The 230,686-nt window shown below is 32.9% G+C and carries 222 protein-coding genes, 6 tRNA genes and 1 riboswitch (1 of these 229 cut by a window edge); of the genes, 113 read left to right on the top strand and 115 right to left on the bottom strand.

All coding sequences use genetic code 11. From position 1 onward, the window contains the following. From IW20_RS11485 to IW20_RS11475, 3 genes are all read right to left on the bottom strand, one after another. Positions 1–339, bottom strand: partial view of a hypothetical protein gene (locus tag IW20_RS11485; protein WP_035622154.1) — the beginning only. It extends 654 nt beyond the left edge of the window; the window shows 339 of its 993 coding nt (coding positions 1–339); its start codon is at positions 337–339; its stop codon lies off the left edge, out of view. Positions 340–416: 77 nt separating this feature from the next. After that, positions 417–1,001, bottom strand: coding sequence for a hypothetical protein (locus tag IW20_RS11480; RefSeq protein WP_035622152.1), 585 nt, complete (start codon positions 999–1,001; stop codon positions 417–419). A gap of 71 nt (positions 1,002–1,072) precedes the next feature. Then, a complete protein-coding gene (locus IW20_RS11475) occupies positions 1,073–1,372 on the bottom strand; it encodes a hypothetical protein (RefSeq protein WP_035622150.1) in 300 nt (99 codons plus the stop codon). A 130-nt stretch (positions 1,373–1,502) separates the two neighbouring features. Between IW20_RS11475 and IW20_RS11470 the strand changes: the two genes are divergently transcribed. The 6 genes from IW20_RS11470 (at position 1,503) to IW20_RS11445 (ending at position 8,162) form a co-directional block, all read left to right on the top strand. Beyond that, entirely contained in the window at positions 1,503–2,087 is a 585-nt protein-coding gene (locus IW20_RS11470; RefSeq protein WP_035622148.1) for an RNA polymerase sigma factor, read from the top strand. A gap of 2 nt (positions 2,088–2,089) precedes the next feature. Beyond that, the gene (locus IW20_RS11465) at positions 2,090–2,821 is read left to right on the top strand and encodes a tetratricopeptide repeat protein (RefSeq protein ID WP_035622145.1); all 732 of its coding nucleotides are present in this window, start codon (positions 2,090–2,092) and stop codon (positions 2,819–2,821) included. A 363-nt stretch (positions 2,822–3,184) separates the two neighbouring features. Then, the gene (locus IW20_RS11460) at positions 3,185–4,825 is read left to right on the top strand and encodes a S41 family peptidase (protein WP_035622140.1); all 1,641 of its coding nucleotides are present in this window, start codon (positions 3,185–3,187) and stop codon (positions 4,823–4,825) included. A 334-nt stretch (positions 4,826–5,159) separates the two neighbouring features. Further along, complete coding sequence (locus IW20_RS11455; RefSeq protein WP_035622138.1) at positions 5,160–5,939, top strand: TatD family hydrolase; 780 nt, start codon at positions 5,160–5,162, stop codon at positions 5,937–5,939. A gap of 65 nt (positions 5,940–6,004) precedes the next feature. Next, a complete protein-coding gene (locus IW20_RS11450; protein WP_035622132.1) occupies positions 6,005–7,141 on the top strand; it encodes a 1-acyl-sn-glycerol-3-phosphate acyltransferase in 1,137 nt (378 codons plus the stop codon). Next, positions 7,131–8,162, top strand: a complete 1,032-nt coding sequence (locus IW20_RS11445) for an asparaginase (protein WP_035622129.1) — start codon at positions 7,131–7,133, stop codon at positions 8,160–8,162. The genes IW20_RS11450 and IW20_RS11445 overlap by 11 nt, the downstream gene beginning before the upstream one ends. A gap of 246 nt (positions 8,163–8,408) precedes the next feature. On the opposite strand, the gene IW20_RS11440 is transcribed toward IW20_RS11445, so the two are convergent. Beyond that, the gene (locus IW20_RS11440; RefSeq protein WP_035622128.1) at positions 8,409–9,641 is read right to left on the bottom strand and encodes an MFS transporter; all 1,233 of its coding nucleotides are present in this window, start codon (positions 9,639–9,641) and stop codon (positions 8,409–8,411) included. A gap of 90 nt (positions 9,642–9,731) precedes the next feature. Between IW20_RS11440 and IW20_RS11435 the strand changes: the two genes are divergently transcribed. After that, positions 9,732–10,607 (top strand): LysR substrate-binding domain-containing protein, encoded by an 876-nt coding sequence (locus tag IW20_RS11435; RefSeq protein ID WP_035622125.1) that lies wholly within the window; start codon positions 9,732–9,734, stop codon positions 10,605–10,607. A 60-nt stretch (positions 10,608–10,667) separates the two neighbouring features. Continuing rightward, a tRNA-Ser gene (locus tag IW20_RS11430) sits at positions 10,668–10,754 on the top strand. A 69-nt stretch (positions 10,755–10,823) separates the two neighbouring features. On the opposite strand, the gene IW20_RS11425 is transcribed toward IW20_RS11430, so the two are convergent. After that, complete coding sequence (locus tag IW20_RS11425; RefSeq protein WP_035622122.1) at positions 10,824–11,222, bottom strand: helix-turn-helix domain-containing protein; 399 nt, start codon at positions 11,220–11,222, stop codon at positions 10,824–10,826. Between the two features lie 206 nt (positions 11,223–11,428). Here IW20_RS11425 and IW20_RS11420 point away from each other — a divergent pair, with 206 nt between their 5' ends. Continuing rightward, the gene (locus IW20_RS11420; protein ID WP_035622119.1) at positions 11,429–11,605 is read left to right on the top strand and encodes a MarR family transcriptional regulator; all 177 of its coding nucleotides are present in this window, start codon (positions 11,429–11,431) and stop codon (positions 11,603–11,605) included. Positions 11,606–11,916: 311 nt separating this feature from the next. On the opposite strand, the gene IW20_RS11415 is transcribed toward IW20_RS11420, so the two are convergent. The 6 genes from IW20_RS11415 to IW20_RS11390 form a co-directional block, all read right to left on the bottom strand. Further along, the gene (locus IW20_RS11415) at positions 11,917–12,234 is read right to left on the bottom strand and encodes a hypothetical protein (RefSeq protein ID WP_035622118.1); all 318 of its coding nucleotides are present in this window, start codon (positions 12,232–12,234) and stop codon (positions 11,917–11,919) included. A 21-nt stretch (positions 12,235–12,255) separates the two neighbouring features. After that, positions 12,256–12,876 (bottom strand): hypothetical protein, encoded by a 621-nt coding sequence (locus IW20_RS11410; RefSeq protein WP_035622117.1) that lies wholly within the window; start codon positions 12,874–12,876, stop codon positions 12,256–12,258. A gap of 14 nt (positions 12,877–12,890) precedes the next feature. After that, entirely contained in the window at positions 12,891–13,670 is a 780-nt protein-coding gene (locus tag IW20_RS25340) for a hypothetical protein (RefSeq protein WP_051885707.1), read from the bottom strand. Positions 13,671–13,713: 43 nt separating this feature from the next. Beyond that, positions 13,714–14,220 carry a GNAT family N-acetyltransferase gene (locus IW20_RS11400; protein WP_035622114.1) on the bottom strand — a complete coding sequence of 169 codons (507 nt, stop codon included), beginning with the start codon at positions 14,218–14,220 and terminating at the stop codon, positions 13,714–13,716. Positions 14,221–14,294: 74 nt separating this feature from the next. Continuing rightward, positions 14,295–15,260, bottom strand: coding sequence for a nitrilase family protein (locus IW20_RS11395; RefSeq protein WP_035622111.1), 966 nt, complete (start codon positions 15,258–15,260; stop codon positions 14,295–14,297). A gap of 258 nt (positions 15,261–15,518) precedes the next feature. After that, positions 15,519–16,346 (bottom strand): helix-turn-helix domain-containing protein, encoded by an 828-nt coding sequence (locus IW20_RS11390; protein WP_035622108.1) that lies wholly within the window; start codon positions 16,344–16,346, stop codon positions 15,519–15,521. A 177-nt stretch (positions 16,347–16,523) separates the two neighbouring features. Between IW20_RS11390 and IW20_RS11385 the strand changes: the two genes are divergently transcribed. From IW20_RS11385 to IW20_RS11355, 7 genes are read left to right on the top strand one after another with little or no spacing between them, the layout of a single operon-like run. Then, complete coding sequence (locus IW20_RS11385) at positions 16,524–16,940, top strand: S-adenosylmethionine decarboxylase family protein (protein ID WP_240478481.1); 417 nt, start codon at positions 16,524–16,526, stop codon at positions 16,938–16,940. Between the two features lie 3 nt (positions 16,941–16,943). Next, positions 16,944–18,176 (top strand): DUF4178 domain-containing protein, encoded by a 1,233-nt coding sequence (locus tag IW20_RS11380; RefSeq protein WP_051885706.1) that lies wholly within the window; start codon positions 16,944–16,946, stop codon positions 18,174–18,176. Position 18,177: 1 nt separating this feature from the next. After that, on the top strand, positions 18,178–18,357 hold the full coding sequence (locus IW20_RS11375; RefSeq protein WP_035622103.1) for a hypothetical protein: 180 nt from the start codon (positions 18,178–18,180) through the stop codon (positions 18,355–18,357). 11 nt (positions 18,358–18,368) lie between these two features. Next, positions 18,369–18,584, top strand: coding sequence for a DUF350 domain-containing protein (locus IW20_RS11370; RefSeq protein ID WP_035622101.1), 216 nt, complete (start codon positions 18,369–18,371; stop codon positions 18,582–18,584). Further along, positions 18,577–20,097, top strand: a complete 1,521-nt coding sequence (locus tag IW20_RS11365) for a polyamine aminopropyltransferase (protein WP_035622098.1) — start codon at positions 18,577–18,579, stop codon at positions 20,095–20,097. The genes IW20_RS11370 and IW20_RS11365 overlap by 8 nt, the downstream gene beginning before the upstream one ends. After that, a complete protein-coding gene (locus IW20_RS11360; RefSeq protein WP_081912473.1) occupies positions 20,072–21,700 on the top strand; it encodes an NAD(P)/FAD-dependent oxidoreductase in 1,629 nt (542 codons plus the stop codon). The genes IW20_RS11365 and IW20_RS11360 overlap by 26 nt, the downstream gene beginning before the upstream one ends. Then, positions 21,678–22,700, top strand: a complete 1,023-nt coding sequence (locus IW20_RS11355) for a hypothetical protein (RefSeq protein WP_035622096.1) — start codon at positions 21,678–21,680, stop codon at positions 22,698–22,700. Before IW20_RS11360 ends, IW20_RS11355 begins: the two co-directional genes overlap by 23 nt. Before the next feature lie 114 nt (positions 22,701–22,814). Here IW20_RS11355 and IW20_RS11350 read toward each other — a convergent pair whose 3' ends face one another. The 17 genes from IW20_RS11350 to IW20_RS11270 form a co-directional block, all read right to left on the bottom strand. Continuing rightward, entirely contained in the window at positions 22,815–23,606 is a 792-nt protein-coding gene (locus IW20_RS11350; RefSeq protein ID WP_051885705.1) for an arylamine N-acetyltransferase family protein, read from the bottom strand. Positions 23,607–23,635: 29 nt separating this feature from the next. Next, on the bottom strand, positions 23,636–24,322 hold the full coding sequence (locus tag IW20_RS11345; protein ID WP_035622095.1) for a DUF6058 family natural product biosynthesis protein: 687 nt from the start codon (positions 24,320–24,322) through the stop codon (positions 23,636–23,638). 35 nt (positions 24,323–24,357) lie between these two features. Next, positions 24,358–24,888: a GNAT family N-acetyltransferase gene (locus tag IW20_RS11340; RefSeq protein WP_035622092.1), complete on the bottom strand. Its 531-nt coding sequence runs from the start codon at positions 24,886–24,888 to the stop codon at positions 24,358–24,360. Between the two features lie 17 nt (positions 24,889–24,905). Further along, complete coding sequence (locus tag IW20_RS11335) at positions 24,906–25,694, bottom strand: PhzF family phenazine biosynthesis protein (protein ID WP_035622090.1); 789 nt, start codon at positions 25,692–25,694, stop codon at positions 24,906–24,908. A gap of 166 nt (positions 25,695–25,860) precedes the next feature. Continuing rightward, positions 25,861–26,223, bottom strand: coding sequence for a glyoxalase superfamily protein (locus IW20_RS11330; RefSeq protein WP_035622088.1), 363 nt, complete (start codon positions 26,221–26,223; stop codon positions 25,861–25,863). A 126-nt stretch (positions 26,224–26,349) separates the two neighbouring features. Then, positions 26,350–26,859: a hypothetical protein gene (locus tag IW20_RS11325; protein ID WP_035622086.1), complete on the bottom strand. Its 510-nt coding sequence runs from the start codon at positions 26,857–26,859 to the stop codon at positions 26,350–26,352. A gap of 1 nt (position 26,860) precedes the next feature. Continuing rightward, the gene (locus IW20_RS11320; protein WP_035622083.1) at positions 26,861–27,274 is read right to left on the bottom strand and encodes a tautomerase family protein; all 414 of its coding nucleotides are present in this window, start codon (positions 27,272–27,274) and stop codon (positions 26,861–26,863) included. Between the two features lie 20 nt (positions 27,275–27,294). After that, entirely contained in the window at positions 27,295–27,675 is a 381-nt protein-coding gene (locus tag IW20_RS11315; RefSeq protein WP_035622228.1) for a DUF1801 domain-containing protein, read from the bottom strand. A 246-nt stretch (positions 27,676–27,921) separates the two neighbouring features. Beyond that, positions 27,922–28,449, bottom strand: a complete 528-nt coding sequence (locus IW20_RS11310; protein WP_035622082.1) for a GNAT family N-acetyltransferase — start codon at positions 28,447–28,449, stop codon at positions 27,922–27,924. Between the two features lie 36 nt (positions 28,450–28,485). Next, positions 28,486–28,848 (bottom strand): hypothetical protein, encoded by a 363-nt coding sequence (locus IW20_RS11305; RefSeq protein WP_035622080.1) that lies wholly within the window; start codon positions 28,846–28,848, stop codon positions 28,486–28,488. A gap of 39 nt (positions 28,849–28,887) precedes the next feature. After that, positions 28,888–29,388: a hypothetical protein gene (locus IW20_RS11300; RefSeq protein ID WP_035622078.1), complete on the bottom strand. Its 501-nt coding sequence runs from the start codon at positions 29,386–29,388 to the stop codon at positions 28,888–28,890. A gap of 43 nt (positions 29,389–29,431) precedes the next feature. After that, positions 29,432–30,103 (bottom strand): DUF2625 domain-containing protein, encoded by a 672-nt coding sequence (locus IW20_RS11295; protein WP_035622077.1) that lies wholly within the window; start codon positions 30,101–30,103, stop codon positions 29,432–29,434. A gap of 9 nt (positions 30,104–30,112) precedes the next feature. Further along, the gene (locus IW20_RS11290) at positions 30,113–30,577 is read right to left on the bottom strand and encodes a DUF4265 domain-containing protein (RefSeq protein WP_035622074.1); all 465 of its coding nucleotides are present in this window, start codon (positions 30,575–30,577) and stop codon (positions 30,113–30,115) included. A 23-nt stretch (positions 30,578–30,600) separates the two neighbouring features. Next, positions 30,601–31,110 carry an SMI1/KNR4 family protein gene (locus tag IW20_RS11285; protein ID WP_035622071.1) on the bottom strand — a complete coding sequence of 170 codons (510 nt, stop codon included), beginning with the start codon at positions 31,108–31,110 and terminating at the stop codon, positions 30,601–30,603. Positions 31,111–31,232: 122 nt separating this feature from the next. Further along, entirely contained in the window at positions 31,233–32,222 is a 990-nt protein-coding gene (locus tag IW20_RS11280; RefSeq protein ID WP_035622068.1) for an aspartate-semialdehyde dehydrogenase, read from the bottom strand. 164 nt (positions 32,223–32,386) lie between these two features. Further along, positions 32,387–32,800 carry a large conductance mechanosensitive channel protein MscL gene (mscL, locus tag IW20_RS11275; RefSeq protein ID WP_035622065.1) on the bottom strand — a complete coding sequence of 138 codons (414 nt, stop codon included), beginning with the start codon at positions 32,798–32,800 and terminating at the stop codon, positions 32,387–32,389. A gap of 76 nt (positions 32,801–32,876) precedes the next feature. After that, positions 32,877–35,348, bottom strand: a complete 2,472-nt coding sequence (locus IW20_RS11270) for a bifunctional UDP-N-acetylmuramoyl-tripeptide:D-alanyl-D-alanine ligase/alanine racemase (RefSeq protein ID WP_035622063.1) — start codon at positions 35,346–35,348, stop codon at positions 32,877–32,879. Between the two features lie 524 nt (positions 35,349–35,872). Here IW20_RS11270 and IW20_RS11265 point away from each other — a divergent pair. Continuing rightward, positions 35,873–36,481, top strand: coding sequence for a hypothetical protein (locus tag IW20_RS11265; RefSeq protein WP_035622060.1), 609 nt, complete (start codon positions 35,873–35,875; stop codon positions 36,479–36,481). Here the strand turns inward: IW20_RS11265 and IW20_RS11260 are convergent. Next, on the bottom strand, positions 36,476–37,228 hold the full coding sequence (locus tag IW20_RS11260; protein ID WP_240478480.1) for a porin family protein: 753 nt from the start codon (positions 37,226–37,228) through the stop codon (positions 36,476–36,478). The genes IW20_RS11265 and IW20_RS11260 overlap by 6 nt on opposite strands. 657 nt (positions 37,229–37,885) lie before the next feature. On the opposite strand from IW20_RS11260, the gene IW20_RS25770 reads away from it, so the two are divergent. From IW20_RS25770 to IW20_RS11235, 6 genes are all read left to right on the top strand, one after another. Further along, the gene (locus IW20_RS25770; RefSeq protein WP_081912472.1) at positions 37,886–38,230 is read left to right on the top strand and encodes a hypothetical protein; all 345 of its coding nucleotides are present in this window, start codon (positions 37,886–37,888) and stop codon (positions 38,228–38,230) included. A gap of 207 nt (positions 38,231–38,437) precedes the next feature. Beyond that, complete coding sequence (locus tag IW20_RS11255; RefSeq protein WP_035622057.1) at positions 38,438–40,645, top strand: TonB-dependent receptor; 2,208 nt, start codon at positions 38,438–38,440, stop codon at positions 40,643–40,645. A gap of 133 nt (positions 40,646–40,778) precedes the next feature. Further along, the gene (locus tag IW20_RS11250; protein WP_394363655.1) at positions 40,779–42,878 is read left to right on the top strand and encodes a prolyl oligopeptidase family serine peptidase; all 2,100 of its coding nucleotides are present in this window, start codon (positions 40,779–40,781) and stop codon (positions 42,876–42,878) included. Between the two features lie 471 nt (positions 42,879–43,349). After that, the gene (locus tag IW20_RS11245; protein ID WP_035622052.1) at positions 43,350–44,348 is read left to right on the top strand and encodes a Gfo/Idh/MocA family protein; all 999 of its coding nucleotides are present in this window, start codon (positions 43,350–43,352) and stop codon (positions 44,346–44,348) included. Between the two features lie 409 nt (positions 44,349–44,757). Further along, positions 44,758–47,229 carry an AsmA family protein gene (locus IW20_RS11240; RefSeq protein WP_035622050.1) on the top strand — a complete coding sequence of 824 codons (2,472 nt, stop codon included), beginning with the start codon at positions 44,758–44,760 and terminating at the stop codon, positions 47,227–47,229. Positions 47,230–47,338: 109 nt separating this feature from the next. After that, on the top strand, positions 47,339–47,653 hold the full coding sequence (locus tag IW20_RS11235; RefSeq protein WP_035622048.1) for an HPF/RaiA family ribosome-associated protein: 315 nt from the start codon (positions 47,339–47,341) through the stop codon (positions 47,651–47,653). 57 nt (positions 47,654–47,710) lie between these two features. Here IW20_RS11235 and IW20_RS11230 read toward each other — a convergent pair whose 3' ends face one another. After that, positions 47,711–48,367, bottom strand: coding sequence for an oxidoreductase (locus tag IW20_RS11230; RefSeq protein ID WP_035622046.1), 657 nt, complete (start codon positions 48,365–48,367; stop codon positions 47,711–47,713). A gap of 326 nt (positions 48,368–48,693) precedes the next feature. Here IW20_RS11230 and wrbA point away from each other — a divergent pair, with 326 nt between their 5' ends. Next, complete coding sequence (gene wrbA, locus IW20_RS11225) at positions 48,694–49,860, top strand: NAD(P)H:quinone oxidoreductase (protein WP_035622044.1); 1,167 nt, start codon at positions 48,694–48,696, stop codon at positions 49,858–49,860. An 88-nt stretch (positions 49,861–49,948) separates the two neighbouring features. On the opposite strand, the gene IW20_RS11220 is transcribed toward wrbA, so the two are convergent. Then, positions 49,949–50,608 (bottom strand): hypothetical protein, encoded by a 660-nt coding sequence (locus IW20_RS11220; protein ID WP_035622042.1) that lies wholly within the window; start codon positions 50,606–50,608, stop codon positions 49,949–49,951. 354 nt (positions 50,609–50,962) lie between these two features. Between IW20_RS11220 and IW20_RS11215 the strand changes: the two genes are divergently transcribed. From IW20_RS11215 to IW20_RS11195, 5 genes are all read left to right on the top strand, one after another. Beyond that, positions 50,963–51,454, top strand: coding sequence for a nuclear transport factor 2 family protein (locus tag IW20_RS11215; RefSeq protein ID WP_035622040.1), 492 nt, complete (start codon positions 50,963–50,965; stop codon positions 51,452–51,454). A 243-nt stretch (positions 51,455–51,697) separates the two neighbouring features. Further along, positions 51,698–53,065 carry an ammonium transporter gene (locus IW20_RS11210; protein WP_035622038.1) on the top strand — a complete coding sequence of 456 codons (1,368 nt, stop codon included), beginning with the start codon at positions 51,698–51,700 and terminating at the stop codon, positions 53,063–53,065. Positions 53,066–53,347: 282 nt separating this feature from the next. Continuing rightward, on the top strand, positions 53,348–54,025 hold the full coding sequence (gene trmB / locus IW20_RS11205) for a tRNA (guanosine(46)-N7)-methyltransferase TrmB (protein ID WP_035622036.1): 678 nt from the start codon (positions 53,348–53,350) through the stop codon (positions 54,023–54,025). 53 nt (positions 54,026–54,078) lie between these two features. Next, positions 54,079–54,714 carry a LysE family transporter gene (locus tag IW20_RS11200; RefSeq protein ID WP_035622035.1) on the top strand — a complete coding sequence of 212 codons (636 nt, stop codon included), beginning with the start codon at positions 54,079–54,081 and terminating at the stop codon, positions 54,712–54,714. 21 nt (positions 54,715–54,735) lie between these two features. Beyond that, positions 54,736–55,062, top strand: a complete 327-nt coding sequence (locus IW20_RS11195; protein WP_035622033.1) for an MGMT family protein — start codon at positions 54,736–54,738, stop codon at positions 55,060–55,062. Between the two features lie 61 nt (positions 55,063–55,123). Here IW20_RS11195 and IW20_RS11190 read toward each other — a convergent pair whose 3' ends face one another. Both IW20_RS11190 and IW20_RS11185 read right to left on the bottom strand, forming a co-directional pair. After that, positions 55,124–56,449, bottom strand: a complete 1,326-nt coding sequence (locus IW20_RS11190) for a sensor histidine kinase (protein WP_035622032.1) — start codon at positions 56,447–56,449, stop codon at positions 55,124–55,126. Next, positions 56,449–57,798: a sigma-54-dependent transcriptional regulator gene (locus tag IW20_RS11185; protein ID WP_035622030.1), complete on the bottom strand. Its 1,350-nt coding sequence runs from the start codon at positions 57,796–57,798 to the stop codon at positions 56,449–56,451. Before IW20_RS11185 ends, IW20_RS11190 begins: the two co-directional genes overlap by 1 nt. A gap of 159 nt (positions 57,799–57,957) precedes the next feature. Here IW20_RS11185 and IW20_RS11180 point away from each other — a divergent pair, with 159 nt between their 5' ends. From IW20_RS11180 to IW20_RS11170, 3 genes are all read left to right on the top strand, one after another. Beyond that, positions 57,958–59,202, top strand: coding sequence for an efflux RND transporter periplasmic adaptor subunit (locus tag IW20_RS11180; RefSeq protein ID WP_035622027.1), 1,245 nt, complete (start codon positions 57,958–57,960; stop codon positions 59,200–59,202). 101 nt (positions 59,203–59,303) lie between these two features. Beyond that, the gene (locus tag IW20_RS11175) at positions 59,304–60,005 is read left to right on the top strand and encodes an ABC transporter ATP-binding protein (RefSeq protein ID WP_035622025.1); all 702 of its coding nucleotides are present in this window, start codon (positions 59,304–59,306) and stop codon (positions 60,003–60,005) included. A gap of 121 nt (positions 60,006–60,126) precedes the next feature. After that, positions 60,127–62,556 (top strand): ABC transporter permease, encoded by a 2,430-nt coding sequence (locus IW20_RS11170; RefSeq protein WP_035622023.1) that lies wholly within the window; start codon positions 60,127–60,129, stop codon positions 62,554–62,556. 83 nt (positions 62,557–62,639) lie between these two features. On the opposite strand, the gene IW20_RS11165 is transcribed toward IW20_RS11170, so the two are convergent. After that, positions 62,640–64,247 carry a L,D-transpeptidase family protein gene (locus tag IW20_RS11165; RefSeq protein ID WP_035622021.1) on the bottom strand — a complete coding sequence of 536 codons (1,608 nt, stop codon included), beginning with the start codon at positions 64,245–64,247 and terminating at the stop codon, positions 62,640–62,642. Positions 64,248–64,672: 425 nt separating this feature from the next. Between IW20_RS11165 and IW20_RS11160 the strand changes: the two genes are divergently transcribed. From IW20_RS11160 to IW20_RS11145, 4 genes are all read left to right on the top strand, one after another. Further along, the gene (locus IW20_RS11160) at positions 64,673–65,803 is read left to right on the top strand and encodes an Mrp/NBP35 family ATP-binding protein (protein ID WP_035622019.1); all 1,131 of its coding nucleotides are present in this window, start codon (positions 64,673–64,675) and stop codon (positions 65,801–65,803) included. Between the two features lie 155 nt (positions 65,804–65,958). After that, positions 65,959–66,198, top strand: coding sequence for a NifU family protein (locus IW20_RS11155; protein ID WP_035622017.1), 240 nt, complete (start codon positions 65,959–65,961; stop codon positions 66,196–66,198). 312 nt (positions 66,199–66,510) lie between these two features. Further along, positions 66,511–66,984, top strand: coding sequence for a hypothetical protein (locus IW20_RS11150; protein WP_035622014.1), 474 nt, complete (start codon positions 66,511–66,513; stop codon positions 66,982–66,984). A 69-nt stretch (positions 66,985–67,053) separates the two neighbouring features. Beyond that, the gene (locus IW20_RS11145; protein WP_035622011.1) at positions 67,054–67,371 is read left to right on the top strand and encodes a 2Fe-2S iron-sulfur cluster-binding family protein; all 318 of its coding nucleotides are present in this window, start codon (positions 67,054–67,056) and stop codon (positions 67,369–67,371) included. A 43-nt stretch (positions 67,372–67,414) separates the two neighbouring features. On the opposite strand, the gene IW20_RS11140 is transcribed toward IW20_RS11145, so the two are convergent. The 3 genes from IW20_RS11140 to IW20_RS11130 all read right to left on the bottom strand — a co-directional run bounded on the left by IW20_RS11140 (position 67,415) and on the right by IW20_RS11130 (position 70,268). After that, entirely contained in the window at positions 67,415–68,155 is a 741-nt protein-coding gene (locus tag IW20_RS11140; protein ID WP_035622009.1) for an SGNH/GDSL hydrolase family protein, read from the bottom strand. 64 nt (positions 68,156–68,219) lie between these two features. Further along, complete coding sequence (locus IW20_RS11135) at positions 68,220–69,002, bottom strand: DUF3050 domain-containing protein (protein WP_035622006.1); 783 nt, start codon at positions 69,000–69,002, stop codon at positions 68,220–68,222. An 87-nt stretch (positions 69,003–69,089) separates the two neighbouring features. Further along, a complete protein-coding gene (locus IW20_RS11130) occupies positions 69,090–70,268 on the bottom strand; it encodes an acyl-CoA dehydrogenase family protein (RefSeq protein ID WP_035622003.1) in 1,179 nt (392 codons plus the stop codon). 195 nt (positions 70,269–70,463) lie between these two features. Here IW20_RS11130 and IW20_RS11125 point away from each other — a divergent pair, with 195 nt between their 5' ends. Next, complete coding sequence (locus IW20_RS11125; RefSeq protein WP_035622000.1) at positions 70,464–72,221, top strand: helix-turn-helix domain-containing protein; 1,758 nt, start codon at positions 70,464–70,466, stop codon at positions 72,219–72,221. A gap of 35 nt (positions 72,222–72,256) precedes the next feature. Here the strand turns inward: IW20_RS11125 and IW20_RS26300 are convergent, their stop codons facing one another. Further along, positions 72,257–72,427, bottom strand: a complete 171-nt coding sequence (locus tag IW20_RS26300; RefSeq protein ID WP_165571438.1) for a hypothetical protein — start codon at positions 72,425–72,427, stop codon at positions 72,257–72,259. A 252-nt stretch (positions 72,428–72,679) separates the two neighbouring features. Between IW20_RS26300 and IW20_RS11120 the strand changes: the two genes are divergently transcribed. The 19 genes from IW20_RS11120 (at position 72,680) to IW20_RS11080 (ending at position 82,870) form a co-directional block, all read left to right on the top strand. Beyond that, positions 72,680–74,245: a vitamin K epoxide reductase family protein gene (locus tag IW20_RS11120; RefSeq protein WP_035621997.1), complete on the top strand. Its 1,566-nt coding sequence runs from the start codon at positions 72,680–72,682 to the stop codon at positions 74,243–74,245. Positions 74,246–74,333: 88 nt separating this feature from the next. Then, positions 74,334–74,510: a hypothetical protein gene (locus IW20_RS26295; protein ID WP_165571437.1), complete on the top strand. Its 177-nt coding sequence runs from the start codon at positions 74,334–74,336 to the stop codon at positions 74,508–74,510. A 419-nt stretch (positions 74,511–74,929) separates the two neighbouring features. Then, positions 74,930–75,118: a hypothetical protein gene (locus IW20_RS11115; protein WP_035621994.1), complete on the top strand. Its 189-nt coding sequence runs from the start codon at positions 74,930–74,932 to the stop codon at positions 75,116–75,118. 122 nt (positions 75,119–75,240) lie between these two features. Then, positions 75,241–75,444 (top strand): hypothetical protein, encoded by a 204-nt coding sequence (locus IW20_RS11110; RefSeq protein WP_035621991.1) that lies wholly within the window; start codon positions 75,241–75,243, stop codon positions 75,442–75,444. Positions 75,445–75,523: 79 nt separating this feature from the next. Beyond that, positions 75,524–75,700, top strand: a complete 177-nt coding sequence (locus tag IW20_RS26290) for a hypothetical protein (protein ID WP_165571436.1) — start codon at positions 75,524–75,526, stop codon at positions 75,698–75,700. Positions 75,701–75,800: 100 nt separating this feature from the next. Beyond that, the gene (locus IW20_RS26285; RefSeq protein ID WP_165571435.1) at positions 75,801–75,971 is read left to right on the top strand and encodes a hypothetical protein; all 171 of its coding nucleotides are present in this window, start codon (positions 75,801–75,803) and stop codon (positions 75,969–75,971) included. A gap of 73 nt (positions 75,972–76,044) precedes the next feature. Next, a complete protein-coding gene (locus IW20_RS26280) occupies positions 76,045–76,191 on the top strand; it encodes a hypothetical protein (RefSeq protein ID WP_165571434.1) in 147 nt (48 codons plus the stop codon). 87 nt (positions 76,192–76,278) lie between these two features. Continuing rightward, positions 76,279–76,440: a hypothetical protein gene (locus IW20_RS26275; protein WP_165571433.1), complete on the top strand. Its 162-nt coding sequence runs from the start codon at positions 76,279–76,281 to the stop codon at positions 76,438–76,440. A 91-nt stretch (positions 76,441–76,531) separates the two neighbouring features. Next, positions 76,532–76,690 carry a hypothetical protein gene (locus tag IW20_RS26270; protein ID WP_165571432.1) on the top strand — a complete coding sequence of 53 codons (159 nt, stop codon included), beginning with the start codon at positions 76,532–76,534 and terminating at the stop codon, positions 76,688–76,690. Positions 76,691–76,724: 34 nt separating this feature from the next. Further along, positions 76,725–76,877, top strand: a complete 153-nt coding sequence (locus IW20_RS26265; protein ID WP_165571431.1) for a hypothetical protein — start codon at positions 76,725–76,727, stop codon at positions 76,875–76,877. Between the two features lie 24 nt (positions 76,878–76,901). Next, the gene (locus tag IW20_RS26260; RefSeq protein WP_165571430.1) at positions 76,902–77,060 is read left to right on the top strand and encodes a hypothetical protein; all 159 of its coding nucleotides are present in this window, start codon (positions 76,902–76,904) and stop codon (positions 77,058–77,060) included. Positions 77,061–77,144: 84 nt separating this feature from the next. Continuing rightward, on the top strand, positions 77,145–77,306 hold the full coding sequence (locus IW20_RS26255) for a hypothetical protein (RefSeq protein ID WP_165571429.1): 162 nt from the start codon (positions 77,145–77,147) through the stop codon (positions 77,304–77,306). Between the two features lie 33 nt (positions 77,307–77,339). Further along, positions 77,340–77,492 carry a hypothetical protein gene (locus tag IW20_RS26250; RefSeq protein WP_165571428.1) on the top strand — a complete coding sequence of 51 codons (153 nt, stop codon included), beginning with the start codon at positions 77,340–77,342 and terminating at the stop codon, positions 77,490–77,492. Positions 77,493–77,518: 26 nt separating this feature from the next. Further along, positions 77,519–77,749: a hypothetical protein gene (locus IW20_RS11100; protein ID WP_035621985.1), complete on the top strand. Its 231-nt coding sequence runs from the start codon at positions 77,519–77,521 to the stop codon at positions 77,747–77,749. 26 nt (positions 77,750–77,775) lie between these two features. Continuing rightward, positions 77,776–77,940: a hypothetical protein gene (locus IW20_RS26245; protein WP_165571427.1), complete on the top strand. Its 165-nt coding sequence runs from the start codon at positions 77,776–77,778 to the stop codon at positions 77,938–77,940. Between the two features lie 198 nt (positions 77,941–78,138). Further along, positions 78,139–80,331, top strand: coding sequence for a peptidase domain-containing ABC transporter (locus IW20_RS11095; protein ID WP_035621982.1), 2,193 nt, complete (start codon positions 78,139–78,141; stop codon positions 80,329–80,331). Positions 80,332–80,334: 3 nt separating this feature from the next. Continuing rightward, positions 80,335–81,630 carry an HlyD family secretion protein gene (locus IW20_RS11090; RefSeq protein ID WP_035621979.1) on the top strand — a complete coding sequence of 432 codons (1,296 nt, stop codon included), beginning with the start codon at positions 80,335–80,337 and terminating at the stop codon, positions 81,628–81,630. Positions 81,631–81,954: 324 nt separating this feature from the next. Next, positions 81,955–82,137: a hypothetical protein gene (locus IW20_RS11085; RefSeq protein WP_035621975.1), complete on the top strand. Its 183-nt coding sequence runs from the start codon at positions 81,955–81,957 to the stop codon at positions 82,135–82,137. A 541-nt stretch (positions 82,138–82,678) separates the two neighbouring features. Continuing rightward, a complete protein-coding gene (locus tag IW20_RS11080; protein ID WP_035621973.1) occupies positions 82,679–82,870 on the top strand; it encodes a hypothetical protein in 192 nt (63 codons plus the stop codon). Positions 82,871–82,927: 57 nt separating this feature from the next. On the opposite strand, the gene IW20_RS11075 is transcribed toward IW20_RS11080, so the two are convergent. The 3 genes from IW20_RS11075 to IW20_RS11065 form a co-directional block, all read right to left on the bottom strand. Continuing rightward, positions 82,928–83,635, bottom strand: a complete 708-nt coding sequence (locus tag IW20_RS11075; RefSeq protein ID WP_035621969.1) for a tRNA1(Val) (adenine(37)-N6)-methyltransferase — start codon at positions 83,633–83,635, stop codon at positions 82,928–82,930. A 137-nt stretch (positions 83,636–83,772) separates the two neighbouring features. Further along, positions 83,773–84,297, bottom strand: coding sequence for a ribosome maturation factor RimM (rimM, locus tag IW20_RS11070; RefSeq protein WP_035621968.1), 525 nt, complete (start codon positions 84,295–84,297; stop codon positions 83,773–83,775). Positions 84,298–84,312: 15 nt separating this feature from the next. After that, positions 84,313–84,864 carry a 30S ribosomal protein S16 gene (locus tag IW20_RS11065; RefSeq protein WP_035621964.1) on the bottom strand — a complete coding sequence of 184 codons (552 nt, stop codon included), beginning with the start codon at positions 84,862–84,864 and terminating at the stop codon, positions 84,313–84,315. A 197-nt stretch (positions 84,865–85,061) separates the two neighbouring features. On the opposite strand from IW20_RS11065, the gene IW20_RS11060 reads away from it, so the two are divergent. Continuing rightward, the gene (locus IW20_RS11060; RefSeq protein WP_035621962.1) at positions 85,062–85,550 is read left to right on the top strand and encodes a DUF6252 family protein; all 489 of its coding nucleotides are present in this window, start codon (positions 85,062–85,064) and stop codon (positions 85,548–85,550) included. Positions 85,551–85,690: 140 nt separating this feature from the next. Beyond that, positions 85,691–86,050, top strand: coding sequence for an RNA recognition motif domain-containing protein (locus IW20_RS11055; protein ID WP_035621959.1), 360 nt, complete (start codon positions 85,691–85,693; stop codon positions 86,048–86,050). 116 nt (positions 86,051–86,166) lie between these two features. Here IW20_RS11055 and leuB read toward each other — a convergent pair whose 3' ends face one another. The 5 genes from leuB to leuC all read right to left on the bottom strand — a co-directional run bounded on the left by leuB (position 86,167) and on the right by leuC (position 92,072). Next, the gene (leuB, locus tag IW20_RS11050) at positions 86,167–87,228 is read right to left on the bottom strand and encodes a 3-isopropylmalate dehydrogenase (RefSeq protein ID WP_035621957.1); all 1,062 of its coding nucleotides are present in this window, start codon (positions 87,226–87,228) and stop codon (positions 86,167–86,169) included. A 192-nt stretch (positions 87,229–87,420) separates the two neighbouring features. Continuing rightward, the gene (locus IW20_RS11045) at positions 87,421–88,941 is read right to left on the bottom strand and encodes an alpha-isopropylmalate synthase regulatory domain-containing protein (RefSeq protein ID WP_035621955.1); all 1,521 of its coding nucleotides are present in this window, start codon (positions 88,939–88,941) and stop codon (positions 87,421–87,423) included. A 42-nt stretch (positions 88,942–88,983) separates the two neighbouring features. After that, on the bottom strand, positions 88,984–89,778 hold the full coding sequence (locus IW20_RS11040; protein WP_240478479.1) for a methyltransferase domain-containing protein: 795 nt from the start codon (positions 89,776–89,778) through the stop codon (positions 88,984–88,986). 129 nt (positions 89,779–89,907) lie between these two features. Further along, a complete protein-coding gene (gene leuD, locus IW20_RS11035) occupies positions 89,908–90,504 on the bottom strand; it encodes a 3-isopropylmalate dehydratase small subunit (protein WP_035621949.1) in 597 nt (198 codons plus the stop codon). A gap of 173 nt (positions 90,505–90,677) precedes the next feature. Further along, entirely contained in the window at positions 90,678–92,072 is a 1,395-nt protein-coding gene (leuC, locus tag IW20_RS11030) for a 3-isopropylmalate dehydratase large subunit (RefSeq protein ID WP_035621947.1), read from the bottom strand. A 560-nt stretch (positions 92,073–92,632) separates the two neighbouring features. On the opposite strand from leuC, the gene IW20_RS11025 reads away from it, so the two are divergent. The 12 genes from IW20_RS11025 to IW20_RS10970 all read left to right on the top strand — a co-directional run bounded on the left by IW20_RS11025 (position 92,633) and on the right by IW20_RS10970 (position 109,601). Then, positions 92,633–93,052: a DUF417 family protein gene (locus tag IW20_RS11025; protein ID WP_035621945.1), complete on the top strand. Its 420-nt coding sequence runs from the start codon at positions 92,633–92,635 to the stop codon at positions 93,050–93,052. A 166-nt stretch (positions 93,053–93,218) separates the two neighbouring features. After that, positions 93,219–97,760, top strand: a complete 4,542-nt coding sequence (dnaE, locus tag IW20_RS11020; protein WP_035621943.1) for a DNA polymerase III subunit alpha — start codon at positions 93,219–93,221, stop codon at positions 97,758–97,760. 179 nt (positions 97,761–97,939) lie between these two features. Then, positions 97,940–98,863 carry an outer membrane beta-barrel protein gene (locus IW20_RS11015; protein ID WP_035621941.1) on the top strand — a complete coding sequence of 308 codons (924 nt, stop codon included), beginning with the start codon at positions 97,940–97,942 and terminating at the stop codon, positions 98,861–98,863. Between the two features lie 404 nt (positions 98,864–99,267). Then, positions 99,268–99,585, top strand: coding sequence for a thioredoxin (gene trxA / locus IW20_RS11010; RefSeq protein WP_035621938.1), 318 nt, complete (start codon positions 99,268–99,270; stop codon positions 99,583–99,585). Between the two features lie 88 nt (positions 99,586–99,673). Continuing rightward, on the top strand, positions 99,674–102,241 hold the full coding sequence (locus tag IW20_RS11005) for a M1 family metallopeptidase (protein WP_035621935.1): 2,568 nt from the start codon (positions 99,674–99,676) through the stop codon (positions 102,239–102,241). Between the two features lie 8 nt (positions 102,242–102,249). After that, the gene (locus IW20_RS11000; RefSeq protein ID WP_035621933.1) at positions 102,250–103,176 is read left to right on the top strand and encodes a DUF58 domain-containing protein; all 927 of its coding nucleotides are present in this window, start codon (positions 102,250–102,252) and stop codon (positions 103,174–103,176) included. A gap of 86 nt (positions 103,177–103,262) precedes the next feature. Then, positions 103,263–103,336 (top strand) — tRNA-Asp (locus IW20_RS10995). Between the two features lie 953 nt (positions 103,337–104,289). Then, positions 104,290–104,363, top strand: a tRNA-Asp gene (locus IW20_RS10990). A gap of 122 nt (positions 104,364–104,485) precedes the next feature. Then, a complete protein-coding gene (locus tag IW20_RS10985) occupies positions 104,486–105,313 on the top strand; it encodes a helix-turn-helix domain-containing protein (protein ID WP_035622226.1) in 828 nt (275 codons plus the stop codon). A gap of 315 nt (positions 105,314–105,628) precedes the next feature. Then, positions 105,629–106,930, top strand: coding sequence for a TolC family protein (locus IW20_RS10980; protein WP_240478478.1), 1,302 nt, complete (start codon positions 105,629–105,631; stop codon positions 106,928–106,930). A gap of 24 nt (positions 106,931–106,954) precedes the next feature. Continuing rightward, complete coding sequence (locus IW20_RS10975) at positions 106,955–108,007, top strand: HlyD family secretion protein (RefSeq protein ID WP_035621928.1); 1,053 nt, start codon at positions 106,955–106,957, stop codon at positions 108,005–108,007. A 4-nt stretch (positions 108,008–108,011) separates the two neighbouring features. Continuing rightward, a complete protein-coding gene (locus tag IW20_RS10970; RefSeq protein WP_035621927.1) occupies positions 108,012–109,601 on the top strand; it encodes an MFS transporter in 1,590 nt (529 codons plus the stop codon). Between the two features lie 2 nt (positions 109,602–109,603). On the opposite strand, the gene IW20_RS10965 is transcribed toward IW20_RS10970, so the two are convergent. Next, complete coding sequence (locus IW20_RS10965; protein ID WP_035621924.1) at positions 109,604–110,104, bottom strand: DUF456 domain-containing protein; 501 nt, start codon at positions 110,102–110,104, stop codon at positions 109,604–109,606. A 202-nt stretch (positions 110,105–110,306) separates the two neighbouring features. Here IW20_RS10965 and IW20_RS26100 point away from each other — a divergent pair, with 202 nt between their 5' ends. Genes IW20_RS26100 through IW20_RS10950 form a run of 3 tightly spaced genes read left to right on the top strand, consistent with a single transcriptional unit; the run spans position 110,307 to position 111,773 of the window. Continuing rightward, positions 110,307–110,537, top strand: a complete 231-nt coding sequence (locus tag IW20_RS26100) for a hypothetical protein (protein WP_123869438.1) — start codon at positions 110,307–110,309, stop codon at positions 110,535–110,537. A gap of 42 nt (positions 110,538–110,579) precedes the next feature. Then, positions 110,580–111,056 (top strand): hypothetical protein, encoded by a 477-nt coding sequence (locus tag IW20_RS10955; protein ID WP_035622224.1) that lies wholly within the window; start codon positions 110,580–110,582, stop codon positions 111,054–111,056. Positions 111,057–111,059: 3 nt separating this feature from the next. Then, a complete protein-coding gene (locus IW20_RS10950) occupies positions 111,060–111,773 on the top strand; it encodes a DUF4184 family protein (RefSeq protein WP_035621917.1) in 714 nt (237 codons plus the stop codon). Between the two features lie 383 nt (positions 111,774–112,156). Here IW20_RS10950 and IW20_RS10945 read toward each other — a convergent pair whose 3' ends face one another. Both IW20_RS10945 and IW20_RS10940 read right to left on the bottom strand, forming a co-directional pair. Next, positions 112,157–113,257 carry a glycosyltransferase family 2 protein gene (locus IW20_RS10945; RefSeq protein WP_035621914.1) on the bottom strand — a complete coding sequence of 367 codons (1,101 nt, stop codon included), beginning with the start codon at positions 113,255–113,257 and terminating at the stop codon, positions 112,157–112,159. Next, positions 113,254–114,201, bottom strand: a complete 948-nt coding sequence (locus tag IW20_RS10940; protein ID WP_035621911.1) for a lysylphosphatidylglycerol synthase domain-containing protein — start codon at positions 114,199–114,201, stop codon at positions 113,254–113,256. The genes IW20_RS10945 and IW20_RS10940 overlap by 4 nt, the downstream gene beginning before the upstream one ends. Positions 114,202–114,349: 148 nt before the next feature. Between IW20_RS10940 and ruvC the strand changes: the two genes are divergently transcribed. The 9 genes from ruvC to IW20_RS10895 all read left to right on the top strand — a co-directional run bounded on the left by ruvC (position 114,350) and on the right by IW20_RS10895 (position 120,525). Beyond that, positions 114,350–114,904, top strand: a complete 555-nt coding sequence (gene ruvC / locus IW20_RS10935; RefSeq protein WP_035621908.1) for a crossover junction endodeoxyribonuclease RuvC — start codon at positions 114,350–114,352, stop codon at positions 114,902–114,904. 72 nt (positions 114,905–114,976) lie between these two features. After that, positions 114,977–116,131: a radical SAM family heme chaperone HemW gene (gene hemW / locus IW20_RS10930; RefSeq protein WP_035621905.1), complete on the top strand. Its 1,155-nt coding sequence runs from the start codon at positions 114,977–114,979 to the stop codon at positions 116,129–116,131. 192 nt (positions 116,132–116,323) lie between these two features. Then, complete coding sequence (locus IW20_RS10925; protein WP_240478477.1) at positions 116,324–116,686, top strand: GxxExxY protein; 363 nt, start codon at positions 116,324–116,326, stop codon at positions 116,684–116,686. Positions 116,687–116,853: 167 nt separating this feature from the next. Further along, positions 116,854–117,819, top strand: coding sequence for a D-2-hydroxyacid dehydrogenase family protein (locus IW20_RS10920; protein WP_035621901.1), 966 nt, complete (start codon positions 116,854–116,856; stop codon positions 117,817–117,819). A gap of 44 nt (positions 117,820–117,863) precedes the next feature. Beyond that, positions 117,864–118,619 (top strand): cyclase family protein, encoded by a 756-nt coding sequence (locus tag IW20_RS10915; protein ID WP_035622222.1) that lies wholly within the window; start codon positions 117,864–117,866, stop codon positions 118,617–118,619. Then, entirely contained in the window at positions 118,616–119,017 is a 402-nt protein-coding gene (locus IW20_RS10910) for a GNAT family N-acetyltransferase (protein WP_035621899.1), read from the top strand. Before IW20_RS10915 ends, IW20_RS10910 begins: the two co-directional genes overlap by 4 nt. After that, a complete protein-coding gene (locus IW20_RS10905) occupies positions 119,014–119,364 on the top strand; it encodes a DUF4260 domain-containing protein (protein WP_035621896.1) in 351 nt (116 codons plus the stop codon). The genes IW20_RS10910 and IW20_RS10905 overlap by 4 nt, the downstream gene beginning before the upstream one ends. Before the next feature lie 8 nt (positions 119,365–119,372). After that, positions 119,373–119,744, top strand: coding sequence for an MmcQ/YjbR family DNA-binding protein (locus IW20_RS10900; RefSeq protein ID WP_035621893.1), 372 nt, complete (start codon positions 119,373–119,375; stop codon positions 119,742–119,744). A gap of 70 nt (positions 119,745–119,814) precedes the next feature. Next, entirely contained in the window at positions 119,815–120,525 is a 711-nt protein-coding gene (locus IW20_RS10895) for a PH domain-containing protein (protein WP_035621891.1), read from the top strand. Between the two features lie 135 nt (positions 120,526–120,660). On the opposite strand, the gene IW20_RS10890 is transcribed toward IW20_RS10895, so the two are convergent. After that, positions 120,661–121,761: a DUF4407 domain-containing protein gene (locus IW20_RS10890; RefSeq protein WP_035621889.1), complete on the bottom strand. Its 1,101-nt coding sequence runs from the start codon at positions 121,759–121,761 to the stop codon at positions 120,661–120,663. Positions 121,762–122,058: 297 nt separating this feature from the next. Here IW20_RS10890 and IW20_RS10885 point away from each other — a divergent pair, with 297 nt between their 5' ends. Further along, on the top strand, positions 122,059–124,866 hold the full coding sequence (locus IW20_RS10885) for a TonB-dependent receptor (protein ID WP_035622219.1): 2,808 nt from the start codon (positions 122,059–122,061) through the stop codon (positions 124,864–124,866). 68 nt (positions 124,867–124,934) lie between these two features. Continuing rightward, complete coding sequence (locus IW20_RS10880; protein ID WP_035621886.1) at positions 124,935–125,993, top strand: phytase; 1,059 nt, start codon at positions 124,935–124,937, stop codon at positions 125,991–125,993. Between the two features lie 259 nt (positions 125,994–126,252). Here IW20_RS10880 and pckA read toward each other — a convergent pair whose 3' ends face one another. Together pckA and IW20_RS10870 are read right to left on the bottom strand one after the other, a co-directional pair. Then, a complete protein-coding gene (gene pckA / locus IW20_RS10875) occupies positions 126,253–127,854 on the bottom strand; it encodes a phosphoenolpyruvate carboxykinase (ATP) (protein ID WP_035621883.1) in 1,602 nt (533 codons plus the stop codon). A gap of 82 nt (positions 127,855–127,936) precedes the next feature. Then, positions 127,937–128,323, bottom strand: a complete 387-nt coding sequence (locus tag IW20_RS10870) for a DUF423 domain-containing protein (RefSeq protein WP_035621881.1) — start codon at positions 128,321–128,323, stop codon at positions 127,937–127,939. Between the two features lie 208 nt (positions 128,324–128,531). Here IW20_RS10870 and IW20_RS10865 point away from each other — a divergent pair, with 208 nt between their 5' ends. Next, complete coding sequence (locus IW20_RS10865; RefSeq protein ID WP_035621878.1) at positions 128,532–129,902, top strand: saccharopine dehydrogenase family protein; 1,371 nt, start codon at positions 128,532–128,534, stop codon at positions 129,900–129,902. Positions 129,903–129,983: 81 nt separating this feature from the next. Here IW20_RS10865 and IW20_RS10860 read toward each other — a convergent pair whose 3' ends face one another. The 5 genes from IW20_RS10860 to IW20_RS10840 form a co-directional block, all read right to left on the bottom strand. Further along, positions 129,984–130,409, bottom strand: a complete 426-nt coding sequence (locus IW20_RS10860) for an energy transducer TonB (protein WP_051885703.1) — start codon at positions 130,407–130,409, stop codon at positions 129,984–129,986. Between the two features lie 29 nt (positions 130,410–130,438). Beyond that, positions 130,439–131,665, bottom strand: coding sequence for a M56 family metallopeptidase (locus IW20_RS10855; protein WP_035621875.1), 1,227 nt, complete (start codon positions 131,663–131,665; stop codon positions 130,439–130,441). Next, positions 131,662–132,033, bottom strand: coding sequence for a BlaI/MecI/CopY family transcriptional regulator (locus IW20_RS10850; RefSeq protein WP_035621872.1), 372 nt, complete (start codon positions 132,031–132,033; stop codon positions 131,662–131,664). Before IW20_RS10850 ends, IW20_RS10855 begins: the two co-directional genes overlap by 4 nt. Before the next feature lie 11 nt (positions 132,034–132,044). Further along, positions 132,045–132,479 (bottom strand): hypothetical protein, encoded by a 435-nt coding sequence (locus tag IW20_RS10845; protein WP_035621870.1) that lies wholly within the window; start codon positions 132,477–132,479, stop codon positions 132,045–132,047. Between the two features lie 710 nt (positions 132,480–133,189). Next, complete coding sequence (locus IW20_RS10840) at positions 133,190–134,581, bottom strand: dipeptidase (protein WP_035621867.1); 1,392 nt, start codon at positions 134,579–134,581, stop codon at positions 133,190–133,192. Positions 134,582–134,690: 109 nt separating this feature from the next. Between IW20_RS10840 and IW20_RS10835 the strand changes: the two genes are divergently transcribed. Continuing rightward, positions 134,691–134,772, top strand: a tRNA-Leu gene (locus IW20_RS10835). 416 nt (positions 134,773–135,188) lie between these two features. Here the strand turns inward: IW20_RS10835 and IW20_RS10830 are convergent. Then, positions 135,189–135,818 carry a hypothetical protein gene (locus tag IW20_RS10830; RefSeq protein ID WP_035621864.1) on the bottom strand — a complete coding sequence of 210 codons (630 nt, stop codon included), beginning with the start codon at positions 135,816–135,818 and terminating at the stop codon, positions 135,189–135,191. Between the two features lie 198 nt (positions 135,819–136,016). On the opposite strand from IW20_RS10830, the gene IW20_RS10825 reads away from it, so the two are divergent. Together IW20_RS10825 and IW20_RS10820 are read left to right on the top strand one after the other, a co-directional pair. Then, positions 136,017–136,098 (top strand) — tRNA-Leu (locus IW20_RS10825). 259 nt (positions 136,099–136,357) lie between these two features. Beyond that, a complete protein-coding gene (locus IW20_RS10820) occupies positions 136,358–136,984 on the top strand; it encodes a hypothetical protein (RefSeq protein WP_165571426.1) in 627 nt (208 codons plus the stop codon). A gap of 143 nt (positions 136,985–137,127) precedes the next feature. On the opposite strand, the gene IW20_RS10815 is transcribed toward IW20_RS10820, so the two are convergent. The 12 genes from IW20_RS10815 to IW20_RS10755 form a co-directional block, all read right to left on the bottom strand. Then, a complete protein-coding gene (locus tag IW20_RS10815) occupies positions 137,128–137,706 on the bottom strand; it encodes a DUF4468 domain-containing protein (RefSeq protein ID WP_035621859.1) in 579 nt (192 codons plus the stop codon). A gap of 550 nt (positions 137,707–138,256) precedes the next feature. Beyond that, complete coding sequence (locus IW20_RS10805; protein WP_035621854.1) at positions 138,257–138,490, bottom strand: hypothetical protein; 234 nt, start codon at positions 138,488–138,490, stop codon at positions 138,257–138,259. A 198-nt stretch (positions 138,491–138,688) separates the two neighbouring features. Beyond that, positions 138,689–139,687: a TerC/Alx family metal homeostasis membrane protein gene (locus IW20_RS10800; protein ID WP_035621852.1), complete on the bottom strand. Its 999-nt coding sequence runs from the start codon at positions 139,685–139,687 to the stop codon at positions 138,689–138,691. Between the two features lie 53 nt (positions 139,688–139,740). After that, entirely contained in the window at positions 139,741–140,400 is a 660-nt protein-coding gene (locus IW20_RS10795; RefSeq protein ID WP_035621850.1) for a TerD family protein, read from the bottom strand. 6 nt (positions 140,401–140,406) lie between these two features. Next, entirely contained in the window at positions 140,407–140,958 is a 552-nt protein-coding gene (locus IW20_RS10790) for a TerD family protein (RefSeq protein ID WP_035621849.1), read from the bottom strand. A 9-nt stretch (positions 140,959–140,967) separates the two neighbouring features. Beyond that, positions 140,968–141,933 carry a hypothetical protein gene (locus tag IW20_RS10785; protein WP_035621847.1) on the bottom strand — a complete coding sequence of 322 codons (966 nt, stop codon included), beginning with the start codon at positions 141,931–141,933 and terminating at the stop codon, positions 140,968–140,970. Between the two features lie 22 nt (positions 141,934–141,955). Beyond that, positions 141,956–143,044 carry a toxic anion resistance protein gene (locus tag IW20_RS10780; protein ID WP_035621845.1) on the bottom strand — a complete coding sequence of 363 codons (1,089 nt, stop codon included), beginning with the start codon at positions 143,042–143,044 and terminating at the stop codon, positions 141,956–141,958. A gap of 6 nt (positions 143,045–143,050) precedes the next feature. Continuing rightward, complete coding sequence (locus IW20_RS10775) at positions 143,051–143,659, bottom strand: TerD family protein (protein WP_035621843.1); 609 nt, start codon at positions 143,657–143,659, stop codon at positions 143,051–143,053. Positions 143,660–143,663: 4 nt separating this feature from the next. Then, entirely contained in the window at positions 143,664–144,218 is a 555-nt protein-coding gene (locus tag IW20_RS10770) for a TerD family protein (RefSeq protein ID WP_035621841.1), read from the bottom strand. Positions 144,219–144,221: 3 nt separating this feature from the next. Next, on the bottom strand, positions 144,222–145,028 hold the full coding sequence (locus IW20_RS10765; RefSeq protein WP_035621839.1) for a phosphoribosyltransferase family protein: 807 nt from the start codon (positions 145,026–145,028) through the stop codon (positions 144,222–144,224). Positions 145,029–145,030: 2 nt separating this feature from the next. Next, positions 145,031–145,696: an HAD family hydrolase gene (locus IW20_RS10760; RefSeq protein WP_035622212.1), complete on the bottom strand. Its 666-nt coding sequence runs from the start codon at positions 145,694–145,696 to the stop codon at positions 145,031–145,033. Positions 145,697–145,827: 131 nt separating this feature from the next. Beyond that, positions 145,828–146,403: a TerD family protein gene (locus IW20_RS10755; protein ID WP_035621837.1), complete on the bottom strand. Its 576-nt coding sequence runs from the start codon at positions 146,401–146,403 to the stop codon at positions 145,828–145,830. A gap of 774 nt (positions 146,404–147,177) precedes the next feature. Between IW20_RS10755 and IW20_RS10750 the strand changes: the two genes are divergently transcribed. Next, positions 147,178–147,777: a DUF937 domain-containing protein gene (locus tag IW20_RS10750; RefSeq protein ID WP_035621835.1), complete on the top strand. Its 600-nt coding sequence runs from the start codon at positions 147,178–147,180 to the stop codon at positions 147,775–147,777. Between the two features lie 89 nt (positions 147,778–147,866). Here the strand turns inward: IW20_RS10750 and IW20_RS10745 are convergent, their stop codons facing one another. From IW20_RS10745 to IW20_RS10715, 7 genes are all read right to left on the bottom strand, one after another. Next, complete coding sequence (locus tag IW20_RS10745; protein WP_035621833.1) at positions 147,867–148,775, bottom strand: pseudouridine synthase; 909 nt, start codon at positions 148,773–148,775, stop codon at positions 147,867–147,869. Between the two features lie 138 nt (positions 148,776–148,913). Further along, positions 148,914–149,870, bottom strand: a complete 957-nt coding sequence (locus tag IW20_RS10740) for a geranylgeranylglycerol-phosphate geranylgeranyltransferase (RefSeq protein WP_035621831.1) — start codon at positions 149,868–149,870, stop codon at positions 148,914–148,916. Between the two features lie 61 nt (positions 149,871–149,931). Next, positions 149,932–150,522 carry a DUF502 domain-containing protein gene (locus tag IW20_RS10735; RefSeq protein ID WP_035621829.1) on the bottom strand — a complete coding sequence of 197 codons (591 nt, stop codon included), beginning with the start codon at positions 150,520–150,522 and terminating at the stop codon, positions 149,932–149,934. A 140-nt stretch (positions 150,523–150,662) separates the two neighbouring features. Then, a complete protein-coding gene (locus IW20_RS10730; RefSeq protein ID WP_035621827.1) occupies positions 150,663–151,601 on the bottom strand; it encodes a mevalonate kinase family protein in 939 nt (312 codons plus the stop codon). 4 nt (positions 151,602–151,605) lie between these two features. After that, on the bottom strand, positions 151,606–151,911 hold the full coding sequence (locus tag IW20_RS10725) for a type II toxin-antitoxin system RelE/ParE family toxin (protein ID WP_035621825.1): 306 nt from the start codon (positions 151,909–151,911) through the stop codon (positions 151,606–151,608). Continuing rightward, positions 151,911–152,129, bottom strand: coding sequence for a hypothetical protein (locus IW20_RS10720; RefSeq protein WP_035621822.1), 219 nt, complete (start codon positions 152,127–152,129; stop codon positions 151,911–151,913). Before IW20_RS10720 ends, IW20_RS10725 begins: the two co-directional genes overlap by 1 nt. 29 nt (positions 152,130–152,158) lie before the next feature. After that, positions 152,159–153,262 carry a diphosphomevalonate/mevalonate 3,5-bisphosphate decarboxylase family protein gene (locus tag IW20_RS10715; protein WP_035621820.1) on the bottom strand — a complete coding sequence of 368 codons (1,104 nt, stop codon included), beginning with the start codon at positions 153,260–153,262 and terminating at the stop codon, positions 152,159–152,161. A gap of 108 nt (positions 153,263–153,370) precedes the next feature. Between IW20_RS10715 and IW20_RS10710 the strand changes: the two genes are divergently transcribed. Then, on the top strand, positions 153,371–153,847 hold the full coding sequence (locus IW20_RS10710; protein WP_035621818.1) for a TspO/MBR family protein: 477 nt from the start codon (positions 153,371–153,373) through the stop codon (positions 153,845–153,847). A gap of 77 nt (positions 153,848–153,924) precedes the next feature. Here IW20_RS10710 and IW20_RS10705 read toward each other — a convergent pair whose 3' ends face one another. The 5 genes from IW20_RS10705 to IW20_RS10685 form a co-directional block, all read right to left on the bottom strand. Beyond that, positions 153,925–154,653 carry a hypothetical protein gene (locus tag IW20_RS10705; protein WP_035621817.1) on the bottom strand — a complete coding sequence of 243 codons (729 nt, stop codon included), beginning with the start codon at positions 154,651–154,653 and terminating at the stop codon, positions 153,925–153,927. A gap of 150 nt (positions 154,654–154,803) precedes the next feature. Continuing rightward, entirely contained in the window at positions 154,804–155,478 is a 675-nt protein-coding gene (locus tag IW20_RS10700; RefSeq protein WP_035621813.1) for an MBL fold metallo-hydrolase, read from the bottom strand. 64 nt (positions 155,479–155,542) lie between these two features. Further along, a complete protein-coding gene (locus IW20_RS10695) occupies positions 155,543–156,118 on the bottom strand; it encodes a Crp/Fnr family transcriptional regulator (RefSeq protein ID WP_035621810.1) in 576 nt (191 codons plus the stop codon). Between the two features lie 12 nt (positions 156,119–156,130). Then, complete coding sequence (locus IW20_RS10690) at positions 156,131–157,339, bottom strand: BaiN/RdsA family NAD(P)/FAD-dependent oxidoreductase (RefSeq protein ID WP_035621807.1); 1,209 nt, start codon at positions 157,337–157,339, stop codon at positions 156,131–156,133. 71 nt (positions 157,340–157,410) lie between these two features. Next, on the bottom strand, positions 157,411–158,097 hold the full coding sequence (locus tag IW20_RS10685) for a glycerophosphodiester phosphodiesterase (protein WP_035621805.1): 687 nt from the start codon (positions 158,095–158,097) through the stop codon (positions 157,411–157,413). A 127-nt stretch (positions 158,098–158,224) separates the two neighbouring features. On the opposite strand from IW20_RS10685, the gene IW20_RS10680 reads away from it, so the two are divergent. Beyond that, entirely contained in the window at positions 158,225–158,485 is a 261-nt protein-coding gene (locus IW20_RS10680) for a type II toxin-antitoxin system Phd/YefM family antitoxin (protein WP_035621802.1), read from the top strand. Between the two features lie 176 nt (positions 158,486–158,661). Here IW20_RS10680 and IW20_RS10675 read toward each other — a convergent pair whose 3' ends face one another. From IW20_RS10675 to IW20_RS10650, 6 genes are all read right to left on the bottom strand, one after another. After that, entirely contained in the window at positions 158,662–160,527 is a 1,866-nt protein-coding gene (locus IW20_RS10675; protein ID WP_035621799.1) for a glycoside hydrolase family 13 protein, read from the bottom strand. 142 nt (positions 160,528–160,669) lie between these two features. Then, complete coding sequence (locus tag IW20_RS10670) at positions 160,670–162,784, bottom strand: glycoside hydrolase family 97 protein (RefSeq protein ID WP_035621796.1); 2,115 nt, start codon at positions 162,782–162,784, stop codon at positions 160,670–160,672. A gap of 46 nt (positions 162,785–162,830) precedes the next feature. After that, the gene (locus tag IW20_RS10665) at positions 162,831–165,131 is read right to left on the bottom strand and encodes a glycoside hydrolase family 65 protein (RefSeq protein ID WP_035621793.1); all 2,301 of its coding nucleotides are present in this window, start codon (positions 165,129–165,131) and stop codon (positions 162,831–162,833) included. A 109-nt stretch (positions 165,132–165,240) separates the two neighbouring features. Further along, on the bottom strand, positions 165,241–165,897 hold the full coding sequence (gene pgmB / locus IW20_RS10660) for a beta-phosphoglucomutase (RefSeq protein ID WP_035621791.1): 657 nt from the start codon (positions 165,895–165,897) through the stop codon (positions 165,241–165,243). Between the two features lie 105 nt (positions 165,898–166,002). Next, a complete protein-coding gene (locus IW20_RS10655) occupies positions 166,003–167,352 on the bottom strand; it encodes an MFS transporter (protein ID WP_035621787.1) in 1,350 nt (449 codons plus the stop codon). Positions 167,353–167,529: 177 nt separating this feature from the next. Continuing rightward, complete coding sequence (locus IW20_RS10650) at positions 167,530–168,561, bottom strand: LacI family DNA-binding transcriptional regulator (protein ID WP_035621785.1); 1,032 nt, start codon at positions 168,559–168,561, stop codon at positions 167,530–167,532. 236 nt (positions 168,562–168,797) lie between these two features. On the opposite strand from IW20_RS10650, the gene IW20_RS10645 reads away from it, so the two are divergent. The 4 genes from IW20_RS10645 to IW20_RS10630 all read left to right on the top strand — a co-directional run bounded on the left by IW20_RS10645 (position 168,798) and on the right by IW20_RS10630 (position 177,232). Further along, a complete protein-coding gene (locus tag IW20_RS10645) occupies positions 168,798–171,779 on the top strand; it encodes a SusC/RagA family TonB-linked outer membrane protein (RefSeq protein ID WP_035621782.1) in 2,982 nt (993 codons plus the stop codon). Between the two features lie 36 nt (positions 171,780–171,815). Next, positions 171,816–173,423, top strand: coding sequence for a RagB/SusD family nutrient uptake outer membrane protein (locus IW20_RS10640; RefSeq protein WP_035621780.1), 1,608 nt, complete (start codon positions 171,816–171,818; stop codon positions 173,421–173,423). A gap of 24 nt (positions 173,424–173,447) precedes the next feature. Then, positions 173,448–174,269, top strand: a complete 822-nt coding sequence (locus IW20_RS25335; RefSeq protein WP_051885697.1) for a SusE domain-containing protein — start codon at positions 173,448–173,450, stop codon at positions 174,267–174,269. 77 nt (positions 174,270–174,346) lie between these two features. Then, a complete protein-coding gene (locus IW20_RS10630) occupies positions 174,347–177,232 on the top strand; it encodes an alpha-amylase family glycosyl hydrolase (RefSeq protein WP_035621778.1) in 2,886 nt (961 codons plus the stop codon). Positions 177,233–177,319: 87 nt separating this feature from the next. On the opposite strand, the gene IW20_RS26935 is transcribed toward IW20_RS10630, so the two are convergent. Together IW20_RS26935 and IW20_RS10620 are read right to left on the bottom strand one after the other, a co-directional pair. After that, entirely contained in the window at positions 177,320–177,544 is a 225-nt protein-coding gene (locus IW20_RS26935) for a DUF6814 family protein (RefSeq protein WP_035621776.1), read from the bottom strand. 12 nt (positions 177,545–177,556) lie between these two features. Continuing rightward, positions 177,557–179,050, bottom strand: a complete 1,494-nt coding sequence (locus IW20_RS10620; RefSeq protein WP_035621773.1) for an MFS transporter — start codon at positions 179,048–179,050, stop codon at positions 177,557–177,559. 239 nt (positions 179,051–179,289) lie between these two features. Next, a riboswitch (cobalamin riboswitch) is annotated at positions 179,290–179,481 on the top strand. Between the two features lie 320 nt (positions 179,482–179,801). On the opposite strand from IW20_RS10620, the gene IW20_RS10615 reads away from it, so the two are divergent. Beyond that, positions 179,802–181,121, top strand: a complete 1,320-nt coding sequence (locus IW20_RS10615) for a DUF5074 domain-containing protein (protein WP_035621770.1) — start codon at positions 179,802–179,804, stop codon at positions 181,119–181,121. Between the two features lie 629 nt (positions 181,122–181,750). On the opposite strand, the gene IW20_RS10610 is transcribed toward IW20_RS10615, so the two are convergent. Then, a tRNA-Phe gene (locus IW20_RS10610) sits at positions 181,751–181,823 on the bottom strand. A gap of 100 nt (positions 181,824–181,923) precedes the next feature. Between IW20_RS10610 and IW20_RS10605 the strand changes: the two genes are divergently transcribed. From IW20_RS10605 to IW20_RS10580, 6 genes are all read left to right on the top strand, one after another. After that, positions 181,924–182,658, top strand: a complete 735-nt coding sequence (locus tag IW20_RS10605) for a type III pantothenate kinase (RefSeq protein ID WP_035621767.1) — start codon at positions 181,924–181,926, stop codon at positions 182,656–182,658. Continuing rightward, complete coding sequence (locus IW20_RS10600; protein WP_035621764.1) at positions 182,651–183,904, top strand: autotransporter outer membrane beta-barrel domain-containing protein; 1,254 nt, start codon at positions 182,651–182,653, stop codon at positions 183,902–183,904. The genes IW20_RS10605 and IW20_RS10600 overlap by 8 nt, the downstream gene beginning before the upstream one ends. A gap of 55 nt (positions 183,905–183,959) precedes the next feature. Continuing rightward, on the top strand, positions 183,960–184,514 hold the full coding sequence (gene lptC, locus IW20_RS10595) for an LPS export ABC transporter periplasmic protein LptC (RefSeq protein WP_035621761.1): 555 nt from the start codon (positions 183,960–183,962) through the stop codon (positions 184,512–184,514). Positions 184,515–184,526: 12 nt separating this feature from the next. Continuing rightward, on the top strand, positions 184,527–184,724 hold the full coding sequence (locus IW20_RS10590) for a hypothetical protein (protein WP_035621758.1): 198 nt from the start codon (positions 184,527–184,529) through the stop codon (positions 184,722–184,724). 6 nt (positions 184,725–184,730) lie between these two features. Continuing rightward, entirely contained in the window at positions 184,731–185,990 is a 1,260-nt protein-coding gene (locus IW20_RS10585) for a hemolysin family protein (protein ID WP_035621755.1), read from the top strand. A gap of 109 nt (positions 185,991–186,099) precedes the next feature. Next, positions 186,100–188,199 carry a peptidylprolyl isomerase gene (locus IW20_RS10580; RefSeq protein WP_035621753.1) on the top strand — a complete coding sequence of 700 codons (2,100 nt, stop codon included), beginning with the start codon at positions 186,100–186,102 and terminating at the stop codon, positions 188,197–188,199. A gap of 379 nt (positions 188,200–188,578) precedes the next feature. On the opposite strand, the gene IW20_RS10575 is transcribed toward IW20_RS10580, so the two are convergent. Beyond that, positions 188,579–189,496, bottom strand: coding sequence for a GYDIA family GHMP kinase (locus IW20_RS10575; RefSeq protein ID WP_035621750.1), 918 nt, complete (start codon positions 189,494–189,496; stop codon positions 188,579–188,581). A gap of 157 nt (positions 189,497–189,653) precedes the next feature. Next, positions 189,654–190,970 (bottom strand): hydroxymethylglutaryl-CoA reductase, degradative, encoded by a 1,317-nt coding sequence (locus tag IW20_RS10570; protein WP_035621748.1) that lies wholly within the window; start codon positions 190,968–190,970, stop codon positions 189,654–189,656. Between the two features lie 181 nt (positions 190,971–191,151). Between IW20_RS10570 and IW20_RS10565 the strand changes: the two genes are divergently transcribed. The 6 genes from IW20_RS10565 (at position 191,152) to IW20_RS10540 (ending at position 199,500) form a co-directional block, all read left to right on the top strand. Continuing rightward, positions 191,152–193,320 carry a S9 family peptidase gene (locus IW20_RS10565; protein ID WP_035621745.1) on the top strand — a complete coding sequence of 723 codons (2,169 nt, stop codon included), beginning with the start codon at positions 191,152–191,154 and terminating at the stop codon, positions 193,318–193,320. 36 nt (positions 193,321–193,356) lie between these two features. Continuing rightward, complete coding sequence (locus IW20_RS10560; protein WP_035622207.1) at positions 193,357–195,033, top strand: peptide MFS transporter; 1,677 nt, start codon at positions 193,357–193,359, stop codon at positions 195,031–195,033. A gap of 77 nt (positions 195,034–195,110) precedes the next feature. Further along, complete coding sequence (locus IW20_RS10555; RefSeq protein ID WP_035621742.1) at positions 195,111–196,769, top strand: peptide MFS transporter; 1,659 nt, start codon at positions 195,111–195,113, stop codon at positions 196,767–196,769. Between the two features lie 14 nt (positions 196,770–196,783). After that, a complete protein-coding gene (locus IW20_RS10550; protein WP_035621740.1) occupies positions 196,784–198,268 on the top strand; it encodes a peptide MFS transporter in 1,485 nt (494 codons plus the stop codon). A gap of 54 nt (positions 198,269–198,322) precedes the next feature. Next, positions 198,323–198,790: a thioredoxin family protein gene (locus IW20_RS10545; RefSeq protein WP_035621737.1), complete on the top strand. Its 468-nt coding sequence runs from the start codon at positions 198,323–198,325 to the stop codon at positions 198,788–198,790. A 257-nt stretch (positions 198,791–199,047) separates the two neighbouring features. Then, positions 199,048–199,500 carry a thioredoxin family protein gene (locus tag IW20_RS10540; protein WP_316930658.1) on the top strand — a complete coding sequence of 151 codons (453 nt, stop codon included), beginning with the start codon at positions 199,048–199,050 and terminating at the stop codon, positions 199,498–199,500. An 11-nt stretch (positions 199,501–199,511) separates the two neighbouring features. On the opposite strand, the gene IW20_RS10535 is transcribed toward IW20_RS10540, so the two are convergent. The 5 genes from IW20_RS10535 to surE all read right to left on the bottom strand — a co-directional run bounded on the left by IW20_RS10535 (position 199,512) and on the right by surE (position 204,774). Then, on the bottom strand, positions 199,512–201,548 hold the full coding sequence (locus IW20_RS10535) for a ComEC/Rec2 family competence protein (protein ID WP_035621731.1): 2,037 nt from the start codon (positions 201,546–201,548) through the stop codon (positions 199,512–199,514). 458 nt (positions 201,549–202,006) lie between these two features. Then, positions 202,007–202,489 (bottom strand): C40 family peptidase, encoded by a 483-nt coding sequence (locus IW20_RS10530; protein ID WP_035621728.1) that lies wholly within the window; start codon positions 202,487–202,489, stop codon positions 202,007–202,009. Positions 202,490–202,512: 23 nt separating this feature from the next. Next, entirely contained in the window at positions 202,513–203,628 is a 1,116-nt protein-coding gene (gene lpxB, locus IW20_RS10525; protein ID WP_035621727.1) for a lipid-A-disaccharide synthase, read from the bottom strand. Positions 203,629–203,708: 80 nt separating this feature from the next. Next, positions 203,709–204,002, bottom strand: coding sequence for a hypothetical protein (locus tag IW20_RS10520; RefSeq protein WP_035621726.1), 294 nt, complete (start codon positions 204,000–204,002; stop codon positions 203,709–203,711). Next, positions 203,995–204,774 carry a 5'/3'-nucleotidase SurE gene (gene surE, locus IW20_RS10515; RefSeq protein WP_035621725.1) on the bottom strand — a complete coding sequence of 260 codons (780 nt, stop codon included), beginning with the start codon at positions 204,772–204,774 and terminating at the stop codon, positions 203,995–203,997. Before surE ends, IW20_RS10520 begins: the two co-directional genes overlap by 8 nt. Positions 204,775–204,987: 213 nt before the next feature. Between surE and IW20_RS10510 the strand changes: the two genes are divergently transcribed. Both IW20_RS10510 and IW20_RS10505 read left to right on the top strand, forming a co-directional pair. Beyond that, positions 204,988–207,180 carry a carboxy terminal-processing peptidase gene (locus IW20_RS10510; protein WP_035621724.1) on the top strand — a complete coding sequence of 731 codons (2,193 nt, stop codon included), beginning with the start codon at positions 204,988–204,990 and terminating at the stop codon, positions 207,178–207,180. A 156-nt stretch (positions 207,181–207,336) separates the two neighbouring features. Beyond that, complete coding sequence (locus IW20_RS10505; RefSeq protein ID WP_035622203.1) at positions 207,337–208,164, top strand: DNA/RNA non-specific endonuclease; 828 nt, start codon at positions 207,337–207,339, stop codon at positions 208,162–208,164. A 16-nt stretch (positions 208,165–208,180) separates the two neighbouring features. Here IW20_RS10505 and rodA read toward each other — a convergent pair whose 3' ends face one another. From rodA to purH, 6 genes are all read right to left on the bottom strand, one after another. Beyond that, a complete protein-coding gene (rodA, locus tag IW20_RS10500) occupies positions 208,181–209,416 on the bottom strand; it encodes a rod shape-determining protein RodA (RefSeq protein WP_035621721.1) in 1,236 nt (411 codons plus the stop codon). A 15-nt stretch (positions 209,417–209,431) separates the two neighbouring features. Next, a complete protein-coding gene (gene mrdA / locus IW20_RS10495; RefSeq protein ID WP_035621718.1) occupies positions 209,432–211,387 on the bottom strand; it encodes a penicillin-binding protein 2 in 1,956 nt (651 codons plus the stop codon). Next, positions 211,384–211,890: a rod shape-determining protein MreD gene (locus IW20_RS25765; RefSeq protein WP_081912470.1), complete on the bottom strand. Its 507-nt coding sequence runs from the start codon at positions 211,888–211,890 to the stop codon at positions 211,384–211,386. The genes mrdA and IW20_RS25765 overlap by 4 nt, the downstream gene beginning before the upstream one ends. Beyond that, on the bottom strand, positions 211,883–212,707 hold the full coding sequence (gene mreC, locus IW20_RS10490; RefSeq protein WP_035621715.1) for a rod shape-determining protein MreC: 825 nt from the start codon (positions 212,705–212,707) through the stop codon (positions 211,883–211,885). The genes IW20_RS25765 and mreC overlap by 8 nt, the downstream gene beginning before the upstream one ends. 106 nt (positions 212,708–212,813) lie before the next feature. Next, positions 212,814–213,842: a rod shape-determining protein gene (locus IW20_RS10485; RefSeq protein WP_007804822.1), complete on the bottom strand. Its 1,029-nt coding sequence runs from the start codon at positions 213,840–213,842 to the stop codon at positions 212,814–212,816. A 54-nt stretch (positions 213,843–213,896) separates the two neighbouring features. Next, on the bottom strand, positions 213,897–215,423 hold the full coding sequence (gene purH / locus IW20_RS10480) for a bifunctional phosphoribosylaminoimidazolecarboxamide formyltransferase/IMP cyclohydrolase (protein WP_035621713.1): 1,527 nt from the start codon (positions 215,421–215,423) through the stop codon (positions 213,897–213,899). A 165-nt stretch (positions 215,424–215,588) separates the two neighbouring features. On the opposite strand from purH, the gene IW20_RS10475 reads away from it, so the two are divergent. Both IW20_RS10475 and IW20_RS10470 read left to right on the top strand, forming a co-directional pair. Continuing rightward, a complete protein-coding gene (locus tag IW20_RS10475) occupies positions 215,589–216,839 on the top strand; it encodes an ABC transporter permease (protein WP_035621712.1) in 1,251 nt (416 codons plus the stop codon). Between the two features lie 186 nt (positions 216,840–217,025). Then, positions 217,026–218,216, top strand: coding sequence for a leucine-rich repeat domain-containing protein (locus IW20_RS10470; protein WP_051885695.1), 1,191 nt, complete (start codon positions 217,026–217,028; stop codon positions 218,214–218,216). 430 nt (positions 218,217–218,646) lie between these two features. Here IW20_RS10470 and IW20_RS10465 read toward each other — a convergent pair whose 3' ends face one another. The 4 genes from IW20_RS10465 to tamL all read right to left on the bottom strand — a co-directional run bounded on the left by IW20_RS10465 (position 218,647) and on the right by tamL (position 224,016). Further along, entirely contained in the window at positions 218,647–219,282 is a 636-nt protein-coding gene (locus IW20_RS10465) for a hypothetical protein (RefSeq protein ID WP_035621711.1), read from the bottom strand. Between the two features lie 84 nt (positions 219,283–219,366). Further along, positions 219,367–220,221: an acetyl-CoA carboxylase, carboxyltransferase subunit beta gene (accD, locus tag IW20_RS10460; protein ID WP_035621709.1), complete on the bottom strand. Its 855-nt coding sequence runs from the start codon at positions 220,219–220,221 to the stop codon at positions 219,367–219,369. 109 nt (positions 220,222–220,330) lie between these two features. Further along, the gene (fbaA, locus tag IW20_RS10455) at positions 220,331–221,398 is read right to left on the bottom strand and encodes a class II fructose-bisphosphate aldolase (protein WP_035622197.1); all 1,068 of its coding nucleotides are present in this window, start codon (positions 221,396–221,398) and stop codon (positions 220,331–220,333) included. A gap of 59 nt (positions 221,399–221,457) precedes the next feature. Next, positions 221,458–224,016: a translocation and assembly module lipoprotein TamL gene (gene tamL / locus IW20_RS10450; RefSeq protein WP_081912469.1), complete on the bottom strand. Its 2,559-nt coding sequence runs from the start codon at positions 224,014–224,016 to the stop codon at positions 221,458–221,460. 37 nt (positions 224,017–224,053) lie between these two features. Between tamL and IW20_RS10445 the strand changes: the two genes are divergently transcribed. Then, positions 224,054–224,782 carry an RNA methyltransferase gene (locus IW20_RS10445; RefSeq protein WP_035621706.1) on the top strand — a complete coding sequence of 243 codons (729 nt, stop codon included), beginning with the start codon at positions 224,054–224,056 and terminating at the stop codon, positions 224,780–224,782. A gap of 11 nt (positions 224,783–224,793) precedes the next feature. Here the strand turns inward: IW20_RS10445 and porT are convergent, their stop codons facing one another. From porT to IW20_RS10405, 7 genes are all read right to left on the bottom strand, one after another. Then, entirely contained in the window at positions 224,794–225,513 is a 720-nt protein-coding gene (gene porT, locus IW20_RS10440) for a type IX secretion/gliding motility protein PorT/SprT (protein ID WP_035621703.1), read from the bottom strand. 1 nt (position 225,514) lies between these two features. Beyond that, complete coding sequence (gene ubiE / locus IW20_RS10435; RefSeq protein WP_035621700.1) at positions 225,515–226,246, bottom strand: bifunctional demethylmenaquinone methyltransferase/2-methoxy-6-polyprenyl-1,4-benzoquinol methylase UbiE; 732 nt, start codon at positions 226,244–226,246, stop codon at positions 225,515–225,517. 577 nt (positions 226,247–226,823) lie between these two features. Then, positions 226,824–227,306, bottom strand: coding sequence for a dihydrofolate reductase (locus IW20_RS10425; RefSeq protein ID WP_035621697.1), 483 nt, complete (start codon positions 227,304–227,306; stop codon positions 226,824–226,826). Positions 227,307–227,317: 11 nt separating this feature from the next. Further along, positions 227,318–227,656 (bottom strand): 2TM domain-containing protein, encoded by a 339-nt coding sequence (locus IW20_RS10420; protein WP_035621694.1) that lies wholly within the window; start codon positions 227,654–227,656, stop codon positions 227,318–227,320. Between the two features lie 168 nt (positions 227,657–227,824). Then, on the bottom strand, positions 227,825–228,676 hold the full coding sequence (locus IW20_RS10415) for a thymidylate synthase (RefSeq protein WP_035621691.1): 852 nt from the start codon (positions 228,674–228,676) through the stop codon (positions 227,825–227,827). Between the two features lie 72 nt (positions 228,677–228,748). After that, complete coding sequence (locus IW20_RS10410) at positions 228,749–229,378, bottom strand: bifunctional nuclease family protein (protein ID WP_035621688.1); 630 nt, start codon at positions 229,376–229,378, stop codon at positions 228,749–228,751. 167 nt (positions 229,379–229,545) lie between these two features. Continuing rightward, positions 229,546–230,514, bottom strand: a complete 969-nt coding sequence (locus tag IW20_RS10405; protein ID WP_035621684.1) for an electron transfer flavoprotein subunit alpha/FixB family protein — start codon at positions 230,512–230,514, stop codon at positions 229,546–229,548. Positions 230,515–230,686: the final 172 nt, after the last annotated feature.

Below are 230,686 nucleotides of genomic sequence, written 5' to 3'. Positions count from 1 at the left end.
AGGTTTGTTTGAGATAAGCATATTGCCTTTATCAAAAAGTTCTACGTATTCGATATCGACAACACCAGTTACAGGATTTCCGTTTTTGGTAAGGCAATCTCCGTTTATGGTTAGTTTAACTCCTTTGGCAGAAGTAAGGGTTACTGCGCCAGTTCCTGCTGTGATGGTAAAGTTTTGGGTATTTTTTTTAAGTCCTTTTTCGCTGATGCTTTTAAACGCTGCACCAGATGGTGGGATAACAATGTTGTCGCCATAATTGTTGTCATCGCTATTGTCGCAACTAACAAACGTGAATATTGCTAAGAATAAAAGTCCGATTGTTTTAAAATTTGTGTTCATGATTTCTAGTTTTAATGGTTGTTATAGTAATAGATGTTTTGGGTTAAAGATTTGTTACCCCTGTTTTTGGTTTATTTTTAAATTACTTTAAAACCAAGGGCAATATAGGGTTGTGCGTAATCTGGAACAGGACCTCCGGCACCATAAAAATTAGAACTTAAGAAAACAGCATTACCTTGAGTGATAGGATATGGCACGGTTGTAAAATTGTTTTTTCTTAAAATACGCCCTACAGTTTGGTTGAGTACGGTGTAACCTGGCAGAATGGTTCTTTTTACAGTAATAATATCACCTGAAGCTACTGGTACTGGAGTTATAGATTGATAATCTAGTGTGGTTTGAGAAAAAGTATGAATCCCTGAATAAGTGGCACTTGTTGTAGTGTTTGTAATCTCGATAGTATAACCGCCTGTATAAGTAGTTGGGTTTTGATATCCTACAGTACAAATTTCTCCATTAGCATTTATCTGGATGGTATATTCGTGTGTTTCCAAATCCATTGTTGTAATGTCGTCATAACCATTTGCGGTTGTAAAGGCAGTTGTAATAAGTGTAGAAACATAGGTTGAGTCGCAAACATTATTTGTTGGGTCATTGTCATTATCGCAACTCGAGATTGCAAAAACTGCGATAGATAATATCAAAGTTGGTAGTGTTTTCATGATTTCTAGTTTTAATAGTTATTATAGTAATAGATGTTTTTGTTGGAATAATTGTTACCCTAGTTTCGGGTTTATTTTAAAAGGCATTTTTCTTCAAATAGATTTCCATCTTCGTCTAAGGCAACAAGAATATTTTTTTTCTTAGAAAGGGTGATGATTAGATAAATCCAAACTATCGACCATAAGCCTAGAGTAATGCAGGTAAAGAATAAGTGCAGGGAATGGTTTATTTCTTTTTTCTCTTTGGATAAAACTACATAAGGAAGTTTCTCGTTATGCTCGACAATTACAAAACCATTTCGGATTTTGGTAGAAAGCATCTTATGAAATTGGTCTAAATTTTTCTCGTTTATAAATTGATAACTTTCCATTTCTCTTAATTTTTTAATTGTTTTAAAAGATTCTTGTTTTGGTATATCAACTTGATTATATAATTGTTACCCCTGAAATGGAGATTTATTTTCGGATTTTTTTTACATTAGCTAATTAAAAAGTCGTTTTATGGGCCAAACTAAAATTCATCCTGATCAAATGTATATTGAAGGGCTTGCCGCAAATGATTCGGCGGTGATTCAATCTATCTATAAAAAGTTTGTTCCTAAAGTGGTTTCGTATATAATGAACAATTCTGGCGATAAGGATCAGGCGCAAGATGTGGTTCAGGAAATAATGATTTTGCTTTTTAATCAGGCTAAAGCCAATGCACTACAATTGACTTGCCCATTTGATGCTTACTTTTTCTTGCTATGTAAAAGAAAGTGGCTTAATGAATTAAAAAAAACATCGAATAAAGGGGTAACAATTAACGAAGATGTAGCATCTATAAATGAATCTGCACATGAATTGGTTGATCAAACCGAAGAATTTGAAGAGAAACAACAATTGTTTGATGTCATGTTCCATAAATTAGGAGAGAAATGTCAGGAATTGTTAAAGCTGAGTTTTACGATAAAATCGATGGAAGAAGTAGCCGAGAAACTAAATGTAACTTATGGTTATGTTCGCAAAAAGAAATCGCTTTGTATTGGTCAGTTAACAGAGTGGATTCAGGAAAGTAAGAACTTTAAATCTCTAAAAAATAAGTAGTCATGAACGAAGAACGCTATATATTATTCGATCAATATCTTCAGGGAGAAATGACTGTTGAAGAAAAAAAAAGTTTTGAGAAACAATTAGCCGAAAATCCAGAATTTGTTACGGCATTTGAGACTTTTAAAAACGTAAATCTTCATTTGGAAACCAAATTTGGGTATAAAAAAGAAAGAGAAGAATTTAAAGAAAATCTAACTCAGATTTCGAATACTCATTTTAATAAAAAGAAGAAAAAAAATAAAGCGGTATCTTTAAAACCTTGGTATTATGCAGTTGCAGCTTCTGTTGCAGTTTTAATTGGTTTGTTCTTTTTTAACTATGATTCGAATCCTGTTTTTGAAGATTTTAATCATCCAGAGCAAGCTACTTTTACCGAAAGAGGAGATGCAAATATTGCATTAAAACAAGCTGAAGTAGCATTTAATGCCAGAAAATATAAAGATGCAATTCCGCTTTTTGAGGAAACTCTAAAAGAAATTAAAACACCCGAGATTCAGTATTTTTATGGTGTTGCTTTATTACAAGAAAATGAGTTCCAGAAAGCCGAAGCTGTCTTTAATGAATTAAAAACGGGAACATCTGTTTATAAAGACAAAGCATTATGGAATCTTGCTTTGAGCAAATTAAAACAGAAAGATTATCAATCGTGCAAAGATATTTTAGAAACGATTTCTCAAGATTATGAAGGTTATGATGATGTACAAGATCTCTTGAACGAATTAGATTAAAGGATTATTTCGCTAAACACACAAAGATTCGCAAAGAGTTAAGATGCTTTGCGAATTTTTTTTGTGGAGTTACTTACAGGACTTCGACTCCGCTCAGTTTGACAAGATTGCGAATAGAAAAAATCAGTTTTTATCCGCGTTTTCGCTTTTGCGAATCCGTTTAATCTGCGTACCATTTACCATAATATTATTGATATGCTCAGCCTAACAAGATTGCGTGTAAAACAATGATAAATAGAAATTAAAGCAACATTTTTTTGTTGCTTTTTTTATGATTGTAATCAAATTCGGATTTTAATTTCTAAATTCGATTCCGCAATTACACTAACCTCAAACTATTTATAATTTTAACCTTTTTACTGAATGCAAAAAATTACCCTATTTATTCTTCTTGTTTTTTCACATACCATTTTTAGCCAAACCAAAATTACCGAAACCGAAAAATTAGCTGCTACCTGTAAAGTATGGGGCTTTTTAAAATATTACCACCCAAAAGTTGCCAAAGGCGATTTTAACTGGGACAACCAACTTCTCGAAGTCTTACCGAAAATAGAACAAGCGAAAACTAAAAAAGAGTTTTCATTGGTTATGGAAAATTGGATAGATTCTCTAGGTGAAGTAAAAGATATTGCGCCAATAATTGCGCCAAAAGATGTAGCGTATTTTGATAAGAACTTTGACATAAGCTGGATTGACAGCAATAAATTATTTTCGAAAAAACTTTCTGCCAAATTGAGGTTTATTGAGGATAATAGATTCCAGACCGATGAGGAAATAGGACCAGGGTATAATCCTTTTAAAAACGGAAATTATTTTGATCTTAAGTACGATAATAAAAATTCAAGAATTTTATGGATGTGTATGTATTGGAATCTAGTAGAATACTTTTTTCCAGACAAATATCTTATGGATAAAAAATGGGATAAAACTCTAGATGAGATATTGCCTTTAGTTCTTGAAGCGAAAAACGAGAATGATTTTTACGCAACAATGACAAGAATGTCTACTAGACTCAATGATAGTCATGTTGAATTTGTGACGTATGAATCTAACAAAAGTATGAAATACTATTTCCCTGCTGATTGTAAAATAATTGATGAGAAAATGGTGGTTACAGAAATTTTGGGTGATAGTCTGGCAGAAGCAAGTAATATTAAAATAGGAGATGTAATTGTTAAAATAAATGATAAAACCATTGCAACGCTTATTTTAGAAAATAGGGATCTTGTTTGTGCTTCAAACGAAGCTTCTTATCTAAATAAAATTGTAGGCTCAATTTTGATGTCTGATTCAGATAATGTTAAAGTTGAATTTTTAAAGGATGGAAAGTCCGAAATAAAAGCAATGACTTGGTTTGATTATCATGATTCTCATAGAAATGAGTTTAAAAAGGGAGCAATGAAAAAGAAGGATAAGTTTAAACTCTTGGATAAAAATATTGGATATGTGAATATGGGAGTTATAAAAGTTAGACATATTCCGGATATGATTGAAGCACTAAAATCTACAAAAGCTATTGTTTTTGATATGAGAAATTATCCAAACGGAACTTATGAAGAAATCTCTAAATTTTTAAATGCTCACGAAGAAAAATTTGCAATTTACACCTATCCTGATTTTAGTTATCCGGGAAGATTTAAATGGACAGAAGGAACAAATTGTGGCTCTGAAAACAAAGATCATTATAAGGGTAAAGTTATTGTATTGCTTAACGAAGATTCTATGAGTCAGGCTGAATGGACTGCGATGTCTTTTCAAACTGCTGGAAATACTACAATTATAGGAAGCCAAACGGGTGGAGCTGATGGAAATGTAACAGAACTTGATTTTAAAGAATTTCATACAAGATATTCAGGAATTGGTGTTTATTATCCTGATAAACGCGAAACACAAAGAATAGGAATCGTTCCTGATATCGAAGTTAAACCTACAATTGAAGGGATTCAGCAAGGGAAAGATGAGGTTCTAGACCGTGCAATAAAATTTATTGAAACAGGAGTATAGTGACTCAGTTTGTCAATAAAGACAATATTGGGGAGAAGGGACTAGGTTCAGAGGAACAAAGGCGCAAAGGAACAAAGGCACAAAGTCGCAAAGGTTTTCTGTAGAGACGCACCGCAGTGCGTCTACGCAATACTTATTACTTGTTACTCGTTCTGAAAAGATTACGAATAGAAAATCAGTTTTTGTCCGCGTTTTCACTTTAGTGAATCCGTTTAATCTGCGTACTATTTATCATGAGGCTTGATGTTGTATTTTACAGCAAAATTTGGTTATTGTAATCAAATTGGGAAAGTTTTTATTATTGTCGTAATTTTGGGCTTTTAAAATTATAAAATTGAACCCAACAACAATTATTACCGATACACATACACATTTATATTCAGAGGAATTTGACCAAGATCGAGGTGAGATGATTCAGAGAGCGATTGATGCTGGTGTTTCTCGTTTTTTTATTCCTGCTATCGATGCAGCTTGCACCCAATCTATGTATGATTTGGAGCAAAAATATCCAGATAATGTATTCTTAATGATGGGTTTGCATCCCACTTACGTAAAAGATAATTATGTCGATGAGCTTAAACATGTAGAAACAGAATTAGCAAAACGAAAATTCTACGCAGTTGGCGAAATCGGAATTGATTTATACTGGGATAAAACCCATTTAAAAGAACAACAAATTGCTTTTAGAACTCAAATTCAATGGGCAAAACAATATAAATTACCAATCGTTATTCACTGTCGTGATGCTTTTGATGAGATTTTTGAAATCTTAGAAGAAGAAAAATCAGATGAATTATTTGGTATCTTTCATTGCTTTACTGGAACTCACGAGCAAGCATTACAGGCGATTTCTTATAATATGAAACTCGGAATCGGTGGTGTGGTGACTTTTAAAAACGGAAAAATCGACCAATTCCTGAATCAAATCGATTTAAAACATATTGTTCTCGAAACCGATTCGCCATATTTAGCACCAATTCCTTTTCGCGGAAAGCGAAACGAAAGTAGTTATTTGCTGAACGTTGTATCAAAATTAGCCGATATATATGACGTTTCTGAAGAAGAAATAGCAGTGGTAACTACCCAAAATTCAAAAGACGTTTTTGGGATTTAACTTAGAACGTATGATACTTTAATTTTTTTTTTGTTCATTTGTCCACTTAAAAATAGATATTTATAATGCAGAAATTTGATGCGATTCGACCGTTTTATGATTCAGAAGTAAATGAAGCCCTTCATGGTGTAGCAAATCATCCTATGATGAAAGCCATGATGAACTTTTCATTTCCAGAGTTAGACGACGAAGTTTGGAAGGAACAATTGAAGAGAACTCACTCTATTCGTGATTTTCAATGCAATTTTATTTATCAGACAATTCAAAAAGTTCTCGAAAGAAGTTCAGAAGGATTAACAACTTCGGGATTCGAGAAACTAGAAAAAAACACTTCTTACTTATTTGTTTCTAATCATAGAGACATTCTTTTAGATACAACATTATTAAATGTTTGCTTGTTTGAGCATGGTTTGGTAATGACTGCTTCGGCAATTGGAGATAATTTGGTTAAAAAAGCGTTCTTGAATGTTTTGGCTAAATTAAATCGTAATTTCTTGGTTTTACGTGGTCTTTCGCCTCGTGAAATGTTGCAAAGTTCTAAGTTATTATCGGAGTATATCGGACATTTATTGTTTCGTGAGAACCGTTCGGTTTGGATTGCACAACGTGAGGGAAGAACCAAAGACGGAAATGACGCTACAAATCCTGGTGTTCTTAAAATGTTAGGAATGGGATCTGATGAAGCGAACCTGATGGATTATTTCAAGAAAATGAAAATAGTTCCTGTTTCGATTTCATACGAATATGACCCAACCGATGCTTTGAAAATGCCACAATTAATGGCAGAAGCGAATAATGAGATTTACATTAAAGAAAAAAATGAAGATTTCATGACCATTTTAAGTGGTATCATGGGAACTAAAAAGAGAATACATATTTCGGTAGGAGATGTTCTAGATAAAGAAATTGACCTGATTGCTGCTGAAAATGACAATTCGAATAAACAAATTCAAGCATTGGCACAAGCTATAGATGATTCGATATTAAAGAATTATAAATTATGGCCAACTAATTTTATCGCTTACGATATTTTAAACAAAACCGATAAATTTGCTCATTTGTATAAAGAAAATGAAAAATTACTTTTTGAGCGTCGTTTAGAAATGCGTATCGGAAGTGATAATCCTGTTACAAGACAAGGTTTTTTATGTATGTATGCAAATCCTGTTGTCAACAAATTAAAATACCAAGATGTCATCTAAAGCCAAAATACTTTTAATTTATACCGGTGGAACTATCGGTATGAGCAAAGATTTTGAGACTGGAGCGCTCAAAGCCTTCAACTTTAGTAAATTATTACAAAAAATTCCTGAGTTGAAACAATTGGATTGCGAAATCGAAACGGTTTCGTTTGATACTCCAATTGATTCATCGAATATGAATCCTGAAGAATGGACAAAAATTGCCGTGATTATAGAAGATAATTATGAGTCTTTTGATGGTTTTGTAGTTCTTCATGGTTCAGATACCATGTCATATTCTGCATCGGCATTAAGTTTTATGCTGGAGAGTTTATCTAAACCTGTGATTTTTACGGGTTCGCAATTATCAATTGGGGATTTGCGAACTGATGCTAAAGAAAATCTTATCACAGCGATTCAGATAGCTTCACTTCAGCAAGACGGAAAACCTGTAATCAATGAAGTTTGTTTGTATTTTGAATACAAATTATACCGTGGTAACAGAACATCTAAAGTAAATGCGGAACATTTTAAAGCTTTTACAGCTCCAAATTACCCAGAATTGGTAGAATCTGGAGTGCATTTAAAATTAAATTCGCATTTGTTTTTGCCTATAAAAACGTCTTCGAAATTAATCGTTCACAAAAAATTAGACAATCACGTTGCCATAATAAAAATGTTTCCTGGAATGAGCGAACCAGTTTTGGCAGCAATATTGGCAATTCCGGACTTAAAAGGAATTGTTCTGGAAACTTACGGATCTGGAAATGCACCAACAGAAGATTGGTTTCTTAATGCTATTAAAAAAGCCATTCAGTCTGGTATGCACATTGTAAACGTAACACAATGTTCGGGTGGAAGTGTGAATATGGGACAATATGAGACAAGTACAGTTCTTAAAGAACTTGGTGTAATCTCTGGAAAAGACATCACAACTGAGGCAGCAATTACAAAACTAATGTACTTGTTAGGTCACGGAATCGAAGCAGAAAATTTCAAGACTGTTTTTGAAACTGCTTTACGCGGTGAGATTTCTCTTTAAATTTAGTTAAAGATATAAGTGATTTAAGTTCATTTTAGTGAAAATCTTCCCCAATATTGTCATTTCGAGGGACGAGAAATCTTCACGAGAAACTCGACAAAGATTGGCAGTACTTGCGAAGATTTCTCTTTAAATTCAATTAAACATATAAGTGATTTAAGTAAATATAAGCTAAACTTAAAGAAGCTCAAACTTTAATGAACTTACATCACTTATATGGTAAAAAAAAAATGAATTGTTGTAAAACTAGTTTTTATAACGAACCTCACAAGTTCCAAACTCTTCTTGAGAACTACGGTTTTTATAATACACATAAACAATTACTGAAAGTATACAGATTACTCCTTGAATGGCAACAGTATTTCGGGTTCCTATAAAATGTGATAGATATCCAATTATTAAACTTCCCACAGGAATCATTCCTTGGTATGCCATAAGGTAATAGCTAATGCTTCGGGAACGCATATGTGTGGCACTTTGGGTTTGTATGTATATGTTTATTGATGAGGTTTGTGCCATCATCCCAACGCCACTCAATGCCATGCAAATAAGTGCTATGGTTAAACTGCTTGAATAAGCCAAAATAATAATGCTAAATCCTAACAACAAGCTGGCAGCAATCATTATTTTATTCATGTTTTGCGATGTTTTTAAGTTAGCCAGATAAATAGCCGATAAGACAGAACCAATACCAGCCGCACTCTCGAACCAACTAAAAGTTTGCGCGTTTCCGCTAAAGATATCCTTTGCAAAAACTGGCATAAGTGTATTGAAAGAAATTACAAATAAACTACTGCACATTAACATCAGAAGCATTTTTGCCATTTCGGTTTCTTTTTTAACGTAATCCCAACCTTCTATAAAGTCTTCTAGCATTTTAAGCTTATCGGTTGCTTTAATGTGAGGCGTGATTTTCATCATTAATAAAGAAACCAAAACAGGAATGTAGCTTAGGAAGTTTCCAATAAAACAGATGTCTTCGCCATAATTGTGCAAAATAATTCCAGCCAAAGCAGGACCAGCAATTCGGGCAAAATTGTTTAGAGTAGCATTTAAGGCAACTGCATTTGGTAAATCCTCTTTGTTATCTACAATCTCGACCATCATGGTTTGTCTGCAAGTCATGTCGAATGCATTTATGACTCCTTGAAACAAACTTAGCCCTAAGATATAATTGATGTTGTATATTTTTAGATAAATCAGCAAGGCCAATGCACCCGCTTGAAGCATTGCCAAAGATTGTAGTACAATCATACTGCGATGTCTGTCGTAACGTCCAATAATACTTCCTGCTAATGGTGCTAAGAATAAAGACGGTATCATGCTTAAAAACGTCGTTAGTCCTAAAAGGAATACGGAACCCGTAATGCTATAAACCATCCAACTTACGGCAGTTTTTTGCAACCACGTGCCAATAACCGAAACTGATTGACCGTAAAAGAATAACTTGAAGTTCTTTGATTTTAATGCTTTAAACATGATTGTGAAACTTTTTTACAAAGTTCGGGATTATGTTTTCATTAGAAAAATTAATAATTTTACTGATAATAATTACTTTGTCTAATCGATATGGAAATCTTTCAACTAGAATATTTTATAAAAACTGCCGAAACACTTCATTTTACCAAAGCGGCCGAATTGTGTTTTGTGACCCAATCGGGATTGTCACAACAAATAAAAAAGTTGGAAGAGGAACTCGGTCTTCCTTTGTTTGTTAGGATTGGCAAGAAAGTGCAGCTTACGGAGGCGGGTTCGGTATTTCTGATTCATGCGAAACAAGTTATAGAAAACGTTCAGAGTGGTAAACAGGCTATTGATGATTTGAACGAAATGATTGGCGGAGAACTCAGAATTGGAGTTACTTATATTTTTGGACTTTTGGTTTTGCCAATTGTCGATTTGTTTGCCAAAACATACCCGCATTTAAAAATTGTTGTTGAATATGGCACAACTGAGCCTTTAGAAAAAAAGCTATTGAATAATGAATTAGATTTGGTTTTGGTCATTTCTTCTAATGAAATAGAACTTCCTTTTCAAAAATTTCCATTGTTTACATCAAAGTTGGTGTTGGCAGTTTCAAAAACGCATTCATTAGCCGTTTTAGATAAAATCCCCTTTAAAGAGATAGAAGAACTTCCGCTTATTTTGCCCGTAAAAGGATTTAATTCTAGAGAGTTTCTTGATGAATTGTTTTTGAAAAATAACATGAAACCTAAAGTTTCTATTGAATTAAATGCAGTTCAGGCATTATTGCGATTGGTGGGCGATGGCGATTATTGGGCAACAGTTGTAACCGAGAAAGCTCTGAGAGGATGGGATAATATAAAAGCGATTAACATTACTGGAGTCGAGACTAAACGAGATTCATTTATGTTAACGATAGAAGGGGCGTATCAAAAAAAGGCAGTAAAATTATTTATAGAAGAATTTAAGAAAAGTATGTAAGGATTAGTCGATTTTATTTTATTACCTCGTTTTTTTTCGTGTTATTTGCAAACCTAATTTAGAGAGGTGTCCGAGTGGTTGAAGGAGCTAGCCTGGAAAGCTAGTATATGGGTAACTGTATCGAGGGTTCGAATCCCTTCCTCTCTGCAAAAAAAAGCGCAAATTCAATTAATTGAAATTGCGCTTTTTTATTTTTTATATAAATTTAAAGGACATTTACTTCCCTTTTAATAGTTTTTCCAAATATTCATTTTTATCCTTTTCAGCCTGAACTAAACGTTCGTAAAGTTCGACAACTTTGTCAAGAGGATTAAATGAACAATTATTTGATTGAATGGCTCCATTACTATAGCTAAAGTCATTATCATAAATGTTATTAAAATAATTAATCACATTTTCTTCTGAAAAGTTTTTAATTGCTTCAACAGTTACTCCAAGAGCCTTTGCTACTTCTTTAAGTTTCTCTTCGTCTATGTTTTCACTGTTTTCTATAGCAGAAATTGCTTGCTGATTTGTTCCCATAGCCTGTGCAAGTGCTTCTTGTTTCATGTCTTTAAGTTCACGAATACGGCTTATTTTACGCCCTATATGATATGGTTTTGTTGTTGCGCTCATAAATCAAAGATATTTAAAATTTTTAGAGAAAATAGATTTTAGTAAAAAACAGGCTTGTTTTTGTAAGATACGGTTTTCAATATTTATACAAAAATACAGTTTTTCAGATGATTTATTAAAACACAATCTATCAATTTTCAAAAGCAATATTTATTTTTTGTAAGTAAATATTGACTATTTTTGCATTTTACCAAAATATAGAAATTATGGAAATCAAAAATCAAGTATTAGATGCTATAAAAAAAGCTGAACAGCCTGTAAATGCAGGTAAAGTAGTTGAGTTAACTAAATTAGATCGTAAAGAAGTAGATAAGGCTATGAAAAAATTGAAGGACGAAGGCTTAATAGTTTCTCCTAAACGTTGTTTTTGGGAAGCAAAATAAGTTTTAAATTTAAACTAAAACCCCTTGCGAAGTTTTATTGGAGCAACGCTAAATGTGTGGAGAGAAAAAAAATTACCACAGAGAACGCAAAGTTTTTAAATATACTAAGTTTAGTAAAAACACAAAGTTCACAAAGCTTTGTGTACTTAAATTATGTAAACACAACTTAAATGGTAGTGAACTTTGCGAAAATCTTTGCGTTCTCCGTGATAAAAAATAATTAATGAGCATATTTTTTTATGTTTCTTTACAACATTTAGCGTTGATTTATTTTATGCACAAGGGGTTCGTTATATAATTACAAATCTCTTTTATCTATTTAATAGCTTAGATGAGACTTTATAACTTGCGGCATATTGAAGATTTTCTCCACTTTCTTTAAATTTAATAAATGCTTTTCGGTACCATTTTAAATCAGAGTTGAAATCGTCTGGACCAAGTACATCATAAAACTCTCCGTTTTTCCAAGGTTCAATTCCTAAAATTTCAATTCCAAGTTTTTCTACTCTATCAAGAACGATTTCAAAATCATCTTCAGAAAAATAATATATTGATTCAGAATCAAATCCATCATTTAGGTTTTCAAGTCCAACAAAAACATATTCTATTAAATAATTCAATTTGTCCATCTTTAGTAGATTTTAACTTTGTTATCCTAAATCAATTCTTTCAACGTTAGGAGTAAATGCTAGTAAATCTGTAAACAGGAGTTTGTTATCTCTCGTTTCGTAGCTCCAATTTATAAATTGCAGATAATGCGAACGATCATTATTGCCTAAACTACTTCTGTTATCCAAAAGATTTTTACAGTTTTTATTATCTAGCCATTCGAATATTTCTGTAAACGTTTTACCTCTTTCTCTTATAAACAAAGCCAGTTCCGGAAGAATAGATTTTGTTTCTTCAGAAATATGTATGTTTAATCCATATCTCGATTCAAATTTTGAAAGACTATACTTGTCCAAATCTGTTATGAATTTTGGATTTAGCTTTAATTGTTCGTCAACATTAGCTTTTTCTTCTGCAGATATTGGTTTTAAGAATGTACTCGAGCAAAAATCTGTACCTACTTGCTTTTTGAATTTTGAATTAAAAAGACGCTTCAGTATTACAAAAGGTTCATCTAAAGTTCCAATCTTATCTTTTGTTATAGCACGAACGAAGAAATGATATTCTTCAAACTCAATAGGAACAAATTTCTCAATTCGATGAATTCCTTTTGAATAGGATTTAACCCATTGTCCAACCTGAAAATCTTTATGTGTATTCATACTCTGAATTGATATTATTTTGATTTGGAAGTAGATTCTATTATTTTAATTTTTTCTTCGAGAATTTTAATTTTTTCATTCTGTTTTTCAAGTTCAATAATTTTTTTGTTTTGTTCAATTACATAAAGCGTCAATTCCTCTATTTTTTGTAAAAATTTGGAATTTAAGCTTCCTAAATCAACTCCGTTTTCTTTCATTTTTTCGGCAGTTATAACTTCAGGCAAATGCTTCTGAACTGTTACAAATTTCTCTAATTCATCTAAAGGCATTAGCTTATAATCTTTTTCAAAAACAAAATCGGCTCCATCTAGATTTACTTTAATCTCATTAGCTCTAATTGATCCATTAACATCAAGTTTATAATTGGTATTTTGTTGAGTAGTTTTCCCAATCAATAAATTGCCATTTGCTATATAATGATTTGCAGTCCCATTAATTTTTAAACTTCCTGCTGATTCAACATCGTTTTTAGAATCCAGTAATGTAGTCCATTCAGACCAAGTGTTTTCACCGTAGAATGCTTGTCGGTATCTTATTTTTGAATTATCCCACCCTCCGAAATTTAATTGACTGGTTTGGTGTGCATACAAACCATAAATTTCCAATATAGTTCCAAATTGTGTTGGTCCTCCCGAATTATAACTATCCAATAATTTCAAAGACATAGGATATATTCCAGTTCTTGGAGGAGTTGAGAAATCAATTACTTGATGATTAAAAGTTAATTGATCTATTTGTGCATAACTGCATATCGGTAATACAGCAAAAAATAAAATAATTTGTAATTTCTTCATTTTGTTATGAGGTTATTGTTTATTAAAATACTTGAGAAAATCTTTATAATTTAATCTCAAACAAGCTAAAAGAACCTTCTTTGTAATGTTCCGGTAATTCGCTAGTCCATTCGATAACGCTAACACCTTTAAAATCAAAACCGCAACTCGTGTAGTATTTGTTTATTCTTTCGTTTCCGCTATGTGTGTCTAGTCTTATATAAGATTTACCATTTTCTTTGGCATATATTTTTACCCATTCTATGATTTTTGTAACATAAGAACGACCTCTAAATTTTGGGTTCGTAGCAATACGATGAAGATATACTGCAGGATCTTGAGCAGCTTCTTTCCAGATAATCAAATCATTAAAAGTAAGCACAAATGTACAGGCAACTTCCCCTTCATCTTTGATTATAAAATGGCGGTCTTCGGCAATTTCTTTCTCTATTAATGCTTTTTCAAAACCTCTCCAGCTTTTGTTATTAACTGTTTTTTGATAAGACGTAGCTTCATTATAGATATCGAAAACGGCATCAATATCTTCGTTTGTAGTTTTAAAAAATTCCATTGTAGTGTTTTATTCTGTAGATTAATCAATTCCTCAAAGATAAATCTTTCCGATGCTTTACGTCTGTAAAATTATTAGTTTTTACTTTTTTCGTTGGTGTTTAACCAGACTACATTCTGTTCCGATTTGTGTTCTTGCTCAATAATATCTCTATATAGTTCTGGTCTTCTAGCTTTTATGTAACGATTTCCACCAGCCTGAATGCATTTTTCGGGAGTAATTATTGCTGTTGCAAAAGAGTCATCAAAAGAACGACATTCGGCGATTACATCACCAAAAGGGTCAATAATCATCGAGCAACCATTTTTTAATTGGTCATCGTCCATACCAATTGGGTTTGAGAAAACAGCATAAATAGCATTGTCATATGCTCTTGCAGGCAACCATTTCATTAACCAATCACGACCTTTCATTCCGTCAAATTCTAATCGTAACGAAGTTGGGTCGGCTTCGCGATTTTCCCAAAGCTCAGGTGCAACAAAACCAGCGCCAGGTCGGGTAGAAGGAGTACACATTGTTACGTGTGGCATAAAAATAATATCGGCACCCAAAAGTGTTGTTGCACGTACGTTTTCGATAATGTTATTGTCGTAGCAAATTAAGATTCCGCATTTCCAACCCTTGATTTCAAAGATGCAATAGTTATCTCCAGGTGTTAGGTAGGGATTTATAAATGGATGTAGTTTTCGGTACTTGGCAACCAAACCATTTTTATCTACGCAAACATAGGCTTTGAATAAATTATCGTTCTCATCTTTTTCAAAAAGTCCTGCTAATATTACGATGTCATTCTTTTTGGCTATTTCGGTAAGTTTTAAGATGCTTTCTCCGCTCGGGATAACTTCTGCAAGACTCAGCATTTGTTCTTTCGATAAATGCCTTGCAAATGTATATCCGGTTATAGAGCATTCGTGAAACGCAATTACATTACAACCTTCGCTAGATGCTTTTTGCGAGAGTTTTTCGATTACAGATAAATTATAGTTTTTATCGCCGCTTTTATTCTCAAACTGTGCTGTGGCTATTTTTAGATTTTTCATATTATACGCTATTAATTTTAGGCAAAAATAGCGTTGCCGATAATTTACAAATTGTATAAAACCGACATTTTAATCTGTGAAATTCTATTTAACTCTTTGCGAAAGGAACGCGGATTATACGGATTTACAAAAGTAAAAGCGCGGATTAAAACGGATTTTTAAAATAGATAGATATGAAATCCGTTTTTAATCCGTGTTTTCGCCTTAGCGAATCCGTATAATCCGCGTTCCTTTTTGACAACTTAAGTTAGTAACGTATTAAATTGCTTTAGCAGGAACAGTTTCTATAAAGTTATTCGTTAGTTTTCCTGCATTATACAAATATTCTTTGGGAGTCATTCCGGTATGTTTTTTAAATTCCCGTATAAGATGAGATTGATCCGAGAACCCTGCATCATAAGAAATTGTGGTAAGATTTGTGTCTTCCGATTTATTCTTGAGTAGTTTTAAAAAGCCGTGAATCTTTACAATATTGCCAAACTTCTTTGGATTTAATCCAACGCATTCTGTAAATTTTCTTTCGATATGTCTTTCGGTATAACCTGTATAATCAACTAATTGTTTGAGCGAAAACTGGCCTTTGCTTTTAAAGATGAAATCTAATGAAGCCGCCGCAATCAATTGGTTTGATAGTGGTTTTTTCGCTTCAAGCGTTTTAAAAAAATGATTTAAAAGGTTTAATCTTTCCTGAATAGTAGTTTGTTCGGATAGTTTTTCCTGAAGCTCAATTCCTTCCAAACCAAAAATATCATCGATAGTGATTATAGTATCACGGAGTTCGCTACTTGTAATTCCTAGTAATTGATTGATTCCGTTAGGTTGAAAAACGACAATTACGATAGACATTTCGCTGCCCGAATAAATATCTTTAAAACCATTTAGTTGACCGTACAAAAACGAACTTGGCAAGTAATTCTGCGCTTCATAATTGCTATAACCTGAAATAAGCTTACTTTTTAAAGAGAACACAACGCCAGTATTACCATCAGAAAACAAACGAAGCTTCTGAGTATCATTACCTTTATTTTCTAAAAAAAGATAGTGTTTGATATAAGGTGATAATTCCTTTGGAGGTAAAACTTGCATAAAAACCTATTTTGTTTATTAAATTCAAAAAAGTTTAGATGCAAATTTAAAAAATCTTATTTCCTTAAACTCTTTTTTACTTTTAATTTAAGCATAAAGCTTTAGCTAATCTTGAAAACAGTTTGTGAAATCAGACTTGTTTAAGTAATTATATGAGGAATTCAAATCATATCCTTCTTGTTAAAATTATCCAAAAATTATTATACATTTGGAGCGTATATAAATATTTTAATGGATTTACCCGCTTATTCACCAGGTTTGCATAAACTGGTAACCTTACACGTAGATAAAGTTCAAAAATTAAAGGATAGTAATGGTTTTGTTGTTATCACCAATTCAATTCTAGAGACTTATCAATTAGAAAAAGTAGGAATTGTTGTCCATGATTTTGATAATGATAGCTTTACTATTTCATTTTGTTTAAAAGAATCTCATATCTGTATACATACTTGGCCCGAATACAATCAGTTAACTTTAGATGTTTATTTGTGTAATTATCAGCAAGATAATTCTAAAAAGGTAAGAGATGTTATGGCTGATTATATTAGTTATTTTGAAGGAACAATTATAAAAGATTTTGAAATTAATCGTTAGTATATGAAAGTTCCTTGTTTCAGTTGTGATACCGTTACCGATTTAGAAATAGGTTTTGAAGTCGTAAATTTTGTTTGCCCGAATTGTCATAGTTTATATTCATCTGAGGGCGATGGACAACTTCGTTTAAAATCAAAATTCAAACCTGAAGTAAATGATTTTGCTTTTAAAATAGGAGATAAAGGAGTTCTTAAAGGAATAGAATATACCGTTGTCGCTGCAATAGTTAAGAAAGTATCTGAGAGTTATAATTGGACAGAATACATTTTGGAAAGCCCAAAGGGGGATTTGGTTTATCTTTCTGAATCAGATGGAAATTGGATCTTTTTAACCGAAATAGAAGATCAATTTAATGCAAAACAACATCCTGAAATAGTAACTCATAACGGGATTGTATTTGATATTTATGAATATTGCGATGTAGATATAGAAAATGCTCAGGGATATTTTGATTTCTCTTTGCCTGTCTACAAAATTCATATGGTAGAATATATTAACCCGCCGTTAATGATTTCTGTTGAAAAAATTAATGGTGTTGAAACTGCCTTTCTAGGAGAGTATATTAGTAAAACTGAAATAAGAAAAGGATTTCCGGCGGTTAATTTACCATACCAGACGGGTGTAAATATTACGAGACCATACTATTTTGATTTACGAAATACAGCAATAATTTTTTGTTTCGTTGCCTTAATAATTGTATGTGTTAACTGGCTTATATACAAAGATCAATCAGAACAAAGTGTGTTTTATAAAGAAGCCACTTTTGATGAATTTAATAACAAAGAAATCTTTGGTTCTTCGTTTGTTTTAAAAGGTGGATCTGCTCCTATGACAATTCGTGTATCTTCTGATGTAGATAATTCTTGGGCAAACGTAGATATTGCTTTGGTCGATGAAAATACAAATGAAGAGTTACATGCTAATAAAGATGTAGAGTATTATCATGGTTATACAGATGGCGAAAATTGGATTGAAGGAGATCAATCGGTAGAGTTTAATATATGCGGAGTTAAAGCAGGAAAATACCATTTTGTAATTACTCCACAAAAAGCTCCTGAGGATATAAGTAATAATGTAATAAAAGTAAACGCAATTTGGAACAAACCATCCTTTTACAACGTATGGATAGTTATTGGGTTTATGATAGTTGTTTTTATTGTTATTAGATATTGTAAAATAAATTTTGAAAAGAAAAGATGGGAGTATAGCGATTATTCACCTTATCAAGACGAGTAATATGAAAGATTTTTTAGATTTTATAAAGAATAATTTAGCAGCATTAGCAATAGGACTATTTTGCTTTGCAACTTATTTGTATTTCGCCTATTCAGGAAACAGAATTTGCGATTGCGAAACAACAGAAAAATATAGTACATCAGGAAATCGTAGTTCCGTTAACCGCTTTTATCATAAATAAACCTATAAAGTATGGACTTAATACATTTACAACCTATCGTTAATTCGATCATTTTTTCTCTTATAGGAATCGTAATCTTATTGGTTGCCTATTTCATAATCGAAAAAATTACTCCTGAGAATACTTGGAAAGAGGTAGCTCAGAAAAATAATATAGCTGTTGCAATTGTGTTTGCATCATTCATCATTGGTATCTCAATGATTATAAGTGCCGCAATTCATGGGTAAAAAGTTTCTTAAATTTGAATTTTTATTGCTGTTTGCAGTATTTATTATTGCTACCTGCGGGCTTGTTTATGAGCTTGTTGCGGGTACTCTGGCTAGTTATTTATTAGGAGATTCGGTAAAACAATTTTCATTTATTATTGGAGTGTACCTGTTTTCAATGGGTATAGGCTCTTTCTTTTCAAAGTTTTTTCATAAAAACTTACTCAATACTTTTGTTGAAATCGAGATATTAGTTGGACTAATTGGCGGATTGAGTTCTGTTGTTTTGTTTTTATTGTTCGAAAGTGTCGAGTATTTTCAATTCGTTTTATATCTCCTTGTTTTTGTAACAGGTTTTTTAGTCGGATTAGAAATACCGTTACTAATGAATATTTTAAAAGATAAAGTAGAGTTTAAGGACTTAGTTTCTAATGTGTTTACTTTTGATTATATCGGAGCTTTATTGGCATCGATACTCTTTCCGTTAATTTTAGTTCCGAAGTTAGGAATTATGGGGACATCATTATTCTTCGGAATGATTAATGTGAGTATTGCAATTGTCTTGTGTTTTCTTCTAAAAAAAGAATTAAAGAACGGTTATTTCTTAAAAGCAAAAGCAGTTACTTCATTTCTAGTTTTATTAGGTGTTTTTGTTTTTTCAGATTCCATTTTGTCTTATTCAGAAGGAAAGCTTTATGGAGAGAATATCATTTACACTAATTCAACCCAATATCAGCGTATCGTTCTCACGCATAATAAGAGCGATTACCGGTTATATTTAAATAACAACCTACAATTTAGTTCTACCGATGAATATCGTTATCACGAAGCTTTAGTTCATCCCGTAATGTCTATTGCCAAAAGTGTAAAGCATGTTTTAGTTTTAGGTGGCGGTGATGGTTTGGCAGTACGCGAAATTTTAAAATACAAAGAAGTAGAAAAAGTTACTTTAGTTGATTTGGATCAGGGAATGACAAAGCTGTTTAAAGTCAATAAAATATTAACTGGTTTTAATCAAGGCTCGCTTAATAATCCTAAAGTAACAATCATTAATACAGACGCATACATTTGGGCAAAAAGTTGTCAGGAGAAATTTGATGTTGTGATTATCGATTTTCCAGATCCGTCTAATTATAGTTTAGGAAAGTTATATTCTCTTAATTTTTATCAAACGATAAAAAGTATTTCGCAACCCGATGCAGCTATTGTCATCCAGACTACATCCCCTTATTTTGCTCCAAAATCATTTTGGTGTATCAACAAAACTGTAATGCAGGTTTTTCCTCAGGTCGATGCGTATCATGCTTATGTGCCTTCGTTTGGAGAATGGGGTTATACAATCGCAATTAACGGTTTTGGAACTACTTTTAATCAAGTAAACAGAAAAGCTCCGGGATTAAAATTCTATAATTATCAATTCGATAGATTTAATTATTTTACCAAAGATATGATCTCAAATGAAATTGAAATCAATCGTTTAGACAACCAAATTTTAGTACGTTATTTTGATGAAGAATGGGGAAAACTACAGTAAATCAAGGCGGAATTTTGTAAAAGGAATCGGCGCTTCTTTGTTGTTAATCCCTTTTTTACAATTTTGTTCAGATAAAATAATCCAGTTATTAATTCGGTTGTCGGGAACGAATCATCTTTTAGGACATCGACTTTGGATTAAAGACTTTCCGAAACCAGCCAGTCAAATTCATATTCCATATCTTATTGTGGGAGGAGGGATTTCGGGTTTAAGTGCCGCCAGACAATTTGAGAAAAAAGGAATTTCAGATTTTCTTCTCGTTGAATTAGAAGGACATTTGGGAGGGAATTCTTCTAATGGGGAAAATCAATATTCTAAATTTCCGCTTGGAGCGCATTATTTGCCATTGCCTAATTTTAAGGATAAAGAATTATTACAATTTCTAGAAGAAGAAAAAATCATACTGGGATACGATCAGAAAGGACTTCCCGTTTTTGATGAATTACAGTTGTCTTTTGCGCCAGACGAGCGTTTGTTTTATAAAAATAATTGGCAAGATGGAGTTGTTCCTAAAGAAGGGAATTCTAAAGATCAAGATTTGGAATTTGAAAGATTTTTTAAATTAATGGATGCTTTTCGGATAGGAAAAGGAAAAGACGAAAAGTACTTATTTGACATTCCGGTTTATCTTTCTTCAAATGATATTGAAACCAGAAATTTGGATAAGATGACAATGAAAGAATGGTTTGAAAAGAATGATTTTAAAACCGAACCTTTATTTCATTATATCGATTATTGTTGCAAAGATGATTTTGGTCTTGGTATAGATTATGTTTCGGCTTGGGCTGGAATCCATTATTTTGCTGGAAGAAAACAAGATGCTAATTCTGATAAAAAAGAAAGTGTTTTAACCTGGCCAGAAGGAAACGCAAGATTAGCAACTCATCTAAAGAAATACACCAATAAAAAAACACTAAAAAATCATTTGGTTTATGAAGTAAAGACCGAAAATAATAAGGTTATTGCCAAAGTATTTGATGATGTTAAAAAGGTTTCGGTAGAGATTGTTGCAGACAAAGTAATTATGGCAACACCCCAGTTTGTAAACCAGTATCTTATTAAAGATCGAAAAGAATATACTAAAGAATTTCAGTACACACCTTGGCTTTTAGCAACTTTAACTTTGACTAATTTATCCGATAATTTTAGTTTTCCTCTTTCTTGGGACAATGTTATTTATGGTGCAAAAGGATTAGGATATATTTATGATCAGCATCAATCCTTAAACCAGATTCAGGACAAAAAAGTAATTACTTATTATTATAGTTTCTCCTCATCAGATTTAAGAAAAACGAGGAAAGAGCTCTATAAAAAAGATAAAGAATATTGGAAACAATTTGTCTTAGCCGATTTGAAAATTGCACATCCTGATATTGAAAATAGTACTGAAGAAATGGAAGTTTTTTTGTTAGGACACGGAATGGTTAGTCCGGCACCAGGATTTATTTTTGGAGAAGCTAAAAAACAAGCTTCAAAAAACATTCAAAATTCTATTTATTTTGCCCATACAGATTTGTCAGGAATATCAATTTTTGAAGAAGCTTTTCATCACGGAATTAATGTCGTAAACCAAATTTTAGATGAAACAACCCTGGATTCATAAAGCCAAAACTGATCTGATTTTTATCATTGGCCCGTCTTTTTTTGTATTGGCTATTATTTTCTTATTTCAAGATTATATTACTCAAATTGAAAATGAGTACTCGTTTTACACATGGCTTTTTTTAATCGTTTTTATTGATGTTGCCCATGTTTATGCAACTTTATTCAAAACCTATTTTGTAGCCGATGAATTCAGGAAGAACAAGAAAAGATTATTGGTTTTACCCGCAATTTGTTTTGCTATTGGTATCGTTCTTTTTTCTTTTGGAAGTTTGGTATTCTGGTCCTTTTTAGCTTATGTGGCAGTTTTTCATTTTATAAGGCAGCAATATGGTTTTATGCGATTGTATGCCAGAAACGAAGAGAAAACAAGACTTTCGGTTTGTATTGATAATTTTGCGATTTATGCTTCAACAGGTTATCCGATGTTGTATTGGTTCTTTTCTTCCGAAAGAAAATTCAATTGGTTTGTCGAAAATGAGTTTTTTCGTTTCCATAACACATTTTTATTAGAAGTATTATTCTGGGTTTATGTCATTATTATAACGATTTACATAATCTATACAGCTTATAAAAGTATAGCCAATAGGTTTTTTAATGTTCCTAAAAATGCAATCATTCTAGGAACGGCACTTTCATGGTATTTTGGGATTGTCTATTTTAATGATGATCTTATTTTTACTTTGTTAAATGTAGTTTCTCACGGAATTCCATATATGGCACTGGTTTATTTTAGAGAAATCGAAAACAAGACAAACACAAACTCGGGAGTTTTTAGTTATTTAAAAAGCTATAATGCAATCCTTATTTATGTGGGGATTTTATTAGTGATCGCATTTACAGAAGAGTTTTTATGGGAGATTTTGGTTTGGAATGACAATTTCTCGCTCAAAACTTTTGATTTTTCTAGTTGGCAATTTGTAATTGTCCCGTTGCTAACGGTGCCACAGTTTACACATTACTTACTCGATGGATTTATATGGAAGTCTAAGAAATCCTAATCTTGTTATATTGATTGTTGTGCAACTTGCTGCGTTTCGGCATCAAAATATAAATTTATTAATAGTTTTTATTTTAGTACAAGTTATTCATCAATCATCAGATAGTTTTAATTATTACGACTTTGTCAAATTAAACTCAGTCGCTAAAATGCTATCAAGTTTTTCTGGTTCGAAAATATAACTTTGAGCTTTTCCGTTTTCAATAGACTTGAATGTGTTTTTAAATAGTATTTTCTTGCCTAATGTATTTTGTAGAACAACAACAAGATTTTGGGTAAAAAAGGAATCCGGATGAGTTGAATTATAATGATTGGCAGGTTTAAAATCAATCCATTCCTGATGCGATAAATCAAAAGAATATAAGTCTTTCCATTCGTTATGTAATAAAGTTTGTAATAGATAATCTCCGTTTTCTGCTTTTGCTATAGCAAAAGTTTCAGAACCTTGTTGTACAGCCGTAGTATCATTTAGTTTTAAAGGCTCTCTTATTCCGTTGCCACCAAAGCCTAAATCGACCAAATATTCTTCATCTTCAACGGTCACAATAATCGCAATATGTGTTTTAGGATTTTCAGTTGGCGTTACCAACGGACGAGCGGCAACAAAACGATGCGAAATACCCATTTTTTGGAGCATTAGAGCAAATAAACCATTAAGTTCATAACAATACCCACCACGCTTGCGATTAATGAGTTTATCGACAATATCGTTTCCTTGCAAAGAAATGGTTTTTCCTGCCTGAACATCTAAGTCTTCAAATGGTATAGTAAACAATTGGCATTGCATTAATTTACTAATGCTTTTGATATTTGATTTAACATCGCCAACAAAATGTATTCTGTCCAAGTAATCTTGTAAAACAAAATTACTTGAATCTATCGGATTTGATTTTGCTTGTTTTGTCATCTCATTATAAGTTTTAATTAATCGTCGACTTAATTGTATTTTTGAATTAATTCATCCAGAGAGAATTCTTTTAGGAGTTTGTCGAGATATTTACCTCTACTACTTAATTCTCGCTGATAAGGAGCAAATGAACTTGTAACTTTGTTAAATTCAGCATTCAGTTCCTCTAGTTTTACTTTTTCTTCGGGAGTTAATATTGCAGACTTCTTTTCGATAAAATCAAGGATTCTTTTTACGGCAATTTCTTTTTCGATTATGGCATTTTCGTTATTGTTTATCGTACAAATTCCATAAACACCTTTGCAGTAATAATCCCATTCTTCTTCCAGAGCTTCTTCAGCTTTATTAGAATCTATTTTCTGATTTTCATCAAAAACATTCCCATAAGCAAATGTTTTATGGTTGTGGTTTTTTAAATATGATAATAGGTTTTCCTTAAACTTTGCTTTGAATTCGTCAGCATTTGCTTTTTCAGCATTTGCTTTTATAAGTTCCAAAATATTATTAGGAAAGTATTTTCTAACGATAGTAGTTTTATGACTATCATTTAAAGAAGAACTTATCGTTATTTCCGAATTTATGATATAAGAAGGTTCAGGCATGAGTTTAGCCTCAATAAGTTGATGTAGTTTATCTACAGAAATACGTATTGATCTTGATATTTCTTCGAGTTCAATATAATTTTCTGCAATGTATTTTAAATTTAAATCCGCCATTTTATTTGGGTTTATTGTTTTATTGCGATTAAAAATTATTCTAAGAAAGCGGCTGGATATTTTACCATTCCGCTTACGCCATCTAATCCATTTTCGGTTAACGAAATTACCATACAGTTTTCTGCAGGAACGTCAAATGGCATTTCGATATTGTATTTGTTTGTTAGTTCATATCCAAATCTTGGGTAATAGTTTTCATGGCCCAAAAGAATTATCGATTTGTAACCTAATTTTTTTGCGATGGCATGACTTTCTAGAATCAGTTTTGCACCAATTCCTTTTCCTTGAAATTCTGGTTTTACCGAAACTGGAGCCAAAGCAAGAGAATCAAACGTTTGATCTTTGTTCTCGATTTGTAATTTGGTTAGTAAAATATGTCCAACTATTTCATTGTCGACTTCGGCAACAAGCGATAATTCTGGGATAAAAGCATCCGATTTTCTTAGTTTTTCAACTAGAAATTGTTCTTTATGGTCGCTGTATTCTACATCTTTAAATGCTTCCTCTATGATTTCAAAAACCTTTGGATAGTCATCTTTATTTTCTTGGCGTATGATAACTTCCATGATTGTTTAAATGTTTTTTATTCTATCCAGCATGTTCCTGTAGAATATGTTTTTGCTTTACCGCTTATTAAAACTCTTTCGCCATTATCGACACAATACAAGGTGCCTTCTCGTTCCGAAAGTTGTTTGGCGTGCATTTCTTTTTTGCCAAGTTGCTCGCTCCAATAAGGTATTAGCGAACAATGGGCAGAACCTGTAACAGGATCTTCGAGAATTGAGGCTTGTGAGGTAAAAAATCGAGAAACAAAATCGCAATGAACTCCTTTTGCAGTTACTATAACTCCGCCGGGATCAAGGTTTAATTTATCAAAAGTTTGTCTGTCGATTACAATGTCTCTAATTTCTTGTTCGGTTTCGTAGACTAAAACGTAATCTCTCGATTTTAAAACTGCTTTAGGCTGAATGTTTAATGAATCTCTGATAATCTCCGGAAGTTCACTAGGAACAGGTTTTCTTGACGGAAAATTCAAAGTATATAAATCTTTATCAATAGTTACGATTAACTCACCACTTAAAGTATCAAATAGGATCGTGTTTTCGGGATAATTAAGAATCGATTTTAAAGTGTGAGCCGTTGCTAAAGTTGCATGACCGCATAAATCCATTTCAATTTCGGGTGTAAACCAGCGCAAGTGAACTCTTTTATCGTTAACAACATAAAAAGCAGTTTCAGGAACAGCATTTTCTTTTGCAATTTTTAAAAGGATTTCATCAGGCAACCAATTTTCTAATGGAACAACGCAAGCGGGATTTCCTCCGAAGATTTTATCTGTGAATGCGTCTATTTGATATAAGTTTAATTTCATTGTAAGTTAGTTTTATGTTTTTTATTTAACACATAGAGACATAGAATGGATTCTCTAAAAAAGAGATAAATAAGAAGGCGATGCTTTTAGTCACTCTATTGTGTTTTAATGTAAGAGTGAAACACCTTTATAATACTTTAAAAAACTATGTTCCTATGTAGTGAAATTACTCTCCAGTAAATATCATTTTGTTGCCAAATGGGTCAATAACTTCTACACAGTAGATTTTTTCGTTCCAGAAAGCTTTTTCAATTCCGGGTTTGTTGTATTTATAGTTTTTCTGAATCAGTTTTTGATGATAGTCTTTTAAACCGACGAAACCTTCAACAATTATTTTTGCTCCTGGCGAACAATCTCCGTGGTGTTCACTCAAATGAATTTCGATTCCTTCGAGTGAAATACGAATATACAATGGCGAATTTTCTTCAAAAGTATGTTCGTCAAGAATTTCAAAACCAAGCCAATCAACATAAAATTCGACAGCTTTTTTATAATCAAAAATTCTAAAAATGGGTCTTATAATTGCCATGATTTGTTTTTTTAGATAATTAAAATGATGCTTTTTGTTTTGAATGCAGACCTAACAGGTTTCAAAAACCTGTTAGGTCTAATCCTAAATATGTCAATATTTTATTTACTCTTGATTCAGTATCAATTACTTTCTTCCTTCATTAACAAGAAGCTTTAATGAATTGATATAATCAGTATCAAATTCTATCACTCTTATTTTATTTGGGTTTATACTTAGTTCACCACCAAATTTCCCTCTTGTTTCAAGAAAATCGATAACCAGTTCTTCATCATCCAGTTTTATTAACTTACCAAGGTAAACTGATTTTTCAGATTTTTTTGCAATCTGGAAAATCTCATATTTATTTGTTATAAAGGTAAGAATAGAAGATAAATCTCTTAGCGGAATTATTTCATCTGAGTTGGTTTTTAAACCTTTTAGTCTAATCACACTTTCTGTAAATACATTATCGCTATCTCGAGTTATTGACTGTATATTTTTGTTTTTCAAAATTACATAACCATCAATTATAAAGTCAACAGGATTATTTTTAATTAAAATCCAATCGTCGGTATAATCAATAAGAAAACCAGTAAATATTTCTTTTCTGTCTTCAAATTCGATTGAAATTAATTGTCTTAGATAATTGTCCATTTTATTGATTGTTGCTTAATTGTTTTAAATGTTTTTGTTCTTGAATTTCACCGTTTCCAAACGACCAGTTTTCACCACCATTATTCTCCAGTAAAATTATAATAATATCACTTTTTAAAATTTCGGTTGTATTCGAAATTCTAGTTGCAATCTGAGCATATAATTTTGTTTTTTGCTCTTTTGTTCTTCCTTGCCCAGCGGTTATTTGAACATAAATAATGTTTTCTGAATGGGTAATACCCAGATAACTCTTTGGAAATTTAATTTGGGAGGTTTCTAGTTCTTCAATTACATGAAAATAATCGTCTTGCGGAATATTAAATTCCTGAATTAAAGATTCGTGTATCGAGATAGAAATATTCTCTTTGGTTTCTTGCGATAATTTTTTTGGTAAACTGATTCTAACAAATGGCATAATTGTTTTTTCTTTATTAATTATTTCTTCTGTTTCAATGTTTTTATTTCTCCGCTTTTGTAAAGTCCAATTGCCTTCTCAATAATTGCCTTTATTGTATCAATTGGTAAATCTTCGTTTGGATCAAATAGCATTGTTTTCATCCGCGAGCGTTTTTCGGCTATTAATTCAGGATTGTCAAAATGTTTTCCCTCGACGATTCCGAGATAGGGTTTGTTATTTGTTTTATGAACCCATAAATAGCAAAACATTTTTCCTTGATAACAGAAAAAAGGCATGCCGTATTTTAATGCATGGGTGATTTCAGAATCTTGTGAAAGAATAATTTGTCGTAAAGCAAGCAAACAACCTTTATTTGGTTCTTCTTGTTTTAGGTAGAAATTATCAAGTTCTAAACTCATTTTGTGTTTTGTTTTATTTGTGGTGGGGAAATTAACCGCAAAGGTCACAAAGATTTACGCAAGGTTCGCAAAGTTTTTTAATCCTTTCAATCCTTTTAATTCTATCGAACTCTTTGCGAAAGGAACGCGGATGATACGGATTTACAAAAGTAAAAACGCGGATTACATGGATTTTTAAAAATAATAAATAGAAAATCCGTTTAATCTGTGTTTTCGCCTTAGCGAATCTGTTTAATCCGCGTTCCTCTATAGACAATTTAAGGTCAGCTTCATCATTATATCTGTTTGCGGATCATTTCCTAATTTAAAAATGTGTTTATCAAATTCGATAAAGTCATTTTTCTTATAAAAAGCCAATGCTCTATGGTTTTCTTCCCAAACGCCAAGCCATACATAACCTACTTTTCTTTCTTGGGCAATTTGCAATGCTTTGTCGTATAAAAGTTGCCCAACTTTTTTGCCTAAGAATTCTCTAGAAACATAAATACGTTCTATTTCTAAGGCATTATCTTCTTTTAATTCCGTTTGTGCTTTTCCTGAGTTTATTTTTAAATATCCAATAACCTCATCATTCAATACTGCAAAGAAGAATTTAGAATCTGGATTTTCGATTTCATTTTTAAGGTTATCAAAGGCAAAACTACTAGACAGATAACTGTTCATGTTTTCCTCTGTATTTGGTAATGAAAAAGTCTCTAAGAAAGTTTGTCTCCCAATATTTTGCAGTTTTTCGATATCTGCAATTGTTACTTTTTCGATTTTAATAGATTCCATGAATTGGTAATAAATAAGTTTCTACTAAATTAATGTTTATTCCTCTTTTTTCCAAAGTAAGAATTCAGCATTATCAGTGCAAGACATTGATTCTATAAAATTTTCAAAATTGAAATTTTCGTATTCTGATACGATATTGTAAACTGTTTCGAATCCTTTTGAGCCCTGAGGAATTAAACACCCAGAATCTTTACCAATTAATACCAACCAAATATCAGGTGCAAAAGGACCTTCATCTGTATTTATCAATTTTATTGCCTCAATATCTTTCCATAAAATGGTTTCAGTTTCCCTTCTCGGATGTTCTACTTTTATGAATTCTTCTGTTGTTGTTATCAGATATTCATCCTCTGGATTTTTAGGCTTAGATTTTCCAAATAGTCTGTCAAGTATTCCCATAGTTTAGATTTAATTTAAAAAATGCTGTAGGTTTATAAGCTATTCAAAACGCCAATTTTCTAATACTAATGTTATAATTACATCTTGCCAAGTTTCATAATTAACTAAATTAGGTAGAATTGGAATTATGCTTGTTGATACCCATTTGTCATGTCCCACAATAAACATAGCTGCATCATAATTGAGCTTTTTATCAAATGGATTTGTAACTTTTAATAACATTTGCTTATCTGTTCTATCAGTTACGTTTTGTAAAAACTCGATTTCGATTGTTCTTTTTGGATTCACATTTTTGTCAACCACTTCCATTGAATAAATAGAATCGTTTTTTATCACCGTTTCTATATATAATTTTTCAGAAGGGTATATTTGAAGAATTTTCTCTTTTACAAAATAGGGAGAGTTGGGAACTTGCATAGAATAATTATTCTCAGCATCAACGATTAGTTCTAATTTAAATGTATCTCTATTGGTTTTTGTATTCTGTGAATTACATACAAAGAATAGTAAAAAAGCAAAAAATGTGAATGTTTCCCTCATTTTAGAATAAATAGTTATTAATAAACTCGATTGAATATAAGTTTTATTCTGTCAATTGTTTTTTCATCTCAATATTAAAACTGAATTGTTCTTCAATTGGAATTTCTTTGCGGCTATTTTTGTTTATGTCTTTACCTTTTTTAGTCCAAAGAGAAGGGACGAAATTAAAAACCTTATTTCCATCTAATTTAGAAACTTCAGTTTTCCAGTTTTCCCATCTTTGGTTTCTATAAAACTCATCTAAATCATTATTAAAACAAAACAATAAAAACTCGCTGTATGTTATATCGAGTGCTTCATATTCTAGATTGTCTGGAGCGAAATAATATATATTTCCCAAATCACTTCCTAAATCTCCACCATTCAAAATGAAAAAACCTCCAAGCGCATCATCAGCAATTAATAATAATCGTGGGTTTTCTCCAAACTCCTCTGTGAATTTCCCAATATTCCAATCGGGTAGCGAACGATTTAGTTTCTCATGTCCTGAGCCAAGAATCCTAATCCATCCATTGTCAACTAATATTCCTCCAGTACTGAAAATAATAGCGCCCATTGGGGAACGTGTAGAAACCTGAGTTTTATATAATGCCTCTTTTGCCCTTGCATCATCAACTGCTAGGATTTCTATTTTGTTTTTGGCATCATTAATCCACTCCGTTACAATATTCCAACCTGGATCTTCTTTGTTTATTAATTCTTCTATGTTTTTCATTTTACGATCCTAATACCAATGATTATTAGACAAATTTGGTTCAGCGTAATCTATGATACCATCGTTCTGTAACTCATTTAGTTTTTCTCTGATAGGTTCGTATTTTACGGTCGATAAAACTTCCATTACAAAATATCCTTCTTTAAACTTTTCAGATTCGCAACCTAAATGGTTAAATATCATTCGGATGTCATCTGTTAAAATGGTTTTGTCCAACATAACAACCTGAATAGTTGAGTTTCCTGAATGCTCTATTGTTTGTCTGTAAACCAATCGTTCTTCATCTTCATCATATTCTGCGAGCACTACATCTTCGCAAGAAACGGGAGCGTAAAACGGAATATTATCTAGTTTGTATAATCCTTTTTCGGCATTGATAATTGTTGCCCACATAGTTTCTACAGCTGATTCATTTAGAATTTCACTGAAAAATTTAAAAAGTATTTTGACATATTTGTCTTGTTCTTCTGCCATTTTATTTAAATGCTATTGTTTTATTATAATTTATCACCCCATTCGCTTGGGTCAAAAGGTTCGAATTCTCTTTCGGTAAATGCTTCGGTCAAGATTCCAGACGAGCACAACCAAGTTATGGTTTCTTCGAGCGTTTTTCCTGCTTTGTATATCATTTCGCTATTTCTTGGCAAAATGTAATATTCATTTTTATAAAGAATAATTTCATCTCCATCAAATGTATCTCCAATTCTCACAGAGTTTAAAACGTCCTCTTTCGTTAAAACTGCTGCTCCTTCATCCCAAAACCAATATTCGTTAATTCGGTTTTTCCATTCAGCGATAGTTAGTATTATCGTTTCCGGAAGGTATATCCTTACGTAGGTTCCGCCTAGAATTCCGCTTCCGTATGTTAAAACATATTCTTTATAATCATCATCAAAACTAACGTTTAGTGTTTGCTCACAAGCTTCAATATCTTCTTCTTCAGCAAGAAACAAGTCGGTTTTGTTTGTATTGTAGTTTGGGATTATTTTATAATTTTCGAAGTTCATGTCTTTTAAATTTTTATTAGCTAAGATATGGCTTTTTTTATTGTCGAAGATGCACTTTTTCTACAGAAAAGCCGCAATCACAATGTGCGATTACGGCTTTTATTAAAATATAATTATGGGTTTTATACCAGTTTTGCAGCTACAAGATATTCAGCAATCTGAATTGTATTTGTTGCAGCACCTTTTCTTAAGTTGTCAGCAACAATCCACATGTTTAAAGTGTTTGGTTGGCTTTCGTCACGACGAATACGACCTACAAAAACATCATTTTTACCTTCTGCATAAAGAGGCATTGGGTAAGTAAATGTGTCTATGTTATCCTGAACAACAACACCGTCTGTATGATGTAAAATTTCGCGTACTTCATTTACATCAAAATCATTTCTAAACTCAACATTTACAGCTTCACTATGACCACCAACAACAGGAACACGAACTGCAGTTGCTGTTACAGCGATAGTTTTGTCGCCAAGAATTTTTTGAGTTTCGCGAACCAATTTCATTTCTTCTTTGGTGTATCCGTTTTCCTCAAAGCTATCGCAATGTGGAATTGCATTTCTGTGAATAGGGTATTTATAAACCATTTCGCCTTTTACACCAGCGTATTCATTCTCTAATTGTCTTACTGCTTTTACTCCAGTTCCTGTGATAGATTGGTAAGTAGAAACAATAATTCTCTTAATGTTGTATTTTTTGTGCAAAGGAGCCAATGTTAAGACCATTTGAATAGTCGAACAGTTTGGGTTTGCTATAATTTTATCTTCTTTTGTAAGTGTTGAAGCATTGATTTCTGGAACTACCAATTTTTTTGTAGGGTCCATTCTCCATGCCGATGAGTTGTCGATAACAGTAGTTCCTGCTGCTGCAAATTTTGGAGCCCACTCTAATGAAGTTTCACCTCCAGCAGAGAAAATAGCAATATCAGCTTTTAAATCTACTGCGGTTTGCAATCCAACAACCGTATAATTTGTTCCTTTATATTCGATTTGTTTTCCAACTGATTTCTCAGATGCAACCAAAATTAATTCTGTAACAGGGAAATTTCTTTCTGCCAACACTTTTAGCATTACTTCGCCAACCATACCGGTAGCGCCTACAATCGCTATTCTCATTTTTATATTTTTTATTGTGAATGTTTGTTATTTGAAGTGCAAAAATAGGTATAATGAAGTTGAAAACAAGCGGGTTCACAAAAAATAACAAAAAGTTACGTTTGTAACAAAAAAGAAAAACCGTTCAGATTTTGAACGGTTTAGTTAGACAATAGTGTAGCGGATTATTTCTTTAATAAATCTCTAATTTGTGTAAGTAACTCTTCTTGTGTAGGTCCGGCTGGAGCAGCAGGAGCAACATCTTTTTTCTTAGCTTTCTCAGCAGCTCTTAAAACTACAAATACAAAAAAAGATATAATCACAAAATTAATTATTGCTTGAACCAGATTTCCGTAAGTAATTACAGCAGCACCAGCGGTTTTAGCAGCAGCTAAAGTTGTATATGAATTTCCATCTAGAGTAATAAATTTTTGAGTAAAATCTATTCCCCCAGTAAGTAGACCAACTATTGGCATAATAATATCATCTACAGCAGAACCAACAATTTTTCCAAATGCACCACCAATAACTACAGCAGTAGCTAAGCTCAGAACATCACCTTTCAATAAAGAAGCTTTAAAATCTGCAAAAAATCCCATACTCGTTCTTTTTTATTTGTTATTAATTTAAGTATTCAAATATAATAATAATTCTATAAATTTAATAGTACAAATTTTATTGACGGAAAAATACGCGCTTCACTCGTTGCGAAATACTAGTTAGGATTTCATACGGAATTGTGCGTAATTCTTGTGCCATTTCTATAACAGTTGGGCTTTCGCCAAAGATAATTACATCGTCACCTTCTTTGCATTCAATAGCACTTACATCGACCATAAGCATATCCATGCAAATGTTTCCTACTATTCTAGCCTTTTGATTTTTGATAGTTACAAAACCTACACCGTTACCCCAAAGTCTGGCAATACCATCGGCATAACCAATAGGTATTGTAGCGATTTTAGTTTCTTTTTCGGCCATAAAACGACGTCCGTAACCTACACTATCATTGGCAGGAATGGTTCTTACTTGCGAAATTATCGATTTTAATGTACTTACGTTTTCCAAGTATTTTTGTTCGGCAGGATCATTTGAAACTCCGTATAAACCAATTCCCAAACGTACCATATTGTATTGCGCTTGCGGGAAATTACTAATTCCAGAAGTGTTTAAGATATGACGAATCGGGTTAATATCTAATGCTGCCAATAATTTTGAAGACAGTTTCTCGAATAAATCAATCTGAGAAAGAACAAAATCAAAATGCTTTTCTTCGTCACTTGTAGCCAAATGCGATAAAACACTTTTTACCTCAACGTTTGTATTTCCTTTTAGAGTAGCGATTAATTCATCGAGTGTATTGTCTTCAAAACCCAATCGATGCATTCCGGTATCTAGCTTTATGTGAATCGGGAAATGATGTAGTTTTTTCTCTTTAGCAATTTTCAAAAAGGCATTCAACCCTTTTAAACTATAAATTTCAGGTTCTAATTGATGCTGAATAATAGCCGAAAAAGTGGTAGTTTCGGGATTAAGCACCATAATCGGGAGTTTAATTCCGCCGTTTTTAAGCGAGATTCCTTCATCGGCGAAAGCCACACCTAAATAATCTACTTTATGATGTTCTAGTAATTTGGCTATTTCTAGACCGCCATTACCATAACTATAGGCTTTTACCATCACCATCATTTTGGTGGTTGGATTTATTTTAGATTTAAAGAAATTAAGATTATGACCAATAGCGTTGAGGTTAATTTCCAGAATCGTTTCATGGGTTTTCTCCTCAAGTAATGCGACAATTTCTTCAAACTGAAACGAACGCGCACCTTTTATAAGAATAGTTTCATTTTCAAAGTCCAATGATTCATAATGCGTAATGAATTCGGCAGTATTGGGGAATGTAACACAATTTGTAAACTTATCTTTGAATGACGAAATGGTCGAGCCAATACCAATAACTCGAGTTATTTTATTAGACTCGATAAGTTGAGCAACTTTCGAATATAATTCGTCATTTGTAAAACCACTCTGAAGAATGTCAGATAAAATCACAGTTTTCTTCTTGAATTTATGCTGACTTTCCAGGAAATCTAATGCGATTTTTAGCGATTGAAAATCCGAACTATAACTATCATCGATTATGCTACAATTATTAATTCCATTTTTTACTTCCAAACGCATTTCTACAGGATACAATAAATGCATTCGGTTCTCGATTGTAACCGAATCGTATTTTAAGTACAATAAAACCATCAGACAAGAAACAGCGTTTTCTATCGAAGCATCATCTTGAAACGGGATTGTAAATTGGCTTTTTTCGTTCTTGTATTTGTACTCAATTAAAGTATTCTCGTTATGAGTTTCTTTGGTAGAAACCAAAACATCGGCATGTTTATCGGTAAAACTCCAAGAAAACAGTTTTCTGGAATCGAGCATATACTCGGCTGCAAATTGCGTTAAACACGAATGAACAACGTCTGTTTTCTGGTAAATAATTACGGGAGTTTCTTTAAACAAAAGTAGTTTTTCATCTATCTTTTGTACAAGATTTAAAAAACCTTCGTCGTGAGCCGAACCAATATTGGTAAGAAGTCCGATGGTAGGTTTGATGATTTTTTCTAGTTTATCCATTTCTGAAACCGTAGAAATCCCAGCTTCAAAAATACCTAGATTGTGTTTTTCATTTATAGCAATAACCGAAAGCGGAACGCCAACTTGTGAGTTGTAACTTTTTGGACTTCTTATGATATTATGATCAGGGCTCAACAAGAAATTAAGCCATTCCTTTACTATCGTTTTACCGTTACTTCCGGTCAATCCGATAATAGGAAAACTAAAATGACTGCGATAATATCCCGCAATAGCCTGCAAAGCCGTTAGAGAATTCTCGACAACTATATAATTGGCTCTTTGGGTATATTTTTCGGGAACTTGAGTTACTACAAAATTATGAACGCCTTTCTCTATTAAATCAGGAATGTAATCATGAGCATTATTGTTAGGTCCGCTTAACGCGAAAAATAAAGTTTTTGGTCCGTTTTGTAAAGAGCGACTATCGATAGAAATATGATCGATATTAATATCTGAATTTCCTCCAATCCATTTGGCATGAAGGATTTGAATTAAACTTTTAAGATTTATAGGCATTGTATTGTGAAGTGTTTTTTGTTGAAATGTAAACGCAAATTGATGATAAATATGATTTAGAAAATCACGACATAATTTGAAGCATTAAAGGTAGAAAAGAGTTTTTTAATATTTTCTTAAAAATAGATTTATTCAGGTTTTAAAGTTTGTCTATAATGGAACGCGGATTAAACGGATTTACTAAAGTAAAGACGCGGATAAAAACGGATTTTTTCAATTGTTTTAAAAAATCCGTTTTTATCCGCGTTTTCGCCTTGGCGAATCCGCGTCATCTGCGTTACCTGATTTCGAGTTGCAAAGTTTGTCTATAATGGAACGCGGATTAAACGGATTTACTAAAGTAAAGACGCGGATAAAAACGGATTTTTTTCAATTGTTTTAAAAAATCCGTTTTTATCTGCGTTTTCGCCTTGGCGAATCTGCGTCATCCGCGTTACTTGATTTTAGTTGCTGTTAAAATTTTGAGCATTTTATAGAAAGTCATATATTTTTTTATATTTGTTCAAGACAATAAATCCAAGCCGTTGAAAAAGATTCTTCCGATATTTTCTTATGTGTTTCATCCATTATTTATTTCGATGTATGCGAGTATGTTCTACCTTTTTTTTAAGGAAGATGCATTTGCAAATGAGGAGAAAATCTTTATCCTTTTTCAGATATTAATTATCACGGTTTTTGTTCCTATGTTGTTTTTCTTGTTGCTTCGTTCTACAGGAAATGTTGATTCGATTATGATACACGAAACCTCACAGCGTAAGATTCCGCTGGTGCTTCATTGCTTCTTAATCATTTTGTTAGTAAAGCGTAGTGTCGTGATTATACGTTATCCCGAATTGCATTTCTTTTTTCTGGGCGCATTATTTAGTACAATAATTGCGTTGGTTTTATCTTTTTGTAAAATAAAAGCCAGTTTGCACATGATAGCCATAAGCGGATTAACCATTTTTGCAATTGGTTTGTACCGACATCTTCAAGTACCAAATATGATGTATTGGGTTCCTTTCTTTATTTTAATGACTGGTTTTGTGGCTTCATCACGTCTGGAAATGAATGCACATACCAATAAAGAACTTATTATTGGATTAGTGATAGGGATAATTCCGCAACTAATGTTTGTAGTTTTCTGGTTATAGAATATAGAAAATCACACCAATATTCATCGTTCGCATATCGATATCTTCCGTAGGAGTTTTTGCCGATTTAAACAAAGAGTTTAAACCATAATAGGCATAGATATTCCAGGTGTTGAAACCAGATGAAATATAAACTCCGTATTGTATTTTTTCAAAATCTTTATTGTTTTTAATAACCACTTTTTGCTCAGAATCTTTGTAAACAGAACGGTCAAATAATAGATAGCTAAATTTTACACCACCGTAAATCCTCCAAAATTTATAACTCTCAAAAGTAGACGTTCGCCATCTAAACTCAATCGGTAAATCGATTAAATACTGAGTGAATTTATTGGTATTAACATCCGAATAGTTTACAACATTATAAACAGGAGCGTCGTTTGTACCAGTTATAGCAAGATTCTGAAAGTAATTTTTATAACTAAATCCTAAACCAGTAGCAATCGATACGTTACGATTTTTGTTAATAGGCATGTCTCTTAAGAAACCAAGATTTAATCCCGCCGAAAATTTCTTTTGCGACAATCCGTCTGGAGCATTGTTTAGTGCATTATAGGTAATTGCAAAATAAAACTGATCTTCTCGATAAAGAGAATCAATTTTTACTTTTGGAGTTTCTGTAGCAGGAGTTTTCTCTTCTTGAGAAAAGACATTCAGAAATGATACTAAAAATAAACAACTAAAAAATAATCGCATTTTGGATTTTGGTTTTAATGATTGTTCCAAGAGTATAGGTAGTTTTTGCATTTTGATATTCAACTTACAAATATAAGATATTGAGTGTATCGGTTGTGGTTTGATTGTGGTTAATTTTTTTAGCCACAGATTTTAAGGATTAAATGGATTTAAAAAATGTTGCCGCGAATTGCTCAAATTAACACAAATGTTTTGTTGAGAGTAAAAACTATGCATGTAGTATTTAAACTCAAATCATAAACAAGCCACAATATTTAGGAAAAGCTTTGTGATCTTTGCGTAAATCCTTGCGCTCTTTGCGGTTAATTCTTTTGCCACAAATTACTCGAATTGGCACTAATGTTTTATCGAGAGTAAAAGCTACATGTGTAGTATTTAAACTCTAAAGACAAACAAGCCACAATATTTAGGAAAAGCTTTGCGACCTTTGCGGTTAATTCTTTGCTACAAACCACAATCTTGTCACCCTGACGCAGGAAGGGTCTCCGCGAGTGACTCGGCAAAGATTATGGTCCTTCGACTCCGCTCAGGATGACAAGATTGTAGAAAAGCTTTGCGACCTTTGCGTAAAACCTTGCGATCTTTGCGGTTAATTTTTTTACACGAATTACAAACTTTCCGGTTAATTTTCTGTCTTTAATTATAGTTTTTTAATGAAACTCTTGCAGATTTCATTTCGCTTATATGTTTTTTATACCTTTGCAGGGCATGAAAAGAAAACAGCTCATAATAAGTATTTCTTTAACGATGACGGTATTGTTCTCAATGCTGTTTCAATCGTTTCATAGTTATGAGCATATTGTACAAGAGTTTTCAAAAAAACAATGTCATCACGAGTATAACGTAACAAACACCGAAATAACGCATCAGCATCATAATTTTGATTATTGCTATGTATGTCATTTTGCGATAAGCAGTTATATAACACCTGAAAAATTTACTTTTCAGTTACCTGTTTTTCATGATGAAATCCCTTATTCTTTTACCTTTTCGGAAACCTCAATTTCATTTTCCGGAAGTTTATATTCACTTCGAGGCCCGCCCATAGTTTAGATTTTTAGTGTCCGAATAGTTTCGTAATACAAACTATTGCCTTGTTTTGGTTTTCTGTAAAATCAAAAACAATCTTTATTTATACAATTCAAATAGTAAAAATGGTTTACTAATTCTGGTGGTTATCGGAGTTATTGAGCGTATTTATACGTTGTTTTTTGAATTGATTTTAAAGGAAGAAATAATCTAACTATAGCATCATTTTCAATGAAAAAAATAATAATTGCCCTAATTTTAGGGTTTTCGGGCTTGATTAATGCCCAAAATACAGTTTCTGGAACCGTAACCGATTTACAAAACCAACCTGTTCCGGGAGTTTCGGTTTATGCACCCGAATTGCATAAAGGAACTACAACTGACGAAAACGGAAAATATACTTTGAATAATCTTCCTAACGGAGGGTTGCGTATCGCATTTACGTTTGTAGGTTTTACAACTCAAAATAAGAATATCGAAAAATTATTAAAAGAGAATACACTCGATATTTTACTTTCGCAAGCAGCATTCGAAATGGATGAGGTAATTGTATCTACGGCTTTTAGCAAATTGCAATCGCAAAACGTAATGAAAGTCGAGCATGAAACCATCAAGACATTACAACAAAAAGGAACTTCGACATTAATAGAAGGATTGGCGACAATTCCTGGAGTTTCTCAAATTTCTACAGGAACATCTATCGGTAAACCCGTAATTCGTGGATTAAGCGGAAATCGAGTTTTGGTATATTCGCAAGGAGTTCGATTAGAAAATCAACAATTTGGAGATGAGCATGGTTTAGGATTAAACGATGCCGGAGTAGAAAGTGTTGAGGTTATAAAAGGGCCGGCATCTTTATTATATGGATCTGATGCTTTGGGAGGAGTTTTGTATTTTAACCCAGAAAAATTTGCCGATGCAGGAGATTTTAAGGCTAATTTCAGTCAGAAGTATTTTACCAATACACAAGGAAGTAATTCTTCTATCGGATTAAAAACATCTACAGAAAATTGGAAATTCTTGGCGCGTGGAAGTTTCAATTCACATTCCGATTACAAAGCAGGAGATAGTGACCGCGTAACAAATACACGTTATAACGAAACCGATTTTAAAACGGGAATAGGATATAGTAATTCTAGTTTTTCAAGTGTTTTACGATACAACTATAATAAGCTAGATTTAGGAATTCCAGAAGAAGGATTTGGAGAACAAACAACAAGCAAGAATACAGAGTTTCCTAGACAAGGAGTTTTTAACCATTTATTGAGTTTAAACAATGTTTTCTTTTTTCAGAATTCAAAACTAGATGTTGATTTAGGATATATCACAAATGACAGAAGTGAGTTTGAAGATAGTAATGAAGCTTCATTACACATGAAACTCAAAACATTTAACTATAATGCCAAATATCATTTGCCTAAAATGGGTAAAATCGAAATCATTGTTGGAGTTCAGGGAATGCACCAAACGAATACCAATTCGGGAGAAGAATATTTAATTCCAGATGCAACAACAAATGATTTTGGTGTTTTTGGAACGGCAAACTATGAGTGGAAAAGTAATGTATTACAAGCAGGTTTACGTTTTGATAATCGTAATGTAACTTCAATCGCACACGGTGTTGAAGGCGAAGAAGGATATTTTCAGGCTCTGGACAGATCGTTTGATAGTTTTAATGCATCGTTGGGTTATAAAACCAATCTTGCCGATAACTTAACCATGAGACTAAATGTGGCTTCGGGATTTAGAGCACCAAACTTAGCAGAACTAACATCTAATGGAGTTCATGAAGGAACAAACCGTTATGAAATAGGAAATAGTGCTTTAAAGACAGAACAAAACGTACAAACAGATTTAAATTTAGAATATAAAAACAGTCATTTTGAGTTCTTTGTAAACGGGTTTTACAATCACGTAAACAACTATATCTATACTTCGCCAACGGGAGAAGTTCTAGATAACAATGATGTATTTGCTTATATTCAGGATAACGCCAAATTGTATGGTGGAGAAATCGGATTACACTTTCATCCACATCCTTTAGACTGGTTGCATTTTGAAACTAGTTTTGAAACCGTAACAGGAAAAAAACAAAACGGAGATTACTTGCCATTAATTCCTGCAAACAACTGGAACAATACGATAAGAACAGAATTTAAAATCAATAACTGGTTTCAGGATGGGTTCGCTACTCTTAATGTGAGTTCGACTTTTAATCAGGATAATGTGAGTGGTTTCGAAACTGCTTCAAAAGGATATTCGCTAGTTAATTTAGGATTTGGCGGAACAGTAAAGTTGGGTAAAACAGCTTTTGATGTAAATATAAACGGAAACAACTTATTCGATAAAAAGTACATCGCGCATTTATCCCGATTAAAAACAGATGGAATTCCTAACATAGGACGTAACATCGTTTTAGGAGTAAATTTTAATTTGTAGAAGAATAAGTATTAAAAAAAGCTCTAAAAGCGCCAACGATGTAGTTGGCGTTTTTTATAACAATACCAAGGAAAAAATAACTATTTTTGTTTGAAACAGTAATATTATAACAATGAAAAAAATTAGTATTCTAATGGCTATAACCGCTACAACTGTTGCATTTGGACAAAGTCAAAAATCAAATGCAATAAAGTATCCTGAAACTAAAAAAGGAGAAACAGTTGATACCTATTTTGACGTTAAAGTAAGCGATCCATATCGTTGGCTAGAAGATGATAAATCTGCAGAAACTGCTGCTTGGGTAAAAGCAGAAAATAAAGTTACTTATACCTATTTAGATCAAATTCCTTTTCGTGAAGATTTGAAAAAACGCATGGAAAAATTATGGAATTATGAAAAAATAAGTGCGCCTTTTGTAAAAGGAAAGTCTACATATTATTCTAAAAACAACGGATTGCAAAATCAATCTGTAATTTATAAAAAAGGAGCAAACGGTAAAGACGAGGTTTTTCTTGACCCAAATACATTCTCAAAAGACGGAACAACATCTTTAGGAGGATTAGATTTTACCAAAGATGGTACAATAGCAGCTTACTCTATTTCTGAAGGAGGAAGCGATTGGAGAAAAGTAATCATCATAGATACACAAACTCACAAAGTATTAGAAGATACATTAGTAGATGTAAAGTTTAGCGGAATTTCCTGGAAAGGAAAAGAAGGATTTTACTATTCTAGTTATGATAAACCAAAAGGAAGCGAATTGTCTGCAAAAACAGATCAGCACAAATTGTATTTCCATAAGTTAGGAACTCCACAAAAAGACGATAAAGTTGTTTTCGGACTTGACCAAAAAAGAAGATATGTAGGAGGTTCAGTAACCGATGATATGAAATATTTGGTGATTACAGCAGCAAACTCAACTTACGGAAACGAGTTATACATTAAAGATTTAAGTAAAGAAAACAGCCCAATTGTTACTATTGTAGATAACTTTAATAGTGATAATAGCGTTATCGAAAACGAAGGAACAAAATTGTTTATCGAAACTGACTTAAACGCACCAAACAAGCGTATCGTAACAGTAGATGTTAGCAAACCAAAACCAGAAAACTGGAAAAATTTTATTGCTGAAACAGAGAATGTACTTTCGCCATCAACAGGAGGAGGATATTTCTTTGCAAATTATATGAAAGATGCCGTTTCTGTAGTAAAACAATATGATTACGCAGGAAAGTTAGTTCGCGAAATAAAATTGCCAGCGTTAGGAACAGCAGGTGGATTTAGCGGAGAAAAAGCAGATAAAGTTGTGTATTACTCATTTACAAATTACACAACACCAGGAACGATCTACTCACTTGATGTTAAATCTGGAAAATCAGAAATCTACCAACAGCCAAAAGTTGATTTCAACAGTGCAGATTACGAGTCAAAACAAGTATTCTATACATCAAAAGACGGAACAAAAGTACCTATGATGATCACTTATAAAAAAGGATTAAAATTAGACGGTAAAAACCCAACTATTTTATATGGTTACGGAGGATTTAATGCAAGCTTAACGCCATCATTTAGTATTGCAAATGCAGTTTGGATGGAAAACGGTGGAGTATTTGCAGTTCCAAATCTTCGTGGAGGAGGAGAGTACGGTAAAAAATGGCATGATGCAGGAACAAAAATGCAAAAACAAAATGTATTTGATGATTTCATTGCAGCAGCCGAATATCTAATTGCTCAAAAATACACCTCTTCAGATTTCTTAGCAATTCGCGGAGGTTCAAACGGAGGATTATTAGTAGGAGCAACAATGACACAACGTCCAGAATTAATGAAAGTGGCGTTACCAGCAGTAGGAGTTATGGATATGTTACGTTACCATACATTTACAGCAGGAGCAGGTTGGGCATACGATTACGGAACAGCACAGGATAGCAAAGAAATGTTCGAATACATCAAAGCATATTCACCAGTTCATAATGTAAAAAAAGGAGTTCATTACCCAGCAACAATGGTAACTACAGGAGACCATGATGATAGAGTAGTGCCAGCACATAGTTTTAAATTTGCAGCCGAATTACAAGAAAAACAAACAGGAGACAATCCAGTTTTAATTCGTATCGATGTAAAAGCAGGACATGGAGCAGGAAAATCTGTAGCAGCTACAATCCAAGAAAATGTCGATATTCAGGCATTTACATTATTCAATATGGGATTTAAAGCATTACCTAAAAAGTAAGACTTAATAATTAAATATTTAAAACAGGCTTTTCTAATTTAGAGAAGCCTGTTTTTTTTTGCTGTGCGTAGAGAGTTAACCGCAGAGTTCGCAGGGATTTACGCAAAGGGCGCAAAGTTTTAAAATCCGTGCTAATTAGCTAATTCGTGGCTTATTTTTATTGTTTCACGCAGATTCAGCAGATTTAGGCAAATCTAAGCCGATTTAATTAGAGAAAAATCTGTGTGTATCAGCTCAAATCCTTTTAAATCTGCGTGAAAAAATAATTCGCAAAATTCGTAGCTTATTCTTATTGTTTCACGCAGATTCAGCAGATTTAGGCAAATCTAAGCCGATTTAATTAGTGAAAAATCTGTGTGTATCTGCTCAAATCCTTTTAAATCTGCGTGAAAAAAATAATTCGTGATTTCGTGGCTAACTTTTTTAAGCAATTCTTTTCTCTTAAATTTGGAACAACTAAAAAACATAAAAATGGAAATTGTTAGATGGGGAATTATAGGCTGTGGTAATGTAACCGAAGTTAAAAGTGGACCAGCATTTCAGAAAACAAAAAATTCAGCATTAGTTGCCGTAATGCGTAGAGACGCTGCTTTGGCGGAGGATTATGCTAAACGCCATAATGTGCCAAAATGGTATTCGAATGCGATAGATTTAATAAATGACCCCGATGTCGATGCAGTATATATTGCAACACCACCATCATCCCATAAAGAGTATGCGGTATTGTGCGCCAAAGCAGGAAAAGCAGTTTATGTCGAAAAACCAATGGCGTTAAACTTCGAAGAATGCAACGAAATGATAAGCGCTTGCAAAGAAAATAATGTACCATTATTTGTAGCTTATTACAGAAGATGTTTGCCACGTTTCCTAAAAATAAAAGAACTAATTGATAACGGAATCATCGGAACACCAAGACACGTAAATTGTGTTTTGTACCATTCGTTTGAAGCAAGATATGACGACGAAATCAACTTACCTTGGACCGTTTTACCACACATTTCTGGTGGCGGAATATTTGTCGATTTGGCTTGTCACACACTAGATTTTCTAGATTTTGTTTTCGGACCAATTAAATCCGTTCGAGGTCACGCCACTTCCCAACTTATGGCATATCCAGCCGAAGATAGCGTTTCGATGTCATTCCTGTTCGAAAACGGAATTCACGGCACAGGACTGTGGAATTTTGCAAGTCACAAACGCCATGATATTGTCGAGATAGTAGGCGATAAAGGCAAGATTTCTTTTTCAACCTTTGGCAACGACCCAGTATTACTCGAGGATAAAGACGGAAAAACACAAAGTTTCCCAATAGATAATCCGTTGCACATTCAGCAACCACTTATCGAAACCATTGTGCAAGAATTGCTAGGAACTCCGGCTTGCCCGTCTAATGGTGTTTCGGCGGCAAGAACTACTTGGGTTATCGACGAGGTTTTAAAAGAATTCAGACAAGCGCATCCCGTTAAATAACAGTATTTTAGTTTTTAGGAGCTATTTCCTGCTGTCCACTATATCTTTTTATAAGACAAAAAAAGCCTTATAAAAAGGATGCCGTTCCCATCAGGGCTAGAGTTGTAGAATGTGTAGATAAAATTTCATTAAACACATAGAAACATAGGTTTTCTGTGTGAAAAAAGAACAAAAAAGGAAATACATTTCTTTCACATAGCTAGCTATGTGTGTTATAGATAAGTGAAACGCCTTTTTATAGAGTGCAAAAACTATGTTTCTATGCGTTAAAATAAATAATACCCAATGAGTAATAATAGAATGCCTTTGTAGGACTTGTTTTCTATAAAGGCATTTTTCTGTATAAAAACACTGCTATTTCTTATGATTTTAGATTACCTTTAATATTCCCATCTTAAAATCACTTAGCATGAAACAAATTATTGATAAAATAAAATACTTTGTACAAACAAGTAATTTTAAAAAATATGCCAAACGCATTGGTATTTTCTTCCTAAGTCTTATCGCATTATTACTACTTGCATCAGGAGGATTAGCTTATTATTTTAATCACAACAAAGACAAAATCGTTGTAAAAATAAACGATAAGATAAACGACAACATTAGCGGAACAATCCACATAGGCGACATCCATTATAAATTCCTAACAGGATTTCCCAATCTTACATTAGGCTTAAAAGATGTAGAACTAAAAGACAGTTTGTGGGCAATACATAAACGAACATTTCTTACGGCAAAAGAAATAGAGGTGAGGCTAAATATCTGGAGTTTAGTATCCGACAAAATCGACTTTCATAAAATCGAAATCAATGATGCTACACTCGATTTGTACAAAGGTCCAAACGGAATAACAAACTCAGACATCTTCAGAAAGAAGCCTAAAAAAGACAAAAAAGAAAGCGGAAAAACTACGTTGGTCGATGAAATAAGTATGACCAATGTGCATTTTATTTCCGAAAATAAACCACGAAATAAACTCTTTGATTTTGAAGTAGCCGCACTAAAAGCCAAAATAGATTACGATGGAAGCGATTGGAGTACCAATCTTTTTGTAGATACCAACGTAAAAAGTATGGCTTTTAATACCGAAAAAGGAAGCTTTGCAAAAGACAAACGAATAAGAGGAATTATTGCAGTTACTTACGATACCGACAAAAATAAAATCACAGCAAATGTCGACGGACTAGAAATAGGAGGAGACAAATTTGATGTTAAATCCTATTTTGATGTAGGTAAAACCAGTTCCAATTTTGGTATCGAAATCAAAACCAGAATCCTCTGGAAAAACGCCACCTATTTGCTGGCCAATAACATTAGTTCCAAGCTAAAATGGTATGATTTAAAAGATCCAATAGGAGTAACCTGTACAATCGATGGAGATTTAAATTCCGAGGGCGACCCGAAGATTAATGTAGTTGCCGAAATTAAGGACAATGAATTACGCATTCCCGACGGATTAATTTCAGATTGTACCTTCAACGGGAAATTCACAAATATATTAAAGGAAGAGTTAGGTTGTTATGATTCTAATTCGGCAGTAATAATACACGGATTTAAAGGAGCATATAATACAATTCCTTTTGAAATTCCAGATGCAATGATTCATAATTTTGATAAACCCGTTGCAACAGGAAACCTAAACGCCAATTTTGATGTTACGAAACTAAACAATATAATCAATGCCGATTTAATGCGCTTTTCCAATGGTCAGGCCAAAGTCGATTTTAAGTTCGAGTGTGATATCGTCGATTTGTACTTTCGAAAACCAAAATTCATAGGAAGCGTTAGGGTTGGAAATACTAGTTTAAAATATATCCCCAAAGGACTTACTTTCGAAAAAACAGACATTCAGCTGGACTTTACCGAGCAAGCACTTGTAATCAAGAAATTTGCATTCAAAGACCGACATAATACGATTTTTGTAGAAGGAAGAGTCGATAATTTCTTGAACCTCTATTATGATGCACCCGAAAAAATGCTAGTTGATTGGAAAATTTATAGCCCGAGTATCGATATAAAACAATTTCTAGGTGTTATTGCTGCGACCCAAAAAAATAAACAACCTAGCAAAAAGCCTGCAAATCATCAGAGTTTTTCAGACCAGCTTCATACCGTAATAAACAAATGTCAAGTAGTCTTGCAACTTAATATGGATAAGCTTGTTTATGCCAAGTTAGCGGCAACAAATGCAAAAGCAACAATTAGGCTAACAAATTCTAATGTCACGGTACAAAACGGATTTTTGCAAACTGCAGGAGGAACAATTGATTTCTCGGCAGTGTTAAGTCCAAATGGCAAAAAGTATAATTTTAAATCAGAAGCCCAAGTTACCAATGTTGATATTACAAAGTTTTTGACCTCGTTTAATAATTTTGATATAAAATCATTTGATGCAAAAGATATAAAAGGGAAACTGACATCCAAAGCAAGCGTTGCAGGAATAATGGATTCTGGAGGAGATTTAATAAAAAACTCAGTAACTGGCAATGTCAATTTTAAAGTCAACAATGGAGCTTTAGTCAATTTTGAGCCAATTGTAAAAATCGGGAAGTTTGCGTTTCCATTCCGTGATGTAAAAAATATTACGTTCAGTAATTTATCAGGCGATGTTATCTTAAGAGGGCAGAATATAGATGTGAATAGTTTAAGAGTAAGTTCAAGCGTTCTTAATTTTGATGTTGCCGGAATCTATTCTCTTGGGCATGATACCAATTTAGCCTTGACAATCCCACTCCGAAATTCAAAGAATGATGTAAAACTTGCCACCAAAGCCGAGCGAGATGCAGTTCGCAACCGAGGAATCGTTTTGCATTTATTAGCCGTCGATGATGGTGGGAAAATCAAAATAAAATGGGGGAAGAAAGACGAGAAGAATAAGTAGGGTTCGTTCAAAAAAACCTCCATTTATTTTCATAATGTTTTATTAACTTATTCGTTTCTTAATTCAATTTTTGATAGCTTTGAGAAACAAACATTAAACATATAGTAAGATGAAAATTCAAATCAACACTGACAAAAACATTGATGGACACGAAAGATTAGAAGCTTATTTCTCTGGTGAATTAGAAAAATCTTTAGCACGTTTTGATAACAAAATTACTCGTATCGAAGTGCATTTTGGAGATGAAAACGGAGAGAAGTTTAGCGTAAACGATAAAAAATGTGTGATTGAAGTTCGTCCTGTAAAACTACAGCCTATTACTGTTACCGATCATGCTGATACGCTTGAAAAAGCTTTTCAAGGTGCTCTGGGTAAAATTAAAAAATCACTTACTACTACTTTCGAAAAAATGAAAGAGTATTAATTTATATATTAATAAATGTAAAAATGGCATTATCTAAAATTAAGATAATGCCATTTTTTATTTTAGTAAAGCAGTCATTTCTTTCCAATGCAATATCTTGACTTTGGCGTTTGGTTTATTGGCAGCATTAACCATTGCTTTGGCTATATTATCAGCTTCTATTCCTTTGTACTTATTTATCCCTCCCATAAATAAAGGATTGATTAATTTGAATATTCCTATAAGTACTTTTTCCAGAGGACGACTTTCTTTTCTGTTTCCTAATATCATCGAAGGTCGGAAGATATAAGTATGTTCAAAATTCAGGTTAATAATATCTTGTTCCGTTTCTCCTTTTGTTTTAGTATAGAATACAGATGAACTTGGGTTTGCTCCAACAGAAGAAACCAAAAATATAGATTTTGCTCCATTTTCCTTAGCTAGTTTTGCTGCCAATACAGGATAGTCGTGATCAATTTGGTAATAAATTTTCTGGTCAGGCGTTTTCTTTTTGGTAGTTCCAATAGCAATATAAACTTCGTCAATATTAATATCTTTAACGACATTGGGTAAAGATTGAAAATCACCGATAAGAGTTTTCAGTTTCGGATGCTTAATATCTAATTCTTTTCGAACAACGATTGTTATCTGTTCGTAATTGGCGTTGTTTAATAAGTTCTGGAGGATATAAGATCCAACTAAGCCACTTGCTCCATATACAATAGCTTTTTTCATAAGATTGAGTGATTTGTTGGTGTAAGTTAGAAAATTAATAGCTAGCTTTTTGGATTGAATTGTTTAAACCCTATGTTTCTGTGTGTTTATTTTTTTTGTTTCACGCAGATTTTGCAGATTAAGCCGATTTTTTTTCTGCATGAATCTTTGTGTTGCTCTGCGGATTCTTTGTGAATCTCTGCGAAATCCAAAAAATAAAATTAAGATAATAATAACGCTTTTCGCTGTTGTAAAAAGTAATTTTGCAGTCCCAAAAACTAGTTCTTTATGAAAAGACAAGGAACTTAATTTGGGATATCAAATAATAAATCATTTAAAATAAATTCATGAAAAAGCAACTACTCGTATTACTAACCGCAGTTCTTATAGGTTTTGGTGTAAATGCGCAAGTAAAACCATCAGAAACAAATGTTATGGTTCTTATTCATTCTCAAAATGGCGGAACGTACAAAATGGCAAAAGCCATGGCCGAAGGAATCCAGGAATATCCAAATACAAAAGCGACAATAAAACGTGTTCCTTCGATTAATGCAAAAGAAAAATTAAATGCTGAGGTAGAGAAATTGCCAATAGCAACTATTGAGGAATTGGCAAATTATGACGGAATCGCATTCGGAAGTCCAGTTCATTTTGCTAACATAAGCGCAGATATGAATTACTTTTTCAGCAAGAGTATTCCGCTTTGGACTTCAAGAGCTTTAGAAGGAAAGCCAGCAACAGTTTTTATGTCGGCTGGATCAGGTGCAGGAAAAGAAGCAGCAATATTATCTTTTTGGAATATCCTTGCTTCCCACGGAATGGTAATCGTACCTACGGGAATTATGGGAACAGCTACTCTAGATAAATCAGTTCCTCAGGGAAATACTCCTTTTGGGGCAACATCATTGACAGGTTCTGTTGGTACACGACCATCTGCAAGCGAATTGAATTTAGCTAAAGAGCAAGGAAAAGCTTTGGCAAGAGTTGCTTCGGGATTAAAAAACACAGAGAATGTAAAAGAAGTAAAAACAACTTCGGTAGAAAGCAAGGGAAGTATTGATGTAAATAAAACATTAAAAGATAATAATATAGTACTTCCAGAAGCTCCTAAACCTGTTGGGAACTATGTGCCTTATACCATTTCTAATAATAAAGTATATATTAATCAAGTAGCATTAAAAGAGGGTAAAATATTAAATCCAGGTAAGGTTGGTGCAACGGTTACAGACGAACAAGCTAAAGAAGCAACATACCAAACGATGCTTAATGTTATTGCAGTGCTAAAAGAAGCTTGTGGTGGCGATTTAAACAAAGTGAAACAATGTGTTCAGTTAACAGGATATTTTAATACAACTCCTGAGTATACACAGCACGCGGGGATTATGAATTCAGCTTCAAATTTAACGGCATTGGTTTTTGGAGAAAAAGGAAAACATGCAAGAGCAACAATTGGAGCGGCTTCGTTACCAATAAACTCTGTGGTAGAAATTCAAGCTATTTTTGAAATAGAATAAAGTATCTTTTAGATAAAAATCAAAAACCCGAATACGTTCTTAATGTATTCGGGTTTTTATTTTATATTAATCGAAGGTAATCGTTGTTTTATGATTTTGGTAATGCAGCGCCAACTGCAATGTCGCAACGGTGACCTTCTTGTCCGTGTGGTGGATTCATTCCGGGAGGAGTTACACTATAATTAGTTGCTCCAGCCGGAGTTGGAGGTACAGTTACTTGCTGGCTAACGGTGCCCGATGCAGGTTGCGCAGTAGTTGTTTGTGTTGTAGTTGTTTGTGTTGTAGTTGCTTTTGCAGGAGCAGAATTTAATGGGGCTCCAACAGCAATATCACAGCGATGTCCTGCTTGTCCGTGCGGAGGATTCATTCCTTTGGCAGTAGTAGTCGTTGGTTGTGGTGTTGTAGTTGTTACTACAGCTGTTGTAGGTGCAGTTTGTGTTTGCGTTGTAAGTTGTTTTGTTGGTTGAGAAGAAGGCGAATTTAATGGCGCTCCTACTGCAACATCGCAACGGTGACCAGGTTGCCCGTGTGCAGGATTAATTCCTCCAGTATCACCCATTACTGTATTTGGGTTTGCAGCAGGTGCTTGGGTTTGAACTGCCGAATTTGCTTTGGTAGTGTCTTGAGCTAATCCCAATTTTACCAATTCAGAGGTTGGTGTACTTTCCTGAGGTTCTAATTCTTTTTTGCAAGAAATAAAAAGGATAGAAGAGATGACTAACGAACTTATTAAGATTTTCGGATTCATAGTTGAATAATTTTAAAGTTCTCAAATATACTGGTTTTTAATCGATTTTTGTAGTCCATATTTGTTAAAAGGGGTTTTAGTTAGCCGTTTTACCGCAATGAGCGCAAAGATTTACGCGAAGTCCGCAAAGCTTTGTGCTCTTTGCGTAGCCCTTTGCGAACTTTGCGGTTAAATTCTAGCCACAGATTAAAAGGATTACACGGATTCTAAAACTTTGCGCCCTTTGCGTAAATCTTTGTACTCTCTTTGCGGTTAATTTTTTTCTGCCACAGATTTCTCGAATTAGCACAAATTTTATGCATTTTGCGGTAAATTCTCTATATTTCTGCTTTAAAAAACAAATAACCATATACCATGAAAAAATCAATCTTACTGTTATTATTCATTACCACTTTTGCACAAGCACAAACATCTGATAAGGATAAAATTAATAAAACACTTGATTCTTGGCATAAGGCTGCTGCCGATGCTAGTTTTGAGCCGTATTTTGCTTTAATGACCGATGATGCTATTTTTATCGGAACTGATGCTACCGAAAATTGGAATAAAGCCGATTTTAAAGTTTGGGCAAAGCCATTTTTTGATAAAGGGAAAACTTGGAATTTTACCACATTAGAACGTCATATCTTTTTTGATACAACTGGAAAAACAGCTTGGTTTGATGAATTACTAGATACTCAAATGAAAATTTGTCGCGGATCTGGAGTTATGGTAAAAGTAGGAAAGGAATGGAAAGTGAAACATTATGTTTTGTCTATGACAGTTCCAAACGACAATGTAGATGAAGTTGTTAAAATAAAAGCACCATTAGAGGATGTTATCATTACTAAACTTAAGAAAAAGTAAGTAAAGACTTTGTTTTTAATGTTTTAAAAGTTGAGGTTCTAATTTCGTTATAATATAATTGGCAAATTCATATCTTAAATAGAACCTCAAAATGGTATACTCTTAAAAAAACATACTCAAAACTGCAATATCGATGATAATTTAATCTTACCTGCTATTTTTTAACCCCTTAAAAAGTAAAATACTTGTTTTTTAATAACTTTGACCCTTGTGAAAATAGGGTTGAAGTAAAGTATTTTAAAAATGAAAATAGAAAAGTGGTGGATTATCTCCTTTATCATTATAAGTATTGTATGTATAACGGGTGCATTTTGGCCAACTGTTAATGCTACAGATTATATACTTTCAGAATTTGGAACTACAGAAGATATTGTTCCTGCCGATGTTGCCTGGATGCTTACATCTTGTTGCTTGGTTTTGATTATGACGCCTGGGCTTTCCTTTTTTTATGGCGGAATGGTTGGGAAAAAGAATGTGATTTCGACTATGCTTCAAAGTTTTATTTGCCTTGGTGTAGTAACACTTTTGTGGGTTGTACTTGGTTTTAGTCTCGCTTTTGGTGAACCAATAGGAATTCATTCGGGAGGAAACTTCTATAGTTTTGTAGGTAACCCAACTACGTTTACCTTTATGGATTATGTGGGTGTTTTACCTCACAAGCAATTAGCAAACACAGTTCCGTTTATGTTGTTTGCATTATTCCAGATGAAGTTTGCAGTTATAGCGCCAGCAATAATTACAGGCTCATTTGCCGAACGAGTTCGATTTATTTCCTATCTGCTTTTTATCTGTTTGTTTACAATATTTATCTACGCCCCTTTGTGTCATGCGGTTTGGTATCCTACAGGAATTTTAGGAACTTATTTTGGTGTTAAAGATTTTGCCGGAGGAACTGTAGTGCACATGAGCGCAGGTTTTGCAGCGCTAGCAGGAGTTTTGGTTTTAGGGAAAAGAAAAAATAGCCGACATATACCTACCAATATTCCGTTTGTATTATTAGGAACAGGAATGTTATGGTTTGGTTGGTTCGGGTTTAATGCAGGTTCGGCTTTGGCAGCCAATGGTGTTGCGGCAATGGCTTTTGCTACGACAACAACAGCCTCTGCGGCAGCGATGTTAACTTGGGTATTTTTTGATAGAATTAACGGACGTAAAGTTTCTGCTTTAGGAGCTTGTATCGGTGCAGTTGTAGGATTGGTTTCGATTACGCCAGCTGCAGGATTTGTATCAGTGCCAGAAAGTATGTTCTTTGGGTTTAGTGCAGCCTTGGTTTCGAATATGGTTGTAAATGCTAATTTCTTAAAGAAAATTGACGATACATTAGATGTTTTTGCTTGTCACGGTGTAGGAGGAATAATGGGAATGATTCTTACTGCAATCTTTGCACATGGTGATAAAGCGAGCTTGCTTCATGGCGGATGGATGGTTTTTGCACATCATATGATGGCATTGGTTTTGGTTTCGATATTTACTTTTTTTGGAGCTTATCTTTTATTTAAACTTACAAATGTGATTATCCCAATGCGCGTGTCCGAAGAGTCAGAACATATCGGGTTAGACTTATCGCAACATGACGAAACACTAGAGCCTAAAATGAAAACGGCTAATTAAAATTGTTTATAATGGAATGTGGATTTAATGGAACGTGGATTTAACCGCAAAGAGAGTACAAAGATTTACGCAAAGGTCGCAAAGTTTAAAATCTTTTTAATCCTTTTAATCTGTGGCTGAAAAAGTAATCTGTAGAGGATAAGTTTAGTTCTCTTTTATACAGAAAATCACACTCAATATTTAGGTAGAAAAAAGCTATTAGAGGTGGATTTTTTCATTTTTGAAATCCGATGCCATTCATTCGTATATATTCCTTAATTTTGCCGAAATATTTGTAAAAAAGTGGGAAGTAAAAATAAACTAAAGAGATTCAAGGAAAACGAAACATTCAATAACGTTTTTCAACCAACGAGAGAAGAAGTTGTAGGCGATTTATTTCCGCATAAAGGGAAATGGAACAAAGACTTCTTTAAGAATGATAATCCGTTGGTACTTGAACTAGGTTGTGGAAAAGGAGAGTATTCTGTAGGATTGGCTGAAAGATATCCAAATAAAAACTTTATTGGAGTCGATATTAAAGGAGCTCGTTTTTGGCGAGGAGCTAAAACTGCTGTAGAAACAGGTTTACATAATGTTGCTTTTATTCGTACTCAAATCGAATTAATCAACCATATTTTTGCTGAAAATGAAGTAGATGAAATCTGGATTACTTTTCCAGATCCACAAATAAAATACAAACGTACTAAACACCGTATGACCAATTCGGAGTTTTTACAATTGTATAAAAAAATCCTTAAGAAAGATGGTGTTGTAAACTTAAAAACTGATAGCGAGTTTATGCACGGTTATACATTAGGTTTGTTGCACGGTGAAGGTCATGAGGTTTTATATGCTAATCATAATGTGTATGTAAATGAAGGAAGCCCAGAAGAGGTTACTGCTTTTCAGACATTTTACGAGAAACAATATTTAGAAATTAATAAGGCAATTACGTATATTCGTTTTAAAATTAAAGCGTAGTTCTTTCTTTTTAATTTTAGTTTCCCCATTCTTTAATACATGATTCGCAGCGCATGACATTTATTATTCCTTTGCTTTTAGGCTTTATTACGGCTTTTATTGGTATTATTCCGCCAGGATTAATAAATATGACAGCAGCCAAAGTAAACTTAAAAGAAGGGAAAAAGAATGCGTTGTGGTTTGTTGCCGGAGCAGTACTTATTATATTCTGTCAAGTATATTTGGCGATTTTGTCGGCAAGAATTATCGATCAGCGGCCAGATGTTGTAATCTTATTGCGAGAAATTGGATTTGGGATTTTTGCGGTTTTAACGATTTATTTTCTTTGGATTGCAAAAGAGCCAAAAAAGAAAAAAAACAAGATTAAAAATCAGAGTAAGAAAAGCCGTTTCTTTTTAGGAATGTTACTTTCTGCACTTAATTTTTTCCCAATCCCATATTACGTTTTTGTTAGCGTTACATTGGCTTCTTATAAATTATTTCTATTTGAGAATCATTTTATATCTGTGTTTGTAACTGGAGCAGTTTTAGGTTCATTTACTGTTTTTTATTGTTATATCGCTTTTTTTCAGAAGATAGAACAGAAAACAGATTACATACTTAAGAACATGAATATCATTATCGGGAGCATTACAGGAGTAATTTCGATAATCACACTTTTTAATATCATACGATATTATTTCGCTTAATTTTTACTTGAAAATAAAGCCATGGCAGAAGATAATTTTTTTGAAAGAGTCTATGTAATCGTAAGACAGATTCCGTACGGGAAAGTAACTTCCTATGGCGCTATTGCAAAAGCATTGGGTACAGCACGTTCGGCACGAATGGTTGGCTGGGCAATGAATGGGTGTCATAATATGGATGATGTTCCTGCGCATCGTGTCGTAAACAGAAAAGGATTACTTAGTGGTAAACATCATTTTGACGGTACAAACCTAATGCAACAATTACTCGAAAACGAAGGAATAGAGGTTATAGACAATCAGATTGTAGATTTCGAAAAGCATTTTTGGCAACCAGAAATAGAGTTGTAGATTCTGTAATCTTTGAATCTTTGTCAAAGTTCGAACTTTGACAAAGTTAAAATGGTCAAACTTAAATCAAACAAATAACAAAATCTGTCCTATTTTCATCGGTTTGGTAACTTAAATAACCTCCGTGAGCCTCAATAATATTCTTAGAAAGCGTAAGTCCAATTCCTGCACCTTCTTTTCGGGTTGTAAAGAAAGGAAGGAATATTTTATCCCTTATTTCAGGCTCGATTCCTTTCCCATTGTCAGAAATCGTGATGAAAAAACGATTGTTTTCGGACAATGCCGATAAGTATATTTTCTTCTCCTGTTTATCTTTTAATGCAAAAACACTATTGGTAATCAGGTTGATGATAACCTGTTCTATCTGGCTTTTATCAATTAAGATAGAACGCGAACTATTAATGTTGTTTATCAGCTCAATGCCTTGTTCTTTTAAGATTGGTGCCATAATATTTAGGCAATCTTCAAAAAGAGTATTAATCGATACAGGTTTTTTATCTGGAGTAGGAAGCATGGCTAGCTTTCTATAGTTTTCTACAAAAATCTGTAAATGGTCACTTCGGTTTATAATAGTCGAAATGCTGCTTTTTATATCATCAAAATCATCTTCTTCGAGTTTTTCCTGATCAATTATCTGAAGTAAATTTTGCGAAAGCGAACGAATCGGAGTTAAGGAATTCATTAACTCATGCGAAATTATTTTCATTAAAGTAATCCACGCTTCTTTTTCTTTTTTATCAATAACACGCTGGATGCTATCTAGTAAAATGATAAAGTATTCTTTGTTTAATGATTTTGTTAGCGAAGTCTGAAGCATAAACGTTTGTAAGTCCTGTTGCTCAATTTTGACATCGATAGCTGTCTTTAATTCGCTAAATTGGGTATTCTCAATTTCTTTAAAAAGCGACGGAAGATAGTTTTTGAGATAATCCCAATGGCTTACTTTAGGAACAGAAAATGTGGTAGAGAAACAATCGTTCATCAGAAATATATTCCAATTGTCATTTTCCTTTTCCAGAATTAAAATAGCGGTGTCGATATTGTTTAAAATAGAGCGATAAATCAACTCTTTGGATTTTTGTTCTTGTTGCTTTTCTTTTAAAGTATCATACAAAATCGAGAGATTCTTGAAGCTTCCTTTTCTTTGTTCTTCAGGGAAATTAGTCGAATAATCATTTTGAAGAATAGAGAGAATGGTTTTGTCGTAAAAACTCATTTTGCTTTTAATAAAAAAATACATTTCTGCCAAAGCAATAATAACTACAGCGCCTACTAAAATACTATTATAATACAGTTTTTGTTGTGCAAGATATAATGAAGAAAACAGAATTATTATGACAATAAAAACACGTAAAAATAAGGCATTATAAAATTTCAAGTTTTTCATTATTCGATATTTTTTAAGCCATATTTTTCAATTCTTCTGTATAAAGAAGCTCTTGATAATCCTAATTCTTCGGCAGTTTTGCTAATGTTTCCGTTGTTTTTAAGTAAAGATTTTTCTACGGCACTCTTTTCTATTTCAGATAATGGATTTTCGTCATTAACCTGAAAATCTTCAAAATCTAGAATATCGAGATCAGTTACTGTAATCGTGTTGTTTTCGGATAGGATTAAAGCTCTTTCGATTTTGTTTTCCATTTCGCGAACATTTCCTTTCCAAGGATATCTTTCTAGATGTTTGGCAACATTACTATCAAAAGATAATTCGGTTTGATCGTATCTTTCTCCAATTTCGTTAAGAAGAAATTCAGCCATTGGTACAATATCGTCTTTTCGTTCTCGTAAAGATGGTAAAGTAATTTCCATGGTATTGATTCGGTATAGCAAATCTTCACGGAATGTCTTGTTTTTTACTTCGGCTTTTATATCACTATTTGTTGCAGCAATTATTCTTACATTCAGAGGTCTTGCTTTGCTTTCGCCTAAGCGGGTTACCGATTTTGTTTGTAAAACATGTAATAGTTTTGCTTGTAAATGCAACGGAATATTTCCGATTTCATCCAGAAAAATAGTTCCGTTGGCAGCAGCTTCAAAACGTCCAGGAGTATCCGTTTTAGCATCAGTAAATGCGCCTTTGGCATAGCCAAATAATTCACTTTCGAATAAATTATCGCTCAAAGAACCTAAATCAACATGTATAAATGGTTTGTCTTTTCGTTGCGAATTTTGATGAATGTGTTGTGCAAAAACAAATTTACCAGTTCCGTTTTCTCCCAAAATAAGTACGTTAGCATCAGTTTTAGCAACTTTATCTGCAATAGAATACGCTTGTTTTATTTTGGCAGAAGTTCCTGTGAAATATTTCTTTTCTTCGGGTTTTGCAATTACTTTTTTAGATTTCTTTCTGCTTTCTTCAACAGCATTGTCTATTGTTGCCAGTAGTTTTTCGTTGTTCCAAGGTTTTAAAACATAATCAAAAGCACCAATTTTTATACCTTCTACTGCGGTTTCTATTTTGCCAAAAGCAGTCATTAAAATTACAACTGTTTGCGGAGATAATGTCTTGATTTCTTTCAGCCAATGAATTCCTTCGCGTCCATCTTCAAAACCAATGCGATAATTCATGTCCAATAAAACAACATCAATTGGACTTTCGGATAAAAGCGAAATGATTTTTTTGGGGTCGTTTGTGGTAAAAATGGATTCAAATTGTTTTTTCAGAATCATTTTTACCGAAAAAAGAATTTCTTCCTGATCATCGACAACTAATATATTGGCTTGTTTTTTTCGCATGATATGTTTTTTTGTTCGATTGTGAACGGTCAACTGTTCATTATCGAACACTACTTTTTTTTGATGGTTTTGAAACTGCTATATAAATCAATGCTTTATGAATTATAATTCTTTTGGCACAATATTTACCTATTGGTAATCAGTAAATTATTAGAACTCATGGATAAAGTAATTCCTCGTAAAAGTAAAAAAATTAGGTATCTGACAATAGGAATCGTGGCTTTTTTAGCTTTGGCAATTGTAGTATTTTTTTCTTTCAATAAAAAAAGAAGTCTGAATGTAAAAGGAGACGAATTAATCGTAAAGAAAGTCGAGATGGCTTTTTTTGAAGATTTTATGGTTTTTCAGGCAAAAGTAGTGCCTTTGAATGTGATGTTAGTAAACGTGACTGAAGGAGGTTCGGTTAAAGAGATTTTTGTTGAGAATGGAGCTACGGTTGTTAAGGGACAACCTTTGGCAAGATTATATAACCCAAACACCGAACTTAATTACCTTACGCAGGAAACAGCTATTATCGAGCAAATAAATAACTTGAATACGGGTAAACTGAACATTAGAAATCAGGAATTGAACTTGACTAAAGATTTAGTTTTAATAGAGCATGATTATAATGACGCAAAGCGTTTGTATGATATGAACTCAAAATTATATGAGAAGGATGTAATCTCAAAAAACGATTGGAATGCATTTAAAGAAGGGTTACGTTTTCAGGACGAACGAAGAAAAACGATTCAGCAAAGTATTCAAAAAGAAAAGCAAACGAATCAATTGCAGATTTCACAAATTAATCGTTCGATTCAGACTATGGAAATGAGTTTGGATATTTTGAGAAACAACAAGAAAAACTTTTTAATAACAGCACCAGAATCTGGAAGGCTTACTTCTTTTCAACCGGTTTTAGGAAAGAATTTTCAGGCGGGAGAAAGCATAGGAAGAATAGATTCTAAACAAGGTTATAAATTAATGGCCGAGGTAGATGAGTTTTATCTGGAGAAAATGCGAGAAGGTTTAAAAGGAGAAATCGAATATCAAGGAAAAATACTTGAAGTGGTAGTAACCAAAGTAATTCCTGAGGTTAAAGGTGGTCGTTTTTCTATAGAATTGAATTTTGATCCAAAAGAGAAAATTGTCTTACAGGATGGATTAAGTTTTGGGGTGAAATTAATTTTATCGGAGAGAAATAAAATACTTGTTTTGCCTAAAGGAAGCTTTAATCAGGAAACGGCAGGAAAATGGATTTTTGTTGTAAACGGAAATAAAGCCGAGAAAAGAGCCATTAAATTAGGAAGAGAAAATCCTGCATATTATGAAGTTTTAGGAGGATTAAAAGAAGGAGAATCGGTAATAGTATCTTCTTATTTAGATTATAAAGACGTAGAAGAATTGTCAATTAACAATAAATGATAATTTTTAGTAACAGTTTCAGTTTGCATTTTTACAATAAATAATAAAGTTTCAATCATCAATCAAAAAATAGAATCATCAACAATTAATATTGAATAAATATGATAACAATACAAGATTTAACTAAGGTTTTTAGAACAGAAGAAGTAGAAACTGCGGCATTAAGCGGAATCAATTTGAAAGTAAAAAAAGGAGATTTTTTGACGATTATGGGGCCTTCAGGCTGTGGTAAATCTACTTTGCTTAATATAATCGGGCTTTTGGATAGTGCCAGCGATGGGAGTTATAAATTATTGGATAGCGAAATGATTGGACTTAAGGAAAAAGGAAGAGCTACTGTTCGTAAAGAGAATATTGGTTTCATTTTTCAGAATTTTAATCTTATCGATGAACTTTCTGTTTATGATAATATTGAGTTGCCATTAATTTATAATAATGTAAAGTCATCAGATAGAAAGCAGAAAGTTGAAGCAATTGCCGAAAAGCTTAATATTTCTCACAGATTAAAGCATTTTCCGCAACAACTTTCTGGTGGACAACAACAGCGTGTTGCTGTAGCGAGAGCTTTGGTAAATGATCCGAAGATTATTTTGGCCGATGAGCCAACCGGAAATTTAGATAGTAAAAACGGAAATGAGGTTATGGAACTTTTAACCGATTTGCATGCCAAAGGTGCTACGATACTTATGGTAACGCATTCGGATTACGACGCTTCTTTTTCGCAAAAAACAATTCACATGAAAGATGGGATTATTTTTTCGGAAAGATTAAATCAAAGAAATGTAGATGTTTTTAAAGTATAGAAATCATGATAAAATTGATAACAATAGTAATTATAGAGATAGTAGAGTTTTGCAAAACGCTTTTTTTATAAAATAGTACACAAACTAACCAAACCAAAATATAATTAAATAAAGTAAGATAATGATACTTAACTGGATAAAAATATTTATTTACCATTTAAAACAAAATAAACTGTTTTCGTTTTTAAATGTTTTAGGATTAAGCATAGGAATTGCAGGGATTATTTTTGCGATTTTATATTGGAACAATGAGAACTCTTATGATCAGTGGAATCCTGAAAAAGAGAATGTATATCAGGTTCTTAATAAATTTGGAACAAATGAAGATATTTGGAATTCAAGCCCAGTACCTTTTGGCTTAACTTGTAAAGCTACTATTCCTGAAATAGAATCTATTGCTTTTTACGCTGGTTGGTATAATGAAGAGGTAGTAAAATATAATGGCCAAAAATGGATTGGAAAAAAAATTATAATGGCTGATTATGACTTTTTTGATTCTTTTCCATTCCCAATTCTAAAGGGAGCCAAAAAAGACATCTTAAAAGAAAAAAACAGTGTTGCTATTTCTGATGAAACTGCAAAATTAATTTTTAAGAACGAAGATCCTATTGGCAAAATTATTACAAAGGATAATAAACCTTATGTGGTAAAATCGGTTTATAAAATAATCAGACCTTCTTCTATTGAACCCAATTATGTATTTGGAGGCTTAATAAGGGAAAATGACATTAGTCAATGGGGAGACTTCAATTATACCTTAATGATTAAAACCAAAAAAGGAACCAATATAGAGACGGTTTTAAAGAAGATGGATCACGTGAATTTTGTTAATAGAATTGTAAAAGAGGCTAAAGACCGCGGTCTGACTCCTGAACAATTTATCAAAGAAAATGGCAGCATTATAGTTATTCTGGACCAATTAGCAACAGCTCGCTTATATGGTACAAAATCTCCTAATGGTGATAATTTTCCTGAAGGCAGAGGTAATTTGCAGTTGCTTTATATCATGGTTGGTTTATCTATCCTGATTCTTGCTTTGTCCTTAGTAAACTATATTAATCTTGCAACTGCTTCAGCAATAAAACGTGCTAAAGAAGTTGGCGTTCGTAAAATTGTTGGAGCAAGCAAAAAGCAAATCATTGCTCAATTTATATTTGAAACTGCTATAATTGTAACTTTGGCTATTCTTTTTGCATTAGCAATAGTTGAACTATCATTGCCTTACTACAATAATTTTTTGAATAAATCTTTGACTATGAATGGCAGCGAATTTTATCTGCAGCTTATTCTAATATTTGGATTGGTAATTGTTCTTGCGGGTATATTCCCTGCCATTTACATCTCTAATTTCGAAACCTTAAAAGTTCTAAAAGGCAATTTCTCCAGAAGCAAAAGTGGTATCTGGATTCGAAATTCGATGTTAATTTTTCAGTTTGGTATTGCTGCCTTTTTTATCATTGGAGCCTTAATTGTGAACTCTCAAGTCAATTATATGATGAATAAAGATCTTGGCTTTAGCGGAGATCAGATAATTCGTATTCCGTTTATATATAGTGACCAAGCTAAAAAATTCGAAAAATATCAGACTACAAAACAAGAGATTTTAAAATTTTCTGGGGTTAAGGATGCATCTACATTTGCAGGTTCTTTTGGAAACGGTAGTAATTCAAGTTCAGGTTTTACCCATAATGGTATTTTTGTACAACCGAGAAATATTGTAATGGATTATGGTTTTCTCGATATGATGAAAATTAAAATCGTTCAAGGAAGAGATTTATCCCCGAAATATGCATTGGATACGGTGAGTAACTGGTTAATAAATGAAACTTGCGCTAAGATGTTGAATCTCAAAAATCCGATAAATACAATAATCAGTTCAGGTTGGGGGAACGAAAAAGGGAATATGAAATTTAAAATTGTAGGGGTGGTAAAAGATTTTCATCTTACAGGATTACAAAATAAGGTTCCGCCAATGATTTTTGTTAGTGTTAAAACATTGAAATGGAATAATTTTGATAATATTTTTGTAAAAGTTTCACCTGACAACTTACCCGAGACTTTAGCAAAATTAAAAACCTATTGGGAGAAAAATATAAATCAGGATTATCCTTTTGACTATGAATTTGTAAATAAAGGTTTTGCAAAAACATATAACGAACAAGTAAAACAGAAAAATTTGTTTTTTGTACTTAACATTGTTGTGATTGTAATTGCTATTTTTGGATTGTTTGCTTTAGCGTCATTTTCGATGGAAAGAAGATTAAAAGAAATAGCTATCAGAAAAACACTTGGAGCAGAAACGGATGCTTTGCTTAAAGAATTGTCGAAACAATATGTTGGTTTTTGCGTGTTAGGCTTAATAATCGGAATATTTCCAGCGTATATTTTGCTTAACAAATGGCTAGAGAATTTCGCCTTTAGAATTGATGTTCCAGTATTGCCATTTATTATTGCATTGATTGTGTTACTTTTCTTAACTTTGGTAATTGTTTTAACAAAAGCATATCAGGTAACAAAAATAGATATTCTTAAATATCTTAAATACGAATAATTAATCTGAGCAATTAATTAGAATTGAGTTTTGGTAAAGACCCGACAGCTGTCGGGTCTTTTTTGTTTATTAGAAACTCTATTTTATTGCTCAGCGATAGCATCTGAATAAAGTAATTTGTCTAGTTTTTGATCTCTGTCGTATACATCTGGATAAAAACCAATCTCTCCATCTTCGTTTACCCAAGCAGTAAAATAACCAATATAGATTGGGATTTTGTTTTTTAATATGCAAGGAGTTTCTTTTTCGCCACTCATTGCCTGATCTATTTTAGAGACTGGCCAATCTGGGTTGTCTTTTAAAATGGCAAGTGCAAGTGCTTTAGCTTCTTTTACGTTTATACAACCGTGACTAAAAGTACGTTTCTCAAACTCAAACAAACTTTTTGCAGGCGTATCATGTAAATAAATATCATTAGGGTTTGGGAACATAAACTTAACTAATCCTAAAGAGTTTTGTGGTCCTGGTTTTTGTCTCACATTACCACCATTCCATTCCATATTATGATCCGCCAGATAGTTTTTGTCTCTGGCTATTTCAGATTTTAGTTCGTTTTTAATGATGCTTTGCGGAACATACCAGTATGGACTGAATACGATTTTGTCCATATTACCACTAAAAATTACAGTTTCGGTCATACGTGTTCCTACAAAAACATCAGATACCAATTCGTATTTGCCATTTTTAACATAAACTAGCTTAAAAGAAGGGATATTTACCATTATGTATTCACTTGCATGAACTAATTCTGTAGGTATCCATCGGCAGCGTTCCATGTTTAGCATTATTGTTTTAATTCTTTTAGCAATAGGCTCATTCATCTGGTTGATGTGTTCCAGAGTCAAGGCATAATTTAATTTTAGGCCATATCTTTTTTTATACTTTAAAACGGCATCCATCATCTCTTGATCATAAACTTCTCTTTTAGAATTTTGAGCTAAATCTCCAACTACAAATAAACGTTCTCTGATTTGTCTTACCGCAAGACTACTGTCCAGAGGTCTTATGTCTTTGAAAGTGGCGCTATCAATATCTATTTTTTTCCATAAATTGTTTTTCTCGATTGTTCTGTATTTTTTTAAAACAGCTTTAAGTTTATAATATTGTTCAAATAAAAGGTTCTCATCTTTATTTAATCGGTCAGGATTAACCATAAGAGAATCTAATATTTTTGCGTACGAAACGGTTTTGGCAGGTAAGAACCAACCAATTTTTTTTAACGTTGCAGGGTCAACGCCAGAATAGACATTGCTGGCATAAAACACATACATGTTAGAGAGTAAAAGTTCGGTGTCTATCTGAGGTAATTTATTAGATACACTTTCATTAAAAACATCATTTACCAGATCCATATACGGCATTGTAGCTTTGATGCCATCACGGTCATTTAATAATTGTACTTTATGATACAATAAGAATCCAAATTCGGAAATATTTTTGTCGTCATACCAAATCGAATTAAAATCTTTCTTTTTATAAAGATCCAAAACGTCATTTTGGTATTTTTTTAATTTTGGATATTTTTTGTAAAAGTCATTAATTAACTCCGGGGCAATAGAGTTTTTGGATACAAAAGGATTTTCTAAAGCGATTGCTTTGTTTTTCGTATTGATTTCTTTAGCTGAAGATTCAGAAGAAAACATCAAAAAACTAACGGCAATAATTACAAATGAAAAAGTAAAATTTCGCATATTTTTTAGATTTAAATTAGAAATGAAATTTTATTCAAAAGGCACATAAAAAGAATTGTAAATTTTTTAAAAACAGAGTTTTATGTTCTTTTTTGGTAGTAGGAAGTATAAGTTTAAGGTACTCAAATATAGTTAAGATTATTGATATTTTGGATGTATTGTTCTAAAAATGAATATTTAAATTGATGTATTTTAACTGAAAAAGTATTTGTACAGACAAACGTAAGTAAAATATTAGATGTGTTTTTGATACTTAAAAAGCAAGTGCAGGCTGTTATAATCATTTTGAGTAATCTCAATATCAATAAATCCAATCTAAAACCGTTAGAATAAGAACTTAATCTGTTATCTTTGTAATCTAAAATCGGTTTAAATTAATATAATTTTTGAAACGATTATTGTCAATAGAAAATAGTAAAGTTAAAATGAAATTAGACAGAAAAGAAATCCTTAAAGCTTTAGAAACGATTACTATAGCCGGTGAAGGTAAGAATATGGTTGAAAGTGGAGCGGTTACAAATGTTATTACTTTTGGTGATGAGGTTGTAGTTGATTTAGTTTTGCATACTCCTGCAATGCACATAAAAAAACGTGCTGAAGACGATATTAAAAAAACAATACTTGAATTAGTTTCTCCGGAAGCTAAGGTTAAAGTGAATATTAAAGTTGAAACTCCTGAGAAAAACGAAATTAAAGGTCGTGCGATTCCAGGAATTAAAAATATTATTGCTGTAGCCTCTGGAAAAGGAGGAGTTGGTAAATCAACAGTTACAGCAAACTTAGCTGTTACATTGGCTAAAATGGGTTTTGCTGTTGGAGTTTTAGATGCTGATATTTATGGGCCATCTATGCCAATTATGTTTGATGTAGAAGCAGAAAAGCCTGTTTCGATATTAGTTGACGGAAAGTCTAAAATGAAACCGATTGAAAGTTATGAAGTTAAAATACTTTCTATCGGATTTTTTACAGCGCCAAGTCAAGCTGTAATCTGGAGAGGACCAATGGCATCTAAAGCGTTGAACCAAATGATTTTTGATGCAGATTGGGGAGAATTAGATTTTATGTTAATCGATTTACCTCCAGGAACAGGAGATATTCATCTTTCTATCATGCAATCACTTCCTATTACTGGAGCAGTTGTAGTAAGTACTCCGCAAGCAGTAGCTTTGGCAGATGCTAAAAAAGGAGTTTCGATGTTTATGCAAGATAACATCAATGTACCGGTTTTAGGAATTATAGAAAATATGGCGTACTTTACACCTGAAGAATTGCCTGATAATAAATATTATATCTTCGGGAAAGAAGGTGCTAAGAACTTAGCTGAAGATTTAGGAGTTCCGTTTTTAGGAGAAGTTCCAATCGTACAATCTATTCGTGAGGCAGGAGATTATGGTCGTCCGGCAGCTTTACAAACAGCATCGACTATCGAAACTGTTTTTGAAGAAATCACTAGAAACGTTGTACAGGAAGTAGTAAACCGTAATGATAGTTTACCAGCTACCGAAGCAATCAAAATTACAACAATGGCAGGATGTTCTGCGGTAAAGAAAAATTAGATAATTGAGATAATGATTCAAATTAGATAATTTAGGAAGTTGGATAATTAGATAATTGTAGTTTGCGTAAAAACGAAGAGTTTAAACTTCAATTATCTAATTGTCTAATTGACACATTTTCTAATTGACACATTCACTAATTGAATATAAAAATTATGACAACAGAAGAATTAACAAGCAATGTTTTAAGAGCGCTAGATGAAATCAGACCTTTTCTGAATTCAGACGGAGGTGATATCACATTAGTTTCTATAGAAGATGATAAACACGTTAAAGTTCGCCTTGAAGGAGCGTGTACTAGTTGTAGTGTAAACCAAATGACGCTTAAAGCAGGTGTTGAAACTACAATTAAAAAGTTTGCACCACAGATAGAAACTGTGGTAAACATTATGTAATTGTAACTATTTGTTACAATAGTAAGGTTTGTTTTTTGTGGATTAAATGAATTATTGACAATGCTAATTAAAATATTTTAGTATTTGTTTAGATAATTTGGATACTGAATGTTGGATTATCAAAAAAGCACTTGATTTGTTTTTGAATTTAAATTTATTAATAAGAAAATAGTGTTAAAATTATCAGATATTCAGTAAAATAACGTAATAAAGTAATTTTGATAAAAAAATGTGTTAAGAATTAGAGGTTTTGCAATGGTATTTAATATAAATTTAACTTAAATTTGCCATATAACCTCAAATCTTACATTTATGAATAATTTTTACAAGCTAATTGTTTTGTTACTTTTTACTTCTGCTACGTATGGACAGCAGGTTGCAGATAATCTATATGTTGATAAAGCGTGGGTAAATGAATTTGAAGAATGGTCGGATTTTAAATTTGCTGGTCAAATTATTATTTCGCCTACACCTGAGGAGGGAAGTTTAAGAATTACAAACTATGATTTTTTGTATGACTTCGCAGAAGGTAAAGCCAAATTTTCAAACAGACAGAGTTATGCGACAGCTGAGTTCTCTCATCCAAGAAAAATTAAAACCACTACAGATAAGCAAGGTATAGTAAATTCTACTTATGAAGGAACATTAATCTTTCAGAACGGGAATGATTATTATTCGGTTATTGCAGTAGTTACTATATTAGATAAAGGAAATATTATAGGCATAAAAATGCACCTAAAGGATAATTCAAAAGAATATGCATTTAGTTTTAAACCGGGCAGTTAGTATTTTCTAAAAGATAATGTATTTTTGCTATCTGAAAATGCGTTAATAATCAAAATCCCGATAATTTAAATGGATGTATTAATAAAGATTAAAGATAGAGAAGGAGTTGTTCATGAATTGCAGGCTCCAACTGATATGGCAATGAATGTAATGGAGCTGTGTAAAGCTTATGAGCTTCCTGTAGAAGGGACTTGTGGCGGAATGGCAATGTGTGCTTCTTGTCAGTGTTATGTACTAAATGACGTTGCGTTACCAGAAATGGGAGATGAAGAAGAAGCAATGCTTTCAGAAGCATTTTATGTTAAGTCTAATAGTCGTTTAGGTTGTCAGATTCCTATCACAGAAGATTTAGAAGGTTTAGAACTGGAGTTAGCCCCAGAATATTAATATAAAGAAGTATAAAGCGAGAAATTTTTCTCGCTTTTTTTATTTACTGTAACTTCACTTTTGGTAGAATGCGTTGTACAAATAAAGAATATGCAGATTCTGATGGATGTAATCCATCTTTTGCGACTAAATTCGGATCAGATAAGCCTTGTCGTGTAATATCTGTTATTGTAATAAACTCGATATTGTTTGCTTTGCAATAGTTCTCTGCAAAAGCATTGTATTTATCTATCTCTGATGAAATTGTTTTACTATTATATACAACCGATTGACCAAAAGGAGTGTAGGCATAATCGGGTATAGAAACTACTACAACACTCGACTTTTTTCCTTTTGCTAAGGAAATTGCTTTGTTTACCAATTCAGGAAATTCACTTTCGTATAGAGAAAAAGGAGCATTCTGGAATTGATTATTGACTCCTATTAACAATGTTACCAAATCATAATTAGAATCCGGATTCTCCGTTTTTATAGCAGATAGCAGGTTAGATGTTGTCCAGCCTGTTTTTGCGATGATTTTTAGCGAGAATGAGGTTGCAGGATATGTGTTTGATAAATTGCGTCTTAATTGCTCTGGAAATCGGCAAGTTTCGCATACGCTTTGACCAATAGTGTAACTATCGCCAAGAGCTAAGTAATTTATCGTTTTTGCAGTAAGTGGAGGGGTTGTTGTAACCGGAGGAACAATAATTGCTACTGGGGAATTTGTGTCGTTTTCTGAGCTACAACTAATTGTAGAAATCGCGAACAACAACGTAAGTATTATTTTGAATTTACTTTTCATAATATATAATTAAGGTATTAGTAATCTCCTCAATAATACTTACGTTGCGAATAGGTTTTTGGTTTTATGCCATTTCTATTTTTACGCTAATTTCTTCTTCGATAGCGTCCCATAATCCAATTCTTCTATCTAATGATAAAATAGATATCTCTTGAACTTCAGACCATTTTTGCTCGTCGTTTTCGCATAGATCTGTAATCATTTTCATTGCCATAGGGCCATGTTCATCTGCATCTAGTTCGATATGACGCTCAAAGTAATATATAAGTTTGCTTAAATCTGTATCTGGTAAGTTTTCTTGAAAATTTTTCAATATTGCAGTAAACATATTCGGAATCAAATCTTCTCTTCCAAATGTAAAAGCTGCAGCAATTTCATGAGGTTTTCCTTCTTCGATTACTCTAAAAGTAAAATCTAGAAAAGCTTTAATGTTTGGGTGTAACTGACTTTGTTTTATTGCAACAAAAATGTTTTGCAATGAATTTACCTGGTCTAAAAATCCTGTAATGTTTTTTGTACTTGCGCCACAATCTTCCATTGCTTCAAGATACATTTCGTAATGACTTTGGCGACGACCATCAAGACTTAAGTCAGTTTCTTCGGCTAGTACAATTTCATTGATTAGGTATCTTATTTCGGGATTCTTACTAGCAAACCAAGGTGTAGTTGTACATGTAAGTTTAGATTGTAAAGCTTTTAGTAAAGACATAAAATCCCAAACGGCATAAACATGACTTTCTAGAAAGCAATGTAAATCATCGATGTTTTGGATTTTTTTATATAGGGGGTGTTGTAATAAAAGATCTTTCTGAGGTTGAATGCTATTGTTTATAGTTTCAATATTCATGGTGGTATTTTTTTTGCAAATATAAAAAAGCTTCTTGGTACCAAGAAGCTTTTAAATTGTTTTTATAAATATTTTAATAGATGATTTCTATTTAAAAGCTGGAATTCCAGTAATATCCATTCCTGTAATTAGTAAATGAATGTCGTGAGTTCCTTCGTAAGTGATAACACTTTCCAGGTTCATCATGTGGCGCATGATAGAGTATTCGCCAGTAATTCCCATTCCTCCTAAAATTTGTCTGGCTTCACGAGCAATGTTAATAGCCATATCAACATTATTTCTTTTTGCCATCGAAATTTGAGCTGTTGTTGCTTTTCCTTCGTTTCTTAAAACTCCTAAACGCCAAGTTAATAATTGTGCTTTTGTGATTTCGGTAATCATTTCGGCTAACTTTTTTTGTTGCAATTGAGTTCCTGCGATAGGTTTGTCAAACTGAATTCTTTCTTTAGCATATCTTAAAGCTGTATCGTAACAGTCCATTGCAGCACCAATTGCGCCCCAAGCAATTCCGTAACGAGCAGAATCTAAACAACCTAGTGGTGCTCCTAATCCAGATTTATTTGGTAATAAGTTTTCTTTAGGAACTTTTACATTGTCAAAAATCAATTCTCCTGTAGATGATGCACGAAGTGACCATTTATTGTGTGTTTCTGGCGTTGTAAAACCTTCCATACCGCGCTCTACGATTAAACCGTGTATTCTTCCTTCTTCATTTTTAGCCCAAACTACAGCAATGTCAGCAAAAGGTGCATTCGAAATCCACATTTTTGCTCCATTTAATAAGTAATGATCTCCCATATCTTTGTAGTTGGTAATCATACTTCCTGGGTCAGAACCATGATTTGGTTCTGTTAAACCGAAACATCCAATAAACTCACCAGTAGCAAGTTTAGGTAAATATTTCATTCTTTGTTCTTCATTACCGTATTTCCATATAGGGTACATTACTAATGAAGATTGAACTGATGAAGTTGAGCGAACTCCTGAATCTCCACGTTCGATTTCTTGCATGATTAAACCGTAAGATATTTGATCTAATCCAGCTCCACCGTATTCAACAGGTATATAAGGGCCGAAACCACCTATTTCTCCTAAGCCTTTAATGATTTGTTTTGGGAATTCTGCTTTCTGAGCATACTCTTCGATAATAGGAGAAACTTCTCTTTTTACCCATGCTCGGGCTGAATCTCTAACAAGTTTGTGTTCTTCGCTTAATAAGTCGTCTAGGTTATAATAATCTGGTGCTTGAAATAGGTCTGGTTTCATAATTTATGTTTTTTTTCAAGAACAAATTTACACAATATAGATATAACAAAACAAAAGTAAATTGTTATAATTTTTGTCGATTTAAAAATTATAATCAGAATTAAATTGTGATAATGTTAAGATTTCTATTGTAAAATATTCTTTGCTTATTGGTATTAATGACTAAATTTGGGATAATTCAAAACCATATCGCGAATGAAATTTGTTAAATGCCTCCTATTTTTTTTTATTGTAAGTACCGTTTTCTCACAGAAAAATTCGCAATTAAGCGATAAAGAGTATATGCAGTTACAAGATAAAGTGAGAGCGTATGCAAATTCTAATGTTGATAGTGCTTTTATTTTTGTCAATAAAATGGAGCAGTCTACAAACTATTTGCATAAAACTTTTGCGAGTGGAGCTAAAGCATATTTATACCAGCTTAAAGATGATAGTATTAAGTCGGGAAAAATGTATGAGCAAGCTTTTATATTTTTAGAAAATGTAAAAAACTCAAAAGAAAAACGAATACTACATGCCGACTTATTAAACTATGGAGGACTTATAGATTGGAGAAAAAACAATCTAACAGCGGCTTTTGATAAATTCGAAAAAGGATTAGCTCTTGCTAAGAAAGAGAACGACCAGATTCGGATGGTTAAATTCTATATGAATATTTCCTTAATTAATATTGAGGTAGGAAATTATAAATCGGCAATTTTATCTTTAAAAGAGTCCAATAAAATAACAGACAGAATCAAGTATTCATTTTCTGAAGAAAAGCTTACCAATTATAAGAGTAATATAAATTTTAATTTAGGTAGAGCTTTTGAGAAATCTTACGGGAAAAACTATTCCAATCCTAAACTTTTAGATTCTGCAAAGTACTACTACACAAAGGCAATTTTATATTCTAATAATTATATGAATACAAAACTAAATTCTAAAATGAGTTTAGGGAATATTTATTACATGAAAAATGATTTGGCAAATGCCGAAAAAATATATTATGATGTCTTATTATTTAGTGAGGAAAATAATTTGCAAGCCGAACTTTTTATCGCTAGTTATAATTTAGGAAGTTTGTTTTTTAAGACGAAAGAATATGATAAATCATTGTGTTTCTTTAAAAAAGTAGATTCAATATATCAAATTACTAAGGTAGATGATTTGTATTATATTGATTCTAATTATTACCTCGCTAAGATTTATACGATTAAGAATAATCCTGAAGAGGCATTGAAATATTCTGAAAAATACTTTGAAAAGTTCGAGACAATTCATTCAAAACTTGATAATGAAGCCTCAGGTGTCAATTTTCGGTTAGGTAACGTGAATGTGAAAAAAGAAATGGAAGAACTTCAATCTAAAAATCAGAATAAAATTCGGTTTTGGAATTTGATAATCTTTCTTTTTGTAGTGCTTTTATTGGTTTTAATTGCGCTGTATATAAAAAGCATCAAGAAGAAAAGAGAGACTGATAAAAAAATAAATGCTTTGATTGAAGAGTATAAGCAAAGATTAGAATTGAATAATGCGATTCCAGAAGTAACACACGAAACAGAAATTCTTATAGATAGTGTGCCTAAAATGGTTGCTAAAATGAATTTGGATCTAGAGAAAGAAGAGGAAATATTTGAAAAACTAAAGCAATTAGAAAAGAAGCTTTATTATCTCAATTCGGATTTTACCCAACAATCTGTTGCTAAAAAAATTAAAACAAATACTAGCTACTTATCCTATGTTGTTAATAAGAGATTTGGTAAGACCTTTAGCGAATACTCTAATGAATTAAAGATTAACTATGTGATTAATGAATTAATAACAAATTCAAAATATCGCAAATATTCAACTCAGGCGCTTGCCGAGAGTGTAGGTTTTAAAAATGCAGTTTCTTTTACAAAGTCTTTTAGTAAAAGAACAGGTGTAACTCCAACTCAGTTTACCAAGAAATTAGAAACTACAAATTTTTAAAACAATAAAGTTGTAGTTTCTAATTTGTTTCTTACTTAAGATTGTCCAGGAGGTCTAACCGTTCCAGGTGGATTAATTTGGGCTATAATCTTAGGATCTGTATTCGGATCTATTTGTGGTTCTTCGCCGCCAGTAACCATCTTGTAATGTTTTTTCGAAAGTTCGTTTTTTTTAAAATCGTCGAGCTTTAATGAGTGCTTTTTCATAAGTTGAATTTGTTAGAATGTCAAAATTATGGAAAAGCTATAGTGATAATTTGGATTGTAATTCTGAAATAAATTTCTACTGGTTGTTTTTTGTAAATAGCTTATAATTAGCTGTTTGTGTTGGTTAAAAGAGCTAAACTATTTATAAATTATATATTCGTTTTTTTTAAAAATTCAAAAAATTAACTTTTTTTATGTGAAAGATTGTCAATATTTGTGATAATCCTTTCCATAACAATTAAGATTGTCCCTATGATTAAATTAGTTAACAAGTACCTTGACTTAAACAATTATTTAAATGCTAAAAAGGAGTTCGAAGAGTTATTTCTCTCTCATCCTAATTATCCAAGTCTATTTGCTATTACAGATTCATTGAATACTTTATCAATAGAGAATATTGTAATAAAAGTCCCAAAAGAACAATTGCCTGAATTGCCTGATTCTTTCTTGGCTATTTATAATCAAGATTTGGTTTTGGTTCAAAAAACAGAATCATCGATTATAATTGAGACCGAGAAAAACAAGAAGGTTACTTTATCAGTTGATGATTTCTCTAAAGATTGGAGCGGTGTTGTACTTGCAATAGAACCTAATGAAGCCCAAGAAGAAGAAGTTTTGAGCGAAAATCCGAAATGGCTTAAGTATGGTATTTTGTTTTTGGCTCTAATCGTTTTATCTAGTTTTTATAATAATTATAAGATATCCGATTATGCTTTTTTAATCACTTCTTTATTAGGACTAATAGTTAGTGTTTTTATAGTTCAGGAAAAGCTAGGTATAGATAATCAAATGGTATCTAAGTTTTGTAACATCAATCCTAATACTTCTTGCGAATCTGTTATTAAATCAGATAATGTAGATGTTAATAAATGGTTTGGTTTTTCGGATTTACCTTTAATCTTTTTTGTTACAGCAGTTTTGGCAATATTAATCGGGCCACATAATTCTAATCTTGTTGGTATTCTTAGTTTGGCAGCTGTGCCAATCATAGCCTATTCTATTTGGGTTCAGAAATTCCAGATAAAAAAATGGTGCGTATTGTGCTTGGTTATTTCTTTCTTAATGATAGTACAGGGGATAGGTTGGGCTTTTGAATCTGGATTAAAGTTAAGTATTACTTTGGCTAGCGTTTTCCAATATTTGTTTTCTCTAATACTTGTTACGTCATTATGGTTTGTTGTAAAACCAGTTATTGAAGATAAATTAAAGGCGGAGGGTTCCGTAAAAAACTTAACCAAGTTTAGAAGAAATTATACTCTTTTTGAATTCTTATCTAAGGATGTTACTACGCAGGAAGGGTTTGATAAATTAGCGGGATTGCATTTTGGAAATACTGCAGCAGCCGTTAAGCTTTCTATTATTATAAGTCCGAGTTGTGGACACTGTCATAAAGCGTTTGAAGACGCATTTGAATTAGTCTGGAAATTTCCCGAAAAAATATCTTTGAATGTATTGTTCAATATCAATCCAGATAATAATCAAAATCCTTATAAAGTAGTCGTAGAAAGATTGCTAATGATTAACGATACTAATCCTGAAAACATTGTAGAAGCAATATCTGACTGGCATATTAAAAAAATGACATTGGAAGTATGGCAGGAAAAATGGAAAGTTGATTCTATTTCTATGAGAGTTAATTTGCAAATTCAGCAACAATACGATTGGTGTTCTCAAAATGGATTTAATTACACACCAGTTAAAATTGTTAATAGCAAGTTGTATCCAACAGAGTACGAATTAAGCGAATTGAAATATTTCATTAATGATATCCTAGAAAGTAATGAAACGTTAGAGAGAGACTCTCTTGTCTATATGTAAAGCATTTATAAAATTCTTGCAAGAGTAGACATAAGCTTCAAGTGTCTTAAAATGATTGGAGTGATAACCAAATTAAAATTTCCCAATTATGTTAAAGAAAATTTTAAAGCTAGAAGGTGCTCAGGAATTAACAAGAAGCGAGCAAAAAACTATTCACGGAGGTAAGGCTTGTAATCTAGACGGATCATGTCCTACAGGAAGCAAGTGTGTATCTGATTGTAGGTTTACTGAGATTTGTAGACCAAATAGTTACGTTGAGTGTTAATACATTAATGCTTGAACTAAGATTAGAAACAAGAAGTATTTTATTTCTTGTTTTTAAAGATATAGACACAAACTTCAAGTGTCTTAAAATGATCGAAGTAGTAACAAAATCAAAAAACCAATTATGTTAAAGAAAATTTTAAAGCTAGAAGGAGCTCAGGAATTGACAAGAAGTGAGCAAAAATCTATTGAAGGAGGAATTAATATTGAATGTAGTCCTACAGGCGTATGTTCAGGTAGCACTAAATGTGTGTTCGATTGTAAGCCAGTAGGCGTGTGTAGACCGAACAGTTACATTGAGAAGCTTTGCTAATATGTTAATTTGAGAATAGCAAGATTTTGTTGTTTTTAAATCTATAGACATAAGCTTCAAGTGTCTTAAAATGATTGGAGTAATGGCTAAATAAAAATCCCCTAATTATGTTAAAAAATATTTTAAGTCTAAAAGGAGCCCAAAAACTTACTCAAAAAGAGCAAAAAGGTATTAATGGTGGTGTGACTGAAGTTTGTGCTAAAGCATTGGCTGCAGGATACGCAATATTAAAAGGATCAGCTCCGTGTCCTCCACAATATCCTTTAGCCGGAGGTGGTTGTTGTTTTGCAGATTAAAACAAAACCTAAAACGCATTTAGGACTTTGCCTAATTGATAAAATAATAGCATATAAAAATCGAAGCTCAAGTTTAAAATCGATTTTTAGTATGAATAGACATAAGCTTCAAGTGTCTTTAAATGATTGAAGTATTAACAAATTCAAAAAACCGTATTATGTTAAAAAGCATTTTAAGCCTAAAAGGCGCAGAAGAGTTGACAAAAAAACAGCAAAAAGAAATTAAAGGATCTTGGATTCCACCTGAAGGTAGATTTTGCCCGAATGGAACATGTCAATATTATGAAGGTGGGCCTTGCAGAAAAGTATCTGATCAATGTATTTAATTCTGTTAAGTAATTAGACATAAAACTTCGAGTGTCTTAAAATGATTGAAGTATTAACAAAATTTAAAATTCCCCAATTATGTTAAAGAAAATTTTAAAACTTGAAGGTGCTCAGCAATTAACCAGAAGTGAGCAAAAAATCATTAAAGGCGGGTTAGCCTGCGGTGTTGATGGTTATTGTCCAGGGGCTAGTAAATGTGTGACAGATTGTAAATTTTCAGGTATCTGCAGGCCATATAGTTATGTTGAGTGCTAATGTACTAATATCTTAATAAGATTAAGAATAAAAACATAGACAAAAAACTTCGAGTGTCTTAAAAATGATTGAAGTAATAACAAAATCAAAAAACCATATTATGTTAAAGAATATTTTAAAATTAGAAGGTGCTCAAGAACTTACAAAAAAAGAACAAAAAACTATTAATGGATCAGGAACAATAGTATGTAATGGTATTGATATCCTTATTTGTTGCCCAGATGGTACATGTGGATGTGCTCCAGCAGGAACACCATGTATGTTGACTTAAGATAATAGTTTGGACATAAAACCTTAAGTGTCTTGAAATAATTGAGGTATTAACAAATTCAAAAAACCAAATTATGTTAAAAAACATTTTAAAATTAGAAGGTGCTCAAAAATTAACTAATAGTGAGCAAAAAAGTATTAACGGAGGAGCATGTGTAATTCTTTGTTGTCCAGATACTGGTTGTTCATGTGTTCCTAAAGGAACAGCTTGTATGCTATAGTTAATTGAATTTAATCAATTAGTAATTCATGACCTCAATAATCATAAGGTGATTGGGGTATTTTTTAATTTTTAAATTCATTATGTCATGTTAAAAAACATTTTAAAACTAGAAGGCGCTCAAATATTAACTAATAGCGAGCAAAAAAGTATTAATGGAGGAGCAAATTGTGTTATTATTTGTTGTCCAGAAGTAGGATGTATATGTGTTTTTAAAGCAAATATTCCGCTTCAATGTTATAGTAGTTAATTGATTTCGCTCAATTGACAAATTAGTAGTATTGAGCCCTGAGAATCATAAGATGATTGGGGTATTTTTTAATTTTTAAATTCATTATATCATGTTAAAAAACATTTTAAAATTAGAAGGCGCTCAAAAAATAACAAAAAATGAGCAAAAAGCAATTACTGGAGGTAATGCACCACTTTGTGACGATGGTTTCTGCGCACAACGTTTATTAGAAAACGGAAAATGGATATGGCGTTGTATGCCTTGCTAATCAAATTTATTTAATAATCTTAAATTAAAATATCATGTTAAAAAACATTTCAAAAATACAAGGAGCTCAGGAATTAACAGAAACTGAGCAAAAATCAATTAACGGAGGACAAAGAAATTGGGAAGTTTGTTGCCCAGAAGACGGTATTGCATACCCAGATTGCAGATATATTGAGTGTCAGGTTTAGTTTTCTCTATAAAAAAATATAAAGATGTTAAAAAATATATCAAAACTAGACGGAGCTCAAGAATTAACTGAAAATGAGCAAAAAAGAATTAAAGGAAATGGACCTGGCGATTTTATCGTTTGTTGTCCTGAAGATAATAATATAGCCTATCCAGATTGCAGATTTATTGAGTGTTCTAGATAGTTTTTATACTAGGGTTTATGAGTTTTAGGCATAAACCCTAGTTATTAAAAAAGTGAAGTATTAACGGATTAATAAAAACTAATTATGTTAAAAAATATTTTAAACTTAGAGGGGGCTCATCAATTAACCAAAAATGAGCAAAAGAGTATTCATGGAGGAATAGCCTGTACAAAAGGAAGGATATGTCCAACAGGAACACATTGTGTTGTTTCGGGAGAATTTGAAGGGCTTTGCAGAAAAGATTAATAAATATTTATTCAACATTTTAAAACTATACTTATGTTAAAAGCTATTTTGAGTTTAGAAGGAGTTCAGGAATTGAACACAACAGAGCAGAAAATAATCAAAGGAGGTACAGAGAAACCTAGAGAAGGATGTGCTGTAGATTTTTGTTTAAATATTTACCGTGTTTGTGTTCGTTGTGAGCCTTAATAAATTAATTTTTAAAAACGATACTTATGTTAAAGAATATATTAAATATTGAAGGCGCTCAAAATTTAAGTAAAAGCGAACAAAAAATGCTTGTTGGAGGAGGTAAAATCCCACCAGGAAACTGTAAATGTTTTTGCTATAATGGCGGCAATACAAAAATAAGTTCTTCTTGTTTTTCTTATTGTGCTGATGGTACAATACCAGGATTAGAAGAAGGAAGTACTGGGAATTGTACATTTCCTGGAGGTGGAGCTTAATTAATTTAATTTTAAAACTTTATATCATGTTAAAAAATATTTCAAATTTAGAAGGCGCTCAAAAATTAACTAAAAATGAGCAAAAAAGTATTAACGGTGGTTTAAGAGATTGTATTGATCCTAATACAAATCAATGTAAGTATTATAGCCTATCATGTGCTAGCCCTTGTCGTCCAGGGATAGAGCCATAATAATGTAATATTAATTAAGTTTTTGTTAGTCTGTAAAACGACTAACAAGAACTTAATGTTTTAAATAAAATTATAATTTGTTAAGTGTTAGTAAGGTTGTTCATTAAGATGATAAAGAGGAGGTGGTTCCTCTTTATTATTTTATATTCGAATATGAAATAATTAGAGTATATTGTCCTTGTAAAACAAGATTTAAAATTGAAAAAATTCCCCAATTATAAACAAGCAGATTTTAAGGACTGCGGTCCTACCTGCTTAAAGATTATTGCAAAGCATTATGGTAAGTCCATAAACATTCAAGAACTACGTGATTACAGTGAGACCACACGTGAAGGAAGTAATTTGTTGTTTTTAAGTGATGCTGCTGAGAGAATTGGTTTTAGAACCTTAGGAGTTAAACTTAATGTACAAAGTCTGGAAGAAGCTCCTTTGCCTTGTGTCCTACATTGGAATAAAGAACACTATGTTGTGCTTTATAAAATTAAGAGAGGAGTTTATTATATTTCAGATCCAGCCTTTGGATTGATAGAATATAGTCAGAAAGACTTTATTAAGTTTTGGATAGGAAATAATGCAGATGATTCTACTCAGGAAGGAATTGCATTATTATTAGAAGCTACTCCAAGATTTTTTCAATCCGATTTTGATAAAGAAGATAAAAAAGGTTTAGGATTTGGGCTATTATCGCAATATGTCTTGCGATATAAATCATTCCTAATCCAGTTAAGTATAAGTTTACTGGCAAGTAGTTTATTGCAACTTATTTTTCCGTTTCTTACTCAGAGTATAGTCGATGTAGGAATACAAAACCAAAACATCCATTTTATTTATTTAATTCTGTTTGCGCAATTATTTCTCTTTGCAGGACGAACAGGATTGGAACTTATTAGGAGTTGGATATTATTGCATTTATCAACCAGAATAAATATTTCTTTAATTTCAGATTTCTTCATTAAATTAATGAATTTACCAATTTCATTTTTTGATGTCCGAATGACGGGAGATATTATGCAGCGTATCAATGACCACCGTCGTATAGAAAGAATCCTTACCACATCATCATTAAATGTACTTTTTTCAGTTATCAATATGATAATTATGGGAGGTGTTTTAGCCTATTATAATCTTCAGATATTCTTAGTGTTCTTTGCAGGAAGTATTCTGTATTTCGGATGGATAACCTTATTCTTAAAACGAAGAGAAGAATTAGATTATAAACGATTCTCAGAAGTTAGCCAGGAACAAAGTAAAGTTATGGAGCTTATAAACGGAATGCAGGAAATAAAACTGCATAATGCCGAAAAGCAAAAACGTTGGGGTTGGGAGTATGTACAAGCAAGATTATTTAGAGTTTCTATAAAAGGATTAGTCTTAGAACAAACCCAAACAATAGGTTCATCTGTAATTAATGAATTAAAGAACATTTTCATCATTTTCCTTTCGGCAAAATTGGTAATCGATGGTCAGATAACTCTAGGGATGATGCTTGCCATAAGTTCTATTGTAGGGAGTTTAAATGGACCAATTACACAACTTATCGAGTTTGTACGAGAAGTACAAGATGCCAAAATATCGTTGGCAAGATTATCTGAGATTCATGATAAAGAAGATGAAGTACAGCAAGAAGTACATCAAACGCAAGATATTCCTCAGGATAGTGATATAATTATCAAAGATTTGTCATACCGATATTTAGGGTCAGACATTCCAGTTTTGGATGACTTAAATTTGGTGATACCTGCGCATAAAGTAACTGCAATAGTAGGAGTTAGCGGAAGCGGAAAAACTACCTTAATGAAATTGTTACTCAAGTTTTATGAGCCTAACAATGGAGAAATTAATTTAGGGAATACCCAACTCAAAAACATTTCGCAAAAAGCTTGGCGTAACAACATTGGAGCGGTAATGCAAGAAGGATTTATCTTTAGTGATACAATTGCTAATAATATAGCCATTGGAGTCGATAAAATAGATAAAGAACGATTAGTATATGCTGCAGATGTGGCTAATATAAAAGAGTATATCTCTGGTTTGCCTCTTGGTTATAATACCAAAATAGGATCTGAGGGAGTTGGTATGAGTACAGGACAAAAACAGCGATTATTAATTGCGAGAGCAGTATATAAAAATCCCGAAATGTTGTTTTTTGATGAAGCGACTTCAGCATTAGATGCCAATAATGAAAAATCCATTATGGGAAAATTAGATATCTTCTTTAAGGATAAAACGGTTGTAGTAATTGCGCACCGATTAAGTACAGTGATGAACGCAGATCAAATTGTTGTTTTAGACAAAGGAAAGATTATCGAAATAGGAAGTCACTCCGCATTAGTAGAACAAAAAGGGAATTATTTTGAATTGGTTCGTAATCAATTGCAATTAGGAAATTAAAACATGGCAGAAGACAATACAAAATTTGAATTAAGAAGCGAAGAAGTACAAGATATCCTTACAAGAGTGCCACATTGGATGATACGATGGGGAACGGTTTTAATCTTTGCAATAATATGCATGCTGTTTTTTGTTTCCTGGTTTCTTAAATATCCAGATGTTGTAAGTACAGAAATAAGTATTACAACATCTATTCCTCCTGAGAAATTGGTAGCAAAAACAACAGGCAGAATCGAAGCAATTTTAGTAAAAGATAAAGCAAGAGTGCCAAAAAATACGCCACTTGCAATTATCGAAAATTCGGCTAATTATAAAGACGTCTTTATTCTAAAAAATACTGTAGATAATTTTAATATAAATGACAGGCATAAAGAATTTCCTTTTGCTTCCCTAAACAATATGCAGTTTGGAGAAATGGAAAGTGCTTATGGTGTATTCCAAAAGGATTACGCAGCATGGAAACTTAATAAAAACTTACAACCTTATCAGGTTGATAACAATGCTCAGAAATCAGAACATACCCAGATTAAAGAGCGATTGGCAATTTTGCAGCAGCAAAAAAGTATTAACGAAAGCGAATTACAGCTTCAGAAAAATGATGTTAATCGTTTTGAAGCCTTATATGCAAAAGGAGTTATCTCGACACAAGATTTAGAAAATAAAAAGCTGAGTTACCTTCAGGCAGATAAGAATTATAAAGGCTTGCTTTCTTCGATATCACAATTAAAATCCTCTCTTATAGAAAATTCAAGATCTAGTGAGGGAACTAAAATAAGCGGAACAAAAGAAGAAGTGAATTTAGAGCGTAACTTAATGCAATCTTTTTATCAGTTAAAAAAAGGAATTAAAGATTGGGAATTAGCTTATACATTAAGATCTTCAATTCCGGGAATTGTTACCTTTTTACAAGTATGGACAGAGAGCCAAACAATAACCTCAGGAGAGAATGTTTTCTCCATTATTCCAGATACCGAAAAAGGATATATTGGCAAAGCCAAAGCAAAGGCTCAGAACTCAGGAAAAATCAAACTAGGACAACAAGTTAATATCCGATTGTTTAACTTCCCAGACAGAGAGTTTGGTGTAATTAGAGGTAAGGTCGAAAACATCTCACTTATTCCAGATAAAGACGGGAATCTATTACTAGATATATCGCTTCCTAAAGGATTGGAAACGTCGTATAAAAAGAAAATTCCTTTTCAGCAAGAGATGAAAGGTAGTGCCGAAATTGTTACCGAAGATTTACGATTACTCGAAAGAATACTGTATCAGTTTAAGAGCCTGTTTAGACAGAATTAAAATTTTTAGATTCTATTAGTCTCCACGTTTTGGGTTTGTTTTATGGCAGCCTAATCTTAGGTTATAAATGTAACAAAATAGGCTCTCAATGTTTATTGTTTTTGGTTATATATCTGTTTTTTAATTCGTTATGTTTTTATCTTTAGCGTAGCGCTTAAAAATTACTACGTAGTTTCTAAGCTCTTTTATAAAAGATGATTTTCTATTAAAACCAGGTATCTGCTGGTTTGTGATAGATTTAAAATATTCTTGCGCGAGACTAGACAGAAAGTTCAAATGTCTTTAAACGATTGGGCTATTAACGAAACAGTAAATTTTTGAATTATGTTAAAAAACATTTTAAATTTAGAAGGAGCCAGAAAACTAACCAAAAGTGAACAAAAATTAATTAGTGCGGGAGAATGGAGATATTCTGAAGCAACAGGATACTGTGTTTATCCTTTACCAGTTTGTAGTGGAGCACTTTATTCTAAACAATATCCGGGTAATTGGTGTTGCGAAAAATAATCTTAAAACATGCTAGAGAGAAAGTCCGCTTTCTCTCTGTGTTATTTTATGATTGAGTTAATTCTTTTTAGACTTTTTTCAAGCTTATCTTTTTAGATGAAAATCTTTCTCCAGCTCCACGTTTTTGATAGTGAAACGTTGTAGCGACTTCCTGTAATTACTTTCTGAATCAATTAGTGCATTTTTATTTTGATTAAATACAATGATGTTTACTCCAATAAAACTGTCATAACTTCTTATGTCTTTTTGTTTCTTTTATATCAGTTTAATCTTGGGTTATAAATCAAACAAAATAGGCTTTCAATGTTTATTGTTTTTCTTTATATGTCTATATTTTAACGGATTATATTTTATCTTTAATATTAGGTATAGGAATTATCTTGTAGTTTTTAAGCTGTTTTATCAATGACAAAATTCTATTAAAAGATTAAGTTATTTACTTAGGTTTTATAATAGGTTAAAATATTCTTGCGCGAGATAGACAGAAAGTTCAAATGTCTTTAAACGATTGGGCTATTAACGAAACCAAAAAAAATAAATTATGTTAAAAAACATTTTAAACCTAGACGGTGCTCAAAAATTAACCAAAAGCGATCAAAAATTAATTAACGGTGGGGCAGTAGGAGATTGGACATATTCTGAGCAAACAGGCTATTGTGTTTATTCAGTTGAAGCTTGTGGCTTTGGAGTTTATCCAAAAAGATATCCTGGAAACTGGTGTTGTCAAAAATAGATTCCTAAAGAATTTAGAGAGGAAGTTCGCTTTCTCTCTTTGTAATTTCTTTAAAATTTACATTTTCAAATAGAAATCCTTAGTCAATTCGATATATTCGGGAGTATAAACGTGCCTTTCAGTTTCGATAATTAATTCATCGATAGAAATCTCTGTGTTTTCAATGCGATTAAAGGCTAATAAACTACGTTTAATCTCGCTTGTAGGTGTACCTTTTACTCGGGTGATTTTAAAAGGATATAGCTCAAATTCTTTGGCTAAAGCAATAAATCTTTCCTCTTCTTTAAATGGAATGATTACCGAGAAAATTCCGTTTTCCGAAAGCAATAAATCTGCTGCTTCAACTAAATCTTCAAAAGGCATTGCATCTTGAAAACGAGCTAAATCTCTTTGCTCATTATCAGTTTTATAATCTTCGCTGTAAAATGGAGGGTTTGATACAATGATATCATATTCGTCTTCTGGTTCTTCCATGAACTCATCTAATCCTGCATGATAACAAAATAAGCGGTCATTCCAAGGGGCATTTTCAAAATTATCTACAGCTTGTTCATATGCAGCTTCATCAATCTCTAAAGCATCAATTTGCTCTGCTGAGGTTCTTTGTGCCAGCATTAAGGCGATAAGTCCTGTTCCAGCTCCAATGTCTAAAATACTAAAAGGATTATTGGTTATAGGAGTCCATGCGCCCAATAAAACTCCATCCGTGCCAACTTTCATAGCAGTTTTATCTTGTAAAATAGAAAATTGCTTGAATTGAAACACTAGATTTAAGATTTAAGATTGCTTCGCTTGTTCGCACTTTTAGGCTTGGGTAGCGAATGCTGATTTATGATTTTGTTTGATAAAATAATAAGTTCTTGTTCTCGATTAAATAAATAACCAATTAAACAAATCAACTTTTAAAGGTACATTTCAACCAAGCCTTCAGGTAAATTCATGATGACTTTTTTGTTGTCACGGTCAATTTTTACCAAGAAATGGTCAATCATAGGAATTAATAATTCTACTTCGCCATTAATAACTTCAAAAAGAGGTTGGGCGGTAGAATCATTTATAGAAGCTATTTTTCCGAAAACGCCTAAACGTTGGTCTTCTATTTCGAAACCTATAACTTCGTGGAAATAAAATTTGTTACCAGTAAGTTTTGGTAACATAGTTAGAGGTAGATATATGGCGTTGCCCATTATAGCATCGGCATCTTCCTCTGTATTCATGTCTTCAAAACGAATTCTTAAGAAATCGTTTTTGTGTAATGAGCTACTTTCAATAAAAAAAGGAACCAAGTGTTTGCCGCATTCGACAAACACTGATTCCAAGTTTTCGTATAACTCAGGTTCGTCCGTGTCTAAATAAGCCAGAACTTCACCTTTGAAACTAAATTTTTTAGCGATTTTACCTAAATAAAAACATTCTTCTTTACGCATTCTCGCTAAATATAATTATGCTTCAGTTGTTTCGTTATTTTCTTCAGCAGCAGGAGCTTCTTCAGCTTCAGCAACTTCTTCAGCAGCAGGAGTAGCAGCAGCGATAGCGTCAGCTTCAGCTTGTGCAGCAGCAGCTAAACGTTTTGCGTTTACTTCTTGTTCAGCTTTAAAAGCTTTAGCTTTAGCATCAGCTTGCGCTTTTGTTAAACCGTCTTTCTTAGCGTCAACTTTTCCAGCTTTTGCTTCTAACCAAGCAGCTAATTTTGCATCAGCTTGTTCTTGAGTTAAAGCACCTTTGCGAATACCACCTTCTAGGTGATGTTTCAACAAAGCTCCTTTGTAAGAAAGAATTGCTTTAGCAGTATCAGTTGGTTGTGCACCATTGTGTAACCATTTAACTGCACTATCAAGGTTTAAGTCGATAGTTGCTGGGTTTGTGTTTGGATTGTAAGTACCGATTTTCTCTAAGTATTTACCATCTCTTTTTGAGCGTGCATCTGCAGCTACAACCCAGTAAAAAGGTTTTCCTTTTTTACCGTGTCTTTGTAATCTAATTTTTACTGACATAATCGTATGATTAAATTTTGAGGTACTCGACCTCTGTTAATTAAGGGTGCAAAGATATAATTTTATTCTGAATTACAATTTCTATTTTGTAAATTAATGTTTAAGCTTCTATTTGCTAGTTTTTTATGGTTCTTTTAAGAAATAGATCTAATTATTTTGTTTTTTAATTGATAATTTTGCCAAAATTTAATTTGAATATGAAAAAGTGGTTTTTTCTATTACCCCTGTTTTTATTGTTTTTTGCCTGTGATAAGGAAGAAGTGGTGTCGGGTGGCTCAGCTTTTCAGTTCCTAAAAAATGACGTTTTCTGGAGAACTACAACTTATAGTGCAAGTATAGATGGCGACGGAAAACTTGTAATTATAGGAGGATTGAATGATGAAAAAGTGATATTGCAAACGGCTTCAGCAAATGTTAAAACATATTTCTTGGGAGTTGATGATGCTTCTACTGCTACATATATAAATTCATTGCCTAAGCAAGAAGTTTTGTATAAAACAGGAAAAGGAATAGGAAGTGGTCAGATTATTATAACGGAGTATAATAAAGATGCAAATACAGTTTCGGGAACATTTGCATTTGTTGCCCCAGATAATGAAGATGTTGCATCGGTAGAAAAAGCAGTCCGTTTTAAAGAAGGAGTTTTTTACAAAGTGCCAATTACGTTGGTTAGCACATCGAAATAGAAAAAATTAGAGAAAGATAAAAAAATCTATTTACGACTCTTCTTACTTTTTGTATTGATAATAAAAACATAAATAAGCTAATTTATAGTAGATTAGAAAAAAATAAGATTACATTTGTTGCATATTATAAATAAGTACATATGAATATTTTTGTTGGAAGCCTTCCATTCAGTATTGAGGAAGCAGATTTAAGAGAGTCTTTCGAGGCTTACGGAGCAGTTGATTCAGTTAAAATCATTACTGATAAATTTACTGGAAGAAGTAAAGGTTTCGGTTTTGTTGAAATGACAAATGATGATGAGGCTCAAAAAGCAATTGACGAATTGAATGGTGCTACTGTTCAAGGACGTGCAATTGTTGTAAACAAATCTGAGCCAAAACCAGAAGGCGAAAGAAGAAGTTTTAATAACAACCGTGGAGGAAATGATTCTCGTGGTGGTTATGGTGGAAACAACCGTGGTGGAGACAACCGTGGTGGTGGAAACAGAGGAGGATATTAATATTTTTTTCTACAATATAAAAAAAGGTGTCAATTTATTGACACCTTTTTTGTTTTTATATGTTTTATGGTAGAAACACATATTGTAGAGACGCACCGCAGTGCGTCTTAATATTATTATAGATTAGCAACAAGCCAGTCACCAACTTCACTGGTTTTGTATGCTTTGGTTCCTTTTGGTGCTAAATCTTCAGTAACAATTCCTTGCTCTAATGATTTGTTTACAACAGTTCTAATTGCTTCGGCTTCGTCTTTTAGTCCGAAAGCGTCTTCAAACATCATTGCAGCAGATAAAATAGTGGCTAATGGGTTTGCGATGTTTAATCCTGTTGCTTGCGGATAAGATCCGTGAATAGGTTCGTATAAAGAAGTGTGCTCTCCAACAGATGCAGATGGCATTAATCCCATTGAACCTGAAATTACAGAAGCTTCATCGGTTAAGATATCTCCAAATAAATTCTCTGTAATTAATACATCATAAGAGTTTGGCCACTGAACCAAACGCATTGCAACAGCATCAACAAATTCATAAGAAACAGTTACTTCAGGATAATCTTTTTCCATTGCCTGAACAGTTTCTCTCCATAAACGTGAAGTTTCTAATACATTGGCTTTATCTACGCAACATAATTTTTTGCTACGAGTCATTGCAAGTTCAAAACCTTTTTTTGCCAAACGTTGTACTTCGGCTCTTGTGTAAACACAATTATCATATGCGGTTTCTCCGTTGTCTTTTCTTCCTTTTTCACCAAAGTAAATTCCGCCTGTTAATTCTCTTAAGAAAACTAAGTCAGTTCCTTCAATTCTTTCTCTTTTTAAAGGAGAATTATCTATTAATGAAGGGAAAGTAAATGTTGGTCGAACATTGGCAAATAAACCTAGTTTTTTACGCATTAATAATAACCCTTGTTCAGGTCGAACAGGAGCGCTAGGATCATTGTCGTATTTAGGATGACCGATTGCACCAAATAAAACGGCATCGGCAGCCATACAAATTTCATGAGTTTCATCAGGATAAGGAACTCCTACTGCATCGATAGCGCAAGCTCCAGTAAGAGCAGGTGTCCAAGTTATTTCGTGATTGAATTTTTTTGCAATAGCATCAGATACTTTTACGGCTTCATTAATTACCTCAGGACCAATTCCGTCTCCTGCTAAAAGGGCGATGTTAAATTTCATTTTTTTTAAGTTTCTAAGATTCTGAGTTTCTAAGTTTCTAAGTTTTCATCTTAGTAAGTCAGAGTTTTTATTTATAATATTTTGTTGTTAAGGTTCAAAGTGGTAAAGGTTCAAAGGGACAAAGGCTTAAAGCTAAAATGACAAAGATTAGAAACCTTTGAACCTTTGTAACTCAGAACCTTTGTACCTTTATTAATTAGCTACATTCAGCATTTTTTGTGTGGCAATAATTGCTGCAACTGTCTGGTCGGAATCTAATCCTCTTGTTTTAAATTCTTTTCCGTTATTAATCCAAGTGATAATAGTCTCGCATAAAGCGTCAGAACTACTTCCTGGAGGGATTCGAACAGCATAATCAATCAGCTTTGGTAAAGTCATTTTTTTGCTTTTGTAGATTTTTGTCAATGCATTCATAAAAGCATCAAACTGACCATCTCCTTGCGCGTGTTCTTCTATGATTTCTCCATCAAGATTTAAACTTAATGTTGATGATGGACGTGTTCCTTTCGAATGCATTAATACGTAAGACTGTATCGTGATTTTGTCTTGATAAGCGTGACTGTCCAGAACATCAGAAATGATGTATGGTAAATCTTCTTTGGTAACAGTTTCTTTCTTATCTCCTAATTCGATAATACGTTGGGTAACCAGTTTTAAATCCTCTTGGTTTAGTTTTAATCCTAATTCCTGAAGGTTCTTTTCGATATTGGCTTTGCCAGAGGTTTTTCCGAGAGCGTATTTGCGTTTTCTTCCAAAACGTTCCGGAAGTAAATCATTAAAATATAGATTGTTTTTATTATCTCCATCGGCATGGATTCCTGCTGTTTGGGTAAAAACGTTGTCTCCAACAATTGGTTTGTTGGCAGGGATTCTATAACCAGTAAAGGTTTCAACTAATTTACTCACAGAGTATAAAGAAGTTTCTTTAATGTTAATGCTTACTTCTGGTAAATAATCATTAATTACAGCAACAGTACTTTCAAGAGGAGCGTTTCCTGCACGTTCCCCCATTCCGTTTACAGTAACATGAAGGCCTTTGATGCCAGCTTTTACAGCTTCCATAACATTTGCAATACTTAAGTCGTAATCATTATGGGCATGAAAATCAAAATGAATGTCTGGATATTTTGCAGTAATTTTTGATATGAATTCAAAAGTTTGAGCTGGAATTAAAACACCTAAAGTATCAGGAAGTAAAATTCTTTTGATGGGTTGAGTTGACAGGAAAGCTAAAAATTCAAATACATATTCAGGAGAATTGCGCATACCATTGCTCCAATCTTCAAGATACACGTTTGTTTCTATATCATTCTCTTTTGCTAAAGCTACACTTATAGCTATTTCGGCAAAATGCTGTTCAGGTGTTTTTTTTAGTTGATGTGTAAGATGGTTTAAAGAGCCTTTGGTTAATAAATTCTGAACTTTTGCCCCAGCTTTTTTCATCCATTCGATAGAAACACCTCCGTCTACAAAAGATAATACTTCTATTCTTTTAATATAGCCTCTTTCTTCTGCCCAAGAAGTAATGCCTTTTACTGCCTGAAATTCTCCTTCGCTAACGCGAGCAGAGGCAATTTCTATTCGATCAATATTTAATTCTTCTAATAGTAATTGTGCAATGGTTAGTTTTTCTGCTGCAGAAAAAGATACTCCCGATGTTTGTTCGCCATCACGGAGCGTCGTGTCCATTATTTCAATTTTTCTTTTTTCCATATTGATTTCTGTATTTCTTTTAAAGTGAAATTATAGTTGTTGTTATAATTTTCCTCTCACTTCATTTAACTTCATTGTCATTGAAATAGCTGAATTTTCGATCCAGTTATTGTATTCTTCGATTGTTTTTAATCTTAATTCGTTATCTAAATAACCTTCCTCAACCATTTGACTAGAATCTGCAACTTTAGACCAAATCCCTATTTTTGATTTAAAACCAGAATCTTCATTATGATAAGCTTCGTCTGAATTTATTTTCTCGATAGAATGAAAACCTGCTTCTTTTAATAATTGAGGTAGATCTTCACCTATCTTATTATTCATTCCGGCATCTGCCCGCCATTTCAAAAAAGTTTTATAAAATTCTTGCATGCTTTCCGGTGGTAATGGATTCCAGATTAAATTAGTGTGATCATAATCCAGAATTGATATTTGACCGTTTGGCTTTAATAATGATTTCATTTTTATTAAAGCTTCTTTAGGATTGCTTAGCCATTGTAATGTTCTGGCAGAAACGATTAAATCAAATTTTGTGTCTGGATTGTATTCAAATAAATCAACCGCAATTAATTCTAGATTAGAGACTGATTGATAAGATTCTTTGCCGCTTTTTATGAAAATTTCTGTATTGTCAATTGCAATAACTTTTCCGTTAGGGCCAATAGTATTTGCAATGTCTTTTGAAATTGAACCTGTTCCGCACCCAATATCTAAAATCGTCATTCCGGGTTTTAAAATCTGAATCAGATTTCGATAATCTTTTGATAAACTTCTATCGTCAAATATTTTTGTCGCGTTTTCGTCCCTTTTAATATGTTTATTGCCTTTCATTTGCATTAGGATTATTTTTAAAATTTATTTCGATTTCGAATTATTTTCTGAAACATTTTTTTCGGTCGATTTAATTTAGAAAGACCCGACAGGTTTCGAAAACCTGTCGGGTCTAGTAGATCGAACGAGATTTTATTAGTAAGGAAGCTTATCGGCGAAAGCCACAATATCTTCTTTGATGTTTTGTAAATAGTCAATATCATCAAAACCATTAATCATATTGTTCTTTTTGTATCCATTAATTGCAAAAGATTCTTGCTGACCAGTAGATAATAACGTTATGGTTTGATTTGGTAAGTTGATTTCTAATTCTGTTTTAGGATCAGCTTCAATAGCGCTAAAAATGGTATCAGCAAATTCTGGACTAACTTGTACAGGAAGAACTCCAATGTTTAAACAGTTTCCTTTAAAGATATCTGCAAAGAAACTAGATACTACAGCTCTAAATCCGTAATCGTAAACTGCCCAAGCAGCGTGTTCTCTAGAAGATCCTGAACCAAAGTTTTTTCCTCCAACAAGGATTTTTCCGCTATAAGTTGAATTGTTTAAAACGAAATCAGCTTTAGGAGAATCATCTCCATTATATCTCCAATCTCTAAAAAGATTGTCTCCAAAACCTTTGCGTTCTGTAGCTTTTAAGAAACGAGCTGGGATGATTTGATCCGTATCTACGTTTTCGATCGGTAGTGGCACTGCACTACTAGTAAGTATATTAAATTTATCGTATGCCATTTTAATTTTAGATTTTTGGATTTTAGATTTTAGATTTTTCTCGCTGGGATGAATTTCTAAATGCTAAAATTCTTTTGTATTAATAATGTAAATGAGTTTTTATATGAAGATTTGTATTTTAAAGTGTCATAAGCTATTCGCAAAGTGAAAATCTAAAATCTAAAATCTTCAATCTAAAATAACTCCCTCGGGTCTGTTAGTTTTCCTGTTACTGCTGCTGCTGCTGCCATAATAGGACTAGCCAAAAGTGTTCTTGAGCCAGGACCCTGACGACCTTCAAAATTTCTGTTAGATGTACTTACCGCATATTTTCCAGCAGGTACCTTATCATCGTTCATGGCTAAACAAGCCGAACAACCAGGCTGACGTAATACAAAACCTGCTTCGGTTAAGATTTCTAAAAGACCTTCTTCTTTAATTTGCGCTTCAACAACATGAGATCCTGGTACTAACCAAGCAGTTACATTATCAGCTTTTTTACGTCCTTTTACAATTTCTGTAAAGGCTCTAAAATCTTCAATACGACCATTAGTACAGCTTCCTAAGAAAACAAAGTCGATTGGTTTTCCAATCATTACATCATTTTCATGAAAGCCCATGTAGGCCAAAGATTTTTTATACGTTTCCTCGCCACCTTCAACTTGGTTGGCATTCGGAATATTTTTAGAGATACCAATTCCCATTCCTGGATTAGTACCATAAGTAATCATAGGTTCAATATCTGATGCATTGATGTTTAATTCGGCGTCAAAAACGGCATCAGCATCTGTTTTTAAAGTTTTCCAATAAGCAACGGCTTTATCCCAAGCTTCACCTTTTGGAGCAAACAATCTTCCTTCTAGGAAATCGAATGTTTTTTGGTCAGGAGCAATCATTCCTCCACGAGCACCCATTTCGATACTTAAATTACAAACGGTCATACGACCTTCCATAGTCATGTTTTCAAAAACATTTCCTGCATATTCAACAAAATATCCAGTACCTCCAGAAGTAGTTAATTGAGCAATAATATATAGAGCGACATCTTTAGGGCCTACACCTTTGCTTAATTCACCATTTACGTTGATACGCATTTTCTTAGGCTTCGGTTGCATGATACATTGAGTAGATAAAACCATTTCAACCTCAGAAGTTCCGATACCAAAAGCAATTGCTCCAAAAGCACCATGAGTAGAAGTGTGTGAATCTCCACAAACAATAGTTGCGCCTGGCAAAGTAATTCCGTTTTCAGGACCAACAACGTGAACGATTCCGTTTTTTTTGTGGCCTAAACCCCAGTGAGAAATTCCGTATTCGGCTGCATTATCTTCTAAAGCTTTTAGCTGATTAGCAGATAAAGCATCTTCAACAGGTAAATGCTGATTTATAGTTGGTGTGTTGTGATCGGCAGTTGCAAAAGTGCGTTCTGGGTATAAAACCGAAATGCCTCTGGATTTTAATCCTAAAAAAGCAACAGGACTTGTAACTTCATGAATAAAATGACGGTCAATGAAAAACACATCGGGTCCATCTTCAATTTTACGCACAACGTGCGAATCCCATACTTTGTCGAATAATGTAGTACTCATTTTTTAACTATTTTTTAATTGTAATTTCCATGTAATCATAAGAGGATAACAAAATTAGAAAAAGAAACAAAAGTGAAAATTGGCATATTTGATTATATACGATACCCAAACGTAAATACAAATTGTGATTGCCTTTTTTACAATGTGATTTGGTTATAGAATGAATATAAATTGGTTTTCCTTTTTCTTTTTGGTTTGTTTTTTATTTGATTGTTTTAATTTTAATGGCAGTAGCTTTTATTTAATAATATTCTAAAAATCAATGATTTTATTGGTTATAATTTAATAAAATGGATAAAAACGGAAATAATTATTGGTTTTGATTTCCTTTTTTAGTTTTTGAAACAAGAATTCTGAATGCTTTTTTAGTATTTTAAAATCAAATTTCAGGATAAATTTTATTGTCTTTTTTTAATGGAATAATACGACATCCAAGAAATGTATTTTTTGTTTTTCTAGCATGAAGTTAAAATTAAATTGATTGTTTATGACGGGTAGCCGACAATTACTTTTTGAAAGGATTAGTAATATTGAAAACTCTAATTTTAAAATAAAATGTCATGAATTTAAATCAATTTGCTTACACATTAGGTGTTTTAGGAACTGTAATTATTTTAATCTGGGTTGGTCTTTTTAAATTCACTGCTGTCGAAGCTGGAGCGATAAAAGGTTTAGTCGAAAATCACTTTGCGATGAGTTGGATGTATAAAGTAATGTCAGTGCAACAAGTTTCTAATTTTATCGGAATTTTTGAAGTTCTAACCGGAATAGGATTGTTTGTTTCTTTGTTTGTTAAGAGAGTTGCTCTTTATGCTGGGTTTGCTTCTGCTATTATATTTGTAACAACGCTGAGCTTTTTAATTACAACACCAGGTGTTTTTAAAAGTGTGGAAGGGTTTTTTGTAGCAGATTTCTTTATTTTAAAAGACATTCCATATTTGGCAATTTCGTTGATGGTTTGTCTTAAAGGCAAGGAATAAAATATGTTCTATTCTTAACAAAATTCACTAGCTAGTTTGTTTAAAAAAAGACTAAATTTGAACTTCCTCTATTTTATAGTTCACCTTTTTGTATATCGCATTAAATCAGTAGATTATGCGCTGTGAGATTTAGATTTTGGAATTTTAATTTTGTCTTTTTAAGCTTATGTATTTAATATTCGATACCGAAACTACTGGATTACCAAAACGATGGGATGCTCCAATAACCGATTCTGATAACTGGCCTCGCTGTATTCAAATCGCGTGGCAGTTGCATGATGATATGGGGAAACTTATAGAGCATCAAGATTATTTGGTAAAGCCTGATGGATTCAATATTCCGTATGACGCCGAGCGTATTCACGGAATTTCGACAGAGTTGGCAGAAGCCGATGGAATCTCATTACAGGAAGTTTTAGAGAAATTTAATATAGCATTAAGCAAGACCAAATTTATTGTAGGTCAGAATCTAGGTTTCGACGTTAACATTATGGGAGCTGAATTCCATAGAATGGGTGTTGAATCTCCTATGAGTACAATGCCAGTTTTGGATACTTGTACAGAAGTTACGGCTTCGTTATTAAAACTTCCGGGAGGTCGTGGTGGAAGGTTTAAATTACCAACCTTAACAGAATTACACGAATACCTTTTTAATAAACCTTTCGCGGAAGCGCACAACGCAACTGCCGACGTTGAGGCAACGACACGTTGTTTCTTGGAATTGATACGAAGAGAAGTTTTTACCAAAGAAGAACTTGATGTTCCGAAGGATTACTTTAAAGAATTCCAAAATAGAAATCCACAGGAATTTCCGCTAATTGGTTTAAAACATATCAATCTTAAAAAAGCTTCTGATAAAGTCAGAGAGCAATTAAAAGCTTTAGAGTCTGATGATAAACAAACTACAGTTTCTGAGTCTGATTTAGAAGGATTTAAAACGGCAAAATATGCGCATTTACACAATCATACGCAGTTTTCGGTTTTACAATCGACTATAGGTATTGGGAATATTGTTTCGGCTACAGCCAAAAACGGAATGCCAGCTGTTGCAATGACCGATACAGGAAACATGATGGGAGCTTTCCATTTTGTGAGCGCGGTTATGAATCATAACAAAGCTGCTTCTGGAAAAAATAAAGCTTTGGTTGAAGCTGGTGAAGAGCCAACAGAAACTGAGATAAAACCAATCGTAGGTTGTGAATTTAATGTTTGCGACAACCACTTAGATAAAAGTAAGAAAGACAACGGAAATCAGATTGTACTATTAGCCAAAAACAAAAATGGTTATCATAATCTGGCAAAAATGTCGTCGATTGCTTTTACACAAGGATTTTATTATGTTCCTAGGATTGACAGAGCAGTTGTAGAAAAATACAAAGAAGACATCATGGTGTTGTCTGGGAATTTATACGGAGAAATTCCGAGTAAAATCCTAAACGTTGGTGAAAACCAAGCCGAAGAAGCTTTGATTTGGTGGAAAGAGCAATTTGGAGATGACTTTTATCTCGAGATTATGCGTCATAATCAGGAAGATGAAAATCGTGTTAATAAAACCCTGATAGAATTTGCCAGAAAGCACGATGTTAAATTAATTGCGACAAATAACACTTATTATTTAAATAAAGAAGATGCCAATGCGCACGATATTTTACTATGTGTAAAAGATGGTGAAAAGCAAGCTACGCCAATTGGGCGTGGTCGCGGATATCGTTACGGATTACCAAATCAGGAATACTATTACAAGTCGGGAGAGGATATGAAAAAACTCTTTGCCGATTTACCTGATTCGATTATTAATATTCAGGAAATTGTAGATAAAGTTGAGATTTATTCACTTTATCGAGATGTATTACTTCCTAAATTTGATATTCCACAAGAATTTGTGGTTGAAGAGGATGAAGCTGATGGTGGAGTTCGTGGTGAAAATAAATACTTGCGTCACCTTACTATGGTTGGTGCAAAAAGAAGATATGGAGAAATCACAGAATCTATTCAGGAACGTTTAGACTTTGAGTTATTAACGATTTCGAATTCTGGATATCCAGGTTACTTCTTGATTGTTCAGGATTTTATTGCCGAAGCTAGAAATATGGACGTTTCGGTAGGACCAGGTCGTGGATCGGCTGCGGGATCTGCCGTAGCGTATTGTTTAGGAATTACCAATATTGACCCGATTAAGTACGATTTGCTTTTTGAGCGTTTCCTTAATCCCGATCGTGTATCCATGCCCGATATTGATATCGATTTTGATGACGAGGGTCGTGGTCGTGTAATGGATTATGTAATTAATAAATACGGACAGAATCAGGTTGCCCAAATTATTACGTATGGTAAAATGGCAACCAAATCGGCGATTCGTGATACGGCTCGTGTACTTGATTTGCCATTGTTTGAGGCCGATAGAATTGCAAAACTGATTCCGGGAATGATGCCGTCTAAATGGAATTTGGCGCGGTTTATTTCTGAGAGTGAAGAGGAGGTTAAAAAAGCGCTTCGTTCTGATGAATTTGATAATGTAAAAGAATTAATCTCTATTGCCAATGAGGATGATTTGGCTGGAGAAACCATTCAACAAGCAAAAATCCTTGAAGGATCGATGCGAAATACCGGAATTCACGCCTGTGGGGTAATCATTACGCCATCGGATATTACGAATTTCGTTCCCGTAACCACGGCAAAAGATTCTGATTTATATGTAACACAGTTTGATAACTCGGTTGCAGAGAGCGCAGGATTGCTGAAGATGGACTTCTTGGGTCTGAAGACCCTTACTTTGATAAAAGATACTGTTAAACTGGTAAAATATAGAAACGGAATTGATTTGGATCCGGATACTTTTCCGATCGATGATGTTGAAACGTATGCGCTTTTCCAGAGAGGAGAAACCGTTGGAATCTTCCAATACGAGTCACCCGGAATGCAGAAATACATGAAGGATCTTAAGCCTACGGTTTTTGGAGATTTAATTGCGATGAATGCCTTGTATCGTCCGGGACCTTTGGAGTATATTCCGTCTTTCGTAAGAAGGAAAAATGGAGAAGAAGAAATCAAATACGATTTAGATGCCTGTGAGGAATATTTGGGAGAGACTTACGGAATTACGGTTTATCAAGAGCAGGTAATGCTTTTGTCGCAATCGCTGGCTGACTTTACAAAAGGTGAGGCCGACGTTTTGCGTAAGGCGATGGGTAAGAAACAAAAAGACGTACTAGATAAAATGAAGCCTAAGTTCGTAGAACAAGCGGCGAAAAAAGGTCATGATGCAAAAGTTCTAGAGAAAATCTGGAAAGACTGGGAAGCATTTGCGAGTTATGCCTTTAATAAATCGCACTCGACTTGTTATGCCTGGATCGCTTATCAAACTGCTTATTTAAAAGCGCATTATCCAGCGGAATATATGGCTGCGGTACTTTCTAATAACATGAACGATATTAAGCAGGTTTCCTTTTTTATGGAAGAATGTAAACGAATGGGATTACAGGTTTTAGGGCCAGATGTAAACGAGTCGTTTTATAAGTTTACTGTAAATGATGAATATGCGGTACGTTTTGGGATGGGAGCTATTAAGGGAGTTGGTTCTGGTGCTGTGGCAACTATTGTAGAGAGTAGAAAAGACGGAAGATATAAATCGATTTTTGATTTGGCTAAGCGAATAGATTTGCGTGCAGCCAATAAAAAAGCAATCGAAAACTTAGCGCTTGCGGGTGGTTTTGATTCGTTTGAAGGAACTACAAGAGCGCAATATTTTCATGATGATGGCGATGGAATTACTTTTTATGAAAAAGCAATTCGTTATGGGTCTAAGTTTCAGGAAAATGAAAACTCATCGCAAGTGAGTTTGTTTGGAGAAACAAGTGAAGTGCAAATTGCTGAACCTGTTGTGCCTCCGTGCGAAGACTGGAGCACGATGGAAAAACTGGCAAAAGAGAAAGAGGTTGTTGGGATTTATATCTCAGGCCATCCTCTTGACGATTTTAGATTTGAGATGAAATACTTTTGTAATTCGAGATTGGAATCTCTGAAAAGTATGAATGAATTTGTGGGTAAAAATCTAAATTTTGCTGGGATTATAAATAACGTGCAACATCGTGTGGCAAAGAATGGAAAAGGTTGGGCGATATTTAATTTAGAAGGTTATGACGAAAGTTATGAGTTTAAAATATTTGGAGAAGAATACTTAAAATTCCGTCATTTCCTGATTCAGAATAATTTTGCTTTCCTAAAAGTATTGATTAAAGATGGTTGGGTAAATCATGATACAGGTAAAAAATCTGATCCGAGAATGCAGTTTGTTGAGATTAGGCAATTGCAGGATATCCTGGAGGCTTTCGCTAAAAAACTGATTTTATTATTAAATATAAAAGACTTACAGACAGAGTTTATTCATAGATTGAGTAATTTGTTTAACGAGAATAAAGGTGATAATCAGGTGACTTTTGAAATCATGGAATTAGAAAAAGTAAAACGCTTGGTTCAGGTCGAAACAGATAATGAGTTTGAGGAAGCTGACGAAGCTGTTTTTGTCGATGAAAATGATGAAAGCGATGGTGATGATGTCGCTGCAACTAAAACTCCAGAAGTTACTGAGGTAGAAGAAATAAGTGTAGTTACTAAACTAACTATGCCAAGTAGAAGGTTAAAAATTAAGATTTCGACTGAGTTATTGCAAGAATTAGAGAAAATGCAGATAAATTTTAAGCTGAATTAAATTTTAACAGTTAAATTTTTGAAGAATGTGTTTTTTTAACGTTAAAATTATGCGTGCATACTATTTTTTTAGTATTATTGCTTTTAATTACAACGATTGCGCTCAGAATGTCTCAAAGCATTAAGAGAACATTATGTTAAATTATTTTATGTTTGTATAAATTATTTAAGAAAAAAATTATGAAAAAGAACCTTTTTTTATTAGGATTAATGGTTTGTTCTATGACTATGGTAGCTCAAACCGAAACACAAAAGCCAGAAAGCTGGTATTTTAAATTAGGCGGGTCATATTTCTTGCAAACTGCCGCAACAGAGTTTCCTACTGTAGGAGGAAATCTTCCTTTGGATAGAACTTTTGTTGGAGGGAAATTAGTTTCTGAAGAAAGTGTTACGGGTTCTTTTGGTGAAGGTTTTAGAACTGGTGTAACTGCTGGTTATAGATTTAATGCTCGTTTAGGGGTTGAGTTAGGAGTTAATTATTACACTAGTAATGATAAAACAATGGCTCAAACTAGATCAGATGTGCCTATTACGCCAGCTGGAGTTTATAGTTTTAAATCTGTAGGTCAAATTACTGCTTTTGATTTAGCGCCTGCATTAGTATTATTTTTAGGAGAGCACAAAGGTTTTGAGCCGTATACTAAAGTTGGGGTTTTAGTTCCTATTCATGGGGATTTAGAAATCACTACTGATGCATACGCACCGATTGCTTTTGCTCCATCTGGGGCTCCAATTGCTTTTGGAGACGTTCGTAGTGTTGATAAAGTAAAACCAAATCCTACTATTGGGTTTGTTGCAGCTTTAGGAACATCATATAAATTAGGAAAAAATATTTCAGTTTTTGCTGAATTAGAATACCGTAACTTTACTGTACACGGAAAAACTAAAGAAACTACTGAATTTACAGTTAATGGAAAAGATGCTTTAGCAACTAGATCAACTTCTCAAATACATACAAATTACAGAGATAGATTAGATGTTAATTCTAATAATGCTTTAACAAATCCAAATGGTGTTGATAAAACACAAGCAATGGATGAATTAAGTTCTTACGTTGGTATTTCTGGTTTAGGTCTTACTTTAGGTCTTAAATATAGCCTATAATTATAAAGTTACTTTAATAGTTTTTAGAAAAGAGGATATTCGGAAGAATATCCTCTTTTTTGTTTTTGTGTTGTATTGTCTCTCGTTATTTTGAATGGGTTGAAAAGGGTGTTTTAAATTAAAAATGATATTATAAAACGTGAAGTTCTAGCCCTGATAGAAGCAGTATCCTTTTATGGCTTTCTTTAAGCTGTAAAAGATATAGCGAATAGCAGGATTAAGCTCCTGAAAAATGTTAAATAATGATAGAAGTATAGAGATTTGTAATGCGTTTATAATGAAAACTAATTTGTAAATTGAGGTGAATTGATTTTAAATTTCTAAATTTGTACTCGAGTTTGAAACTCATTAAAAATTGTCCCCCAAAGAGAAGTCTGAGGGTTAAACTTTAAACAAAAAAGAAAATGGCATTAGCAATAACAGACGCTACTTTTGATGAAGTAGTTTTGAAATCAGATAAACCAGTTATGGTTGACTTTTGGGCAGCATGGTGCGGGCCTTGTAGAATGGTTGGACCAATCATCGACGAGTTAAGCAATGAATATGCTGGAAAAGTAGTAGTAGGAAAAGTAGACGTAGATGCAAACCAAGAATTTGCTGCAAAATACGGTGTACGTAATATTCCAACTGTTTTGGTTTTTCATAACGGTGAGGTAGTAGGTAAACAAGTAGGAGTTGCTCCGAAACAAACTTACGCAGATAGTTTAGACGCATTGTTGTAATCGATACCGATTATAATTTATATAGAAAAGGTTTGGCGAAAGTCAAACCTTTTTTTATTTTTAACGAATATCAATACCTATTCCCGAAATGAAAATTATTTACTGCTTTCTTAGTTTCTTTATTTTAACTACTATTTCTTGGTCTCAATCTGTAAAAAAGAACAAATTTATATTAGAAAAAGGTGTTTCGGAGGAATTGGCAATTTTTAGAAAACAACAACTCTCGGAAGTGAATTATGGTTTATCGTTTGTAATTCCGGATAAGAAAGATCAGGAAATTGCTGCGAATCTTGTAGTGGGGTTCAAGTTGTCTGATTTAAGCCGTCCTGTGTATTTAGACTTTAACGAAAAATCGCAGAATTTAAAATCGGTTCTTGTAAATGGTAAAAATGTTGCCATTGTGCATGATAAAGAACATGTTGTTATTTCTGAAAAGAACTTAGTAATAGGAAATAATAAAGTTGAAATCTCTTTTATAGCTGGAGATTTATCCTTGAACAGAAATGATGATTTTCTTTATACGCTATTAGTTCCTGATAGGGCTAGTACGTTGTTTCCTTGTTTTGATCAGCCAGATATTAAAGCAACTTATGAGCTTACTCTTACTGTGCCAAAAGTTTGGGCTGTTCTTGCAGGTGCTCCTGTAAAAGAGAAAATGGACAAGGGTGAAACGGTTACTTATAAGTTTGGAAAATCAGACAAAATGAGTACGTATTTATTCTCGTTTGTGGCTGGAGAGTTTAAAAATGTCACCGAAAATCCTAGTGGAAATAGGTCGATGACGATGTTGTATAGAGAAAATAATCCTGATAAAATAAAAGCAAGTACAGATACTATTTTTGGTTTACACCAACAATCGTTAGATTTTTTAGAGAAGTATACACAATATAAGTTTCCTTTTCAGAAGTTGGATTTTGCTTCGATTCCGGTATTTCAATACGGCGGGATGGAGCATGTGGGAGCTATTCAGTATAAGGAATCTTCTTTGTTCTTGGATAATAGTGCTACGGATAGCGAAAAGCTTGATAGAGCTAAACTTATCGCTCACGAAACGGCTCATATGTGGTTTGGTGATTTGGTGACTATGAAATGGTTTGATGATGTGTGGATGAAGGAGGTTTTTGCAAATTTTATGGCAGATAAAATCATGAATCCAATTTTCCCGAAGATAAATCATGGTTTGCAGTTTTTAACGGCTCATTATCCTAGTGCGTATGCCGAGGATAGATCTGCGGGAACGCATGCGATTAAACAAAAATTGAGTAATCTTAAAAATGCAGGTTCGCTTTATGGAAGTATTATTTATAATAAAGCGCCTATTATGATGCGTCAATTAGAGGCTTCGATGGGAGAGGAAGCTTTTAAGAAAGGTATTCAGAAATATATTGAGAAATATGCTAATGATAATGCTAATTGGGAGAATTTGGTCGAAATTCTTGATGCTGAATCTCCGCTGGATATTAAGAAATGGAGCGATGTTTGGGTAAATAAATCAGGAAGACCAATACTTTCGGATCGAATTGTATATGATTCTGAAAAGCGTATAAAAAGTTTTGAGGTTATACAACAAGCAGAGGATAAGTCTAATAACCTGTGGCCGCAAATTTTTGATATAGGATTGGTATATCCTGATGGGGTTAAGGTAATTAAGGTTACTGTAAAAGATAAAATAACCAAAGTAGATGATGTTTTAGGTTTGGCTAAGCCAATGACGATTATATATAATTATAACGGGTTGGGTTATGGAGTTTTTCCTGTAGATGTAGATAATCTGGATTATATATCGAGTATAAAAGATGAGGTAGCGAGAGCATATAGCTATATTAATCTTTATGAAAATATGCTAAATGGTACAGTTGCTCCTGTAAAGACTTTTGATACTTGTCTTGAAGGGATTAAAGTGGAGCAAAACGAATTGGTGATTAAAATTTTATCGAGTCAATTAAATACTATTTTCTGGAAATTTCTTGGAGATAAACAACAAATGATTGATCAGCAAAAGCTTGAAGAGGTTGTTTATAGTCGTTTACAAATGGATTTGCCAAAGAATATTAAAAAGACATTGTTTGGGTTGTTTAGCTCTATTGCTTATTCTGATTCGGGTAAGGAAAAATTATACCGAATATGGAGTAAAGAAGATGTTATTGCTAATTTAAAATTAAATGAAGATGATTATACTAGTATAGCTATGAATTTGGCTATATTTAAACATCAAAATGCGGATGAGATTTTAAGTAAAACAAGAGCGGGGATTAGTAATCCGGATAAGCAAAAGCGATTTGATTTCTTGCTTCCGTCATTATCAAAAGATGATGCGGTTAGGGGAGAGTTTATGATGTCATTAAAAGACGAGAAAAACAGAGAGAAAGAATCTTGGGTTTCGGTTGCTTTGGCAAATGTACATCATCCGTTGCGTCAGGAGAGCGCACAGAAATATATTAGATTTTCATTGGATTTAGTAACTGAGATTCAGCGAACAGGAGATATTTTCTTTCCGAAAGACTGGTTGAATAATACTATTGGGAAATATTCGTCGAAATATGCTTTTGATGAAGTGCAGCGATTTTTAAAAGAAAATCCTAATTTTAGTCCAATATTAAAGAGAAAATTGTTGCAGTCGACTGATGGTTTATATCGAGCGCAAAAAATAAAATAAGAAATCGAATGAAGATTGAATCGCAAATAGAGAAAATTTCTAGTTTTCAGCATCTTGAGATGTTGGCTAATCAGGTTGTAGAAGGTTTTATTTCGGGAATGCATAAAAGTCCGTTTCATGGTTTCTCGGCAGAATTTGCTGAGCATAAAGTGTATAATGTTGGCGAAAGCACCAAACATATCGATTGGAAGCTTTTTGCTAAAACGGATAGGTTATATGCAAAACGATTTGAAGAAGAAACAAATTTGCGTTGTCATTTAATTATAGATAACTCGGCATCGATGCATTATCCTGATTTAAAAGCAAATCAATCTTTTTATGAAAATAAGATAGGATTCTCAGTTTTGGCTTCGGCTGTTTTAATGAATATACTAAAGAAACAACGTGATGCAGTAGGCTTGAGTGTGTTTTCGGATAGATATGAGTATTATGCGCCCGAAAAAGGGAGTGACCGCCATCATAGAATGTTGCTTAATAAGCTGGAAGAACTTCTGGAAAAACCTAAGACGAGTAAAAAAACAGATACGATTACGTATTTACATCAAATTGCGGAGAAAATCCACAGGCGTTCGATGATTATCCTATTTACAGATATGTTTCAGTCTGAAAATGAAGAATTATTGTTTAATGCCTTGCAACATCTTAAACATAATAAGCATAAAGTAGTTTTATTTCATGTAATTGATAAGGAAACGGAAGTGAAATTTGACTTTGATAATGCGCCACGAAAATTTATTGACCTGGAAACAGGTGAAGAAGTTGCTGTTTTTGCCGATAATGTAAAAATAGAATACGAAAAAGAGGTAGAAAGTTATTTTAAGAGGTTGGCTTTAACGTGTGCTCAGAATCGAATTAAGTACGTTCCGGTCGCAGTGGGTGAAAATTTCGAAAAAATATTGACGACTTACTTGGTTGAAAAACAAAACTTTGGATAATAAGTCGAAAAATAAATTAAATTTTTTTACAAAAAGGCTTGCAGAAACGAAATTCTATACTATCTTTGCAACCGCAATAACGCAGAGGTTTGGTAGTTCAGTTGGTTAGAATACATGCCTGTCACGCATGGGGTCGCGGGTTCGAGTCCCGTCCAGACCGCAATATTGGGAAAAGCCTTTCTTTATAGAAAGGCTTTTTTGCCCAAATACGGTATCTAAGATTAGTTGTGTTGTTTGGTCGGCCTTGTAAGCTGACCGGGTTTAGTAGTTAGACCAATGAAAAGCTTTCCACTTTTGTGGATGGCTTTTTTGATTTAAGCCCATTTTGGTTTTGGGATTTAACTGCAATTAACATTAAGATTACGCGGAGTCCGCAATTTTTTTGAAGTCTATTTAATCCTTTAAGTCTATGGCGATAGTTTAACCACGAAGAACGCTAAGATTTACGCAAAGTCTGCAAAGCTTGATTTATTAAGTTTTGTGGATTTTTTGGTTTTAATGGATATTGGAAAAAGTTTAACCGCAGAGAGCGCCAAGATTTACGCAAAGCCCGCAAAGTTTTGAAATCCTTTTAATTCTTATAATCTGTGGCGGAAAATTAACCGCAAAGTGCGCTAAGGTTTACGCAAAGTCTGCAAAGTTTTGAAATCTATTTAATCTTTATAATCTGTGGCGGAAAATTAACCGCAAAGGGCGCTAAGGTTTACGCAAAGTCTGCAAAGTTTTGAAGTCTTTTTTAATCCTTATAATCTGTGGCGGAAAATTAACCGCAGAGGATACCAAGATTTACGCAAAGCCCGCAAAGTTTTAATTAAGCTTTGCGGACTTTGCGTTTTTTTCTCTTTGCTTCCTTTGCGTTTAATTTTTATAGAAACCTCAGATTTCAATTTTTGATCCGATAAGTTTATTCTAATTATAGGTATAAAAGAGTTTAATTGTTCTTGGATTGCTCATTCTGGTTAGAATTGTTTGGAGTTGTAGCTTTTTTTGTTTTTCTATTTTAATAGAAATCAATGCATTAAAAAAATAACGTTTTTTTTTGCTTAAAAAACACGAAAAAAGCTTGTAGAATCACAACTTCTGTTGTACTTTTGCCCCACAATAAAGCGAGTTGGTTTGGTAGTTCAGTTGGTTAGAATACATGCCTGTCACGCATGGGGTCGCGGGTTCGAGTCCCGTCCAGACCGCAATATTAGAAGAAGCCTTTCTTAACGGAAAGGCTTTTTTATTTTATAGTAATTCCACTCCGCTTAATTATCTTCCTTATATTTATATATCGCAAAAAGTCTGTCGATATACTCGTACTACAATGGAACATTCAATTCATAAAGAACATAAGTACTATATTAAAACAGTAGATACTGATAAAAAAAGTATTTATTGTTATCATGATTTGATGGGAGAATTATATGTTCCGACGCATAAACATAATAAAGCACAATTTCTTTATACGGAAGGCGACGTTGTATTTGTAACAACTGAAACCAAAACGTATTTTTTACCAGCAAGACATTTTATATGGATTCCAAGTGGAATTGAACACAGCATTCATCCGAAGTCTGAAAACGTGATGATGCGAAATCTATATTTTCCTGTAGAGAAAGATGAGGATGTTTTTTATCAAAAAGAAGGTATTTATCCAGTTAATAATTTACTGCTCCAGATGATGCTTTTTACGAATCAATGGAACGGTGATCTTAAAAAAGGAAGTCCTAATTTTGTAATTGCCAAAGCTATCAAAGCAATATTACCTCAAATTTGTTTAACCAATTTACCTCTGGAATTACCTTTGCCAAAAGATGCCCGCTTGAGTAAAATCTTGCGTTATGTCGAAAATAATTTAGGAGAAACGATTCTGTTTGGAGAAGTTGCTCATCAATTTGGGTATAGCGAGAAATCCTTGTATCGTTTGTTTCAGAAAGATTTAGGAATGTCGTTTATTCAGTATTACACTATCAGAAGAATTTTAAAAGCTATTGAATTACTACTTGATAGAAAATTATCTGTAAAAGAAGTGGCGCAAGAGGTTGGTTATGCAAGTGTACCAACATTTAGTAATACGTTTTTTAAGATATTGGGGCAGCGACCTTCTGATTATCTTAATGGAGAAAACATTCTAAAAAAAGGGAAGTTGTAAAAGGTAATTCTTGGAATTAGTGGTTAATTTCTTTTGAAAATCATTTTCATCCTTTAAATCTGTGGCAAGAAAATTAACCGCAAAGTAAGCAAAGATTAACGCAAAGAGCGCAAAGAATTGGAGGTTATTAGCGGCTTTTTTTGCGAAATCTGCATGAAAAACTCAATTGTTAAAATTTGTCCGAAATGAATACGTTATTGACTTTTTAGAATTATCAGGCAATTATAAAATGAAAGAACTTTGCAGTGAATAAATCACATAACTTTCATGTTCCTTAATAAAGCGTTTTCGATAATACGTTATTTACCTAAAAAGTTGGCCTTAATTCTAATTTTACAAGGGATAACTACACTACAAGCTCAGCAAATAAATCCGATTTCATTACAAGAAGCGATAAAAATTGCAAAAGAAAACAACAAAAACATTCTTAAATCTCGTATCGAGGTCGACATTTCTAAAGAAAACGTCAAAGAAACCAAAGAACTTCGTTTGCCTGAGATAGATCTTAGCGGAGGTTACTCTCGTGTTACAAACTTAACAGAGTTTAAAGGCGGATTTCTAAAAGATAAAGATGTAACACATACAATTCCTGAAATGTATAATATAGGAACGGCTATAAAAGTGCCACTATATGCAGGAAATAAAATAAACAATGCTATCGCAATTGCTAACCAGGAGAGTAAGATTGCTCAGGTAAAAAGCGAAAAAGCTGAAAATGACATCCAGTTAGAAGTAATCGCTACTTATTTGGGGATTCAGAAAATGATGGAACTTCAAAAAATCATTGATGAAAATATCAAAGAGGAGCAAAGCCGACTTAAAGAAGTTCAATCCTTAAAAACGCACGGAACAATTACTAAAAATGAGGTTTTAAGAGCTGAGCTTCAGCTTTCTGATCGTGAGTTAAACGCTTTAACGAATTCTAAAAACATCAAAATTGCACTGCACGAATTAAAAACAATTCTACAATTACCCGAAGAGCAAGAAATAGCGATTGATACAACGGCAAGTTTTAGTGAAGATATTAAGATGGATGACTATAATTTCTATTTAAATAATACGCTTCAAAACGAAGAAATGCGAATTGCAAATCAGGAAATAGAAATCAAGAAGACGGAATTGAAATTAGCAAAGGGAAATTATTATCCAACCATAAATTTCTTTGGAGATTATAATTTAAAATATCCCAATTATATGTTCTTTCCGCCAAATCCTTATTTGTATAGTTTAGGACAAGTAGGTATCGAAGCAACATTTAGTTTGTCGGGATTGTATAAAAACAAAACCAAAGTACATATCGCAAATTCAAAGGTAGAATTGCAGAAAACCCAATCGGAAATTGTAAAGAATAAAGTTCAGGATGAATTATTTAGAAATCATACTCAATATGAAGAAATCACCGAGAAGATTAAAGTTGTCGATAAAGCATTAAAATTAGCAACCGAGAATTATCGCATTGTTAAGTTAAAATACCTGAACCAATTGGTTCTGATAACCGAAATGGTCGATGCTGATAATGCGTTGCTACAAGCAAAATATAATAAAATCGCAACGAGAATTGATGCCGAGATGAAACATTATGAATTGCTTCATACAGCAGGATTATTAAATAATTGAATTTTAAAAAGAGAATAAAATTTTATGGTAAAGATAAAAAATGAAACAAGAGCTAATAAGTCGTTTCATACATTGATAACTGTTATTGCGTGTTTGCTTGTTTTAAGCGGAATCGTTTTGGGAATTTGGTTTTATGTTTTTAATAAAAATCACGAAGAAACTAATGATGCTCAGGTTGAGCAATATGTTACGCCTATTATGTCCAGGATTACTGGTTACGTTCAGGAAGTTCGTTATGAGGAAAATCAGTTTGTACATAAAGGAGATACTTTACTAGTTATAGATAATCGCGAGTATAAATCAAGACTAGATGTAGCTTTGGCTGATGTAGAAAGTGCTAAAAGAAATAGTGTTGTTGTCGAGAAAAATGTGGCAACAACCGCAAGCGCAACCACAATTGGAAAATCGCAATTGGCTGCAGCCAAAACCAATCTTTGGAAAACACAATTAGAATACCAACGTTACAAAGCTTTGGTAAAAGAAGAAGCTGCAACCGAACAACAACTAGAGAAAGTAAAGGCAGATTACGAATCGGCCCAGGCACATTATCAGGAAATGAGTAATAGAATTGATTCTTCAACTTTAAATACATCTCAAGCTGCGGCAAATGTTCCGACAGCGCAAACAGTAATTCAGTCCAAACAAGCATTGGCAGATAATGCTGCTTTGTTTCTTTCGTACACAGTAATTACTGCGCCTTATGACGGATGGGTTGCCAAGAAAACAATTCAGCCAGGACAAATGATAAAAGAAGGACAAACTTTATTGTCGATGGTAAGTAAAGAAAAATGGATTACAGCAAACTTTAAAGAAACTCAAGTTCAGTTTTTAACCATTGGTCAGGAAGTCGAAATACATGCAGACGCACTTAATGATAAAGAATTTATAGGGATAGTTGCTTCGTTATCTCCAGCCAGTGGTGCGCGATTTTCATTATTGCCACCAGATAATGCCACAGGAAACTTTATCAAGATAGAACAAAGAATTCCAGTGAGAATAAAATTAAAAGACACAAGTGAACAAGCTGATTTTCTTCGTGCCGGAATGAATATAACTGTTGTAGCCGAACACAAATAACATAATGTTAGATAATACAAGCGTTTTTAAATCATGGGTTCCTAATTGGGCAATCATTGTAATCTTGTTTTTTTGCATGTTGCATTCCATGATTTTGTTGGGAGTTTACTCTTCAAATGTTACTTATGCAGCAAGTTTTCTAGATATAGAACCAGAGGATTTGCAATTTTCGATGTGCGTTACATACGGAACATTGCTTGCTACGATATTAATAGAAAGTCGATTTTCTAAATTTTTCCCCACCAGAAAATACCTGATTGCAGTATTCTGTCTAATCGCTATTACTATAATGTTATCGGCTTATGTAAAGAACTTTTCGTTGTTTATAATGATAAGAATGGCCGAAGGTTTCCTTATGGCTTTACCAGGTGTTCCGTTAAGGCAATTATTAATAACTAGATTTAAGTCTAAAAATGCAATTATAATTGGGTTTACCTTTAATTATGGAGCACTGTTGTTATCATCGCCTTTTATAATGAATATTGCCGTTTGGCTTTTAGAGAATTACGACTGGAAATACATGGCGTATGGTTCTGCATTATTCCAGATTATTTGCGTTTTATTAATAATGATAACGTTTAATGATAGTCGTCTTCACCGAAAAATTCCTTTGTATCAAATAGACTGGACAAGCTTTGTTTTATTGCTAATAGCCATATTGTGCGGAGCGTATTTCTTTGTTTATGCCGAGAAAAAATATTGGTTTGAATCCTTCGAAATCCGATTTGCATTAATTGCATCATTAATATCGACGGGCTTATTTATCTTCAGACAATTGCATGTAAAGCGACCTTGTTTTGATCTGAATGTTTTTAGATATGCTAATCTACGAATAGGTTTCTTGTTGTTTTTTCTTTTTTATATCGGTAGAGCAACACTTAATATTTGCCATAGTACTATGTTTAGCGTCTGGAACTGGGAGCCATCACGTGTGGCACATGTTCAGTTTCTTAACGTAATCGGTAACGTAATCGGGATGGTTCTTGCCGCAGTATTTCTTGCAAAAACAGTAGCATCAAGATATATCTTTATGTTAGGATTTTTTATTCTAGCTGTATTTCACCTGTGGTTTACGTTCCTTTTTGTGCCAGATCTTTCATTATCGGCAATGGCAATACCTTATATTTTGCAAGGAGTTGCAGTAGGAGTTTTATTTGTGCCGCTGGTTTTGTTTACAATGTCGTCGGTTCCTACAGGTTTAGCACCATATTCTGGAGCAATTGGGGTTTCTGGTCGTTTTTGGGGAAGCACAATTGGGTTTTGTATTATGCAAAATGCAGAGAAGTTTTTTCAGAAATCACACTTTACAAAACTGACTCAATTTATTGCACCCGAAAATCCTGAAACACAAAGCCGAATTGCACAAACAGCACAAAGCTTCGTGAGTAAAGGATTTAGTCCAGACGAAGCTAATCTTCTGGCGATGAAACAAATTTTAGGATCAGTAACCAAGCAATCTATTCTACTGTCGAATATGGAGATTTTTACTGCTGTAGGTTACGGATTATTGATTGTTGTAGTTCTGTTAGGAATTAATCAGCATTTAAAACAAACGTTTGATGTGTTTAAAAATCGAGTTTGGAATAGTTTTTAAATTTAGAATAATCCAGCTCGATTTTGCCATACAATCGTAAGAAACAAACCGAAGAAAATAATGCAAAGCATAAAGTTTATAAAGCTCGATGCCAGAAAACCAATAAACGAACCTGTTGCGGCTTTTAAAGCGCGATTATGATCTTTAGAGTCGTAGATTAATTCACCAATAAACGCTCCTGCAAAAGGACCAATAATAAACCCAAACGGAATTGGAGCAAAAATACCTACGACCAAGCCAATATTAGTCCCCCAAACTCCATAAGTGCTTCCGCCAAATTTCTTAGTTCCTTTGGCGGGAATGATATAGTTTAAAACAGAAATAACGATTGTAACAGCCAGAGTAATTCCTAAAACCCAATAATTCATAGGAACGACTTTTGTCATATAAAGCAATAATAAACCAATCCAACTAAGGCTTATTCCGGGTAAAACGGGTAAAAAACTACCTAAAATACCAACAATCATACATATAAAGCCAAGTAACAATAATAGTGAATCCATATAATTTTTTTGTAATTTTGTGCCTACAAACCTTTAGTTAGATTCGTCCATGCCTAGATTTTTGCAATTTGTATTGTTTTGTACCTTGATTTTTTCAATCAGTACAAGTACTTATGCGCAAACTAAAAAACTTTCAATAGACGATCGATTACTTCAGGATAGCATTTATAAAAGTAATAAGAAAAAAGTATTAAATTTTTCAATGAAAGATTTTGATGCACTTTTTTTTGATTTTTTTAAAACTAAAAGCAATCCCGATGTAGTTTTAACTAAAACACAGTTTTATAATTATACAGTACAAATTGCTACTTTCTCTGACCGATTGGCTAGTTTATATCCTGCACAAAAGGAGATTGCAGCAAAAAACAAAGAAGAGTGGCTATCAGAAAGCTATGAAGATTATTTATTATACAAAGCTTCTCAAAAAAAATAATTGTATTTTTATAAATTAATAGTTCAATTCAAAATCAAACACTTGAAGCAGTTTTCCCTTTTATTAGTAATCCTTTTATTTAACTCTTGTCAATATTTTGAGAAGCAAGTTCCTTCTGAAAAAGAATTATTGCAAAAAGAGCTAAAATCGATTAACTGGAAAGAAGTCGATGAGTTTCCGTCTGTGGTCGATTGCGAGAAGATTGAAAACAAAAAGCAGCGACAACAATGTTTCTTCGAGATAATGACACAACTTATCCAGCAGAAACTAAGTAGCGATACGCTTGCAATTCTCTATCCAGAACTAGATACGATCGAGGTAAAAGTGACAATTTTTCCTAATGCCACAATGAAATTCGAACCACAGTTCCCAAAAGATTCCGTGGCTTACGATACCGTAAAAATCGACAGCATCTTGCGCGCACGATTAGTCGATTTCCCAAAAGTTAATCCAGCCATAAAACGCGGAATTCCTGTAAAAACCCAATTTATATTACCAGTAATTCTAAAAGTAGAATAAGTAGTGCCATTTACTTTTTCGCACCCAGCCATTGTTCTGCCATTTTTAAAGAATAAAAAGCTCTCAGCAACAGGATTGGTAATTGGGTCAATGTCTCCCGATTTAGAATATTTTTTCAGAATGAAAATGCAAGGCGATATCGGGCATACTTTCTTAGGTGTGTTTCTCGTAGATATTCCTTTGGGCGTTTTAGTTGCATTCCTATTTCATCAAATAATAAAAAGACCATTAATAGACAATCTGCCTGGTTTTTTCAAAGAAAGATTATATGTTCTTAAAGAAAGCAACTGGTTAAATTACTTTAAGTCTAATATCTGGATAGTTATAATTTCATTCATTTTTGGGATTTCTTCTCATATATTTTGGGATTCATTCACACATATAAATGGATATTTTGTAGAAAGAATATCTTTTTTGGGAGGAGAACTATATTCTATTCCTGCTTATAAAATCGCCCAACATTTAAGCTCTTTAATTGGGATGGGATTAATCCTTTTTTATATCTATAAATTGCCCATAAAAATTGACGAACCTAATAAAATCAACCTGAAATATTGGTTTTCAGTAATAGCGATTACGGTAATAATCCTGAGTATACGATTTGCATCAGGAATGACATTTAAACAAATAGGAAGCGTAGTTGTAAGCGCAATTTCCTCACTATTTTTGGCACTAACTCTTACGGGATTAATTTTCAGAGAAAGAAAAAGTATTTAAAAAACTCCTATCACAACCTTTGTCAAAGTTTTTTAACTTTGACAAAGGTCTACAAATGCAAAGTCATTAGATTTCTACGAAAACTTATCATCCAAAAAATGAGGACCATTGCCAACGGTTTAAACCGTTGGAGCGCAATTATCACAATCCGTACCACACGGTTGAAACCGTGAGCTATGATAAAATAGGATATAATTTAAGAAATTAGGTCATTTTATACTTGAAATCTAGTTCCTTAGATCTTTGTTTTTTAACTCTTTCAAATTTTTAGAAATTAATTTTTGAAGCTATTCCTGCTGTCCGCTATATCTTTTTATGGCAAAAAAAGCCATATAAAGGATGCCGCTTCCATCAGGGCTAGAGCCATCATTTCCATCAGAATATTATTTAGAGAATTGTCTTCCTTTCCATTCATAACTTCCCAATAAACTATATAAAGCAACACTAGTACTAAAAAACGGATACCACAAGTTTGATAGAATAAAGAAACGCATTTGTTTTTTGGTCAAAAAAGAATTGGTTTGATAAAGTAATATCGAGTCAAGTACAAACTTGAAAGCCAATATACCCAATAGATTAATGTAGTTTATTTGCAGTGCTAAAAATAAAATCCAAGTTATAACCACACTTAAATTGGCAAGAAAAACAATAATACCTAATAATTTTCCAAACACGCTTTGGTACGAACCAGTTTTAGCCGCCCAACGAACCCGCTGATGAAACAAGCTTTCCCAATCGGAAGTTGGTTTTGTGAGTATGATATTTTCCTCCGCTTTTAAATAATGCACCTGTTCAGGAAACGCTGCGATTGCCTTTTGTAATAAAAAAACATCATCGCCGCTGGCAATTTTGTTATTCCCATCAAAACCATTCAGTTTTTCGAATAATGATTTGGTATAAGCAAGATTAGCACCGTTGCACATAAAACCTTTATTTATGCCAAAACTCCCAATTGTTGCGCCTTGTAAACTCGTTAAGTCCAATTGCTGAAAATGATGCAAAAAGGATTTATCACATTCATACGTAACCGCACCAGCAATCATCGAAACATCGTGAAGCTGAATGTAATTATCCAGAGTTTGTAACCAATTTTCAGGAACAATACAATCAGCATCGGTTGTAATAATCCATTCAGTCGATGCATGTTGCATAGCAGTGGTAATCGCATCTTTTTTAGGAGAATTAGAAACGCGAATATTCTCAATTATTCGAATACTGAATTTCTCAGACAGAATACAGAATGATTCTTCAGAATCGTCATCAACCAAAATTACTTCAAACAGTTCGATAGGGTAATTTAATCTCGAAATGCTCTTTAAAAGAAACGGTAAATTTTCTGTTTCGTTTCTAAAAGGAACTACAATCGTAAAACGGGTTTTAGGAGGTAATTCGGTAGATAGATATTTTTTAATTTTAGTAAAACCATAACTAAGCCAAGCTATAATAAGAGAATAAATGAGTGTTATGGTATACAGAATTATCATTGTTTGGCGATTTTAGTTTTAAAATTTAAGACATAATAACTTCCTATAACAACCGGCAAAACTACATTTAAGAACCACATTAAAGTAGATATAAAAATCACAATCCATTCGTTTACGCCAAGAATTCCGAAGAAATAAACGGCAACACTTCCTTTTACAGCAAAATCCAGAAACTGAAAAGTAGGTAAAGACGAAGCTAAGAAATAGACAGAAGAGATTGTTGCTATTAGTGTAATGTAAGGCAAGTCAACATCAAAAGCGAGAAACAGAAAATAGTATTGATGCGAAAAAACAAGGTATCGACAAATTCCTAAAAGGATATTTCTTTGATGAATAGGTTTTGGGATTTCATTAATCTTATGAATTAGTTTCTCGATAGAATATCCTTTGATAGTGATTTTCTTTAATACAAAAACTACAAGAAATAAAGCTACAAGCAGTCCAAAAAGTAATGCGACCGTTGTTGGCGTAATCACATTGTATTTAGAGTTAAAATACATCAACCCAAAAATTCCAAATACAACAGTTAGAACCATTTGTATTCCGTTACAAATCAGGTTTAAGAAAACCACTTTTTTAGTATCTTTTTTCTCAAAAAACAATGCTTTTCCAGCATATTCCCCAATACCGTTTGGTGTAAAAAGTCCAGCGGTTAGAGCGCCAAGAACTTGTTTTGTAGCTTCAGACACTGATATTTTATGAATAACTTGAGCCAGATTTTGCCATTTTAAGATTTCGAAATAGCGATTTAAAACACTAAATAATAAAATGAATGCAATTCCCGAAACCGATTGGTTCTTTTTGAATAAAACAATGAACTTCTGCCAGTCGAGTTTGTCATTTTGGGCAAGTTGATTATAAATAAAGTAGAATGCGCCACCTACAATCAAAAGTTTGACTACAAGAACAAGGAATTGTTTAGCTTTGTGAGGAATTGAAATCATGCTGCAAAGTAAAGGAAAAACTATTGTAAAAAAGCTATTTCGCAAAGACTCACAAAGAAAATCACGAAGAAACGCAAAGATTTAAATGAGGATAAATAATTCTTCGTGGCTCTTGTCTACTTAGTGAAACTTAGCGCAACAAAAAATAATGACAAAAGAACGCATCATATTAGGAATCGACCCAGGAACGACAATTATGGGTTTTGGATTGATAAAAATCGTCAATAAAAAAATGGAATTTTTGCAGCTCAATGAATTGCAATTGTCCAAATATGACAATCATTATCAGAAACTAAAAATCATTTTTGAACGTACCATCGAATTAATCGAAACGCATAATCCGGATGAAATTGCAATTGAAGCACCTTTCTTTGGTAAAAACGTTCAATCGATGCTTAAGTTAGGAAGAGCACAAGGAGTTGCAATGGCAGCAGGGCTTTCGAGAGATATTCCGATAACGGAATATGAACCTAAAAAAATAAAAATGGCAATTACCGGAAACGGAAATGCTAGTAAAGAACAAGTTGCCAAAATGCTTCAACAACTTTTAGGATTAAAAGAATTACCTAAAAACTTAGATAGTACTGATGGTTTAGCAGCTGCCGTTTGTCACTTTTTTAACTCAGGAAAAGTAATCGGAGCAAAGAGTTACACAGGCTGGGATGCATTTGTAAAACAAAATGAGGAACGAGTTAAGAAATAGTTTATAGTTCCAGTTTTCAGTAACAGTAGCTAACTGAGACTGAAAATTGAGACTGAGACTGAAAACTAAAAAATGTCAGGAATATATATTCACATACCATTCTGCAAGCAGGCTTGTAATTATTGTGACTTTCATTTTTCGACTTCAATGAAGAAGAAAGACGATATGGTTTTGGCTATTGCCAAAGAAATTGCCATGCGAAAAAATGAGTTTGAACTTCTTGATTCCACAGGAAATGACAATCAAATTGAAACCATTTACTTTGGTGGTGGAACTCCTTCGGTATTAACAAATGACGAAATAAACTTTTTAATTTCAGAAGTTTACAAGAATTATAATGTTGTAGAAAATCCTGAAATCACACTCGAAGCTAACCCAGATGATTTATCTGCAGAACGAATTTTTGAGTTGTCAAAAAGTCAGATAAACCGCTTGAGTATTGGGATTCAGTCTTTTTTTGAAGATGATTTAAAGATGATGAATCGTGCTCATAATTCGGTGGAAGCCAAAAAATGTCTGGAAGAAGCAACTAAATACTTCGATAATATCTCTTTGGATTTGATATACGGAGTTCCTGGAATGAGCAACGAAAAATGGAAACATAATATCGAAACCGCATTGAGTTTCGGAATCCCACATATTTCGAGTTATGCATTGACGGTAGAACCTAAAACTGCTTTGAGTAAATTAATACAAACAGGAAAAGTTGCTAAGCCAAACGACGAAGTGGCTTCGGCACATTTTATGATTTTGGTAGAAACTCTTGAAGCAAACGGTTTTATTCATTACGAATTATCAAATTTCGGAAAAGAGAATTACTTTTCTAAAAACAATTCGGCATATTGGCTGGGTAAAAAATATATTGGAGTAGGACCTTCGGCGCATAGTTATGATGGTGTTTCCAGAAGTTGGAATATCTCGAATAATTCACTTTATCTTAAATCAATTCAGGATAATCAATTGCCAAATGAAGTGGAAGTTCTCTCGGTATCCGACCGTTATAATGAATATATTATGACTGGATTACGAACTATTTGGGGAGTTTCACTAGATAGAATCGAAAATGAATTTGGAACCGATTATCTAGTTTATCTAAAAAAACAAGTAGAAAAGTTTCTAAATGATGAATTGGTTTATATCGAGAACAATATTTTAAGACCAACAGCAAAAGGAAAATTCCTGACTGATGGAATCGCATCAGATTTATTTTATTTAAATTCGGATTAAGAGGTCTAACCGCAAGGTTCGCTAAGGTTTTACGCAAAGGACGCTAAGCTTTATTTTTTATCGTAAGAATAGTTTTATTTTTTACTGTTTGAATATTAGATTTACTTTATCTAATATTAAGAAGATTGTGTATCCTGACGCTTCGGAATTGCACTCTTTTCGGTTAAATAAAAACGTATGACTGAGAATTAATTGTCTAAAATTGTATTCGATTGCGCATTAAAAGTACATCAATCATTGGGTTCTGGACTTTTAGAAAGTGCTTATGAAGAGTGTTTGTTTTATGAATTGAAAAAAACAGGTTTAGTAGTTGAAAAACAAAAAGCATTACCTTTAATTTATGAGGAAGTGAGGTTGGATATTGGCTATCGCCTGGATATTATAGTAGAAAATAAATTAATTTTGGAAATAAAATCGGTAGATGCCTTAAATGATATTCATTTTGCGCAGCTATTGACTTATTTAAAATTAACAAATTGTAAATTAGGTTTATTAATAAACTTTAATGTTGTTTTAATAAAAAACGGAATTCGAAGAGTTGTAAATAATCTATAATTATTATTAAAAGGAATTAAACCATTAACTACAACATCGATAAGGGGAAACTATGCGCCCTTAGCGTAAAACCTTGCGAACTTTGCGGTTAATTTTTTGCCACGAATTACTCGAATTAGTACAAATTAAAAACTTTGCACCCTTTGCGGTTAAATACATATAAGATAATGAAAATTACCATATTAGATGATTATCAAAATGCGGTTGCAAAACTAGAATCTTTCAAAATGCTGAAAGGATTGGATGTTACTATTCTGAATCATACCGAAAAAGACAATTCAAAGTTGGCTGAGTTATTAAAAGACTCCGAAATTATTGTTTTAATTAGGGAAAGAACAGAAATTTCAGCCGACTTACTTTCCAGATTGCCTAAATTGAAACTCATAAGTCAGACAGGAAAAAAATCCAATCATCTTGATATTGCTGCTTGTACAAAATATAACGTTGCTGTTGCCGAAGGAATAGGTTCACCTGTAGCTCCATCTGAACTTGCGTGGGCATTAATAATGAATACAGTTCGCCAGATTCCTCAAGCTATTCAGGGAATGAAAGAAGGCAAATGGCAAACGAATATCGGTTCTACTATTCTAGGTAAAACAATAGGTATTTGGGGTTATGGAAAAATTGGCCAACAAATAGCTAGATATGCAAATGTATTTGGAGCGACGGTTTTAGTTTGGGGAAGTGAAAATTCAAGAAATCAAGCTGTTGCAGATGGATTTAAGAAAGCAGATTCTAAAGAGCAATTTTTCTCCCAAAGTGATATCATCACATTACATCTTAGACTTAATGAAAGCACTTTCGGGATTGTAAAAGAAGCCGATTTAGGTTTAATGAAGCCAAGCGCAGTTTTAATTAATACTGCAAGAGCCGAATTAATAGAAAAAGGAGCTTTGTTAAAATCACTTAAAAACGGAAAACCTGGATTTGCAGGGATAGATGTTTATGAAGAAGAACCTATTTATGATGTAGATTTTGAATTGCTAAAAATGCCAAATGTTGTTTGTACGCCTCACATAGGTTATGTCGAGAAAAATAGCTACGAACTCTATTTTGAGAAAGCTTTTGAAAATGTAATTAATTATATCAATAGTAATCCAACAAATATTGCAAATCCCGAAGCATTATTTTAAATTTGGATAAGTTCAACCTTGCGGTTAAAAAAATGCTTAAGAATATGAAAGCAAAAATTAATAATGAATTCGAAATTGACTTATCAAAACCTATCGATATTTCGATTCCGCTTACAAATACAGATGAAAATCCTATTGCTTGGTATATCGAAAAACCAGTAATCGAACCAGTGGTTTTTGGCGATTGGATAGGAAAGGTTTCGGAAGGAAAATCTTCTACCAACTTTAATAATATTTTCTTTAATCCGCATGGGCATGGTACACATACCGAATGTCTTGGGCATATTACACGAGAATTTTATAGTATTAACCAATCCTTAAAAACGTTTTTCTTTTTGGCAGAATTAGTTTCGGTTGAACCAGAAGTTCAAGGAGAAGATTTGGTAATTACTAAGGAACATATTTTGACTTCGCTCAATGGGACAATTCCCGAAGCAATAATTATAAGAACGAAACCTAATTTAAAGTCCAAAAAAGCGGCAAAATATTCGAATACGAATCCGCCTTATTTGTCGGAAGACGCAGCGATTTTTATTCGCGAAAGCGGAATACAACATTTATTAATTGATTTACCAAGTGTAGATAAAGAGCATGATGAAGGAAAACTTTTGGCACATAAAGCTTTCTGGAATGTAAAGGATGTAAATAATCTTAATGCTGATGCAAGATTAAATGCTACAATTACCGAAATGATTTATGTAGACGACGAGATTAAAGACGGAAAGTATATACTGAATTTGCAAATTGCTTCGTTTGAAAATGATGCAAGTCCGAGCAAGCCAATTTTATATAAAATATGATTACAGTTAGCACAGATAAAACCAAACTCGACGTTCCGTTTATCCAGCATTTCTTAAAAGATATTTATTGGGCTGCGGGTCGTACCATGGAAGAAGTTCAGACTACGATTGATAATTCATTTTGTTTTGGAATTTTTATAGAGGATAAACAAATAGGCTTTGCCCGCGTTATTACCGATTATGTGGTTTTTGCTTATGTAATGGATGTTTTTATTACCGAAGAACATAGAGGTAAAGGATATTCTTCTGTTTTGATAGATAGAATGATAAACGAACCAGTATTAAAAGATATTAAAATATGGAGATTAGCAACAACAGATGCTCATTTTTTATATAGCAAGTTTGGTTTTACAGCATTAAAAAGTCCAGAGAAAATGATGGAAAAAGTAATAGTATGAAAACAGTAATAAAACTAGAAGAGTTAGGCTTATTTGTTCTCGGAATATATTTGTTTGGCCAATTAGATTATCAGTGGTGGTGGTTTCTGGTATGGATTTTAGTGCCAGATTTTTCTATGCTTGGTTATGCAATTAATGCTAAAGTTGGTGCTTTCTTATATAATGTATTCCATCATAGAGGAATTGCTGTTTTGGTTTATATTTTAGGCTGTTATTTAAAGTTAGAAGTAGTACAACTTGTTGGAGTTATTTTGTTTTCTCATGCTTCGATGGATCGGATATTTGGTTATGGATTAAAGTATGAAACTGGTTTTAAGTACACACATTTAGGTGAAATTGGTAAATAAGAAATGATATGAATTTAGAAACGTATTATGAATATTGTCTCTCTAAAAAAGGAGCCACAGAACATTTTCCTTTTGATGAAGAAACATTGGTGTTTAAGGTTGGCGGAAAAATGTTTGCATTGTCATCTTTAACCCAATGGGAAAAAGGCATTCCTTCGGTAAATTTAAAATGTGACCCAGAGCGTGCTCAGGAATTGCGTGCCGAATATGATGATATAAAACCGGGTTACCATATGAGCAAAGTACACTGGAATACTATCACGATGAATGGAGATTTGCCTACGGCTTTTATAAAAGAACTGATAGACCATTCGTATGATTTGGTTTTCAAAAGTTTGACGAAGAAAATTCAGAATGAAATTATTGAATTAGAAAATTAGGCATTACATTTGCAGCGTAAGAAAAAAAACTAGCAACTCAGTTACTTTGTAACTTAGCAACTTATAAAATATGAAAGAACAATTCAAAAAGTTTTTAAACGAAGAACAAGACCCAAAAGCGATTGAAAAAATTACTTCAAAACTCAATGATTTATTAATGAGAGGAGAAGAGATTGGATACATTGCAGTTCAGAAAAAACCGGCAATAACTGTTTTTCCTGATAGCATTGTGGTAACAAATAAAAGAATCATTGTATGTAAACCTAAGAATTTAGGTCTTTCGATGGATTTTACAGATTATACTTGGGATGATATCGTAGGGACTTTTGTAAAAGAAAATATTCTTGGTTCTGAGTTTTCTTTTTCTACCAAAACCGATATTCAGTTTTCTATAGATTATATTCCTAAAATTCAGGCAAGAAAGATTTTTACTTACGCAAAAGAACAATTGGATATTCTTAAAAATCCAGTTGTGGCTGCAGCTGCTCCAGTTGCAGAGGTTGCAGAACCTGAAGAAGTTGAGACTATAGAGGAGGAGGAAGAAGTAGAAGAAATCGAAACGGAAGAAGTAACGAACTATGCCGAAATTTTACCAGCGGCACCAATTTATAATGAACCAATTCAAGAGACTTCATTTGCAACAGGCGAAAGAAGATTAAGCGATATGTCTCAAGATGAACTTTTTGAAAAATTACAGAATTACAAGAAGTTATTAGACAACGGATTGATTATGCAAGGAGAGTACGATGCATTCAAAAAAGAGATTTTGAGCTACATGTAGTATTTAACCGCAAAGGTCGCAAAGATTTACGCAAAGAAAAAAGCATAAAAAAACCAACATTTATAATGTTGGTTTTTTTTATAGAACTTTGCGAACCTTGCGGTTTAAAGCCTTGCGACCTTTGCGGTTAAACCCTTATAAAGTCGCTTTCTGTTTTTCTACAAAACTATGCGCTTGCAGTTCTAAGAGCTCGGTAGCTTTCTTTCGCTGTAGGTCGTATAATTGTTTGTCTTGTGCTATATCCTCATAAACTTTGTCGTGCATTGCGGCGCTGGTTTTTACCAATAAACTACGTTGGTATTTATTTTGTTCCAGAGTAGCTTTTAATGCCGTTTCTAGCTCTTCTTGTTTAAAATCATATTCTCCCCTCGGAGATAATAATTTGGCTATTATAGGAGATGTTTCTATGGCTAAGAACAAAAGCATAATAAAGAAAGAAGGAATCCAAGGTAGTTTGTTTAATGCATTTATTCGCGCCATTAAACCATCAAAACCATCTATGATAGGTTGTGTTTCAGTTACCTTTTTGTCTACATCGGCTTGGAGCGTTTTTACAGTTTTTTCCTTTTCAGCTATTTTTGCCTCATTTTCGGTTTTTAGCGTAGCAAGTTCTTTTAATGCAGCATCGTGTTTGTCGCGTTTCTCTTTATAAACAGGACCTTTTCCTAAACGTTTTGAGCCCGCTGTACCTTCGGCTTCAGTAATGTAAGTCGAGTATAATGCATTTACCTCTTTTTCTTTTTTAAGAATGTCAGCTTTTAATCCATCGATTTCGGCTTTGTTCTTGTCTAAATCGGATTTATAATAATTACCAACTTCTTTTTTATTGGCAAGAGCCATTGCGTTTTTCTCTTTTAATAAAACGGTATTGATTTCCTTTTCGAAAATTTTAATTTCTAATGGTTTCGAAATTACGATTGCAATAATAACTGCCAGAATTATTCGAGGAGTAGCTTGCAGGAATTCATCCCAAAAACGGTCTCTTTTTTTTATTGTAGATACAATAAAGCGGTCAAGGTTAAAAATAAGTAAACTCCATACAAATCCAAAAGCCATAGCAGGATATACAGAGTCGAAAACGGTAAATAAGGCATACGCACTTGCAATAAATGCCATTACTGCGGTAAAGAAAACGGTAGCTCCAATACCTACATATTTGGTTTGTTCACTTTCTGAACAGTCCTCGAGGAGATTTTTATCTGCTCCTGAGCAAAGGATAAAAAATTGTTTCAACATGATTGATTGTTTTTGATTGATTGATAGGGCAAATTTAACGCCAAAAAATTAAAGTTGAGGTAAATAGTTGATATGTTTTTGGTTATGATGCTGTTTTAGTTTTAAAAATGGCATTTTGATACCATTTTCTATCGTTGATAATGTTAACTCTAATCAATATTTTAAAGGGTTATGTTATTTTAAAGTAAAAAAAAGGAGCTCAAAAAGCAGAAGCATAATGATATGTTAAATTTTTCAGGAGGTATAGTTAATATGCAGCAACTAGTTTCGCATCATAGAAAAATAACCAAAACCAAGATGAAAAAAAATTGTTTAGTATTAGTTCTCTTTTTAATGGCCTTAGTAGGTTATGCTCAAAAAGGAATTGTTTCTGGAAAAGTGTTGGATGCAGACGATAAGCTGCCTTTGCCAGGAGCAATGATTGAAATTGTAGGTCAGAATAAATATACTATTTCTGATTATAACGGAAGATATGAATTGCTTAATGTAATGTCAGGATCTTATCAGGTAAAAGTAAAATACATGGGATATACCCAGAATATTCAGGATGTAGTTATTGCTGATGGAAAAAATGCCGTGATAGATTTTGCTCTTAAATCTTCGGGTACAGAATTGAATGAAGTAGTTGTAGGTGATATCCTGAAAGGACAAGCAAAAGCTTTAAATCAACAAAAAACGAATAAGAATATAGGTAATGTTATCTCGGCTGACCAAATGGGACGTTTTCCTGATGCCAATGTTGGTGATGCTTTAAAACGTGTGCCTGGAATTACAATGCAGAATGATCAGGGCGAAGCAAGAAATATCATTATTAGAGGTTTGGCGCCTTCATTAAACTCTGTAACTTTAAACGGGGATCGTATTCCATCTGCCGAAGGCGATAACAGAAATGTACAAATGGATCTTATCCCGTCGGATATGATTACAACAATCGAGGTAAATAAAACCCTTACACCAGATATGGATGCTGATGCTATCGGAGGTTCTGTAAACTTGATAACGAGAGCTACGCCTAATGGCGAAAGAATCTCGGCAACAGTTGCAGGAGGTTATGCGCCAATACGCGATAAACCTATTTATACAGCAGGATTAGTTTACGGAAATCGTTATTTTAATGATAAACTTGGAGCAGTTGTAAGTGGTTCTTATAATAATGTAGATTATGGTTCGGATAATGTTGAAGCTGTTTGGACTAAGGATAAATTTGGGAATGAATTTTTGAGTAAATCTGAAATTAGAAAATATGATGTACAACGCATTCGCAGAAGCGCAGCCATAGCTTTAGATTATAAATTTGATGAGAATAACACCATTTTCGCCAACGGAATTTATAACTGGAGAGATGATAGAGAGAATCGTTATAGAACGACTTATGACGATATGAAACCTATTTATAGCGGAGAACAAATTACAGGTTTTACAGGAAGAGTAAAACGCCAGACAAAAGGCGGAGTTGATAATAATCGCAATAAAAGCAGAAGACTCGAAGATCAGCGTGTGCAAAATTATGCGTTGCGTGGAGAGCACTTAATAAATTCTAGTTTAGATCTTGATTGGTCGGCAAATTATTCGACAGCAAGAGAATATCGTCCTCAGGAACGTTACATCGAATATCGCCAGAAAGGTTTGAATACAGCTCAGGATTTATCTGATTTAGAGTTTCCTTTAGTAACAACAACTGGAGAAGCTTTAGATAAATTTAAATTTGATTCGACTACCGAAAATACGGACGAAACTAAGGAAAGTGAATTTGGAGCTAAAGTAAATATCAGATTTCCTTTTACCATAATCCCTTCGGAGAAAGGAAGATTAAGAACAGGACTTAGATTAAGAATGAAAGAGAAATCGAGAGATAATATCTTCTACTCTTATGAACCAATAAGCGGTATGGGAACTTTGGCGGATGTTCAGACAAGTTATTATGACGGGAACGGTTTCAATCCAGGAAGCAAATATGTGCCGGGAACGTTTGTTTCTAATACCTATTTAGGAGGTTTAGATTTAAATAATCCTGCTTTGTTTAATAAAGAGTTAAATCCAGCTGAGTTTTTGACTGTTAACTACGAAGCCAAAGAGAAAATTTATGCTGCTTATATAAGATGGGATCAGGATTTTAATGATAAATTATCTATGATTTTAGGTTTCCGTGTAGAGAATACACATATAGATTATACAGGTAATCGTGTTCTGGATGAAGAAGAGTTAGAAGGGAAGATAAACACAACTAATTCATACACAAACGTAATGCCTGGGATTTCGTTTAAGTATAATGTGACTAAAGATTTGGTATTAAGAGCTGCGGCAACGACAGCTTTGGCAAGACCTAATTATTATGCTTTGGCACCTTATATAAATAATATAGCTGCCGATTCTCAAATTTTAGCTGGTAATCCAGATCTTAAAGCTACATATTCTTATAACTATGATTTGATGGCCGAGAATTATTTTAAATCGGTTGGTTTAATTTCGGGAGGTGTTTTCTATAAAAACCTAAATGATTTTATTTATACTTATAGTGATAATCAGTACACAACTGCAAAGTTTGCGGCTGATTTTCCTAATCAACAAAATCCAATTCCTGCGGGAGATAATTGGACGCTTATACAACAAAGAAATGGTGATAATGTAGATGTGTTTGGTTTTGAAGTTGCTTTCCAACGTCAGTTAGATTTCTTTACAAGCCCATTCTTAAAAGGATTCGGAATTTATTTAAACTATACCTACACAAAATCGACAGCCAAAGGTATTGCTGATGCTGAAGGAAATGAAAGACGTAATATAAGCCTTCCGGGAACTTCTCCTCATATGTTTAATGGTTCATTGTCATGGGAAAACAAACGTTTTTCGGCAAGAGTTTCGACTAACTTTACTTCGGATTATTTAGATGAATTGGGTTCAGATGAGTACAATGATAGTTATTATGATAAACAACTTTTTGTAGATGCTAATGCTGCATTTAAGATTACATCTAAGATTCGTGTTTTTGCAGAAGCTAATAATTTAACCAATCAGCCGTTACGTTATTATCAAGGTGTTAAGTCGCATACTAAGCAGGTAGAGTATTACCAAGCGCGTTATAATTTGGGATTGAAATTTGATTTCTAATAATAAAATGAATTACTTAAAATTGACAGGATGAAGTATTCCTGTCAATTTTTTTATAAAATAACAACATGAAAAATAAATTTATATTACTCCTTGTGAGTGCTTTTTTAATTTCTTGCGATAGCAAGTTAGCACCAGTTCGTAAAGACGCTATTAAGCCAACAGCGGTTACAGAACCACTTCCGCATGATACCGATGATCCCTCTATCTGGATACATCCTACAGATGCATCTAAAAGTATCATTGTAGGTACAGATAAAGATACTGATGGTACATTGTATGCTTTTGATTTGAATGGTAAAATCATAACGAAATCAGAAACATTAAAAAGACCAAATAACGTAGATATTGCTTATGGTTTAATTGTTAACGGAAAGAAAATAGATGTTGCGGTTACTACTGAAAGAGAAACTAATAAAATCAGGGTTTTTAGCTTGCCAGATTTAAAGCCTATAGACAATGGCGGAATTTCTGTTTTTGATGGTGAGTCATTACGTGATCCTATGGGAATTGCTTTGTACACTCGACCAAGTGATCATGCTATATTTGCTATTGTAGGTAGGAAATCGGGGACTTCGGGGAGTTATTTATGGCAATATCAGTTATCAGATATTGGTAACGGAATTGTTGGCGGAAAAGTAGTTCGTAAGTTTGGAGCATATAGCGGAAAAAAAGAGATTGAAGCGATTGCTGTAGATAATGAGTTAGGAATGGTTTATTATTGCGATGAGCAATTTGGTATCAGGAAATATGTTGCTGACCCAGAGAGCAAACAAAAAGATGTTGAGTTAGCTGTTTTCGGGAAAGGAGATTTTAAAGCAGATAATGAAGGAATTGCTATTTACAAGAAAACGCCAACAACAGGATATATTTTAGTTTCTAACCAACAAGCTAATACGTTTATGGTTTTTCCTAGAGAAGGAGCTAATGGAGATTCGAATAAATACCCTTTACTTGCCGAAATTCCTACTTCGACAATTGAGTGTGATGGTGCCGATGTAACGAATCTGAATTTAGGAGGAGCTTATAAAAACGGTCTTTTTGTAGCAATGAGCAACGGAATGACGTTTCATTATTATAGTTGGGATTCTGTGCAAAAACGTATTGATGCGCAAGTGAAGAAATAAGTATTCAGTTTTCAGTCGCAGTATACAGTTCCAGTTTTCCGTTGCAGTTTTCAGTTGCAGTCATAAGTTACGGTTTCCTTTATAAATACAGTAAGTAAACTGAGAGTGAATACTGAGAGTGAATACTGACACTGAATACTGGGAACTGCTCACTGCGACTGAAAAGTGCGACTGAAAACTGATACTAAAAACATGTATAAATAAAAAAGAGCTGTTCGATTGAACAGCTCTTTTTGTTTGAATTAGTAAAGACCTTATATTATGCTATTGGTGCTCCTGCCATAATTTCGGCATTTGCAAACTCTTCAAATTTTGCGAAATTAGCTTTGAATTTCTCTGCTAATTCTTTTGCTTTTACATCGTATAATGCTGGATCTGCCCATGTATTTCTAGGATTTAATATTTCGCTAGGTACATTAGGACAACTTTGTGGTTTTGCAATTCCAAAAACCACGTGGTTTTCGTATGCTACATCGTCTAATTCTCCGTTTAAAGCGGCAGTAATCATAGCACGAGTGTATTTTAGTTTCATACGAGTTCCAGTTCCGTATGCTCCGCCAGTCCATCCTGTATTAATAAGCCAAACTTTTACATCGGCATCTTTCATTTTTTTGCTCAACATTTCTGCATAACGAGTTGGGTGTAACGGCATAAATGGCGCTCCAAAACAAGCTGAGAAATTAGGTTGAGGTTCGTCTACACCAGCTTCTGTTCCAGCAACTTTAGCAGTATAACCAGAAATAAAGTGGTAAGCAGCTTGTCCTGGAGTAAGTCTCGAGATTGGAGGCAAAATACCAAAAGAATCTGCTGTTAAGAAGAAAATGTTTTTAGGGTTTTTACCTATAGAACCTGGTTGAATATTATCAATATGGGTAATAGGGTAACTAACTCTTGTATTAGGTGTGATCGAGATATCATCATAATCTACCACGTTTGTACCTGGTTTAAAAACAACGTTCTCTAATAAAGCACCTTTTTTGATAGCTCTAAAAATGTCTGGTTCGTTTTCTTCAGTAAGGTTAATTACTTTAGCATAACAACCACCTTCAAAATTAAATACCGTGTTTTCATTAGTCCATCCGTGTTCATCGTCTCCGATTAATTTACGATCTGGATCTGCAGATAAAGTTGTTTTTCCTGTTCCTGATAAACCGAAGAAAATAGCTGTATCACCATCTTTACCAACATTGGCACTACAGTGCATTGGTAAAGTGTTTTTAAATACTGGCAAGATGAAGTTTAAAGCCGAAAAAATTCCTTTTTTCATCTCTCCTGTATATCCTGTTCCGCCAATAAGAGCAATTTTTTTGGTAAAGTCCAAAATTGCAAAATTACTTTGTCTTGTTCCGTCTACTGCAGGATCTGCCATAAAGCTAGGAGCACAAATTACTGTCCATTCAGGAGTAAAGTTTGCCAATTCTTCTGCTTCTGGTCGCAAAAACATATTGTAGCAAAACAAGTTAGACCATGCTGTTTCGGTAACAACACGTACATTTAATCTGTAATTCGGGTCTGAACAAACGTAAGAATCTCTAACAAATACTTCTTTGTCAGATAAATATTGAGTTACCTTGTTGTATAATTTTTCGAAGGCAGCTGGTTCAAAAGGAATGTTTACTTTTCCCCACCAAACTTGGTCTTCTGTAATACTATCTTTTACAATAAAACGATCTTGAGGCGAACGTCCTGTAAATGTACCAGTATTAATTGCTAATGCACCTGTTGAGTCCTCTACACCTTGACCTGATTGTATCGTAATGTTGTGTAATTCGTCAGCTGATAACTGATAATGAATTGTTGCATTTTTAATCCCTAACTCATTTAGCGAAATCGATTGCGTTGATAACGTTTGATTGTCCATAAATTTATAAGTTGTGTATGTTTTACTTTATAGACTGTAAAATTAGATATTATATTTCAGATAAAATTTTATATAACGAATTTTATGACTTTTGTTTAATAATTTTAACAAATAGCACAGTCCAAGCAAGAATTAATAGGAGTCCGCCTATTGGTGTTACGAATCCGATAATTCTAAAGTCGAATGATGTAAGATTATTCGTTGCAAGTAAATAAATAGAACCTGAAAATAAGATAACACCTGCTACAGCAAGATTGTAAATAACCTTTAATGTTCTTTGTGAAAGTTCTTTTCGTGTGGCTACAAAAAATAAAAAGAAGGCATGGTACATTTGGTAACGTACGCCTGTTTCGAAAGTTACGAGTTCTTCTATTGATAAGACTTTTTTTAGAGCGTGAGCTCCAAAAGCTCCTAAAATGATAGCTAACATTCCGAAAAAAGCACCTGTTGCAATTATTTTTTTATCCATTACAATAATAATTTAGTTGTTACAAAAATAGGTTTAATACTTTCACGGTGAAAAATATTTATGACAACTTTTTGAAATATTTTGAGTTCTTTTAAAAAGATAAATTCTGTTTATTTTTGGTTTAAAATAATGTATAGTTCATTTTTTTAACATTTTTTAATTGTTATGAATATAACATTATTGTATGTTTGTGTTATATATGTAAATTATGAGAGTAGTTTTAGTTATTGGAGCAGGCAGATCTGCGTCGTCATTGATACGATATTTATTGGATAAATCCGAAAAGGAGAACTTGCATCTTATTATAGGTGACTTGTCTTTGGCTCTTGCCGAAAAGAAAACCAATAAACATCCTAATGCGACTCCTATTGCATTAGATATTTTTGATGAAGAACAGCGTAAGCTTGCCATACAAAAGGCAGACATTGTAATATCGATGTTGCCAGCTCATTTACATGTAGAAGTTGCTAAAGATTGTTTGCTTTACCAAAAGCACATGGTTACTGCGTCTTATATAAGTGACGCTATGCAGGCATTGGACAAGGAAGCAAAAGCCAACAATTTGATTTTTATGAATGAAATTGGACTTGATCCTGGAATTGACCATATGAGTGCCATGAAGGTAATCGATGAAATAAGAGAGAAAGGTGGAAACATGTTATTGTTTGAATCTTTTTGCGGCGGACTTGTAGCTCCTGAATCGGATAATAATTTATGGAATTATAAATTTAGCTGGTTGCCTCGTAATGTGGTTTTGGCCGGACAGGGTGGAGCAGCCAAATTTATACAAGAAGGTACTTATAAATATATACCTTATTGTAATTTGTTTCGTAGAACCGAATTTCTTGAAGTAGAAGGATACGGAAAATTTGAAGCGTATTCTAATCGTGATTCATTAAAATATAGATCTATTTATGGTCTTGAAAATATTCTTACTTTATATCGCGGAACGATAAGAAGAGTCGGATTCTCTAAAGCTTGGAATATGTTTGTGCAATTAGGAATGACCGATGATAGTTATGTTATGGAACATTCTGAAACTATGAGTTACCGTCAGTTTGTAAATTCATTTTTGCCTTATCACCCTACAGATTCTGTAGAAATAAAAATGCGTTTGATTCTTAAAATAGATCAAGACGATATTATGTGGGATAAACTTGTTGAGCTTGACTTGTTTAATCCTAATAAAATTGTTGGCTTAAAAGACGGTACACCGGCTCAGATACTCGAAAAAATTCTTTCAGATAGTTGGACTTTGGAGCCACATGATAAAGATATGATTGTAATGTACCATAAATTCGGATATAGATTAAATGGTGTAGATACACAAATAGATTCAAAAATGGTTTGTATCGGAGATGATCAAACGTATACAGCAATGGCAAAAACAGTAGGATTGCCTGTTGCAATGGCTACTTTGTTAATACTAAATGGTAAGATTACAACTCCAGGAGTTCAGTTACCAATAAATAAAGAGGTGTATTTGCCGATTTTAAAAGAGTTAGAAGAATACGGAGTAGTATTCCATGAGCAGGTTATGCCTTATTTTGGATATAATCCCGATAAACTTCTTAGTTAGCAGTTTTTTGAAAATTTTTTTTAGAATTTTTTTTAGTTTTTTATTTAATCCGCTTCTGGCACTCGAAGCGGATTTTTTTATTTATCCTTTTTGAGGAGTTTTAATTGTAATTGGAAGACTGCTAAATAATACTCTTACTGGTTTTGCATGATTTGATCCAGGAGTCCAATTTGGTGCAAGTTTTAAGACGTGAATAAGTTCTTTTCCTGATATAGGTCCGACCTCATTTTTTATGATTTCAATGTTAGATAATGATCCATCGGTTTCGATAATAAATTTACCAATGATTTCTCCAGATGGTTCAGTCTCTGATGTTCTGAAATTATATGCAACAAATTTGTGAAATTCCTCTATGCCGCCAGGAAATTCGGGTTTTACTTCAACATCTTCCCATTTTTTTAAATTAGAATTTTCTTTAGATTCTTGTGAGAAACCTTTGTTGTTAAAAGCAAGTAATAGAATAAAAAGGATAATAGCCTTGTAGTTTTGTTGGGGCTTTGTTTTCATAATTCTTTTCTTGCTAAATTAATTGTTTTTTATTTATCTTCTTGTACGGTTATTGGTAATTTGTACATTACTCTAGCTGGTTCATTGTCTATTGTGCCTGGTTTCCATTTTGGAGATAATTTTAATACACGTATAACTTCATCTCCCAATCCGTAGCCTAAGTCATTAGTTATTTTATAATCGGATAATGAACCGTCTTTTTCTACATAGAAATCGATGATTACTTTTCCTGATACTTTATTTTTAGAAGCTTCTTTAGGGATTTTGAAGTTTTTACCAATGAATTTATAAAATTCTGTCATTCCGCCCGGAAATTCTGGTTGCTGAATGTTTTCGGTAGAATCAGCGCGTAATGTTGGTGGTTCGTTCAGTGCTTTTCGATTGCTTCCTTGTGCAATTGTTGTCGTGTTAAAAGCAAAAAATAACGTGGCAAATGCAAAACCTACTATCGTAGTTTTTAATATTGCTCTTAATCGGGATTCTTTTTTTGTCATCATAAGTAAACGTTTTTTGGTTATTTGAAAATTAATAGAACTTGCAAGCGCAATTTGGCTTTGGTTTGAAGCCATTTTTAATAGTAAATTTTGATAATGTGAAACGGATTCTGATTGATTTATTACCGCTTCATCGGCTAAGAATTCATGATTTAATTTGATGGCTCTTTTGTAGAGTATAAAGATTGGATTAAACCAAAAGAGGATGTGTATCGCTTCGATAAAAATAATGTCTAACGAATGTTTTTGCTTTATATGTGCTGTTTCGTGCGCAATAAGTTGTGAGTCGATTAGATTGTTTTTTACATCATCTTCGTTTAAAAAGATGGTGTTTAAAAACGAATGTGGTAATATGGTTTCTGGCACCAAAACCACTTTTTGGTTATTGATGATTTGTGATTTGTTGTATTTTGTCTTTTTATGAAAAGAATACAAATTCACTGCAAAACGGACGGTTAGTAATAGCGCAATAATTATATATAGAGCCAATAAACTATAAATGATTGCCTGATTATTGGTTATTGAATTTAGGTTTTGTGCGTTATTATTAATTACCATTTCGGGCAATTGAATGGAGTTTATTGCTTTTGATATTTTTGTGTCAAACGAAAAGAGTTGTAGCGGCATGATTAAACCAAAAACTAAACTGCCTAGCAAATAGAGTCGGTTGAAACTATGTATTTTCTCATTTTCTAGCCAAAGCTTATATATCGCAAATACGATTATAAGAAGTAATGACGATTTTAGGATATAGGCTATCATTTTTTCTTTTTTTGAATTTCTGTATCAATGATTTTTTTGAGTTCTTCCAGTTCCGAAGTCGATAAATTGGTTTCGGTGGTAAAGAAAGAAGCAAATTGCGACGCCGAATTGTTAAAGAAATTACTAATCAATCCGTTTACGTGTTTAGAGAAATAATCGGTTTTTTTTACCAATGGATAATATTCTCTGGAGTTCCCAAATTCGTTGTAAGCAACAAATTTTTTATCAATCATTCTTTTTAATAAGGTTGCAATGGTTGTTGTTGCAGGTTTTGGTTCGGGATATGCTTCGAGCAAATCCTTCATGAACGCCTTTTTTAGTTGCCAAAGGTGTTGCATTAATTGTTCTTCGGAGTTGGTAAGTTGCATTGTGTTTGGTTTTAATGGTTTGATTTATCTGTTTTTATATCAGAGGTTAATTCTCCGTTATTGTATTTTCTTGTTTCGGTTAGTTTGCCTTTTGCATCATAATATTTCCAATCGTTATAATAAAACCAATGTATTTGTTCTTGGTTCTTTTCTAATTTGGTTTTCCCTTTTGATTGTAATTTTCCGTTAGGGTAATAATATTTGACTTTGCAACTGTTGCCACGGTATTTCTCTGTTTTATAAATCGTATTGTTCACGTAAGATTTCCATTTTTTTACTGGTTCGTCTTTACGATAGTATTCAAATGATTTGTATGTAATGCTATCTTGTGTGTAACTCTCTATCCAAACGCCTTCTTTCTTTTTGTCAATCTTCTGATTAATCGGTTTGCTCTTGCATCCCGAAAGCATTGTCATGTAAATTAATAATAGGATATACCGGCTCATAAAATTTGTTTTGCTCTACAAAAAGATACCTTGCTCTACAAATGTAGAGATTAAATTTTAATATCCAAATTATTTTTTAAGTTTTTGATTTTTAGGAGTTAATAGGGAAGAAGGTTCAAAGGAACAGAGGTTCAGAGGGACAAAGGTTTTTCCTCTTGCTGACGCGAGCGTCTCGCTCGTGAACACAAACAGAATCTTTTTATATATTGTCGGAAACTATGTGTTGATTTATGGTACGGTCACGCTAGCAAGGGTAAATCAGATTAATGGATTGACTACTGATTGCAAACACAAATGACATATTGTAAACATGGCCAACGGTTTTAACCGTTGGAACGCAATGCATTATCGCGATCTGTATCCCACGGTTAAAACCGAGGACTATGGTCAAAAATAGGATAGAAATTAAGAAATGAAAGGAATAACTATTCCATTGTATTATTAAACCTTTTCTTGCGTTAGGGATAGGAGTGGTATCCTTTTTATTTTTCTTTAAAAATAAAAAGATATAACGGATAGCCCGACCGTAGGAACGCCCAAAAAAAATCGAGGATTAATTGGGTTTTAACTTTGACAAAGATTTGTTGCGACCTTAATGTAAATGCATAAAAAAAATCCGCTCATTGCTGAACGGATTTTTGGAGTTTTATCTTTGTAAAAGTTTTGAACTTTGACAAAGATTTCTGCATTATTTAGATCTTACGATTAGCTTATTTTTTAGAAAGCTCTACAAAATACTTGTAAAATAACGGAATAGTTTCGATTCCTTTTAGGTAATTGAAGATTCCGAAATGTTCGTTTGGTGAGTGAATCGCATCGCTATCAAGACCAAAGCCCATAAGGATTGTTTTGCTTTTTAGTTCTTTTTCGAATAAGGCTACAATCGGAATACTTCCGCCTGAACGAACAGGAATTGCTGGAACTCCAAATGTTTCGGTGTAAGCCATATTTGCAGCTTTATAACCAATACTATCGATAGGTGTTACGTATCCTTGACCTCCGTGATGTGGAGTAACTTTTACAGTTACGCCTGCTGGTGCAATGCTTGTAAAGTGTTTCGAGAATAATTCGGTAATATGCTCCCAATCTTGGTTTGGAACTAAACGCATTGATATTTTTGCAAAAGCTTTGCTTGCAATAACTGTTTTTGCTCCTTCGCCAGTGTATCCGCCCCAAATTCCGTTTACATCTAGTGTAGGTCGGATAGAGTTGCGCTCGTTGGTTACATATCCTTTTTCGCCATAAACATCATTTAAGTCTAAAGCTTTTTTGTATTTCTCTAAGCTAAAAGGTGCTTTTGCCATTTCGGCTCTTTCTTCTAGCGATAATTCTTCGACATTGTCATAGAATCCTGGAATTGTAATATGGTTGTCTTCGTCATGTAAAGAAGCAATCATTTTTGCCAATACATTTATCGGGTTTGCAACTGCTCCACCGTATAAACCTGAATGTAAATCGCGGTTTGGTCCTGTAACTTCAACTTCTACATAACTTAAACCACGTAATCCTGTTGTGATAGATGGTTGCTGATTAGAAATCATTCCGGTATCGGAAATTAATATCACATCGTTTTTAAGTTTTTCCTGATTACGCTCTACAAACCATCCTAAACTCTTAGATCCTACTTCTTCTTCACCTTCTATCATGAATTTTACGTTACAAGGCAAAGTATTGCTTTGTACCATATATTCTAATGCTTTTACGTGCATGTACATTTGTCCTTTGTCGTCGCAAGCACCACGAGCAAATATTGCTCCTTCTGGATGAATTTCGGTTTTTTTAATAACTGGTTCAAATGGGGGAGATGTCCATAATTCCATCGGGTCTGGTGGTTGTACATCATAATGTCCGTAAACTAATACGGTTGGTAAATTTGGGTCGATTATTTTCTCTCCGTACACGATTGGGTAGCCCGGAGTGTCGCAAATTTCGACAAAATCGCATCCCGCTTTCTCTAAACTTGCTTTTACAGCCTCGGATGTGTCAATTACGTCTTGAGAATATGCAGTATCGGCACTTACGGATGGAATTTTTAATAATTCGATTAACTCATTGATAAAGCGTTCCTTGTGTTGTTGAACGTATGCTTTTATAGTGTCCATTTAAATTGATTTTTATAGAATTTCAAAAATACGAAAAATAGAATTAATATTTTTTTTCAAAAATGCTTTGATAATTAGAAGTTATGATTATCTTTGCACCCACAATTGCGCGGATATGGTGAAATTGGTAGACATGCCAGACTTAGGATCTGGTGCCGCAAGGCGTGTAGGTTCGAGTCCTATTATCCGCACTACTTACTTACAAACCTTAATTATTTGATTTCAAATAATTAAGGTTTTTTTTATGCCTTTACGTTACTGAAATGTTGTTTTTTAGGGATGAGTTTTTAAAGGTTGGGGTTGATTTACCGCAAAGTGCACAAAGTATAAAAGAGAGGTTCGCAAAGTTTAATCAATAGCTTTGCGAACCTTTGCGTTTTTCTCTTTGCGAGCTTTGCGTTTAAAAATAGGCGTATAGCGCTTCGACTAAGTTTGTCTTTAAAAAAAGTTACGCTGATGAAACGGATTCGCTATCGCGAAGACGCAGAAAAAGACGGATTTAATAATGTTAAATAAAAAATCCGTGATTAATCCGCGTCTTTACAGAGTAAATCCGTTTTATCTGCGTTCTATTTTATGCGTAACCAAATAAAGGTTTTGTTTTTATCTAAGCGTGTTCAATTCTTTTCTTTATAATCTCTAGCAATTCTTCTTTTGTCATAAAAGTATTCATGAAATCTTGTAAGTTTCCTTGGTTAGAAACTTCTCTGAAAAAGACTTCGTGATCTGTACCAAATAAAGTTGGGTTTTCGGGATTGGGATCGGATAAGCATATATAATAATGGTCTGGGAAACCATAACTTGAAATAAGCAGAATAAAATCGGGTGTTGGGTCATTTGTTACTTTGATGATTTCGCTTAAATCTGTTTCTTCGTCTTTAAAATCATCGTTCCATTCGGCGAAATCTTCTGTGCCTTCTTTGAAAGGTGTAAAAGGTGAAACTTGCCAAAACATCTGACCTAATCCTTCGTCTGTTAATTTGAAATATTTTTGAATTATTTTATCGTAAAAATCTTCTTTGTTCGCTTTAAAAAGAGTTTCGTTTTCGTTGATGAAATCGCTTATTCCGTAAATGGGTTCTTCTTCTTCGGCGGTTGCCCAAGGTGTATCTGTTGGTCGGCGATACAAAACGGTATCAAAAGTTATAGATTGTAAATCTTCCTGAAGTGATTTGCCTTTTATATTGTCGATATTTCCGCCTAATTTTTTGATTTGCTCCAGAATCTCCTTTTTCATTTTTGTTCGATTAAATAATATTATTTAAAAGTAGGAATTCTCAGGGTATTAAAAAAGGAATGTGGATGCTATGATAAAGATTTGGTTTGTTTTATAGCGAATATCTTCGTTGAGTCTTATTATAGTGGGCACGGAATGAATTTTATGCCATCGGATTTTGATAATTAGAAGTTATGATTATCTTTGCGCCACAATTGAGCGGATATGGTGAAATTGGTAGACATGCCAGACTTAGGATCTGGTGCCGCAAGGCGTGTAGGTTCGAGTCCTATTATCCGCACTAAAAAAAAAGCTTCTGAGAAATCAGAAGCTTTTTTGTTTTTCATTCCATTGATACATTTAAATATATTTATTGGTTTTATATATAGTATTTGCATTGGGTTTTATTGTTGTGGACACGGAATGAGTTTCCGTGCTATCGGAGTACTTTTATCTTAATTTAAAATAATTCTTTCCTATATTTGATAAATTAGTAAATTCTCTAAGGATTTCTAATTTATCAATTTTATTATATATGATTTATTGAACTTAAATAAAAAATGATGAATAATAACGATAAAGAGCTTCCCAATTCTCTAATTCAAACTATTACTGATTCTGATTTATCCAAAATAGGAATTGATATAACAGAAATATCAATTGACTCAATTTTAAAAAATGGAGTATTGAAAGATTTTCCAATAATTGGCTCATTGATTGGGATTTGGAAAACGGGTGTTGCGGTAAATGATTATCTATTTTTACGTAAGATGATGCATTTTCTTAAAGAATCATCTGTTTTGTCAGAAAGCAGTAGAAAGAAAATTATAAAAAAACTTGAAGAGGGTGACTATCAATTAGAAGTTGGTGAAAAATTAATTGCAATAATTGATAAATTAGAAACAGGTTCAAAAGCCCGACTTCTTGGAAAAACATTCGCTCTTGTTGGTAATGATATAATCTCAAATGATGAATTTTGGCGAATTTCATTCGTCATAGAAAAATTACCAATGAGTGATATTTTGGCTTTGAAAAATTGGAGAAATATAGATTTAAATCAAGTAGAGCATATTCGAAAACATCTTTATTTATCTGTCGGATTAGGTTGGTTTGTTTTAAATGTTTCATCAACAGGTTTTGTTTGGACTGATAGACTTTGCGAGATATTTTCTGATAGTATTTTGTAAATTATAGTTTATTTACTAATGATAGATTTGAATCTTAGATATCTGTACTAAAACTCTTTAAGTGTTTTGAATGAAAGACTTAGGGAGTTTTAGTTTTTAAAGTGTTTTTTTGTAAATGACTTAATATATTTTTTTAATTATCGTTACCAGTTGTCATTTTTTTTGACTCTTGAATTAATACTTTCAAGCATTGATTTATTTAATTCATTAAAATAAGTTGGAACTTCAGGTAAGTATTTCCACATACTTTTTAGACTTCCGTCTTTTTTGTAAAAAGTTGCTAAACCTTCCTTTGTAGTATTACTATTGAAAATTATATTGTCAGTCCAGCCACCAGCAGAATATTGACTTCTAGGGTAATAATTTTGCATACTTATTAAATCAAATTTATACTTGTTGTCTTTTATTGAAATTTCTATTTGATATTTTGAATTATAATATGTCTTTCCTAACATAATAATATTCGCAGAGTATAAAGTTTCTGAACTACCTTCAAATCTTATATATTCATTTTCTATAGTTGAAAGTATTACTTTGTCAGGGTTTTTATAAGTTGTTTTTATCCATTCGGTAATTTTTTTATAAATTTCTGAAGCATTTTTTCCTTCTGAAGGAATCACTACAAAATCCGTCATTCCTTTTATATTGTCAAAGGAAAATTCGGTTTCCTGTGCATTTACTAAGGTTGAAATAAAGAAGATTAAGAGTAGTATTTTTTTCATTTTTAATGATTTAAATTAATAATTGACACAAATATAGTCAGTAATAAATTATTCATTTTACGAATTTCCGTAATGGAGTGATTTAATTATCAATTACTTTACTTAACATACAAATAAGCATTTAAAGTTTCGACTAATTTATTGAACCCGATAACATGAAAATCCTTTCCCTGCCCACAAGTATTGTATATCCCCAAAGTTCCATTTCTAGCCCTGATAGAAGGGAAAATCCCTTTTTATTGTTTTTCTCAATAAAAAAGATTTGGAATGATAGCAGGAAATAGCTCCTGAAAAAATCTTTAGAGAATAAATTATTTCTTGATTGTCGAGTTACTTGCGGGGCTTCGACTCCGCTCAGCCTGACAAAAGTTTGTGGTTGTTTAGTGTGCAAACTTGTATGTAGATATTTTTTGTTTCTCGCAATCTTGTCTCCCTGACGCAGGAAGGGTCTCCGCAAGAAATTAACGCAAAGTTTTTCCTGATTGTCGAGTTACCCGCGGAGATTTCTCATTCTTCGAAATGACAAACTGGACGCAAAAAAAACCTTTCTTCACTCTGCATCTAAATAAGGATCTAGGGTTTCGGCTAATTTGTTGAGCCAATAGAAATTGTCTTCGATGTTTTTTATTTCTGATGCTGCGGTTTCGCATCCTCTTATTAGACATAATGAAAGAGTATAGTTTACTTGGCGAATTGTTTTTGCCATGCTTTTTGAGTCTATTGATTTATTGAAAAAATCTGTTAATCTTAATTCTGTTTCTTTTGAAAGTCTGTTTTCGTTCATGATTTAAAAGTTTGGAAGGACTATGAAAATATCATAACAACAAAATTCACAAGATTTATTTTGTAATTGAGCGCATATATGGGTTTAACTCTACTTTATATTTCTTTATGAAAAGGCTAAAAGGTGATAAAGGTTAGAAACTATAACGCATAAAAAAAGACCTCAATTGAGGTCTTTTTCTATTTAGATATATTGGGATTATGCTTCTTTTGGTTCTGGAAACATAACCGATAGTATTACTGATATTATTAATACTCCTGCAATAACAATTAACGAATAAATTGATTCGATGTGGTAGAATGGCGAAATAATCATTTTAACCCCGATAAAGGCAAGGATTATTGCTAAACCGTATTGTAATTTGCTAAACAAATGGATGAAATTATCTAGTAAGAAGAACAATGCTCTTAGTCCTAGAATTGCAAAAATGTTTGATGTATAAAGGATAAACGGATCATTTGAGATTGCAAAAATTGCAGGAATTGAATCTACTGCAAAAAGTAAATCTGTAAACTCGATAACCGCTACAACTACTAAAAGTGGTGTTGCTAGTTTTTTTCCGTTTTCGTACGTAAAGAATTTGTCTCCGTCGTATTTATCGCTTACGCTAAAGAATTTTCTAATTAATCGTGCTCCTCTTGTATTGTTGTAATCTTCGTCTTCGTCTTCGTTTCCTGATGACCATGATTTTATACCTGCATAAACAAGGAATAATCCAAAGGCTGTCATGATTAGGTTAATATCGTATTTGAATCCTTCGACTCCAACTAGGCTTAAAAGCTTGTTTAAATAGGTTAATTCGATTAAAAAAGCTCCCGAGAATATAAATATCGCTCTTAGGACTAATGCTCCTATAATACCCCAAAATAGGACTTTGTGTTTGTTGGTATTTGGTACATCAAAAAATTTGAATACTAGGATAAACACAAAAAGGTTGTCTACAGATAGTGCTTTCTCGATCCAATACGCCGATTGAAATTCGTAAAATTTGGCTGCACCTGCATAATAGTATACTAAACCACTAAAACCCATTGCTAAACTAATCCATACTAATGACCAGGAGATAGCTTCTTTATTGGTTACGACATGACTTTTTTTGTTGAAAATACCTAAATCTAATAATAGCATTATAACTACTGCGATTGCAAATATTGCTATTAATCCAGGATGTTCTGAGAAAATGGGATGTTCGTTCATTATTGTTTATTAAGTTGAGATTTATTATTTATTTAGATTTATTTGTTTATTTATTATAAATAAGACTGAAGTATTCTTTGGGCAGTTTGCCCCAAAAAAGTATCTTCTGTAGGATCACCAATTGCACTAAATCTCCATTCGTTATCGCGTTTGTATAATTTTCCCATGATGATAGAACGCTTTTTTGTGTATTGTCTATCGGCAGAAACATTATAGGTTGCGAACTCCGAAATTACCTTTGTTGGCGTTCCTTCGTACATTCTTATTTTTGCATACGGTATTTGCGAAAAATCTTCGGCTCCAGCATTATTCAAAAAGAAAAATATCTGGGTTACTTTTGCATTAATTTTCGACAAATCTACGGTTATGATTTCATTATCCAAGCCATCATCGCCACCTTTATCTCCCGCAAGATCATCTCCCGTATGTTTTAATGCACCATCGTTGCTTAATAATTTACCTTTGGTTAACCCAAATTGTTGTAAAGCCTCAAGACGGTATAATGGAGAATATAAATGATCGCAAAGTTTGTTCTGGTCATCTACTAATATGCAGCTCAAATCAAGATCTACATCTTTTACGTTTTTTGATAAACCTAAGAATCCTTTGGTTTCTATAGCTCCCCAGTTTACACCAACACAAAAACTGGTTAATGATTCTCCGCTTGATTTTCTTAAGTCAATTTTTTGCCCTTTGGTTAAATTAATTGCCATGTGTTTTTAGTTGTATTTGTTTAAATAATCTTGTAGACCACCTTTCATTCCTATACCTACTGCTTCAAATTTCCACTCTTCGTTTCTTTTGTAAATTCTTCCAAATTCTACTGCAGTTTCTATAGAGAAATCTTCGTCTAGTTCGTATTTAACCAATTCTACATTCGATTGATCTAGGATTCTGATAAACGAATTACGTATTTGTCCAAAATTTTGTCTTCTTGTATCGGCATGATGTATCGTAACTACAAACGAGATTTCGTTTACCTCGGGTGCAATTTTTGATAAATCTATTTGTATTTTTTCATCGTCTCCGTCGCCAGCACCAGTTAAGTTATCTCCGGTGTGTATTACTGCCTGATCTGGTGATTTTAAGTTGTTGTAATAAACGAAATGGTTATCACTAGGAATTTTACCATTTGCTCCAACTAAAAATATTGATGCATCTAAGTCAAAACTTTCTCCTGTGCTGCTAGAATTACTATCCCATCCTAATCCTACAGTAAATTTTGGTGCATCGATGCTTTGTCTTTGTCCTTTTTCTAAATTAATTGCCATTTTATGTTTTTAATTTATATTAATATTTAACATTGTTTTTAAAATATTGGTCTGTTCATCTACATTTTGTAACTCATCAAGAAAATCTACAGATGAAATTTTGTCCAGATACTCTTTTAATACTTCTTGAACTGTATCTGGTAGTATTGTTTTTATTGTACTAAGCTCTAATTTTAAATCAGCATTTTTTGCTGTTAACTCCATTACGATTTGCTCTTTTGATGAGCTATTTTTTGAAAAATCAATTCCTTTTGCTCTTTCGTGGTCTAGAAAATAGAAGGATTTGTCTTTGGCAATAAAAATAAATTTGTCGTTTGAATCTCTAAATTCATACGCTTCGACAACTTCATTATTATAAACTAGCCCACACATGAATTTGATTTTAAATTTAAGAATGTTTAATCTTCCTAAAAGTTTTCTTTCGAACTTAACAAACGAGTTTTCATACAAACTATTGCTAGCGGGTGTGAGCTGCTCGTATTGTTCCAGATTTATTTCTCTATAATATTCGGATTGAACACTATCTGAAAATATCGTAATCTCATTCCAGTTAAAAAAATCTTCTTTTTCTGTTGCAAATAATTGATAGAGCTGTTCAATTTTTTTAGACATATTTAGAGCGTGCACTTGTGTTTGCTTGGCAAACTTGGCTTCTCCGATTTCGACTTTTAATTTAGAAACAACGTCATCATTAATATATATTTCATCAGTAATTAAAAGATATTGTTGTTCTTTTGATTTCTTGATTTTCTGAAACAAATCAATGAGACTATTTGTAAACTGAATGTGAAATAATTCTAATTTATTAATGTCTAATGTGCGGTTGTTTTGAAAAAGAGAGTGGATTATTTTTGTTTTTATTAAGGTATTAACAAGGTCCCTGTGATTAAAGAAATTGGCTAACAATTCTAAAATCACAAGTCTCCTGTTACTATCTTTTATTATTTGAACGAACCGTTCCTCTTCCTCTTGCATTTAATTGATTTCTTATGTTCAATTAGCTTATAACACCTTTTTTTAATTCGGTTTCAAGGCTTTGTAATCCAGCGTCTAGTTGTCTTCTGGTTTCTGTACCTTGTTCGTGAATTTGTTTTACTTCTGTCAACGTGTCTATTAAAGATTTTGTTGTCATTTTCAATGTTTCTAGCGAGACAATTGTATTTTCATTTTCTCTTGCTACTTCTATGCTGTTTTGTTTTAGCATTTCGGCATTTTTCTGCAAGATGGTATTTGTTGTCTCAGATACTTTACGCTGAATTTCGATATTCTGTTTTTGTCTTTGTAAAGCAACGGCTAATGTAAGTTGGTTTTTCCAAACTGGCATTGTTGTCGTTAAGATAGATTGCGCTTTTTCGGCAATAGAGGTGTTGTTGTTTTGTACCACACGTATTTGCGCAAGAGATTGCAACATTATAAAACGAACAATTTTCATGTCGGCTAAACGCTTATCAAGACGATTTATGAAATTTCTTTTGTCCGAAATTTGATAATCCTGATATTGTGCTGTGTTAGCTTCCATTACTGCAAGTTCTTCGTTTAATTCTTTAAAACGAATTTGTCCTGCAATAACGTGTTTTTCCATCTCCTTGATAAGTCCAACATTACCATCAAACATAGTTTGTAGTGCGCTGTTGTCTTTTACAGAGTTTATCATTCCTGCTTTTACCTTATTACTGATCTTGTCTATGTTTACAGTAATTTTATCGTATTGCTGGAATAATTTTTTTACATCCGTAACTAATTTATTAAGGATTGGAATTTTAGAAAGAAATCTTTTAAACGGACCTTGATCTAATTGATCAATATCTACATAATTTAATTCTGTCAATAAATCGTTAATCAAAGTTCCTACTTCTCCAGAGTTATATGTTCTAACGTTGGTTAAGAAGGTATCACTTTGTTTGGCGATAGAGTTTTGAATTTCGGCACCATAATTCAAGATAGAATTGGCGTCGTTTTCATTTAACTGATTCGAAATCGATTTGTAACTATTTACTTCAGCTTCGGTAATTGTAGCCAAGTTTACATTTCCATCTTTGTCAATTAACGCAAGATTTTCCTGTGTAACTAATTGATTATCTATCATGTTATTTTATAAGTGGTTTTGTTGAATTGTAAGGATTGTTTCCTCTAGTTTTTTATCTCTTGTTGGAGCACCAATTGCACTAAATTTCCACTCATCGTTTCTTTTGTAAAAAACACCAAGTACCATAGATACATTACCTGCAAAAGAAGAATCGTTTGCAACATCATAACGAGCAAATTCCTGACTAACTCTTGTTGGAGTTCCTTCGTAGATGCGAATAGATGCAAAAGGAATATCTTTAAAATCCTGACCTCTAAAACTGTTGATGAAAAAAGCAACGTGATTTGCAGAAGGTGATAATCTAGAAAAATCTAGAGTAATAACTTCATTGTCTAATCCGTCGTCTCCATTAATATCTCCAGTTAAATCATCACCACTATGTTTGATAGCTTGGTCGTTTGATTGTAGTTTTCTGAAATTTACAGAGTCGATGTGATTTTTTTTGTCGTCATAAACGGCACAACTTGCATCTAAATCTACTGGCTCTTTTTTTGTTCCGAAAAGCCCCTTTTTCTCGATTGCACCCCAATTTACTCCTACACAAATGTTTTGTAATTTTGTACCATTACTTTTTTCAAGATTGATACGTTGTCCTTTTTCTAAATTAATTGCCATAATCTTAGTTATATTTATTTAAGTAATCTTCTAATCCGCCTTTCATTCCTGCGCCAATAGCTTCAAATTTCCATTGTCCGTCTTTATTGTATATTCTTCCGAATTCTACTGCTGTTTCTATAGAGAAATCTTCTTCTAATTCGTATTTCAGCATTTCGGTATTATTGCTATCATCTACAATTCTGATGAATGAATTACGAACTTGCCCGAAATTTTGTTTTCTGGCTACAGCATCGTGAATCGTAACTACAATGCAAATTTCTTTTACTGCAGCATCAATTTTTGTAAAGTCTATTTTTATTTGCTCATCATCTCCATCTCCGTCTCCAGTTAAGTTATCTCCTGTGTGTATTACAGACTCGTCTGGTGATTTTAAATTGTTGTAAAAGATAAAATGAGAGTCAGAAATTATTTTTTTGTTCTCACCCAATATAAACACAGATGCATCAAGATCAAATCCAGATCCTGTTGAGCTGTTGTTTGTATCCCATCCTAAACCAATTGTGAATTTTGGGGCATTTATGTTTTCTCTTTGCCCTTTTTGTAAATTGATAGCCATAGTTTAATCTATTTTTATTACGTTAATATTGTTCTTGTATTCTATAATCTGATGGTAATTATTACTTATCGCAAGATGAAATAAATCATTGCTTTTCTTTGTAGATATATTGTTTACCAAATAGGCAAATTCATCTTCATTAAGACTTAATATAAACTTTACAATTCGAGTGTTGTACTGAAAATGGTCGCTGTTTATAATACTCGCTATATCCTCAACATTCTTAACCGAAAAATAATTGTAATGATTCTCTATATTAGGATGAATGTCTTTGTTTATTAACTCAGCAAAATATAAAAATATAAAATCACCATTTACGTTGTACTGATTTAGTATTTTGTTTACCGTATGTTCGTGACTTCCGGTTATTTTAATATCATCTACAAAAATGCAAAGTTTTCCCTCGATAAAATTCCTGTCGATATAATACGTATCATTCGATATTAATCGTACTCTTTCTTCAAAATCTAAATTCCCATAATCGGTAACGTAGGTTTGATTTCGGTATATTTTAGATTCGATAGATGCTTTTTTGTTGTTTTTAAATAAGAAAGCATTAAGGTGTTTCTTAAAGTAATAACACAAGAAGTTAGAAGCAGTTGGTATCGATAAATACGGACTTGGAAGAATGACAATTTCCTGATCAGATAAAATCAAGTCATGATATTCATTTACGAAGCCATCAAATAATTCTTTTGCAAATTTCTCTGCATAAAACTTATCTCCAAACTTAAATCGGCTGTATTCTGTTTCCTGAAAAGGGCAATTATCTTTTTCAAGAATTTTATGTAAACTATAGTTCTTATTCACTTTTATAATTTTAATAGGTGTGCATCAAATCCAAAATTTATAGCTCCGTTGTAATCGGCCACAATATTGTCTCCTACATGCAGTATTCCTTTTTTGGTTATTGGTTTAATTTCATTTGCTTGGTTAAAAACCATTTGAAATATTTCGTTATTTGGTTTAGAAAGACCCACTTCATCCGAATAAATCTGAAATTTAAAGAAAGAATCCAGTTCGTAATGCGACAGTATTTTTCTAAGCGTATTCCCTTTTATAAAAGCTGTATTGCTTAATAAATTAATTGTCTTTTCTTGTTGAGTTATTTCTTTAAAAAGTTGTGGGATGTTATCATAAAGAAGCTCAGGTTTATATTTTAAAAATAATAATTCAGTTTCTTTATAAAACAATTCTAATTTTGTGGTGTCATAATCATTAATATTGACATTTAGTGCGCTAAGAATAAGATAGTAAATTTCGTAAGTGTCGATATTTAATCCAGTTCTTTCGTTTATGTTATTGCATAAAGCATCATAATAACGCACAACATCATTAACCTTTTCGATTGTAGTATCTACATCAAAAAAGTCTTTGAATAGTAAGTTTCTTTTACTTTTAAATTCGGGATTTGATTTTATTAATGTTAGCCATAAATCAAAAGAAAGGTGACTGTGGTTTGTGTAATTTATTTTCAAGCTTTTAATTTTAATTAAAAACATTTTATTTTAATGTTTCAAAACACTTCAAAGGAGTTTTTTTGAATGGTAAAACAATTTGTTTCTGTAATTATTAATGAACGAATGGGTTTTTGGGCTAGGTTTAGAAATTATTTGATGATTTCACCAGAATAATACTTTTCTAAAAAGTAACCTAAATCGGCTCTGTATCCTATCCCCGAAGCTTCAAACCTCCATTGTTCATTTCTTTTATAAAGCCTTCCAAATTCTATTCCTGTTTCTATCGAGAAATCTTCGTCTAACTCGTATTTAGCTATTTCTTCTCGGGTGGAATTGTCTACGATTCTTATGTATGAGTTTCTAACTTGTCCGAAGTTTTGTTTTCTTCTTTCGTAATCTTCAATTGTAACTACAAATAAGATTTCTTTTACTCTTGGGTCAACTTTTGTCAAGTCAATTTTTATAGCTTCGTCATCATCACCATCGCTACTTTTTCCGTCTGGATCATCACCAGAATGTTCCAGAGATCCGTCGGGAGATTTGAGATTGTTATAGAAAACAAAATAATCTTCATCCAGAAGTTTTCTTTCAGAATTAATCATAATTGCAGAAGCATCCAGATCAAAATTGCTTCCTGTGCCTTCATTTGGATCCCAACCTAAGCCAATAGTTATATCTAATAAGCCAATATTTATTTTTTGCCCTTTCTGTAAGTTAATTGCCATATTGTGGTATAAAGTGAAACCGAATTTAAAAGGTTAAAATTAAAATTTAATTTTGCATTAAACTATTTAAATATGCTAAAAACAGGTTTTTCTTTCTATTATTTTTCACGTTATTTATAACTTAAGACTATTTTAGGCAAATTACAGGATTTAGTGTGTCTATCCTTAATATAAAAAAAGTTTTTTCTCCTTTTGTTTGTTTTGAAAAACTTAAATCCTACTAAAATTTATTCTTTTTAGTTTGTTGTAATTGAGTGTTTTGAATTTTTTAGATTCGTTTTAAATCCCAATCATCTAAACGCTTAATGATTTTGTAGTGTTATGGTATTTTGAAAGCAATTATAGAAAGAAGTTTTTCTTAAAATGTGTATCTGAATAAAATAGCAAGACAATGATGAATGAGGAAAACGGAAGTAGTATTTTTCATCTAAATTATAACTTCGAAATGTTTTTGTTAAAAATTAATTATAGGATTTGTTAACACTGGATTGTTTCTGAAAAAAAGAAAAAAGAACTGTTGATTTGCTATATTATTGTGTAAATTCTTAATTTTTTTTAAGGTTTTAGTTTGTATTGATATTTAGAGTATTAGCGGTTTTATTGGGTTTGTAGCTTAGAGATGTAATTATAAAGTAAATGAGAGGAAAAATTTTTAACGTTTTTTTTGGATATGTTATTATTTTACATACATTTATCACATAAACGATAAAATGCCACACTTTGTCGATTATTTATAATTGGTATAAATTATTTTTAATTAAAAAATCCAGATTAATGAATCCAAATTTACAAATTGAACTTAGACGTTTTATTTCTTCAAATGTTGTTTCAAAACTGAATAAATTTTATTTTGAAAATGACGCCTTATTAATTAAAGCAATTGATGCTTCTATCGGAACTATCTTAATAGGAGTTTATAATAAAATACACGAAGTCAGTTTGTATAATGAGTTGGTAGAGATTGTAGGAGCTACTGATTTTTATAAAGAAATAGATTTTGAATCCGGAAGATTGTTATCTGTCGATGATTGTTACAAAGACGAAGGGAATAAGTTATTAAAGCGGATTTTTGATAACAAGAAGGGGCGAATTACCGAAATGGTCTCTAACGAAGTTGGTATTAAAAGCGAAACTGCTCGCGAAGTATTAAATTTTTCAGCACTTTTAGTTCTTTCTTATTTTAGCTATAAAAAACAAGTGCAAGAAGACCTCCAGTTATTGCTAGAAGAGCAAAAAAGAGGTGTTTTAAATAGTATTCCTCTCGGAATCAAGATTATCTTAGGTTTCTCATCTTACGAAGTTGTCGAAGAAAAAAGAAAAACTAGATTTTCAAACTCAATTTTCAATCACATTTTTTCAAATAGTAATTCTTAAGAATAATATTCTTTAGTTTTAAGTTAAAAAAAAATCCCATTTTACTTTTGTAAAATAGGATTCTCTCGTTTATATATAATTTGAAGATATTATACGTTCTTCAAATTGATAATTTCCTGTTCTGTTAAAAAACGCCAGTTACCTCTTGGTAAATTCTTTTTGGTTAAACCAGCAAAAGATACACGGTCAATACGTAAAACATCGTAGTCAAAGTGTTCAAAAATAGATCGAACTACTTTTACATTTGATGAACGTAATTTTAATCCAATTTCGCTTTTTGGTTCATTGTCGATGTAGCTAATATCTTCTACAAAAACACGGTGTCCGTCAAGAACTAATCCTTTGTTTATTTTTTCTAAATCCTCAAATTTCAAGTTTTTATCTAATGAAACTTGGTATATTTTAGATGATTTCTGGCTTGGTAAAGTAAATTTACGAAGCATATCAGTATCATTTGTAAACAATAATAATCCTGTAGTGTTTTTATCCATTCTACCAACTGCTGCAATTTTTGCATTAGTCGAACCACGAACCAATTCTAATACGTTACGGTATTCCTGACCTTCGTCAAAAGCAGTCGTAAAGTTTTTTGGTTTGTTTAATAAGATGTATTCTTTTTTTTCTGGTGTCAAAACTGCTCCGTCAAAATTAACGGTATCACCTGGTTTTACTAAGTATCCCATTTCTGTAACAGGTACTCCGTTTACTTTTACATTTCCAGACTGGATGTAGATATCTGCATCACGGCGAGAACATGCCCCAGAATTAGCAATATATTTGTTTAAACGAATCTCATCGGCAGCCTTTTGTCTTTTAGGTGCTTGATTCGGTTTTTTGGCAGCTTTTGCAGCAGCTTCTTCCTCTACCTTAGTAATCGGTTTCGCTTTTTTTGGCCCTTGTGCACGCTTTTGCATGGCAGGTTTTGGCTTATTTGAGTTAGGTCTTGAGCTATTTGCTCTTGGTCCTTTTCCTTTATTATTGCCTTCCTTATTATTCATAAATCCTGTAATTTGTGCAAAGATAGTTTATTATTGCTTAATAGTAGTAACTTGATTGTTGTTAGATTGATAGCTTTTAATACTATTACTAACCTTTAAATCCAAAATTATCTAAAAATGCTGAAAAATTTGAATTAATTATATTTTTAAAAGTAAAGTTTTTCCATGCCACAAAACGCTTGGATTAATAAGTACAATACAAAATACACCCGAAACAATAAGAAATTTTAAGACATTGTGCAAAAGCAAAAATTGTGTCTTAGAATTTGATTTCCAAAGGTAAAGTAAGAAAAATATTAAAACGATAAAGCAAGTGTAGAAATAAATGTCCATATAACCTACATCATATATCTCTATCAGAATGTAAACAGGAACAATGGTAAGGAAAGTTAAAAATGTGATGATTTTTTTTGAAGTTCTCTCTCCGTAAATTATAGGTATGGTTTTGTAATTGTTAACCAAGTCGCCTTTTAGATTCTCTAAATCCTTTATCATTTCGCGAATTAGTAATAGTACAAACAAAAAAACGGCATGAGCAGATATTACTGCAAAATGACCTCTTTGGTTTTCTAAATCATCAAAAGAAATCTGATTGTAAAAATATAATAATATGGCAAAGAAAGGTAATACAGCAAGTAAAGCAGCCATTAAATTCCCAATTAGCGGGTACTTTTTTACTTTATGAGAATAAAACCAGATTAAGAATATATATGCCGAAAAAAACAAGAATGCTCTCCAAGATACAATCAAAGCCATTAATGCAGCGATGAAGTTTAGTGTGAAATATACACTTAGTTTTGTTTTCTGACTCACTAATCTATCCAGCATAGATTTGTTTGGGCGATTAATTAAATCTTTCTGGCTGTCGTAAAAATTATTAATAATATAGCCAGACGCAATGGTAATTGCCGAAGCAAAAACTATTAAAAATAAGTTGAAGTCAAGTATAATGTCTAGAGCTCTTTTTTCGGGAGCCAAAATAAATATTGCCGATAAGTATTGTGCAATAACAATAATAGGAATGTTATAACCTCTTATTACAGAGAACAGACTTATTATTTTCATCGCTAAGATTTTATTCTGTCGGCTTAACATTTTTTTTGTTAGAGGTTATTGTTATTTGTAGGATACAGATTATATATTGGTTTTAAAATTACTAAAGTACATCTTTTAATAATTTTGAAGAGCCATATCCTAATTTTCTTATGCACACTAAAGCCTCTTTTTGCGATATCTTGGTTTCTTTTATTCTTTCTTTTTCCATAAAATAGATAGAACCAGTCCATGGGCTAGGGGCATCTGGTACAAAAACAGTAAAATGTTCTTCGTCGATTTGCTCAATTAAAAATGCAAACTGCCATCCATCATCTACGCGTGCTAAAATTACTTTTAAATCTTCAGATTTTTCAATGCCCATAATGTTTTCATTCATGTTCTTCATAAACGAATAGCCAGGGATAAGACTTAAAATGCTGTTTTCTAGTTTAGAAACTAAAGATTTGGCTTGCCTGCTTTTGGATAATAATCCTGCTAAAAAGCAAAGTATTATAATGATTAATAGGCCAATTAATTCTTCTAGAGCCATTCCTAATACTTTTACTTTTGGTAAATTACTGACTAGAGGAATGGTAATCTTTTGTAGGATATGATAGCCTTTTTCAAAAAAGAATATGATTAAGGCTAACGGAATCAAGAAAAGAATTCCACCTATAAAAGTTGACTTGAGGATGCTTAAAATACTTTTCATATTAAATAACTTGCTAGATTGTGATGATTTTTTAAGAAAAAAAGGCACGTTGGTGGCATTAAACTTTTAGAGCCGAATATATCGACTCTAAAAATTGTAACTATTTAATATTCTAAAATCTTAGAATTTGTATTCGGTATTTAAAATTGGTAGACTACTTCTAGTTTGTAGTCTTTTAATGCTTGCTTAGCGCGTTCTAAATCTTGGGTAAAACCAAGGATATAACCTCCACCGCCAGAACCACATAATTTTAGGTAATAATCATTTGTGTCAATACCATGTTGCCAAATACCATGAAACTGTTCAGGAATCATAGGTTTGAAATTATTCAAAACTACTTTTGATAATTTTTTGGTATTACTAAACAAAGACTTCATGTCACCATGTAGAAAATTCTCTACACAAGCATCTGTATATTTTACAAACTGGTTTTTTAACATCGTACGGAAACCTTTGTCTTTTAGGTTTTCCATAAAAATATTTACCATTGGAGCAGTTTCTCCAACAATTCCTGAATCTAATAAAAACACAGCTCCTTTTCCGTCAAAACTTTGATTAGGAATTCCAGTTGCCTCAATATTATCTTTAGAGTTTATTAAAATCGGGATGCTTAAGTAACTATTTAAAGGATCTAATCCAGAACTTTTTCCGTGGAAAAAACTCTCCATTTGAGAAAAAATAGTTTTTAGCTGTAATAATTTCTCACGAGTTAAGTTTTCTAAAACTGTGATTTTGTTTTGAGCATATTTATCATAAATAGCAGCAACAAGAGCACCACTACTTCCGACTCCATATCCTTGTGGGATGCTAGAATCAAAATACATTCCTGTTTCGACATCATTCTTTAAAGTAGCCAAATCAAAAGTTACCAATTCTGGTTGTTCTGTTTGCAATGTTTCAAGATATGCTGTAAATCTGCTTAAACTTGCGTTTGAAGAAATGGCTTCCGCCGAAGGATTTTCAGTTCTCTTCAATGCACCATTGTAAAAATTATAAGGAATAGACAAACCTTTTGAGTCACGAATAATTCCGTATTCTCCAAAAAGTAATATTTTCGAGTAAAATAATGGTCCTTTCATATATTTATTTAATGTCTTTCTTAATTTTATTTGGGTCTTGTCGAGTGTCGAAAATGGTGTAAATCTTAATTTCATTTGAACCAAAACTATACAAGAAACTTGATTGTTTTGTTATAACGCATTTTCGATATTTTTTATTTACTGATGATTTTGGAAAAATTTCAGGATTCATACTTATTATCGAAATTGCTTTTTGAAATTTCAATAAAAATATATCTTTTGATTTTTTAGACCATCTGGCTTCAATAAAATTTAAAACAGAATCTAAACTTTTTTCAGCTGTTTTTGAAATATTTACTTTAAGATTCACTACCTGTATTTTTTCATCACATCTTCAAAGCTTGTAAATTCCCCTCTTTCAAATTCTAATTCACTTTGAGCAATATCTTCTTTTTGGGATTCAGTTAAATCATCCCACCAATCTTTCTTCTCTTTTCTTAGCAATTTTGCAACAGCCATTATGATTGAAGGATCATTAGTTTCTTTCAACATGTTTATTGCTTCAAGTTTTTCTAATTGAATGTCCATAATCTAAATTTTAATTAAAGATACGAAATTTATGATGCAATTGAACCTGATCCAATTTCGTCGCAAAGGTACTGACCATTCTGACAAAATACAACTAATTCGTCCTGAATAAATTGTAAGATTTCTTCTCTAACGTTTTCGGGATACAAAACATGAACATTTGCGCCTGCATCTAGTGTAAAACAAACAGGGATTTTAGTCTCTGCTCTAAATTTCCAAATAGCATTTATAATCTGTAATGTATTTGGTTTCATTAAGATAAAATACGGCATTGATGTCATCATCATAGCATGCAATGTTAATGCTTCGCTTTCGACTACTTTGATGAATTCGTCTAAATCTCCACTTTCAAAAATAGAGATTAGTTTATCCAAGTTTTCATGGGCTTGCGCAAAACGTCTTTCGGCATAAGGATGATCATGCATTAAATCATGCCCTACTGTGCTCGAAACTTGTTTTTCACCTTTATCAACTAATAAAATAGTGTCTTGGAAATTCTTGAAGTTCTCATGAATTGTATTTGGAAATTCTACTCCAAATAAATCTGAACTTCCTTTTATGTTTGCTTGATTTCCCCAAACAACAACGCTTCCTTTTACACTTCGGCAAGCACTTCCTGAACCCAAACGAGCAAGGAAAGAAGCTTTTTGAAAGAAATAATCATCAGTCATTTCTGGGTTTAAAGTTTTTTCCAGACTCATAAAATTCATTGCCAAAGCTGCCATTCCAGATGCCGATGATGCAATCCCGGAGCTATGCGGAAAAGTATTTTGAGTGTCTATTGTAAAATGGTAATCTTTCAGGAAAGGTAGATAAACGAAAACACGTTCCAGAAACTTCTGGATTTTTGGTTTAAAATCTTCTTTTGGTTTTCCTTCAAAAAGTAAATCAAATGAAAAGTCATCTTTCGTCTCACTGAGCGGAGTCGAAGTGTTTTTCTTTGAAAAACTCAATTTAGTAATTGTTTTACAATTGTTTAAAGTAAAACTTACTGAAGGATTAGCCGGAATTTGATTGTCTTTTTTCCCCCAATATTTTACTAAAGCAATATTGCTTGGAGCGCTCCACTCAAAATTACCTTGTTCTATAGTCGAAGTATATTTTTTTGGAATAAAATCGTTTGCTGTAAACATAAAAATATAAAATTTACGCAAAGATACTTTTTTTGAATTATACCTTTCGCACTTTTTGATAGCCTACAAAAATGTTTACCTTTATTAACTCAAAAAAAATATAATAAAATGAATAAAATCACTCGAATTTTAGCTGTTGTTGTTACTTGTCTTGCTATTGGATATTTTTCGGGAATTGTTACCAGATCTAGTGTCGATACTTGGTATCCTACATTGATAAAACCAAGTTTTAATCCGCCAAATTGGGTTTTTGCACCAGCTTGGAGTTTGCTTTATCTTTTGATGGGTGTTGCAGCAGGATTGGTTTGGGATCGTATAGAATATGAAAAAGAAACTGTTAAAAATGCATTGGTTTTCTTCGCAATACAATTAGCACTAAACGCTTTGTGGTCGTATTTGTTCTTCGGGTTAATGAATCCGTTATTGGCACTTCTTGAAGTTTTTGTTCTTTGGCTGATGATTTATGAAACTCTTTTAAAATTTATAAAAATCAACAAAGTTGCAGGTTATTTATTAGTTCCTTATTTGCTTTGGGTGAGTTATGCCACGGTTCTAAATGCTAGTATTTGGTGGCTGAATAAGTAATCTAGAGTAACAGTTTACAGTTGCGGTATTCAGTCAATCAGGAAACTGAGATTGTCACTGAGTTTAAAAAACTATTTTCACAGTTTTTTAAACTCTTTATTTTTAGCGTACAAAAAGTCCATTGTGGTCAGTACGTTATTGTTTTCTATAAAGGTTTTAGATTTAGGGTCAGCATCGCAAAATTCAATAAAAAGATCTTTTTGTTCGGGTTTTAATTTTAAATCTTTGGTGAAAAAATCTGAAGGTATTGTTTTTGTGATGAGCTTTTTGAAATCAGTTTCCGAAGTTTTCTTTTTGAGTTCTTCTTTATCTTTTTTAAACAAATTTAAAAGTCCAGTTCCCATTCTAGCAAAGTCCATCCCATTTGGAATAGTTCCGTCGTAAACACCAGTATATTTTTGCAAAGATCCTGCTTCTTTATAGAGTTTTACCTCGTCTAAATCTTTTTGAGTAATTTTTACAGGATTAAATTCCATAGTAGTAATCACTACTTCATCCAATTCTTCTGCTTTGATAGCCATATTAACAATAATATTATTTTTATCGATATTGGCTTGAGTTATTTTTAGTCTTGTAAAAAAGTAATCTTTAGAGAAAAATAGCACACTATCTTTTACTCTAACAGGAATTGAAAATTCTCCCAAAGCATTTGTCCTAGTGCTGGTTTTTGCAGTTTTATTAATTACTTCGACTTCTTTAAGAGGATTGCTGTTGGAAAAAACCTTTCCGTGAAGTAATTTTTCTGTCTGAGAAACACTAAGTTGATAGGTAAGTAGCGAAATTGTTGTAAGTAGTTTTACTTTCATAAATGGTTAATTGGTTGAAAGTAAAATTATTAGAATTGTCTTAACTAAAACTTATAGAATCTCTAAAGTCTTGTTAATTCGGTTTTTAGTTTTCAGTATTCAATACCAGTCGCAGTGCTCAAAACTGAAAACTGTGACTGGTAGTAAAAATTAAATTGTAGAAAATTTATTCACGAATCGATCTAATTCACCATTGTTTATTAGAACAGGGCCATGACCAAAACATAATATTTTTGGTTTTAATGCAGCTAGTTTTTTTATGGATTCTCTGTTTTGTTGTTGATTCTTTGTAAACAAGCTCGGAGGTTCATGCAATCCCGGAATTGTGGTTAATAAATTCATGTTAGTCATTACATCACCAACAATAAGAACGCCATCGTTTTCTCTAAAAAAAGACAGATGACCTGTGGAATGTCCAGGAGTTTCAATTACTGTAAATCCGCCTACGATATCTCCTTCTTTAATAATTTTAGATACTTCACAACCTTTTCCTGCCCAAAGTTTTGCCTGAAATTTAGAAATTATATTGTTTGGATTTGGGTATTCAGTAGTTACATTTCCGCTTTCGGCTGCTTGTTTTTCGGGTTCACTACACCACAATGGAATTTTTAAAGTATCGCAAATAATTTTGCTACTTCCCTGATGGTCGGCATGTGCATGGGTAAGTACATGAGTATTTACTTTTTTGTCTTTTAGAGTATTTAAAATTTTAGATGCCGAACTTCTTATTGCTGCATCTATAAGTACATCTTCAATCAAATAACAGTTAATACTGTTGCGGGGCAATACCGATATCTGGTAAACGTCTTTGGCTATGTTTTTCATCTTCTGTTAAAATTTGTTATTGGTCAAAGATGTAAAAACGGGACGTTAATCTATTTGATAAATGTTAAGAAATACTTTGGCGAATGCGACTTAAAGATTCGGGTGTAATACCCAAAAATGATGCTATATAGATAAGAGGTGTGCGTATAATAATCTTAGATGGTGCAGTTTGTAAAAAAGTAAGGTATTTTTCTTTGGCAGGAATCATTTGTAATTTTAATACTCGATCTGCCATGCATAGATAGTTTTGTTCGGCCAGAATTCTTCCTACGCGTTCCCAATTAGGAATTTCATTGTATAATTGTTGCATTCTTTCGTAATTTATCGAGAGTACTTCGCACTCTTCAATGCATTGTATATTCTCGAAAGAATGGGTTTGGTTTATAAAACTAGAGTAGGAGGCAATAAAGCCATCATCGCAGCTTAAATATGTTGTTATTTCTTTTCCATTTTTTAAATAATAAACTCTGGCTAATCCGCTAATAATAAAGTAAATCTTGTTACTCGTTTTTCCAATAGTAGCTAGATATTCTTTAGGTTTAAATGTGTCATATTCAAAACAAGAAACTACCTTTTTAATTTCTTCTTCGGTAAACGGAGCAATTGCCTGAATTTGTTGTTCTAATGAAATTGAATTCATAGTTGGATTTTCTTAAATAGAATTTGCTACAATAAACCCACTCGTCCATGCATTCTGGAAATTAAATCCGCCAGTAATTGCATCGATATTTACAATTTCTCCAGCAAAATATAGATTTTCATGAAGCTTGCTTTCCATGGTTTTAAAGTTTATTTCTTTTAAGTCTATTCCGCCAGCAGTTACAAATTCTTCTTTAAAAGTGCTTTTTCCATTCACCTGAAAAGTTCCATTTGTTAATTGATTTGCTAGATTCTGAAGCTGAACTTTAGATAAATCTGCCCATTTGGTTTCGATATCAATAGTAGAAGCCAGAACTAAACTTTCCCATAATCGATTTGGGAAATCAAAAGGTGATTTTTTAGAAACAGCTTTTTTGGCGTGTTCCTGTTTTAAGTCCTTAAGTATCTTTTCGGCATCTTCGGTATCAATGTCATTTAACCAATTTACAAAAATTGTAAACTGATAATTTTTGTCATGTAAAATGCGCGCTCCCCAAGCGGAAAGTTTTAAAATTGCAGGACCACTCATTCCCCAATGTGTAATTAATAAAGGACCAGTCGATTCTAGTTTGGTACCTTTTACCTTTACAGTTGCTTGTGCCGCAACACCTGGTAATTCTTTTATTCGAGGGTCTTTTATATTAAAGGTAAATAGGGAAGGGACAGGACTTACTATGGCGTGACCAAAAGTTTGTAGCATTTCCCATATTTTAGGATTGCTTCCTGTTGCCAAAACCAATTTCTCGGCTATATAATTCTGGTTTTGTGTTTCGACTTTCCAGAAATTTTCTTTTTTAAAGATAGATTGTACGCTTTGACTTGTAAGTATGGTAATACCTAATTTGGCTGTAGTTTTTAAAAAACAATCAATGATAGTTTGCGATGAATTAGATACTGGGAACATTCTTCCGTCGTCTTCAATTTTTAATTCTACGCCATGTTTTTCAAACCATTCGATGGTGTCTCCCGAACAAAACTGATGAAAAGGTCCTCGTAGTTCTTTCTCGCCACGCGGATAAAATTTAACCAATTCATTTGGCTCAAAACAAGCATGGGTTACGTTACAGCGACCACCACCAGAAACACGAACTTTTGTTAGTACTTCGGAACCACGTTCTAAAATAGCGACTTTTAATTTTGAGTTTTTCTCGACAATATTAATTGCTGTAAAAAAACCTGCTGCACCACCACCTACTATTATTATATCAAAATTTTGAGTCATATTTTTATTTTAACCTCTAAGTATCTTTGTTAAAGTTCTAAACTTTGACAAAGATCATATAAGAATTGGTTTTATATTCTATCAGGGAAATCACTAATGATTCCGCTTACGTTGTATGTTTTTATTCTTGCAATGTCTTCCTTTTCATTGATTGTCCAAGGGAAAATCTGAAAGCCTTTTTCTTGTATTTGTATTGCGTTCTCTTTGTTTAGCAAATTAAAATCGGGATGAATTGCTTTTGCCTTTATGCTTTCTGCAAAAGTAATAGCCGAGTCAATATCAGTTTCGGTTAAAACACCAATAGGTATTTTCGGATTTAGTAAAACGATTTGTTGTAAAAAATCCCATTCAAAACTTGATACAATAAAAGAATTGTAATTCCATTTTTTTTCTGAAACGTATAATTCGATTAATGCAGCTACAGCATTGGCAGTTCCCTGACCTTTTAATTCTATATTAATAAAACATTGCTGGTTTACTAAATCAAAAACTTCGGTTAATGTCGAAATCTGTAGTTCGTTTTCTATCCGGAATGCTTTTAATTCCTGCAAAGATAATGTATTTACAAAACCTTTTCCGTTGGTAGTTCTGTCAATTGTTTCATCATGAATTACAATAATATGACCATCAGAACTTAGGTGTACATCTAGTTCTATACCATCAGCATGTAAGTCTAATGCTTTCTGGAATGCTTTTAAGGTGTTTTCTGGTTCGTAACCTCTTGCGCCACGATGTGCTATTTTAAGAATTTCACTCATAGTTTTACAAAAGTAAACAAAATGATGTCGATTTTAAAAGTGAACTATAAAGACACATTAATCTATTAGTAACCTTTACTAATTATTAATCTGTATATTTTTATGTACATTCGTAAAAATGCGAATTATGAAAACAGTTAGTGTTACAGAATTTAGAGATAACATTAAAAAGTATCTTGATATTGCTGAATCTGAAAAACTAGTTATACATAGAAGTAAAGGTCGTTCTTTTGTAGTTATACCTTTAGAAGATGAAGATGACGAGTGTTTGCTAAGTGATAAACAAAAAATAGCGATAGATGAAGCCTTAGGAGATGTTGCTAATAACAAAGTGCATTCTCATCAAGATGTTATGGAAGAAACTAAAAGACGCTTCCCTCATTTGTGAACAAGATTTGTTTTGTGACTTAACCGCAAAGGGAGCGAAGTCTTACGCAAAGTTCGCAAAGCTTTATAAAAAAAGCCACAGATTATAATGACTCATGCAGATTTTAAAATCCATTTAATCGTTATAATCTGTGGCTAAATATATTTCTAGCTACAAAGAATGTGAAACTTAGCTTTTTATTCTAGTTCTAATACTATTGCAGATTTTGGTTCTAAAGTAATTTCAGATGTCAAATCGAATGTTTTTCCTGTAAGGATGTCTTTTCCTAATTTAAAGGTTTTGATGTTTTCTTTAAAACGATTTGTTTTAAGTGATTGCTCTTTTGCATTGTTATTAAAAACGACCATTACTGTTTTAGCATCTGTATATCTAAAATAAACATAGGTGTTGTTTTCTGGAATATAATGTGTCATTTTTCCGAAATGAACTGCTTCATTTGATTTCCTCCATTTGAATAATTTTGAAGTAAAATCGAAATATTTAGTTTGTTCAGCAGTTCTTCCTGCTGCGGTAAAAGCATTATTTTTATCGCCATTCCATCCGCCAGGGAAATCTTGTCGAATATCAGCATCGCCTTTGCTTTTATCGCCACCCATTCCTATTTCTGAACCATAATACAATTGCGGAATTCCACGAACGGTTGCCATTAAAGTCATTGCCAATTTGTATTTAGCGAAATCGTATTTATAGACATCATTGATTCTGTTTGTGTCATGATTTTCGGCAAAGACCAAAATATTGTCAGGGTTTGGGTATAAATAATCTAAAGCAAAATTATTGTAGAATTTAATCATACCATTGTCCCAAGTTGCTTCACTTTCGTTAAAAGCAGATCCAATTTGATTATGTAATGTAAAATCCATTACGCTTGGCAAATTCGAATTGTAGTTTTCGATTGCGCCTATTTTGCTGTCTTTTTGCCAGAACGCTAAATTTGCCTGATTGTGCATCCAGATTTCTCCAACGATATTAAAGTTTGGATATTCATTGGTAATCGCTTTTGCCCAATTTGCCATTGCAGCAGGGTCAGAATAGTTGTAAGTGTCTACTCTAAATCCGTCAAGATCTGCATATTCAATCCACCAAATTGCGTTTTGAGTTAGGTATTTTGCTACTAAAGGATTTTTTAAATTTAAATCTGGCATTGAAGGTACAAACCAACCATCAATACAAACTTCCTGATCTAGTTTTGAAGCGTGAATGTCTGTGATTACTTCACGACGGTGGTGGGTTTGTGTGAAGGTTTCAAATTGATTGAACCAAGTTTTGGTTGGCATATCTTTTATCATCCAATGTGTGATTCCCCAGTGATTGGTTACATAATCCATAACCAGTTTCATGTCTCTTTTATGCATTTCGGCAGCCAAGCGCGCATAATCTTCGTTTGTTCCGTAACGAGGATCTATTTTATACACATCCGATTGGGCGTAGCCGTGATACGAATGTTGTTTGTCATTGTCTTCGTTTAAAGGCGTATTCCAAATAGTTGTTGCGCCTAGAGATGAAATATAATCTAAGTTTTTGATGATTCCTTCGATATCACCACCATGACGTCCGCTTGGGTCTTGTCGGTTTCCTTTTTCTGTAGAAGCAGCGTTGCTATCGTTTTTAGGATTACCATTTGCAAAACGATCTGGCATGATTAGGTACATCACATCGGAGGCATCAAAACTTTTGCGTTGAGCAGAATTTTCTCTTCTTTTCTTCAAAGAGTATTTTTGTGTAAATGCAACTTTGTTTTTGTTTTTAAATGAAAAAACTAATTCAGATGCAGGAATGTCTTTAGTGTCGATTGTTACGAAAACGTAGTTAGGATTTTCGGTTTTTTTAATGTCTTTAATAGTTACATTATTAGAAACAGTAGGTTCGTATTGAGCAATGTTTTTTCCGTAGAACATAATCTGTAGTTCTGGATTGTTCATGCCTGCATACCAAAAAGGAGGCTCTGTTTTTTGAATTTGAGCTTTCGCGGAAGCGGAAAACAATAAAACAAATAAGATTATTTTATAGATTGAATGGTGGTGTGTTTTTTGGATATTCATAATTTTAAATGTAATTATTCTCGTTGCCAGTTCGAGCGGAGTCAAGAACCATTGCGGGATCTCGACTCTGCTCGATGTGACAAAAAGAGAGTTATGAAAAAAAGACAAGTAATTCTGAGGGAATCACTTGTCTTTAAAAAAATTATTTAGTTTCGATTATGCTAATTGCATAACCACCACCTGGAACAGATAACTGTGATAATTTTGATTTATTTGTTACTGCTATTTTCTTGATAGTGTAAGCTTGTGGATTTGTTTTGTAGTGTGCATCTTTTGCATCAGCATAAATTGTTGCTGTATATTTTTTTCCTTTTTCAAGGAAATCAAAGTTGATGTTTGATGTACGACTAACGTCTCCGTTTACATTCCCTACAAACCAGTTGTTAGTTCCTTTTGCTTTACGAGCTACAGTAATATAATCACCTGGTTCTGCTTCAATATATTTACTTTCATCCCAATCGATAGCAACATCTTTGATGAATTGGAAAGCATCTGCAAATTTGTTGTAGTGCTCAGGAAGATCGGCTGCCATTTGTAATGGGCTGTACATAGTAACGTATAATGCTAATTGATTTGCAATTGTACTGTTTACATGTGACTTGTTATCTGGATTAAGTTTGCTAATATCCATTTCGAAAATACCCGGAGTATAATCCATTGGTCCACCAATTAATCTTGTAAATGGTAAGATTGTTACGTGATTTGCTTTAGAACCACCAAATGCTTGGTATTCTGTTCCTCTTGCAGATTCGTTACCGATTAAGTTAGGATATGTTCTGCTAATACCTGTTGGGCGTACTGCTTCGTGTGCATTAACCATAATTTTATATTCAGCAGCTTTTTCTAAAGCATATTGATAATGGTTTACAATCCATTGGTCATAATGATTCTCTCCTCTAGGCAAGATGTCACCTACGTAACCACTTTTTACAGCATCATATCCATTGTCTTTCATGAATTGGTATGCTTTGTCCATATGGCGCTCGTAGTTACGAACTGAACCTGAAGTTTCGTGGTGCATGATGATTTTTACACCTTTTGATTTTGCATAAGCGTGCAATCCTTTTACATCAAAATCTGGGTAAGGAGTTACGAAATCAAAAACGTAATCTTTTGAGTGTCCAAACCAGTCTTCCCAACCTTCATTCCAACCTTCAACAAGTACGGCATCAAAACCATTTTGAGCTGCAAAGTCAATGTATTTTTTTACGTTAGCATTAGTTGCTCCGTGAGTTCCGTTTGGTTTTGCTTTAGAGAAATCTGAAACTCCAAGTTGTACTGTAGGGAAATCGTTAGTGTATGACCAAGAACTTTTTCCTGTAATCATTTCCCACCAAACACCTACATATTTAACTGGTTTTATCCAAGACGTATCTTCAATTTTACAAGGGTCGTTTAAGTTTAATGTCATTTTTGAATTAAGAATTTCTCTTGCATCATCGCTAACAATAATTGTTCTCCAAGGTGAGTGACTTGGTGCTTGCATGTATCCTTTATCACCTTTTGCATCTGGAGTTAACCAAGATTCGAAAACCATATTTTTATCATCAAGGTTTAAGTGCATACATGAATAATTGATTAATGCTGCTTCGTGAAGATTGATATATACTCCTTCGGCAGTTTTTAGCATAAGCGAAGTCTGAACTCCTGTAGGAGAAAAAGACTTTTGAGATACGTTTGCCGTATATGCTTTTTCTGATAATCCACGGATTTCTGATAATTTCGATTTTGTGTAATCGTATTCTTGTGTATCATAATCACCAGGAATCCAAAATGCAGTATGGTCGCCCGTCATTGCAAATTGTGTTTTTTCTTCTTTGATTACAAAATACGTAAGGTTCTTTTGAGTTGGGAATTCATAACGGAATCCAAGTCCATCATCAAACAAACGGAAACGGATTAACAATTGTCTGTCTGTCCCTTTTTGGTTTAAGGTTACTGCAAGTTCATTGTAATGATTGCGTATAGAAGCTACTTCTCCCCAAACTGGTTTCCAGTTTTCGTCAAAAGTTGCAGTTTTTGTATCAATAACCGTAAAGTCATTTAGTAACGATTTTTTATCGTCTTTAAGCTCAAGTCCCAACTTACTGGATTTTACAACCTCTTTGTTTTTGTATTTAAGATTGTAAGTTGGAGTTCCATCGCTTTGTAGCGAAAACTCCATGACAAATTTTCCTTCAGGCGATTTTAGTTGTTGTGCTTTTGTAATGTTACAAAATGCAACCAGAATGAAGGCTGTGAAAATGAAATTCTTCATGTTGTTTAATTAAAAAATGTTATAAAAAATATATAGAAGCTTCTATTTATGCAATTGCATATTTTGTAGCAACTACGGTTTGGCCATTAACAACAATGGCTAAGTCGGCATCACCATCTACAGAAAACGTAGTTTCATCATGGTTTATTGATACTTTTAGAATTTGATTTCTAAAATTGATTTTAAATGAATATCCTGTCCATTCTTTTGGAATTTTTGGAGAGAAATGTAAGGTGTCGTTTTTTACACGCATTCCTCCAAAACCTTCTACAATACTCATCCAGGTTCCTGCCATCGATGTAATATGGCAACCTTCTTCTACTTCTTTATTGTAATCGTCTAAGTCTAAACGAGAAGTTCTTAGGTAGAATGTATATGCCATGTCCATTTTATCCAATGCTGCTGCCTGAATGGAGTGTACGCAAGGTGAAAGTGAACTTTCGTGTACGGTAAAAGATTCGTAAAACTCAAAATTACGCAATAGTTCTTCTTTTGTAAAATGCTCTTCAAAAAAGTAAAAGCATTGCAAAACATCGGCTTGCTTAATATATGGTGAACGCAATACGCGATCCCAAGACCATTTTTGGTTTATTGGACGTTGCGAACGGTCTAAATCTTTTACAGGAACTAAATCTTTATCTAAGAATCCGTCTTGTTGTAAGTATACATTATGTTCTTCTGAAAATGGGAAGTACATATTATTAGCTACTTTTTTCCATTCCTGAATTTCGTTTTCAGTAAGTTGTACTTTTTCGATAATTCTTTTGTGGTCAGCAGGATATTCGGCAGCAACTTTTATAATCTGTTCTTCTGCATAATCTATACACCATTTGGCAACATAATTGGTATAGAAATTATTGTTGATGTTGTTTTCGTATTCATTAGGACCTGTAACTCCTAAAATTACATATTGATTTTTGGCTGTAGAGAATGAAGCTCTTTGGTGCCAAAAACGGGCAATACCAATTAATACTTCTAATCCTTTTTCGGGAATGTAAGAGTAATCTCCTGTGTAACGGTTATAATTGAAAATGGCAAAAGCTATCGCACCATTTCTGTGAATTTCTTCATGTGTGATTTCCCATTCGTTATGGCATTCTTCACCATTCATGGTTACCATTGGGTATAAAGCTGCTCCATCTTTGAAACCCAAATTCTCTTTGGCATTTTCAATAGCTTTATCTAACTGGTTGTAACGGTATGTTAGTAGGTTACGGGCAACTTGTTGGTCTTTGGTAGCCATGTAAAACGGAATACAATAGGCTTCAGTATCCCAATATGTTGATCCGCCGTATTTTTCTCCCGTGAATCCTTTTGGTCCAATATTTAATCGGTTATCTTTTCCTGAATAAGTTTGGTTTAACTGAAAGATATTGAAACGAATTCCTTGTTGTGCTTTTACATCGCCATCGATAGTAATGTCTGACATTTCCCAAACTTTTGCCCAAGCTTCGATTTGTTCTTGTAATAATTGGTCATATCCTTTGCTTAATGCTTCTTTAATTGCTTTTTCGGCAGCAGCAAGTGTGTTGGTATGGTTTAATGAAACGGTATAACCACCAATTTTTTGTATAGATGAGGTTTGTCCTTTTGCAATGATTACACCATAAGTATATTCTACTTTATCTGATGAAGAATCTATTGTAGAAGGCGAAATGTTTATATTTTCGTTATTAGCAAAAATACTATTGTGCATAAAAGTAGTAACCTTAAAGTGCGTTTTGTAAGTCTGAGCTGTTACATAAGCTTCGTTTGTTCCTTTTTTTACTTCAAGTGGTTCCCAGAATTTTTCTTCCCAGTTGGCATCTTCATTGGTAACACCAGCATCCAAATAAGGTTTGTAAAGAATTTTTGCATCTTTATTTAATGGGGTAATTTCGTATTTGATAATACCAACTTCATCCAGATTTAAAGAAAGAAAACGACGTACATTAACGGCAATTTCGGTTCCATTTTTTAATGTTGCTTCAAATGAACGATTGTACCAACCTTCTTTCATGTTTAATTCTCTATGAAAGTTTTTTACTTCGGTGCAAGAATTTAAATCGAAAGCTTCTTCGTTAATTTCAATATTAATACCAATCCAGTTTGGAGCATTAAGTACTTTGGCAAAGTATTTTGGATATCCATTTTTCCACCAACCCACTTTGGTTTTATCTGGATAATAGATTCCGGCAATATAACTTCCCTGGAAAGTTTCTCCGGAGTATTTTTCTTCAAAATTGGCACGTTGTCCCATAGCACCGTTTCCGATACTAAAAAGACTTTCAGATGATTTGACTCTTTCAACATCAAAGCCTTCTTCTATTATTGACCAATTGTCTGGTTTTATATAATCTTGATTCATTGTTTTTAAAATTTGACAATTCGTTAATTAGAAAATGAGATAATTACGCAGTTTGAGAATTATCTAATTAGATGTTTTCTAATTCATTAATTGTTTTTGTTTGATTGATTTATTTTGTGATTAATGATTCGATGAAATTTTGATCTATTAAGGTGAAATCCTCAAAGATGTATTTTGCTTCATGCAAGACCGTTTTAGAGCCAATACCAATACTGGTCATGTTTCCAATATTGGCAGCTTGAACTCCTGCAACTGAATCTTCAAAAACGATAGAATTTTCTGGGCTTATGTTTAATAATCGTGCCGCCTTTAAGAAAACTTCTGGATCTGGTTTGGCATTTGTAACATCATTACCGTCTACGATAACATCAAAATAGGATATGATTCCTGTTTTTTCGAGTATCGGACGGGCATTTTTACTCGCTGAACCTAATGCAATAGCTTGATTTTTTTCTTTTAAAAATTGTAGAATAGGTAAAACTCCAGGAAGGATTTCGCTTTCATCCATATCTACTAAATAAGTAAGATAGTCTTCATTTTTTTGGATGAGCCATTTGTCTTTATCTTCTTGTGAAGCTTGAATGTTTCCTAATTCTAGAATAATATCTAGAGAACGTACACGACTTACCCCTTTTAAGAGTTCGTTGTGTTCGTGTGTAAAGTCAATGTTTAATGCATTTGCAATTTTTTGCCACGCTAAATAATGATATTTAGCCGTGTCAACAATTACGCCGTCTAGGTCGAATATAAACGCTTTTGTATTCATTTAATAATATGCTTATTTTGTATTTCTTTCGAAAAAGTATTTAAATTTTGATTGTAAGGAAACCACTTCTATTTCATCAGAAGGAGAAAGTTCTTAGATGAGATTTTAGATTTTAACGTCATCTACATCTTTTACTTTGTACACTAAAACTGCGGCTATCAAAAAGCTGACTCCACTTGTAATTAAGGCGTACATAGCATCACCGTTATAAAGGTATTTTACGATTGGTCCTCCGATTATTGCGTTTATTATTTGTGGAATTACAATAAAGAAGTTGAATATCCCCATGTAAACCCCCATTTTTTTAGGCGCAATAGATCCAGCCAGAATAGCGTATGGCATTGCCAGAATACTAGCCCAAGCCACACCAATTAATACCATCGAGAGGATAACCCAGTTTTCATCGGGCATGAAATAAATAGAAATTAAACCTATTCCGCCAATAACTAATGAAAGTGCGTGAGTAGATTTTCGTCCTATTTTTTTCGCAATTACTGGAAGAAAAAATAAGGCTATAATTGCCGAAACAAGATTGTAAACTCCAAAAAGGATTCCAACCCAATCCCCAGCATCTTGATAAGTCTGACTTGAATTATCGTTTAATGGTAATCCGTAAATATGATGTGCAATTGCTGGGGTACTAAATACCCACATACCGAAAAGCCCGAACCAAGAAAAAAACTGTACCCAACTAAGTTGACGCATAGTGGTTGGCATTTTTGCAAAGTCGGTAAAAATGTCTGTAAGTTTTGATTTTTCTTCAGAAGGAACATCAACTTCACTTTGAGGATCTTCAAAAAGTTCTAGTTCTTCGGGAGAATATTCTTTGGTTGTAAATAAAGTAACCAGAATAGATCCAATTAAAACAAAAGCTCCCAAAACAAAGGAAAGTGTAAGATTTAAAGGAACACTACCAGGAACGGTGCTGTTAGAAACTCCAAACCATTTGGTTAATACATACGGTAATGCTGAACCAATTACGGCTCCAAAACCAATAAGTGCTGTTTGAATACTGAATCCTGCTGTACGCTGATCTGTTCTTAGGTTGTCGCCAACTAAAGCACGGAATGGCTCCATAGCAATATTAAATGAAGCATCCATAATCATAAGCATTCCGGCTCCAACCCATAATGCAGGTAAAACAGAAATAAATATGTTTGCTTGTGGCATTAATATTAATCCAACCGAAGCTAGAATAGCGCCTACTAGAAAAAATGGTTTTCTTCGACCAAATTTTCCCCAGGTTTTATCACTATAATGTCCAATGATAGGTTGAACAATTAATCCCATTAAAGGAGCAATTATCCAAAACCATGAAAGTTCGTGTACGTCGGCACCAAAAATTTGAAGAATTCTGCTGGCATTTGCATTTTGTAAAGCAAACCCCATTTGTATTCCTAAGAAACCGAAACTCATGTTCCAGATTTCCCAAAAACTTAATTTACGCTTTTCCATTATCGTAATTTAATGAATGTACGATAAGCGCTTTGCTTATCAAAACTTAACTTATTTTTCGAAGTAAAAGTAAAAGTTTTGAGCTGGCGTAAATTTATAAATTATTTTTCTAAAGAAACAAATAAAAACACATTAAATAATTTTACTGGTTTTTTGTATGCAATTGTATTAAGGGAATTAATCTGTAGACTCTCTTTCTATAAGGTGGGTTTCAATGACTTCAGTTTTATAATTTTCTTCTTCTTCCTCGCCATCTTCGGTTTCTGATTCTAGGCGATCTATAAGCATTTTTGCAGCTTTATTCCCCATTTTGTTCCCGCTCTGGCTTACGGTTGTAATCGTTGGAGTCGAATATTTGGATATAATCCCATCAGTAAATGCAATAACAGCTAAGTCTTCGGGAACTCGAAGTCCCATTTTGCTGGCAGTTTTAATTATTGTAACGGCGAAAAGTTCGTTAACAGCAAAAACAGCATCAATAGCACGATCTTCTAATAACTGACTAATAATTATTTCGCAAGTATCTACATCTTCAATCTTAATAATAAGATCTTCATTAAAAGGTATGTCGTTGTCTAATAGCGCTTTTGTATATCCGTCGGTTCTTAGTTTTCCAACACTTACGTAATCAACAGTTGTAATTAAGGCTATTTTTTTACGCCCTTTATCAATCAAACTCTGTACGGCTTCATAAGCTGCCGATTTATCGTCGATGATTACTTTATCGCATAAAATTTCATTGGTAACCCTGTCAAACATAACAACAGGCATGCCTTGATTTATGACTTCGGTTATATGATGAAAATCGCCCTTAAATTGTGTTTCTTTAGATAATGATATGATAAAACCATCGATACTTCCGTTGGCAAGCATCTCCATGTTAAGTACTTCTTTATCAAATGAGTCATCGGATAAACATATGATAACACTGTAGCCATTTTCGTTAGCAACTTCTTCGACTCCGTTAATGACTGTAGAGAAAAAATGATGCACAATTTCTGGAATAATAATACCTATTGTTTTGGTTTTACGATTCTTAAGACTAAGTGCAATATTATTGGGTTTGTAGTTGTAAAATTTGGCGAAAGCCTGAACTTTTAATCGGGTATCTTCTCCAATTTCCAAACTGTTTCGTAGTGATTTTGATACGGTAGAAATAGATACATCAAGCTCCTTAGCAATTTGTTTAAGGGTTATTTTGCGTTTCATACTGTTGATATGGAAAAAATTGTTTTGTTAATAAAGATATGATTTATTTTTAAAAATGACAGTATTATGCCTAAAAACTTATATTAAATAGAAAGTTTTCAACACTATCACGTTTTCGTAAACCAATAAAAAATGCTATGTGTCGGGCATGTTAATAAATCCTTAATTTTGAAATTCGAAGTAAAAATAAAAGTAAAATAATCAACCAAAACTCAATTTTAATTTAAACAAAAAGTATGAAAACAATTTATAAAAAGTTGTTATTTTTATTCTTACTCCTTCCTTTTAGTGTGTTTGCTCAGAGCACATTAGATGGTGTTGTTCTTGATAAAGCGACGGGACAACCAATTCCAGGAGTAAATGTAAATGTACAAGGAGGTACCAATGGTACTTCTACAGATTTTGATGGAAAATTCCATTTATCTAATGTAAAGAGTGGTGATAAAATTGTCGCTTCTTTCATCGGATATGTTAGTGCTACTATTAGTTTTAGTGGACAAAAAAATATAAGTATTTCTTTAGAAGAGGATGCGAATCAGCTTAGAGAAGTTGTTGTACAAGTAGGTTATGGAACTGTTAAGAAAAAAGACGCAACAGGGTCAGTATCTCAAATTTCTGCTAAAGAATTTAATAAAGGAATTAATGTAACTCCGGAGACTTTAATCAGCGGGCGAATTGCTGGTGTAAATGTTGTTGGAGGAGGTGCTCCTGGAGCAAAAGCTGATATTAGAATCCGTGGAGGATCTTCATTGAGTGCTTCAAACGAACCTTTAATTGTAGTTGATGGTCTTCCTATGAGTAATGCTAAGACAGAAGGGGCAACAAGTATTTTATCTACAATTGATCCTAATGATATTGAGTCTTTTACTGTTTTGAAAGATGCTTCGGCAGCTGCGATTTATGGTTCTAGAGCAGCAAATGGTGTAATTGTTATTACTACTAAAAAAGGAACTAAAGGTGGAGTAAAAGTTAATTTTAGCTCTCAGGTTGGTATCAATACTGTGGCTAATACGGTAGATGTTTTAAGTGCAGACCAGTTTCGTACTCTTGTAAATGAAAAAGGTACCGCTGCACAAAAAGCTTTACTAGGTACAGCAAATACAAATTGGCAAGATGAAATTTTTCATACTGCTTTAACAACAAATAATAATATTTCGGTTAGCGGTGCTTTGTTTAATAAATTGCCAGTACGTTTATCTGTTGGAAATGTTGATAATCCTGGAATCTTAAGAAACACTTCTTTTGAGAGAACTACGACATCGATATCGTTAAATCCGGTTTTATTTGATAACCATTTAAAAATTGATATTACTGGAAATTTAGCCTTCGGAAAAAATCAATTTCAAGACGAAGGTCCGGTAATTAGTAGTGCGATTATGTTTGATCCAACACAATCTGTTTATCAAGAAGGTTCACGTTATGGAGGTTATTTTGAATGGTTGGAGGCAAATGGTAATGTACCATTGTTGCCAGCGAGAAATCCTGTTGCAAGATTGAATCAAGATGAGCGTAGAGCAACTTCTACCAGAAAATGGGGTAATATTAGGATAGATTATAAGCTTCATTTCTTTGAAGACTTAAGAGTTGTTGTTGAGGCTGGTATTGATAAATTTGATACTAATGGTTATACCCGAGTAAGTACGGAGAGTATTTTAGGATATCAACCTACTACATTTGATAAAGGAAACTGGACTAATTTAGGAGGGTACACTGGTTATACAGATAGTCGTCAGAATAAAAATTTAAATACTTATTTTAATTATACTAAAGATTTAGGGAAATTTAAGATTGATGCTACTGCCGGATACAACTATCAGTTGTTTCAACGTGAGGGGTATAACTCAGGTGATATCATGCGACCAAATCCGCCATCAGATGTTACTACAGATGCAGATGTTAACTTACAATCATATTTTGGACGTTTGAATTTAGGATATGATAGCCGTTATTTATTAACAGTGAATTATAGAAGAGACGGTACTTCTCGTTTTTCTAAAGAAAACAGATGGGGTAATTTTGCCGGAGGTGCTTTCGCATGGAATGTAGCAGAAGAAGACTTCTTAAAAGGAAAAGAAACACTATCTAGCTTAAAGTTAAGAGTTGGATACGGAACTACTGGACAGCAAGATATTCCTCCTGCATACGATTATTTGCAACGTGTAACTTTAGGAACGCTTAATACACAATATCTTTTTAATGGTGTTATTTACAGAGCAGCAAAACCAGAAGGATATAATAAAGATATAAAATGGGAAGATTTAGCAGAGATGAACGTAGGAGTTGATTTCGGATTTCTTAACGATAGAATAACAGGGACACTTAACTATTTTGATAAAAAATCTAGTGACCTTTTAGCAGAGATTCCAGTTCCAGATGGTGCAAATATCAGAAACCAAGGTTATAGCAATATTGGTAGTGTAAGAACAAAAGGGGTTGAGTTTAATCTTCAATCAGACATTATCAAAAATGATAAATTAACTTGGAATGTTGCTGCTAATGCAACTTATATCGACCAAAAAATATCGAATTTAGGAACTACTGTTCCAGGATTTCAAGGATATATTACAGGAGATGTTATTGCAGGTGGTACAGGAAATCAGGTGTTAATACATTCAGAAGGATTTGCTCCAAATTCATTTTTTGTATTTGAGCAATTATATGATGAAAACAAACGACCTATTCAGGGTGCATATGCAGACAGAAATGGAGACGGTGTTATAACAGATGCTGACCGTTATAAATTTCATAAACCAGCAGCAGATTATACTTTTGGATTATTCTCTACTTTAAATTATGGGCAGTTCGATTTTACAATGAGTTGGAGAGCTAGTGTTGGGAATTATATTTATGATAACGTAAGTTCTGATAAAGGGTATTTACAAGCAGGTTTAAGAAGAGATTCTGATTTGTCTAATATTAGTTCAGATTATTATAATACTGGTTTTACTACTGAAAGTAATTCAAATGGAACACAACGTAATTACTCTGATTATTATGTAAAAGATGCTTCTTTTATTAAGTTAGATAATATTGTACTTGGCTATACTTTTAATAAAACGTTACTAAAAGCAGCTTCGTTGAGGTTTACAGCTGGAGTTCAAAATGTTTTTGTTCTTACGAAATATGATGGTTTAGATCCTGAAAAATTCAACGGAATAGACAACAATGTTTATCCAAGAGCCAGAACATTCTTGTTTGGGGTAAATGCAAATTTCTAATAGTACACTGAAAAACAAAATTTTAAAATAAACAAAATGAAAATATCATTTAAATATATATCTTATTTTCTCCTATTCATTTTAGGATTGAATATGACCCTTACTTCATGTACGAGTGACTTAGATGTGAAGCCGACAGATGATGATGAGTTCCTTTCTGATGACTTTTTTAAAGATCCGGGATCATATAAACAAGTAATGGCAAAGTTATATGCAGGATTGTATGTAGGAGGAAATGATGGGGATGCTTCTCCGGATATTTTTGGTCTTGGTGGAGATTTTAGCAGTTATTTGCGATTGCTTTTTGTTACGCAAGAATTCCCTACAGATGAAGCTATTGTAGCTTGGTCTGATGATGGTTTGCCAGCTATAAATGGACAAAAATGGAGCCCTAGTAATCAGTTCTTGTATGGGATTTTCTCAAGAGCTTTTTATGAAATTAGTATTGCAAATGAGTTTTTAAGACAAACGTCAGAGGAGAAATTAGCAGAAAGAGGTGTTGATGCTAGTTTGAAAGCTGAAATTGTTAAATTTAGAGCAGAGGCTCGATTTTTAAGAGCTTTCTCTTATGTTAATTTAATGGACTTGTTTGGTAATGTGCCAATTACTACTGAGAATGATCCTGTAGGATTCTTTTATCCAGAACAAAAATCAAGAGCAGAAGTTTTTGCTTTTGTAGAATCTGAATTAAAAGATATGGATAATACTTTAGCTATTTCTGGTACAAATGAATACGGAAGAGTAGATAAAACAGCGGCTAAATTTTTATTAGCACAGATTTATTTAAATGCTAAAGTATATAGTGGGAAAGAAAGAAATAATGATGCAGCAATTGTTTGTAACGAAATTATAACAGGTTCTGCTTATAGTTTTGCAGATGTTCCATATCGTTATTTGTTTTCGGCTAATAATGACAGAAACGGAGCTCAAAGAGAAGTAATCTTCCCAATTGTTGGAGATGGTAATGCTATTAGAGCAATAGGAGGAGGTATGAGTTTTATTATTCATGCATCTATTGGTGGAAAGATGGTAGGTGCGGATCAAGGAATGGATGGTGGCTGGTCAGGAACAAGAGCAAGACCAGAATTTGTAAAATTATTTCCTGATGCAACAGCAACTGCTGATCAAAGAGGTACTTTTTATACTAACGGACAAACTCTGGATATTGCTGATTATGGAGTTTTTACTAATGGTTATGCTGTTACAAAATTTACTAATGTCAATTCTGATGGTACTGCTGCTCAAAGAAATGATATGCCAGACACGGATTTTCCTATGTATAGATTATCAGATGTGTACTTAATGTATGCTGAGGCAACACTTAGAGGGGCTGCATCTGGAAATATTGCGACATCTTTAGAGTATGTTAATAAAATTAGGCTTAGAGCTAAAGCAGGTGTTATTACAACTTCAGATTTAACACTGGACTTTATTTTAGATGAGAGAGGAAGAGAATTATTTTGGGAGTGTCACAGAAGAACAGATTTGATTCGTTTTGGAAAATTTACAGGAGGATCTAAAATCTGGCAATGGAAAGGTGGCGTTAAAAATGGTAGTAGTACAGAAGAATTTAGAGACTTGATGCCTATCCCTTCAAAAACAATTCAGGCTAACCCAACTTTAAAACAAAATCCAGGATACTAACTAATCTTATAAAAAATAAATAAAATGAAAAATATATATAAAATTTTAATCGCATTCATTGGTGTTTTAACGGTGTCTTGTAATGGAGATGATGTAGAAAACAGACCAGTAATACAACCAGTTACAGCTCCAGTTTTATTAAGTCCACAGAACGATTTTAATATTGTTCTTACAAAAGATAAAGAAAAAGAGATTGCTACAACTGTAATTTGGAATGATGCTAAGTACGATGGTACAGCAACTGTTGTAAATTATACTATTGAAATTGCAAAAGCAGGAACTAAATTTGCAACTCCTGTCGCAGTAACTACAACTACAGCTCGTTTCAAAGCTTTGACAGTTGCTGAATTAAACTCTGCTTTAGTTAACGGAGGTTTTGTAGAGAAAGAAGAAAATAGTGTTGATATTCGTATTAAAGCTACTGTAGGAATTGGTGCTGAAGCACAATATTCTAACTTCTATACTTTTAAAGCAACTCCTTATCACGTACCATTAGCAAGTTCTCATTGGTTAGTTGGAGCAGCGACTCCTGGAGGATGGTCATGGGACGGTGATGCTGAAACTGAATTCCCTTTAGTTGCAGGTCAAACTGATATCTATCAAGTAACTGTTGTTCTTAAAAGCGGAGAAGCATTTAGAGAATTTTTATCAAATGATTTTACAAGTGGAGGAAATTGGGGTGCAAGTAATAGTCGTAACTACCCATATTACTCAGGTAAAGGATATACTATTGATGCAGAATTAGAAAATGCAGGTGATGGTGATAGTAATTTTAAATATACTGGACCAACTGGATCTAGAGTTCTTAAAATTGATAATGTTGCAAAAACTATAACATTAGATTAATTTCTTAATGTAAATAATTTAAAGGCTATCTCTATGGGTAGCCTTTTTTAATACAAACTAACCAAAACCAAAAAACTATGAAAAAAACTTTACTATTATCTTTCTTTTTGTTGTGGGGTATTGTTACTCATGCACAACAAATAACAGTATCGCCTGCTGTGTTTCAGGTTAACGAACCTATAACAATTACCGCATCTTTTGCATCGCCAACTTGTAATGAAATGGGAGCAAATCCCTCAAAAGTATATATGCATGCAGGAATAGGAACTGAGGCTAACCCTTGGGCAACTGCAAAAGGAAATTGGGGTGCTGATGATGGAGTTGGGTTAATGACTAAAAACCCGAATGGAACTTGGAGTATTGTTATTACGCCAAGTATTTATTTCGGATTAACAACTATACAACAAGCAGCAGCTGTAAAAATGGGAATGGTGTTTAGAAATGCTGCAGGTTCTCAAACATTAAAACTTGCGCCTTCTTGTTCAGATTTTTTTATTAAGGTTGGGGCTTTTCAGACTACTTTGACTTCGCCACTAGAAAATAGCAATACTATTGTAGCAAGCGGAGGAAGTTTAAATATTACCGCTACAAATACAAATGGAGCTGCAAGTTATAGCTTAAAATCAAATGGAATAGTTCTGAATACTAATCCGAGTACTACTAGTTATGTATTTAATCATGCAAATATTACGGGGAATCAGAGTTATGAATTAAGTATTACTCAGAGTGGAACAACTGTTATTAAAAAATTCACTGCAATAGTTAATCCAGGAACGACATTAGCTGTAGCGATGCCTGCGGGATTAGTAGATGGAATAAATTATAATCCTAGCGATGCTACAAAAGCAACATTGGTTCTGGATGCTCCGCTAAAAGATTATGTTTATGTGGCAGGAAGCTTTAATAATTGGGTTCCTACGAGCGATTACTTAATGAAAAAAGACCCAGATTCGGGTAAGTTCTGGTTAGAGTTAACAGGATTAGTTTCGGGAGTAAACAATACCTATCAATATTGGGTTGTTGCTAATGCTCCAATGGCAAATTCTCTTTCCTTGGTAAAAACGGCAGATCCTTATTCTACTTTAGTCCTATCGCCTTTTGACGATTCAGGAATTCCAGCTACGAGTTATCCAAACATGCCCATTTATCCAGCAGGACAAGAACGTGAAGTTACTGTTTTAAAAACGGGGCAAACACCATATCCTTGGCAAGTAACAAATTTTGTTAAACCCGAAAAAGAGAAATTGGTGGTTTATGAAGTTTTAGTTCGTGATTTTGATGCAAACAGAAACTATCAAAGTTTAATAGATAAGATTGATTATTTTAAAAACTTAAAGATAAACGCCATTGAATTAATGCCAGTAATGGAGTTTGAAGGCAATGAAAGTTGGGGATACAATACCTCATTTCATATGGCTTTAGATAAATTTTATGGTACTTCGGATAAGCTTAAAGAATTTATTGATTTGTGCCACCAAAATGGAATTGCGGTTATTATGGATGTGGCATTAAATCACGCATTTGGACGTAATCCTATGGTAAGAATGTGGATGAATGACCCAGATAATGATGGTTGGGGTTCGCCATCGGCAGACAACCCTTATTTTAATACCGTGGCAAAACATAGTTATAGTGTTGGAGAAGATTTTAATCATCAGCAAGCGAGAACTCAAAACTATGTAAAAAGAGTAATCCAACATTGGGTCGAGGAATATAAAATCGATGGTTTGCGTTGGGATTTAACCAAAGGCTTCACACAAAACTGTACTGCGGGCGATGAATCGTGCACAAATAGTTTACAACAAGACAGGGTAGATGTATTAAAAAAGTATGCAGATTATTCCTGGAATCTTGATCCTACACATTATACAATTTTTGAACATTTGGGAAGTGATGCCGAAGAGCAATTGTGGGCTAATTATAAAATAAATGAAAGTCCTAGTAAAGGTATTATGATGTGGGGGAAAATGACCAATGCATACAATCAGTTGTCAATGGGATATGCTACCGAGAGTAATATCTCTAGAATGACAAGTGCTAGTCGTGGTTTTTCTGCCAATCGATTAATAGGGTATGCCGAAAGTCATGATGAAGAACGATTAATGTATAAGAATATACAATATGGTAATAGTAATAATGCTGCACATGATGTAAAAAACTTAAATGTAGCTTTATCTAGAATGTCGGCAATTGGAGCAGTTTCTTTATTAATTCCAGGTCCGAAAATGATATGGCATTTTGGCGATCTAGGTTGGGAGAGTTCTATTTTTGCATGCAATAACGGAACCGTTAATGATGATTCGGGAGCAATTCCTGGAGATTGTAAACTTGATACAAAACAACAACCACAATGGACAGGTAATTGGTTAGGGAATTCAAGCCGAAGCCAAATTTATAACGATTGGGCAAAAATGATTACCATGAAAACTGTTGAACCAGTTTTTTCAGGAGCAGTAACCGTGTCTAATACAAATTCATTAGTTCCAAATATAAAAATTACGAATGCAGCATTGGCGTCGACACAGTTAAAAGACGTGTTGATTTTGGCAAATTTTGATGTAACAACTCAAAGTGTTGCTACAGGTTTTCCTTATGCAGGAGTTTGGTATAATTTAATGGATAATACAACTATCAATGTTACTGATGTTGCAGCTACAATTGCAATTCCAGCAGGAGAGTTCAGAATTTATGGTAATAAACAAGCACTGTTGGCTATTGAAAATTTCGAAAAACCCAATGCGATTACTTTACATCCTAACCCAGTTTCGGATTATTTTACTTTAAATGTTCCAGTTTCAAGAGTAGAAGTTTATTCCTTGTCTGGACAGTTAGTGAAAAGCTTTAGCGGAAGCGGAAAAATTACTTCTGAATTTTCTGTAAGCGAATTAAATACAGGTTTGTATATCGTGAAAGCAATAGATGAAAATAACAAGATACAAGTAATGAAGTTCTTGAAAAAATAGTTTTGTTTGTTAGTTAAAAAGCTGTCTATAAGTTATTATAGGCAGCTTTTTTGCTTAAAGTAATTTTAGGAAATATAAAAATGTAATTTATTTCTTTTTGTCATACTCACCCATCAACGAAAAATACCCAAAAGTACCAAGGCCTAAAACGATTAGAGGAGTGAGGATAAATAGAATTATAATCCCGAAGACTAAATCATCCTGTTTATCGGAGACAAGTTTCGGTAATCCAAATTCAAAAATGCAAAAGTAAGCGGCTGCGATAGATAATATTATCCATAGTATTCCCAATATTCGTTTTAGTACATCCATTGTAAAAGGGGATTAAATGTGAGTGTTTTTGTCTTTATTGTCAATATAAATCATTCCGATAACAAAACATATCGAAGCTATAATAATAGGGTACCAAAGCCCATCAAGATAAAAGTCGGATTTGCCAGCTTCTTTAGAGTGAGTTACAAAATAAGTTGAGATTGCAGGAAGTAAACCACCAAAGATTCCGTTACCAACATGATAAGGCAAAGACATTGATGTGTATCTTATTTTTGCAGGAAACATCTCTACCAAGAAAGCTGCAATAGGACCGTAAACCATAGTAACGAATAAAACCTGAACAAAAACCAGAAAAATTAATGCCCATTTATCTTCAGAATTAATCGAGATTGTAGTTTGGGTTTCGTGATTCGTCTTTTCAGTATGACCTATTTGTTTAATTGTTGCAATTGTTCCGTCAGAATACTCATTGTTTGTAATAACATAATGTTCCTTTTTGTCATTGTTATCAGATTCAGTTGTATGAGTGTTCGAAATGACTTTGTTGTCTAGATTTACGGTTTCATACATTTGTTTATAAATAGGTCTGTAAAGCAAGATAGCCAGTAACATACCGCCCATCATAATATATTTACGACCTATCTTATCGCTGAGCCACCCAAAAACGATAAAAAACGGAGTGCCTAGTAACAATGCAATTCCTAGTAAACCATCTACTTGAGAAGATTCGATATTCATTACCGTTTTCATAAAACTCATAGCGTAAAATTGTCCGGTGTACCAAACTACACCTTGTCCCATTGTTGCCCCAAATAAAGCAAGTAATACAAACTTTAGGTTATACCTGTTTCCGAAACTTTCTTTTAGAGGATTTACGCTTATGCTTCCTTCCTTTTTAGCTTTAGCAAAAACAGGAGATTCATCCATATTTTTTCGTATCAGATATGAAACTCCTACCATTACGATAGATACCCAAAAAGGAACACGCCATCCCCAAGAATCAAATGATTCAGTCGAAAGCGTACTTTTTGTGATTAAAATAACCATCAAAGAGATAAAAAGCCCAACAGTTGCTGTAGTTTGAATCCACGAAGTCCAATACCCGCGTTGTCCTACAGGAGCATGTTCGGCAACATAGGTTGCAGCACCACCATATTCTCCGCCAAGCGCAAGACCTTGTAATAATCGTAAAATCAAGACTAATACCGGTGCTAAAAAACCGATAGTATCATAACTCGGAATGCAACCGATTAAAAAAGTAGAACATCCCATTAATAGCAGAGTCGCCATAAAAGTATATTTTCTTCCAATTAAATCTCCAAGGCGCCCAAAGAATAAAGCGCCAAAGGGTCTAACAACAAAACCTGCTGCAAAAGTGGCTAATGTCGCCAAGAACGATGCTGTTGGATTATCTGATGGAAAGAATTTAGTCGAAATAACAACCGCTAAACTTCCGAAAATATAAAAATCATACCATTCTATCATCGTCCCCATAGAAGAGGCCGAAATAACTTTCCAAATTCCTTTTGTAGATGTATTACTCATAAAATGAATGTGTTTTTAATGGTAAATAAAAGTATAAGGTGATGTTTTACGAATATATGAGATATTTTTTTATTTGGTTGGTAATTTTTTAACAAAAGGGAGTTATTTGTTGATTTAACATTTTTCAATAAATCAAAGCTTGGTAAATCAGAATGGATTATAGTTTGCAGATATACTTAAGGCTTTTAAGCTAAAGAACTATTGCTTTGTTACGATAGAAAACACTAGTTTTGCACTTCAGATTTTAAACAAAAAATGGTTGTCATATCAATACGATATTGACATTAAAAGGGAATTTGGTGTAAATCCAAAACTGTCCCGCAGCTGTAAGCTCATTAACCGAAACCCTTTAATACGTCACTTTTCATTTAGAAAGGGAAGGCTGGGTGTAGGGAGTAAGTCAGAAGACCTGCCGTTTTTATAGTAATAAATAGCTTTCGGGGATTGAAGCTTGAGTTAAGAACAATACTTTTCACTTTGTGTGATAATGGTATTGTTTAGCTATTCTATTCTCGTAAGCCAAAAATGGAATTTATGAGATTTTTTTTCTGCAAATATGATATCGTAAAAGCAATCTTTTCTTGTGCGCTTCTCTTTTCGATATTTTCTTTTTCTCCACTAAAAAAATCATTACAAAGTATCGTTTTACAATATGCTGTGCTTTTACAAAAGTTTATTTATACAACTTTTGTAAGGGTAAATTGTATTTCGATTTAAAGGTTTAAGTAATATAATTTTTAAATATTTAATAATGAAAAACCAATTTTTTTTCAAGCAATTAATTGCAATTGCCGCTTTGATGATGCTGACATTTTCGTGTAATAATGATGACGATTTTACAGAACCTCCTGTGATAAAAGGCGCACAGCAATTAAAAGATACTTTAACCATTGGGAAAACACTTCAATTAAGCTCAAAATTAGCAGATAGAAAAAATGTTTCTTTCGAATGGGCTGTAGACGGAAAAGTAGTAGGATCTGATTCTACTTATATTTTCAAACCAGAAACAAGAGGGGATTTTAAAATCACAATGACAGCCAAAAATGATGGCGGAAAAGTTTCTCTTACTTATGATATCCATGCATGGGGAGCATATGAAAATGGTTTCTTTATGATAAACGAAGGATGGTTTGGTCACGGAACAGGAACGGTAGGGTTTTATAGATACGATACAAGAGCTATAGAAGACAGTGTTTTTGTAAAAGTAAATCCAGATAAAGATTTAAAACCAGCATCGTCTACATTAGAATTTGGAACCATCATTAATAAAAAACTGTTTTTAGTTTCTAAAGTTGGCGGACCTGTTGTAGTGGCTGATGCTTATACATTAAAAGAAGAAAAAAGAATCGCGGCTAAAGGAGGAAACGATTGGCGCGCAGTAGTAGGTATTGATGAAAATCAAGCTCTTTTAACTTCTGGCAAAGGGATATTTAAGCTTAATCTTAATACGATGGAGGTGAATGGACAAATTGAAGGCGTTACAGGTCAGGTCGGAGATATTGTTAAGGCAAATGGTTATATTTTTGCATTGTCAGCTTCAAAAGGGATTATTGTTATAAATGCTTCAACATTGGCAGTCGAAAAAACTATTCCGGGTATGGTTTTAGGATTTGCTGTTACCGATGATAAAAAAGTATGGGCAGCTGGAGGTAAAAATCTTATAAGTATAGATTCAAATACTTTAGAAGTAAAAGAAATTGCATTAGGATTCCAGGCTTACGGAAGTTGGGGAGCATGGCATCCAGGATCTATTACGGCTGCTAAAAATGATGTTTTTATTGCTAAAAACGGAAGTTTTAGTGGTGGAAAAGAAATTTACAAATACACAGGTACTCCAGAGTCATTGGCTACGCCATTTATTACATTAACAAATTCAAATATCTTGTACGGTGCAGGAATTGGTTATGATCGAAAGAAAAATGCTTTGGTGGTAAATACATTAAATTCAGGTTTTGGAGTGAATTTCTCTATAAATAATCTTTATTTATTTAATGCTGACTCAGGAGAAAAAACAGCATCTGTAAATTTTTCAGGATATTATTTCCCTGCAGTTTCTGTGTTTCATCAATAATTTTTTTGTTTTTTAACCGCAAAAAGAATTTTACCGCAGAGTTCGCAAAGTAAAAAACAGAATGGTTCGCAAAGCTTTATCATAAGGCTTTGCGAGCTTTTTTTTTAGCCACAGATTATATAGATTAAAATGATTTTAAAAATCTGTAAAATTCTTTAATGTGTGGCTATTCTTTTTTTGTCTTACGAATCTTTTGGGTATATTATTACCTATCCCAAGGTTGAAACCTTGGGCTGTATTTGAAAATAACAGGAATTAAGATTTATATTATGAACATAGCCAACGGTTTTAACCGTTGGAATCCAATATTGGTAAGATTTATTAGTTTGTTTGCTGTAAAGCTTATAAAGTAAGAAACGTAAAGTTCGCAAAGCCTCATCATAAAGCTTTGTGAACTTTGCGTTTTTGAACATATTCTTAAGTAAAAAGTCTTAGCGATCTTTGTGTTTAGTTTTTTCGCCACAGATTAAAAAGATTAAAAGGATTGAAAAGGTTGCTGCGAATTTTTTTACCGCATACTTTGCGAACCTTTGCGTAAATCTTAGCGCTCTTTGCGGTAAAATTCTTTTGAAAATAAAACCAGGAAAGTATTAAAAACAAAAAACCCGAATATTACTATTCGGGTTTCGTGGTACCTCCAGGGATCGAACCAGGGACACATGGATTTTCAGTCCATTGCTCTACCATCTGAGCTAAGGTACCGTGCTTGTTGCGGGTGCAAATATAGAATGTTTTTTAGTTTCTCCAAAACAATTTTAAAAAAAAATCAATTCGTATCTTCGCATTCGTAAAGTAAGAAGCTATGGTTTTAACAATCGATGTTGGGAATACTCGTATTAAGGGTGCTGTTTTTGAGAATGATACTGTTTTAGAATTCTTCATTTTTGATAAAAATGAACTCCAAATAAAAATTAAAAAAATTTTAAAAAAATTTGAAAAAGTGACCGATTTGGTTGTCGCTTCTGTCGGAAATGTCGAAAAAGAGTCTTTTTTGCATTTTAAAAATGACGTAAATGTTTGCTTTTTGACAAATGAAGATCATTTTCCTTTTAAAAATAATTATGCTACACCAAAAACGTTAGGAATTGATCGAATTATTCTTGCAAGTGGAGCAACATTACAATATCCTAAACAAAATAGATTGGTTATTGATGCAGGAACTTGCATTACATACGATTTTGTCGACGAAAATGATAACTATTTAGGGGGAGCTATTTCCCCAGGGTTGCGATTACGATATGAAGCGCTTCATAATTATACAGCAAAACTTCCGTTATTAACTTTTGAAGAGCCTAAATCTTATGTAGGAAATTCTACGCCCGAGTCAATGCATTCGGGGGTTGTAAACGGATTCGTCTATGAAATAGACGGTTTTATCGATCAATACAAAGAAGACTATTCAAACTTTATAATAATTTTAACGGGTGGTGATGCACTTTTTTTGGCTAAACGATTAAAAAATACCATATTTGCCAATTCAAATTTCTTATTAGAAAGTTTGAACCAAACATTTCAATATAAAATCAACAATGATTAAAAAAATTATAATAAGCGCTTGCTTACTTTTGTCATTCGTCTCTTTTGCTCAGCAAGGAACAGCTTCTCCTTATTCTTTTTACGGAATTGGAGATGTAAGATTTAAAGGAACTATCGAAAACCGCTCTATGTCGGGTGTTGCAGTTGAGCAAGATAGTATTCACATGAATTTAGAGAACCCTGCGAGTTACGCAAATCTTAAACTTACAGCTTTTACAATAGGGGGAACATATAATTCAAGTACATTAAAAACAGATACTGAATCGGCAAAAGCACAAAGAACAGCTTTAGATTATTTAGCTGTAGGTATGCCACTAGGAAATAAGTTTGGAATAGGTTTTGGATTAATTCCATATTCATCTGTAGGATATCAAATCGAATCACTTGCTATAAATACAGGAGATAATAATAAAAGATTTGATGGTTCAGGAGGATTGAATAAAGTTTATTTAGGGGTTGCTTATAAAATCAAACCTAACTTTAGCATTGGTGCAGATATGCATTATAACTTTGGAAAGGTGGAAACTACTAGTTTAGAGTTTGTTACCGATGTTCCAGTTGGGACAAGAGAATTAAATACAACTCATTTATCTGGAGTTAATTTTAATTTGGGAGCAATGTACCAATATAAAATTAATAAAAAATTATCTTTCTATAGTAGCGCAACATATACGTTACAGAGTAAGTTAAACTCTGAAAACGTAAGAAACATATCTACAGGAATGTTAGGTTCTGGACTTAACTTTAGTGTTATTGATCCTGGAACAGATCAAAATTCTAAGGTAGATGTAAATATGCCGTTTAAACTTGCTTTAAGTGCAGGTGTTGGACAGTCAAGAAAATGGTTAATTGGAGGGAAAGTTTCTTATCAAAATGCAGTTGATCAATCAAGTACTTATAATGCTGCGTCAAACGTAGGGTACGGTAAATATGCAAGTGCCAGTATAGGAGGTTACTATATTCCTAACTATAGTTCTTTTGCAGGTTACTTTAACAGAGTTACTTATAGAGGAGGTCTTAAATTCGAGAAAACTGGTTTAATTATCAATGGAGAGCGTATAAATGATATAGGACTTACTTTAGGAGCTGGATTTCCAATTTCTGGAACATTTTCTAATATTAACTTCGGAATGGAGTTCGGAAAAAGAGGAACTACATCTGCAGGTTTAATTCAAGAAAATTATGCTAATTTTAGTCTTGGATTCTCATTAAACGATAAATGGTTCGAAAGAAGCAAGTTTAATTAATCCAGATTATAGATTACAAACTCTGATTTAGAGTTTAATTTACCTTATTTAGCGAATGAATTTACTTAGAACATATAGCGTCATTCCTGGGCTTGTAATTTTTATTGCAATGTTTTTTCTAGGGTGCGAAAGCAACTTTAAGGATGTACAAAGAAGTAATTTTACAGAGTTTGTCCCTGCCAGTGATGCTGATAATGTTAATATAAAATATACCGACTCAGGACTTATTTCAGGAATTTTAATAAGTCCAAAGATGTTGGATTATTCTAATGTCTCATTTCCATTTACCGATTTTCCAAAAGGTATAGATGTGACTTTGTATGATAAAAAACGTAAGCGCACTTATGTAACATCAAATTATGCTATTTCGTACAAGCAAACTTCTATCATTGATTTGCAAGGGAAAGTGAAAATCACAACAGACGATGGTCAGATGTTAGAAACAGAACAGTTGTATTTTGATCAAAAAAATGAATGGTTTTATACCGAAAGAAAGTTTAAATTTACAGATGTAAAAGGAGTTTCTTATGGTCAGGGAATCGATTTTAGTAAAGACTTTAAAATAATAAACTCTCAACGAATAAACGGAGAGATACAAACCGAAGAATAAAAAACAATAATTATGGGTTACTTAAAATATACACAATACGCTTATCTAGTAATTGCAATTCTGTTTATTTATGATGCAGTAATGAAAATTAGCGCAGGTGAAGAGACTCCTTGGTTAAGTTTTTTAATTGCTGGAATGGGAATTTTTATGTTCTTTTTCAGAAGAAAATTTTCTAAGAAGTTTGAAAATCAGAATCCTAATAAAAAGTAATCAAAAATGGAGATTAGTATTATAATAGTTTGCTTAATACTATCGGCCTTCTTTTCGGGTATGGAAATAGCATTCATATCCTCAAACAAAATTTATCTTGAGATTGAAAAAAAGCAAGATAACTTTTTGTCTAAAATCCTTACTAAGCTTACCGAAAAACCTTCAAAATTTATAGCTGCAATGCTTATTGGTAACAATATTGCATTGGTTGTTTATAGTTTTTTTATGGGAGATTTACTTTTAAAAGTAATAATTAAATTTGGGTATCATTTCTCAGATGTTACTAGTTTAATTGTTCAAACAGTGATTTCTACTTTTCTAGTTTTAATCACGGCAGAGTTTTTTCCAAAGGTGTTTTTTCAGATTTATGCAAATTCTTTAATTAAGTTTTTTGCTGTACCAGCGTATTTTTTCTACTGGCTTTTTTATTATATCTCTACATTCTTTATTTGGATTTCAGATTTTATACTTCGTAGATTTTTTAAAACAGAAGGAGATCAAGTGCAGCTTTTTTTTAGTAAAGTTGAACTTGGGAATTATATTACCGAGCAAATGAGTACGGTAGAAGATGATGAAGAAGTTGACTCAGAGATACAAATATTTCAGAATGCATTAGAGTTTTCGGGTGTAAAAGCTAGGGATATCATGACGCCTCGTACTGAGATTGATGCCGTAGAACTTTTTGATTCTGTTGCAGAGCTTAAAGCATTATTTGTAGAAACAGGATATTCTAAGATTTTGGTATATCAGAATTCTTTAGATGATATTTTGGGTTATGTGCATTCTTTTGATTTGTTTAAAAAACCTAAAACTATAAAGTCGGTATTGATTCCTGTGGAATTTGTTCCAGAAACGGTTTATATAAAAGATGTTTTGAATTTGCTTACTAAAAAGCGAAAAAGCGTTGCTGTTGTTCTAGATGAATATGGAGGAACTTCGGGTATAATAACTGTTGAAGATATTGTAGAAGAGTTGTTCGGGGAGATTGAAGACGAGCATGACTTGGATGAGGAATTAATAGAAAAAGAATTAGGTGAGGGGAAATATATTTTCTCCACTCGATTTGATGTTGAATATCTTAATGAGACCTATAAATTAAATATTCCCGAAAGTGATTCTTATGGTACATTGGGAGGTTTTATCGTAAATCATACCAAAGAAATTCCTCAGGTTGGGGAAGAAATTACCATCGAAAACTATCATTTTGTGATAGAAGAGGCAACAAATAAGAAAATAGAATTAGTAAAAATGACTATTAGAGAGTGATATTTTTTTAGAAAAGTAAAAATTCTTGCAAAATAAATTGCTAGTAGTATTATTATTAACTAGATAATTGTATTTTCGCAAACTGAATATAAAATTAACAACAATAAAAATGGCAGTTTTAGCAAAAATTAGACAACGTTCCGCTTTATTGATAGGCGCTATTGCACTTGCATTATTCGCATTTATCATTCAAGATCTTTTTAGTAAAGGGGGAATGGGTGAGAGTTCAAAAGACGTAGGAAGTATCAATGGGAAAGATATCTCATTTGAAGATTTTAGAATCAAAGTAAGTAGTGTTGAGAAAAGTGGGCAAGGAATAACTTCCACTGAAGCTGCAAACAGAGTTTGGGATCAAGAGGTTTCTATTGCTTTGTTGTCATCTGAATTTGATAAACTAGGATTAAGAGTAGGTGAGAAACATTTACTTGAGGTTTTAAAAGCTGACCAAAATATCGGAAAAAATCCAATGTTCTTAAATGCAGCAGGGATGTTTGACGTAGCAAAATTTAAAGAATATTTTAAAGCAAATCCTGAGCAAGCTCAATTCTTAAAAGATAGAGAGAAAGATGCAGATTTGAATGCAAAATACCAAATATACAACACGTTGATTAAAGCAGGTCTTTATACAACTGTAGCTGAAGGTAAGTTGAAATATGAAATGGAAGCAAACAAAGTTAACTTTGCTTTTGCTGCTGGTTTATATTCTTCTATCAAAGATAGCGATGTAAAAGTAACAGATTCAGAAATCGTTGATTTCATGAAAAAAGACGAAAAGAAATTTAAAGCAGATGAAACTCGTGAGGTTCAATATGTTTTAATTGAAGATAAAGCGTCTAAAGAAGATGAAGCTGAAATTAAAGCTAAAATAACTTCTCTATTATCTGGAAGTGTTGTTTACAACCAAAAAACAGGTAAAAATGATACTTTACCTGGATTTAAATCGGCTAAGAACGTAGCTGACTTTGTAAATTCAAATTCAGATGTACCTTATGATTCTACTTATGTAGCTAAGAAAGATTTGCCAGCTGTAGATGCTGATAAATTATTTAGTCTTGCTCCAGGTGAGATTTATGGTCCTTATGTTTTTGGTAAATACTACTGTATCTCTAAATCTTTAGGATTTAAAGCTGGAGTTAATGCTAAAGCAAGTCATATCTTAATTAGTTATGAAGGAACTCAAGTTCCAAACCAAAAAGAGAAAAGAACTAAAGAACAAGCTAAAGCTAAAGCTGAAGAAATTTTAGCTCAGGTTAATGCAAATCCAGATAGTTTCTTAATGTTGGCTTTTACAGCTTCTGATGATTCATCTGCACAACAAGGTGGTGATTTAGGATATTTTGGACAAAACCAAATGGTGAAACCATTCAATGATTTTGTTTTCAATAACTCAATTGGAAAAGTTGGATTGGTAGAAACTCCTTTCGGATTCCATATCATCAAGATTACAGACAAACAAGACGGTATTCGTTTAGCAACTATTGCTCAAAAAATCGAAGCTTCAGAAGCTACTTCTGATAAAGCATTTACACAAGCAACTAAATTTGAAATGGATGCTGCTGATAAAGACTTTAATCAAGTTGCAAAAGAAATGAAATTAACGGTTGCAGCTCCTGCTACTGTAAAAGCTATGGATGAAAACTTTGGTCCATTAGGAAACCAAAGAACAATCGTAAGATGGGCTTTTGATAAAGAAACAAGTAAAGGTGATGTAAAACGTTTTGAGGTTTCTAACGTTGGTCACGTTATCGCGCAACTTAAGAGTATTAACAAAACAGGTTTAGTATCAGTAGATGTTGCAAGACCTTATGTTGAGCCAATTCTTAAAAACAAGAAAAAAGCTGAAATGCTAAAAGCTAAAATGATAGGTACAACTATCGAAGCAGTAGCTAAAAATGCTGGAGTAGCTGTACAACAAGCAACTGATGTAACTATGAATAACCCAATTTTACCTGGTGGAGTTGGTCAAGAGCCAAAAGTTGTAGGTAATGCATTTGCTTTGGCAGCAGGAAAATTATCTGCTCCAATTGAAGGAAATACAGGTGTATATGTTGTTAAAAATATCAGCACTATAAAAGCACCAGCTTTAAAAGATCACGCAGCTTATGTTGCTCAAGTTAAAGCTCAAAGTGCACAAGATGTAAACAGAATTCTTCCTGCATTAAAAGATAATGCTAAAATCGTTGATAACAGAGCTCACTTTAGCTACTAGTTTGTCGCGACTTAGATAAAAGATTAAATTAGAAAATCCCGAAATATTTATTTCGGGATTTTTTTTGTTTTACGGTTTTGAGATTTTAATCCTGCAAGGTTTTTAAAACCTTGTAGGATTCTTTTTTTGTAGTTACAAGTAATAGGCTTCAACTCCGCTCAGCCTGACAGAGATGAAGAATGATTTTGATTGTGTTCACGAGCGGGATGCTCGCGTCAGCGTACAGAATTATTTCACGAGTTTTTTTGTGTTCTAGCTGGCTCGAGCGTCTCGCTCGTGACTATCGATTATTGTAGTTATAATGCAAAAAAAACCTTGCTAGAGTATAGCAAGGTTTGTGTTTAATAATCGAATATTTGTAATGATTTCAGAATTTTGTTTATGCCAATATCATTTCGTTATAAGGAATTATTGTTTCGTATCCTTTGGTTGTGAAATATTCGGTTGGATCATCTTTGGATATTGCCATTACAAAATCGCCTCCCCAAGCACCAAGACTTTTTATCACGCCATCAAAATCTGGGAAGAGTCTTTCTTTGATAGTTTGCATTTCTAATACATTGCTCATTTCAGCTTCGTGTGTTGCTAGTGCTTTTGCAAATTCTTTTCCGGTTTTGGCTTGTATAACTGTTTGTGTGATTTTATCATTGCTAATAATTATCTTAGCTAAGTTGTTATTCTTATTGTTGTAATAAGCAGATATGGCTGCTTTACTACTTTGTTTTTTGTTTAAGTACACAAAGTGCAGGTTCTGACTAAACTCAGGCTTAAAATCTATTTTTTCGACAATTGGTAAGTCTTGTTGCAGATGGTATAATATAGGTGTGTTGTTTTGTGCGCAGGCAATATCATATCCGCTGCCTCCAAAACTGTTTTTAAGTAGTGTAAAAGCGTCGATTTTTGTCCATTGAGCAATATTGTTTAATAATGTCGATGATGTGCCTAGACCCCAATTTTTAGGAAAAGTAAGCTGTGTGCTTATTTGGTATCCTTCGGATTGGGTTATGAACTCAGGATTTAATATATAAGCTTCGTGTAAAATGTTTATTAACGTGGTTTTTACGGTTTCGGTTTCTGGTTCAGGATTGTCTATTATCTCTGCAAATGTTATGGTGTCTTGAAACCAAATCTGATTATCGGCATCGTAGCTTTTCCATTGTATTTCTTGATTTTCTCCTTGGGCAACAATTAAATTTTGTCCAAACTTAGTAGGTAATGCAAAGGCTTTTGCGCCATCTAGTACTAAATATTCTCCTGTTATTAAAAGTTTTCCGTTACTGTAAAAAGTTGTTTTCATGCATTTATTTTTAGCCCTGATGGCAGCGGTATCCTTTATGTTTTTTCTTTAAAAACATAAAGATATAGCGTACAGCGGGAGATTGCTTCTGGAAAAAAATCTTCCTTATTAATCTTGCTTTGATTACTCTTCGATTCCGCTCAGGTTGGCAATTAAATTATTTTCTTAAGTTCTCGATAAAATCTACCACGGCACTATGTGAAATGGTGTTGTTCTTAAAGTGGTTTTTTATTAAATGACGTTCTTCGTCATTGGCTGCAAACTGATTGATGATGTTATTAATGTGCATTTTCATGTGTCCTTCCTGGATTCCTGTTGTTGTTAGGGAGCGCAATGCGGCAAAGTTTTGTGCTAATCCTGCTACGGCAACGATTTGCATTAACTCTGGTGCCGATGGATTTTCGAGCATTTGTAATGAAAATTTAACTAGCGGATGTAAAGATGTAAGTCCGCCAACGGTTCCTATAGCTAGGGGAATATCTAGCCAGAAGGTGAAAATTCCATCTTCGATTTTAGCATGAGATAAACTAGAGTATTGTCCGTTGCGAGATGCGTATGCGTGAACTCCTGCTTCGACTGCACGAAAATCATTTCCTGTGGCAAGAATTACTGCGTCGACACCATTCATGATTCCTTTGTTGTGGGTTACTGCACGAAACGGTTCTACTTCGGCAATCTGAACTGCCTGAACAAATCGTTCTGCAAATTCTTGAGGATTTGGTATGTGTTTTTCTGCTAGTTCTTCGACTGGACATGAAACTTCGGCTCTTACTACGCAATTTGGTACATAGTTAGAGAGAATACTCATGACAACTTTTACTTCTTCATTGGCTTCGGTAAATAACTCATATTCTTGCGAAGCTTCTTTTAGTGTTTTGGCAAATTGCTCTAAACAGGAATTTATAAAATTGGCTCCCATGCTATCTTTGGTTTCAAAAGTTGCATGAAGCTGAAAGTAATTTGGTAATAAATTGGTTTTGTCTTTTAGGACAATATCCAGAATTCCACCACCACGTTGTTGCATGTTTTTGGTGATACTTTCGGTATCGCTAAAAAACTTGCTTTTGGTTTGTGCGAAAAATAAATTCAGTTTTGATACATCTCCATTAAAAGTAAAATGTACCTGACCAATTTTTTCGGTGTTGATTACTGTAGCTTTAAACCCACCTCTTGTAGACCAAAACTTGGCTGCTTTTGAGGCTGCTGCAACAACCGAACTTTCTTCGATTGCCATTGGTATTGTGGTATATTTGTCGTTGATGAGGAAATTTGGAGCTACACCAAGCGGAATATAAAAATTTGTTATGGTGTTTTCGATGAATTCATCATGTAATTTCTGTATTTTTTCGTCTCCATTCCAGTAATTTTTAAGTAAAAAAACTGCTTCTTCGGGTGTCGAAAAGTACTTTTTTGCAATCCAGTTTATTTTTTCTTCTTTGGATAATTTAGAAAATCCAGAAACCGCGTTGTTCATTTTCAGTAGATTAAATGCTAGTATTGCTGCAAAGATACCACTTTAACGGTTTTGTTTATAATGTAATTACGGACATTAAATAATATGAAAAACCAATTTCTTAACATTTAACATACAAAATGTATATTATGTGTATTTTTTTCACTAAAATTGGGCTCTTTTTTATATTTAACTCAATTGTATGAATACTAACAAACTTACCGCATTGTTTTTATTTTTTTGTGTGACGCTTTTTGCTCAACAAAAAATTACTGTAGATGATATTTTTAATGGAACATTTCGAGCTAAAGAGATGTTTAAACTTCAATCTCTACATAATACAAACCAATATACCGTACTAAATTTTGATAGAGCCGGTAGAAGTATGCAAATTGATTTATACGATTATGCTACATTAAAAAAAGGAGCAACTTTAATCGATACTAAAGATCATAGAAGTTTACCGATGATTGATAGTTATACTTTTGATGCATCAGAAAAAATGATTTTGTTGGCATGTAATTCCAAAAAAATCTTCCGTCACTCGTTTACAGCAGATTATTATTTATATAATATAGGTACAAAAGAGTTAACTAAGCTTTTTGATTTTCAGGTTCAGGAGCCGACTTTTTCGCCAGATGGACAAAAAATCGCTTACGCAAAAGAGAATAACCTATATGTTTACGATTTAGCTTCGAAGAAATCGACTCAAATTACAACTGATGGAAAGAAAAATTCGGTAATTAATGGTATTACTGATTGGGTTTATGAAGAAGAATTTGCTTTTGTACGGGCTTTTGATTGGAGTAAAGACAGTAAGAAAGTAGCTTATATTCGTTTTGACGAAAGTATGGTTCCAGAATTCTCAATGTCAATCTTTAAAACAGATTTATATCCTAGCATTGAGACTTTTAAATATCCTAAAGCTGGAGAAAAAAATGCAGTAGTTTCGTTACATATATATGATGTGGCAGCTAATGGAACTAAAGAGGTTAAGCTTGGTAATTATAACGACTTTTATATTGCAAGAATGCAATGGACAAATGATAATAATACCTTATCGGCACAGGTGTTAAACCGTCACCAGAATAATTTGGATTTATTATTTGTTGATGGTACTACGGGAACTTCAAAAGTGGTTCTTAATGAAAAAGATAAAGCTTATGTGGATGTTACTGATAACCTAACATTCTTAAAGGATAATAGTTTTATCTGGACTAGCGAAAAAGACGGTTTTAATCATATTTATTTATATGATAAAACAGGAAAGCTTAAAAATCAGGTTACTAAAGGAAACTGGGAAGTAACTTCATATTACGGATTTGATGAAAAAACTAAAACTGTTTTTTATCAATCTACAGAAAATGGGTCAATCAATCGTGATATTTACCGAATTGCACTTGACGGAAAAAACAAAATACGTTTATCTAAAAACGTAGGTACTAGTAAGGCAACCTTCAGCCCGAATTTTGAATACTACATTAATACTTTCTCAAGCGCTTCTCAGCCTACAACTTATACTCTTAATGATGCTAAGGCTGGAAAAGAATTACAGGTTATAGAGAATAATGAAGCATTAGCATCTAAACTTAAAGGATATAATCTTGCTACTAAAGAGTTTTTTGTATTAAAAACTGCTAAAGGAAACGAATTAAATACTTGGATTTTAAAACCTAAAGATTTTGATCCTGCTAAAAAATATCCTGTTTTTATGTTTCAATATTCAGGACCTGGTTCTCAGCAAGTAGCTAACCAATGGAATAACTCTAATGATTACTGGTTCGAAATGTTAACACAACAAGGATACATCGTGGCTTGTGTTGATAGTAGAGGAACTGGTTTTAAAGGTGCTGACTTCAAGAAAGTAACTCAATTAGAATTAGGGAAATATGAAGTTGAAGATCAAATTGATGCGGCTAAAGTAATTGGTGCGTATCCTTATGTTGATGCTTCTAGAATTGGAATTTTTGGATGGAGTTATGGAGGTTTTATGGCTTCGAACTGTATTTTCCAAGGAAACGATGTGTTTAAAATGGCAATCGCTGTTGCTCCGGTTACAAACTGGAGGTTTTATGATACGGTTTATACTGAAAGATATATGCAAACTCCTCAGGAGAATGCTAGTGGTTATGATAATAACTCTCCTATTAACCATGTAGATAAATTAAAAGGGAAATTTCTTTTAATTCACGGATCTGCAGATGATAATGTACACGTACAAAACTCAATGCAAATGATGGAAGCTTTAATACAAGCTAATAAACAATTTGATTCGCAGATTTACCCAGACAAAGATCACGGTATTTACGGCGGAAAGACTAGAATTCAGCTTTATAATAAAATGACTAACTTTATCAAGGAGAACCTATAATATAAAACTAATAAACCTAAATAAATAATGAATAATATGAAAGAAACAGAAGTAAAAACGGCGCATCCAAAAGGGCTTTGGGTATTGTTTGGAACCGAGATGTGGGAGAGATTCAATTTTTATGGCATGCGAGCCTTATTGACTTTATTTCTTGTAAATTCATTATTAATGAAAGAAGAAGATGCTTCATTAATTTATGGAGGTTTTCTTGGTCTTTGTTACCTTACACCAATGCTTGGAGGGTTTATTGCAGATCGTTTTTTCGGAAACAGAAACTGTATTCTTCTTGGTGGTTTTATGATGGCGATTGGACAATTATTATTGTTTACTAGTGCTAGTGTTTTTGGTTCTGATTTAAATTTTGCTACTATTATAATGTATTGTGGTTTGGGAGTTATCGTTTTTGGTAACGGTTTCTTTAAACCAAATATTTCTAGTATGGTAGGAAGTTTATATCCTAAACAAGAAAAAAGTAAGCTTGATACAGCTTTTACTATTTTCTATATGGGTATTAATTTAGGTGCTTTCCTTGGGCAATCTATTTGTCCTTTATTAGGAGACGTAAAAGATACAGGCGGAATTAGAGATATCCACGCTTTTAAATGGGGATTCCTTGCTGCTTCGATTGCAATGTTTTTAGGAACGCTACTTTTCTTTTTCTTGAAAAATAAATATGTAGTTACTCCAGAAGGAAGACCTTTAGGAGGATTACCATCTAAAAATGTTGCTGCAGATTTTGAAGAAGGTGAAGCTCAAAAAGCAAACTTCTCTCAAAAAGCATTAATTATTGCTGGTATTGCTTTCTTTGTTATTGGAGCAATTGTTCACTATGGTTTTGGTCAAAACTTAATTTATACTTTGATTTACTCAAGTGGTTTGACTTTGGCGGGATTAATCGTTTCTGATTCTTCTTTAACAAAAGTAGAGAGAGATCGTATTTTTGTAATTTACATCGTTTCTTTCTTTATTATCTTCTTCTGGGCTGCGTTTGAGCAAGCCGGTTCATCTTTAACTTTTATTGCAGATAACCAAACAGACAGAAACTTCTTTGGATGGGCAATGCCTGCTTCGATGGTACAAATCTTTAATGGTTTATTTGTTGTAGTTCTTGCTGTTCCTTTTAGTATTTTATGGGATAAATTAAGAGCTGGTGGTAAAGAGCCGATTTCGCCAGTAAAACTTGCTTTTGGTTTATTGATTATTACAATAAGTTTCTTTATGATTGCTACTCAGGTTAAAGTAATCGGAACTTCAGGTTTATTGGCTATCAAATGGTTGATTTTATTATATTTATTAAATACTTGTGCAGAGCTTTGTTTGTCTCCAATCGGATTATCATTGGTTGGTAAGCTTTCGCCAAAACGTTTCTCTTCATTATTATACGGAGTATTCTTCTTGTCTAATGCTTCTGGTTATGCTTTAGGTGGTACTTTAGGTTCTATCTTACCTGCAACAGGAGATAAATTTGTAAAAGCTAAAGAGCTTGGTATAGATTTACAAGCTGTTCTTGATAAGACTATCACGCCTACTGCGGCTCAACTAAAGCTATTAGCTGAGCATCATATCAATGATCATAACCCGGTTTTTGCTGGTTTTGAAATCCATAACTTATTCGAATTCTTCATGGTGTTTGTTATTTTAACGGGATTGGCGGCTGTAATTTTGTTTGCTCTGTCTCCTGTTTTAAAGAGAATGATGCACGGTGTTAGATAAAAAATAGTAATAATACATAAAAAATTACCTACAGGTTTAGGCTTGTAGGTATTTTTAATTTTAAAGAGTTTATAGTTATGTGGAAAAAACATCCTAAAGCATTGCCTTATTTGTTTTTATCTGAAATGTGGGAACGTTTTGGTTATTATTTAATGATTGGAATTTTTACTTTATATCTAAAAGATGTAAAGGATGGTTTTGCAATGACCGAAAAAGAAGCTTCGGATTTATACGGAACTTTTATTGCATTGGTTTTCTTAACTCCTTTTATTGGTGGTCTTGTTGCTGATAGATATTTAGGATACAGAAAATCTATTGTTATTGGTGGTCTTTTAATGGGTGTTGGTTACTTCTTAATGGGGGTGCATAATATAACGATGCTTTATATTGCTATGACTTTGGTAATTGTGGGTAATGGTTTCTTTAAACCAAATATTTCTACATTATTAGGAAGTTTTTATTCAGAAGAAAAATATAAGGATAAAAAAGATGAAGGCTACAATATATTCTATATGGGAATTAATGTTGGGGCTTTTATTTGTAATTTCTTTGGTGCTGCATTGCAAATCCTTTTAGGATGGCATTGGGCTTTTATGGCTGCAGGTGTGGGTATGTTTATAGGTGTTATTGTGTTTTTATTAGGTACAAAACATTATGTAGGATATGACCAGAAAAAAGGAGTTCAAGAAGGTGATATGCCCTTTTATAAAATTGTATTGTTTATTTTATTACCATCTTTTGTTTTTGGTGCTATAGGTTGGTTGATAAAAGGTGTTACTTCAGAAACTAATCCGGATAGTTATATTTTCGGATCTGATAGTACAGATGCTTTTATCTTTGCTTGTATTCCGATCGTTTTCTTTTATGGAATGCTTTACTTTAAGGCTAAAGTAGAAGATAAACGTCCGATTGGTGCTTTGTTGGCAATTTTTGGAGTAGTAATTTTGTTTTGGGCAGTATTTAAGCTCAATGGTTCTGCGCTTACAACCTGGGCTGATCGTTACACAGATAGAGAAGTTACAGGAGCAGCTGGTGAAGTTGTAGGTAAGATAAAATTAGCAAAAGAAGTAGAGTATACAAAAGCGTCTACAGAACTTTATGATGAACAGTTCCGTTTGCAAAAAACAAATGGAGTTGTTGAGAAGGAAGTGAATTATCCTCTATATTTTAGAAATGTTGCTCCAGAAAAATTACCTGAAGAAGGTGCTAAAGTACATCTTTGGGCAACAAATTTAAGTCAGTCTATTAACCCTGCTTGGGTAATTATATTAACCCCATTGATAGTTGCTTTTTTCTCTTTTTTACGAGCAAGAAAAAAAGAACCATCAACACCTACAAAAATTGCTTTTGGTTTATTAATTTCGGCGTTGTCAGTTTTAGTTATGATTGCTGCTGTAGAAATTGGAAATGATGGAGCAGAGAAGGTTAGTGCTTGGTGGCTTGTAGCAAACTACGGAATCATAACAATAGGGGAATTGTTTTTAAGCCCCATGGGATTATCGGTGGTGTCTAAATTAAGTCCCGTTAATATTACTTCCTTAATGATGGGAGGTTGGTTTTTGTCGACTTCGATAGGGAATAAGCTAAGTGGAGTTTTAGCGAGTATGTGGGATACATACGATAATAAAGCTAACTTTTTTTGGGTGAATTTTGCATTGTTGATGTTTGCAACCATACTGATGTTTGCTCTGGTAAAGCAGCTGAACAAAGTGATGAAAGAAAAAGGAATCAATTAATTATTTATATATAAATGGAACAGAGTATTACTTTAGATGAAATACAAAATTTTAAAGGCAAGTACCCAAAGCAATTATGGTATTTGTTTTTAGTCGAAATGTGGGAGCGGTTTTGCTTTTACGGTATGCGAGGTGTTTTGGCATTTTTCATGGTCGACCAATTAGGATTATTAGAAGGAAAAGCAAATTTACAGTACGGAGCCATACAGGCATTTGTATACGCTTTTACTTTTATTGGAGGTATTTTTGCCGATAAAATTTTGGGATTCAAAAAATCATTGCTCTTTGGAGGTATCGTTATGATCATAGGAAACTTGATAATAGCTGCTTCACCACATGATTTTTTCTACTATGGTATTACGCTGTCTATTATTGGAACTGGTTTTTTTAAGCCAAACGTTTCGTCTATGGTTGGTGAATTGTATCATGAAAATGACGGACGTAGAGATGCTGGATACGGAATGTTCTATGCTGGTATTAATATAGGTGGTATGTTAGGAGGAGCGATTCCTATTTATTTAGGAAAAAATTACTCTTGGAGTTTATGTTTCCTTTCTGCTGCTATCGTTATGATTATTGGTGTGATTACTTTTCTTTTAACAAAGAAACATTTAGCGCCTATTGGTAATTCTCCATTAGAGAAATTCACTCCTAAAAAGCGTAATACATATGAAATCGGAGTCTATGTAGGTTCATTATTAGCGATTCCGCTTATTTATATAATGGTGATAAATTCTGATTTTACAGAATACTTCATGTACACAATTGGAGCTGTAGCTCTTTTGTATTTCTTGTATGAATTGTTACGTATTAAAGATCGTAACCAGCAATATAAATTACTAGCTGCATTTGTGTTTATCTTCGGATATTTCATGTTTATGGCAATCTCTGAGCAATCAGGTGGTTCGTTGTCATTGTTTGCAAAAGATAACTTGTCTAGTCAGTTATTGTTTTTTAATATTGATCCAAACGTAGTTAATAATAGTATAAACTCTTTATATGTTATTATTTTTAGTCCACTAATCGGATTGTTATGGATATTTCTTTATAAAAGAAAAATTGAGCCAAATACGGTTGTAAAATTCGGATTCTCATTCATTCTTCTTGCAGCTGGATTCTTCATCTTTTATAGTGCACGCTTTTTTGTTGATGCAAACGGTTTGAGTTCACTTAATGTATTTGCTTTAGGATATTTAGTATATACACTTGGGGAATTATGTATAGGACCAATTGGTATGTCGGTTATTACTAAATTGTCTCCTAAAAGGCTTTTTGGAATGATGATGGGATTATGGTTCTTATCAAGCGCATTTGGACAATTTGCTGCTGGGAAACTTGGATCAGAAATGTCGAATGCAAATACAGGAACTACGTTAATGTCTAAGCTACTTGCTTATACTGATGGGTATTATCATTTGGCAATTTATTCGCTTATTGCAGGTATTGTTTTGATAGTGAGTACACCATTGATTAAAAAATTAATGCAAGAAGTAAAATAGATTACATTTTCGAGTTTATTTTTTGCTTAAATTTGAATAATAAAATAAAATAAGATGAAAAAGATATTGATTACATTGTTGTTAGTATTAGGTTCTTTTGCTGTTGAAGCACAAGAATTAAAATGGTATACAGATGTAAAAGAGGCAATTGCTGTAAGTAATAAAGAGAAAAAACCTATGTTGTTATTCTTTACTGGTAGCGATTGGTGCGGATGGTGTATACGTTTGCAAAGCGAAGTATTAAAAACGCCTGAGTTTAATAAATGGGCAAAAGATAATGTTGTTTTAGTAGAATTAGATTTTCCTAGAAGAACGGCACAAACTCCAGAAGTAAAAGCTCAAAACAATGAGTTGCAACAGGTTTTTGGAATTCAGGGTTTTCCAACAGTCTATTTTACTAAAGCTGAGAATAAAGATGGTAAAGTTAATTTTCAGGGACTTGGTACTACAGGATATGTAGCTGGTGGGCCTGCAGCTTGGCTTGCTGTTGCAAATGGGATTGTTAATCCTGTAAAGAAATAATTAAATGATTTAGATAGTTCTGGTAACTATCAATTAATAAAAAGAAGCTCTTTTCGTTTTATGCGAAAAGAGCTTTTTGTTGTTTATTAGGGGAATTTCTTTCGTTTTAGAATTTAAATATTGGTTTTTTAGTGTATGTTTAAAGAAATAGTTATAAAAAAACATAAAACATATTTTTAGTTATAAAATAATTTGGATAATTAAAATTAAATGTTAATTTCGTTTACCTTAACTAACCGAAAACCAAATTTAATATGATGAAAAAACTACTTATATTCCTGTTTTTTTTAGGATCTATTACAATGCAATCACAGAATTTAGTTTGGAAAACAAATATCAATGATGCGATTGAATTAAGTAACAAATTAAAAAGACCCATGTTGATCTTCTTTACTGCAAATAATTTAGGGGATAACTTGCAAAATGAAATAATGAAAACACTGGACTTTGCACTTTGGTCTCGTGATAATGTTGTTTTAGTAAAATTAGATTTGTCCGATAGTCAAGCTTCTGATAGTGACAAAGAACAAAACATTAAACTTAAAAATGCTTTTGGAGTTGAAGAGTTGCCAGAAGTGTGTTTTGCAAATGCTGTAATAAGAAAAAACAAAACTACTTTTCAGGCATTAGGTAAAATGAGTTATAAATCTGGTGGAGTCAAAGCTTGGATTTCAGAGTCTAATTCTCTTTTGCATCCTAGCGAATTTTAAATATTGCTTTATTAATTCAATTTATAGAATCCTTTTTCATTAGTAGAATGAAAAGGGATTTTTTCTTTTAGGCATGTTTTCTTCCAAGCTTGCTGAATCGATTTGTAGTTTGTGCCATCAGCAATGACCATTTTTGGTTGTGTATTTTTTAATAGTCTCTCAAAATTTACTTTAGATGATTGAGTAAGCATCAAAATATCTGGTCTTATTTCTTTAGGATATATACCGGTGCTATCTATAATCAGGATTTTATTTTTATTAAAGTAAGCGATATTTTGAAGTTTTTCCTTTTTAGTTAATTTTCCAAAATTGCCTACCATATATGACGTTAAAGAATAATTGTTATTGATGCTATTAGAGGAAGTGTCTGTTGTAAATAATTGAACATCGTTGCCTTTTCGTTCTGTAATCTGAGAGTTCTTACCCACATTATAGACAATCCATTCTTCTTGATTCTGTGTGGTTTTTCTATTTATGATAAAAGTAATTTGCAGCAAAATTATTGAAACCAGAGTGAATGACAGCTTTGTAAAAGATGGTTTCTTGAACCAAATTGTAGCGGTTATGATTAATAAAAAGGAACTAACTAATAGATAAGTGTTAAACGAGATGTCTTTAATGATGAAGCTTTCGAATGATGCAATGCTAGTTATGATTTTGTTTAAATAAAAAATACTCTTTTCTAATAATTGAACAAGAATTAATGGAGCAATATCAAAAGCTGCCAAAACCATTACTACAATTCCTAATATCATTATAACACTTAAAAATGGTATGATTACAATATTGGCGACAAAGAATAATCCTGGAAATTGATGAAAGTAATATAAACATAGTGGTAATGTGCCTATTTGGGCTGCAAAAGATACCGTTAAAGCATTCCATATTGCAGTTGTGAATTTATGTTTAGGTTTCCAGATTGCAGTTAATATTGGCTGTAGCCAAATGATAAAAAATAAAGCAAGGTAGCTTAGCTGAAATCCGACATCGAATAAAAAAGATGGTTCAAAAAGCAGTAATAATAATATCGAGACTAATAATGTATGATAAATATTTACGCTTCTTCGTAGATGATTTCCTAAAGCCACAAACGAGAACATTACCACAGATCGTAATACAGATGGTGAAAATCCTGAAATTACTGCAAACGAAAATAATGAAACTACTAAGGCTATTAGCTTTATAAGTGATCCTTTTTTGGTATTAGGAATCGGTTTTAAAAGATAAGTTATAAGGATTAATATATAGCCCACGTGAAGACCAGAAACAGATAAAATATGTGTTACTCCTGCGTATTGATAATCCTTGATGATTTCGGGTGTAATATCCTGCTGCTGGCCGAGAATTAAAGCCAGAGCGACATTCATTTCGGTTTTATTAAAATTGTTCTTCTCTAGATTCTTTATAATGTTTGTTCGCATCCTCGCTGCATAATACCAAATACTTTTCTCGATTTTAGAACTAATAGTTATGTCGTTCTTCTGTACGTACAGTTGTGCGTAGATGTGCTTGTTATTTAAATACTTGCTATAATCAAATTGGTTAGGATTTTTGGGAGCGCTATTTTTAGATAAAAGGCCTTTTGTACGAATGCAATTTCCGATTTCTAGATTTGATCCTGTGCTGTCTTTTTTTATGTTAAGTATTATTTTGCCAGAGGAAGGTTTTTGATCAATTTGATTTAAGCTGGCAATATATCTGTCGCTGTAATTGTTGCTTTTTAATTTCTCACTAATTATACAATCAATTAAATGGGGTTTGTCATAGACATCTTTATAATTAGTATAATTATCTTTTTGTAATGATTCGGTATGAAGTGTTTGAGTTGTTATACCTATGCAACAGGATAATAAATAGGTTGTTATGCCAAAGTAAATGGTTTTTTTGGGTTTAATTCTTGAATAATAAAAAGAACAACATAACAAGATTGCCGCAATACTAAGCAATATGAATGTAAAAGATATAGAAAGATTCAAGTTATAAGCCAGTACAATACCAATTATAAAACTTATTGTAATTCTTACCAAAGGAAATTCTAGTACTTTCATATAGCTAAAATACGATAATTTTATAAGAAATAACTTCAGATAAGCAAATAAGGTTTTATTTATGCTTATAAACCTTTGTCAAAGTTTTAAACTTTGACAAAGGTAATTGCGTCAGATGTAATAGCATGGGTACTAGGGTAAAATAAGGATAAATGTTCTTTTCGTTTTCTAGATTTTATCCTGTTTTAATCATAGCCCACGGTTTCAACCGTGCGGGTACGGATTGTGAAAATACATTGCGTTATAATGATTAAAAACGATTTAATATTACTTGGTTCTGAGATTTTTTAATTGCCTCCTGCTTTAGCTGGGGGTTTAAGAATAGATGATAAATAATGTGGCTTTAGCCGAAAGCTTTGTTATTTTGGCTAAAGTCAATTCAAAAAAAAACCTTTGTCAAAGTTTTAAACTTTGACAAAGGTAATTGTATAACATATATGTAAGTGTAAACGTGGCGATTACTCAATAACACGATTTACTTGTGCAAAAGAATCACGATAATAAGGCTCTTTTGTAGACGAAATAATTACACCTTTTGAAGTAGAGGAATGTATAAATTTAATTTCATCATTATTAATTTCGACAATTAACCCAACATGATTTATTTGCGAACTTCTGTTGGTTTTAAAGAAAATCAAATCTCCTTTTTTTGCTTTATTTCGATTAATAACTTCTCCAACTTTAGATTGTTCATAAGAGGATCTGGGTAGTTTGATGTTTTCAGAATTGAATGTCGTAAATACTAAACCAGAACAATCATAGCCCTTATTTGTAGTTCCGCCAGCTTTGTATCGGACACCAATATTCTCAGAAGCTGTATAAATTAAATCTTTAACGATTGCTTTCGGATTGTCTTCTTTTTTAGTTGTTGTAACAGATGACGTCGATTTACAAGATGCAAATAACAACAATAAGGCTAGTATGGATAGTATGTTTTTCAAGACAATATTTTTTAAGCGATGAACTATTTTTGTAAATCGGCTACGATTAATTTTGCCGTTTTTTCGCTGGCACCAATTCCTCCAAGTTTTTCTTCTAATAAATCATAATTGTGCAAAAGTGTTTTGCGATAATTTGGTTCTAATAGTTTATTTAATTCTTCGGTAATTCGTTTAGGAGTACAATCATCTTGGATAAGTTCAGTCACGACTTCTTTATCCATGATTAAATTTACCAGTGAAATGTATTTAAGCGTAATGATACGTTTAGCTATTTGATAAGATGCCCAGCTTCCTTTGTAACAAACTACTTCTGGAACTTTAAAAAGTGCTGTTTCCAGAGTTGCTGTTCCAGATGTGACCAAAGCAGCTGTAGAAGATTGTAATAAAGCATAGGTTTTATTAGATACAAACTTTATGTTATCATTGGTAATGAAATGTTGGTAGAAAGAATACTCCTGACTAGGAGCGCCTGCAATTACAAACTGATATTCTTTAAAATCATTAACAACACTAAGCATAACCGAAAGCATTTTGGTGATTTCCTGTTTGCGACTTCCTGGTAATATGGCAATAATTGGTTTATCGCTTAAGTTGTTTTCTTTTCGGAAGGTCGTTTCGTCAAATGAGGGCTGATTATGGATTGCATCAATTAAAGGATGCCCCACAAACTCTACAGGAAAATGATGTTTGTCTTCGTAAAAACTTTTTTCGAAAGGTAAGATTACAAACATCTTATCGATATCTTGTTTAATGCTTGTAATACGATTTTCTTTCCAAGCCCAGATTTGTGGCGAAATATAATAATGAGTTTTATAATTCAGCGCTTTAGCCCATTTTGCAATACGCATATTAAAACCAGGATAATCAATAAAAATTAATACATCTGGTTTAAATTGAGTAATGTCTTTTTTGCAAAATGAAATATTACTTAGTATTGTTTTTAAATTAAAGATAACTTCAATAAACCCCATAAAAGCTAGCTCACGATAATGTTTTACCAGAGTTCCGCCAGTTTTTTGCATTAAATCACCTCCCCAAAAACGAATATCAGCGTTTGGATCTTCTTTATATAAGGCTTTCATCAAATTTGAACCATGTAAATCGCCTGAGGCTTCTCCTGCAATAATGTAGTATTTCATGTTTTTGTTTTTGCGAATGGAAGTTATTTAAGTTGTCATTAAATAGAGAATGACAATTTCTTTATAATTGCAAAGATAAATTAAATTAATAAAGTGAGTAGTGCTAATATGATAACAGCCAAAACTACACCTCTTGCTCTAAATTCTTTGTTTTGTTTTAAAAATACACCAAAAGCTACTAAAGACAAAATAGAACCAAGAGTAATTACTTTACCTAGATATCCGTAGTTTTTAATGATACGGATGCTCTCCATTCCGTTCGAAACATCAAAATCGGTAAGTAAAGTAAGAAAAAGAAAACTCCCTAAAACGGAAGCCATCAGACCTATAATAAAACCTATAAGTAAATCTTTTTTATTTCTTGAATTATTCATTCCATTTCCAGGTATTAAGTTGTTGCATTGTATGATGTGCAGTTAAGTCAAATTGTACTGGTACAACAGAAACGTAACCGTTTTCTAACGCCCATTCATCAGTATCTTCACCTTTATCTTGGTTTACAAATTCGCCCGAAAGCCAATAGTAATCCTTGCCAGAAGGAGTTTTTCTTTTGTCGAATTTTTCCATCCATTGTGCTTTCGCTTGACGACAAATTTTAATTCCTTTAATTTCGTTCTCTTTTAATTTCGGGAAGTTCACGTTTAAAACTACTCCTTCGGGTAATTTGTTTTCCAGTGCTTCAAGAGTGATTTTCTTGATGAATGATTTTATACTTTCGAAATCAGCATTCCAGTCATAATCTAATAATGAAAAACCTATTGCAGGAATTCCTTCAATACCAGCTTCAACAGCAGCACTCATAGTTCCAGAGTATATTACATTTATAGAAGAGTTTGATCCGTGGTTTACTCCCGAAACGCATAAATCTGGTTTGCGTTTTAAAATCTCGTTTACCGCAAGTTTTACACAATCTACCGGAGTTCCCGAGCAGCTATATTCAGTAACTAAATCTCCATCTTTGGATAATTTATTAAGGTATAAAGTACTGTTTATTGTGATTGCGTGACCCATGGCGCTTTGTGGTTTGTCGGGTGCGACAACTACAACTTCGCCAATTTGAGACATTACACTAATTAAAGCTCTAATTCCGGGAGCTGAGACGCCATCGTCATTAGTAACTAAGATTAAAGGTTTTTTTGAATTCATTTTGTAAAATATAAGAGAAAAATTAGGTCTGTAGGGTTTTTATTAGCAAATGTAGTAACTGGTTTTCTTAAAATAGTAACAAAATATCTTAAATTTACTAACTTAGAGCTTTTAATTAATTGAAAGAAAAACTATATTTATATCTTTAACAAAAAATTATGCGGCTCCTACTTTGTTGGCATAGTTTTTACCGTAAATTAGATTAAAAAATTGATGAATGCTATTATTAAATTTATGAAACGAAATTATAAAATTATCCTAGCCGTTATTTGTTTATCTGCTACATTGTTTGCATTTAAAATTAATAGCGATAAAGGTATAGACCCAGACCCGAATAAAGATAAGATGCTTTTGGAATTACTTGCCTTTGTAATCGAGAAAGGACATTATAATCCTCCTGTTATGAACGATGAGTTTTCTAAAGGAGTTTATAAGGATTATATCGAAGCATTGGATCCATCTAAAAGATTTTTCTTGCAAGCAGATATCGATGAGTTTTCCAGATATGAATTGCAATTAGATGATCAATTTGTAAATAAAGATTTAACTTTCTTTAATCTTACTTATGCACGTTTGATGAAAAGAATGGAAGAGGGTAAAAAGAGATATAAACTCATTTTGGCTCAACCATTTAATTATAAAGTAAACGAAACATTTAGTACAGATTACGAGCATTCGCCTTACGCAAAAACTCCTGCCGAATTGGTAGAGAAATGGAGAAAACAAATTAAGTTGTCTACACTTTCTTCTCTTGTAACCAAAGAGAATATCGAAGATGAAAAGAAAGTAAAAGACCCAGCTTATAAAGCAAAAACTTTTGAAGTTTTAGAAAAAGAAACCAGAGATAATTCATTGAAATCATTAGATGAATATTTTGGTTTTATAAAAGATTTAGATAGAAGCGATTGGTTTTCAGTTTATGTAAATTCTATCATGGCTCGCTTTGATCCACATACAAGTTATTTTGCACCAGAAGAGAAAGAACGTTTTGATGTTAACATCAGTGGTAAACTTGAAGGTATTGGTGCTAAACTGCAAAAGAAAAATGACTTTACCGAAATCTCTGAACTTATTTCGGGCGGACCAGCTTGGAGAGGCAAAGAATTAGAAGCAGGTGATTTAATTATAAAAGTAGGGCAGGGAACTGATGAACCTGTAGATGTTGTTGGTATGCGTCTTGACGATGTTGTTAAGAAAATCAAAGGACATAAAGGAACAGAAGTTCGTCTTACAGTTAAAAAAGTAGACGGAACGATTAAAGTAATTTCTATTATTAGAGATATTGTAGAGATTGAAGAAACGTATGCTAAATCTAGTATTGTAGATAAAAACGGATTGAAATATGGGGTTATTTATTTACCTAAATTTTATATCGATTTTGAAAACAAAGATGGTAGAGATGCAGGAAAAGATATTGCTCTTGAGGTTGAAAGACTTAAAAAAGAGAATGTAAACGGTATTATCTTAGATGTACGTGATGATGGTGGAGGTTCTTTATCTACAGTTGTAGATATTGCTGGATTATTTATTGAGCAAGGTCCTATTGTACAGATTAAATCTGCAGGAAGAAAAAAAGAAGTTCTTTACGATCGTGATAAAAAAATAGAGTGGGATGGACCTTTAGTAATTATGGTTAACGGTTTCTCAGCTTCGGCTTCAGAAATTCTTGCAGCTGCAATTCAGGATTACAAAAGAGGAGTTATTATTGGTAGCAAACAAACGTACGGAAAAGGCACTGTTCAGAACGTTATCGATTTAAATCAGTTTGTTCGTAGTAGTGATTTTGGCGATTTAGGAGCTTTGAAAATTACAACTCAAAAGTTTTATAGAATCAATGGTGGGTCTACACAATTAGAAGGTGTACGTAGTGATATTGTTGCGCCAGATCGTTATGCTTACTTAAAAATGGGTGAGCGTGATATTGATAATGCAATGCCATGGGATAAAATAGATCCGGCTGAATATAGTGTTTGGAACAATAGTGGTTCTAACTTTAATCAAGCTATTGCAAATAGTAAAATGCGTATTGCACAAAATCCACAATTCCAATTAATAGAGGATAATGCAAAATGGATTGATACTAAGAGCAAGGAGAATACGTATAGTTTGAATATTGATGATTTCAAGAAAACGCAAACAGAAGTAGAGGCAGAAGCTAAAAAATATAAACCAATTACGGATTATAAAAACAACCTGCAATTTACTTCGTTACCATACGAAATTGCAGAAATGGCAAAAGATCCTTCTTTGAAAGAGAAAAGAGATAGTTGGCACCAAGCTTTATCAAAAGATATATATGTAGAAGAAGCTATAAATGTATTAGATGATTTACAATCGAAAAGTGCGACAAGACAATCTTCGATTCCTGGTAAATCAAAAAAAGATAAACTAGCTTCTAAATTATAGAGATTAGTAAAACATAAAGCTTTTAGTTAGTTAATAAAATGCTCCAAAAATCATGATGATTTTTGGAGCATTTTTTATTGGATTCATTTAGTTAACTTTGGATTCGTGTTTTTGCAAAATGAAGCAAACACTATTTTAAAGTTTAATAATGATTTTATGGTAATTGTAAAAAAGGTTTTGTTGGTTGGTTTTGCTATTGTATTTCTTTCTTCTTGTAAAAAAGATTCTGAAAGCAGTAGTAATAATCCTGATTATAATGCAAAAGACAGTTTAAAGGGTGAAACGGCTTTGTATAAAGACGATAATACTGAGTTTGATTACTTGCCTACATCTACTACAGATCAAATCGTAAAACACGATTATTATACGCTTTCTTATAACGAAAAGTTTGAGCAGGCAGAATGGGTCGCTTATCAATTAAAGAAGGGTTATATTAAAAATAATGATTTTAAAAGACCTTACTTTAATCAAGACCCAAAAGTAACTACTGGTTCTGCAGATTGGCGTAATTATAAACAATCAGGTTATGATAAAGGACATCTTTGTCCGGCTGGAGATATGGAGTTTGAAAAAAAGGCATATGAAGATACTTTTTTAACTTCAAACATATCACCACAAATACACGAATTTAATGACGGAGTTTGGAATAGACTTGAACAAAAAGTACGCTATTGGGCTGTAAAATATGATGATATTTATGTAGTAACAGGTGGAGTTCTTGCTAATTCGAATACCACAATTGGAAAAGAAAAAGTACTAGTGCCTAAGTATTTTTATAAAGTACTATTAGATGAGTCTAATGGTAAATATAAAATGATTGCATTTTTAGTTCCAAATGAAAAAAGCGAAAGACCTTTGTATGAGTTTGTAGTTTCGGTAGATAGTATCGAAAAACTAACAGGCATAGATTTTTTCCCTCATTTAGATGATAAAATTGAGGATAGTTTAGAGAAAAGTACAGATTATAAAGCTTGGGCTTTTTAGTTTTATTGGTTTAAAACTACCATTCATTTACTTTGTTGGCATCCATTTTTAGGAATATAAAAAGCAAAATGGTGAATCCCCACAATCCTGAACCTCCATAAGAGAAGAAAGGAAGTGGAACCCCAATGGTCGGGAAAATACCTATTACCATGGCAATATTCACAAAAAAGTGAATAAATAAAACACCAGCAACGCAGTATCCATATACGCGGCTGAATTTTGTTTTTTGCCTTTCGGCTAAATAAATAACCCTTAAGAATAGCCCAACAAAAAGTGCAATGACTACAACAGAACCTGCAAATCCCCATTCTTCTCCTACTGTTGTAAAGATGTAATCGGTATGTTGCTCAGGTACGAATCCTCCTTTGGTTTGAGTTCCTTCTAAGAAACCTTTACCTATCCACCCTCCAGATCCAATCGCAATTTCCGATTGATTGGTATTGTATCCAATACCTTTCATGTCGACTGTTTTTCCTAATAAGATATTAAAACGATCTCGGTGGTGTTGTTTAAATACATTGTCAAAAACGTAATCTACAGATAATACAAATCCAGATATAAGGGCAAGTAATATGGCGCTTAATATTATATTTCTATCGACCGCCCTACTCTTAAAGTGCATTATAATAAGTATTAGTACCGATATAAGTATTACATATTCTGGCTCCAAAACTAGCGTTAATACAAATAAAAGAATCGCAATAAAGCCAGTCCAGATATACCAGGAAGGAAGACCTTCACGATATAAAACAATTAAGAATATAGAGTATATTAAAGCACTTCCTGGATCGGGTTGAGGAAGAATCAGTATTACAGGTAAAAAAATAATTGCAAGGGCTTGTACTTGTCTGTTAACGTCTTTTAAGTTTATTTGCGTATCACTTAAGTATTTTGCTAATGCAAGTGCAGTTGCCGATTTGGTAAACTCCGATGGTTGTAAGGTAAAACTTCCTATGGCATACCAACAACGCTGTCCTGCTATAGTTTTTCCGAAAAAGAACAACCCGACAAGTGATAATAAAGCAACTCCAAAAATGATACTGGCATATTTTTCATAGAATTTACCATCAACAAAAAGGATTACAAAAATTAAAGGGATAGTAAATAAAATAAATATTAACTGCTTATCAGAAGTACCATCTGTAGCGGATAGTGAAGATGAGTATATGTTTAACCATCCCATTACCACTAATGTGATATAGATGATTACACTTATCCAGTCAATATTATTTTTTATACTTTGATTTTTCATCAGGAATGAATCTCTTTATTGTTTTTTTTGAGTTGTGTCTACTTTTGTTATTTTGACTTCTTTAGGTACAGGCTTATTCATCTTAGCTCTAATAACAGAATCTCTAGGTGTAGTTTCTATTAAACTAGCAGCGGCCATTCCACCCAATTTTGCGTATTGATCCTTCAAACTTGTATTCAGAATACGAATTTCTAAATCGTTTCTTGTAATTTTTTTACGAAGGTATTTCTCAATCATTAAACTCGCAATAGGACCTGCAATAGTAGCTCCAAATCCTCCGTTTTCGATCATTACTGCTATGGCTATTTTCGGATTGTCTTTTGGTGCAAATGCCACAAATATAGAGTGATCTTTAAGCTGTGTTCTTTTACCATTAATTTTAGCAAAGTTCTCAGCAGTACCTGTTTTTCCGCAAATATCAATTCCTTCAACACGTAACCTACTAGCAGTTCCTAGGTTATAAACATCAAATAATCCGCTAATTACTGGTGGGAAATATTTTTTATCTATCGTTGTTTCGTGTTTAGTTGTATATTTTGGGTCAATTTTTTCTCCTTCAATTTTTTTAATGATATGAGGTGTGTAGTAATACCCTTGATTCGCAACAGTAGCCATCATGTTTGCTAACTGAATTGGAGTCATTAAAACCTCTCCCTGGCCTATAGAGTTCGATACAATTGTTGTACTTCTCCAGCCTCCGTTAGGGTAGATTCTCTTATATGTTTTAGAGGTTGGAATATTTCCTTTTTTACCTGTTGGTAAATCATATCCCATAAACTGACCTAGGCCAAAGCTTTTTACGTGGTTACTCCATACATCAACTGCATAACCAGGATTGTTGTATTTGTTTATGGTAAGCATATAAGTTTGGGCAAAATAAGTATTACATGAATTGTAAATACCATTATGCAATTGTTGACTTGGTGCGTGGCTATGGCATTTCATAAAACGACCTCTTCCGTAACTGAATCCATGATGACAAAAAAACGTCGTGTTCTCGTTTATTACTTGTTCCTGTAAACCAATTAAACCTGTTAGGATTTTGAATGGTGAACCTGGAGGATATTCGGCTAATAATCCACGATCGTATAATGGTTTTGCAATCGAGTCATGATATAATAAAGTGTAGTTTTTAGAACGTTGTCTTCCAACTAAAATACCTGGGTCATAAGATGGGGCGGTAATTAAAGCTAAGATTTCACCAGTTTTTGGTTCTAAAGCTACAATTCCACCACGCTTATTAATCATTAATTCTTCTCCGTATTTCTGAAGTTCAGCATCAATTGTTAGATTAATGTCCTCTCCTTGTACGGCGATTGTGTCATACTTTCCGTCTTTGTACGAACCTATTTCTCTATTGTATTTGTCTTTTTGAATATATTTTACACCTTTAATTCCGCGTAAAACATTCTCATAGCTTTCTTCTACACCTTGTTTTCCAATTAAATCTCCACTATTGTAATAAGGATTTTTGGCAACTAATTTTTCATTTACCTGAGTGATAAAGCCAAAAATGTTAGCACCATAATCGACTTCGTAATCACGCAATGATCTTTTTTGGAAATAGAAACCTTCAAATTTTCTGATTTTCTCTTGAAAAGCAGCAAATTCACTTTTGTTTAATTGTGCTAAAAACACTGATGGTAATCGAGGACTATATACTTTAGCCTTCTCAATCTTTTTAATAAAATCTTCTTTGGTAACATTCAAGAGTTGACAAAACTCTAATGTATCGATGTTTTTTATCTCTCTCGGGATAACCATGATATCATAAGATGCCTGATTGGCAACTAATAATTTACCGTATCTATCATATATATAGCCTCTTTCGGGATAGTCGTATTTTATCTTTATAGCATTATTCTCTGATTTTAATTTAAAAGAATCGTCTATAATTTGTAAATAGAATATGCGAATTACTAGCAAAGATGCTGCAATGATTATTAAAGAGGGCAGCAGAACTTTTCTCATCTTCTGTTGGGCTTAATAAGATATATTATTATGATACAGGTTATAATGGTAAATATTGTACTGAACAATGTACGAAGTAAAACGTCTATAATGAAGTTAAACTGGAAAGCTTCTAATGTAAACAGTATTATATGATGTAGTAATACCGATACTAATAGAAACGAGAATCGTTCAGGCGTTAAAGAATCGTTTAGTTTTATAGTTTGATATTCGTAACTTAATCCAAATGAAAATTTAAATATATAAGGTCTGTAATACGCAAGAACCAAACAGGCTGTTGCGTGTATTCCTCCCGAATTACAAAACATATCCATGATAAGGCCAAGTAAAAAACTCGATACGATAAGACCAGATTTGTTTCCGTTTACAGGAAATAAAATGATATAAAGTATGTACGGAAACGGACTTATATAGCCAAGGAAGTTCATGTTATTAAAAATAATAATCTGAACTGCCAATAGCAGAATAAAACGAGAAATATTGATTAACAAAGCGCTATTCATCTTTTTCTTTTTTTTCTAATTTAAGAAGCTCTTCTCTATCTCTACTCTTGATAATATACACGTGACCTAAATTTGTCATATCATTAAATAATTTGACATTGATTGTATAATAATTTGTTTCTTTCGAAGTGTATATATTCTCAACAGTACCAATCCCAATATTCTCAGGGAAAATTACCGATTGACCACCAGTTACAATTGTATCTCCTTTACGCACAGAAGCTAGTCTAGGAACATCTATTAACTGAACAAAACCAGTACTTTTTCCATTCCAAATTAAGGAACCAAAATGATTTGATTTCTTTATTTTGGCATTAATCTGTGATTTGATATTAAGAATACTTACAACAGTAGCGTATCTAGGTGATGTATTATCTACAATACCTATGATTCCTAAACTATTAATTACACCCATATCAGGTTTAACCCCGTCGTTAGAACCAGAGTTTATAGTAATGTAGTTTTCGTGTACATTATATGAGTTATGTATCACTTTTGAAACGATAATATCGGCAGGTTTAACGCCTTTAATGCTGTCTGGAAGAGGTAATTTGGTAGTGTCTTCTGCATTAAATAAAAGACTTTTTAGTCTTGCGTTTTCAAGAACCAGTTCGTCGTTTTCTTTTCTTAAATTCAAATACTCATTTACGCTGTTTATTTTTTCGTAAACACCACCACTCAAGAAATTAGCAGAACTAATGACTCTGCTTTTATGAAATGAATGAGATTGAATGGAGAGACCTAATGAAATACCTAAAAGCAGCAAAAACAGTAACCGATTACTGTTTCTTATAAGAAAATTAAATATTTGCTGCATTTCTTGCTTGGTTATTTTGTTTCAGGATATGCTTTAAGTTTCAAATTTCCTTCAGAGCTAAGTTTTATAAATTTAGCTCTGAGGAAATATATAATAATTGTTAATCTTATTTGATTAAGATACTTTTAAATTTTGCAATGTTTTTAAGTGCCATTCCAGTTCCACGAACTACAGCTCTTAATGGATCTTCAGCAATGTAAACAGGTAAATCTGTTTTTTGTGAAATTCTTTTATCAAGACCTCTTAACATAGATCCTCCACCTGCAAGATAAATACCTGTATTGTAAATATCGGCTGCTAATTCTGGTGGTGTTTGAGATAAAGTTTCCATTACAGCATCTTCAATTCGTTGAATCGATTTGTCTAATGCTTTAGCAATTTCGCGGTAAGAAACATCTACTTGTTTTGGTTTACCAGTAAGTAAATCTCTACCTTGAACAGACATATCTTCTGGAGGTCCATCTAAATCTTCGATAGCGGCTCCAATTTGTATTTTTATTTTTTCAGCAGTACTTTCTCCAACAAATAAGTTGTGTTGAGTACGCATGTAATAAACAATGTCATTTGTAAATACGTCACCGGCAATTTTTACCGATTTGTCACATACAATTCCACCTAATGCAATTACTGCAATTTCAGTTGTTCCACCACCGATATCAACAATCATGTTTCCTTTAGGTTGCATAATATCGATACCAATACCAATTGCCGCAGCCATTGGTTCGTGAATCAAATAAACTTCTTTACCATTTACTCTTTCGCACGATTCTTTTACTGCACGCATCTCCACTTCAGTAATTCCAGAAGGAATACATACTACCATACGTAATGCAGGAGTAAACATTCTCTTTTTTAATGCAGGAATACTTTTAATGAACATATTGATCATTTTTTCTGAAGCATCAAAATCAGCAATAACACCGTCTTTAAGTGGCCTTATGGTCTTAATGTTTTCATGGGTCTTACCTTGCATCATATTGGCTTCCTTACCAACAGCAATGATTTTGCCTGATATTCTATCACGTGCCACGATTGAAGGACTGTCAATAACTACTTTATCATTATGTATGATTAAAGTGTTTGCGGTACCAAGGTCTATCGCAATATCCTCGGTCATGAAATCAAAAAATCCCATAAGTTTTTTAGGGGTTTAAAAGTTATAAATTAGTAACGCACAAAGTTAAACAAATTAATGTTTAAAATGACGCGTTCCTGTAAATACCATTGCAACTTTATTTTCATTGCAATAATTTATGCTTAATTCGTCTTTTATTGATCCACCTGGCTGAATTACAGCAGTAATTCCTGCTTTTTTGGCTAATTCTACACAATCCGGAAAAGGGAAAAATGCATCACTTGCCATCGAAGCTCCATTTAAATCAAATCCAAATGCTTTTGCTTTGTCAATTGCTTGAACCAAAGCGTCTACTCGAGAGGTTTGTCCCGTTCCAGATGAAATTAAAGTTCCGTTTTTTGCAAATACGATTGTATTCGATTTTGTGTTCTTACAAATTTTTGAAGCGAATAGTAAATCTTCCACTTCTTGTTCTGTAGGCGCTGTAATTGTAACGGTTTTTAAATGCGCTTTATTGTCGGTGATATTATTTTTATCTTGAATTAAAAGCCCGTTTAAACAAGTTCTTACTTGTCTTGTAGGTAATTCCACCTCATTTTGAACCAATATAATTCTGTTTTTCTTCTCCTCTAGAACTGTAATTGCTTCACTATCATAACTTGGAGCGATTACAACTTCACAAAATAATTTATTTATCTCTTGAGCAGTAGCTAAATCAATATTTGTATTCGAAATTAAAACTCCCCCAAAAGCAGATGTAGGATCGCAAGCCAAAGCTGCTAAATAAGCTTCATTGATAGTTTTTCTTGTAGCTAAACCACAAGCATTATTGTGTTTTAAAATTGCAAACGTAGGTCCATCAGTTTTAAATTCTGCAATTAAGTTCACAGCAGCATCTACATCAAGTAAGTTGTTGTAAGATAGTTCTTTTCCGTGTAATTTTTTGAACATTGCGTCAAAATTTCCAAAGAAAAATCCTTTTTGATGTGGATTTTCTCCATATCGTAATACTTGCCCGTCAGCAATACTTTCTTTGTAAATAGTGTCGTCAGTATTAAAATAATTGAAAATTGCAGTATCGTAATGAGAAGAAACATGAAATGCTTTAGTAGCAAGTAATCTTCTGTTCTCAAGAGTTGTTGCTCCGTTTTGTTCTGTAATTAAATCTAACAATAAGCTATACTCATTTACCGAAGCCACAATAACAGTGTCTTTGAAGTTTTTTGCAGCAGCACGGATTAATGAAATTCCACCAATATCAATTTTTTCGATAATATCTGTTTCACTAGCTCCAGAAGCAACTGTTTTTTCGAATGGGTATAAATCAACAATTACTAAATCAATCTGAGGAATGTCAAATTCCTTCATTTGGTTTACATCACTTTCGTTATCTTGACGGTTTAAGATTCCACCAAAGATTTTCGGGTGTAAAGTTTTTACTCGTCCACCAAGAATTTCTGGGAAAGAGGTTATGTCTTCAACAGGAACTACAGGAATTCCTAGATTTTTAATAAAATCTTCTGTTCCTCCAGTCGAGTAAAGTGTTACTTTTTGTTCATGTAGTTTTCTTACAATAGGTTCAAGTCCATCTTTGGAAAAGACTGAAATTAATGCCGATTGAATAGTTTTTGTTGTGCTCATTGTGTAGTTATAATTATGAAGGTGCAAAAATAGTTTTTTTTTGATTATAAAAATCAACATTTTATGTAACATTCTCTTAAAAAATCCTACCTATGAGTAAGTGAATTTTTATTAGGTTTTTGACTAAAATTTATTGAATTTTACTTTAATGTAAATTTAAAATCTATGCTGCTTTATCTTCGATTATTAAAAGAAAGTTTTGGTTTTGCGATGAATGCCTTGCGCAGTAATAAACTAAGAACATTGTTGTCTTTGTTGGGAGTTACTATTGGTATTTTTTCAATCATTGCCGTACTTGCAGCTGTAGATTCTTTGAACAGAAAAATCACAAAGGACTTAAGTAGCTTAGATAAAAATACGATTTATTTAATGAAGTTTTCTTTTGGTCCTTCAGATATTCCGCAATGGAAAAGAGAACAATTTCCAAACGTAAAATATGATGAGTATACTTACTTGAAAAATTCTCTTACAAATACAAATCAAGTAGGGTATCAGCTTTTTGTTAAAAGAGAAAGTTTAAAATACGATTCTAAAACAGTTAGTGATGTAAATATAGTTCCAGTTTCATATGAATTTATGGAAATTGAGGGTTTGGATTTTGAGAAAGGTCGTTTTTATAATGAATCAGAATCAAATTCGGGAACACCAGTTATAGTTTTGGGACACGATATAGCCGAAGGTCTTTTTGGAGATGAAGAACCTATCGGGAAAAATATTCGTTTGTACGGACAACGTTTTACCGTAATTGGCGTGGTGAAAAAACAAGGTGCAGGTTTGTTTGGAGACAGTAATGATACATCGGTATTTTTTCCAGCAAATTTTTTACGTCGTATGTATGGTGATAATAATGACGGAATGACTCCGGTAATTGTTTTAAAACCAGAAAAAGGAATCGATATGGATGCGTATAAAGCAGAAGTGTCTCAGAAATTAAGAGCTATTCGGGGATTAAAAGCTGGACAAATTGATAATTTCTTTGTTAACGTGTTTTCTGGTTTTACCGATTTTATAGATGGTATTATCGGGCAAATGAATTTTATGGGTTGGATAATAAGTTTATTCTCTCTTCTTGTGGGAGGATTCGGGATTGCAAATATTATGTTTGTTTCGGTAAAAGAAAGAACCAATCTTATCGGAATTCAGAAATCTTTGGGAGCTAAGAATAAATTTATCATGTTTCAGTTTTTGTTTGAAGCAGTAATTCTTTCGGTAATTGGCGGAGCAATTGGACTAATCTTGGTTTGGATAATTTCTGTGATCCTTACCAAAGCTCTCGATTTTGAGTTTGTACTCGGAATGGGAAATATTCTTCTAGGAACAGGACTTGCAGCTTTAATAGGTTTAATTGCTGGAATTCTTCCTGCAATTTCTGCTGCCAAATTAGATCCTGTTGAAGCAATTAGAACAGGAATGTAGTTGTTTTTGAGGTTCTGAGATTTTCTATTTACGAAATTTAACGAATGCTGTTCGAAGTCTCCCGATTTCGAACCTGTACCAATAGTTATTTATGATTTTTTTATCCCGTTGGCGCTACGAAATCGGGAGACTGCGCAGAGCTGTATAAAAAACATTTAAGGTCTATTTAATAAACTAATCTAAATTATGATTGTGAAAATAAAACCACTATTTATCTTTTTTGTGTTTTTGTTATGTGGTAACCTACAAGCGCAAAAGTATCATGAAGACGATAAAGAAGGGCTGCGTGTTTTTCTTCGTCAGCCAACAAAACAATCTGGACGGCTTAATCTACATATGTTGGGTTTAACTAAAGTTGATACTTTAAAATGGAATACCTCCGAAACATGGATTTCTAAACTAACAGAATATTGTACATGGAATACAGTCTCTCCTCAACGACTAATAAAGTTAGATGTAGGTAGTCTCGATTTTGATAATAGATTATATGGAACATTAGATGCGCGTAAATTTATTTTTTTAGAAGAATTAAATTGTTTAGAGAATCAGTTAACATTATTAGATGTTTCTAAGAATGTAAATTTACGTGTATTGGATTGTCGTTTTAATTTGTTAATGGCATTGGATGTTTTAGGAGCGGTAAATCTAAAGGAGTTGAATTGTTCTAATAATAATCTAACAGCATTGGATGTTTCTAAGAATGTGAATTTAACTATGTTGAATTGTCGTTCTAATCAGTTAGCCTTTTTGGATGTTTCTAGGAGTTTGAATTTAAATGAGTTCTGGTGTAATTCTAATCAGTTAACATCGTTGGATGTTTCTAAGAATTTGAATTTAGAGGAATTGATTTGTTTTGAGAATAAGTTAACTTCATTAGATGTTTCTAATAATTTGAATTTAACTTTTTTGGGTTGCTCTTTTAATCAGTTGACCTTTTTGGATGTTTCTAAGAATGTAAATCTAAAGGAGTTGAATTGTACTGATAATCTGCTAACATCATTAGATACTTCAAAAGATGTAAAGTTAAGTTATTTGTATTGTTCAGAAAACCAGTTGTTATTCTCAGCTTTGCCAACTAAAGAAACTCCATTATCTTCAGTTTTTTATCGCCCTCAAAAAAGAATTGATGGAGGATTTATAAGTGTAGGACAAAAGATAGATTTAAGTAGAGAATATATGATCAAAGGTAATACAACAGTATATGAATGGTATGTTGGGCCTGGGAAACCAATAAAGCTAAGTCAGATTGCTAATGGTGAGTTTGTTGTTGAGAAGACTTATGATGAAAAGACTCTTATTTGTAAGATGAGAAATGCTGCTTATCCTAATTTTGTTATAGAATATAGTGTAACTATAAAAGATAATAAAAAAGTGTAGGTAAAAAAGGAGTCTTCGCAGAGCAGTAATTTAACGAATGTTGTAGTCGAAATGTTGTATGTTCTTTGACTCCGAGTTTGGAGAAAATAGAAGAAAGGAATAAAGACACAAAGTTTTTTTGTAGAAACGCACCGCAGTGCGTCTACTCAATATTGGTTTATTTATGGTTTAACCCCAAACTTGTCTTTCTGACGCAGGAAGAATCTCTGCGAGTAGCTCGACAATTTAAGACAAGTTCGTGTTGGTTTATTGTGGGGACCCTTCGTTTCCCAGGGTGACAAGATTGGAGAAAATAGAAGAAAGGAATAAAGAAACAAAGGTTTTCTGTAGAGGCGCACTACAGTGCGTCTACTCAATATTGGTTTACCATGATGTAATCATGTGTAAGGCTTAAGCTAGGTCTTTTGACTTTGCAGAGCAAGTTATAGCTTTAGTCTTCGATCTTGTATTTAGGGAATTTGATTTTTGTTTTGTCCCATCTAATTTTGTCGGAATAGTAATATTCGTTATTTTTCTTGTATTTTAGTACAGTATCTTCTTCTTGTGTTGTTCTCCTGATAAGGTAAAAATCTCGACCTTTAATGGAAGATTCTAGGGTCTTTCGTAAATCGAAAAAAGCCTTAGAGTTTAATGTGTCAGTTTTTGAAGCAATAAAAGTCACATTTCGAAAGTCATCTTTGTAATTTAATTTTATAAAGTCATAGATGTTTTTATTAGGTATTTCTATTAAATCTTTAGGTTGTAAATTTATAAAATGCGGAATTGTGTCAGCCGTTTCGGTACCGCAGATCATTCCTATGCTGTTCCTTTGAAAATAATATATTTTTGAATCAGTATCAATAATAAAAGTATTTGTTCCGTAAACTAACCATCCAGGTATCGGTGAGTTTGGAGGTGGAGGAGGTGTAGGTGGGATTTGATTGTTATTCGATTGTTTTGTCGGCTTAGGTTTAATATCTTCTTTTGAAATTATATAAGGAATATTTTCAGGAACAATTTTTTCTTCTTTTTTAGTGCAATTCAAAAGAAACAAACAAATAACAAAACCAGCGAAAACTCTTTTCATAAACTGAAGATTTGAAATAAAGATATAAAAAAATCCCATTTGCCGAAGCGAATGGGATTTTTCGTTTTTTTAGAAGTTTAAAAACTATCTAATTGTATTGTTTTGAATCAAATCGATATACAAGTTAATCTTGTCTTTTAATTCTTTTCTAGGCGTTATAAAGTCTAAAAAGCCATGTTCTAAAAGGAATTCAGCAGTTTGGAAACCTTCAGGTAAATCTTTTCCTGTAGTATCTCTTACAACTCTTGGTCCTGCAAATCCAATTAAAGCACCAGGCTCAGAAATGTTAATATCTCCTAACATAGCATAAGATGCAGTTGTTCCTCCTGTTGTAGGATCTGTACATAACGAAATGTATGGTAAACCAGCTTCGGCAAGTTGAGCAAGTTTAACAGATGTTTTTGCTAACTGCATTAATGAGTAAGCTGCTTCCATCATACGTGCTCCACCAGATTTAGATATCATAACAAATGGTAATTTGTTTTTGATAGCGTGATTAATTCCTCTAGCGATTTTTTCACCTACTACAGCTCCCATAGATCCACCAATAAAGGCAAAGTCCATACAGCAAATAACAAGTTCTTTTCCTTTAGATTTTCCCACTCCTGTACGTACAGCGTCTTTTAAGTGAGTTTTCTCCATTACATCTTTTAATCTTTCTGCATATTTTTTTGTATCCACAAAATGCAAAGGATCTTTAGATGTCATGTTTTTATCTAATTCAACAAACTCGTTGTTATCAAATAAAATCTCAAAATAGATTGCGCTTCCAATTCTAACATGGAAATCATCTTCTGGGCTCACAAATAAGTTACGAGCCAACTCATCAGCATCAATAATTTTTCCAGTTGGAGATTTGTACCAAAGTCCTTTTGGGACATCCATTTTGTCTTCGGTAGCAGTTGTAATCCCTTTTTCGTGTCTTTTAAACCAAGCCATTTTTTTTAATTTAGAATGTAGATTTTAAAGTTTAGATTTTTCAATCTGATTCAAAATTTAGATTTCAGGCTTTTTAGAAGTCCGAAATCTAAATTACGAAATCTAAAATTTAAAGTGTATTTACGTTATTCAAGTCAGCAAAAGCTTGCTCAAGTCTTGTATTGAATGTTACTTCGCTTTCACGTACCCATCTTCTTGGGTCATAATATTTTTTGTTAGGAACATCAGTACCTTCTGGGTTACCAATTTGAGTTTTTAAATAGTCAATGTTTTTAACCATATAATCACGAATTCCTTCTGTATATGCAAATTGTAAATCTGTATCAATGTTCATTTTGATAACACCATATCCAATAGCTTCTCTAATTTCTTCAAGTGTAGAACCTGAACCTCCGTGGAAAACGAAATCTACTGGGTTATGACCAGTTTTGAATTTGTCTTGTACGAAATCTTGAGAATTTTTTAAGATTTTTGGAGTTAATTTTACGTTTCCTGGTTTGTAAACACCGTGAACGTTTCCAAAAGCTGCTGCAATTGTAAACTTAGGACTTACTTTAGATAATTCTTCGTAAGCGTAAGCTACTTCTTCTGGTTGAGTGTATAATTTTGAGCTATCAACATCAGAGTTGTCAACACCATCTTCTTCGCCACCTGTAATTCCAAGTTCGATTTCTAGAGTCATTCCCATTTTGCTCATTCTAGCTAAATAGCCTTTGCAAATTTCGATGTTTTCTTCGATTGGCTCCTCAGACAAATCGATCATATGAGAACTGTATAATGGTTTTCCTGTTTCTGCAAAATGTTTTTCAGAAGCATCTAGTAAACCATCAATCCAAGGTAATAATTTTTTTGCACAGTGGTCAGTATGTAAAATTACTGTTGCACCGTAAGCTTCTGCTAAAGTATGAATGTGTTTTGCTCCAGCGATTGCTCCAGCGATTGCTGATTTTTCGTTAGCATTAGATAATCCTTTTCCAGCGTTAAATTGTGCTCCACCGTTAGAAAATTGAATAATAACTGGCGCATTCAGTTTTGCTGCAGTTTCAAGAACTCCATTGATTGTACTTGATCCAGTAACGTTTACTGCAGGAAGTGCAAATCCTTTTTCTTTCGCATAATTAAAAATCTCTTGAACTTGATCTCCTGTCGCTACTCCTGGTTTAATATTGTGTGCCATTGTAATTCTTTTTAGTTGTTTTTTAGTTTTTAGGTTGCAAAAATAAGAATTAATTAGCATTAGAAAGGATAATTTATTCCAAAATTTAAAACTGAGTGTCCGAAATTGTAATCTCTGAACCAGCGTTTGTTCATTTCGTAAGCAGGATTGTAGGTTTTAAATCCTAAGTCAAAACGTATTACGAAAAAACTCAAATCATAGCGAAACCCTATTCCTGTTCCTAGTGCGATGTCTTTAAGGTCGCTTAAATTCTTAAATGTTGCTTTCTCGTCGGTAACATTATCTAGTACATTCCAGATATTTCCTGCATCTGCAAAAATAGCTCCTTTTAATTTTCCTAAAATCTTATATCTAAATTCACCGCTTATGGCGATTTTCATGTTGGCTTCGTTAAAATCATTTACAGCTCCAGTACTTCCAGGTCCTAATGAGTAAGGTTGCCAAGCTCTATTGTCGTTGGAACCTCCCGAATAGTAACTTCTTGAAAAAGGTACATAATCAGAATTGCCAAAAGGAACAGCGATTCCGAAAAACGTTCGCACAGCAATCACTTTTTCTTTAGATAAATCCCAGTGTTTAATATAATCAAATTCGGTTTTTAGGTATTCAGAATACTCCAAATTAAAGATTTGATAGTTCCCATTTGCATTTTTTTGCAAATTAGCAGCATTAGAAATTAAAGATAATAATGATCCTGCGGTTTCTATTTTTGCTTTAAAAAGATAAAAAGTATTGTCTAATAAATCTTTTTTGGTCGTTTTGGTAAAAGTATAATTAGATGCCAGAATAAAATCATTTTCTGTAAGTCTCATTCTTCTTTCTTCGATACTTTCTACCGATTGATAATCATCGCTGGAAACAGGTATTGTTCTATCTAGGACATCTTTTGTAAATCCTGATGTACCCTCATCAATTACTAAATCATTATTAGAATCTACAAAATCAGGTTTTTGAGGATAATCATATTCTTGTGAAATGTCATTTAAAGCATTGTAAGATGAACGATATACTCTATAATAATTTTGCGGATTTAAATTTCGCACATATTGAATGTTCAAAAGGTCAATGCGGGCAGTGTTGTTTCTTTTAGGAGTCCAATTATAGGTAAATGCACCTGTAAAGTTTTCTTTATCAAGACCAATGTTTCGTTGTTTTGCAAAACCGGCTGTCATTACAGTAGATGGAATCATACTTTTTGGAATGATTTTTTCAGTTCCAAAAGGCATTAAAATCCTAGGGACATTCAGTTTGATGTCAACCCCATATTCGGAAGCATTAAAGAAAGTTCCGTTTGGATTTGCTAAATCTTGAGAAGAACCAACATTAACACGACCAGCAATTTCTAATGTTTCAGCACCATTAAAAACATTTCGGATTGTTTCAGAAAGACTAAATCCAATTCCGAAATCCTGAATATTCGAGTGCGTGACATCCAGCGTTGTTTGGAAACTATATTTTTTTCTAGGTGTTAGATATATCTTAGCAATTAAAGATTGTGCAGTCGAATCTCTTTTGTCGACTTCATAATGAATAGATGGATAGTTAAATATCTTTAAATTGTTTAAATATCGAGTTGTAAGAGTTGTTTTGTAATCAGCAAATAAACTTCCTTTAGTAATAAAAATAGCATCAGTTATAGCGTAAGGCTTATATTTTAATTTTTTGTAACTGTATAAATTAAAGTTTTTATAAGTAGTACTGTCTTTAATTTCTAATTTGGCATTTGCAGCAGAATAATCGGTGTAGATATTAACGTCGCTAATTTTATAAACTTTAAAAGGCATAGTTCTACTAGAATCCTTATCCTGATAACTGTAATCTTTTATGATTAAATCGATATTAGCTTTATTCTTTTTGTTTATCGTATCAATGTTATAGGTAACATTGTTAGATTGAAAATAATATACACCGTGATTTCTAAAGTAAGTTGTTATACGGTTTTTTTCATCTTCTAAATCGCTTGTTTTGTATTGATTTCCAGATTTTAATATTGTGTTTTCTATACTTTTATTGTATAAAGAGTCAACATCTGGAGAAGATATACTAGTAGTAATAGTGTCTAAAAGAAATGGTTGACCTGTTGTAATGTTGTAACGAACCTTTGCTTTTTTTGCACTTACACTATCAATCGAATATGCTGTTTTTACATTAAAATACCCATTATGAAAATAATGGTATTTTAAACGAGTAGCAGATTTTTTTACTTTACTAGTGTCAACAATTACTGGCGGTTCACCAGTTGTTTTAAAAAACTCATTTATTCCTTTGTATAAAAAAGATTGTCCTAGTCGATCTACTTGTTTTGCAGATAATAATTTAGATAATCTTTCATATCTCTTTGGATTACTTTTATATTTTGCCTGAAAAGTTGAATCTGGATTTGGATTGGCTAAGTTGTATAAATTCAAACGCAATTTATACCCACCAATTAGCGTACTGTTAGGTTTTTGGTACAATTGGTTGGATACACTTTCGTCATTAATAGACTTGTCATTTACTATAATTTCATTCTTTGTAAGAAGTTTTTTTCCGTTAGGAACCCTTTTTACAGAATTACAAGCTGAAATAAATATTGCTATTAGAATAAATGCTGCTATTTTTGTGGAATTCTTTCTCAAGTGTTCTAAAATATTTAATTCAAAAGTACATTATTTTATGGTTAGTAAAAACCAAATCAAGCTTATATCGGGTTTACTTCAAAAAAAACAGCGTTTTGCGAATCAATTGTTTTTTGCCGAGGGGGTAAAAGTAATTCAAGAATTGTTGCAATCCAATTTTGAACTAGAACACCTATATACTACTCAAAACGATTTTGAGTCAGTTTTAGTCTCTAAGAAAACATTAATTAGCGAACAAGAATTAAAAAAAATAAGTGCCTTATCAACTCCTAATTCTTGTTTGGCAGTTTTTAAAATACCTGCAGATAAAAAAGTAATAGAATCTGGTTTAATTCTAGCTCTTGATGATATTCGTGATCCTGGAAATTTAGGGACTATTTTACGTCTTTGCGATTGGTTTGGAATTAAGCAATTGCTTTGTTCTAAAGAATCGGTAGATATTTATAATCCTAAAGTGGTTCAGGCTACAATGGGTTCAATTGCGAGAGTTAATGTAAATTATATTGACTTAAAAGCTTTTCTTGCTCAAACATCACTTCCTGTTTTTGGGACTTTTATGGATGGATCCAATATTTACCAAACAGCTTTACCTCAAGAAGGGATAATAATAATGGGCAATGAAGCCAATGGGATTTCCGACGAAATCGAAAAAACCATCAAAAACAGACTGACTATTCCTAGATTTGGGGATCTTCAAAAAACTGAAAGCTTAAATGTGGCTACTGCAACCGCAATTATACTTAGTGAGTTTAAACGAAATAGTTAGTTATAATTATTTTAATGAAAAGTAAAGTTAATTAAAATTGCTCTTGATTTCATAGACTCAATATTTCCTGTCCAAGGACTATTTGGGTCTTTGTCGCGTATTAACTCATCATTAATACCGAACGAACCTCTAATAGAAGGAGAGAATATAAAGTACTCTGAGAAAAAGTCTATACCAAAACCTAGTTCATAATTCATCGTCCAGGCTTTAACTCTAAAGCGTTGCTCTAAGTTATCGTCTAGAGATTTTGCGTTACTAGATAGGTTTAATGTTGTAGAAACCCCTCCAAGTAAATAAGGACGTATGTTTCCTGTTCTTAGAGAGGAGAATTTTAATAACAAAGGAAAATTGATGTAAGTACTACTTACTTCTCTTAAATAATCCGTCTTAGAGGCTAATGCCGGATCAGGATAGTATAAATCTCTCTTTGTGTAATATAACCCAGGTTCAAAACGTAGGTTAAGGTATTCCATTAATCTTAAGTCTGCTACAACTCCCACATTAAATCCAGTTGTTTTTTTTACCTGAATATCTTGGTTTATTTTTTCATACGATTTATAGTCTATTTTGAAATCATAGCTATTAAACCCCAGGTAATACCCAAAATAAATGCGTTGTTTTTGCCATGTTTCCAAATTGATAATAGGGTCTTTACTAAACATACTTTTAGTAAATTGACTATATCCTTTTGTAGTCAAGGCAAGTAAAATTAAGATTACAGTTTTTTTCATACTATTTTTTAGAAGCTGAATATATTGTTGCTACACCAAATGTTTGTGGCATGGCCACGACACTTATAAACCCAATTTTTCTTAAAATATTGTTTAAGACTTCTCCATGTGGAAATGCAGCTGCAGATTCAGATAAATATCCATAGGCAGAATTGTCTTTAGAAAACATTTTTCCTATTAACGGAAGTATGTTTTTAGTGTAAAAAGAATAACCTTGACGATATGGAGTTTTTTCTGGTACAGAAGTTTCAAGAATTACAAAAACACCATCTGGTTTTAAAACTCTTAAGATTTCAGCTAAACCTTTTTCTAGATTTTCGAAATTTCTAACACCAAAAGCAACGGTAATTGCATCAAAATGATTGTCTTCAAACGGAAGATTTTCAGAATCTCCTACAACCATATCAATAGTTTGAGTAAGATTTTTTGCTGCAATTTTCTTTTTTCCTACTTCAAGCATTCCTGAAGATATGTCTAAGCCAATAATTTTTTCGGCATTTGTCTGAGCCATTAAAATTGCTAAGTCGCCTGTTCCTGTTGCAATATCTAGAATTATCTTTGGTTTTTTGTCCGAAACTATTTTTAAAACTTTCTTACGCCATTTTATGTCAATACCAAATGAAATTACACGATTTAAGTTATCGTAATTTCCAGATATTGTATCAAACATTTGTTCTACTTGTTCTTTTTTGCCTAAGGCTGAATCTTTATAAGGTGTTATTTTCTCTGCCATTTTTTTTATTTGTACAAATATAATACAATCTGTATTAACTGTTATTCAGTTTCTTTAATTACGAGATGAAATTATTTTTGGTTTTATGTTCATATACCCACTTTTAATGATTTGCAAAAAATCACTAAAAGTGGGTATTGTAGGATACTTATTTAATGTGGAAATTTACTTTGTAAAAATGTATATATTTTTTCAATGATTAATAGAGAATTAATGACCCAAATCAAATGGGTGCTACTTGCGCTTATCATCTCGTTTGTTCTAGTAAGTTGTTTTGAAAGTACTGTTTTTGAGAGCAGTATTCTTTTTAAAGCGCAAAATACGTTCTTTGGATTAAATTTGTTTTTGGAAATTTTAATTTTCTTTGTCTTTAGTACCTTCGTGGTATTTGGTATTAAAGGCTTTTTTGAGATGTACTCTCAAAAAATCTCAAATATTATAATATTCTTTTCTGGTGTATTTTTAATATTTGTAATTTTTATTTTATGTTATCAAATACTCTTTCTAGAGTAGGTCATTTCTCTAATCATTGTTTGCCAAAAAAAAGACCCTCATTTAATGAGGGTCTTTTTTTGTGCTATTGTCTAACGTAAGTTTCGTAAGTGTAATCATAAAGATGTTTCTCATCTCTTGTGTTGGGTTCAGCTTCCACTAGTTGCCATTCCTTTTTGTTGATTTCTGGGAAAAAAGCATCGGCTTCAAAACTATGATGTACTCTAGTAATTTCTAGAATATCTGCAAAAGGCATTCCTAAGTTGTAAATTTCTCCTCCGCCAATAATAAATGAATCATCATCTTCGGGACATTTTGCAATTGCCTCTTCTATACTTTTTACAACAATGCATCCTTCTGGTTGATAATCTTCTTGACGTGTTATTACAATATGAGTTCTGTTGGGTAATGGTTTAGGGAAACTTTCAAAAGTTTTTCGTCCCATTATAATGTGATGTCCTGTAGTAAGAGCTTTAAATCTTTTGAAATCATTTGATAAATGCCAAATCATTTCGTTGTTTTTTCCAAGCGCATTGTTTTCGGCAACAGCCGCAATCATTATAATCATTTTGTTTCTAACTAAAGTTTATTTTCAGTATTGTCATTTAAGCTTGAGTCTAGCTGAGCTATTCTTTTTTGTTGTAGTGCAACAAGTCGGTCTATTTGTTCTCTTTCCCAATTTTTATTCATAAAACGATCGGTGATGTATACTTTTATAAAATGTAAAATAAAAATAAAACACCATGCAGTAATTATCCATAGGTACCAAGTTTGTCCGTTTGAGACATTAAAAAACCGATTGGCAATAAATAGAAATAAACTTCCTAATAGAAATAAGACAAAATGGAAATAAAGGGTTTTCTTTTGTTTGATTCTTCTTCTAGCGTATTCATATTGCTCGTGTAATTCCTTTTCCATGAGTAAAATATTAGATTATAAAGATAAAATTTATTTTGAAACAGGACTGTTTTGATGCTCGAATATTTATCCAGAAGCCGACTTTGTTCTTTTAAAGATATGGTTTGTGATAGTTTTGAGCAAAAAAAATCCGCTCGTTAAAGCGGATTGTTATTATTTTGATGTCTTTTATACAGCAACACTTCCTTTGATTCCTGCATGTGGTTCGTAACCCACAAGAGTAAAATCATCATAATCGAAATCGAAAATGTTTTTTATATCAGGATTCAAAATCATTTTAGGTAATGGTTTTGGCTCACGTTTTAATTGTAATTCCAGTTGTTCAAAATGATTATTGTAAATGTGTGCATCTCCAAAAGTGTGGATGAATTCCCCAGCTTCAAGATCACAAACTTGTGCAATCATCATAGTTAATAAAGCATAAGATGCAATATTAAAAGGAACACCTAAAAATATATCTGCACTTCGCTGATATAATTGGCAAGATAATTTTCCTTTAGTTTCGCCTTTTTCAAGGTCAGGGCTTGCTACGTAAAACTGAAAAAAAGCATGACAAGGAGGTAATGCAGCTTTGTTATTGGCTACATTTTCTTCAAAAGATTTTTTTGTGTCTGGTAATACCGAAGGATTCCAAGCAGAAACCAACATTCGGCGGCTGTTTGGATTTGTTTTAAGCTCGGTAATCAGTTCCGAAATTTGGTCAATTTCTTCACTATTCCAATTACGCCATTGGTGTCCATAAACGGGACCTAAGTCGCCATTGCTATCTGCCCATGCGTCCCAAATTTTAACTCCGTTTTCTTGAAGATACTTAATGTTAGTATCGCCTTTTAAAAACCAAAGCAATTCGTAAATGATAGACTTTAAGTGTAATTTTTTAGTAGTAACCATTGGGAAACCTTCACTTAAATCAAAACGCATTTGATATCCAAAAACACTCTTTGTACCAGTTCCTGTTCTATCTCCTTTTTGACAACCATTCTCAAGAACATGTTGTACTAAGTCTAAGTATTGTTTCATTTTTGGTTTATTCGTTTGTTCGGTAAACTGTTTAATCGATTAATGGAATAAACAAATTCACAAATTAAACAATTATGATTCTCTCTTTGAAATTTCATCACGAATCTTAGCTGCTTTTTCATAATCTTCCTGAAGAACAGCTTGTTCTAACAATTCGTTAAGTTCCTGAGTGGTGTGTTTAGAATAAGTTTCGCCAGATTGATTAGTTTCTTCTTCGCGACCAAATGTTTCTGGATTAGAAAGAACATCGTCAATTTCTTGAGAATCCTTATCACTTTCCATTGAGTTTGATTTTAAATAGATACCAGCCTTATCCAATATGTTTTTATATGTAAATATCGGAGCATTAAAACGCAATGCCAATGCAATAGCATCAGAAGTTCTTGCGTCGATTATTTCTTCAATTTTATCTCTTTCGCAAATTAAGCTGGAATAGAATACTCCATCAACTAATTTGTGGATAATAACTTGCTTAACAACAATATCAAATCGTTCTGCAAAGTTCTTGAATAAATCATGTGTTAATGGGCGAGGTGGTTTTATCTCTTTTTCTAAAGCAATAGCAATAGATTGTGCTTCGAATGCACCAATTACAATTGGTAATTTTCGTTCGCCATCAACCTCATTCAAAATCAAAGCATAGGCGCCATTTTGAGTTTGACTGTATGAAATTCCTTTTATCGATAATTTAACTAAGCTCATAAGTTGCAGACGTAAAAGGTATTACTACCTCATTTTAATTAGAATTTTGTGTAAAAAATAAAAGTGCAATTTTAATCAAAAAATATGGAACAAAAAAGCTACCTAAAGCAAAGATACGATTATCTTATTTTTAGGTAGCTATATTTTAGTATAGAATTTTTTAAAATCTATGAATGTTGTGCTTTAAATGCTTTTAATTTTTCAATTAATTTAGGTACGATTTCAAAAGCATCACCAACAACACCGTAATCAGCAACTTTAAAGAAAGGAGCTTCAGGGTCATTATTGATTACTAATTTTACTTTTGATGAGTTGATACCTGCAATGTGTTGGATTGCACCAGAAATTCCTATTGCAATATATAAGTTTGTTGCAACTGGTTTTCCTGTTTGTCCTACGTGTTCGCTATGAGGTCTCCATCCTAAATCTGAAACGGGTTTAGAACATGCAGTTGCAGCACCAAGTACAGCAGCTAAATCTTCTACCAATCCCCAGTTTTCTGGTCCTTTTAATCCACGACCTCCAGAAACTACAACATCAGCATCAGCGATAGATACTTTTCCAGTAACTTTTTCTACAGATTCTAGTTTTACTCCAAAGTCATTGTCTCCAATTGTTGGGTTAAAGTCTTCTGCAGTTGCAGCACCTGCACTTTCGTAAATACCATAAGAGTTTTTAGCAAGAGCTAGTACTTTTACATCAGTACTGATTTCTGTAATATTAAAAGCTTTGTTAGAAAAAGCATTTCTTTTTACCTGAAAAGGTGAAGTGCTTACAGGTAATCCTACAACATTTGATGCAAATCCAGCCTCTAGACCAACTGCAACTAATGATGAAAGATAAATACTGTCTGTGCTAGAAGAAAGTAAAACTACTTTTGTTCCTTCTTTCTGAGCTGCTTGTTTAATAACATCAGCATAAGCTTTAGCAGTAAAACCTGCTAATTTATCGTTAGTTACTTTAAGAACTTTATCAACTCCGTATTTTGATAATTCGCTTACGTCGCTTGTGTTTATTGTTAATGCGGTAACAGTTGTTCCTAATGATTCAGCAATTTTCTTAGCGTATGAAGCCAATTCAAAAGCTACCTTTTTAAATTTTCCTTCTGCAGATTCTGCATATATTAATATTGACATAATAATTTTAGATTTTAGATTTTAGATTTCAGATTTTAAAAATTGAAATCTAAAATGATTATTGATTTTAGATTTTGAAGTGAATCAAATGTTGATTTTTAGATTTAGTATTGCAATCTGCAATCTAGAATCTAAATTCTACAATCTTAAATCACTTTAGCCTCGTTGTGTA

This window comes from Flavobacterium hydatis, assembly GCF_000737695.1.
GTDB classification, from domain to species: domain Bacteria; phylum Bacteroidota; class Bacteroidia; order Flavobacteriales; family Flavobacteriaceae; genus Flavobacterium; species Flavobacterium hydatis.
Note: the sequence above shows the minus strand (reverse complement) of the source record. Positions and strands in the feature narration are given on the sequence as shown.

Coding starts and splice junctions, on each gene's coding strand:
- IW20_RS11320 (WP_035622083.1), bottom strand. CDS start 27,274: ATGCCATTTGTTAGAATCAGTTTACCAAAAAAATTATCGCAAGAAACC.
- IW20_RS10870 (WP_035621881.1), bottom strand. CDS start 128,323: ATGGATAAAAAAATAATTGCAACAGGTGCTTTTTTCGGAATGTTAGCT.
- IW20_RS11055 (WP_035621959.1), top strand. CDS start 85,691: ATGAATATTTTTGTTGGAAGCCTTCCATTCAGTATTGAGGAAGCAGAT.
- dnaE (WP_035621943.1), top strand. CDS start 93,219: ATGTATTTAATATTCGATACCGAAACTACTGGATTACCAAAACGATGG.
- IW20_RS11390 (WP_035622108.1), bottom strand. CDS start 16,346: ATGCAAGTTTTACCTCCAAAGGAATTATCACCTTATATCAAACACTAT.
- IW20_RS10730 (WP_035621827.1), bottom strand. CDS start 151,601: ATGAAAGGACCATTATTTTACTCGAAAATATTACTTTTTGGAGAATAC.
- IW20_RS10885 (WP_035622219.1), top strand. CDS start 122,059: ATGAAAAAAAATTGTTTAGTATTAGTTCTCTTTTTAATGGCCTTAGTA.
- IW20_RS10640 (WP_035621780.1), top strand. CDS start 171,816: ATGAAAATATCATTTAAATATATATCTTATTTTCTCCTATTCATTTTA.
- IW20_RS10680 (WP_035621802.1), top strand. CDS start 158,225: ATGAAAACAGTTAGTGTTACAGAATTTAGAGATAACATTAAAAAGTAT.
- porT (WP_035621703.1), bottom strand. CDS start 225,513: ATGAAAAAAACTGTAATCTTAATTTTACTTGCCTTGACTACAAAAGGA.
- IW20_RS10580 (WP_035621753.1), top strand. CDS start 186,100: ATGGCAGTTTTAGCAAAAATTAGACAACGTTCCGCTTTATTGATAGGC.
- IW20_RS11395 (WP_035622111.1), bottom strand. CDS start 15,260: ATGAAAAATCTAAAAATAGCCACAGCACAGTTTGAGAATAAAAGCGGC.
- IW20_RS26255 (WP_165571429.1), top strand. CDS start 77,145: ATGTTAAAAAATATTTTAAACTTAGAGGGGGCTCATCAATTAACCAAA.
- IW20_RS10800 (WP_035621852.1), bottom strand. CDS start 139,687: ATGAACGAACATCCCATTTTCTCAGAACATCCTGGATTAATAGCAATA.
- IW20_RS10845 (WP_035621870.1), bottom strand. CDS start 132,479: ATGAGCCGGTATATCCTATTATTAATTTACATGACAATGCTTTCGGGA.
- IW20_RS10690 (WP_035621807.1), bottom strand. CDS start 157,339: ATGACTCAAAATTTTGATATAATAATAGTAGGTGGTGGTGCAGCAGGT.
- IW20_RS26275 (WP_165571433.1), top strand. CDS start 76,279: ATGTTAAAAAACATTTTAAAACTAGAAGGCGCTCAAATATTAACTAAT.
- IW20_RS10445 (WP_035621706.1), top strand. CDS start 224,054: ATGGTTAGTAAAAACCAAATCAAGCTTATATCGGGTTTACTTCAAAAA.
- IW20_RS11330 (WP_035622088.1), bottom strand. CDS start 26,223: ATGGCAATTATAAGACCCATTTTTAGAATTTTTGATTATAAAAAAGCT.
- IW20_RS10715 (WP_035621820.1), bottom strand. CDS start 153,262: ATGTTTACAGCAAACGATTTTATTCCAAAAAAATATACTTCGACTATA.
- IW20_RS10735 (WP_035621829.1), bottom strand. CDS start 150,522: ATGAAAAGTATTTTAAGCATCCTCAAGTCAACTTTTATAGGTGGAATT.
- IW20_RS26270 (WP_165571432.1), top strand. CDS start 76,532: ATGTTAAAAAACATTTTAAAATTAGAAGGCGCTCAAAAAATAACAAAA.
- IW20_RS11085 (WP_035621975.1), top strand. CDS start 81,955: ATGTTAAAAAACATTTTAAATTTAGAAGGAGCCAGAAAACTAACCAAA.
- IW20_RS11445 (WP_035622129.1), top strand. CDS start 7,131: ATGTCATCTAAAGCCAAAATACTTTTAATTTATACCGGTGGAACTATC.
- IW20_RS10615 (WP_035621770.1), top strand. CDS start 179,802: ATGAAAAACCAATTTTTTTTCAAGCAATTAATTGCAATTGCCGCTTTG.
- IW20_RS10740 (WP_035621831.1), bottom strand. CDS start 149,870: ATGTTAAGCCGACAGAATAAAATCTTAGCGATGAAAATAATAAGTCTG.
- IW20_RS10830 (WP_035621864.1), bottom strand. CDS start 135,818: ATGAAAAAGGAGATTCTGGAGCAAATCAAAAAATTAGGCGGAAATATC.
- IW20_RS25340 (WP_051885707.1), bottom strand. CDS start 13,670: ATGAAGAAATTACAAATTATTTTATTTTTTGCTGTATTACCGATATGC.
- IW20_RS11470 (WP_035622148.1), top strand. CDS start 1,503: ATGGGCCAAACTAAAATTCATCCTGATCAAATGTATATTGAAGGGCTT.
- IW20_RS11235 (WP_035622048.1), top strand. CDS start 47,339: ATGAAAATTCAAATCAACACTGACAAAAACATTGATGGACACGAAAGA.
- IW20_RS11425 (WP_035622122.1), bottom strand. CDS start 11,222: ATGAGCGCAACAACAAAACCATATCATATAGGGCGTAAAATAAGCCGT.
- surE (WP_035621725.1), bottom strand. CDS start 204,774: ATGAATTCAAAAAAACCTTTAATCTTAGTTACTAATGACGATGGCGTC.
- IW20_RS10780 (WP_035621845.1), bottom strand. CDS start 143,044: ATGATAGATAATCAATTAGTTACACAGGAAAATCTTGCGTTAATTGAC.
- IW20_RS11025 (WP_035621945.1), top strand. CDS start 92,633: ATGAATTTAAATCAATTTGCTTACACATTAGGTGTTTTAGGAACTGTA.
- IW20_RS10605 (WP_035621767.1), top strand. CDS start 181,924: ATGGTTTTAACAATCGATGTTGGGAATACTCGTATTAAGGGTGCTGTT.
- IW20_RS10710 (WP_035621818.1), top strand. CDS start 153,371: ATGAATAAAATCACTCGAATTTTAGCTGTTGTTGTTACTTGTCTTGCT.
- IW20_RS11375 (WP_035622103.1), top strand. CDS start 18,178: ATGAAAGATTTTTTAGATTTTATAAAGAATAATTTAGCAGCATTAGCA.
- IW20_RS10770 (WP_035621841.1), bottom strand. CDS start 144,218: ATGGCTATCAATTTACAAAAAGGGCAAAGAGAAAACATAAATGCCCCA.
- IW20_RS26280 (WP_165571434.1), top strand. CDS start 76,045: ATGTTAAAAAACATTTTAAAATTAGAAGGTGCTCAAAAATTAACTAAT.
- IW20_RS10420 (WP_035621694.1), bottom strand. CDS start 227,656: ATGGAAAAGGAATTACACGAGCAATATGAATACGCTAGAAGAAGAATC.
- IW20_RS11255 (WP_035622057.1), top strand. CDS start 38,438: ATGAAAAAAATAATAATTGCCCTAATTTTAGGGTTTTCGGGCTTGATT.
- IW20_RS11260 (WP_240478480.1), bottom strand. CDS start 37,228: ATGCAAAAACTACCTATACTCTTGGAACAATCATTAAAACCAAAATCC.
- IW20_RS11250 (WP_394363655.1), top strand. CDS start 40,779: ATGGCTATAACCGCTACAACTGTTGCATTTGGACAAAGTCAAAAATCA.
- IW20_RS11370 (WP_035622101.1), top strand. CDS start 18,369: ATGGACTTAATACATTTACAACCTATCGTTAATTCGATCATTTTTTCT.
- IW20_RS11345 (WP_035622095.1), bottom strand. CDS start 24,322: ATGGCGGATTTAAATTTAAAATACATTGCAGAAAATTATATTGAACTC.
- IW20_RS10570 (WP_035621748.1), bottom strand. CDS start 190,970: ATGAACAACGCGGTTTCTGGATTTTCTAAATTATCCAAAGAAGAAAAA.
- IW20_RS11315 (WP_035622228.1), bottom strand. CDS start 27,675: ATGAGTTTAGAACTTGATAATTTCTACCTAAAACAAGAAGAACCAAAT.
- IW20_RS11135 (WP_035622006.1), bottom strand. CDS start 69,002: ATGAATATTGAAACTATAAACAATAGCATTCAACCTCAGAAAGATCTT.
- IW20_RS10910 (WP_035621899.1), top strand. CDS start 118,616: ATGATTACAGTTAGCACAGATAAAACCAAACTCGACGTTCCGTTTATC.
- mscL (WP_035622065.1), bottom strand. CDS start 32,800: ATGGGATTTTTTGCAGATTTTAAAGCTTCTTTATTGAAAGGTGATGTT.
- trxA (WP_035621938.1), top strand. CDS start 99,268: ATGGCATTAGCAATAACAGACGCTACTTTTGATGAAGTAGTTTTGAAA.
- IW20_RS10575 (WP_035621750.1), bottom strand. CDS start 189,496: ATGAAAACAACTTTTTACAGTAACGGAAAACTTTTAATAACAGGAGAA.
- IW20_RS11065 (WP_035621964.1), bottom strand. CDS start 84,864: ATGTCAGTAAAAATTAGATTACAAAGACACGGTAAAAAAGGAAAACCT.
- IW20_RS11450 (WP_035622132.1), top strand. CDS start 6,005: ATGCAGAAATTTGATGCGATTCGACCGTTTTATGATTCAGAAGTAAAT.
- IW20_RS11295 (WP_035622077.1), bottom strand. CDS start 30,103: ATGAAAAACATAGAAGAATTAATAAACAAAGAAGATCCAGGTTGGAAT.
- IW20_RS26285 (WP_165571435.1), top strand. CDS start 75,801: ATGTTAAAGAATATTTTAAAATTAGAAGGTGCTCAAGAACTTACAAAA.
- IW20_RS10985 (WP_035622226.1), top strand. CDS start 104,486: ATGGAACATTCAATTCATAAAGAACATAAGTACTATATTAAAACAGTA.
- IW20_RS10665 (WP_035621793.1), bottom strand. CDS start 165,131: ATGAATCAAGATTATATAAAACCAGACAATTGGTCAATAATAGAAGAA.
- IW20_RS10965 (WP_035621924.1), bottom strand. CDS start 110,104: ATGGATTCACTATTATTGTTACTTGGCTTTATATGTATGATTGTTGGT.
- IW20_RS10795 (WP_035621850.1), bottom strand. CDS start 140,400: ATGGCAATTAATTTAACCAAAGGGCAAAAAATTGACTTAAGAAAATCA.
- IW20_RS10685 (WP_035621805.1), bottom strand. CDS start 158,097: ATGAGTGAAATTCTTAAAATAGCACATCGTGGCGCAAGAGGTTACGAA.
- IW20_RS10425 (WP_035621697.1), bottom strand. CDS start 227,306: ATGATTATAATGATTGCGGCTGTTGCCGAAAACAATGCGCTTGGAAAA.
- purH (WP_035621713.1), bottom strand. CDS start 215,423: ATGAGCACAACAAAAACTATTCAATCGGCATTAATTTCAGTCTTTTCC.
- IW20_RS11340 (WP_035622092.1), bottom strand. CDS start 24,888: ATGGAAGTTATCATACGCCAAGAAAATAAAGATGACTATCCAAAGGTT.
- IW20_RS11440 (WP_035622128.1), bottom strand. CDS start 9,641: ATGTTTAAAGCATTAAAATCAAAGAACTTCAAGTTATTCTTTTACGGT.
- IW20_RS26300 (WP_165571438.1), bottom strand. CDS start 72,427: ATGAAAAAGCACTCATTAAAGCTCGACGATTTTAAAAAAAACGAACTT.
- IW20_RS11415 (WP_035622118.1), bottom strand. CDS start 12,234: ATGGACAAATTGAATTATTTAATAGAATATGTTTTTGTTGGACTTGAA.
- IW20_RS10510 (WP_035621724.1), top strand. CDS start 204,988: ATGAATGCTATTATTAAATTTATGAAACGAAATTATAAAATTATCCTA.
- IW20_RS11040 (WP_240478479.1), bottom strand. CDS start 89,778: ATGCAAATGAAAGGCAATAAACATATTAAAAGGGACGAAAACGCGACA.
- IW20_RS11115 (WP_035621994.1), top strand. CDS start 74,930: ATGTTAAAAAATATTTTAAGTCTAAAAGGAGCCCAAAAACTTACTCAA.
- IW20_RS11365 (WP_035622098.1), top strand. CDS start 18,577: ATGGGTAAAAAGTTTCTTAAATTTGAATTTTTATTGCTGTTTGCAGTA.
- leuD (WP_035621949.1), bottom strand. CDS start 90,504: ATGGCATACGATAAATTTAATATACTTACTAGTAGTGCAGTGCCACTA.
- IW20_RS10755 (WP_035621837.1), bottom strand. CDS start 146,403: ATGGCAATTAACTTACAGAAAGGGCAAAAAATAAATATTGGCTTATTA.
- IW20_RS10650 (WP_035621785.1), bottom strand. CDS start 168,561: ATGAAACGCAAAATAACCCTTAAACAAATTGCTAAGGAGCTTGATGTA.
- IW20_RS10505 (WP_035622203.1), top strand. CDS start 207,337: ATGGTAATTGTAAAAAAGGTTTTGTTGGTTGGTTTTGCTATTGTATTT.
- pckA (WP_035621883.1), bottom strand. CDS start 127,854: ATGGACAATCAAACGTTATCAACGCAATCGATTTCGCTAAATGAGTTA.
- IW20_RS10750 (WP_035621835.1), top strand. CDS start 147,178: ATGAATCCAAATTTACAAATTGAACTTAGACGTTTTATTTCTTCAAAT.
- IW20_RS10920 (WP_035621901.1), top strand. CDS start 116,854: ATGAAAATTACCATATTAGATGATTATCAAAATGCGGTTGCAAAACTA.
- rodA (WP_035621721.1), bottom strand. CDS start 209,416: ATGAAAAATCAAAGTATAAAAAATAATATTGACTGGATAAGTGTAATC.
- IW20_RS10895 (WP_035621891.1), top strand. CDS start 119,815: ATGAAAGAACAATTCAAAAAGTTTTTAAACGAAGAACAAGACCCAAAA.
- IW20_RS11465 (WP_035622145.1), top strand. CDS start 2,090: ATGAACGAAGAACGCTATATATTATTCGATCAATATCTTCAGGGAGAA.
- IW20_RS26100 (WP_123869438.1), top strand. CDS start 110,307: ATGAAAGATTTTGATGCACTTTTTTTTGATTTTTTTAAAACTAAAAGC.
- IW20_RS10410 (WP_035621688.1), bottom strand. CDS start 229,378: ATGAGCTTAGTTAAATTATCGATAAAAGGAATTTCATACAGTCAAACT.
- IW20_RS10790 (WP_035621849.1), bottom strand. CDS start 140,958: ATGGCAATTAATTTAGAAAAAGGACAAAGACAAAGCATCGATGCACCA.
- IW20_RS10645 (WP_035621782.1), top strand. CDS start 168,798: ATGAAAACAATTTATAAAAAGTTGTTATTTTTATTCTTACTCCTTCCT.
- IW20_RS11325 (WP_035622086.1), bottom strand. CDS start 26,859: ATGGACAATTATCTAAGACAATTAATTTCAATCGAATTTGAAGACAGA.
- IW20_RS10940 (WP_035621911.1), bottom strand. CDS start 114,201: ATGATTTCAATTCCTCACAAAGCTAAACAATTCCTTGTTCTTGTAGTC.
- IW20_RS10600 (WP_035621764.1), top strand. CDS start 182,651: ATGATTAAAAAAATTATAATAAGCGCTTGCTTACTTTTGTCATTCGTC.
- IW20_RS11380 (WP_051885706.1), top strand. CDS start 16,944: ATGAAAGTTCCTTGTTTCAGTTGTGATACCGTTACCGATTTAGAAATA.
- IW20_RS10850 (WP_035621872.1), bottom strand. CDS start 132,033: ATGCAACTTACCAACTCCGAAGAACAATTAATGCAACACCTTTGGCAA.
- IW20_RS11015 (WP_035621941.1), top strand. CDS start 97,940: ATGAAAAAGAACCTTTTTTTATTAGGATTAATGGTTTGTTCTATGACT.
- IW20_RS10900 (WP_035621893.1), top strand. CDS start 119,373: ATGAATTTAGAAACGTATTATGAATATTGTCTCTCTAAAAAAGGAGCC.
- IW20_RS11160 (WP_035622019.1), top strand. CDS start 64,673: ATGAAATTAGACAGAAAAGAAATCCTTAAAGCTTTAGAAACGATTACT.
- IW20_RS10555 (WP_035621742.1), top strand. CDS start 195,111: ATGTGGAAAAAACATCCTAAAGCATTGCCTTATTTGTTTTTATCTGAA.
- IW20_RS11170 (WP_035622023.1), top strand. CDS start 60,127: ATGATACTTAACTGGATAAAAATATTTATTTACCATTTAAAACAAAAT.
- IW20_RS11000 (WP_035621933.1), top strand. CDS start 102,250: ATGAAGATTGAATCGCAAATAGAGAAAATTTCTAGTTTTCAGCATCTT.
- IW20_RS26935 (WP_035621776.1), bottom strand. CDS start 177,544: ATGGATGTACTAAAACGAATATTGGGAATACTATGGATAATATTATCT.
- IW20_RS10535 (WP_035621731.1), bottom strand. CDS start 201,548: ATGAAAGTACTAGAATTTCCTTTGGTAAGAATTACAATAAGTTTTATA.
- IW20_RS25765 (WP_081912470.1), bottom strand. CDS start 211,890: ATGAATAGCGCTTTGTTAATCAATATTTCTCGTTTTATTCTGCTATTG.
- IW20_RS10840 (WP_035621867.1), bottom strand. CDS start 134,581: ATGGACACTATAAAAGCATACGTTCAACAACACAAGGAACGCTTTATC.
- IW20_RS10560 (WP_035622207.1), top strand. CDS start 193,357: ATGAAAGAAACAGAAGTAAAAACGGCGCATCCAAAAGGGCTTTGGGTA.
- IW20_RS26290 (WP_165571436.1), top strand. CDS start 75,524: ATGTTAAAGAAAATTTTAAAACTTGAAGGTGCTCAGCAATTAACCAGA.
- IW20_RS11285 (WP_035622071.1), bottom strand. CDS start 31,110: ATGAACTTCGAAAATTATAAAATAATCCCAAACTACAATACAAACAAA.
- IW20_RS11005 (WP_035621935.1), top strand. CDS start 99,674: ATGAAAATTATTTACTGCTTTCTTAGTTTCTTTATTTTAACTACTATT.
- IW20_RS11145 (WP_035622011.1), top strand. CDS start 67,054: ATGGATGTATTAATAAAGATTAAAGATAGAGAAGGAGTTGTTCATGAA.
- ubiE (WP_035621700.1), bottom strand. CDS start 226,246: ATGGCAGAGAAAATAACACCTTATAAAGATTCAGCCTTAGGCAAAAAA.
- IW20_RS10485 (WP_007804822.1), bottom strand. CDS start 213,842: ATGGGATTTTTTGATTTCATGACCGAGGATATTGCGATAGACCTTGGT.
- IW20_RS10540 (WP_316930658.1), top strand. CDS start 199,048: ATGAAAAAACTACTTATATTCCTGTTTTTTTTAGGATCTATTACAATG.
- IW20_RS11355 (WP_035622096.1), top strand. CDS start 21,678: ATGAAACAACCCTGGATTCATAAAGCCAAAACTGATCTGATTTTTATC.
- IW20_RS10745 (WP_035621833.1), bottom strand. CDS start 148,775: ATGAATAATAAGGAAGGCAATAATAAAGGAAAAGGACCAAGAGCAAAT.
- accD (WP_035621709.1), bottom strand. CDS start 220,221: ATGGCTTGGTTTAAAAGACACGAAAAAGGGATTACAACTGCTACCGAA.
- IW20_RS10705 (WP_035621817.1), bottom strand. CDS start 154,653: ATGAAAGTAAAACTACTTACAACAATTTCGCTACTTACCTATCAACTT.
- IW20_RS11335 (WP_035622090.1), bottom strand. CDS start 25,694: ATGAAATTAAACTTATATCAAATAGACGCATTCACAGATAAAATCTTC.
- IW20_RS10620 (WP_035621773.1), bottom strand. CDS start 179,050: ATGAGTAATACATCTACAAAAGGAATTTGGAAAGTTATTTCGGCCTCT.
- IW20_RS10470 (WP_051885695.1), top strand. CDS start 217,026: ATGATTGTGAAAATAAAACCACTATTTATCTTTTTTGTGTTTTTGTTA.
- IW20_RS11420 (WP_035622119.1), top strand. CDS start 11,429: ATGGAAATCAAAAATCAAGTATTAGATGCTATAAAAAAAGCTGAACAG.
- IW20_RS10820 (WP_165571426.1), top strand. CDS start 136,358: ATGATGAATAATAACGATAAAGAGCTTCCCAATTCTCTAATTCAAACT.
- IW20_RS11360 (WP_081912473.1), top strand. CDS start 20,072: ATGAAGAATGGGGAAAACTACAGTAAATCAAGGCGGAATTTTGTAAAA.
- IW20_RS11215 (WP_035622040.1), top strand. CDS start 50,963: ATGAAAAAATCAATCTTACTGTTATTATTCATTACCACTTTTGCACAA.
- IW20_RS25770 (WP_081912472.1), top strand. CDS start 37,886: ATGAAAAGAAAACAGCTCATAATAAGTATTTCTTTAACGATGACGGTA.
- IW20_RS10775 (WP_035621843.1), bottom strand. CDS start 143,659: ATGGCAATTAATTTAGAAAAAGGACAACGTATCAATCTTGAAAAAAGT.
- IW20_RS10905 (WP_035621896.1), top strand. CDS start 119,014: ATGAAAACAGTAATAAAACTAGAAGAGTTAGGCTTATTTGTTCTCGGA.
- IW20_RS11110 (WP_035621991.1), top strand. CDS start 75,241: ATGATTGAAGTATTAACAAATTCAAAAAACCGTATTATGTTAAAAAGC.
- leuC (WP_035621947.1), bottom strand. CDS start 92,072: ATGAGTACTACATTATTCGACAAAGTATGGGATTCGCACGTTGTGCGT.
- lpxB (WP_035621727.1), bottom strand. CDS start 203,628: ATGAAATACTACATTATTGCAGGAGAAGCCTCAGGCGATTTACATGGT.
- IW20_RS10720 (WP_035621822.1), bottom strand. CDS start 152,129: ATGGACATTCAATTAGAAAAACTTGAAGCAATAAACATGTTGAAAGAA.
- IW20_RS11270 (WP_035622063.1), bottom strand. CDS start 35,348: ATGCCTATAAATCTTAAAAGTTTAATTCAAATCCTTCATGCCAAATGG.
- IW20_RS11080 (WP_035621973.1), top strand. CDS start 82,679: ATGTTAAAAAACATTTTAAACCTAGACGGTGCTCAAAAATTAACCAAA.
- IW20_RS11130 (WP_035622003.1), bottom strand. CDS start 70,268: ATGAAACCAGACCTATTTCAAGCACCAGATTATTATAACCTAGACGAC.
- IW20_RS11350 (WP_051885705.1), bottom strand. CDS start 23,606: ATGACAAAACAAGCAAAATCAAATCCGATAGATTCAAGTAATTTTGTT.
- IW20_RS10860 (WP_051885703.1), bottom strand. CDS start 130,409: ATGAAAACAAAGCCCCAACAAAACTACAAGGCTATTATCCTTTTTATT.
- IW20_RS10945 (WP_035621914.1), bottom strand. CDS start 113,257: ATGATAATTCTGTATACCATAACACTCATTTATTCTCTTATTATAGCT.
- IW20_RS10545 (WP_035621737.1), top strand. CDS start 198,323: ATGAAAAAGATATTGATTACATTGTTGTTAGTATTAGGTTCTTTTGCT.
- IW20_RS11155 (WP_035622017.1), top strand. CDS start 65,959: ATGACAACAGAAGAATTAACAAGCAATGTTTTAAGAGCGCTAGATGAA.
- IW20_RS10630 (WP_035621778.1), top strand. CDS start 174,347: ATGAAAAAAACTTTACTATTATCTTTCTTTTTGTTGTGGGGTATTGTT.
- IW20_RS11410 (WP_035622117.1), bottom strand. CDS start 12,876: ATGAATACACATAAAGATTTTCAGGTTGGACAATGGGTTAAATCCTAT.
- IW20_RS10815 (WP_035621859.1), bottom strand. CDS start 137,706: ATGAAAAAAATACTACTCTTAATCTTCTTTATTTCAACCTTAGTAAAT.
- IW20_RS11475 (WP_035622150.1), bottom strand. CDS start 1,372: ATGGAAAGTTATCAATTTATAAACGAGAAAAATTTAGACCAATTTCAT.
- IW20_RS11150 (WP_035622014.1), top strand. CDS start 66,511: ATGAATAATTTTTACAAGCTAATTGTTTTGTTACTTTTTACTTCTGCT.
- IW20_RS10465 (WP_035621711.1), bottom strand. CDS start 219,282: ATGAAAAGAGTTTTCGCTGGTTTTGTTATTTGTTTGTTTCTTTTGAAT.
- wrbA (WP_035622044.1), top strand. CDS start 48,694: ATGAAAAAGCAACTACTCGTATTACTAACCGCAGTTCTTATAGGTTTT.
- IW20_RS11280 (WP_035622068.1), bottom strand. CDS start 32,222: ATGAGAATAGCGATTGTAGGCGCTACCGGTATGGTTGGCGAAGTAATG.
- IW20_RS11210 (WP_035622038.1), top strand. CDS start 51,698: ATGAAAATAGAAAAGTGGTGGATTATCTCCTTTATCATTATAAGTATT.
- IW20_RS11305 (WP_035622080.1), bottom strand. CDS start 28,848: ATGGGAATACTTGACAGACTATTTGGAAAATCTAAGCCTAAAAATCCA.
- IW20_RS11245 (WP_035622052.1), top strand. CDS start 43,350: ATGGAAATTGTTAGATGGGGAATTATAGGCTGTGGTAATGTAACCGAA.
- IW20_RS11435 (WP_035622125.1), top strand. CDS start 9,732: ATGGAAATCTTTCAACTAGAATATTTTATAAAAACTGCCGAAACACTT.
- hemW (WP_035621905.1), top strand. CDS start 114,977: ATGTCAGGAATATATATTCACATACCATTCTGCAAGCAGGCTTGTAAT.
- IW20_RS11310 (WP_035622082.1), bottom strand. CDS start 28,449: ATGGAATCTATTAAAATCGAAAAAGTAACAATTGCAGATATCGAAAAA.
- IW20_RS25335 (WP_051885697.1), top strand. CDS start 173,448: ATGAAAAATATATATAAAATTTTAATCGCATTCATTGGTGTTTTAACG.
- mrdA (WP_035621718.1), bottom strand. CDS start 211,387: ATGAGAAAAGTTCTGCTGCCCTCTTTAATAATCATTGCAGCATCTTTG.
- IW20_RS11460 (WP_035622140.1), top strand. CDS start 3,185: ATGCAAAAAATTACCCTATTTATTCTTCTTGTTTTTTCACATACCATT.
- IW20_RS11240 (WP_035622050.1), top strand. CDS start 44,758: ATGAAACAAATTATTGATAAAATAAAATACTTTGTACAAACAAGTAAT.
- IW20_RS11300 (WP_035622078.1), bottom strand. CDS start 29,388: ATGAGGGAAACATTCACATTTTTTGCTTTTTTACTATTCTTTGTATGT.
- IW20_RS10880 (WP_035621886.1), top strand. CDS start 124,935: ATGAAAAATAAATTTATATTACTCCTTGTGAGTGCTTTTTTAATTTCT.
- IW20_RS10700 (WP_035621813.1), bottom strand. CDS start 155,478: ATGAAAAACATAGCCAAAGACGTTTACCAGATATCGGTATTGCCCCGC.
- IW20_RS11175 (WP_035622025.1), top strand. CDS start 59,304: ATGATAACAATACAAGATTTAACTAAGGTTTTTAGAACAGAAGAAGTA.
- IW20_RS10405 (WP_035621684.1), bottom strand. CDS start 230,514: ATGTCAATATTAATATATGCAGAATCTGCAGAAGGAAAATTTAAAAAG.
- leuB (WP_035621957.1), bottom strand. CDS start 87,228: ATGAAATTTAACATCGCCCTTTTAGCAGGAGACGGAATTGGTCCTGAG.
- IW20_RS10805 (WP_035621854.1), bottom strand. CDS start 138,490: ATGAACGAAAACAGACTTTCAAAAGAAACAGAATTAAGATTAACAGAT.
- IW20_RS10695 (WP_035621810.1), bottom strand. CDS start 156,118: ATGAATTCAATTTCATTAGAACAACAAATTCAGGCAATTGCTCCGTTT.
- IW20_RS11200 (WP_035622035.1), top strand. CDS start 54,079: ATGACATTTATTATTCCTTTGCTTTTAGGCTTTATTACGGCTTTTATT.
- ruvC (WP_035621908.1), top strand. CDS start 114,350: ATGACAAAAGAACGCATCATATTAGGAATCGACCCAGGAACGACAATT.
- IW20_RS10890 (WP_035621889.1), bottom strand. CDS start 121,761: ATGTTGAAACAATTTTTTATCCTTTGCTCAGGAGCAGATAAAAATCTC.
- IW20_RS11060 (WP_035621962.1), top strand. CDS start 85,062: ATGAAAAAGTGGTTTTTTCTATTACCCCTGTTTTTATTGTTTTTTGCC.
- IW20_RS10670 (WP_035621796.1), bottom strand. CDS start 162,784: ATGAAGAATTTCATTTTCACAGCCTTCATTCTGGTTGCATTTTGTAAC.
- IW20_RS10475 (WP_035621712.1), top strand. CDS start 215,589: ATGCTGCTTTATCTTCGATTATTAAAAGAAAGTTTTGGTTTTGCGATG.
- IW20_RS11100 (WP_035621985.1), top strand. CDS start 77,519: ATGTTAAAGAATATATTAAATATTGAAGGCGCTCAAAATTTAAGTAAA.
- IW20_RS11220 (WP_035622042.1), bottom strand. CDS start 50,608: ATGAATCCGAAAATCTTAATAAGTTCGTTAGTCATCTCTTCTATCCTT.
- pgmB (WP_035621791.1), bottom strand. CDS start 165,897: ATGAATACAAAAGCGTTTATATTCGACCTAGACGGCGTAATTGTTGAC.
- IW20_RS11180 (WP_035622027.1), top strand. CDS start 57,958: ATGGATAAAGTAATTCCTCGTAAAAGTAAAAAAATTAGGTATCTGACA.
- IW20_RS10550 (WP_035621740.1), top strand. CDS start 196,784: ATGGAACAGAGTATTACTTTAGATGAAATACAAAATTTTAAAGGCAAG.
- IW20_RS11090 (WP_035621979.1), top strand. CDS start 80,335: ATGGCAGAAGACAATACAAAATTTGAATTAAGAAGCGAAGAAGTACAA.
- IW20_RS10785 (WP_035621847.1), bottom strand. CDS start 141,933: ATGCAAGAGGAAGAGGAACGGTTCGTTCAAATAATAAAAGATAGTAAC.
- IW20_RS11125 (WP_035622000.1), top strand. CDS start 70,464: ATGAAATTTGTTAAATGCCTCCTATTTTTTTTTATTGTAAGTACCGTT.
- IW20_RS11045 (WP_035621955.1), bottom strand. CDS start 88,941: ATGGAAAAAAGAAAAATTGAAATAATGGACACGACGCTCCGTGATGGC.
- IW20_RS11230 (WP_035622046.1), bottom strand. CDS start 48,367: ATGAAAAAAGCTATTGTATATGGAGCAAGTGGCTTAGTTGGATCTTAT.
- fbaA (WP_035622197.1), bottom strand. CDS start 221,398: ATGGCACACAATATTAAACCAGGAGTAGCGACAGGAGATCAAGTTCAA.
- IW20_RS26260 (WP_165571430.1), top strand. CDS start 76,902: ATGTTAAAAAATATATCAAAACTAGACGGAGCTCAAGAATTAACTGAA.
- IW20_RS10865 (WP_035621878.1), top strand. CDS start 128,532: ATGAGAGTAGTTTTAGTTATTGGAGCAGGCAGATCTGCGTCGTCATTG.
- IW20_RS11190 (WP_035622032.1), bottom strand. CDS start 56,449: ATGAAAAACTTGAAATTTTATAATGCCTTATTTTTACGTGTTTTTATT.
- IW20_RS10975 (WP_035621928.1), top strand. CDS start 106,955: ATGGTAAAGATAAAAAATGAAACAAGAGCTAATAAGTCGTTTCATACA.
- IW20_RS11195 (WP_035622033.1), top strand. CDS start 54,736: ATGGCAGAAGATAATTTTTTTGAAAGAGTCTATGTAATCGTAAGACAG.
- IW20_RS11165 (WP_035622021.1), bottom strand. CDS start 64,247: ATGCGAAATTTTACTTTTTCATTTGTAATTATTGCCGTTAGTTTTTTG.
- rimM (WP_035621968.1), bottom strand. CDS start 84,297: ATGCGTAAAGAAGAATGTTTTTATTTAGGTAAAATCGCTAAAAAATTT.
- IW20_RS10565 (WP_035621745.1), top strand. CDS start 191,152: ATGAATACTAACAAACTTACCGCATTGTTTTTATTTTTTTGTGTGACG.
- IW20_RS26245 (WP_165571427.1), top strand. CDS start 77,776: ATGTTAAAAAATATTTCAAATTTAGAAGGCGCTCAAAAATTAACTAAA.
- IW20_RS26295 (WP_165571437.1), top strand. CDS start 74,334: ATGTTAAAGAAAATTTTAAAGCTAGAAGGTGCTCAGGAATTAACAAGA.
- IW20_RS26250 (WP_165571428.1), top strand. CDS start 77,340: ATGTTAAAAGCTATTTTGAGTTTAGAAGGAGTTCAGGAATTGAACACA.
- IW20_RS10590 (WP_035621758.1), top strand. CDS start 184,527: ATGGGTTACTTAAAATATACACAATACGCTTATCTAGTAATTGCAATT.
- mreC (WP_035621715.1), bottom strand. CDS start 212,707: ATGCAGCAAATATTTAATTTTCTTATAAGAAACAGTAATCGGTTACTG.
- IW20_RS11120 (WP_035621997.1), top strand. CDS start 72,680: ATGATTAAATTAGTTAACAAGTACCTTGACTTAAACAATTATTTAAAT.
- IW20_RS26265 (WP_165571431.1), top strand. CDS start 76,725: ATGTTAAAAAACATTTCAAAAATACAAGGAGCTCAGGAATTAACAGAA.
- IW20_RS11290 (WP_035622074.1), bottom strand. CDS start 30,577: ATGGCAGAAGAACAAGACAAATATGTCAAAATACTTTTTAAATTTTTC.
- IW20_RS11400 (WP_035622114.1), bottom strand. CDS start 14,220: ATGGAATTTTTTAAAACTACAAACGAAGATATTGATGCCGTTTTCGAT.
- IW20_RS10915 (WP_035622222.1), top strand. CDS start 117,864: ATGAAAGCAAAAATTAATAATGAATTCGAAATTGACTTATCAAAACCT.
- IW20_RS10520 (WP_035621726.1), bottom strand. CDS start 204,002: ATGAATAATTCAAGAAATAAAAAAGATTTACTTATAGGTTTTATTATA.
- IW20_RS10655 (WP_035621787.1), bottom strand. CDS start 167,352: ATGGAAAAGCGTAAATTAAGTTTTTGGGAAATCTGGAACATGAGTTTC.
- IW20_RS11480 (WP_035622152.1), bottom strand. CDS start 1,001: ATGAAAACACTACCAACTTTGATATTATCTATCGCAGTTTTTGCAATC.
- IW20_RS10585 (WP_035621755.1), top strand. CDS start 184,731: ATGGAGATTAGTATTATAATAGTTTGCTTAATACTATCGGCCTTCTTT.
- IW20_RS10675 (WP_035621799.1), bottom strand. CDS start 160,527: ATGAATATCCAAAAAACACACCACCATTCAATCTATAAAATAATCTTA.
- IW20_RS11185 (WP_035622030.1), bottom strand. CDS start 57,798: ATGCGAAAAAAACAAGCCAATATATTAGTTGTCGATGATCAGGAAGAA.
- IW20_RS10855 (WP_035621875.1), bottom strand. CDS start 131,665: ATGATAGCCTATATCCTAAAATCGTCATTACTTCTTATAATCGTATTT.
- IW20_RS10970 (WP_035621927.1), top strand. CDS start 108,012: ATGTTAGATAATACAAGCGTTTTTAAATCATGGGTTCCTAATTGGGCA.
- IW20_RS10415 (WP_035621691.1), bottom strand. CDS start 228,676: ATGAAACAATACTTAGACTTAGTACAACATGTTCTTGAGAATGGTTGT.
- lptC (WP_035621761.1), top strand. CDS start 183,960: ATGAATTTACTTAGAACATATAGCGTCATTCCTGGGCTTGTAATTTTT.
- IW20_RS11140 (WP_035622009.1), bottom strand. CDS start 68,155: ATGAAAAGTAAATTCAAAATAATACTTACGTTGTTGTTCGCGATTTCT.